The sequence below is a fragment of the Olleya sp. 1-3 genome, assembly GCF_002836085.1.
GTDB classification, from domain to species: domain Bacteria; phylum Bacteroidota; class Bacteroidia; order Flavobacteriales; family Flavobacteriaceae; genus Olleya; species Olleya namhaensis.
Genome location: NZ_PJBW01000005.1, coordinates 57,672 through 288,357, shown reverse-complemented (window position 1 = coordinate 288,357; position 230,686 = coordinate 57,672). Strand labels below are relative to the sequence as shown.

At 32.5% G+C, this 230,686-nt stretch carries 204 protein-coding genes and 1 tRNA gene (2 of these 205 only partly in view); 111 read left to right on the top strand and 94 right to left on the bottom strand.

Annotation, left to right across the window (positions count from 1 at the left end; genetic code table 11):
* The 10 genes from CXF54_RS07640 to CXF54_RS07595 all read left to right on the top strand — a co-directional run.
* Window positions 1–1,235: the 3' portion of an ABC transporter permease gene (locus CXF54_RS07640; protein WP_101203092.1), read on the top strand. It extends 79 nt beyond the left edge of the window; the window shows 1,235 of its 1,314 coding nt (coding positions 80–1,314); its start codon lies off the left edge, out of view; the stop codon is at window positions 1,233–1,235.
* A gap of 11 nt (window positions 1,236–1,246) precedes the next feature.
* The gene (locus tag CXF54_RS07635) at window positions 1,247–2,197 is read left to right on the top strand and encodes a mechanosensitive ion channel family protein (protein WP_101203091.1); all 951 of its coding nucleotides are present in this window, start codon (window positions 1,247–1,249) and stop codon (window positions 2,195–2,197) included.
* Window positions 2,198–2,208: 11 nt separating this feature from the next.
* The gene (locus CXF54_RS07630) at window positions 2,209–3,093 is read left to right on the top strand and encodes a DUF6268 family outer membrane beta-barrel protein (protein ID WP_101203090.1); all 885 of its coding nucleotides are present in this window, start codon (window positions 2,209–2,211) and stop codon (window positions 3,091–3,093) included.
* Entirely contained in the window at window positions 3,093–4,256 is a 1,164-nt protein-coding gene (locus CXF54_RS07625; protein ID WP_090839013.1) for a sigma-54-dependent transcriptional regulator, read from the top strand. Before CXF54_RS07630 ends, CXF54_RS07625 begins: the two co-directional genes overlap by 1 nt.
* Window positions 4,257–4,262: 6 nt before the next feature.
* Window positions 4,263–5,141 carry a PPK2 family polyphosphate kinase gene (locus CXF54_RS07620; protein ID WP_090839015.1) on the top strand — a complete coding sequence of 293 codons (879 nt, stop codon included), beginning with the start codon at window positions 4,263–4,265 and terminating at the stop codon, window positions 5,139–5,141.
* A gap of 222 nt (window positions 5,142–5,363) precedes the next feature.
* The gene (locus CXF54_RS07615; protein ID WP_101203089.1) at window positions 5,364–6,761 is read left to right on the top strand and encodes a M20/M25/M40 family metallo-hydrolase; all 1,398 of its coding nucleotides are present in this window, start codon (window positions 5,364–5,366) and stop codon (window positions 6,759–6,761) included.
* A 3-nt stretch (window positions 6,762–6,764) separates the two neighbouring features.
* Entirely contained in the window at window positions 6,765–7,232 is a 468-nt protein-coding gene (locus CXF54_RS07610; RefSeq protein ID WP_101203088.1) for a hypothetical protein, read from the top strand.
* A gap of 61 nt (window positions 7,233–7,293) precedes the next feature.
* On the top strand, window positions 7,294–7,830 hold the full coding sequence (locus CXF54_RS07605; protein ID WP_232782591.1) for a M23 family metallopeptidase: 537 nt from the start codon (window positions 7,294–7,296) through the stop codon (window positions 7,828–7,830).
* A 2-nt stretch (window positions 7,831–7,832) separates the two neighbouring features.
* The gene (locus tag CXF54_RS07600) at window positions 7,833–8,399 is read left to right on the top strand and encodes a hypothetical protein (RefSeq protein WP_101203086.1); all 567 of its coding nucleotides are present in this window, start codon (window positions 7,833–7,835) and stop codon (window positions 8,397–8,399) included.
* A gap of 2 nt (window positions 8,400–8,401) precedes the next feature.
* Entirely contained in the window at window positions 8,402–8,779 is a 378-nt protein-coding gene (locus CXF54_RS07595) for a VOC family protein (RefSeq protein ID WP_101203085.1), read from the top strand.
* Here CXF54_RS07595 and CXF54_RS07590 read toward each other — a convergent pair.
* From CXF54_RS07590 to lysA, 3 genes are all read right to left on the bottom strand, one after another.
* Complete coding sequence (locus CXF54_RS07590) at window positions 8,776–9,174, bottom strand: two-component system response regulator (RefSeq protein ID WP_101203084.1); 399 nt, start codon at window positions 9,172–9,174, stop codon at window positions 8,776–8,778. The genes CXF54_RS07595 and CXF54_RS07590 overlap by 4 nt on opposite strands.
* Entirely contained in the window at window positions 9,167–10,666 is a 1,500-nt protein-coding gene (locus CXF54_RS07585) for a sensor histidine kinase (RefSeq protein WP_101203083.1), read from the bottom strand. Before CXF54_RS07585 ends, CXF54_RS07590 begins: the two co-directional genes overlap by 8 nt.
* 276 nt (window positions 10,667–10,942) lie before the next feature.
* Window positions 10,943–12,151 (bottom strand): diaminopimelate decarboxylase, encoded by a 1,209-nt coding sequence (gene lysA, locus CXF54_RS07580; RefSeq protein ID WP_101203118.1) that lies wholly within the window; start codon window positions 12,149–12,151, stop codon window positions 10,943–10,945.
* 200 nt (window positions 12,152–12,351) lie between these two features.
* Between lysA and sucC the strand changes: the two genes are divergently transcribed.
* On the top strand, window positions 12,352–13,542 hold the full coding sequence (sucC, locus tag CXF54_RS07575) for an ADP-forming succinate--CoA ligase subunit beta (RefSeq protein ID WP_090839032.1): 1,191 nt from the start codon (window positions 12,352–12,354) through the stop codon (window positions 13,540–13,542).
* A 36-nt stretch (window positions 13,543–13,578) separates the two neighbouring features.
* On the opposite strand, the gene CXF54_RS07570 is transcribed toward sucC, so the two are convergent.
* Window positions 13,579–13,899 (bottom strand): DUF1456 family protein, encoded by a 321-nt coding sequence (locus CXF54_RS07570; protein ID WP_090839034.1) that lies wholly within the window; start codon window positions 13,897–13,899, stop codon window positions 13,579–13,581.
* Window positions 13,900–14,374: 475 nt separating this feature from the next.
* Here CXF54_RS07570 and CXF54_RS07565 point away from each other — a divergent pair, with 475 nt between their 5' ends.
* A complete protein-coding gene (locus CXF54_RS07565) occupies window positions 14,375–14,776 on the top strand; it encodes a hypothetical protein (protein WP_101203082.1) in 402 nt (133 codons plus the stop codon).
* On the opposite strand, the gene uvrB is transcribed toward CXF54_RS07565, so the two are convergent.
* Window positions 14,773–16,776 (bottom strand): excinuclease ABC subunit UvrB, encoded by a 2,004-nt coding sequence (gene uvrB / locus CXF54_RS07560; protein WP_101203081.1) that lies wholly within the window; start codon window positions 16,774–16,776, stop codon window positions 14,773–14,775. The two genes, CXF54_RS07565 and uvrB, sit on opposite strands and share 4 nt — an antisense overlap.
* Before the next feature lie 303 nt (window positions 16,777–17,079).
* Here uvrB and CXF54_RS07555 point away from each other — a divergent pair, with 303 nt between their 5' ends.
* On the top strand, window positions 17,080–18,444 hold the full coding sequence (locus CXF54_RS07555; protein ID WP_101203080.1) for an RICIN domain-containing protein: 1,365 nt from the start codon (window positions 17,080–17,082) through the stop codon (window positions 18,442–18,444).
* Between the two features lie 72 nt (window positions 18,445–18,516).
* Here CXF54_RS07555 and CXF54_RS07550 read toward each other — a convergent pair whose 3' ends face one another.
* The 7 genes from CXF54_RS07550 to CXF54_RS07520 all read right to left on the bottom strand — a co-directional run bounded on the left by CXF54_RS07550 (window position 18,517) and on the right by CXF54_RS07520 (window position 35,345).
* Window positions 18,517–20,847 carry a T9SS type B sorting domain-containing protein gene (locus tag CXF54_RS07550; protein WP_101203079.1) on the bottom strand — a complete coding sequence of 777 codons (2,331 nt, stop codon included), beginning with the start codon at window positions 20,845–20,847 and terminating at the stop codon, window positions 18,517–18,519.
* A gap of 61 nt (window positions 20,848–20,908) precedes the next feature.
* Window positions 20,909–25,726 carry a T9SS type B sorting domain-containing protein gene (locus CXF54_RS07545; RefSeq protein WP_101203117.1) on the bottom strand — a complete coding sequence of 1,606 codons (4,818 nt, stop codon included), beginning with the start codon at window positions 25,724–25,726 and terminating at the stop codon, window positions 20,909–20,911.
* A gap of 123 nt (window positions 25,727–25,849) precedes the next feature.
* Complete coding sequence (locus CXF54_RS07540) at window positions 25,850–27,688, bottom strand: gliding motility-associated C-terminal domain-containing protein (protein WP_101203078.1); 1,839 nt, start codon at window positions 27,686–27,688, stop codon at window positions 25,850–25,852.
* Between the two features lie 32 nt (window positions 27,689–27,720).
* The gene (locus CXF54_RS07535; RefSeq protein WP_101203077.1) at window positions 27,721–30,174 is read right to left on the bottom strand and encodes a T9SS type B sorting domain-containing protein; all 2,454 of its coding nucleotides are present in this window, start codon (window positions 30,172–30,174) and stop codon (window positions 27,721–27,723) included.
* A 1-nt stretch (window position 30,175) separates the two neighbouring features.
* Window positions 30,176–33,517 (bottom strand): T9SS type B sorting domain-containing protein, encoded by a 3,342-nt coding sequence (locus CXF54_RS07530; RefSeq protein WP_101203076.1) that lies wholly within the window; start codon window positions 33,515–33,517, stop codon window positions 30,176–30,178.
* A 70-nt stretch (window positions 33,518–33,587) separates the two neighbouring features.
* A complete protein-coding gene (locus CXF54_RS07525) occupies window positions 33,588–34,412 on the bottom strand; it encodes an ABC transporter permease (RefSeq protein ID WP_101203075.1) in 825 nt (274 codons plus the stop codon).
* A gap of 24 nt (window positions 34,413–34,436) precedes the next feature.
* Window positions 34,437–35,345 carry an ABC transporter ATP-binding protein gene (locus CXF54_RS07520; protein ID WP_101203074.1) on the bottom strand — a complete coding sequence of 303 codons (909 nt, stop codon included), beginning with the start codon at window positions 35,343–35,345 and terminating at the stop codon, window positions 34,437–34,439.
* Window positions 35,346–35,443: 98 nt separating this feature from the next.
* On the opposite strand from CXF54_RS07520, the gene CXF54_RS07515 reads away from it, so the two are divergent.
* Window positions 35,444–36,502, top strand: a complete 1,059-nt coding sequence (locus tag CXF54_RS07515; RefSeq protein WP_101203073.1) for a hypothetical protein — start codon at window positions 35,444–35,446, stop codon at window positions 36,500–36,502.
* Here CXF54_RS07515 and CXF54_RS07510 read toward each other — a convergent pair.
* Genes CXF54_RS07510 through CXF54_RS07490 form a run of 5 tightly spaced genes read right to left on the bottom strand, consistent with a single transcriptional unit; the run spans window position 36,499 to window position 40,530 of the window.
* Window positions 36,499–37,017, bottom strand: coding sequence for an IS1096 element passenger TnpR family protein (locus CXF54_RS07510; RefSeq protein WP_090839056.1), 519 nt, complete (start codon window positions 37,015–37,017; stop codon window positions 36,499–36,501). The genes CXF54_RS07515 and CXF54_RS07510 overlap by 4 nt on opposite strands.
* 39 nt (window positions 37,018–37,056) lie before the next feature.
* A complete protein-coding gene (locus CXF54_RS07505) occupies window positions 37,057–38,073 on the bottom strand; it encodes a COX15/CtaA family protein (RefSeq protein WP_101203072.1) in 1,017 nt (338 codons plus the stop codon).
* 17 nt (window positions 38,074–38,090) lie between these two features.
* Complete coding sequence (locus tag CXF54_RS07500) at window positions 38,091–38,540, bottom strand: GNAT family N-acetyltransferase (RefSeq protein WP_101203071.1); 450 nt, start codon at window positions 38,538–38,540, stop codon at window positions 38,091–38,093.
* A 5-nt stretch (window positions 38,541–38,545) separates the two neighbouring features.
* On the bottom strand, window positions 38,546–39,961 hold the full coding sequence (locus tag CXF54_RS07495; RefSeq protein ID WP_090839064.1) for a CCA tRNA nucleotidyltransferase: 1,416 nt from the start codon (window positions 39,959–39,961) through the stop codon (window positions 38,546–38,548).
* Between the two features lie 8 nt (window positions 39,962–39,969).
* Window positions 39,970–40,530, bottom strand: a complete 561-nt coding sequence (locus tag CXF54_RS07490) for an L-threonylcarbamoyladenylate synthase (RefSeq protein ID WP_101203070.1) — start codon at window positions 40,528–40,530, stop codon at window positions 39,970–39,972.
* Between the two features lie 633 nt (window positions 40,531–41,163).
* On the opposite strand from CXF54_RS07490, the gene CXF54_RS07485 reads away from it, so the two are divergent.
* Both CXF54_RS07485 and CXF54_RS07480 read left to right on the top strand, forming a co-directional pair.
* Window positions 41,164–42,057, top strand: a complete 894-nt coding sequence (locus tag CXF54_RS07485; RefSeq protein WP_101203069.1) for a polysaccharide pyruvyl transferase family protein — start codon at window positions 41,164–41,166, stop codon at window positions 42,055–42,057.
* The gene (locus CXF54_RS07480; protein ID WP_101203068.1) at window positions 42,050–43,270 is read left to right on the top strand and encodes a glycosyltransferase; all 1,221 of its coding nucleotides are present in this window, start codon (window positions 42,050–42,052) and stop codon (window positions 43,268–43,270) included. Before CXF54_RS07485 ends, CXF54_RS07480 begins: the two co-directional genes overlap by 8 nt.
* On the opposite strand, the gene CXF54_RS07475 is transcribed toward CXF54_RS07480, so the two are convergent.
* Window positions 43,260–44,150, bottom strand: coding sequence for a glycosyltransferase family 2 protein (locus CXF54_RS07475; protein WP_101203067.1), 891 nt, complete (start codon window positions 44,148–44,150; stop codon window positions 43,260–43,262). The genes CXF54_RS07480 and CXF54_RS07475 overlap by 11 nt on opposite strands.
* Window positions 44,151–44,241: 91 nt before the next feature.
* Here CXF54_RS07475 and CXF54_RS07470 point away from each other — a divergent pair, with 91 nt between their 5' ends.
* Genes CXF54_RS07470 through CXF54_RS07460 form a run of 3 tightly spaced genes read left to right on the top strand, consistent with a single transcriptional unit; the run spans window position 44,242 to window position 46,694 of the window.
* Entirely contained in the window at window positions 44,242–45,153 is a 912-nt protein-coding gene (locus tag CXF54_RS07470) for a hypothetical protein (protein ID WP_101203066.1), read from the top strand.
* Window positions 45,146–45,943, top strand: coding sequence for a glycosyltransferase family 2 protein (locus CXF54_RS07465; protein ID WP_101203065.1), 798 nt, complete (start codon window positions 45,146–45,148; stop codon window positions 45,941–45,943). Before CXF54_RS07470 ends, CXF54_RS07465 begins: the two co-directional genes overlap by 8 nt.
* Window positions 45,930–46,694, top strand: coding sequence for a lipopolysaccharide kinase InaA family protein (locus tag CXF54_RS07460; protein WP_232782590.1), 765 nt, complete (start codon window positions 45,930–45,932; stop codon window positions 46,692–46,694). The genes CXF54_RS07465 and CXF54_RS07460 overlap by 14 nt, the downstream gene beginning before the upstream one ends.
* Here the strand turns inward: CXF54_RS07460 and CXF54_RS07455 are convergent.
* The 4 genes from CXF54_RS07455 to CXF54_RS07440 all read right to left on the bottom strand — a co-directional run bounded on the left by CXF54_RS07455 (window position 46,691) and on the right by CXF54_RS07440 (window position 50,489).
* A complete protein-coding gene (locus tag CXF54_RS07455; RefSeq protein WP_101203063.1) occupies window positions 46,691–47,440 on the bottom strand; it encodes a glycosyltransferase family 2 protein in 750 nt (249 codons plus the stop codon). The genes CXF54_RS07460 and CXF54_RS07455 overlap by 4 nt on opposite strands.
* A 42-nt stretch (window positions 47,441–47,482) precedes the next feature.
* Window positions 47,483–48,556: a CDP-glycerol glycerophosphotransferase family protein gene (locus CXF54_RS07450; RefSeq protein WP_101203062.1), complete on the bottom strand. Its 1,074-nt coding sequence runs from the start codon at window positions 48,554–48,556 to the stop codon at window positions 47,483–47,485.
* Between the two features lie 2 nt (window positions 48,557–48,558).
* Window positions 48,559–49,611 carry a glycosyltransferase family 9 protein gene (locus CXF54_RS07445; RefSeq protein WP_101203061.1) on the bottom strand — a complete coding sequence of 351 codons (1,053 nt, stop codon included), beginning with the start codon at window positions 49,609–49,611 and terminating at the stop codon, window positions 48,559–48,561.
* A 62-nt stretch (window positions 49,612–49,673) separates the two neighbouring features.
* Window positions 49,674–50,489: a 2,3,4,5-tetrahydropyridine-2,6-dicarboxylate N-succinyltransferase gene (locus CXF54_RS07440; RefSeq protein ID WP_090839090.1), complete on the bottom strand. Its 816-nt coding sequence runs from the start codon at window positions 50,487–50,489 to the stop codon at window positions 49,674–49,676.
* Between the two features lie 102 nt (window positions 50,490–50,591).
* Between CXF54_RS07440 and ruvX the strand changes: the two genes are divergently transcribed.
* The 4 genes from ruvX (at window position 50,592) to mazG (ending at window position 53,015) form a co-directional block, all read left to right on the top strand.
* Window positions 50,592–51,002, top strand: coding sequence for a Holliday junction resolvase RuvX (gene ruvX, locus CXF54_RS07435; RefSeq protein WP_090839092.1), 411 nt, complete (start codon window positions 50,592–50,594; stop codon window positions 51,000–51,002).
* A gap of 8 nt (window positions 51,003–51,010) precedes the next feature.
* Entirely contained in the window at window positions 51,011–51,604 is a 594-nt protein-coding gene (gene def / locus CXF54_RS07430; protein ID WP_090839093.1) for a peptide deformylase, read from the top strand.
* Window positions 51,605–51,709: 105 nt separating this feature from the next.
* Window positions 51,710–52,132: a DUF5606 domain-containing protein gene (locus tag CXF54_RS07425; RefSeq protein WP_101017609.1), complete on the top strand. Its 423-nt coding sequence runs from the start codon at window positions 51,710–51,712 to the stop codon at window positions 52,130–52,132.
* A 109-nt stretch (window positions 52,133–52,241) separates the two neighbouring features.
* Window positions 52,242–53,015: a nucleoside triphosphate pyrophosphohydrolase gene (gene mazG, locus CXF54_RS07420; RefSeq protein ID WP_101203060.1), complete on the top strand. Its 774-nt coding sequence runs from the start codon at window positions 52,242–52,244 to the stop codon at window positions 53,013–53,015.
* 567 nt (window positions 53,016–53,582) lie between these two features.
* Here the strand turns inward: mazG and CXF54_RS07415 are convergent.
* From CXF54_RS07415 to htpG, 28 genes are all read right to left on the bottom strand, one after another.
* On the bottom strand, window positions 53,583–55,487 hold the full coding sequence (locus tag CXF54_RS07415) for a DUF349 domain-containing protein (RefSeq protein ID WP_101203059.1): 1,905 nt from the start codon (window positions 55,485–55,487) through the stop codon (window positions 53,583–53,585).
* Window positions 55,488–55,581: 94 nt separating this feature from the next.
* Window positions 55,582–56,349: a shikimate dehydrogenase family protein gene (locus CXF54_RS07410; protein ID WP_101203058.1), complete on the bottom strand. Its 768-nt coding sequence runs from the start codon at window positions 56,347–56,349 to the stop codon at window positions 55,582–55,584.
* Window positions 56,318–57,337, bottom strand: coding sequence for a DUF368 domain-containing protein (locus CXF54_RS07405; protein WP_101203057.1), 1,020 nt, complete (start codon window positions 57,335–57,337; stop codon window positions 56,318–56,320). The genes CXF54_RS07410 and CXF54_RS07405 overlap by 32 nt, the downstream gene beginning before the upstream one ends.
* On the bottom strand, window positions 57,338–58,351 hold the full coding sequence (locus CXF54_RS07400; protein ID WP_101203056.1) for a DUF368 domain-containing protein: 1,014 nt from the start codon (window positions 58,349–58,351) through the stop codon (window positions 57,338–57,340).
* A 53-nt stretch (window positions 58,352–58,404) separates the two neighbouring features.
* Window positions 58,405–59,793, bottom strand: coding sequence for a tetratricopeptide repeat protein (locus CXF54_RS07395; protein WP_101203055.1), 1,389 nt, complete (start codon window positions 59,791–59,793; stop codon window positions 58,405–58,407).
* Window positions 59,794–59,935: 142 nt separating this feature from the next.
* The gene (locus CXF54_RS07390) at window positions 59,936–61,123 is read right to left on the bottom strand and encodes an aspartate aminotransferase family protein (protein WP_101203054.1); all 1,188 of its coding nucleotides are present in this window, start codon (window positions 61,121–61,123) and stop codon (window positions 59,936–59,938) included.
* Between the two features lie 3 nt (window positions 61,124–61,126).
* Window positions 61,127–62,935, bottom strand: a complete 1,809-nt coding sequence (locus tag CXF54_RS07385) for an OstA-like protein (protein ID WP_232782589.1) — start codon at window positions 62,933–62,935, stop codon at window positions 61,127–61,129.
* A 127-nt stretch (window positions 62,936–63,062) separates the two neighbouring features.
* The gene (locus tag CXF54_RS07380; RefSeq protein WP_101203052.1) at window positions 63,063–64,334 is read right to left on the bottom strand and encodes an adenylosuccinate synthase; all 1,272 of its coding nucleotides are present in this window, start codon (window positions 64,332–64,334) and stop codon (window positions 63,063–63,065) included.
* A 2-nt stretch (window positions 64,335–64,336) separates the two neighbouring features.
* Complete coding sequence (locus CXF54_RS07375; RefSeq protein WP_090839114.1) at window positions 64,337–64,804, bottom strand: Fur family transcriptional regulator; 468 nt, start codon at window positions 64,802–64,804, stop codon at window positions 64,337–64,339.
* Between the two features lie 95 nt (window positions 64,805–64,899).
* Window positions 64,900–67,119: a RelA/SpoT family protein gene (locus CXF54_RS07370; protein WP_090839116.1), complete on the bottom strand. Its 2,220-nt coding sequence runs from the start codon at window positions 67,117–67,119 to the stop codon at window positions 64,900–64,902.
* 136 nt (window positions 67,120–67,255) lie between these two features.
* A complete protein-coding gene (locus tag CXF54_RS07365; protein ID WP_101203051.1) occupies window positions 67,256–68,239 on the bottom strand; it encodes a hypothetical protein in 984 nt (327 codons plus the stop codon).
* Between the two features lie 495 nt (window positions 68,240–68,734).
* Window positions 68,735–70,528 carry a DUF885 domain-containing protein gene (locus CXF54_RS07360; RefSeq protein WP_101203050.1) on the bottom strand — a complete coding sequence of 598 codons (1,794 nt, stop codon included), beginning with the start codon at window positions 70,526–70,528 and terminating at the stop codon, window positions 68,735–68,737.
* 1 nt (window position 70,529) lies between these two features.
* On the bottom strand, window positions 70,530–71,549 hold the full coding sequence (locus tag CXF54_RS07355) for a hypothetical protein (RefSeq protein WP_101203049.1): 1,020 nt from the start codon (window positions 71,547–71,549) through the stop codon (window positions 70,530–70,532).
* A 53-nt stretch (window positions 71,550–71,602) separates the two neighbouring features.
* Window positions 71,603–72,844 carry a DEAD/DEAH box helicase gene (locus tag CXF54_RS07350; RefSeq protein WP_101203048.1) on the bottom strand — a complete coding sequence of 414 codons (1,242 nt, stop codon included), beginning with the start codon at window positions 72,842–72,844 and terminating at the stop codon, window positions 71,603–71,605.
* A gap of 78 nt (window positions 72,845–72,922) precedes the next feature.
* Entirely contained in the window at window positions 72,923–73,927 is a 1,005-nt protein-coding gene (locus tag CXF54_RS07345; RefSeq protein WP_101203047.1) for a transglutaminase domain-containing protein, read from the bottom strand.
* Window positions 73,928–73,937: 10 nt separating this feature from the next.
* On the bottom strand, window positions 73,938–74,600 hold the full coding sequence (locus CXF54_RS07340; protein ID WP_101203046.1) for a carboxypeptidase-like regulatory domain-containing protein: 663 nt from the start codon (window positions 74,598–74,600) through the stop codon (window positions 73,938–73,940).
* 150 nt (window positions 74,601–74,750) lie between these two features.
* Entirely contained in the window at window positions 74,751–77,009 is a 2,259-nt protein-coding gene (locus tag CXF54_RS07335; RefSeq protein WP_101203045.1) for an FUSC family protein, read from the bottom strand.
* Window positions 77,010–77,060: 51 nt separating this feature from the next.
* Window positions 77,061–79,559: a radical SAM protein gene (locus CXF54_RS15845; RefSeq protein WP_232782588.1), complete on the bottom strand. Its 2,499-nt coding sequence runs from the start codon at window positions 79,557–79,559 to the stop codon at window positions 77,061–77,063.
* A gap of 66 nt (window positions 79,560–79,625) precedes the next feature.
* Window positions 79,626–80,264 carry an MOSC domain-containing protein gene (locus CXF54_RS07320; RefSeq protein WP_101203044.1) on the bottom strand — a complete coding sequence of 213 codons (639 nt, stop codon included), beginning with the start codon at window positions 80,262–80,264 and terminating at the stop codon, window positions 79,626–79,628.
* A gap of 9 nt (window positions 80,265–80,273) precedes the next feature.
* A complete protein-coding gene (locus CXF54_RS07315; protein WP_090839134.1) occupies window positions 80,274–81,599 on the bottom strand; it encodes a hypothetical protein in 1,326 nt (441 codons plus the stop codon).
* A gap of 48 nt (window positions 81,600–81,647) precedes the next feature.
* Entirely contained in the window at window positions 81,648–82,595 is a 948-nt protein-coding gene (locus CXF54_RS07310; protein ID WP_101203043.1) for a tRNA dihydrouridine synthase, read from the bottom strand.
* A gap of 52 nt (window positions 82,596–82,647) precedes the next feature.
* Entirely contained in the window at window positions 82,648–83,259 is a 612-nt protein-coding gene (locus CXF54_RS07305) for a YkgJ family cysteine cluster protein (protein ID WP_101203042.1), read from the bottom strand.
* Between the two features lie 173 nt (window positions 83,260–83,432).
* Window positions 83,433–83,777, bottom strand: a complete 345-nt coding sequence (locus CXF54_RS07300; RefSeq protein ID WP_101203041.1) for a ribosomal protein L7/L12 — start codon at window positions 83,775–83,777, stop codon at window positions 83,433–83,435.
* A gap of 2 nt (window positions 83,778–83,779) precedes the next feature.
* Window positions 83,780–85,612, bottom strand: coding sequence for a Xaa-Pro dipeptidyl-peptidase (locus tag CXF54_RS07295; protein WP_101203040.1), 1,833 nt, complete (start codon window positions 85,610–85,612; stop codon window positions 83,780–83,782).
* A 189-nt stretch (window positions 85,613–85,801) separates the two neighbouring features.
* Window positions 85,802–86,011: a helix-turn-helix domain-containing protein gene (locus tag CXF54_RS07290; protein WP_232782587.1), complete on the bottom strand. Its 210-nt coding sequence runs from the start codon at window positions 86,009–86,011 to the stop codon at window positions 85,802–85,804.
* 485 nt (window positions 86,012–86,496) lie between these two features.
* On the bottom strand, window positions 86,497–89,949 hold the full coding sequence (locus CXF54_RS07285; protein WP_101203039.1) for a pyruvate carboxylase: 3,453 nt from the start codon (window positions 89,947–89,949) through the stop codon (window positions 86,497–86,499).
* Window positions 89,950–90,411: 462 nt separating this feature from the next.
* Window positions 90,412–92,634, bottom strand: coding sequence for an ATP-binding protein (locus CXF54_RS07280; protein WP_101203038.1), 2,223 nt, complete (start codon window positions 92,632–92,634; stop codon window positions 90,412–90,414).
* A gap of 209 nt (window positions 92,635–92,843) precedes the next feature.
* A complete protein-coding gene (htpG, locus tag CXF54_RS07275) occupies window positions 92,844–94,760 on the bottom strand; it encodes a molecular chaperone HtpG (RefSeq protein ID WP_101203037.1) in 1,917 nt (638 codons plus the stop codon).
* A gap of 245 nt (window positions 94,761–95,005) precedes the next feature.
* On the opposite strand from htpG, the gene CXF54_RS07270 reads away from it, so the two are divergent.
* Window positions 95,006–96,016: a 3-oxoacyl-ACP synthase III family protein gene (locus CXF54_RS07270; RefSeq protein WP_090839150.1), complete on the top strand. Its 1,011-nt coding sequence runs from the start codon at window positions 95,006–95,008 to the stop codon at window positions 96,014–96,016.
* A 421-nt stretch (window positions 96,017–96,437) separates the two neighbouring features.
* Here CXF54_RS07270 and CXF54_RS07265 read toward each other — a convergent pair whose 3' ends face one another.
* Window positions 96,438–98,882, bottom strand: coding sequence for an outer membrane beta-barrel family protein (locus CXF54_RS07265; RefSeq protein ID WP_101203036.1), 2,445 nt, complete (start codon window positions 98,880–98,882; stop codon window positions 96,438–96,440).
* A gap of 104 nt (window positions 98,883–98,986) precedes the next feature.
* Here CXF54_RS07265 and CXF54_RS07260 point away from each other — a divergent pair, with 104 nt between their 5' ends.
* The gene (locus CXF54_RS07260; protein ID WP_101203035.1) at window positions 98,987–99,349 is read left to right on the top strand and encodes a CoA-binding protein; all 363 of its coding nucleotides are present in this window, start codon (window positions 98,987–98,989) and stop codon (window positions 99,347–99,349) included.
* Here CXF54_RS07260 and CXF54_RS07255 read toward each other — a convergent pair.
* Window positions 99,333–100,820, bottom strand: a complete 1,488-nt coding sequence (locus tag CXF54_RS07255; RefSeq protein ID WP_101203034.1) for a sodium:solute symporter — start codon at window positions 100,818–100,820, stop codon at window positions 99,333–99,335. The genes CXF54_RS07260 and CXF54_RS07255 overlap by 17 nt on opposite strands.
* 203 nt (window positions 100,821–101,023) lie before the next feature.
* Between CXF54_RS07255 and recR the strand changes: the two genes are divergently transcribed.
* The 3 genes from recR (at window position 101,024) to CXF54_RS07240 (ending at window position 104,144) form a co-directional block, all read left to right on the top strand.
* A complete protein-coding gene (recR, locus tag CXF54_RS07250) occupies window positions 101,024–101,641 on the top strand; it encodes a recombination mediator RecR (RefSeq protein WP_090839503.1) in 618 nt (205 codons plus the stop codon).
* A 6-nt stretch (window positions 101,642–101,647) separates the two neighbouring features.
* A complete protein-coding gene (locus CXF54_RS07245) occupies window positions 101,648–102,745 on the top strand; it encodes a glycosyltransferase family 2 protein (protein ID WP_101203033.1) in 1,098 nt (365 codons plus the stop codon).
* Between the two features lie 94 nt (window positions 102,746–102,839).
* A complete protein-coding gene (locus tag CXF54_RS07240; protein ID WP_101203032.1) occupies window positions 102,840–104,144 on the top strand; it encodes a dihydrolipoamide acetyltransferase family protein in 1,305 nt (434 codons plus the stop codon).
* Window positions 104,145–104,276: 132 nt separating this feature from the next.
* On the opposite strand, the gene CXF54_RS07235 is transcribed toward CXF54_RS07240, so the two are convergent.
* Complete coding sequence (locus CXF54_RS07235) at window positions 104,277–104,651, bottom strand: nuclear transport factor 2 family protein (RefSeq protein WP_090839161.1); 375 nt, start codon at window positions 104,649–104,651, stop codon at window positions 104,277–104,279.
* Between the two features lie 139 nt (window positions 104,652–104,790).
* Entirely contained in the window at window positions 104,791–105,429 is a 639-nt protein-coding gene (locus CXF54_RS07230) for a glutaredoxin family protein (protein WP_101203031.1), read from the bottom strand.
* Between the two features lie 150 nt (window positions 105,430–105,579).
* Here CXF54_RS07230 and CXF54_RS07225 point away from each other — a divergent pair, with 150 nt between their 5' ends.
* The 9 genes from CXF54_RS07225 (at window position 105,580) to CXF54_RS07185 (ending at window position 112,202) form a co-directional block, all read left to right on the top strand.
* Window positions 105,580–106,353: a 3'-5' exonuclease gene (locus CXF54_RS07225; protein ID WP_101203030.1), complete on the top strand. Its 774-nt coding sequence runs from the start codon at window positions 105,580–105,582 to the stop codon at window positions 106,351–106,353.
* A gap of 59 nt (window positions 106,354–106,412) precedes the next feature.
* Window positions 106,413–107,024 carry a fumarylacetoacetate hydrolase family protein gene (locus CXF54_RS07220; protein WP_101203029.1) on the top strand — a complete coding sequence of 204 codons (612 nt, stop codon included), beginning with the start codon at window positions 106,413–106,415 and terminating at the stop codon, window positions 107,022–107,024.
* A complete protein-coding gene (locus tag CXF54_RS07215) occupies window positions 107,025–107,366 on the top strand; it encodes an Hpt domain-containing protein (protein ID WP_090839168.1) in 342 nt (113 codons plus the stop codon).
* Window positions 107,366–108,616 (top strand): competence/damage-inducible protein A, encoded by a 1,251-nt coding sequence (locus CXF54_RS07210; RefSeq protein WP_101203028.1) that lies wholly within the window; start codon window positions 107,366–107,368, stop codon window positions 108,614–108,616. Before CXF54_RS07215 ends, CXF54_RS07210 begins: the two co-directional genes overlap by 1 nt.
* An 81-nt stretch (window positions 108,617–108,697) precedes the next feature.
* Window positions 108,698–108,934: a 50S ribosomal protein L28 gene (gene rpmB / locus CXF54_RS07205; protein ID WP_090839172.1), complete on the top strand. Its 237-nt coding sequence runs from the start codon at window positions 108,698–108,700 to the stop codon at window positions 108,932–108,934.
* A 27-nt stretch (window positions 108,935–108,961) separates the two neighbouring features.
* Window positions 108,962–109,144: a 50S ribosomal protein L33 gene (rpmG, locus tag CXF54_RS07200; RefSeq protein ID WP_055435478.1), complete on the top strand. Its 183-nt coding sequence runs from the start codon at window positions 108,962–108,964 to the stop codon at window positions 109,142–109,144.
* Window positions 109,145–109,181: 37 nt separating this feature from the next.
* Complete coding sequence (locus CXF54_RS07195) at window positions 109,182–109,334, top strand: DUF4295 domain-containing protein (RefSeq protein ID WP_090839173.1); 153 nt, start codon at window positions 109,182–109,184, stop codon at window positions 109,332–109,334.
* A gap of 167 nt (window positions 109,335–109,501) precedes the next feature.
* A complete protein-coding gene (ftsY, locus tag CXF54_RS07190) occupies window positions 109,502–110,476 on the top strand; it encodes a signal recognition particle-docking protein FtsY (RefSeq protein WP_101203027.1) in 975 nt (324 codons plus the stop codon).
* A 73-nt stretch (window positions 110,477–110,549) separates the two neighbouring features.
* Window positions 110,550–112,202 carry an amidase family protein gene (locus tag CXF54_RS07185; RefSeq protein WP_101203026.1) on the top strand — a complete coding sequence of 551 codons (1,653 nt, stop codon included), beginning with the start codon at window positions 110,550–110,552 and terminating at the stop codon, window positions 112,200–112,202.
* Here the strand turns inward: CXF54_RS07185 and CXF54_RS07180 are convergent.
* Complete coding sequence (locus tag CXF54_RS07180; protein ID WP_101203025.1) at window positions 112,199–113,275, bottom strand: serine hydrolase domain-containing protein; 1,077 nt, start codon at window positions 113,273–113,275, stop codon at window positions 112,199–112,201. The two genes, CXF54_RS07185 and CXF54_RS07180, sit on opposite strands and share 4 nt — an antisense overlap.
* A gap of 94 nt (window positions 113,276–113,369) precedes the next feature.
* Between CXF54_RS07180 and rimO the strand changes: the two genes are divergently transcribed.
* The 3 genes from rimO to CXF54_RS07165 all read left to right on the top strand — a co-directional run bounded on the left by rimO (window position 113,370) and on the right by CXF54_RS07165 (window position 115,922).
* On the top strand, window positions 113,370–114,674 hold the full coding sequence (rimO, locus tag CXF54_RS07175; protein ID WP_101203024.1) for a 30S ribosomal protein S12 methylthiotransferase RimO: 1,305 nt from the start codon (window positions 113,370–113,372) through the stop codon (window positions 114,672–114,674).
* Between the two features lie 129 nt (window positions 114,675–114,803).
* On the top strand, window positions 114,804–115,286 hold the full coding sequence (locus CXF54_RS07170) for a DUF4878 domain-containing protein (protein WP_101203023.1): 483 nt from the start codon (window positions 114,804–114,806) through the stop codon (window positions 115,284–115,286).
* A complete protein-coding gene (locus CXF54_RS07165; RefSeq protein WP_101203022.1) occupies window positions 115,287–115,922 on the top strand; it encodes a YiiX/YebB-like N1pC/P60 family cysteine hydrolase in 636 nt (211 codons plus the stop codon).
* 11 nt (window positions 115,923–115,933) lie between these two features.
* Here CXF54_RS07165 and CXF54_RS07160 read toward each other — a convergent pair whose 3' ends face one another.
* Complete coding sequence (locus CXF54_RS07160; protein WP_101203021.1) at window positions 115,934–117,187, bottom strand: carboxypeptidase-like regulatory domain-containing protein; 1,254 nt, start codon at window positions 117,185–117,187, stop codon at window positions 115,934–115,936.
* 132 nt (window positions 117,188–117,319) lie between these two features.
* On the opposite strand from CXF54_RS07160, the gene bshC reads away from it, so the two are divergent.
* The 6 genes from bshC (at window position 117,320) to CXF54_RS07130 (ending at window position 124,827) form a co-directional block, all read left to right on the top strand.
* A complete protein-coding gene (bshC, locus tag CXF54_RS07155; protein ID WP_101203020.1) occupies window positions 117,320–118,921 on the top strand; it encodes a bacillithiol biosynthesis cysteine-adding enzyme BshC in 1,602 nt (533 codons plus the stop codon).
* Window positions 118,922–118,924: 3 nt separating this feature from the next.
* A complete protein-coding gene (locus tag CXF54_RS07150) occupies window positions 118,925–120,298 on the top strand; it encodes a pyridoxal phosphate-dependent decarboxylase family protein (RefSeq protein ID WP_101203019.1) in 1,374 nt (457 codons plus the stop codon).
* 80 nt (window positions 120,299–120,378) lie between these two features.
* Window positions 120,379–121,911 carry a glutamine-hydrolyzing GMP synthase gene (gene guaA / locus CXF54_RS07145; protein WP_101203018.1) on the top strand — a complete coding sequence of 511 codons (1,533 nt, stop codon included), beginning with the start codon at window positions 120,379–120,381 and terminating at the stop codon, window positions 121,909–121,911.
* Window positions 121,912–122,057: 146 nt separating this feature from the next.
* Window positions 122,058–124,007 carry a LysM peptidoglycan-binding domain-containing protein gene (locus CXF54_RS07140; RefSeq protein WP_101203017.1) on the top strand — a complete coding sequence of 650 codons (1,950 nt, stop codon included), beginning with the start codon at window positions 122,058–122,060 and terminating at the stop codon, window positions 124,005–124,007.
* A 29-nt stretch (window positions 124,008–124,036) separates the two neighbouring features.
* Complete coding sequence (locus CXF54_RS07135; RefSeq protein WP_090839196.1) at window positions 124,037–124,585, top strand: hypothetical protein; 549 nt, start codon at window positions 124,037–124,039, stop codon at window positions 124,583–124,585.
* Complete coding sequence (locus CXF54_RS07130; RefSeq protein ID WP_262496855.1) at window positions 124,585–124,827, top strand: DUF3820 family protein; 243 nt, start codon at window positions 124,585–124,587, stop codon at window positions 124,825–124,827. Before CXF54_RS07135 ends, CXF54_RS07130 begins: the two co-directional genes overlap by 1 nt.
* Before the next feature lie 38 nt (window positions 124,828–124,865).
* On the opposite strand, the gene CXF54_RS07125 is transcribed toward CXF54_RS07130, so the two are convergent.
* Window positions 124,866–125,393 carry a DUF4269 domain-containing protein gene (locus CXF54_RS07125; RefSeq protein WP_101203016.1) on the bottom strand — a complete coding sequence of 176 codons (528 nt, stop codon included), beginning with the start codon at window positions 125,391–125,393 and terminating at the stop codon, window positions 124,866–124,868.
* 221 nt (window positions 125,394–125,614) lie between these two features.
* Between CXF54_RS07125 and CXF54_RS07120 the strand changes: the two genes are divergently transcribed.
* The 3 genes from CXF54_RS07120 (at window position 125,615) to CXF54_RS07110 (ending at window position 130,094) form a co-directional block, all read left to right on the top strand.
* Window positions 125,615–127,231: a CTP synthase gene (locus CXF54_RS07120; protein WP_101203015.1), complete on the top strand. Its 1,617-nt coding sequence runs from the start codon at window positions 125,615–125,617 to the stop codon at window positions 127,229–127,231.
* Window positions 127,232–127,313: 82 nt separating this feature from the next.
* A complete protein-coding gene (gene yidC, locus CXF54_RS07115) occupies window positions 127,314–129,218 on the top strand; it encodes a membrane protein insertase YidC (RefSeq protein ID WP_101203014.1) in 1,905 nt (634 codons plus the stop codon).
* Window positions 129,219–129,410: 192 nt separating this feature from the next.
* Window positions 129,411–130,094, top strand: a complete 684-nt coding sequence (locus CXF54_RS07110) for a toxin-antitoxin system YwqK family antitoxin (RefSeq protein WP_101203013.1) — start codon at window positions 129,411–129,413, stop codon at window positions 130,092–130,094.
* Window positions 130,095–130,221: 127 nt separating this feature from the next.
* Here the strand turns inward: CXF54_RS07110 and CXF54_RS07105 are convergent, their stop codons facing one another.
* Window positions 130,222–131,196, bottom strand: a complete 975-nt coding sequence (locus tag CXF54_RS07105) for a fasciclin domain-containing protein (RefSeq protein ID WP_101203012.1) — start codon at window positions 131,194–131,196, stop codon at window positions 130,222–130,224.
* 169 nt (window positions 131,197–131,365) lie between these two features.
* On the opposite strand from CXF54_RS07105, the gene mnmA reads away from it, so the two are divergent.
* The 7 genes from mnmA to CXF54_RS07070 are packed head-to-tail and all read left to right on the top strand — an operon-like array spanning window position 131,366 to window position 138,271.
* The gene (mnmA, locus tag CXF54_RS07100; protein WP_262497388.1) at window positions 131,366–132,571 is read left to right on the top strand and encodes a tRNA 2-thiouridine(34) synthase MnmA; all 1,206 of its coding nucleotides are present in this window, start codon (window positions 131,366–131,368) and stop codon (window positions 132,569–132,571) included.
* A gap of 25 nt (window positions 132,572–132,596) precedes the next feature.
* Entirely contained in the window at window positions 132,597–134,222 is a 1,626-nt protein-coding gene (locus CXF54_RS07095; RefSeq protein WP_101203011.1) for a S8 family serine peptidase, read from the top strand.
* Window positions 134,223–134,282: 60 nt separating this feature from the next.
* Window positions 134,283–135,224 (top strand): NAD(P)H-dependent flavin oxidoreductase, encoded by a 942-nt coding sequence (locus CXF54_RS07090; RefSeq protein ID WP_101203010.1) that lies wholly within the window; start codon window positions 134,283–134,285, stop codon window positions 135,222–135,224.
* 24 nt (window positions 135,225–135,248) lie between these two features.
* The gene (locus CXF54_RS07085) at window positions 135,249–136,031 is read left to right on the top strand and encodes an FkbM family methyltransferase (RefSeq protein WP_101203009.1); all 783 of its coding nucleotides are present in this window, start codon (window positions 135,249–135,251) and stop codon (window positions 136,029–136,031) included.
* A gap of 21 nt (window positions 136,032–136,052) precedes the next feature.
* Entirely contained in the window at window positions 136,053–137,435 is a 1,383-nt protein-coding gene (locus CXF54_RS07080; protein WP_101203008.1) for an MATE family efflux transporter, read from the top strand.
* Between the two features lie 28 nt (window positions 137,436–137,463).
* The gene (locus CXF54_RS07075; RefSeq protein WP_101203007.1) at window positions 137,464–137,691 is read left to right on the top strand and encodes a hypothetical protein; all 228 of its coding nucleotides are present in this window, start codon (window positions 137,464–137,466) and stop codon (window positions 137,689–137,691) included.
* A 4-nt stretch (window positions 137,692–137,695) separates the two neighbouring features.
* Window positions 137,696–138,271: a phosphatase PAP2 family protein gene (locus CXF54_RS07070; protein ID WP_101203006.1), complete on the top strand. Its 576-nt coding sequence runs from the start codon at window positions 137,696–137,698 to the stop codon at window positions 138,269–138,271.
* A 1-nt stretch (window position 138,272) separates the two neighbouring features.
* Here CXF54_RS07070 and CXF54_RS07065 read toward each other — a convergent pair whose 3' ends face one another.
* Genes CXF54_RS07065 through CXF54_RS07055 form a run of 3 tightly spaced genes read right to left on the bottom strand, consistent with a single transcriptional unit; the run spans window position 138,273 to window position 141,236 of the window.
* On the bottom strand, window positions 138,273–139,907 hold the full coding sequence (locus CXF54_RS07065) for an ArnT family glycosyltransferase (protein WP_101203005.1): 1,635 nt from the start codon (window positions 139,905–139,907) through the stop codon (window positions 138,273–138,275).
* Complete coding sequence (locus CXF54_RS07060) at window positions 139,900–140,523, bottom strand: lipid-A-disaccharide synthase N-terminal domain-containing protein (RefSeq protein ID WP_101203004.1); 624 nt, start codon at window positions 140,521–140,523, stop codon at window positions 139,900–139,902. The genes CXF54_RS07065 and CXF54_RS07060 overlap by 8 nt, the downstream gene beginning before the upstream one ends.
* Complete coding sequence (locus CXF54_RS07055) at window positions 140,523–141,236, bottom strand: glycosyltransferase family 2 protein (RefSeq protein WP_090839224.1); 714 nt, start codon at window positions 141,234–141,236, stop codon at window positions 140,523–140,525. The genes CXF54_RS07060 and CXF54_RS07055 overlap by 1 nt, the downstream gene beginning before the upstream one ends.
* A gap of 94 nt (window positions 141,237–141,330) precedes the next feature.
* Here CXF54_RS07055 and CXF54_RS07050 point away from each other — a divergent pair, with 94 nt between their 5' ends.
* The 5 genes from CXF54_RS07050 to CXF54_RS07030 all read left to right on the top strand — a co-directional run bounded on the left by CXF54_RS07050 (window position 141,331) and on the right by CXF54_RS07030 (window position 145,504).
* Window positions 141,331–142,272 carry an NAD-dependent epimerase/dehydratase family protein gene (locus tag CXF54_RS07050; protein WP_101203003.1) on the top strand — a complete coding sequence of 314 codons (942 nt, stop codon included), beginning with the start codon at window positions 141,331–141,333 and terminating at the stop codon, window positions 142,270–142,272.
* 208 nt (window positions 142,273–142,480) lie between these two features.
* Window positions 142,481–143,518 carry a helix-turn-helix domain-containing protein gene (locus tag CXF54_RS07045; RefSeq protein ID WP_101203002.1) on the top strand — a complete coding sequence of 346 codons (1,038 nt, stop codon included), beginning with the start codon at window positions 142,481–142,483 and terminating at the stop codon, window positions 143,516–143,518.
* Window positions 143,519–143,603: 85 nt separating this feature from the next.
* Window positions 143,604–144,158, top strand: coding sequence for a phosphatase PAP2 family protein (locus CXF54_RS07040; protein ID WP_101203001.1), 555 nt, complete (start codon window positions 143,604–143,606; stop codon window positions 144,156–144,158).
* Between the two features lies 1 nt (window position 144,159).
* Window positions 144,160–144,747: a phosphatase PAP2 family protein gene (locus CXF54_RS07035; RefSeq protein WP_101203000.1), complete on the top strand. Its 588-nt coding sequence runs from the start codon at window positions 144,160–144,162 to the stop codon at window positions 144,745–144,747.
* A gap of 4 nt (window positions 144,748–144,751) precedes the next feature.
* Window positions 144,752–145,504, top strand: a complete 753-nt coding sequence (locus tag CXF54_RS07030) for a methyltransferase family protein (protein WP_101202999.1) — start codon at window positions 144,752–144,754, stop codon at window positions 145,502–145,504.
* A 128-nt stretch (window positions 145,505–145,632) separates the two neighbouring features.
* Here the strand turns inward: CXF54_RS07030 and CXF54_RS07025 are convergent, their stop codons facing one another.
* The 5 genes from CXF54_RS07025 to CXF54_RS07005 all read right to left on the bottom strand — a co-directional run bounded on the left by CXF54_RS07025 (window position 145,633) and on the right by CXF54_RS07005 (window position 150,281).
* Window positions 145,633–146,841, bottom strand: a complete 1,209-nt coding sequence (locus CXF54_RS07025; RefSeq protein ID WP_198551048.1) for a PAS domain-containing sensor histidine kinase — start codon at window positions 146,839–146,841, stop codon at window positions 145,633–145,635.
* 251 nt (window positions 146,842–147,092) lie between these two features.
* On the bottom strand, window positions 147,093–147,980 hold the full coding sequence (locus CXF54_RS07020; protein ID WP_101202997.1) for a hypothetical protein: 888 nt from the start codon (window positions 147,978–147,980) through the stop codon (window positions 147,093–147,095).
* Window positions 147,981–148,081: 101 nt separating this feature from the next.
* Window positions 148,082–148,564, bottom strand: coding sequence for a hypothetical protein (locus CXF54_RS07015; RefSeq protein ID WP_101202996.1), 483 nt, complete (start codon window positions 148,562–148,564; stop codon window positions 148,082–148,084).
* A gap of 62 nt (window positions 148,565–148,626) precedes the next feature.
* A complete protein-coding gene (gene meaB, locus CXF54_RS07010; protein WP_101202995.1) occupies window positions 148,627–149,697 on the bottom strand; it encodes a methylmalonyl Co-A mutase-associated GTPase MeaB in 1,071 nt (356 codons plus the stop codon).
* Between the two features lie 35 nt (window positions 149,698–149,732).
* Entirely contained in the window at window positions 149,733–150,281 is a 549-nt protein-coding gene (locus CXF54_RS07005) for a DUF2911 domain-containing protein (RefSeq protein WP_101202994.1), read from the bottom strand.
* A 244-nt stretch (window positions 150,282–150,525) separates the two neighbouring features.
* Between CXF54_RS07005 and CXF54_RS07000 the strand changes: the two genes are divergently transcribed.
* Genes CXF54_RS07000 through CXF54_RS06985 form a run of 4 tightly spaced genes read left to right on the top strand, consistent with a single transcriptional unit; the run spans window position 150,526 to window position 153,870 of the window.
* A complete protein-coding gene (locus tag CXF54_RS07000) occupies window positions 150,526–151,023 on the top strand; it encodes an RNA polymerase sigma factor (RefSeq protein WP_101202993.1) in 498 nt (165 codons plus the stop codon).
* A complete protein-coding gene (locus CXF54_RS06995) occupies window positions 151,007–151,588 on the top strand; it encodes a hypothetical protein (protein WP_101202992.1) in 582 nt (193 codons plus the stop codon). The genes CXF54_RS07000 and CXF54_RS06995 overlap by 17 nt, the downstream gene beginning before the upstream one ends.
* Before the next feature lie 20 nt (window positions 151,589–151,608).
* The gene (locus CXF54_RS06990) at window positions 151,609–153,147 is read left to right on the top strand and encodes a hypothetical protein (RefSeq protein WP_101202991.1); all 1,539 of its coding nucleotides are present in this window, start codon (window positions 151,609–151,611) and stop codon (window positions 153,145–153,147) included.
* A 33-nt stretch (window positions 153,148–153,180) separates the two neighbouring features.
* Window positions 153,181–153,870 (top strand): peptidoglycan DD-metalloendopeptidase family protein, encoded by a 690-nt coding sequence (locus CXF54_RS06985; protein WP_101202990.1) that lies wholly within the window; start codon window positions 153,181–153,183, stop codon window positions 153,868–153,870.
* Window positions 153,871–153,873: 3 nt separating this feature from the next.
* Here CXF54_RS06985 and CXF54_RS06980 read toward each other — a convergent pair whose 3' ends face one another.
* The 5 genes from CXF54_RS06980 to aceB all read right to left on the bottom strand — a co-directional run bounded on the left by CXF54_RS06980 (window position 153,874) and on the right by aceB (window position 158,917).
* Window positions 153,874–154,284 carry an MFS transporter gene (locus CXF54_RS06980; protein ID WP_101202989.1) on the bottom strand — a complete coding sequence of 137 codons (411 nt, stop codon included), beginning with the start codon at window positions 154,282–154,284 and terminating at the stop codon, window positions 153,874–153,876.
* Between the two features lie 89 nt (window positions 154,285–154,373).
* Window positions 154,374–154,808, bottom strand: a complete 435-nt coding sequence (locus CXF54_RS06975; RefSeq protein ID WP_090839249.1) for an RbsD/FucU domain-containing protein — start codon at window positions 154,806–154,808, stop codon at window positions 154,374–154,376.
* A gap of 163 nt (window positions 154,809–154,971) precedes the next feature.
* Window positions 154,972–155,397 (bottom strand): hypothetical protein, encoded by a 426-nt coding sequence (locus CXF54_RS06970; RefSeq protein WP_101202988.1) that lies wholly within the window; start codon window positions 155,395–155,397, stop codon window positions 154,972–154,974.
* A 223-nt stretch (window positions 155,398–155,620) separates the two neighbouring features.
* Entirely contained in the window at window positions 155,621–157,243 is a 1,623-nt protein-coding gene (locus CXF54_RS06965) for an isocitrate lyase (protein WP_101202987.1), read from the bottom strand.
* A gap of 75 nt (window positions 157,244–157,318) precedes the next feature.
* The gene (gene aceB, locus CXF54_RS06960) at window positions 157,319–158,917 is read right to left on the bottom strand and encodes a malate synthase A (RefSeq protein WP_101202986.1); all 1,599 of its coding nucleotides are present in this window, start codon (window positions 158,915–158,917) and stop codon (window positions 157,319–157,321) included.
* Window positions 158,918–159,036: 119 nt separating this feature from the next.
* Between aceB and CXF54_RS06955 the strand changes: the two genes are divergently transcribed.
* Complete coding sequence (locus tag CXF54_RS06955; protein ID WP_101202985.1) at window positions 159,037–160,512, top strand: helix-turn-helix domain-containing protein; 1,476 nt, start codon at window positions 159,037–159,039, stop codon at window positions 160,510–160,512.
* A 6-nt stretch (window positions 160,513–160,518) separates the two neighbouring features.
* On the opposite strand, the gene CXF54_RS06950 is transcribed toward CXF54_RS06955, so the two are convergent.
* The 7 genes from CXF54_RS06950 to CXF54_RS06920 all read right to left on the bottom strand — a co-directional run bounded on the left by CXF54_RS06950 (window position 160,519) and on the right by CXF54_RS06920 (window position 169,504).
* On the bottom strand, window positions 160,519–160,935 hold the full coding sequence (locus tag CXF54_RS06950) for a hypothetical protein (protein WP_101202984.1): 417 nt from the start codon (window positions 160,933–160,935) through the stop codon (window positions 160,519–160,521).
* Between the two features lie 168 nt (window positions 160,936–161,103).
* The gene (gene secA, locus CXF54_RS06945; protein WP_101202983.1) at window positions 161,104–164,460 is read right to left on the bottom strand and encodes a preprotein translocase subunit SecA; all 3,357 of its coding nucleotides are present in this window, start codon (window positions 164,458–164,460) and stop codon (window positions 161,104–161,106) included.
* A gap of 240 nt (window positions 164,461–164,700) precedes the next feature.
* Window positions 164,701–164,922 carry a DUF2795 domain-containing protein gene (locus CXF54_RS06940; RefSeq protein WP_006989959.1) on the bottom strand — a complete coding sequence of 74 codons (222 nt, stop codon included), beginning with the start codon at window positions 164,920–164,922 and terminating at the stop codon, window positions 164,701–164,703.
* A 162-nt stretch (window positions 164,923–165,084) separates the two neighbouring features.
* Window positions 165,085–165,657, bottom strand: a complete 573-nt coding sequence (locus CXF54_RS06935; protein WP_090839263.1) for a cob(I)yrinic acid a,c-diamide adenosyltransferase — start codon at window positions 165,655–165,657, stop codon at window positions 165,085–165,087.
* Window positions 165,658–165,728: 71 nt separating this feature from the next.
* The gene (locus CXF54_RS06930) at window positions 165,729–166,667 is read right to left on the bottom strand and encodes a hypothetical protein (RefSeq protein ID WP_101202982.1); all 939 of its coding nucleotides are present in this window, start codon (window positions 166,665–166,667) and stop codon (window positions 165,729–165,731) included.
* Between the two features lie 77 nt (window positions 166,668–166,744).
* Window positions 166,745–167,524 (bottom strand): O-methyltransferase, encoded by a 780-nt coding sequence (locus tag CXF54_RS06925; protein WP_101202981.1) that lies wholly within the window; start codon window positions 167,522–167,524, stop codon window positions 166,745–166,747.
* Between the two features lie 111 nt (window positions 167,525–167,635).
* On the bottom strand, window positions 167,636–169,504 hold the full coding sequence (locus tag CXF54_RS06920; RefSeq protein WP_101202980.1) for an ABC-F family ATP-binding cassette domain-containing protein: 1,869 nt from the start codon (window positions 169,502–169,504) through the stop codon (window positions 167,636–167,638).
* 206 nt (window positions 169,505–169,710) lie between these two features.
* Here CXF54_RS06920 and CXF54_RS06915 point away from each other — a divergent pair, with 206 nt between their 5' ends.
* From CXF54_RS06915 to CXF54_RS06770, 30 genes are all read left to right on the top strand, one after another.
* Window positions 169,711–170,508, top strand: coding sequence for a polysaccharide biosynthesis/export family protein (locus CXF54_RS06915; protein WP_101202979.1), 798 nt, complete (start codon window positions 169,711–169,713; stop codon window positions 170,506–170,508).
* A 2-nt stretch (window positions 170,509–170,510) separates the two neighbouring features.
* Window positions 170,511–172,961, top strand: a complete 2,451-nt coding sequence (locus CXF54_RS06910) for an exopolysaccharide transport family protein (RefSeq protein ID WP_101202978.1) — start codon at window positions 170,511–170,513, stop codon at window positions 172,959–172,961.
* A gap of 317 nt (window positions 172,962–173,278) precedes the next feature.
* Window positions 173,279–174,157, top strand: coding sequence for an ABC transporter permease (locus CXF54_RS06905; protein WP_101202977.1), 879 nt, complete (start codon window positions 173,279–173,281; stop codon window positions 174,155–174,157).
* Window position 174,158: 1 nt separating this feature from the next.
* The gene (locus CXF54_RS06900) at window positions 174,159–175,433 is read left to right on the top strand and encodes an ABC transporter ATP-binding protein (RefSeq protein WP_101202976.1); all 1,275 of its coding nucleotides are present in this window, start codon (window positions 174,159–174,161) and stop codon (window positions 175,431–175,433) included.
* Window positions 175,430–176,152, top strand: a complete 723-nt coding sequence (locus CXF54_RS06895; protein WP_101202975.1) for a hypothetical protein — start codon at window positions 175,430–175,432, stop codon at window positions 176,150–176,152. The genes CXF54_RS06900 and CXF54_RS06895 overlap by 4 nt, the downstream gene beginning before the upstream one ends.
* Before the next feature lie 9 nt (window positions 176,153–176,161).
* Window positions 176,162–177,070 (top strand): glycosyltransferase family 2 protein, encoded by a 909-nt coding sequence (locus tag CXF54_RS06890; RefSeq protein ID WP_101202974.1) that lies wholly within the window; start codon window positions 176,162–176,164, stop codon window positions 177,068–177,070.
* A 13-nt stretch (window positions 177,071–177,083) separates the two neighbouring features.
* Window positions 177,084–178,109 carry a glycosyltransferase family 2 protein gene (locus CXF54_RS06885; protein ID WP_101202973.1) on the top strand — a complete coding sequence of 342 codons (1,026 nt, stop codon included), beginning with the start codon at window positions 177,084–177,086 and terminating at the stop codon, window positions 178,107–178,109.
* Window positions 178,110–178,223: 114 nt separating this feature from the next.
* Window positions 178,224–179,453, top strand: a complete 1,230-nt coding sequence (locus CXF54_RS06880) for a glycosyltransferase family 4 protein (protein ID WP_101202972.1) — start codon at window positions 178,224–178,226, stop codon at window positions 179,451–179,453.
* Between the two features lie 7 nt (window positions 179,454–179,460).
* The gene (locus CXF54_RS06875; RefSeq protein ID WP_101202971.1) at window positions 179,461–180,366 is read left to right on the top strand and encodes a glycosyltransferase family 2 protein; all 906 of its coding nucleotides are present in this window, start codon (window positions 179,461–179,463) and stop codon (window positions 180,364–180,366) included.
* A complete protein-coding gene (locus CXF54_RS06870) occupies window positions 180,367–181,278 on the top strand; it encodes a glycosyltransferase (protein ID WP_101202970.1) in 912 nt (303 codons plus the stop codon).
* Entirely contained in the window at window positions 181,279–182,145 is an 867-nt protein-coding gene (locus tag CXF54_RS06865) for a glycosyltransferase family 2 protein (RefSeq protein ID WP_101202969.1), read from the top strand.
* A gap of 9 nt (window positions 182,146–182,154) precedes the next feature.
* Window positions 182,155–183,372: a hypothetical protein gene (locus CXF54_RS06860; protein WP_101202968.1), complete on the top strand. Its 1,218-nt coding sequence runs from the start codon at window positions 182,155–182,157 to the stop codon at window positions 183,370–183,372.
* An 11-nt stretch (window positions 183,373–183,383) separates the two neighbouring features.
* The gene (locus CXF54_RS06855) at window positions 183,384–184,373 is read left to right on the top strand and encodes a glycosyltransferase (protein ID WP_101202967.1); all 990 of its coding nucleotides are present in this window, start codon (window positions 183,384–183,386) and stop codon (window positions 184,371–184,373) included.
* Window positions 184,374–185,291: a glycosyltransferase family 2 protein gene (locus CXF54_RS06850; protein WP_101202966.1), complete on the top strand. Its 918-nt coding sequence runs from the start codon at window positions 184,374–184,376 to the stop codon at window positions 185,289–185,291. It abuts the gene before it with no gap.
* The gene (locus CXF54_RS06845; RefSeq protein ID WP_157823410.1) at window positions 185,288–186,193 is read left to right on the top strand and encodes an alpha-1,2-fucosyltransferase; all 906 of its coding nucleotides are present in this window, start codon (window positions 185,288–185,290) and stop codon (window positions 186,191–186,193) included. The genes CXF54_RS06850 and CXF54_RS06845 overlap by 4 nt, the downstream gene beginning before the upstream one ends.
* A 6-nt stretch (window positions 186,194–186,199) precedes the next feature.
* Window positions 186,200–186,865, top strand: a complete 666-nt coding sequence (locus CXF54_RS06840) for a cytidylyltransferase domain-containing protein (protein ID WP_101202964.1) — start codon at window positions 186,200–186,202, stop codon at window positions 186,863–186,865.
* Window positions 186,858–187,901: an N-acetylneuraminate synthase family protein gene (locus CXF54_RS06835; RefSeq protein WP_101202963.1), complete on the top strand. Its 1,044-nt coding sequence runs from the start codon at window positions 186,858–186,860 to the stop codon at window positions 187,899–187,901. The genes CXF54_RS06840 and CXF54_RS06835 overlap by 8 nt, the downstream gene beginning before the upstream one ends.
* Before the next feature lies 1 nt (window position 187,902).
* Window positions 187,903–189,024 (top strand): UDP-N-acetylglucosamine 2-epimerase, encoded by a 1,122-nt coding sequence (neuC, locus tag CXF54_RS06830; protein ID WP_198551049.1) that lies wholly within the window; start codon window positions 187,903–187,905, stop codon window positions 189,022–189,024.
* Entirely contained in the window at window positions 189,021–190,406 is a 1,386-nt protein-coding gene (locus tag CXF54_RS06825) for a hypothetical protein (protein WP_101202961.1), read from the top strand. Before neuC ends, CXF54_RS06825 begins: the two co-directional genes overlap by 4 nt.
* Window positions 190,397–191,485: a glycosyltransferase family 4 protein gene (locus CXF54_RS06820; protein WP_232782585.1), complete on the top strand. Its 1,089-nt coding sequence runs from the start codon at window positions 190,397–190,399 to the stop codon at window positions 191,483–191,485. Before CXF54_RS06825 ends, CXF54_RS06820 begins: the two co-directional genes overlap by 10 nt.
* 16 nt (window positions 191,486–191,501) lie before the next feature.
* Window positions 191,502–192,935 carry an MBOAT family O-acyltransferase gene (locus tag CXF54_RS06815; protein WP_101202960.1) on the top strand — a complete coding sequence of 478 codons (1,434 nt, stop codon included), beginning with the start codon at window positions 191,502–191,504 and terminating at the stop codon, window positions 192,933–192,935.
* The gene (locus CXF54_RS06810) at window positions 192,936–193,826 is read left to right on the top strand and encodes a hypothetical protein (RefSeq protein ID WP_101202959.1); all 891 of its coding nucleotides are present in this window, start codon (window positions 192,936–192,938) and stop codon (window positions 193,824–193,826) included.
* Window positions 193,823–194,977 carry a glycosyltransferase family 4 protein gene (locus tag CXF54_RS06805; RefSeq protein ID WP_101202958.1) on the top strand — a complete coding sequence of 385 codons (1,155 nt, stop codon included), beginning with the start codon at window positions 193,823–193,825 and terminating at the stop codon, window positions 194,975–194,977. The genes CXF54_RS06810 and CXF54_RS06805 overlap by 4 nt, the downstream gene beginning before the upstream one ends.
* A gap of 6 nt (window positions 194,978–194,983) precedes the next feature.
* Window positions 194,984–196,516 carry a glycosyltransferase family 2 protein gene (locus tag CXF54_RS06800; RefSeq protein WP_101202957.1) on the top strand — a complete coding sequence of 511 codons (1,533 nt, stop codon included), beginning with the start codon at window positions 194,984–194,986 and terminating at the stop codon, window positions 196,514–196,516.
* A 3-nt stretch (window positions 196,517–196,519) separates the two neighbouring features.
* Window positions 196,520–197,512, top strand: coding sequence for a glycosyltransferase family 2 protein (locus CXF54_RS06795; protein ID WP_101202956.1), 993 nt, complete (start codon window positions 196,520–196,522; stop codon window positions 197,510–197,512).
* On the top strand, window positions 197,512–198,633 hold the full coding sequence (locus tag CXF54_RS06790; protein ID WP_101202955.1) for a glycosyltransferase: 1,122 nt from the start codon (window positions 197,512–197,514) through the stop codon (window positions 198,631–198,633). Before CXF54_RS06795 ends, CXF54_RS06790 begins: the two co-directional genes overlap by 1 nt.
* Window positions 198,634–198,645: 12 nt before the next feature.
* On the top strand, window positions 198,646–199,764 hold the full coding sequence (locus tag CXF54_RS06785; RefSeq protein ID WP_232782584.1) for a glycosyltransferase: 1,119 nt from the start codon (window positions 198,646–198,648) through the stop codon (window positions 199,762–199,764).
* Window positions 199,765–199,772: 8 nt separating this feature from the next.
* Window positions 199,773–201,128, top strand: coding sequence for an O-antigen ligase family protein (locus CXF54_RS06780; protein ID WP_101202954.1), 1,356 nt, complete (start codon window positions 199,773–199,775; stop codon window positions 201,126–201,128).
* Window positions 201,082–202,092 (top strand): glycosyltransferase family 4 protein, encoded by a 1,011-nt coding sequence (locus CXF54_RS06775; protein ID WP_101202953.1) that lies wholly within the window; start codon window positions 201,082–201,084, stop codon window positions 202,090–202,092. Before CXF54_RS06780 ends, CXF54_RS06775 begins: the two co-directional genes overlap by 47 nt.
* A gap of 60 nt (window positions 202,093–202,152) precedes the next feature.
* On the top strand, window positions 202,153–203,547 hold the full coding sequence (locus tag CXF54_RS06770) for a sugar transferase (protein ID WP_101202952.1): 1,395 nt from the start codon (window positions 202,153–202,155) through the stop codon (window positions 203,545–203,547).
* Between the two features lie 13 nt (window positions 203,548–203,560).
* On the opposite strand, the gene CXF54_RS06765 is transcribed toward CXF54_RS06770, so the two are convergent.
* A complete protein-coding gene (locus CXF54_RS06765) occupies window positions 203,561–204,739 on the bottom strand; it encodes a DUF4105 domain-containing protein (protein WP_101202951.1) in 1,179 nt (392 codons plus the stop codon).
* Window positions 204,740–204,753: 14 nt separating this feature from the next.
* A complete protein-coding gene (locus tag CXF54_RS06760) occupies window positions 204,754–205,740 on the bottom strand; it encodes a PorV/PorQ family protein (RefSeq protein WP_101203113.1) in 987 nt (328 codons plus the stop codon).
* A 206-nt stretch (window positions 205,741–205,946) separates the two neighbouring features.
* Between CXF54_RS06760 and CXF54_RS06755 the strand changes: the two genes are divergently transcribed.
* Together CXF54_RS06755 and CXF54_RS06750 are read left to right on the top strand one after the other, a co-directional pair.
* The gene (locus CXF54_RS06755) at window positions 205,947–206,696 is read left to right on the top strand and encodes a CDP-alcohol phosphatidyltransferase family protein (protein ID WP_101202950.1); all 750 of its coding nucleotides are present in this window, start codon (window positions 205,947–205,949) and stop codon (window positions 206,694–206,696) included.
* Between the two features lie 25 nt (window positions 206,697–206,721).
* Window positions 206,722–207,549, top strand: a complete 828-nt coding sequence (locus CXF54_RS06750) for a TerC family protein (RefSeq protein ID WP_101202949.1) — start codon at window positions 206,722–206,724, stop codon at window positions 207,547–207,549.
* On the opposite strand, the gene CXF54_RS06745 is transcribed toward CXF54_RS06750, so the two are convergent.
* The 6 genes from CXF54_RS06745 to CXF54_RS06720 form a co-directional block, all read right to left on the bottom strand.
* Complete coding sequence (locus CXF54_RS06745) at window positions 207,546–207,722, bottom strand: Arc family DNA binding domain-containing protein (RefSeq protein WP_090839345.1); 177 nt, start codon at window positions 207,720–207,722, stop codon at window positions 207,546–207,548. The genes CXF54_RS06750 and CXF54_RS06745 overlap by 4 nt on opposite strands.
* Window positions 207,723–207,766: 44 nt before the next feature.
* Window positions 207,767–208,627, bottom strand: coding sequence for an SPFH domain-containing protein (locus CXF54_RS06740; RefSeq protein ID WP_101202948.1), 861 nt, complete (start codon window positions 208,625–208,627; stop codon window positions 207,767–207,769).
* A 171-nt stretch (window positions 208,628–208,798) separates the two neighbouring features.
* Complete coding sequence (lptB, locus tag CXF54_RS06735; protein WP_090839350.1) at window positions 208,799–209,539, bottom strand: LPS export ABC transporter ATP-binding protein; 741 nt, start codon at window positions 209,537–209,539, stop codon at window positions 208,799–208,801.
* 75 nt (window positions 209,540–209,614) lie between these two features.
* The gene (locus CXF54_RS06730) at window positions 209,615–209,977 is read right to left on the bottom strand and encodes a carboxymuconolactone decarboxylase family protein (RefSeq protein WP_101202947.1); all 363 of its coding nucleotides are present in this window, start codon (window positions 209,975–209,977) and stop codon (window positions 209,615–209,617) included.
* On the bottom strand, window positions 209,961–210,803 hold the full coding sequence (gene tatC, locus CXF54_RS06725; protein ID WP_101202946.1) for a twin-arginine translocase subunit TatC: 843 nt from the start codon (window positions 210,801–210,803) through the stop codon (window positions 209,961–209,963). The genes CXF54_RS06730 and tatC overlap by 17 nt, the downstream gene beginning before the upstream one ends.
* Complete coding sequence (locus CXF54_RS06720) at window positions 210,803–211,768, bottom strand: SIS domain-containing protein (RefSeq protein WP_090839359.1); 966 nt, start codon at window positions 211,766–211,768, stop codon at window positions 210,803–210,805. Before CXF54_RS06720 ends, tatC begins: the two co-directional genes overlap by 1 nt.
* A gap of 199 nt (window positions 211,769–211,967) precedes the next feature.
* On the opposite strand from CXF54_RS06720, the gene CXF54_RS06715 reads away from it, so the two are divergent.
* Window positions 211,968–214,160, top strand: coding sequence for an ATP-dependent DNA helicase RecQ (locus CXF54_RS06715; protein WP_101202945.1), 2,193 nt, complete (start codon window positions 211,968–211,970; stop codon window positions 214,158–214,160).
* A 40-nt stretch (window positions 214,161–214,200) separates the two neighbouring features.
* Here CXF54_RS06715 and CXF54_RS06710 read toward each other — a convergent pair whose 3' ends face one another.
* Window positions 214,201–214,650: a hypothetical protein gene (locus tag CXF54_RS06710; protein WP_090839365.1), complete on the bottom strand. Its 450-nt coding sequence runs from the start codon at window positions 214,648–214,650 to the stop codon at window positions 214,201–214,203.
* Between the two features lie 128 nt (window positions 214,651–214,778).
* Here CXF54_RS06710 and CXF54_RS06705 point away from each other — a divergent pair, with 128 nt between their 5' ends.
* The gene (locus CXF54_RS06705; protein WP_101202944.1) at window positions 214,779–215,711 is read left to right on the top strand and encodes a peptidylprolyl isomerase; all 933 of its coding nucleotides are present in this window, start codon (window positions 214,779–214,781) and stop codon (window positions 215,709–215,711) included.
* A 105-nt stretch (window positions 215,712–215,816) separates the two neighbouring features.
* The gene (locus CXF54_RS06700; protein WP_101202943.1) at window positions 215,817–216,359 is read left to right on the top strand and encodes a YfiT family bacillithiol transferase; all 543 of its coding nucleotides are present in this window, start codon (window positions 215,817–215,819) and stop codon (window positions 216,357–216,359) included.
* A 3-nt stretch (window positions 216,360–216,362) separates the two neighbouring features.
* Here CXF54_RS06700 and CXF54_RS06695 read toward each other — a convergent pair whose 3' ends face one another.
* Complete coding sequence (locus CXF54_RS06695; RefSeq protein ID WP_101202942.1) at window positions 216,363–216,767, bottom strand: OsmC family protein; 405 nt, start codon at window positions 216,765–216,767, stop codon at window positions 216,363–216,365.
* A 219-nt stretch (window positions 216,768–216,986) separates the two neighbouring features.
* On the opposite strand from CXF54_RS06695, the gene CXF54_RS06690 reads away from it, so the two are divergent.
* From CXF54_RS06690 to CXF54_RS06680, 3 genes are read left to right on the top strand one after another with little or no spacing between them, the layout of a single operon-like run.
* Entirely contained in the window at window positions 216,987–217,322 is a 336-nt protein-coding gene (locus CXF54_RS06690) for a tRNA-binding protein (protein WP_101202941.1), read from the top strand.
* A 3-nt stretch (window positions 217,323–217,325) separates the two neighbouring features.
* Window positions 217,326–218,228 (top strand): bile acid:sodium symporter family protein, encoded by a 903-nt coding sequence (locus CXF54_RS06685; protein WP_101202940.1) that lies wholly within the window; start codon window positions 217,326–217,328, stop codon window positions 218,226–218,228.
* Between the two features lie 4 nt (window positions 218,229–218,232).
* The gene (locus tag CXF54_RS06680) at window positions 218,233–219,261 is read left to right on the top strand and encodes a 1-acyl-sn-glycerol-3-phosphate acyltransferase (protein WP_232782583.1); all 1,029 of its coding nucleotides are present in this window, start codon (window positions 218,233–218,235) and stop codon (window positions 219,259–219,261) included.
* A 52-nt stretch (window positions 219,262–219,313) separates the two neighbouring features.
* Here CXF54_RS06680 and CXF54_RS06675 read toward each other — a convergent pair whose 3' ends face one another.
* Both CXF54_RS06675 and CXF54_RS06670 read right to left on the bottom strand, forming a co-directional pair.
* The gene (locus CXF54_RS06675) at window positions 219,314–219,730 is read right to left on the bottom strand and encodes a PUR family DNA/RNA-binding protein (protein WP_101202939.1); all 417 of its coding nucleotides are present in this window, start codon (window positions 219,728–219,730) and stop codon (window positions 219,314–219,316) included.
* An 84-nt stretch (window positions 219,731–219,814) separates the two neighbouring features.
* On the bottom strand, window positions 219,815–221,557 hold the full coding sequence (locus CXF54_RS06670; protein WP_101202938.1) for an ABC transporter ATP-binding protein: 1,743 nt from the start codon (window positions 221,555–221,557) through the stop codon (window positions 219,815–219,817).
* A gap of 146 nt (window positions 221,558–221,703) precedes the next feature.
* Between CXF54_RS06670 and CXF54_RS06665 the strand changes: the two genes are divergently transcribed.
* The 5 genes from CXF54_RS06665 (at window position 221,704) to CXF54_RS06645 (ending at window position 225,339) form a co-directional block, all read left to right on the top strand.
* Complete coding sequence (locus CXF54_RS06665) at window positions 221,704–222,807, top strand: Glu/Leu/Phe/Val family dehydrogenase (RefSeq protein WP_101202937.1); 1,104 nt, start codon at window positions 221,704–221,706, stop codon at window positions 222,805–222,807.
* Between the two features lie 110 nt (window positions 222,808–222,917).
* Window positions 222,918–223,862 (top strand): transcription antitermination factor NusB, encoded by a 945-nt coding sequence (gene nusB / locus CXF54_RS06660; protein ID WP_232782582.1) that lies wholly within the window; start codon window positions 222,918–222,920, stop codon window positions 223,860–223,862.
* An 87-nt stretch (window positions 223,863–223,949) separates the two neighbouring features.
* Entirely contained in the window at window positions 223,950–224,447 is a 498-nt protein-coding gene (locus tag CXF54_RS06655; RefSeq protein ID WP_090839390.1) for a DUF1573 domain-containing protein, read from the top strand.
* Window positions 224,447–224,743: a preprotein translocase subunit YajC gene (yajC, locus tag CXF54_RS06650; RefSeq protein ID WP_101202936.1), complete on the top strand. Its 297-nt coding sequence runs from the start codon at window positions 224,447–224,449 to the stop codon at window positions 224,741–224,743. Before CXF54_RS06655 ends, yajC begins: the two co-directional genes overlap by 1 nt.
* Before the next feature lie 514 nt (window positions 224,744–225,257).
* Window positions 225,258–225,339 (top strand) — tRNA-Tyr (locus tag CXF54_RS06645).
* Between the two features lie 353 nt (window positions 225,340–225,692).
* Here CXF54_RS06645 and CXF54_RS06640 read toward each other — a convergent pair.
* The 4 genes from CXF54_RS06640 to pepT form a co-directional block, all read right to left on the bottom strand.
* Window positions 225,693–226,088 (bottom strand): hypothetical protein, encoded by a 396-nt coding sequence (locus tag CXF54_RS06640; protein ID WP_101202935.1) that lies wholly within the window; start codon window positions 226,086–226,088, stop codon window positions 225,693–225,695.
* Between the two features lie 111 nt (window positions 226,089–226,199).
* Window positions 226,200–226,571, bottom strand: coding sequence for an SET domain-containing protein-lysine N-methyltransferase (locus CXF54_RS06635; RefSeq protein WP_101202934.1), 372 nt, complete (start codon window positions 226,569–226,571; stop codon window positions 226,200–226,202).
* 82 nt (window positions 226,572–226,653) lie between these two features.
* Window positions 226,654–227,736, bottom strand: coding sequence for an L-dopachrome tautomerase-related protein (locus CXF54_RS06630; RefSeq protein ID WP_101202933.1), 1,083 nt, complete (start codon window positions 227,734–227,736; stop codon window positions 226,654–226,656).
* Between the two features lie 2 nt (window positions 227,737–227,738).
* Window positions 227,739–228,980, bottom strand: coding sequence for a peptidase T (gene pepT, locus CXF54_RS06625; protein ID WP_101202932.1), 1,242 nt, complete (start codon window positions 228,978–228,980; stop codon window positions 227,739–227,741).
* A 151-nt stretch (window positions 228,981–229,131) separates the two neighbouring features.
* On the opposite strand from pepT, the gene CXF54_RS06620 reads away from it, so the two are divergent.
* Both CXF54_RS06620 and CXF54_RS06615 read left to right on the top strand, forming a co-directional pair.
* Window positions 229,132–230,166 (top strand): quinone-dependent dihydroorotate dehydrogenase, encoded by a 1,035-nt coding sequence (locus CXF54_RS06620; protein ID WP_101202931.1) that lies wholly within the window; start codon window positions 229,132–229,134, stop codon window positions 230,164–230,166.
* Window positions 230,167–230,686: the 5' portion of a LysE family translocator gene (locus CXF54_RS06615; protein ID WP_101202930.1), read on the top strand. Its footprint extends 107 nt past the window's final position; 520 of the gene's 627 nt are visible here — the first part of the coding sequence; it begins with the start codon at window positions 230,167–230,169; its stop codon lies off the right edge, out of view.

Genomic DNA, 230,686 nt, shown 5'->3' with positions numbered 1-230,686 from the left:
TTAGTCCGTTAATTATGATTGCGTTAATTACTGTTGTGATGTATTTATCACAAATGAATAACAATAAGCAACGAACAATTTCTGTTTTAGACGATTCAGGTTTTTTAACTGAAGCGTTTATAGATACAGAAAACACAAAGTATAATGTGTTAACGGGACTTACACTTGACAATGCTAAAAAGCTAGTCGAAGAACAGGGTAATTATGGATTGTTGCACGTTAATAAGATTCAGAATTTTGACAACGTAGGCAGTGCTGTTCAGTTTTATTCTGAAGAGTCTCCATCACTTTCTGTTATTTCTTCTTTAGAAAATAAAATAGAAAAGGAGCTTACTAATCAAAATATGGCTCAAAAAGGAATTGACTTAGCAACCATAAAAGCTTCTAAAATTAGTATTGATATTGCACAAGAAAACTTTACAGGTGTAAAGTCTTCCAAGATAGATAGTGTTGTTAAACTGGCATTTGGTGGTGCAGCAGGTTATCTGTTATTCATGTTTATTATTATTTACGGTAACATGATTATGCGAAGTGTTATTGAAGAAAAAACAAGCCGAATTATAGAGGTTATAATTTCTTCAGTAAAGCCAATACAATTAATGTTAGGTAAAATTATAGGAACGTCTTTAGCCGGAATTACTCAGTTTGTAATTTGGATTATTTTAGGAGGTGTTTTACTAACGGTTGTATCAGCTATTTTCGGGATAGACTTCGCGCAAGCACAAGCACCGCAGCAAGAGTTAATGCTTCAGGCTATGGATAATCCAGGGACGGGAGAAAAAGTACAAAGTTTATTTACAGCTTTTTATAATTTACCGTTAGCCAATTTGGTTATTGCTTTTCTACTGTTTTTTATTAGTGGGTACTTGTTATATGCCTCTTTATATGCAGCAATTGGTGCAGCAGTAGATAACGAAACAGATACACAACAATTTATGTTGCCTATTTTAATGCCATTAATTTTAGCAGTTTATGTAGGTATGTTTACAGTAATTGAGGATCCACATGGTACGGTAAGTACTATATTTTCGTTTATACCGTTTACATCTCCAGTTGTAATGTTAATGAGGATACCGTTTGGAGTGCCAATTTGGCAACAAATAGTGTCGTTGTTATTACTAATAGGGACATTTATGGGAACTGTATGGTTTGCAGCAAAAATTTATAGAGTTGGTATTTTAATGTACGGAAAAAAACCAACGTATAAAGAGTTGTTAAAGTGGATTAGATATTAATAAATAATAGAATGCAAGAGAGTAAAGTCGCAGACAAAATTGAGGAAGGTGTAGAGAAGATGGGAGATGCTATTGTAGATAGTTCTGCGTGGGAAAAGCTTGTCGAATTTTTAAATATTAAGATCTATACATTTACAGATAATCAAGATCAGATCACAGGTATTTTAAAAGTAAAATATTTACTGCTTGTTATTCTTGTGTTATTGCTTACAACTTATGTCTTGCGCTGGGTAAGAAAGCTAGTAACTCAAAAATTACCAATAGAAGATAAAGCAAAGTTTGTAACTGTATTTTCATTTGCACGTTGGATTATCTACGGTATTGTTTTTTTAGTTGTAATAGACTCTTTAGGAATAGATATAACAGCAGTTTTTGCAGCTTCAGCAGCATTATTAATTGGTGTAGGTTTGGCTTTACAAACATTATTTCAGGACATCATTTCTGGAGTATTTATACTTGTTGATCAATCTGTACATGTTGGTGATATTATTGAAATAGATGGTAAGGTAGGACGTGTTGAAGAGATTAAATTGCGTACCACAAGAGCTGTAACTATTGATAATAAAGTATTGGTAATACCTAATCACTTGTACTTAACTAATAGTTTGTATAACTGGACTCAAAACGGGTCGACTACTAGAGAGTCTGTAGATGTTGGTGTCGCTTATGGAAGTGATGTAAACTTGGTTAAAAAGTTGTTATTGGATGCAGCCAAGTCTAGTAAATTAGTTTTCAAGCAACCTGCACCGACAGTCTTATTTACAGATTTTGGAGATAGTGCATTAAATTTTAGAGTCGCTTTTACTATTGAGGATAGTTTTAATTCTAGAATTCCAAAAAGCGAAATCAGATTCGCAATTGACAAAATGTTTAGAGAGCATAATATTACCATACCATTTCCGCAAAGAGATGTCCATATTATTCAAGATAATAATCAAAATAACTCAATATCAATCAAATAATTAGTCTGTTTATGCAAAAGCATTTTAAATTTTTCTTGTTTGTCTTTGTCCTAATAAGTGCTGTTAATACTGCTAATGCTCAGTTAACAGATTTAGCACGTGTAGAGTATTCTTATATTCCAAAAAATAATTCTGAAGACAGTTTTGATAGGTTTAGGTTTCTATTAAATTACCCTATAAAAATGAGCGAAGATGCTTACCTTTTAATTGGTGGTGAGTATAGTAGAATTACATTAAACTTGGAAGATAGTTACCCATTTCCAACTTCTAATTTAAGACGTTTGCATGTTTTAGATTTTAATTTAGGATACACTTTTAAAATGTCTGAAAATTGGAGATTTGGAGCAAAAATAACACCAAGATTAGCTTCTACTTTACGACATAAGATATCAGGAGACGATATCTTTTTAAATGGAGGGGTTTATGCTATTAACGATAGGACTAAAGATAAAACGGCTAACAAACCTTATAGATTAGTTTTAGGGCTTACCTATAATACTACAACAGGTATACCATTACCACTACCTTTTGTTAGTTATTTTAGACGTGTTAACGAGAAATGGTCTTATAATTTAGGAGTGCCAAAAACTAATGTAAAATATTATATAAACGAAAATAATATCATCCAAACCTTTGTAGGGATTGATGGTTATTTTGCCAACACACAAGAGCGTTTTTCAATTGATGGCAAGGATGCGGATAGCGTCTCATTATCATTAATATTAGCAGGTATTGGGTATGAGTATTGTTTTACGGACCATTTAGTATGGTACGCTTATACAGGTTACACATTAAGTATGAGTAATAGGTTAAGAGACGAGAACAGAGAAGATGTATTTAAGCTTGACAACGTCAATACATTTTATTTAAGAACAGGATTTAAATTTAAAATATAATGCCAAAAATTTTAGTAATAGAGGACGAAGCAGCAATTAGGAGAGTATTAGTTAAAATCCTTTCGGAGGAAAACGATACCTATCAAGTAGAAGAAGCTGAGGATGGATTAGTTGGTATCAATAAAATTAAAAAAGAAGATTACGATTTAATTCTGTGTGACATTAAAATGCCAAAAATGGATGGTGTTGAGGTGTTAGAAGCAGCAAAAAAGATTAAACCAGAAATACCAATGGTTATGATCTCTGGTCACGGAGATCTAGATACAGCTGTAAATACAATGCGTTTAGGGGCTTTTGATTATATCTCAAAGCCGCCAGATTTAAACCGTTTATTAAACACCGTACGTAACGCGCTAGACAGAAAAGAACTAGTTATAGAAAACAAAATTTTAAAAAGAAAAGTTAGCAAAAAGTACGAAATGATTGGTAATAGCGACGCTATTTCTCAAATCAAAGATATTATAGATAAAGTGGCACCAACGGATGCAAGAGTTTTAATAACTGGACCAAACGGAACAGGTAAAGAGCTTGTAGCACACTGGTTACACGAAAAAAGTACACGTGCAAAAGCACCAATGATAGAGGTTAACTGTGCAGCAATACCGTCAGAGTTAATAGAAAGTGAGCTTTTTGGTCACGTAAAAGGGGCGTTTACAAGTGCAGCAAAAGACAGAGCTGGTAAATTTGAAGCGGCTAATGGCGGAACCATTTTTCTTGACGAAATTGGTGATATGAGTCTATCTGCTCAAGCAAAAGTATTACGTGCTTTACAAGAAAGTCGCATCCAACGTGTTGGTAGCGATAAGGATATAAAAGTAAACGTACGTGTCGTTGCAGCAACCAATAAAAATTTAAAAAAGGAAATCGCAGATGGTAATTTCCGTGAGGATTTATACCACAGATTAGCGGTAATACTAGTTAAAGTGCCTGCTTTAAACGAGAGAAGAGAGGATATCCCGTTATTAATTAATCATTTTTCCGCAAAAATTGCAGAAGAGCAAGGTACTGCACATAAATCATTTTCGGCTAAAGCCATAAAATTATTACAAGATTACGACTGGACAGGTAACATTAGAGAGTTGCGTAATGTTGTAGAAAGATTAATAATATTAGGAGCAGCAGAGGTGAGTGAGCAAGACGTAAAATTATTTGCAAGTAAATAAAACAGCATGAAAGACATCCAAATTAAAGATCATAAAATCACTTCAAAAATTAAGCTTAGTGACCTGCCAAGTAAATTGGACTTAGAAGCAGACAAAGACACTACAGAGGACGCTTTACGCAAAGTAAGACGCCAACTAGGTAAACTGCAAGACACCATGTATGCGCACGGTAAATATTCGGTTTTAGTATGCTTACAAGGTATGGACACGTCAGGAAAAGACAGTTTAATACGCGAAGTTTTTAAAGATTTTAATGCCAGAGGTGTTGAGGTAATGAGTTTTAAAGTTCCTACAGAATTAGAGCTTAAACACGACTACCTTTGGAGGCACTATATAAAGCTTCCGGCACGTGGTAAATTTGGCGTTCATAACCGTACACATTATGAAAACGTACTAGTAACACGCGTCCATCCTGAGTATATTTTAGGAGAAAAATTACCGTTTGTAAAAAGTATTGATGATGTAAACGAGGCCTTTTGGGACAAACGTTTTGAGCAAATCAATAATTTTGAAAAGCATTTGACAGACAACGGAACACTGGTTTTTAAATTCTTCATGAATCTGTCAAAAGACGAGCAACGTAACAGATTACTGCGTCGTTTAGACAAGCAAGAAAAAAATTGGAAGTTCTCAGCAGGCGATCTAAAAGAACGTAAACTTTGGGACAAATACATGGATTGTTATCAGGATGCCATTAACAGAACAAGTACAGACTATGCGCCTTGGTATAACATTCCTGCAGATGATAAGCCTACAGCACGATTGGCTGTAGCGCAAATTTTATACGATACATTAAAGCAATACACAGATATAAAAGAGCCAGATTTGGACGATAAAACCAAAGCTAATTTACATTTGTACAGAGAGCAATTAAATAACGAATAGTATAATCAGGGCGTTACCACAAGGGTCGCGCTTTCCATTATATCTTTTTTTGCCATTTGTGGCAGCAAAAAAAGGATGCCATTTCAATCGCTAACGCAAACCGCTTGATCTTAAAAAACAACTAAAGCGGTTAATCAAAATAAAACAGGAGGCCTGATAGGATTAAATTTCTATCAGGTCTTTTCATATATAAATACTATCTTTAAAGTAAAATTCCCAACCATGAAAAAACTAGCAATTCTTTTTGCATTATTACTATCCATTACCGTCTCAGGACAATCGGATCAAGACGCATTAAAAACTATTTACAGCCAATCATTAACTAATGGTAAAGCTTACCAATGGTTAGATCATTTGTCTAATAAAATAGGAGGACGCTTGTCAGGATCTGCAAGTGCAGAAAAGGCAGTGCAATACACAAAATCTGAATTGGAGAAATTAGGATTAGACAAAGTATGGTTGCAAGAAGTAATGGTTCCAAAATGGGAGCGTGGCGCAAAAGAAGTCGCGCACTTTACAACCAATAATACAACCTTAGATGTTAATATTTGTGCATTAGGAGGTTCTGTAGCAACGTCTACTTCAGGATTGGAAGCACAAGTAATAGAAGTTAAAAGCTTTGAAGAGCTAGCGGAACTTGGAGAAAAAGTAAAAGGAAAAATAGTGTTTTTTAATGGTGCTATGAATCCTGAATTAATACACACGTTTGAAGCTTACGGTGGGTGTTCTAAACAACGTTATGCAGGTGCTTATGAGGCTGGTAAACTAGGAGCAGTTGGTGTAATTGTCCGTTCGTTAAATTTACGTCAAGACGATTTGCCACATACAGGAAGCATGGGGTATATGGATTTGCCAAATGAGCAACGTGTGCCATCTGCAGCAATAAGTACAAATGATGCTAATAAATTGTCAGAAGCTTTATTAAAAGACAATAATTTAAAATTCTATTTTAAACAAAGTTGTCAAGTATTTGAAGATGTTTTATCCTACAATGTTATCGGAGAAATTACAGGAAGCGAATTTCCAGACGAGTTTATGGTTGTTGGAGGACATTTAGACTCGTGGGATTTAGGAGACGGATCTCATGACGATGGTGCAGGAGTAGTACAATCTATGGATGTTATCAGGTTATTAAAAGAAAGCGGTATCAAACCAAAACGTACTATCAGAGTCGTGTTATTCATGAATGAAGAAAACGGATTACGTGGTGGAAAAAAATATGCAGAAGAAGCACTACGTAAAAACGAAAATCATGTCTTTGCTTTAGAGAGTGATTCTGGAGGGTTTTCTCCTCGTGGGTTTAGTTTTGATTGCAGTGAAGCAGCATTAAATAAAGTGTTAGGTTGGGAGTCTTTATTCAAACCTTATTTAATTCATTATTTTGAAAAAGGGTATAGCGGAGCAGACATTGGTCCATTAAAAAATGAAACAATTGTCATGGCTGGTTTACGTCCAGATTCTCAGCGTTATTTTGATCATCATCACGCAGCAAACGATACATTTGACGCAGTAAATAAACGTGAGTTGGAACTTGGTGCAGCAACAATGACAAGTTTAGTGTATTTGTTTGATAAATACGGGACAAGTAATATCCCTCAGGTTAAGGAATTTAAAGATTAGGAATTGGATTTTTTAACTTTTTTATTAGAGGGTTTTTTAGAGATCTATCTGTTTTTTGCCGATTATAAATTCTGGAAAAAGAAAAAAGCACAACGTAAATACGAAAAGGAACATGGGCTACCCAAACAGCTTATGATTTATCCGTCAGACAAAATTATGTTAAGAATGTTGTTGTTGCTTGTAGTGTTGATTATTCCAGTTTGGTTTCTGTTTTCCATAAATAAAAACCAAAATGCAATGACTAAGCAGATGACGCAGATTCATGAATTGCTAAAGGCCGAAAAAAAACAATTCAATACATACCCAAAACAGTTAAGCACAATTATTAGAAACAACCCTCTACATAGAGACTTAACTTTAGATGTATGGGATAATGCCTTTTATTATGTTGTCACAGAAGATGGTTTAACTTATTCCTTAGTTTCAAAAGGACCTGATGGTATTCTAAATACAGAGGACGATGTGGAATAACCATAAGTTGCTGTTTTTATTTTGTGTGCTTTTTTTTCAATGTAAAAAAGAAAGAGAAGTAATGGTCGGTATTAAAAAGCAAAATATAACAGCAGATGCGCTAAAACTTAAAACAGTGGAGGTAGACACTTTTAAAGTGACTAATGGTTACGATTTTCCTGTAGGTAAACCAGATGCAAAACAGTATTACAATGCGCAAGGTTTTCAAGAGAATTATCATTTAGGAGATGATTGGAATGGTGTTGGAGGCGGTAATACGGATTTAGGAGATCCGATATATGCTATAGCAAATGGGTATGTGTCTTTTGCAGAAGATATAAAAGGTGGTTGGGGTAATGTGATTAGAATTGTACATTATAATCCTGATCAGTCTAAAATTGAATCGGTATATGCACATTGTCAATCCATATCAGTAGTAAAAGGCCAATACATTACAAAAGGAACTGTTATTGGGGCAATCGGGACAGCGGATGGTACTTATTTAGCACATTTGCATTTAGAGGTAAGAGATGCTCTAAACATGCCAATTGGTCTAGGATATTCTTCTGATACAGAAGGGTATTTAGATCCAACAAATTATATTAATAATAATAGATAAAAATGAAAACAAAATTATTTTTTATAACCTTAATTATAACAACTACAATGCTTTCGCAAACCAAAGAGTTACCCTATTATGAATTGCCAGAAGCATCAAAAACGTTTACTGCTGGTACAGTTGCAGCAAGACAAGTAGATGCTTTAGGATTTCGATTTTATCATGCTACTGATGGATTAACGGAAGCAGATTTAGTTTACAAGCCATCTGATTCTGTTAGGACAACGGGAGAAACGGTAAAGCATATTTATGAGCTATCAATAATCGTTTTAAATTCGACGTTAAAACAAGAAAACGTTAAGGACAACACTGTGTTGGATTTTGAAGCACAACGTAGCGCAGCGTTGAATAATTTAAAACAAGCAGCTGATATATTAAGAGTAAGTGAAGATATTTCAGAATTTGAAATCATATTTGGATCAAGTAGAATTCCATTTTGGAATAATATTAATGGTCCAATAGCAGATTCTATATGGCATTGTGGACAAATAGCATCATTTAGACGGATCACAGGAAATCCAATCAGTCCAAAAGTGAATCATTTTTCGGGTAAAGTAAAACAAGATTAAGCATGAATAGACCAACATTACATCAAATTCATCCCGTTTTACCGGTACAGAATATGTTAGCTGCCTTATTTTTTTATACTCAAAAACTTGGGTTTGAAATCGCTTTTGCGGACGATCCAAAAGATCCAAAATACGCAGGTATTAAACGTGACCATATAGAGATTCATTTACAATGGCGAGACGATAAGGATTGGGATTTTAATGTAGACAGACCAATGCTTCGTATTGTAACGCAATATGTAGATAGTTTGTTTGAAGAGCTAAAGGATAAAGAGCTGTTTCATCCAGAAACAGCTGTAGTGAATACAGATTGGCAAACTAGAGAGTTTGCGTTTTACGATTTATATAAAAATGGATTAACCTTTTATCAAAATATTTAAAGACATTTACGTTTTATTTCTTGTAAACTTTGATTATTAAGCGGTTTGCTAATATAACCGTTAACTAATGTATTAGTTGTTGCTTTTCTAATATCTAGATTGTCCACAGAAGAGCTTGTTATAAAAATTGGAATGTCTTTATTAAAATTACTAATTTTAAATGCTTCTAAAAATTCCCATCCATCCATGATAGGCATATTTATGTCTAATAGGATTACATCAGGTAAACTGTCTTTTTTATTTTGCATAGTAATTAGCCCATCTAATGCTTCTTTTCCATTTTTAAATACAAGTTGATTATCCGAAAAATTATTTATTTTCAATAGTTTTCGGACAGCAAAAGTGTAAATAGGATCATCGTCGATGATACAAATTAAGTCTAACGAATTATTCATAATTAAAATAGATTATAAATTTAGTACCTTCTCCTACAGTACTTTCCACTTCCACTGTTCCGCCCAGTGCTTCAATCTGATTTTTTACAATAAATAGCCCAAGTCCTCTTGCTTCTTTATGTTTATGAAACACGTTATACATTCCAAATAGTTTGGTGCTATGCTTTTCTAAATCAATACCTAAACCGTTATCAGTGATAGAATACATAACATGAGATTCTGTTTGTAAGGCTTCAATTTCTATTTTAGGGTTTACACCAGGTCTTTTATATTTAATAGCATTGGTTAATAGATTTATAATAATGCTATCTAAATAAGCAGGTATGGCTTTAATTGTAATGTTTTTATCTACAATAATGTCTAAGTCAACTTGGTTTGCGATTATAACACCATTAATAGTGCTTAGTGCATTATTGGTATACTGCAGTATATTTAGGGGTTCTAGTTTGTTGTTGTCTAAAGAGTTATATATAGCAACATCATTCAAGTTTTGAATGGTTTCGTTTAGGTTTTCAACAGCTTGCTCGATTAATGGAAAATATTCGTTAGTAATAACTTCAGGATATTCTTCTTTCTTTAATTTTAAAAGCATGTCTAAATTACCACCATGTGATCTTAAATTATGAGATACAATATGGGCAAAATTTAATAACCTTTCGTTTTGCTTAGAGCTAACCGTTAATAGGTCCGTTATTTTATTTTTTCCTTTTTTAATTTCTGAGATATCATTAATATTCGCAATAAAATGTTTTGGTTTTCTATCGCTATCCCTTACTATTGTCAGTGACAAAATACAATGTACGCTAGAGCCATTTTTATGTAAATAACGTTTTTCAATTTGATAATTATCTAATTGGTCAGAAAGCATTAGTTTTAATTCTTTTTGTCCTTTTTTTTGATCGTCTAAATGGGTATGTTCTTTAAAATGTGTGTTTAAAAACTCCTGTTCTGTGTAGCCTAACAGTTTGCATATACCATGATTTACTTTTAACCAATGACCTTCTAGACTTAGTAATGCCATCCCAGTTAGAGAATAGTCAAAAAGCGATCTAAACTGTTTCTCTTTTATAACGGTTTTTTTTGTTTCTAAAGTTTTTTCTGTAATGTCTTGAAATATCCCTCTAATTCCGGTGCAAATATTATTTTCCCATTTAGGATGTCCTATTGCTCTGACCCATTTTTCGTTTCCTTTAGCTGTAACAATTATAAACTCGTCATCAAATTGTTGTCCAGTTTCTAATGCAGCTTGAAATAGAAGCGTTATTTTTTCGCGATGTGCGCCTTCCTTATAAAAAAAGATAGCTTGACTAACTTCTGGAGTATAATCTGCTGCTACTTCATGAATTTTTTTTGTGAAAGAGCTCCATTTTAAAGTATTAGAAGTTACATCAAGGTCCCAAGAGCCAATAGCTAATGAGTCTTCAATTGTAGATAAAAAATCTTTATCATGGATTTCGTCTGATAATATAGTAGGGGACGTATCAGTAGACATGTTTAAGGGATTAGGGATAATATTTTAAAAATTTAACAGTAATTGGCGGGGAAACACCATTAACTGCGAAACTAATACTTTTTTTAGATTAAAAGCATTTTTATCGGTTAAAAAACACTGTATTAGGCTTTTAAAAGCCTTTTTTTAACACTTCACCGATTATTGTTGAAAATAATTATTATTAAATTTAGTTATAGTGCTCTGTAAATTAGTCTTTTATGTTAAAAAGCCATTTCTGTTTAGAAATGGCTTTTTTTTTACTTAATAGATCAAGTATTACTTTAAATCAATCTCTATTTGATTATGTAATATGTCTTCAAAAGTTTCTCTTTTTCTTATTAAATGGGCTTCGCCATTATAAACTAATACTTCAGCAGGCCTGCAACGCGAATTGTAATTACTGGCCATAGAGTAGCAGTAGGCTCCAGCGTTACTAAAAGCTAAAATATCACCTTCATTTATTTCTGAAATACGTTTATTATTGGCAAACGTATCTGTTTCGCAGATGTAACCTACAACACTGTAAAAGCGTTCGCGTCCTTCTGGATTTGAAATATTTCTAATACCGTGTTGTGACCCATAAAGCATTGGTCTGATTAGGTGATTAAAGCCACTATCTACTTGAGCAAAAACAGTTGATGTCGTTTGTTTTACAACATTAACGTTAACTAAAAATTGACCAGCCTCACTGACTAAAAATTTTCCTGGTTCAAAAGCCAAGGTTAAAGGTTTACCATATTCTTCGCAAAAATCATTAAACCTTTTGCTTAGCTTTTCGCCAAACTCCTCAATATTTGTTTCAATATCTCCAGCGCTGTAGGGTACTTTAAATCCAGATCCAAAATCTATAAATTCTAGACTTTTAAAGTTTTTAGCAGTTTCAAATAGTATTTCACTTGCGTATAAAAACACATCAATATCTAAAATATCACTTCCAGTATGCATATGGATACCGTTAATATTCATTTTTGTGTTTTCTACAATTCGTAATATATGTGGTATTTGATGTATGGATATTCCAAACTTACTATCTATATGTCCCACAGATATATTAGTGTTTCCACCTGCCATCACATGCGGATTTATTCTAATACATACAGGTGTTTTAGGATGCTTAGTTCCAAATTGTTCTAAAATGGATAGATTATCAATATTAATTTGGCAACCTAATTCTGCAACCGTTTCTATTTCCTGTAAAGAGACACCATTAGGGGTAAATATGATATTTTCTGCATCAAAACCAGCAGCAAGTCCTAATTGTACTTCCTGTAAAGACACAGTGTCCAAACCAGAACCTAGCTGTTTCATTAACTTTAAAACCGAAATATTTGATAATGCTTTAACAGCATAATTAATTTTTACTTGGTCTACGGATTTAAAAGCAGACGTCAAACGTTGGTATTGTGACGTGATAATGTCTGCGTCGTAAATGTATACAGGACTCCCAAAGTCCGCTGCTATATCTAGTAATTGGCTGTTATGCATCATGTAAATTTTTAGTCAAAGATATTTTTTTAAAGACATTAAAAAATTAAATTATAATAATATTACACATTTAAAACAAATTGTTAATTATTTAACAATTTATAAATTCTTCATTTTGTTAACTTTTTTCATAATTAAATATTAGGGTAAGTAAATGTGATTATTTACTTTTGTTATTCTAAAATTTTACTCTAAACAAGATGAATTTACACGAATATCAAGGAAAAGAATTATTAAGCAGCTTTGGCGTACGTATCCAACGTGGTATTGTAGCACAAAATGCTGAGGAAGCGGTTGCTGCAGCTAAAAAATTAACTGAAGATACTGGAACAGGATGGCACGTTGTTAAAGCGCAAGTTCATGCTGGTGGACGTGGTAAAGGTGGTGGAGTTAAGTTGGCTAAAAACTTAGACGCAGTTAAAACTATCGCTGGAGAAATTATAGGAATGGATTTGGTAACACCTCAAACTTCAGCAGAAGGTAAGCGTGTGCACCAAGTATTAATATGTGAAGACGTATACTATCCTGGAGATTCTGAGCCAGAAGAATATTATATGTCTGTATTATTAAATAGAGGTAATGGACGTAACATGATTATGTATTCTACAGAAGGTGGAATGGATATTGAAACGGTTGCTGAAGAAACGCCACATTTAATTTTTACTGAAGAAATTGATCCTGCAACAGGAATCTTACCTTTTCAAGCACGTAAAATTGCTTTTAACTTAGGTTTATCAGGAGCAGCTTTTAAAGATATGACTAAATTTGTAACAGCATTATATACTGCTTACGATAAGTCAGACTCTTCATTATTTGAAATCAACCCAGTTTTAAAAACTAGTGATGATAAAATAATGGCAGTTGATGCTAAAGTAACAATTGACGATAACGCTTTATTTAGACATAAAGATTTAGCAGCAATGCGCGATTTACGTGAAGAAAATGCTATTGAAGTAGAAGCAGGAGAACAAGGACTTAACTATGTAGACCTTGACGGAAACGTGGGTTGTATGGTAAATGGTGCTGGTTTAGCTATGGCAACTATGGATTTAATTAAGCAAGCAGGTGGAGAGCCAGCTAACTTTTTAGATGTTGGTGGTACTGCAGATGCAGCAAGAGTAGAAATTGCTTTCGAACTTATTTTAAGAGATCCAGCTGTTAAAGCAATTTTAATTAACATTTTTGGTGGTATCGTTCGTTGTGATCGTGTTGCTCAAGGTGTAATTGATGCTTACAAAAACATGGGTAACATTAGTGTACCAATTATTGTACGTTTACAGGGTACTAATGCAGATATCGCTAAAAAATTAATTGACGATTCTGGATTAGACGTAATGAGTGCTACAGAATTCCAAGAAGCAGCAGATAAAGTACAAGCAGTATTAGCTTAATACTTTAATGTATATAATAAAAAAAAGAGCAACTATTTAGTTGCTCTTTTTTTGTGACTTATTGTACGTTTTATTTAAGTCTATTTTTTTAGGTTTCGCTTTCGCGGAATCATCGCCAGATGGTTTCTCACCTTTTTTAGGCATTGGTCCTCTTAAGTGAATCACTAAACCATTTAAAAAGTTACGTAAAATCTGATCTCCACATTCTACATAGTTAGGATGATCTTCTCTTCTAAAAAGCGCATTTAACTCTGATTTAGTAATCCTGAAATCAACTAAAGCTAAGATATCTACAATATCAGTATCTCTAAACTTATGAGCTACTCTTAGTTTTTTTAAAATATCGTTGTTTGTCATTATTTAAATTTAAAGTGTAAAAGTACAAACTTGTAAAGTTATAAGACCTAATTTACGTTTAATTTTGCTTTTACAAAATAATTAGACTTCTAAATACATACTTTGTATGTTTTAGACTTTACCGTTTTTAATAGTAATAGAATATCACTTTTATAATCAAATAGTCCGTTTCTAGCGTTTTGTGATTTAGTGGTCAATAGCGCTATGTTTTATTATTCGATTTTAAAGTAGAAAATATGTAGTGTAAAAGCTAACTTATTTTTTAGCAGCAGATTGCGCCTTTTTAGTGAGGCTATAAAGCGTAGAAAAATAAGATTAAAATCTCACTAGTTTCTTTTTTAATAAATCTATTTAGGATAGAGGCAGCTAAAATATCGTTGTATAACGCTCATTTTTTCGATAAGCGACTAATTTTCAACGATTATAAATTAGGTTTTATTCCTAACTTTATAAAGTATTATTTATCCCCAGAGTTATGCCTAAAAGAGTAGAGAAATTAAGCCTATTATCAGAGATGATCGCTTTTGCAAAAAGTGATGACAGATTAAAAATGGTAGAGTATACCTTTTTATTGTCAGTAGCGCAGCAATTAGATGTTTCAAGAGAAGATTTTGACTATTTAATTAACCATCCCGTAAATCGTAGACCACTTAAATCTCATAGCGAGCGTATAGTACAATTCCATAGAATGGTATTGCTGATGCATGTGGATCAAGAACGTACCAAATCAGAATTAGCTAAGTTGTACAATTATGGACTTAGAATGGGATTAAGTCACGACTCCATAACTAGAGTGTTGTATTTAATGGAAGGTTTTCCTGATATGATGGTACCTGCTGAGGTTTTGATAGATATTTTTAAGGTACAGTATAATTAGACTTTCAAGTCTTCTAATTTACCCTGATACATTTTTATTTCGTCACGCAATTTAGCCGCAATAATAAAGTCTAATGCTTTAGCAGCAGCCTCCATTGTTTTACGTTTTTCTCTAATTTTCTTTTCTAATTCACCTTTAGACAGATACTCGCTTTCAGGTTCTGCAGCTCTTGCAGCCTCTAACTCATAACTATAAGTACTTACAGAGTTTTTTCCTAATGCACTGTCTAAACTTTTATTTAAAGCTTTTGGAGCTTGGTTATTAGCGGTATTGTAAGCTATTTGTTTTTCACGTCTGTACTCAGTTTCATCAATAGTTTTTTGCATACTTTTAGTAATCTTATCAGCATACATAATTGCTTTTCCGTTTAGGTTACGTGCAGCACGACCTACTGTTTGAGTTAATGATCTTGCCGAACGTAGAAAACCTTCTTTATCCGCATCCAAAATAGCTACCAAAGAGACTTCAGGTAAATCTAAACCTTCACGAAGTAAGTTTACACCAACCAATACATCATAAATACCTTTACGTAAATCTTGCATGATTTGAACACGCTCTAAAGTATCTACATCACTGTGTATATAATTTACACGGATATTAATTCGGCTTAAATATTTAGTCAACTCTTCTGCCATACGCTTGGTTAACGTTGTTACCAAAGTACGTTCGTCTTTTTCTATGCGTTGTTGGATTTCTTCAATTAAATCATCAATTTGATTTAGACTAGGTCTTACTTCAATAATAGGATCTAATAAACCTGTAGGACGTATTACTTGTTCTACATAAATACCATCCGTTTTTTGTAATTCGTAGTCAGCAGGGGTTGCACTAACATAAACCACTTGGTTTTGTAAGGCTTCAAACTCTTCAAATTTTAACGGTCTGTTGTCCATGGCAGCAGGTAATCTAAAACCATAATCTACTAAGTTTTCTTTTCTACTTCGGTCACCACCATACATGGCATGTACTTGGGATATGGTCACGTGACTCTCATCCACAACCATTAAATAGTCATCTGTAAAATAGTCTAACAAACAGAATGGTCTAGTTCCTGGATCGCGACCATCAAGGTAACGCGAGTAATTTTCGATTCCTGAACAATACCCTAATTCGCGTATCATTTCTAAATCAAATTCTGTACGTTCCTTTAGACGTTTTGCTTCTAAATGTTTACCAATTTCTTTAAAATAATCATATTGTTTTACTAAATCGTCTTGGATAGATTTTATAGCATTTTGCAGAATGTCTGGAGAGGTTACAAACATATTTGCAGGATAGATTGTTAGTCTATCATATTTTTCTACAATTTCGTTGGTTTGAATATTAAAAGATTCGATTTCTTCAATTTCATCTCCAAAAAAGTGTACTCTAAACGCATCATCCGCATAACTAGGAAAAATATCTACTGTATCTCCTTTTATTCTGAAATTACCATGTTTAAAATCGGCTTCCGTACGTGAATACAAACTTTGTACTAGTTGATGTAGTAATTTAGTACGGGAAATTTGTTGATCAACCTCAATAGAAATTACATTTTTCTGAAACTCGACAGGATTTCCAATACCATACAAACAAGACACAGACGCGATAACAATAACATCACGACGACCCGATAATAGGGAAGAGGTTGTGCTTAAACGCATTTTCTCGATCTCTTCGTTTATAGATAAATCTTTTTCTATATAAACTCCTGAGGTTGGTATGTAAGCTTCCGGTTGGTAGTAGTCATAGTAAGACACAAAATACTCAACCGCATTCTCTGGAAAAAACTGTTTAAATTCAGAATACAATTGCGCAGCCAATGTTTTGTTGTGAGCCAATACTAGCGTTGGTCTTTGGGTCTCCTCAATAACATTAGCGACTGTAAAAGTTTTACCAGAACCAGTAACACCTAATAAGGTTTGGTACTTGTCTTTATTGTCCAAACCAGCCACTAATTGCTTTATAGCTGAAGGCTGATCTCCGGTAGGTTTAAATTCTGAATGTATTTTGAATTTCATCTTACAAAATTACGAAAAATAATAGCGGTTAATAGTTACAGCATGTTAAGATTGAATAGCTATTTTATAATAAATCGATAGCATTTAATACAAATATATAGCTGAAATACATTATTGAATTCTTGATATTTGAGACTTTTTATTATTTATTTCGTTATTTTTTACCGTTTATGGAGTAAAACGACAATAGTCTATTAAAATTTTGTTAAACCGAATAGTTTTGTTTTACTTTGGTTAACCAGTTTGGCCAAACAGGTAATTCAATTAATTTTAATTTAAGAAACCAAAAATTATAACTCAATTATGAATAATTTATTCAAAGACAAAGTCTATTATAGGCTTAATTTATTAATAGCATTAGCTTTTGTTTTGGCTTTTTCAGCGTGTTCTAAAGATGAACTAGTAGAAGTTGAAGAACAAAATGAAGACATTAAAGAAGAGCTAGTAGATGACTTACTTACATCAAGGACAACGCCAGTTGTTGGTGGGGTTTATATTATAGAAAATCAAAAGAGTGGTCGAACACTTGAAGTTAGTGGTGGTAGTAACTCTAATAGAGCTAATGTGCAAATCTGGGGAACAAATACTAGTAGTGCGCCTACGCATAGACGATGGGAAGTGATCTCTGTAGGTAATGGTTATGTACGTTTAAAAGGTATTGATAGTGGTAAAACCTTACAGACTGGCACAGGAACAAGTAATGGAACAACAGCAAATCAATATAGTTACGCTGATAAAAATTGGCAAGAATGGAAAATTGTTTCTCGTGGTAACAACTTATTTTCTCTAGAAAATAGACATTCTAATAAAGTACTGAGAGCTGAAGGAAGTAATAACGGTAGTGATGTTGGTATATGGCAATGGAGAAATTGGTCATCACAAAAATGGTATTTTCATCAAGTAGGAGGTACTGATTCAAATCCTCCGTCTGGCGGAAGCGGTACTGCTAATAATATTATTGGAAGTGGATGGAAATTGAATGGATATACAGGTAGTTTAAATGTAGGATCTAACGATAATGGATTAGATTACGCTGACGATTCAAGTACTTCTGAAAGTCATTTCTTTTTTGAAAGAAATGGTTACGCAGCCTTTAGAACTTATGCTGGTAACCCAACGTCTGGAGGATCTTCTAACCCAAGAACTGAATTAAGAGAGCGCATTGGAAGTGGTAGCGGTAATGGTTATTGGAATGGAAATACAAACACTGAACATTCTATGAAAATGAAATTTAGAATTGAAGATCTTCCACCATCAGGAAAGCTTGCATTTATGCAAATTCATGAAAGAAACGATACTTATGACGATGTTATCCGTGTACAAGTACAAGGAAATTCTGGTCAAAACTCAGGTAGCGTAGATTTAAGAATTTTAGGTTATGTTACTGAAGCAATTAATGGTAGTGGACAAACGGTAAACTTTAACATGAATATGGATACAGAGTACTACTTTGAATTAACCATGAAAAATGGAGTAGTTAAGTTATACAACTTGAATAGCAGTGGTAGTAGAACTCAGACTTTATTTCAATCTGTAGATATTGGAAATGCTGATGAAAATTACTTTAAAGCTGGTTGTTATTTACAATCTACTAGTAGCAGTCATTCTGGTTCAAATGTTTATGGTCAAGTTTTGATTAAAAATTTATCTGTAAATCCGGATAATTAATAACTAGTTTAGTTTAAAACAAAAAGGTCATCTATTTAGATGGCCTTTTTTGGTTTATTTATTTCGATAGAATTAGCGTATCAAACTAAAATGACCTCTATTAGTTTTTCCATCTGATCGTGTAATAACATACCAATAATCACTTGTAGGCAAGGGTTGACCATTTAGTGTCCCATCCCAACCTTGAGCTTCAGGAGTTATTACATAAAGCAGCTTGCCATAACGGTCAAATATTTTAATGTCTAAATTGGCGTTAAAATCTGGAGTTATACCTACAGGTTTCCAATATTGGTTATAAATGTCTCCATTTGGTGTGAAATATTTTGGAAAACCTAAGATAGCAATAGTTTGCTGTGTCAATCCGCATCCATTTGATTCTTGTACATAAACAGTATGTATTCCGGCAGGGATATTTAAAAATTGATTAGAATTTTGAAAACTAACGTTGTCTAAACTATATTCAAAACTGCCCGTATTACTTAGGTTTACAGTAATGGTATTGTTATTTGTTTGTTCTGAAACGTCAATGTTTTCTATAATTGGTACTTGAGCGGTAGTTACAGTAATATCTCTTGTGTTTGAGCAACCATTTGGATTGGAAATTACAACAGTATACGTCCCCGTTTGATTGACGTTAATTGAAGCTGTATTAAGATTAATGTCTACTCCGTTTAGTAACCATTGATAGTTGTAATTGCTAGGTACGTCATTTAAAATCCCCCCTTCTAAAGTGATGTTTTCAGGGTAATTATCCGGACAATAGCTTATGTTTTCATTAGCTAATATCATAGGTGTATTTAAAATATCTAATTGGACTTCGGTTAGCGCATAGCAATCGTTAGTGTCTGTTTTTACACGTACAATAATGGTTTGAGTGTCTTGTTGTGTATTTTGAAAATTAATTGGCAACGGATTGCTTTCCGCGAAAGCGTTATCTAAAGTACTATAAAAAGTTATTGTCGCATTAGTTGGCACTTCTGTTTGTATTTGTGTAACAATAGTGTTTAAATTGAATGTAGAGTAACCATCAATAACAGTATCATCACAAGTTTCAACCGTATATGTTGGTAGTGTGTTGTTAGCAGTGCTTAATGTTATTTCTGATAGTGTTGTACAGCTAGACTGATTACTTGTGATAACTGCAAAAACGATTTGATTTGTAGTCGTATTTTGATAGTTGTCAGGATTAGTAATGGTATTAATTTGCTGTTCTGCATCTGTTTGAGACGTGTAATAACCATCTATAGACAAGCTGTTATCCCCATTTGTTATAGCAATATTGGCTTCTAGTAAATTAAAATAGGTAATGCCATCCGGATCTAAATCACATTGTAAAAGCGTGGTGTTAGATACGTTTAAGGGGGCTTGCTGCTCTATAATAAGCTGACCGTAACTTATGCATCCGTTTTCTAAAGTAACTTCGACATTATACACGCCAGACTCTTGAGCGATTAGTGTTGCATTATTTTCTGAGGTTAATAGTACGTTGTCTTTAAACCAAGCGTAAGTATTATTTCCTGATTGAAACGCATCTAATGTTACAGAACTGTTAGGGCATAATGCGTTATTAGTATCACTTAATAAGTTAGGGCCCAAATCTGTGGTTAGCTCAAAGCTACCGGCTTCTAAAAAAACAGCCGAATCATATCTGTAATTCTGTTCGTCCGCGATTACTAATTTTACTTGATAGGTAGTGTTAGGCGTTGTGATAGCGTTTGCGGATAGTACTTTTGTTTGACCATTAAAATTAATTGGAGAGGTGGTGTTATTCCAACTTCCAAAGTAAAATTGATTTTCGGCAGGACAACCACCAGGTATTGCAGGATGGACAGTGGTTACTTTTACAGGTGTTTGGGTTTCTGGTACTAACGCGATATTTTGATAGTCTAATTGTCCGCTTTCGCGAATTAAAAAACCAAATAAATCCGAATATTGACACGTGTTAGAATTACCTTCTTGATACTCTTCTGAAGCAAAAATATAGGTGAAGCTAATTTGCGTGGTCGTTGCAGTAAACTGAAACTCTATAACGGTAGCATTAGTAGTATTATTCTCGTTTAAAGCGGTTTCTAAATCAGAATCGCCTAACCAATTTGTGGCATTATCATCACTTAAAGTTGTGTTAGGACCGTTTACATTATTAAGACGTCCTGTACTTAATACAATCCCACTTTGAAAAGGAAACGTTGTACCCGAAGCATCAAAATATCCATAGCTTTTATCTGTACTTCCAAAATTACCACCGATAACATTAGTGACTTGTACATTGGTAATACAATTACTATCTATTAAAATATCCTCTATTAATTGCTGTGCAGAATACGTTTGAGAATCTGTGACAACATTTTGTGCAGACACAAAAGCTGTAGACAACATTAGAATAAAAATAATTACTTTTTGCATACCTGTTTTTAGTGGAAAGCAAAGGTAATGAGAATGTCTTTTCTAATAAAGGGAATAACTGTTAAAGCCTTAATGAAAAATGACCTTTGACCTGAAACTCAATAGCTCCCTTTTTTACGTCTGCCACAAACCAATAGTCATTTGCAGGCATTAAGTTACCGTTATATCTTCCATTCCAACCTTGAGAGTTGTGGGTTAATGTTTTTAGTAATTTACCATAACGGTCGTAAATGTTTACTATCGTACCAGAAAGTTGATTAACTCCAGTTATATGCCAAGTATCAAAATATCCATCGCCATTTGGTGTTACAAATTTAGGAGCGTCAATAATTACAATCTCTTTTGTGGTGGAGTTACATCCGTTTAAGTCTATAACCGTAATGTTATGCGGACCTAGTGGTACGTTGTTAAAAAAGTTAGATTCTTGTGGTTCTTCATTATCAAATTGATACAAGTAATTACCAATTCCTGAAATTTCTACGGTCACATTGTTAGGGTCAGAAAAGTCTACGGTTTCTGTAAAATTAATAGTCGCAGCTTCAGATTCTGATACTGTAAATGTCGTTGAGGTTGTACAACCTGTTGCTGTTGTTACTGTTACGGAATAGGTTCCTGTTGTTGTTACTTCAATATAGCTATTAGTATTGTTAGTTGACCAAGAATAGGTATCTGTTGGCACATTAGTTTCTGCAGATACTAATAAAGGTAAATTGTCCAAACAAAGTACTTGGTTTGGAATGTCTAGTTCTGGTTTTCTGTTAACTATTGTAGAGAAACTTGCAGTATTATAGCAACCAACAGCGTTATTTTGTATTCTTACAAAATATGATGTATTATTCTCAGAGTCTACATTAAGATCACTAATCGCATTAGTATTATTGTCAGCATCATTTTGAGAGGTAAAATACGATACTGTAAAATTAGTTGCGCTTTGACTACCTAAAACAATATTAGTTTGTTGGCTTAAATCAAACATGGCAAACGTATCATAATCATCGTCACAAGTTTCTAAGTCTTGTAAATTTCCAATAGTAGGTGTTGGGGTTGCAGTTAAAATAAATGAACCAATATTATAACACGGGCTACTAGTATAATTTGCTCTGATAAATAAGGTTTGACTACCAATAGTATAATTGTAATTAGTATCTAATTGATTTTGTTCCGTTTCTGCATCGATTTGCGAGGTGTAATATCTAGCATCAATTGGTTGTTCTGTGTCAACTAATTCTGGTGTGATGTCATTTAAGTTACAAATTAATGTTGCGTTTTCACAGATGTCTACTGTCACATTTGGTGTAATAGTTGGAGGTATGTCTACAATTAATTCTAAAGGAATTTCAGCATAACAATTAGAAATGGTATTCAATACTCTAATAAATACGATTTGTGGATTTACAGTATTAGCAAAATTTGTTGGGTTACTTATTGGATTAATGCCTTGTTCTAAATCTTCCGAGGACATAAAGTAAGCCACCTCAGTATTATCTTGTCTTATGGAAAGGACTTCAATTTCTGAAAGTGTTAAGTCAAAGACAGAAAGTCCATCTGTATTATCATCACAAACATGCAATGCACTAGCGCTATTAGTTAAAGGGACTGCAATAACATCAAATTCAAAGCTGACAATACCTTTACAAAAAGTTCCGTTATCTACCGTTACAAAAACCTCTTGTGGGTTTACCGTTGTTGTAAAACTATCAGGTAGTGGATTGATTTGTGCTTCTGCATCTTCTAAAGTTAAGTGATAAGTAACATTTAAAGATTCTGGAGACCCTTGTGTTATTTGGGTTGTTATTTCTGTTAAATCGAAAGTACTAAAGCCATCATTACTAACATCGTCACAAACATATACATCGGTTGGTGCATTATAGATTGGATTTGATCCCACTTCTATTTGAAACGAAGCGGTGCCATAACAATCAACATCTGTTACATTTTGAGCACGAACATATATAGTTTGAGGATTACTTGTGTTTTCATAAATAGCATCTTTATCTATTGGATTATCTCCTGAGTCAGCATCAGCTTGAGAAGTAAAATAAAGTACATCTTTACCTAATTGACCATTTAATATTTCTGAATCTTTATCAGAAAAAAGGAATTCGCCAATTTGATTACCATCCGTTTCACAACTAATTAAAGTGCTAATATTAGTAAATACGGGTAATGTGTTGACGTAAATTATAAAGTTTTCTACAGAAAAACAGCCTGTAGTTGTGTTTTCTATTCTGCAAAATACTATTTGTGTATTGGCATCGTAGTTAGTAGGATTAGTTATTGGGTTAGTATTATTATTTGCATCTGATTGAGAACTGTGAAACGTAAACGTTCTGTTAGTTGTATCAGTAACCATTAATGGGATTCTTGAAGTTAAATCAATAATTGTAAATCCATCTTGATCCGTATCGCAAATAGTAATGTTTTCAGGGTTAGCGCTTTCTGGTGCAGGTAATACTTGAATTGTCAAAGCTGAGGTTGCAGCACAACCATTTTGATTTTGTACACGTGCATAAACCGTTACAGGATTAGTTGTATTGCTATAAAATGGTGGTAATGGGTTATTATTTGCATCGGCGTCTGCTTGTGTTTCAAAATACGAAGTAGCACCATCTGTTATTCCTGTAGTGACATAATCATTAAAAGAAAATAAATCTATACTTGTAAAACCATCGCTATTATTGTCACAGTAGTTTTGTGTGGTTAATGCCTGAATTTCGATACCATCATTTATAATTAATTGAATTGAAGAATTGTGTGAACACGAATCGCTATTTAATGCAATAAATAAGGTGTGAGGGGCATCATTTACAACATATTCTACATTCTGATTTATAGCATTGATGTTAGCAATTAAGTCTTCTTCAGTTTCATAAAAATCTAGTGTTACATTTTCTAAACCGTTAATTATGGCAATTGCCACTTGACGCAAATTAAAGTCTACAATACCGTCGTTTGGTACGACATCACACTCATAATAATCTGTAATTTGTGTCGCAGATTCTAATAAAAAGGTGTGTAATTCTAATGGAACTACAGAGGCACATCCTGTTGTATCATCTTCTACACGTATGTAAACCGTTTGAATAAACTCTTGAGAGTTTGGAAAGTTAGTAGGATTAGTAATTGCATTTGTTCCGCTAAAGGCATCCTCTGGAGTTTCGTGATAAGTTACAGTAACGTCTGTAAGACCTTGTAAAACATCGTCAATATTAGTGGTTAAATCAAACGTGTCGTAACCCGTTCCTGCTTGCTCACAAGCATCTAGTAATTGACGGTCTGGATTTATTGCGGGATTAAAATTTATCTGAACATCCAAAGTTGTTGTTGTGCTGCAACCTGTTGTCATGTCCAAAACACTAACAAATAGTGTTTCTGCATTACTAGCAGGGACATAAGGCGAGTCAATAGTGTTCTGTATATTTTGAGCATCCGTAAGATTGTAGTGGTAATTTACAGTGTAATTAGAATTAGCATTTGTTATTTCTTCATCTTTTACGGTTAAATTTACTCCAGAACTTCCGTTAGAACACACTTGTAAAAGTGTTGGGTCCGTTATGGTCAAAAAGGGATGTAATATTAAATCAAAAGCATCGATATAAACACAACCGCTAGCTGTGTTTTCTGCTCTGTAATATATGATTTGCTCAGGGTTAGAACTTACAAAAGTTGAAATTGCATTAGTGTTATCTTCAGCTTGTAATTGTGTAGTATGAAATGTTGTAGTGTACGTTGCATTTGGTAATGCTGATTCTATTTCTGAAACTTTCGGTGTTAAATCAAAAGTTGCTTGACCATCATTTGAAGCGTCATCACAAATTTCAATATCTGTTATTGTTGGTCCATCTTGGATAGTGTTAAGTGCTATGTTAACAGCATCTTCAAAAGTACAGGTGTCCATGTTTAAAGGTACTGTAATTTCTACTTTATAATTCCCGTCTGTAGTTACTAATAGTGTGCTATTAGTTTGTCCTGTGATTATTGTATCGTTTAAAGACCAAACATAAGTAGCATCAGGATTATTTGTGTTAGCATTTAAGGTTACAGAAGCATCACATGTATTTATATCTTCTCCAAGATTAACACTATCCGTAAAGCTATTACCTTCAATAAATACAGCAGAATCAAAATTACGGTCGGTTTGATCCGCTATAACTAATTTGATATGGTATTGTACATTAGGTGTAATACTTGCAGAAGCACTTAATACTGCGGTACGACCATTAAAATTCGTGTCTCCTACATTATAACCTTCAAAATATTGACTGTTTTCTTCTGGGCAAAAACCAACTATTTCGTCATGTATTGTATTTGTATTTACAGGTGTATTTGTTCCTGGAACAATTGCTATGTTTTGATATGGATTACCACTGCCAGCTTCGCGAATAAGAAATGCAAATCCATCAGAGTATAAACAAGGGTATTCAGCAAAATACTCTTCAGATGCTAGTATGTAATTAAATTGTACGGTACTAGAACCTGATATAAAATCAAAATCAATAGAAGTTGCATTTAATGTATTTGTTATGCCTAAAGCTGCTTCTAAATCTGGATCTGTGGACCAATTTGTTGAGCCTTCATTTAAAGGGTTTGTATTTAAAGTATTACCTCCAGAATTTGCTTGTCCGGTAGATAACACGATTCCATTTTCAAAAGGGAAGTCAGAACTAGCGCTTTCAAAATAACCAAAGCTAGAAAAACCATCTACGGTTCCGTTTATGGTAGAAGTAATATTTGTAACTTCTACGCAGCCTTGTACTAAATTGTTTTCCACCAATTGTTGGGCAGAAAAAGAGTCGTTAATAGATACTTGCTGAGCATAACCAACCGTGGTTAGTAAGCCGATAATAGCAATAATCGGGTGTTTTAGGTTAAGTTTCATCTGTTTTTCGGTTTTGGGAACCACGATAAACGTCGTATTTCATCGTTTAAAGTACAAAATTAGACTATTTATCGATTAAATACAAATTATATCGATTAAAAGTTTTAACTAAATTATTGTCTTTTAATAGTTTACGTAAACCCAGCCCGTTTTTGTAGGGTAATTCGGGTCTTTGAGGTGAAGAACATAAAAATAAGTGCCGACAGGAACGGTTTTTCCATGGTTAGTTAACCCTTGATTTATTTGACCATACCATTTGGTATTATCATTTCCTTTAAAAACTAAAGTGCCATAACGATTGTAGATTAAAAGCTCGTGATTTTCAAATATGGAATACAAACCTTGAATATTAAAATAATCGTTTATTGAATCTTGATTAGGAGAAAATCCTTGAGGTATGTAAGGTGGACAGTTTTGGGTTACTAACTGAAACGTGTATATGTCAAAGCATTGGTCTGTTTCTGCTTTTATAAAAATGTTTTGCGGTGTAGTATTAGCTATGTAGTTATTTGGATTGGTAATAGCGGTGTTGCTTGTTATATCATCAAGCGTTTCGTAAAACAGAAAATTAGAATATTGACTTTGATTGATTTGTGATAACGCTTGCGTTAAATCAAAAATGGCACTATTATAACCTTGATTACATTCTAAAAGAGAATCTATAATAATAGTTTCTGGAAATGCTATTAATGTTATGGCTTGATTAGTTGTATTATTTTCCTCGTTAGTTTCAGTTATTATCCCTTCGTTGTTTCCGTTGTTATCTATTGCAAGTTGGATATTAAAATTATCCGGAACGTTATCCGGAATTTGGATTGTAATTTGACTGGTTTCATTACCATCAATTGGTATGTCATTAGTAGTTTGACTTTGTGCGACAAATAGGGTGTCAATAAAAAAAGCAATTGGCGTGTTAGCAGGTAATATATCTGTACTATTAGTATTAAAAACAGTATAGTCTATAGTGACTAATCTACTTGCACAACTAACATTATAGGTATTGACCATTATTGTAGCATCGGGTAATTGACTATTTAGTACTGTAATTATATTATTTATAATTATTAAATCAGCTCTAAAGATTCCGTTGGTGTCCGTTGCTCCTGTTGTTAGATTAATTGTTACTTCGGTATCACCAATTTGAATATTGTTTTCAATGTTATAAACGTCTAAATCGACGTTATAAAAATCAGTAGCATTAGTAAAACTATTGGTGCCATTAAAAGCATTATCTGCTAAATTTAGTGGAGGATTAGATAAGGTGTTTCCGTTAATAGATAGGGATTCTCCATAATTTAAAGCATTATCGCCTTCCCAAGCTAAAAAACCTATTTTAGCATTATTATTGTCCAAAACGTTTATGTTTTCTAGCACTATTGTTTTGTCTTGTACGTCTCCATTTATAATTTCTAAACCTAAAAAAAGATTGATTTGATTTAAAGGCAGCGTATCGTCTTGGTATATCACGTATAAACTCCAACCAGCATAATTTGTTCTGTTTTCGCAATATCCAGGTGTATTGGCTAATACATCAGCAATGTCTAAGTCGGAAAATACGTAAGTTCCATCACCTTCTGTAATAATTTGATCGGTAACATCGGCGTAACTAGCAAAATAAGTCAGTTGATTGGTTGTTCCTGCATTATAGTTTACAGTGTACGTGTCCTCTGCGACTATGTCAGTTGTATTTAATGTAACCGTGGTATCTCCCGGTCCAGAACCAGACCAAAATAAATAGGCAGCGGTAATGCTAGTATTTGTGGGTAGGTTTAAGGTTGCTTGAGAGGAGGGAAGGATCTCGCAAAAACTTTGTGATAAGTTGTTTTCTGCTTGATTTAAAGTGTTCCCAATGGCGGTGTAATCGTATCTACCATTAAATTGCTGAAACAGTGTAATATCTTGTGCATGTGCTTGTTTAAAGCAAAGTAGTAAACATAAAAAAGCAAAATACAATTGTTTCATTGGTCCTTGGGGTTCCTTAAAAATACAACATATTATCGTTTTAAAGTAAAGTGGTTTTTATAAACTCGACCATCTTCTAGCTTAACAATAAACCAATAATCATTTGTTGGCATTGGTAAGCCATTAAAAGTACCGTCCCAACCTGTGTTTAATGCAGTAAATTCTTTTAATAGTTTTCCATATCTATCAAAAATTTGAATGGTTGAATTTGGTTGAAACTGATTGGAGGCACCATAAATTTGCCAAAAATCATTTTCGCCATCATTATTAGGTGTAAAAAATAAAGGAAAGCCAATTACGGATAGTTGTTGGTTAACAGTCCCACAATCGTTTTTTACATCTTTAACATTAACGGTATAAAATCCTGGAGAGATATTATTAAATACATTACTGTCTTGGAAGCCTGTGCTTTCTCCTAAAAAATCTATAAGTTCAAATTCATAGTCACCTTCTCCAGAGATTAGCACCGTGACTTGGTTTTCATCTATAGTGCTATCAACAACCAAAATATCATTAATAGTAGCAATATTAGAAGGGTTTACTGTTATAGTTTTGACCTTGGAGCACCCTAAGCTATTAGTGACTGTAACAGTATAACTATCAATAGTATTTACATCTATACTAGTTGTTGTTTCGCTTGTATTCCAACTATAGGTATAATTATTTAAAATATCATCAGTATTTCCTGCAGTTAAGTTTATAGTTTCTGGGAAGTTATTTAAACAATACAATACGGTTTGATTGTCTTCAATTTGAGGTAATGGTATGATGGTTAAAGTTACTTCGTTTATCCCGTAACAAGCATTGTTGTCTTCAACTCTAACGTAAATAGTTTGATTATACGGTACTGTATTAGTGTAGTTATTTGGTAGTTGGTTTTGTTCTAAAAGCGCATCGTTATAATTTTCGTAATAGTTAATGGTTAAATCTGCAGGGAGACCAATTAATATATCTGTGGAAAAATCGCTTAAATTAAAGGTGTTTAAACCATCTTCAGAATCTGCGTCGTCACAAACAGGAGCTGCATCATAATTACTAATTGATGTTGTGCTGACTTCTAAAGTTAAAGTCGCAGTTGCAAAACAGTTGGTGTTTGGGTTAGTTACAACAGCGGTAATAGTTTGCGGATTGCTAATGTTGCTATACCCTAAACTATTTATGGCATTTGTTTGGCTTAAAGCCGAAATTGCATCCGGGTAAAAAACAATGTTTCTATCAGTAAATCCTGCTGTTAGGTCATCAAATGCTTCGTCTAAATTAAAAATTGTAAACCCATCAATTGAACCATCTTCATCACATTGAAACAGAGCACTGTCATTGGTAATTATAGCTTCATTCACTATTAAATTTAATGCTATTGTAGATACACAACCTGGATTTGATACGTTTTCTACTCTAACAAAAACAGTCTGTAAATTGGGAGTCGTATTATAATAGTTATCCGCTAAAACATTTGTGTTATTGGATGCATCTATAGTTGTTGGATGGTATGAAAAAGTAAAATCAGAAGTATTTGCACCACCAATTTCGGTGTTTTTATTAGGTAAATAAAAAAAAGATTGACCGTTAGTATTGCTACCGTCCGAAGCGTCATCGCAAACTTGATAATCTGAAGGTGTATTTATTGCGGGACCCGTGCCTATAATTAACTCAAACGGAACAATAGTATAGCAATTAGTTATTGTATTGGTTAATCTGCTATAGATGGTTTGAGGATTAGTCAAGTTGGTATATGGACTTAGTAATGCGTTTGTATTTATATTGGCATCGCTTTCTGTTTCGTGATAAGTAATCGTTACATTATTTTGACCACCTATAATTGTAGGTGTGTTTTCTTCTAAATTAAATGATGTAATACCGTCATCAAACGGACTTGTTAGGTCACAGTTTTCAATTGCAATTTGATTAGCGTTAAAAGCAGCGCTAGTTGGTGGTTCTGAAAATTGTGCAGTTCCAGTCCAATCAATACTAAATGGACTGTTACCAACAGGTCTATCTATGACAATATAATAAGAGTCTCCTGCGCTAACATTAATGGCGCTTACAAAACTATTACCATCTACTCCAGGACCTTCCGCTGTATCTGAAGCTGTAGCGCTTAATCCTGTTAAGTTATTGCCTTGATTGGCTGCTTGTGGGTTGGTGGTGGAGCATCTTATTGCTTGACCTATATTACCACAGGACACGTTTGGTCCAAAAATAAAAAAATCATAATCTTCTGTTATAGCATTACTGTCTGGTGTAAGTGTAAATGCTAAAGTTCCACTATTTACTGTGGTTACTTTTAGCCATATACTATTGGTTTCTTGACTAGAGCAAGTATTGCTTCCTGATAATTCTTGTGTACCAATACCGTTAACATCTAAGCTAACGTTAGAGTTTCCACACACTGTGATGGCATCAATACAATCTGTTGGTTGTTGCGAGTATCCAAAAGAGTAGATAAATAAACAAACAAGAAATAGGGTTTTATTAAGTGATTTCAAATTATCTTTTTAAAGTAAAGTGGTTTTTGTAAAGCCTTCCGTCTTGAAGTTTTACAGTAAACCAATAGTCATTTGTTGGTAAAGGTAGACCATTAAAAGTACCATCCCAACCTTTGCTACTAGGTGTAAACTGTTTTAGTAATTTACCATATCTATCAAAAATTTGAATGACAGAATTAGGTTGAAATTGACTTGAAACGCCATAGACTTGCCAATAATCGTTTTGACCATCGTTGTTTGGCGTAAAGAAAAGCGGAAAGCCTACTACAGAAAATAGTTGGTCAATTGTTCCGCAGTTGTTTTTTATATCTTTTACGTTTACTGAATAAATTCCAGGTTTAACATTACTGAATATATTACTAGATTGAAAGCCTGACGATAGGTTTTCGGCATCTATTAATTCAAAAGTATAATCACCTTCTCCTGATGCAATAATAGTAACAACGTTATTGGTTATGTTACCATCAATGACCTCAATATTTTCAATGGTTGCTATGTTTGAAGCTTCTACTATAATCGTTTTTGTTTTTTCGCATCCTTCTGCGGTACTTGCTGTTACGGTGTATGTTCCTGCAGCATTTATTTCAATTGTTGCTGTAGTTTCATTTGTAGACCAATTATAACTATAGCTATTGTTGGTTGGGTTTGAAGCTGTTAATTCTATAGTCTCAGGAAATTCATTTAAACAATAAAAAACAGTTTCGTCTTCAGACAATTCAGGTAACGGGTTAATGGTTAATAGGACTTCATTAATACCGTAACAAGCATTATTATTTTCTGCTCTGGTGTAAATAACTTGACTGTATGGTGTTGTATTGGTATATGTAATTGGTAGTGAATTAATTTCAATTAAAGCATCGTTATATGTTTCGTAGTAATTAATTGTAAGATCATTAGGAAGCCCGTTTAATATTTCGGTTGAAAAGACGTCTAAATTAAACGTGTTAATACCATCTTCTGATTCTAGCTCATCACATACAGGTGGCGCTATAAAGTTATTAGTTTGTGTGACGCTAACATCTAAAGTTAACGTGGCAATAGACTTGCAATTAGTAGTGTTGTCTGTCACTACGGTATAAAGTGTTTGAGGACTTGAGTTGTTATTGTAAGCGCTTCCGTCTATGGCATTAGTTTCTGCTACAGCATCGGACATATTATTATAAAAAGCTGTTGAGGTATTTGAAGTATTGTTGGTAATTTCAGGTATGCTTTCGTTAAGATTAAAGGTGGTTAATCCATCTGCAATACCATCTTGATCACATTGAAAAAGTATTACATCCAATGCAATAGGGACAGGATTGATTGTAATTTCAAAACTTCCTGTATTAAAACAGGTTGGATTGTCAATATTTTCTAGTCTAACAAAAAGCGTTTGATTTACTGGCGTTGTATTATAATAATTGTTTGGCAGAGGGTTATTATTTATATCGGCATCCGCCTGAGAAATATGATACGAAATAGCATATGTTAATACGCTTTGATCGTTATATACCTGATCATTAAAATCTGCTAAATTTAGTGTGGTTTGACCATTGCTGTCGTCTCCATCAGTCATATCGTCACAAATAATAAATGGTGCTAAGCTATCGATTTCAGGTTTATCCGATACTTTAATTATAAAACTTGTTGTGTCATAGCAATTAGGATTTCCGTTATTAAAGACTCTAGCAAAAATGGTTTCTTCAGGAGCAGTGTTAGTGTAAATATTACTTAGAGGGTTTTGATTCAAGTCAGCATCTATTTGAGATGAAAAATAATTTACAGTATAAGTGTCTGAGGGTTGATCACCTAGTATAGTTGCATCTTGGTCAAAAAGACTAAATGGAAATACTAATGCATTAGTATCATCACAAATAATCATGTCATCAGGTTGCGTTGCTATCGGAATTTCAAAATAAGTTACAACTGCTTGACCTTCTTTTTTGTCGCAATCAATATTATTTATTTCTATTAAAACCTCATAATTACCATTTTCTGAAATTAACAGTTCATTTACAATCGTGGGTGTTGGTATTTCTATTCCATCTACGGTCCATGTGTAAACTGCTCCTGGGATATCTTCTGCAATTAAGGTGTAGTTATCACCTGTGCATAGTGGTAGATCAATACTATTTGAAGCATCTGTTGGTATTATATCTATTTTTTCAGAGAAAAAAGAGGCTATAAAAGGCGGTAAACCTTGTCTAGAGCTTCGTCCATTTAAATCTATGGCTTGATGTTGGTAGTTTGGTGCGATGACACTATTAGGGTTATTTATAACACTTAAATAAGGTGTTCCTTGGTCATAAGTAGCACTCAAAGATCTGTATATTTTAAGATCGGGACCTAACTGTAATGCACTTCTGTACATAACTCTTTGGTCTAAAACTTGCTCTGTAAGACTTATGTTAGGTGCTGTTAAATTATACTGAAGTAATGCACCATATTGTGCGCTTGGGTTGGTGAAATCTTCTGACAGTGTTTCAAAATAAGTCGAAACATATAATATTTGATTATTAGGAGAAAACTCTATTCCGTATGGGGATTGAGGTTTATTGGTCGGTGAGAATTGGGTGTTAATTTGTTGTGGATTGCTAACTATTCCCGTTGCCTTATCAAAATCAAAAAGGTAAAGCCCATCCGCAACATTAGCACAAGCTAATTTAGTACCGTCAGGGGAAAACTTAAGGTAACCTCTTCTTTCTGTAATAGTAAATGGTAAAGTAGAAACTACAGGAGTTAAATTTACGCCCGATGCAGCACTGACTTCAAAAGCATAAAATGTATTGTTATTATTGTCAACAGCATTTGCGTTTGTACGTGCATCATCATCAGCATAGGTAACAACCCATATGTTTTGAGATTGACAATCTTTTAATATGGCGCTTAATTTTTCTGAAGCTTTATTAAGTAAAAATTGATTTTTTAAGGTCACCGCGCCTAAACCGGCATTTAAGGACATATCTACAACAGAGTAGTTGAAACCATTGTCAGGATTAGATTGGAAATTTGTATCCTGAGTAAAAATATAAAAAATAGTCGTTGATTCCGGTTTTGGTACTATTATAGCAGATTGTGTGCTTGATTGATTACCAAATAAACCTGTTCCATTTGGCATAATTGTATGCTGACTGGTATATACATTTTCACCGTTAGTATAAAATAACAAATTGCCATCACTATCTGATATACTAGTACAGCCTTCCTCTGTAACTAATAATCCATCAGTTAATGCTGACACAGCATTGGTATTTGTATTAAAATTTATTCCTGCATTATTTCCAAAATACCAGTTTGAAGCCTCATTTTGGGCTACAATGGTGTAACAAAAAAACAGGGAAAGGATTAATATTATATTCTTCATATTTTATAACGCTTGGTAGTAAAGATATTATAAAATATTTATTTAATATAAATGTTAAGTATTATAATTCCTACAAGTCTCGTTTTTGTAATAGTTTGTATGACCCGTATATAAATAGAGCAGTCCAAACCACAACAATCCCTATTTCGTTCCAATGCACAGCATAGTCATAAAGGAGTTCTGTTTTTTCGGGCGACTTCATTAATACAATACGTCTAAAGGGCTCATCTATTAATTTCCACATGGATTTTAATGGGAAATAATTTTGGATGTTAGTTGCTATGTCATCATCATAGTTTTTTGCTAGTATTGCATATACAATCCATTCTAAAATAAAAAGGATAAACATAAAACCAAGCGCAAATGCTGATCGTTTGACTAATACGGCTAGAAAAAGACATAAACTAAAGAAGCCAACAAGCTTAACAAAATAAGCTAATAAAAATATAATTTCGCTATGCATGTAATAGGCTTCCGTATCTCCGGAGTAATACAATCCAATACATAAAGTAATTAGTCCAATTAATAACGTGGATACCAAAGCAAAAAAGACAATTGCAATAAATTTGGAGAGTATAAACTCTTTCTTGCTTAAACCATCAATTAGGTTTTGCTTAATCGTTTTATTGCTATATTCATTACCAATCATACTTACTACAACAATAGCAAAAAACAGTTTGAATTGGGCTGTAAAAAAAGTTGTTATGTGCCAAATGTATGGAAAGTCAAAAATACCAACACTTCCTAAATCTATCGTGAATAAGCCGAAAAAATTGATTTTAAATGACGATAATAATATTATAAAAAAGGGCAGTATAAAAGAAAAAAAGATAAGTGTTTTACTACTTCTGTTTTCTAGTAATTTTTGTAATTCTATGGATAATAGTCGAAACATGATTGCGGTTTGTTAAGGTAGTGGTTAGTTAGCGTCGTTTAGATCGTCTGTAAGTTGAAGGAATTGTTCTTCTAAGCTTTCTTTTCTCAATACTAAGTGAGATAATAAAATGCCTTTTTCTAATAGCTCTTTGTTAAAAGCAGCAGCAGACATTGGTTGATCAATAAACGCAGTTACTAAATCTTCCAGAATTTTGGTGCTTTTAATATTTGGATGCGCTTCTAGATAGTTAATTAAGTCATCAGTATTTTCGCTTTTTAATTCAAAAAAACCGTTGCTTGATATCATTTGATCTACAGGACCTTCATATAATTTTTCACCTTTTCTAAGTACGACAACATGAGAGCACACTTTTTCTACTTCGTCCAATAAATGAGACGCTAATAAAATGGTAGTACCTTGACTGGCTATGTCTTGTATTATTGCTCTAATTTGATGTATACCTTGGGGGTCTAAACCGTTTGTGGGCTCGTCTAAAATTAAAATTTCAGGATCGTTAAGTAAAGCGGATGCAATTGCTAGGCGCTGTTTCATCCCTAAAGAAAACGTTTTAAACTTACTGTCTTTCCGGTCTAAAAGACCTACTAATTCTAGTTTTTCGTTAATTTTATCTTCACTGATTTCTTTAATTTTACATACTAATTTTAAGTTTTTGTATGCAGACATATAAGGGTAAAAGTTTGGACGCTCAATAATAGCTCCAACTCTTTTTAATGCTTCATGTGTAGTGGTGTCTCCTCCAAACCAACTAAAGTTTCCGCTAGTAGCGTTGACAACATTTAAGGTAACACCCAAAGTGGTTGATTTTCCACTTCCGTTTGGTCCTAAAATACCATAAACGTTACCTTTTTGAATTGTAAAGGATAAATTATTGACAGCGGTTAAATTGCCATACTTTTTAGTAAGATTACTAATGCTAAGAATAGTTTCCAAGATGTGTGGTTTTTTGATTGGTTTAATAGTAAGACGATAGATTGTTAAAAATGTTACAAATTAAAATATAGTTTATAAATTTGAGAACAGATAAATTTATGAAAGATTTAAAAATTTCGAAGAAAAAACCGTCTTACCCAATTAGCGATAGATTGAATAAGTATTTAACAGAGTACAACCGTAACTCTAAAATAACTATTCTATATGACGATTTATTGCGTTTTCAGGGTGCCATAACGGTTTATGATAAAGATGATAATGATACGCTTTGGGTACGTGTGTATTTTAGCGAATTTGATAGAGAAGAAATTGATCTTAGTTTAAAAAAGGTTTACAGTAGACTCCACTCTGATGGAAATGTTACTGCTAACGCCTTTTTAAATATTGATGCTATAGACTATTGTACTTTTGGAAATTCTAAACCTTTTAGAGTAAAAATCAGGAATATTATAAATGATAATTACACCTATTTTTATGTCAAAAAAGCCGATGCTTCCCGTATTTACGGCTTAGAGTTAGAACAGATGTTGTCTCCATATCAGTTAAACTTTATGGTGCACGGTAACACTTTAATAGAGGAGCATATTGCGGGAATACCTGGTGACGAGTTTATAAAAAATAATTTACCAGATTGTTCAGAACGTGAAAAATCTCAGATTGCAAAAGAGTTTGTTAAGTTTAACGAGCGTTGCATGATTAGATTACTAGGGGATATGCGTGCTTATAATTACGTAATTGTACCAACGCATGATTTTGATCACGTTGTGTTTAAAATTAGAGCTATTGATTTTGACCAACAATGCTACGAAGGGAAGTTTAAGGTCTACCGACCTCAGTTTTTTAAGGAAAATTTAAAATTAGTACAACTAGTCGCTAAAAAGTTTACTCAAGAATCTATAGATCAATATAAAATTGAAGAACGTTCTATAGTTGCAAAACGTATGATAAGTTATAACGACCGTATTGCCCAATTACTTGATTGCATGGTTAATGACGAAATATCAAATACAGCCAATATAGAACTTCTAAAGTCTAAAATATACGATCACACGTTAGATTTAGAATTTAAGAAAAGTAAAAATATGGGTGAAATTTTGAAAAACGCACTAAACTTTGTTAAACGTAATTATGAAGATATGAATACTCAGGATTTTTAATTCCAGTTTTCTTCAAAGTCTAAATTATCGTAATCGTCAATATTAAAATCATCGTCCTCTAATTCGTCTTCAAATTCATCTTTCTCTGCTTCAAACACTTTTTCAGGTGCTTCAGTAGGTACTTGACCTTGAACGTACATTAGGTTAGGGTAATCTACACCTTCGGCAACTTCAACAATTTCAGCTAATTCAACAAAAAAGGTCCACATACTCATAAAGTCGTAAACGTAAATTAATTTTGTTTGTGCTTCGTGTACAGTATCAGATAAAGAGGTTTCATTCATTAATCTAACCTCGTTTAATCCATCACTCATGTCAAAAAGGCTAATTTCTTCACCTTGATTCCACTCGTCATCACTTAAATAAAAAGAAGCCATTTCATTACCTTCAAAGCCAAAACATTGTGTGATAACATTATGTAGGTCTTCCATAGTATCGCTTTCGCGAATTTCAAAATCTCTGAAGATATCTTCTTTGGTATCGTTGTCTAATATAACTCTGAATCTGTAAATCATAATAAAAAAATAAGTGTGTAAAGATAGTGCTTTTAGCTGTTATTTACTAAAACGGTGTAACGTAAATGTCATTGCGGATAGCAATAAAAACGCACCTACTTGATGGGCAACACCTAACCAAACAGGAACTTGTAATAATAAGGTAAAAACCCCTAATGTAAATTGAAAAAACACGAGATACATTAATAAATTAAGCGCTTTACGTTGGTAGTTGGTTTCGATATATTTTTTTCCTTTAAAAAATATTAAAAGAATAAATAGTACTACAACATATGCTAAGCTTCTGTGTACAAATTGCACACCGCTTTTACCTTCTGTTAAATTAGCAAATAGAGTTTCTCTTTCTAAATATACACTTTCGTGAATTAATTTTCCTTCGCTCATCATTGGCCAATGGTTGTGTACCCATCCAGCATCTAATCCTGCAACAAAAGCACCATAGATTATCTGAATAATTAACACTAACATACCTGCTTGCACTAATCTTTTAAACCTTGTATTTACAATTTTGTCAAACGGGAATATCAAATCTAGTGCGACCCAAAAGGTGACAGCAAAGGTTATAAATGCAGTTGTTAAGTGCATGGCTAACCTATAATGGCTAACGTCCGGTCTGTCAACCAAACCACTTTTAACCATGTACCAACCTAAAAAGCCTTGTAAACCACCTAGGCACATTAATCCTATCGATTTTTTTATCGTAGGTCCTGTTAGTTGCTTGGTAATTAAAAAATATAAAAACGGAAAGAAAAATACTAATCCAATAAAACGCCCAATAACACGATGGATCCATTCCCAGAAGTAAATGTCCTTAAATTCTTCAATATTAAAATGATTGTTTAGTTTTTGGTATTCAGGAAACTGCTTGTATAAGTCAAAAGCCTCTTGCCATTCTACATCATTCATAGGAGGGATAGTCCCAGAGATAAGTTTGTAATTAGAAATGGCTAATCCTGAATGTGTTAATCGGGTGATACCACCAACAATGACCATTATAAAAATTAATAAACAACCCGTTAATAGCCAATAGATAACTTTGTTATTGTCCTTTTTCATATTGCTTTTTCTTTAACTTACAATGCTTTTTTAAAGCATATACTTTCTTTTATACCTTTATATTGACCGTAATTATCGATGATTTCATAATTGCATTTTTTATAAAAATTAACCGCTTCTATTTGTCGTATGCCTGTTTCTAGGATACTATGCGTGTAGTTTAATTGTTTAGCCCAAACTTCTAGTTGTTTTAAAATAGCGGATGCAACACCTTTGCCTCTTGCAGCTTCCGTGGTAAACATGCGTTTAATTTCGACAGTATTGTTGTCAAAAGGTTTAAACGCTGCGCAACCAACAGGAGTTTTGTCATGGTAGGCAACTAATACGTGTTTTATGTTATCTAGACCGTTGTATTGATTGTAAAAATCGTGATCATCGCCATCTGTGATTTTAAGAAAGCGGTCTAGTTTTACAACTAGATTTTTAAAGTCGATGTTTTCAGAATTTGTTTTAATTAATTCTAACATGATTTTTAACTTTTAATTAATCCAAGAGCTTCCCCTTTTTTAATCATTAAATTGAAAGCAGCATCGTGCTCGTTTGGTATTTCTCCTTCAAGAATGGCTTCTTTTATTGCTTCTTTAATGATACCAATTTCTTTTGAAGGCTTTAAATTAAACGTTTTCATAATTTCTTCTCCAGATACTGGTGGTTGAAAATTACGAACATGATCTTTCTCTTCTACTTCTATAATTTTATCTCTAACAATTTTAAAATTGTTGTGATACTTTTCAAATCGTTTTGGGTTTTTGGTAGTAATATCAGCTTCGCAAAGCGTCATTAAATCTTCAACGTAATCTCCTGCATCAAAAACTAAGCGTCTAACAGCAGAGTCTGTTACTAAATCTTGCGCTAAAACAATAGGTCTAGAGCTCATAAATACCATTTTTTGGACAAATTTCATTTTGTCATTTAATGGCATTTTTAAGCGTTTAAATAAGTGATACACCATTTTTGAACCTTCAAACTCATGGCCATGAAAAGTCCATCCCACTTTTTTACTAAAACGTTTTGTTGGTGCTTTACCAATATCATGTAACAAAGCAGCCCAACGCAACCAAACATTGTCTGTGTTTTTAGAAATATTGTCTACCACTTCTAACGTGTGATAAAAGTTGTCTTTATGAGTTTGACCTTCAACTTCATCAATACCCTTAAGATTAGTTATCTCTGGTAAAAAATGTTTTAAAAGCTTAGTTTTTTCTAGAAGTAAAAAGCCTTTAGAAGGTATTTTACTTTCTATAATTTTATTTAGTTCAACTATAATACGCTCTTTAGTAATGATATTTATGCGTTCGTTGTTTCTGGTAATTGCTTTTAACGATTCCTCTTCAATAATAAAATCTAATTGTGTAGCAAATCTAACAGCACGCATCATACGTAAAGGATCATCACTATACGTTATATCAGGGTTTAAAGGTGTTTTTATTATTTTTCGTTCTAAGTCGGCTACACCATTAAATGGGTCTAAAAGATCTCCAAAATTAGATTCGGATAAGCTTAAAGCAAGTGCATTTATTGTAAAGTCACGACGATTTTGGTCGTCTTGTAACGTACCATTCTCTACAATTGGGTTTCTGCTATCTTCGTTGTAAGATTCTTTTCTAGCTCCAACAAATTCTATTTCTACGTCATTATAACGTAGCATTGCAGTACCGTAAGTTTTAAAAACTTGTACTTTAGGTTTGTTTGGTAGTAGTTTAGCAACTTCTCTAGCTAATTCTATTCCGCTTCCTACAGCAACAACATCAATATCTTTAGCATCACCTCGTTTTAATATAAAATCACGTACAAATCCACCAATAACATAACTGTCTAAATTTAAGTTGTTAGAGGCTTCAGATATAAATTTAAATATTGGGTTTTGTAGGGCTTCTTTGTAATTCATAAAACTATTTACTCGCGGATAACTTTGACTTCTCCTCTATTACTTAGTTTTATAATAGTGGAAGGATTTCCTCCGTTTTTTTGTTGGTGCAAATTTACGACATAATCCACACCTTTTAAAACAGCTTCGCTAATTTCTTTAAAGGATTTTGGTGTTGGTTGACCACTTATATTGGCTGAGGTGGATACAATTGGTTTTCCAAAATATTTTATCAATTTTTCGCAAAAATCATGATTCACTATTCTAATTGCTAATGTATTGTCTTTTGCTACCAAATTTTCAGCAATACCAGCTGGGGCATCGTAGATTACAGTGGTTGGTTTGTCCGCAATATCTAAAATGGTGTATGCTATTTTTGGCACATTGTCTACATGTCTTTCTAGCATACTATAATTATTAACTAAGCAGATTAAAGATTTATCATCCTGGCGTTGTTTTAGTTTGTATATTTTTTGGACAGCGTTAGCGTTAGTTGCATCACAACCAATTCCCCAAACGGTATCTGTTGGGTAGAGTATAAGTCCGCCTTGTTTAAGGGTTTCAATTGTTTTTTCTATTTCTTCTCTCATTAGTATATAATCTGTGGCAAAATTAATTTATTTTAATGAATATGCGTGTTCTTAGATTAGAAATGTCAAAACGAGTAGCAGTAATTGGCTATGATTTAATGAGGTAGATCATCATTTAATGGTTTCTTTTAATGCATATTATTAGTTGAATGACTGATACTATTGCAACTGTTTTATTAAAAAGACCCCAAGACTACGTTTGATAATGTTTTTGAGTGTACAGAACTTTAGGCTTAAGCTATTCCAGTTAATGGCAAAGATCCAATTTATAGATACTAGAATTACGGTAATTAGGATTGTTAAAATACAATAAATAGGATTAATTATTCTAGATGTATCTATAAGTGAGATTAGTTTTATGTTTAATTTTTTTACATAAAATCATATTATTTGTTGTATCCGAGACCGGGATTTAGAAAAATAGATTTCGGTCTTTAAATTTAAAATTATTTATTGATTTGTTAAGTCTGAAAAAAACAGCTTGGATTTAGACTTTTACTTAAATTATAGCCTAAGGATATAAAGGTGTTTTATGAAAGACTAATCAATTTAGTCTTTCATGTTTTAAAACTTCTATTTTGAAAGATATGTTAAGGCTTGTTTTTATTATATATTTGAAGAAATAATTAGGAAATGAATTTAATTTACTATAAATCTGAAAAAGGAAATTTTGGGGACGATTTGAATTTATGGTTATGGCCAAAGATTTTTGGACCTTCTTTTTTTGACAATAATGACGAGGTTGCCTTTTTTGGAATTGGCTCTATTTTAATCGAAAATTCAGATTTTATAGAAAAAGCAAAAAAGTTTAAACAAAAAGTGATTTTTGGAACAGGGGTTAGGTCTATTAACGAGAAATTTTATTTTGATGATTCATGGGATATTAGGTTCTTACGAGGTCCATATAGTTCTTTAAAATTAACAAATACGCTTAGTAAATTTGTTTCAGATGGAGCTTATTTTTTAATGTTGTTACCAGAATATAATACTTATTTAAGCCTGCCTAAGCAGCATGATATTGGTTTTGTACCTTATTTTAAGTCTATAGACAAGGTGAATTGGCAACAAATTTGTGACCAATTAGGCTGGAAATTGATTTTACCAACCAATGGAGATGTTGAGCAGTTTATGATAGAGATTTCAAGCTGTAAAACTATCATCAGCGAAGCTATGCATGGATGTATTTTAGCTGATGCTTTGCGTGTACCGTGGAAGCGTTTACGTTTTAATGCACATTTACATGAAGGTGAAAAAGTGTCTGAATTTAAGTGGAACGATTGGTTGTTGTCTATAGGAATTAAAGAGAATGTTTACATTGAGGCGCCTGCTTTAAAACGTCGAAAATTATATAAAATTTTTAAAACTGCGTTTAAAAATAAAAATGAAAATTATGTATTAAATAAGTTAAAGGAGCATCAAGTGGTTAACTTTAATTTGTCTAAGGATACGGTAATAACTGATTTATCTATTAGTATGAAAAAGGAAGTAGAGTCTTTGAAGAAAACATACCTTTTAAACAATGTTTAAATCTATAAAAAACAAGTACAAAATCTCTTTATTAACCAAAAGGTTAAAAAAAGAAAAGCAGACATTTGACATACATGATTTTACTTTTTCTAAAAAAAACGTTTTAATTATTGATGAGATTATTCCAGAATTTAATAAGGATTCTGGTTCTAGACGCTTAACCGAAATTATAAAATTACTGCTAAAAAATAACGTATCAGTATTTTTGGTTGCAGACTTAAAACAATACAAGTATAAGAGCGATTACCTTAAAAAGTTTATAGATTTGGGTGTTAATGTTTATCAACCTAGTGTAGATAGTCGTGGTAAGCTTGTTACAAAAGAAAGATTTATACAGTTTATTGCTCCAAAAATAACTATTGCGTGGTTGCACAGACCAATGATTTTTAACAAATTTCATACGTTAATTAAAGTTGCTAACCCAAATGTAAGATTAGTATTTGATATGGTGGATTTTCATTATGTTAGATTGTTAAGAGAGTATGAGTTAAGTGGTAATCAGGCTCTAAAGATTGAAGCTGAAAAATTTCTTAAAATTGAATTAGAGAATTGTAAGTTAGCAGATACTGTTATTGCTATCTCTAAAACAGATAAACAATTACTTAAACAACATTTTAATGCTAGTGAAAAAGTTGTGTTGATAAGTAATATACATCAACATGTAGACAAGAATTCTGATTTTACAGGTTTTGAAAACAGAAAAGATATTTTGTTTGTTGGAAGTTTTAGACATGACCCCAATAATGATGCTGTCAAATATTTAAAGCAAAATATTATGCCCTTAGTTTGGCAAACTTTGCCAGAAGTAAAAGTTAATATTGTAGGTAGTTATATTACCGAAGATATAAAAGCATTGGCCTCGAATAGATTTAACCTTTTGGGTTTTGTGGATAATATTAATGTGACATTAAACTCTGCTAAGTTGTTTGTTGCTCCTTTACGTTTTGGGGCAGGTATTAAAGGTAAAATAGGACAAAGTTTAGAGCATAGTTTACCATTGGTAACTACAGATGTAGGTGCAGAAGGTTTTGATTTTGAAAATCAGCAAGAAATAATGATTGCAAATTCAGCAGAGGAAATAGCGCATAAAATAGTTGCTTTATACACAAATAAAGCACTTTGGGATGCAGCTAGTGATAGTTGTCAAGGTATTTTAAAACCATTTTCATTAGCAACCACAGAAGCGCAAATACTACAAATAGTTAACCCTTAACTCTCATAGAAAAACGTAAAGGATCACCTCCTTTTAAGACTATTTTAAAAGGAACTAAATGTTTTTTAGGTTTAAAAATGCTTTTCAAACCATATTTAAGCGTTAAAATAAAACGTAAAAATTGATAATAAGCTGTACTGTAGTTTTTCTTTATTACGTAAAGATAGGATACTGTAAATTCTCGTTTTAAAGCGATATTACCGCTGCTTTTTCCCATATAATGTATAAATGAGGCTTTAGGATAAAATTCTGAAGAATAACCTTGTTTTTTTAAACGAAGACAAATATCCATTTCTTCATAAAATAAAAATATTTTAGGATCAAAACCGCCACACTTTTCATATGCTTCTCTTTTAAAAAACATAAAAGCACCAGAAACTAAATCAACAGTAAAGGGTTCTGATAAATCTGATTTGTGTAATTTACTGTAATATTTTACAGGTTTTTTCTGGTCAAATAAATGATACTTTAAATCTATAAACTGTCGGTAACTATATTTAAAAATTTTCCCGTTTTCGTCTACTTGTTTTAAGCCAATACAACCTGTAGCGGGTTTTGATTGACTATAGGTTAGTAGTTGTAATAGAGCGTTTTCGGTTAGTTCTGCGTCGTTATTTACAAAAGCGATATGTTTACCTTTAGAGTGTTGGAAGCCCAAATGGTTTCCACCTCCAAATCCTAAGTTTTCTGTGCTTTTTATTAACGTAAAATCAATTTGTTTTAAGTGATTTTCTACTACGTTTAAATCTTCTGTTTTCGAGTCGTTATCTACTACAATTATTTCAAAATTTAATCCTTTGGTATATTTGTATATGGAGTCAATACAACCAATCGTATAGCTTGAAGAGTTGTAATTAATAATAATTATAGAGACGTCCATGTAGTAATTTTCGGTAAAAATAAATAAAACCAATAGATTGACTCACTTAAGTTTTTATTATTTGTTAGATTTGTTTGACTAATAATTTATAATGAAAAACATTGTTGTTGGCTTTTTGATGTCTTATGACTACGAAAAGTTAAAACTATCCATTCCTCCAGTTTATGATCAAGCGGATAAAATCTACCTTGCATTAGACCACAAACAGCGTACTTGGACAGGAATGTCCTTTGAGGTGGATCATAGTTTTTTTGAATGGTTAACTAGTTTTGACAAGGATAATAAGATTGAAGTTTATAGAGCTGATTTTTACATTCCAGAATTAAGTGCTATCCAGAATGATACAAGAGAACGTCATTTATTAGCATTAAAAATGGGGATTGGTAATTGGCTAATACAAGTGGATTCTGACGAGATTTTTATTGGTTTTAAAAAGTTTGTAAAAACATTAAGACATCATGATAAGTACTTAGATAATCCAAAGGAAAACCCAATTCAGATAGCAGGGTTTTTAATTAATATCTATAAATATTTGGAGGATGGATTGCTGTATGTTAAACAGCCTACAAAAGTGTTTTTGGCTACAAATTATCCTAATTACAAGACCGCTAGAAAAACTAAAGAACGCATTATTTACACCAACAATGTGCTTTTACATGAATGTTTATCTAGAACAGAGGAAGAGCTGCGTTTTAAATTTAAAAATTGGGGGCATAGCCATCAATTTAATAATCAGTTTTTTGATAAGTGGAAAAAGGCAAATAAAAATAATTATAAAACAATAAAAAATACCTTTTATTTGGATCCTAAGCTTTGGAAGTCTTTAGGTTATTTTAATACTAAAGATTTAAAGAAAATAGAGAAAATTATAAAAGCTAATCCTAGAATGTGTCACTCTAAATTTTATTTGTTTAAAAAAAATATAGGACAATATTTTAAACATTTGGGACTTTTTAAAAAGAAGAAGGACGTTAAATTTGAAGGCTATTTTAAAAATGACTAATACCTTAATTATATCAACATACAATTGGCCCGAAGCATTAAGTTTAGTTTTGAAAAGCGTTTTAAACCAGTCAAAACTTCCGGATCAAGTTATTATTGCGGATGATGGGTCTACTAAAACAACTAAAGTGGTTATAGATGCCTTTAAGTCTAAAACAACAATTACGGTTCTTCATCTTTGGCAAGAAGATATAGGGTTTAGAAAAGCAAAAGTTTTAAATAGAGCCATAGTAGAATCTACAGGAGATTATATTTTACAGGTGGATGGAGATTGTATTTTGCATAGACATTTTGTTAAAGATCATTTGTCTTTAGCAAAACCAAATCAGTATCTTTTTGGTAGTCGTGTTACTATCAAAAAAACGTTTTTAGATTCATTGTTTAAAAGAAAAGGTATTAATTTTTCATTTTTGTCTAAAGGAATTAAGAAACGCACTAGAGCGATTCATATTCCTTTTCTTAGCCATTTTTATAAATCTAGTCGAGAGTTTTCTAAAAAATATAGAGGATGTAATACGTCTTATTTTAAAAGGGATGCTTTGGCTATTAATGGTTACAACGAAGATTTTGAAGGTTGGGGTCGTGAGGATTCTGATTTCGCATTGCGATTATTGAATAATGGGGTTATTTCAAGACGAATAAGATACAAAGCGATTGTTTTTCATATTTATCACTTTGAAAAACCTAAAAATAATTTAGAGAAAAATAATAGCATTGAGTTACAGACTATAAAAAACAATGTAACGTGGTGTGACAATGGAATTAACAAAGATAAAAGTGAAAACAAATAGACAAGTACATCCAGACTTTAAAATAAACGAATCAGTTTTAGATGACATTTTTGTTAATTTTGAAACTAAAGGAACGCCTTTTGGCGATCAAGAACGTAATACTTTAAAAACGTTTGATTTGCAAGGTTATATTGTAAATGTAAAATCTTTTAGGATTCCTAATTTTATTAACCAAGTAGCGTATCGTTTTTTTAGAAAAAGTAAAGCACAGCGCTCGTTTATTTATGCTAATAAACTTAAAGCATTAAATATTGGAACACCACAACCTGTTGCCTTTTATGAAGAAATGAGCACTTTTTTATTTAAAAAAAGCTACTATGTTAGTCAACAATTAGATTGCGATTATACTTACCGAGATTTAACTAAAGATTTTAATATACCAGATTACGAAACTATTTTAAGAGCTTTTACTAGGTTTACATTTAACCTACACGAAAATAATATTTTGTTTTTAGATCATTCTCCTGGAAATACATTAATAAAAAAAGTAGGAGAGGACTATCAGTTTTATCTAGTCGATTTAAATAGAATGCAGTTTAAGAATTTAAGCCTTGATGTACGTATTAAAAACTTTGCAAGATTAACCATTCATAAAAGTATGGTTGAAATTATGAGTGATGAGTACGCAAAATGTTCTGGTGCTGATTATGACAAGATTTTTAATTTAATGTGGAAAGAGACTGAAGCTTTTCAAGAAAAGTTTTATCGTAAGAAACGTTTAAAAAAGAAACTTAAATTTTGGAAACGTTAATGATTTAATATTTTTAGTGTTTTGTATCTAAAGTAAACACCATAAGCACTTAAGTAGCATAGCGTAAAGCCTTCTTTACCATCTAAGAAACCTAGTCTAAATATATAATTGACAATAAACTTGTATAGAGGTCTAAAGTGTAAATTAAATATATTGGTTGTCTTTCCTTTTTTACTTAATTCTAATGCTTTAAGTTTAGCATAATGCTCCATTTTTGACTTGTAATGAGCTGCGCTATCAAAGCTATAATGTAACATGTTGTTTTTTAAAAGTCCTGTCTCTCCTTCAATTTTTGGCATTTCATGCACTATTTTATCTTGGATATAAGTTACTTTATTTGATTTGAATAAGCGATAAGTTGTATCCGTTTGAAATCCACTAAACCTAATGCGTTTATTTTTAAAGTAGAATAAACGTTTTACCATGTAACCAGAAATAGAAGTGTCGCTATTGATAGTTGTAATTATTTCTTTTTGTAATGGTTTGGTTATCCTTTCGTCTGCATCAATAAATAGTATCCAGTCTTGGGTAACCTGCTTTAAAGCAAAATTACGCTGTTCTGCAAAATTTTTAAATTTATGCTGTATTACTATTACATTACTAAATTTTGCTATTTTTTCTAACGTAGCATCGGTACTAAAAGAATCTATCACAATAATCTGGTCTACAAATGAGATATTGTTAATCAATTCCTCAATATGTTTCTCTTCATTAAATGTTATAATTAGTCCTGCGATTGTTTTCATTGTATATAGTTAAATGCGCTTTGATTAGTTTTAAACCTATTATTACTTAGTTATTGTAAAAGGTTTGTTGTAGCTTTTAAATGTAAAGTGGTTTAATCGTTTACGCATTTTATACTTTCTTACTAAATTTAAAGGCTTGTTATTCAGTTCGCTCTTGTCTTTATGCAATTGCATTATACTTGCATTTATAATTCGCTTGCTTGATTTTCCATCAAAATAGGGATGTAAATCATTTAAAAACTGGGTAATATTTTTAATTAATTGCTCAGGGTATAATAAAGCTTTTTTAAGACTGTTTTCTAAATCGAAAGGATTTTCTAAATGTATTAAATAGTCGTGTTTAAAAGTGTGTTTAAATGTAACTACTGGCTTTTTTTGAAGAAGAAATTCCTGAATAGCAGAGGTGGTGTCCGCAAACATAATATCTGCTTGTTTGTATAAAGGAATTAGATCTGTTGTATTATGAAATTTGAAATTGTCGTTAGATATAGACTTCCACTTACTAACAATAGCTTCTGGCATTTTAGGATGTAAAACCATAATAAAATTAAAAACACCTTGATTTGATAATCTTTTAACTTCTTGGTAAATGTCATCGTTGTAAGCTAAGCTTAAACTTTCGGTAAAAGTAGAGGCTATCATTACAGTATTAGTTTTTTCCTTTTTTTCAATTGGAAATAATGGGTCTACTTTACTCCAGCCTGTTTCAATAACTTCAAAATACGGGTGTTTTGTTTGTTGTGCTTTAAATCCTTTAGTTGTGGATGGGCCTTGCGTACAGTATAAGTCGAAAAAACCACGAAGTCTAAAGTGAGAAAATACATTTTTTTTTGATGGTCTTTTTTGCGCATTAAATCCATGAAAAACTTGAACTTTTAAGCCTGTTATAAAATCCGGAACACTATCTGTTGCTGTTAACACAATGTCTGGTTTATAATCTAAAACATCATTTATAGTTTGTAAAGCATTATTTTTTGCTTGTATTGCTTTTTTACCATCTTCAATATCTGCAAACCATTTTACAGTATAGCCTCGTTTTAAAATTTCTTTTTCCAGAGGAATACCAATTGGTAACGCATAACTGTAGGAGATGTAGATTAAAAATTTATAATTCATGCTTATAAGTTACTTAAAAACTTTTTAAGTTCGGGTTCTATAAATTCAGGTTTAAGTTTTAGATAAAACATCTCAGGGTCCTTTTTTGCTTCGTTTTTATCGGTTTCCCCGTAAGGGATATAGTCTGATAAATGTATTGCTATATTATGTCCTGGCTCGTTTTTACTATACCAATTAGCTTTATTTAAATACGGAGAAAAAATAGTAAAAGTAGGAATGTTTAGTGCTTTGGCCATGTTATTTGCACCTCCTTCATTTCCTATTAGGGCATCACATTGTTGTGTAATGGCTAAAAATTCTCTTAAGCTTTTTCCAAAGACATCAAAAAAGATGTGCTTTTTTGTTTCTGGTAGACAGTAATCAAAAATAGCTTTTGCTTCTGTTTTCTGCTTTGGTATATAATTAAAAAGTATCTGAGCGTCTTTAGTATTTGCTACAAGACTATCTAACAATTCAGCCATATATTTAGCAGGATAGGTTTTTATAGGACTACTACCTAAAACACTAATCATAAATAGAGGTTTACTGTCCTTTATTTTGGAACTCTCTAAATATTTTTTAGCATTACTTATTTCTTGAGGTTTCAAATAAATTTGAGGGACTCTGTTTTTAAAAGTAATATCTAAAGGTTCTAAAAGTTTTAATCTGTTTTCAATTGCTAAACTAGCATTGTGTTGCGGTTTTTTTAAACGCTGTACAGTATGCGAAAAAACAAATGCAGTATATTTTTTATGATATGCTATTTTCGTTTTGGCAGCAGTAAAAGCACTAATAAGTGCAGTTCCTAATTTGCCATAAACATCAATAACAACATCGTATTTTTCTTTTTTTATAGTTTTTAAAAAGCGATAAAATTTTAGTTTACTCTTTTCAATTTCTGGAGTAATAAAAACAAAGTTATCAATATATGGGTTGTGCTCTACAACCGCATATGTGTGAGTATTAATAACATAATCTAGTTGTGCCTTCGGGTATTTTTCGCGCAGAGCTTCAAACAGAATACTACTTGTCAGTACGTCCCCAATCATTTTCTGTTGTACAACTAAAATTTTCAATCGCTATTTATTTTATATCAGTACTTTAATTTGTTTTGATAATTACTGTAATTCTAAATTAATTACACAGCAACATCATACTCTCTTAAAGCATCATTTAAAGACGTCTTCTTATTTGTACTTTCTTTACGTTTTCCAATAATCAATGCACAAGGGACTTGAAAATCTCCTGCAGCAAAGGTTTTAGTGTAACTACCTGGTATAACTACTGATCTTGCAGGTACACGACCTTTCATCTCAACAGGAGTATCACCCGTAACATCTATAATTTTAGTACTCATGGTTAACACCACGTTAGCTCCTAAAACAGCTTCTTTTTCTACGTGTACACCTTCTACAACGATACAACGTGATCCAATAAATGCACCATCTTCTATAATTACTGGAGACGCTTGTAAAGGCTCTAAAACGCCACCAATACCAACACCACCAGATAAGTGTACGTTTTTACCAATTTGTGCACAACTACCAACGGTAGCCCAAGTATCAACCATGGTTCCTTCGTCTACATACGCACCAATATTTACGTAACTAGGCATTAAAATTGTTCCAGCAGATATGTAAGCACCATGACGTGCAACAGCATTTGGTACCACTCTAATTCCTTTTTCTTTATAACCTCTTTTTAGTGGAATTTTATCATGATATTCAAAAATACCAGCTTCTAAAGTTTCCATTTTTTGAATAGGGAAATATAAAACAACCGCTTTTTTAACCCATTCGTTAACCTGCCAACCATCAGTTGTCGGTTCTGCTACTCGAAGTTTTCCTAAATCTAAAAGGTTAACCACTTCTCTAATAGCGTCTATAGTTTTTGCGTCTGTTAATAACTCTCGGTTATCCCAAGCAGTCTCTATTGTTTTTTGTAATTCTGTCATGTCAATTTTAATTTAAGACAAATATAATTCGTAAAAATTAAAATATGGCACAATATTTAAGGTGTTAAGAGTATAAAACTATAAATTTGCACAAAATTTAATATGGCTCGCATTTTAGCAATTGATTTCGGAAAAGTTAGAACAGGATTAGCAGTTACTGATGAGATGCAGATTATTGCCTCTGGATTGACTACTGTTAATACTAAGGAGCTTATTGCATTTTTAAAAGACTATCTAAGTAAAGAGCAGGTCGAATTATTTTTAGTCGGAGAACCAAAACAAATGGATAATACGCCAAGTGAAAGTGAAGCGTTAATTATTCCGTTTTTGGTAAAATTAGAAAATGTATTTCCTAAGATTCCGATAAAGCGTGTAGATGAACGTTTTACCTCTAAAATGGCGACGCAAACGTTAATAGATAGTGGATTAAAGAAAAAACAAAGACAAAATAAAGCGCTTTTAGACGAGGTTAGTGCAACCATAATCTTACAGAGTTACCTTTATAATCAATAATAAATAGTATGATATTACCAATTGTCGCCTATGGCGATCCCGTTTTAAAGAAAAAAGCGACTGACATTACTAAGGATTATCCAAAGTTAAAAGAACTAATAGCAAACATGTACGAAACTATGTATGGTTCGTTTGGTGTTGGTTTAGCTGCACCGCAAATTGGATTGTCAATCCGTATGTTTATTGTGGATGCAACTCCGTTTGCAGATGACGAAGAAGTTTTAGGTAAGGAAGAAAGTGAGTTTTTGAAAAATTTTAAACACACCTTTATCAATCCAGTTATTTTAGAAGAATCTGGTGATGAATGGGCGTTTAATGAAGGCTGTTTAAGTATTCCTGATGTTAGAGAGGATGTATTTAGACAACCAAATATTAAAATTGAATATTTTGATGAAGACTTTAATAAGCAAACTATGGCATTAGATGGTTTGGCTGCTAGAGTATTTCAGCATGAGTATGATCACATCGAAGGGATTTTATTTACAGACCATTTATCTGCGTTAAAAAAGCGTTTGATAAAAGGAAAATTAACCAATATTTCTAAAGGGAAAATCAATGTAGATTACCGCATGAAATTTCCATTAATGAAAAAGAAACGTTAAACGTTTGGAAAACCCAAACTAACATAAGATATTTGCCATCCAATTTTTGAACACTATGCAGCGTCAAAGTGAAAGATAAAAGGATAATTTAAAACAAGAAACTATATGGCTTTAGATAAAGTATTAGCAATTGCAGGTAAACCTGGATTATATAAATTAGTAACTCAAACAAGAGGAGGCTTTATTGCTGAATCTTTAATTGATAATAGACGTATGTCTGTTGGAATACAACAAAACGTTAGTATTTTAAGTGAGATTGCAATTTATACTTTAACAGAAGAAGTACCATTAAAAGACGTCTTAAGTAAAATTAAAGACAAAGAAAAAGGAGCACAAACTAGTATTAGTCATAAAGACTCTAAAGATAAACTGGAAGAATACTTTTTTGAAGTATTACCAGATTATGATGAAGATAGAGTGTACCCAAGTGATATTAAAAAAGTAGTACAATGGTATAATATGTTACAAAAAAATGACATGTTAGACTTTGATACAGCTAAGACTGAAACGTCTGACGAAGAAGAATAAATTGACTTAATTTATAGATATTAAAAATCCAGCTTTTGCTGGATTTTTTTTTGTTTATCATTTTTTAAGATGAAACAAATCAACGTACTTTTACAAAAACCTTTTTTATATGAATTCTAGAGCAGACCAATTAAAAGCATTTGACCGTTTATTGACTATTATGGACGAGCTACGTGAGCAATGTCCTTGGGATAAAAAGCAAACCATGGAAACGTTACGTCATTTAACTATTGAAGAAACTTACGAGCTAGGCGATGCTATTTTGGAAGACGATTTAGAAGAGGTTAAAAAGGAAATCGGAGACCTTATGTTGCATATGGTTTTTTATGCAAAAATAGGAAGTGAGAAAAAAGCATTTGATATTGCAGATGTTTGTAATGGTATATGCGAAAAACTAATCCATAGGCACCCACATATTTATGGAGATGTTACTGTAAAAGATGAAGCCGAAGTCAAGCGTAATTGGGAAAATCTAAAATTAAAAGAAGGAAGAACAAGTGTTTTAGAAGGTGTTCCTAATAGTTTGCCTGCCTTAGTAAAAGCAAGCAGGATACAAGAAAAAGTAGCTGGAGTTGGTTTTGATTGGGAACGACCAGAGCAAGTATGGGAAAAAGTAGAGGAGGAGCTTAACGAATTTAAAGTTGAAGTAGAGAAGGGCGATGTTGATGCAATGGAAGACGAATTTGGAGATGTATTGTTCTCTATGGTAAACTACGCTAGGTTTTTGAATATAAATCCAGAAAACGCCTTAGAACGCACGAATAAAAAGTTTAAAAAGCGCTTTCAGTATTTAGAGAAAAAAGCAAAAGGGTTAAACAAAGATTTAAAAGACATGACTTTGGGTGAAATGGATGTTTTTTGGGAGGAGGCCAAAAAACAGTAATTAGAAAATCTGTAATTTTCAAACACTAAATTTTTTTGGGAGGAGGCAAAAAAAACAGCAACTCTAATATTCTATTTGAGATCGTCAAGAGACTATTCTATAATCCTGCTTTGGCAGGATTTTTTTTTAAATTAAAATTGAAAGAATGATTAACAGCCTTTTTTATGTAATTGTAGTCTAATTATTAGCTAAAAAAGAGGTCCCTTTTTGAATATATATTATTTTTTTTCAATCTAAAAAGTCCAAAACTATAATTGTACCGTATATACTTATAAATGACACAATATTTTTATAGAATATAGTTGATTAATAGCATACATCACACTGATGTCATTAAAAATAATTATTTCTTGTAAGCGAACAGAAGTAATTGGTTAGTTTAGTTAGGAGCTAAAATCCCACTTCTTTTTAGAAGTGGGATTTAGTTTTTTATAACCTTTTGTTCGTTAATAGCACGTGCGTCTTGTATTGTTGTGGTAGTCATGATTGGGTATTAGCGTTTTAAACAAAAAAAACCTGTTTAAAACATTATAATGTGTTAAACAGGTTAGTGTAATAAGTTAAATATTAAGAATATAAACCTTTTATTTTTTTCAATTTAGTAGTCCATAACACTAGATCGTCTTTATGTCTTGTAATGTTTTTATGCACATCTTTAACTAAAGGATTGTCCGATTTTACGTTAGAGAAAAACTGTAAGTTGTTTTCTAATTGAATGATTTCAGCTTTAATTTCATCAACTTTTTTCTGAATATAAAAACGCTCATTATCCAATGCTCTAGAGTCATCTCCTGAAGCTAATTGGTCTAATTTGTTTTCAAATTTAATTAATTCAGTTTCTGTTTTATTAAGATCTAAAGATTTAAATAGTCCATCTAAAGTTTCATTAAAATCACTTTCAATTTGACGCTTGTTACGCGGTACACGTCCTATGGTTTTCCAGCTATTAATTTGTTCTTTAATAGACGCTAAATCAGTTTTTTGCTCTCCAGATAATTCTAGACTTTTAACAGCAGCTAAAAGCGTTTCTTTTTGTGTATAAGCTTCTTCTTCCTCAACACTTGCTGCGTTACGTTGTTCTTTTATACGGTCAAAGTAATGGTTACAAGCACTTTTAAACTGTTTCCATATTTTGTCACTGTCTTTTCTTGGTACATGTCCAATACGTTTCCAGTCACCTTGTATTTTTTTCATTAATTGCGTCGTCGCTTGAAAGTCATCACTTTCTTTATTGTCTTCTGCAATTTTAACTAAGGCTTGCTTTTTCTCTAAATTATCGTATTGGTCTTTCTTTAGCGTTTTATAGAATTCGTTTTTCTGTCTATTAAAATTTCTAACAGCTTCTTTAAAACTAGCCCAAGTTGCTTCGTTAACTTTTACAGGAACTTTACCTGCTTTGAAAAACTCTTCTCTTAGTGCTTCAATTTCTTTGATTTTGTTTTGCCACCCACCATGATTGCTAATTTTCTCGTTAGCTTTTTCATTAATTAGGGTAATAATAGCGTGCTTATTTAGTAAGTTTTGCTCGTATATAGTATCAAGGTTTTTAAAGTAATCTTGACGCTTAGCATTTATTTTTTTTGTAGCTTCTTTAAAACGATCCCAAATTGCTTCTCTATGTTCTCTAGATACAGGGCCTAATTCTTCCTTCCAAATTTTATGTAAATTTTGAAGTTCTCTAAATGCTCTGTTTGTGTTTTCGTCGTTTGCTAAAGCTTCTGCTTGCTCAATTATTTTAGTTTTTAATTCTAAATTACGTGCAAAATCTTTGTCTCTTAAATCTCTATCTAAATGTAGTAAGTCATAAAAACGTTCTACATTAAAATGGTAGCTATTCCAAGCATTATTATATTTGTCACGAGGAATAGGTCCTGCAACTTTCCATTGGTCTTGAAGTTCTTTAAATTTTTTGTATTTAGTATTCATAGAGTCTTCAGCATCTTCTGTTAATGCCTTAATACCATCTATGATTTCTAATCTGTTTGTAAGGTTTTGTTTGTGGTTTTGCTCTATATTTTTATAGTGACCATTTAAACGTTGTTTATAATCTTTATAACTGTCTTTAAAACTGCGTTGTAAAGTAGATTGGAAACTAAAGTCAATGATGTTACCACCTGTGCTTAAAAACTCTTCCTTTTTCTCGTTAAGCAATTCTTGAAACTGCTTATCAAATTCTGTTTTTATAGCATCAACATGTTTTTTGATGGCTTGTACTTTTTCATTTTGTACTAAACGTTCAATCTCAATAACCAATTGTTCTAGGTTAAGCGACTCGTAATCTTTATCCTCAATGTTATGACGATCAACATTACCTTCATCCTCAGCATCCTCTGCATTAGAGTCGTCAATTTCATTCAACACTTCATCGTTATCTTCTGTTACAGAAGTTACTTCTTGAGGCGTTTCTGGTTGCACGTTTTCGTTAATTTCTTCCGTTCCATCTGCATTTTGCAGGTTATCTAGCTCTGACATTTTATAAATGTTTTAGTTTGTTTAATGTGTATTTAGCTTTTAAAGATAGTAACAACTTCAAAAACTACCAATATTTTAGGTGTTTACTCGTCAATTAAAGGTCTTTATTCCAGATTTTCCATGATTTTTCAGCCTGAAACACTAACATGTCATAACCATTTAGTGTTTTTGCACCTTTTTGCTTGCCTTCTTTTAAGAAAACAGTTTCCGATGGGTTATATATTAAATCGAATAAAATATGCGTGTCTTGGATTCCGTTATACGGAATTTTAGGTGCGTCTGTAATATCTGGAAATGTGCCTACAGGCGAACAATTAATTATAATCTGATGGTCACTTATTATTTGTTCTGAAAGCGCGTCATAGGTGTAACTTGCTTTTTTTGAAGCTTGGCGAGATACAAAATGAAAGTCAATGTTCAATTCTTTTAAAACAAAAGCAATCGCTTTACTTGCGCCTCCTGTTCCTAATATCAAGGCTTTTTTATGTTGTTTTTTTAAGTGTGGTTTTATCGCTTTTTTAAACCCGTAGATATCTGTATTGTATCCTTTTAAATTTCCTTTTTTGGTGAATTTAATGGTGTTTATAGCGCCTATTTTTTTTGCTTTTTTATCTAATTTATCAAGAAAAGGAATAATACTTTCTTTATACGGTATGGTAACATTTAAGCCAGCTAAGGCTTTTGTTTTTAATACCTTTTTGTCAAAATCCTCAATAGTTTGAATATCGAAATTTTTGTAATTAGCATCTGTTATGTTCTGATCTTTAAATTTGTTTGCGAAATAATTTTCTGAAAACGAATAAGAAATATCCTTACCAATTAACCCGAAATTACGCTTGTTGTTGTCTTGTTTTTTGTCCATAAAGTTCTAATGCTAATACGATTGCTATTCCTAATAAAATATAAAAAATGGCTAAATACGTTTGGGTATTAAGTGGCGGTAAAAACCGCTCGTAGTTTTCTATGATTTTTTGACCTCTAGAGTCAAGTAATAAACTACCATTGTCGTTTAGTTTATATAGTGTATGTTTAAAAGGCCAAACAACACCTAGGGATCCTACAATAAATCCAATTATTGATGCTATTGTAACACTTTTATAATGTTTTAAAATATAATTTAGCGCGTGAGAAAATGTTACTAATCCAACCACAGACCCTATTGTAAATACGGTTAATACTTTTAGCATTCTTAAGCGCTCTAGGTTAGCAGTAAAGCTAAAATCACCAATAAGTATTTCTGAAAATGTGTCAAATAAAGCATTTACGGAATCTACTAGTAATAACACATAGTTACCTAAAAGTATTAAGATAAACGAGCCTGAAAACCCAGGTAATGTCATACCTGAGACACTAATAATACCACAGAAAAACACAAATATAAGGTTGTCGTTTTCTGTTGCTGGATCTAAAAAGCTAATTCCTAAACCTAGGGTAGTACCTATTAATAATGCTATAATGGTGGTTGTTTTCCAATCTTTAAAGTCTTTGCTTATATAATAAATAGAACCAATTATCATCCCAAAAAACACACTCCATACATACAATTGGTAATGCGTAATTAAATAGTCTAAAAGTTTTGAGATGCTAAAAAAACTAACAATCATTCCTAAAAACAATAGACTTAAAAAACGACCATTGATATAGGTGTAAAAGGATTTAAACCGACCTTTAATTAGTAGTTTAAGAGCTGTACTGTTTACTTTTTGTAGAGAATATATAAATTCCTCATAGAATCCAGCAACAAATGCGACAACACCTCCAGATACGCCAGGAACCTTATTGGCAGCGCCCATGCCTAATCCTTTTAAGATTAAGAATAGTTTATCTTTAAATGTACGCGTGTTTTCCATTTATTTAGACTTGTGACCTACTTTTTCTAGAATAAAAATAGTTAAAAATCCTGCAATCATTAAAGCAATGGCTACTGCTATTTGTGGATTAGCTAAATAGTTATTTAGCTCACTGTAGTGTAGAGGATTTACACTTTGTTCTGCTATCGTTTTGTAGGTTTCAAAATCGTTTGTAGTTTTTTGGAAAAAGGAAAGCGTGCCAAAATCTGTAATTGTATTTAATGGTACAATGTCTCCGGTTTTATCAATCATTACGGAAACTGTTTTTTTCCAAGGCCACACCTTGTTTAAAGACCCTAATATAAAACCTGTCAGTATAGCTAAGGTTGTGTTGTGGTAGTTTTTAAATAACCATTTTAAAACATGACTAAAACTTAATAATCCAACGACAGCACCTGTACCAAATAAGGCTATTTTTTTAATATCAAAATCATGAAAAGCATTACTTAATGTTTTGTAAGCTCCTAAAATTAATAAGATAAAACTACCTGAAATACCAGGAAGAATCATAGCGCAAATGGCTATGGCACCAGCGACAAATAAAAAGTATGGATTATTACTGCTAGCTAAAGATGGAAGACTGGTAATATAAAACGCAGCCAAAGCTCCAACAATTAAAGCTATTACTGTACTAATGGACCATTTGTTAATTTGCTTACCAATAAATAAAATACTAGCTATAATTAAACCAAAAAAGAAAGACCAAATTAAAACAGGGTGTTGCTCTAGTAAATATTTAGCTAATCGCATAAACGATACAAAACTGATAATAATACCAGTTAAAAGCGCAACAATAAAATTACCGTTTAGTTGCTTCCAAAACGCTGAAAGACCTTCTGTTTTTAGGGTTTTAAATAATGTTAAGTTAACACCGCTTATAGTAGCTATTAGCTCTTCGTATATTCCAGAAATAAAAGCAATTGTACCACCTGAAACACCAGGGACAGCATCAGCTGCTCCCATAGCTACACCTTTTAAGGATATTAAAAGGTAATCTTTTAAACGTCTTTGCATAGTTTAATTTTTGTTAGTAATCAAAGGTATACAAAATTCGTTTTAAGTGTAAATTATTGTAACTTTTTTAATGCCTTCTTAAAGGTTGTAGATTCGTAAACCAATGGAAATAATTCTTCCACAATAAACAGATTTTCTGCATTAAAATCTAATGCGTTTTTTAAATGATAACTTCCTTTTTCTGTTTCTAACATACCATAATAAATACCTACTAATCTAAACTCGATATCAGCTTCTTCTGGATAAAATTCGGCAGCTTGAATTAAATTTAAACACGCTGCATCAGTTTCTCCTAATTTGATTAATATGTCACTTCTTTCTAACCAAGAAGATAATTCATAATTACCAAGTTCTATAGCACGTTTGTAACCACGTTCTGCTTCTTCTAAGAAGTTTAATCTGTGGTTTATTTGTGCATATAGTTTCCAGTACACTGCATTTTCTTCGTTAATATTTATCGCTTTATTAATGTAATATAAAGCTTTTTGGTAATTTTTTTGCTTGTTGTAAAATTTAGTGATTGCAATCCAACCTTTGTCTAATAATGGGTCTTCTTTTACAGTTTTATAAAAGTATTGTTTGGCTAAGTCAAATTGACCTAGTTTTTCATGACAACATCCTAATCTTAATAATGCAAAAGCGGTTGGGTCATCTAACTCTAACGTCAAAGCGTAATTTTCAATAGCTTCGTTATAACGTTTAAGTTTTTCTAATACTTTACCTTTTTCTAGATAAGCCCCAACAAATCTGTCGTCAGAGATAATCGCAAAATCATAAGCACTAAGCGCTTTTTTGTATTCTTTTAGTGTGTAAAATTGTTTTCCTAACTGGTGCCATCCTACTTCAGAATAAGGACTCCCATTTAAATAATCATTTAAAAAATGGATGGCTTCTTGATTTTCATTTAAAAAATCAAAGCAATACATTACATTGTATAGTGACGAGTAATCTTCATTATCCTCAGCTAAACAACTCATGAAACTTTGTTTTGCTTGTTCGAAATTATCTAAAAACAAATATTCCATTCCAATTAAAGAATGTAATTCTGATGTTTCTTCAGACAAATCTAAAGCTGTAGTCAATATTTTTATGGCATCTTCATGCTTATCATCCTTAGATAATATATTGGCTTTTTGAATATAAATTTCTTCGTTAGAAGGTTCTAAAATATATAGCGCATCAAGTAATTGATTGGCTTCTTTTAGTTTGTTTTCAAATACAAATATTTCTACTTGAAACAATTTTAAATTAGTGGATGAGGGATGTTGTTGCAAACCTAATTTAATAGCTTTTTTGGCTAAAGACACCTTACCTTGATTAAGGTAATGGTGTATTATGTTCTCAAATTCATCCGAATCAAAAAACAACACATGGTTTGTTTTTAACATGGATTCGAACTTTTTAAGCGATATTTTATTTGGTTCTTCTTGACTAAACTCCATAGGCACTGTTTAGGTGTTTCTAGTGTATTAAATGTAATGTTCTATTAGCCTCATAATGACAAAAACTGTTTTTGTTTTTAACAAAGTAATCAACAATTACAAGGTTTTAAGCGTTTTTGGGTGATTTGTAGTGACTTAGACTTTATTTAGTGTCACTTATTTTGTTTAATAAGTCAATAATAATGCCACAACCTTTAATTATTTCTTCGTTACTAATAGTTAGGGGAGGTGTAATTCTAATTGCTTTAGGCTCAAATAACAGCCAAAATAAAATTAACCCTTGATTTTGAGATTCTAGTATAACCTGATTGGTAACTTCTGCTGATGTGGTTATGGCTGCCAACATTAATCCACGTCCTCTAATCTCTGTTATTAGTGGGTGTTTTAAGTGCTTTTTTATTAATTGTTCTTTTTTTAAGGCTTCTGCCATTAAGTCACTAGTGACAACTTCTTGTAAGGTTGCTAGTGCAGACGCTGCAATTAATGGATTACCTCCAAACGTTGTAATGTGACCAAGTTTAGGGCTGTCTTGTAAGAGGTCCATATGTGCTTTTGACGCTGTAAATGCACCAATTGGTAAACCGCCACCAAGTCCTTTTCCTGTCACGACTATATCAGGAATGACATTGTAGTTTTGGAAACCAAAAAGTTTACCGGTACGTCCAATACCTGGTTGTATTTCGTCTAAAATTAATAAAGCACCTACAGCTTCGCATTTAGCCTTTAATTTGGCTAAGTAATTTACTTTAGGTTCTATAAATCCTGCGCCTCCTTGTATCGTTTCTACTATTACTGCTGCGGTTTTTGAAGTAATATGTTTAAAATGTGGTTCGTAATTAAAAGTAATATGACTAATGTCGGGCAGTAAAGGTCTAAATGGCGCTTTGCGTTCTTCAAAATCCATTAAACTTAGAGACCCCATAGTGTTTCCATGGTACGCATTATGTGCTGCTATAATTTGGCTACGTCCCGTAACACGACGTGCTAATTTTAAGGCACCTTCAATTGCTTCTGTTCCAGAATTTACTAAGTAGGTAGACTCTAAAGGATCGGGTAGGTGCGTGGCTATAAATTTGCAAAGTTCTACAGCTGGTTGTTGTGCATACTCGCCATAAACCATAACGTGTAAATATTTGTCAGCTTGGTTTTTTATGGCATTTACCACTTTTGGGTGACTGTGACCTAAAGTACAAGCAGACACGCCAGCAACAAAATCTAAATAAGATTTGTTATTAGTGTCAAAGATATAGCTGCCTTTAGCGTGAGATATTTCTAAAGCTAATGGGTATGGAGAGGTTTGTGCTTGGTATTTTAAAAACCCTGCTTTCATAAATTATTCTTTTTCCGTTACTGTTGCTTTTGCTGGTTTTGTAACAGCTTTCACATCTTTTTTTAGAAATTTTTTCGGAACAGTTCTAGAGGCTTTTGGTGCTTCTTCTTTTTTGTTAAGTTGTTTTTTGTCAGCTTCCGCATCTGCTTTGCTTATTCTGCCAAGCAATGCTTCTCCAAAAAATTCTTCGTCAGCTTTATAAGGTTCTAAACCTTTGATAATAGGAAGTACAAGTGGCGGGTCATCTTTAAATAAATCTTCAACAGATGTTGGACGCTCATCATCGCGCCAATCGAAGCCTCTTAATTTTCTTGCATTTTCGGGTAAATCGTCTTCTGTGTGCGTCTTAGCTTCAGGGTCAAATTCTCTTCTAAACTCGACCACTTCTTTATCTTCAATATAGATGACAATATTTGCGGATTTTGCTTTATCAATCCCTATTAATTCACCGTTATCATTACGTGTGTAATTAATAGATTCGGCATTTTTAAGAATATGGACCTCGTTAATATCATTATTATCATTAAATAATGCAATAAGTCGTTTACCGGAAATCTGATTATAAGCGTTTTCGCTAATGGTATCTTTACTAATTGTAAAGGCATTATTAAAGACGATTAATGAATCTAATTTTTCTGAAACAGGATTTGATTTTAAATGAATGGTGTCTCCAGTCATTTGATTGTCAACATTCCAAAGTATAGGTTTTCTTGCAGCAGAAAAGGCGTCTCCTTTATTAAGCCTAGCTAGGTTAATTAACTGCGTTAAGCCCGTTTTTTGATCCGCATGTATTGAATCTGCTTTGGCGCTAATATCTTTCTTGAATATTTTAGCATTATAATAACCTCTTGTAATACGGTGTTGCGGTTTTCCTGTAATCATTAACGTGTCCGCATGCATGTAAATACTATCTTTTTCTTGAATGGTAATAGCTAGTGCACGTTTGGTAATGTAAACCGAATCTTTTGCACGATATACTTCTGCATAGTGGCCTTTAATTAGACTACTATTTACAGTATCAGTTACTGTAATATTATTGCTTGCAGACGCAAAATTACGCTTTCGATCAAAAAAGATACTATCACCTTTAACGACACGATTATCGTAATCTATTCTGGACTTTCTAACAAAATAACCGGTGTCATTTGTAGTGTCATAAAAACCACGTTCGCTATAAATTTTACTACTATCGCCAACTATAGTTGATGGTCCATACATGTATGCGTGACCATTGTCTGAATAGTAATCTAATGTTTTTGTATTTAGTTCGTATTGTGGGTTGACTAGTTTTACACTGTCTACAAAACGGTATTTTTTTTCGTTCATGTAATAGCGACCAATACGACTTGTAATAGTACCAGAAGAATCTCTAACTACTTTTCCTCCAGATTTATAATAGGATTCTTGACTAGCTCTATTAAAATATAAAGTGTCCGATGTAATAGTGGATTGTGGATCTGTAAGTACCACGTCACCACTAGCAAAAGCTAATTGTGTTTTACCAGAATATTCTACATATTTAGAGGTCAGATTAATGGTGTCCCCTTGTTTCATGTTAACATTACCGTAGGCTTCAATAAAATCTTCCTTTCCATAAAAAATGGCTTTGTCACAAAACATGTCAATACCGTCATGGTAAATATGTACTTGACCTTGATCACTTCTAGTCAAGATGCTAGCTCCTGGAAAGTTTTCTTCATCAATATCACCAAAAGCACCAGAGTCTTTAATCTCAATATGTTTTTGTTGCGCCATTCCTAATTGCATAACAAATGCAAGGAATAAAAAGTATGTGTATTTATTAAATTTCAAGATGTAATTGTTTGACACAAAAATAACGATTTAATAGACTTGTAATTGTGTATTAGTAATAATTTAAGATGAAAAAACCTGCTATTAAATTGAATAGCAGGTTTGTAATTTAAACTTTGATTTTATATTACATAAAAATAGTCTGTTTTCTGTCTGGTCCAACAGAAACTATTTTAATAGGAATTTCTAATTCTTCCTCTAAGAAACTAATGTAATCATTAAGTTCTTTTGGTAATTGAGACGCTTCACTCATTTCAGTTAAGTCTTCGCTCCAACCTTTAAAGTCAGTATAAACAGGTTCTACATTTTCCGGTTCTATGTTAAACGGTAAATGTGTAATTGTTTCGCCTTTATATTTATAAGCTGTTGCTACTTTTAAAGTATCAAAACCAGAAAGTACATCACTTTTCATCATCATTAATTGCGTCACACCATTAACGCGACATGTGTATTTTAAGGCTACTAAATCTAACCAACCACAACGTCTTGCGCGACCTGTTACAGCTCCAAATTCTTGACCGATTCTAGCCATTTCTTCACCATCCTTATCAAATAATTCTGTTGGGAATGGTCCAGAACCTACACGTGTTGTATATGCTTTAAAAATACCAAAGACTTCTTTGATTTGGTTAGGTGCAATACCTAAACCTGTACAAGCACCTGCTGCTGTTGTGTTACTTGATGTTACAAATGGATACGTACCAAAGTCAATATCTAAAAGCGATCCTTGAGCACCTTCAGCTAAGATGGTTTTACCCTCTCTAAGTGATTGGTGTAAATACGCTTCACTATCAATAAATTGTAATTCTTTAAGTTTTTCAATAGATTCAAAAAACTCTACTTCCATTTCTTCTAGATCGTATTGTACGTCTACATTATAGAAAGCAATCATTGCTTCGTGCTTGTTAGCTAAAGCTCTGTATTTTTCTTTCCAGCTATCCATTTCTAGATCACCAACTCTAATCCCATTTCTACCAGTTTTGTCCATGTAAGTTGGACCAATACCTTTTAAAGTAGAACCAATTTTGGCTTTTCCTTTAGAGGCTTCACTAGCTGCATCTAATAAACGATGCGTTGGTAAGATTAAATGTGCTTTTCTTGAAACAATTAGCTTTGCTTTATAATCAATATCAAATTGGTCTAAACCTTCTAATTCTTTAATAAAAACCACTGGATCGACAACGACACCGTTTCCAATAACATTCATTGCGTCTTTATGAAAAATTCCTGAAGGTATAGTACGTAGTACGTGTTTTATTCCGTCAAATTTCAATGTGTGTCCTGCATTTGGACCACCTTGAAAACGTGCTATAATGTTGTATTTAGAGGTTAATACATCGACAATTTTTCCTTTGCCTTCATCTCCCCATTGTAAACCAAGTAGTAAATCTACTGCCATTTTTAGTTAGTTGTATTGTTATTATTTTTTTTTCGATTTCCGTAAAAGTATAATGAGTGTTTAGAGATTTCGATATCAAAGACTTCTTCAATTGTTTTTTTAATTGCCTGAATTCTTGGATCACAAAATTCTATAACCTCTCCTGTGTCTTGAAGTATAACATGGTCATGTTGTTTATCAAAATACGATTTTTCGTAGTGTGCTTGGTTTTTACCAAATTGGTGTTTTCTAACCAAACCGCAATCTAAGAGTAGCTCTATGGTGTTATATAACGTCGCACGACTAACACGATACTTTTTGTTTTTCATATTATCATACAAAGACTCTATATCAAAATGTTCTGTGTTTGAATAGATTTCTTGAAGTATAGCGTAACGTTCTGGCGTTTTCCTATGACCATTGTCTTCTAAAAAAGAAGTGAAGACGTTTTTTACAATCTCTTGATTTTTTATATCTGTTTTTCCGCTCATAAATACCCAACAAATTTACATCTTTTTTTGAGGTTGTACTCATAAAAAGTATAATTTGACAAATGTGTTATTAGACACTTATTAACAACTTAGCGTTAAACGCGAATAACTTTGTCAATACCATTAATTTTTTTAAGGTTATCTGTTAACTTTTTAAGCATGGATTTATTGTGAACTTTGACATTTATCTTGCCTTTAAAAACACCATCATCACTCTGAAAGCTTATACTATTCATGTTAACATGCATGTTTGAGGATATTACTTTAGTAATTTCATTTACTAATCCTAAGTTGTCAATACCTGATAATATGATTTGTGCAGCAAACTCTTGTTGAGAAGAGTCTATCCAACGTGCTTGAATAATACGATACGCGTAATTAGATTGTAAACTAAGCGCATTTGGACAGTTTTTTTTATGCACTTTAATACCATCATTTATTGTAATAAAACCAAAAACAGAGTCGCCAGGGATTGGATTACAACAATTGGCTAATTTATAATCTAACTTTTCTTCCTCTTTACCAAAGACTAATAAATCATACTTATTAGTAATTTCTTCTTTATGTATATCGTCTGGATTGGTACCCGGTTTTCTGTTAATTTTACTTTTTAGAAAGCTGACTAAAGCATTACTTCTAGACGCAGCATACTCCTTAAGCATAGTGTTATCAATACTTCCAGTACCAATACGGTAAAATAAGTCTAAACTAGTTTTTAAATTAAAATGGCTAACCATTTCGTTAACAGACTTTTCGTTAAGGGTAATTTTAAGTTGTTTTAATTTTCGTCTTAAAATCTCTTTACCATCTTCGGCAATTATTTTAGTGTCTTCTTTTAATAACGACTTTATTTTTCCTCTAGCTCTAGCAGTAGTCGCGTAGTCTAACCAGTTTGGGTTAGGTTTTGCACTTTCTGAAGTAATAATGTCTACTTGATCGCCACTATTTAAAACGTGACTTAATGGTACTAATTTTCCGTTTACTTTAGCACCTCTAGTTTTTTTACCAACTTCAGTATGTATACTAAAAGCAAAATCTAAAGGCGTAGCTCCTTTTGGCAACGACTTTAATTCCCCTTTAGGGGTAAAAACAAAAATTTCTTTAGAATATAAATTCAGTTTAAACTGTTCTACAAAATCTACAGCATTAGTAGAGGCGTGCTCTAACGCTTCCTGTAGACGGTTAATCCACATGTCTAGATTATCCTCTTTGTCATCAGCATTTTTGTATTTGTAATGTGCAGCGTATCCTTTTTCTGCAATTTCGTTCATGCGCTCACTACGGACTTGTACTTCTACCCAGCGTCCTTTGGGTCCCATTACGGTAATGTGAAGTGCTTCGTAACCTGTTGTTTTTGGTGACGATATCCAGTCACGTAATCGGGTAGGATTGGGTCTGAAATGATCGGTAACTATGGAGTATATTTTCCAAGCCAAAAACTTCTCGTTGTCTCTGTCACTTTTGTATATAATCCTTACCGCAAACTTGTCGTAAACCTCGTCAAAAGTCACACCTTGTTTGTCCATTTTTCTTTTAATAGAGAAAATGGATTTTGGACGTCCTTTGATGGTGTAGTTTAAGCCTTCTTTATCTAATGATTTTTTAATAACATCATTAAACTCCTCAATATAAGCGTCTTGCTGTTCTTTGCTTTCTTTGATATTGTGTAAAATATCATTGTAAATCTCAGGTTCTGTATATTTTAAACCTAAGTCTTCTAGTTCTGTTTTGATATTATATAACCCAATTCTATGTGCTAAAGGCGCATAAATATATAAAGTTTCTGATGCTATTTTTTCTTGCTTGTCTGGACGCATACTGTCCATAGTTTGCATGTTGTGCAAACGGTCTGCTATTTTTATAATAATAACTCTGACGTCATCATTTAAAGTTAATAGCATTTTTCTGAAGTTCTCAGCTTGTAAAGAGACATCCATGTCTTTCTCTTTACTTAAAGATGATATTTTTGTTAGTCCATCAACAATTTTGGCAACAGTTTCTCCAAATAAATCTTCGATGTCTTTGACAGAATAATTTTCGTTATCCTCTACAACATCATGTAAAAGTGCGGCAGCAATAGACGTTGCATCTAAACCAATTTGTTCTGCTACAATTTTGGCAACAGCAATGGGATGAAAAATATAAGCTTCGCCACTTTTTCTGCGTTGATGGCTATGGGCCTCAACAGCAACATCAAAAGCTTTTCTGATTAGTTTTTTGTCATCCGTAGATAAGGTGCGATAACTAACTTTTAAAAGCTGTTTATACGCATTTGCAATGTCTGCATTTTCTTTTTCAATATCAATTTCTGTCATAGACTGTTCTCCTTCATTTAAAATAGAATGAATACTAAAAATACTATAAAATTATGAATAGACCACATCCTTTACTCTAATTTTAATTGAAACTGAATAAGGTGCTTTTTTATTCGTTAAAACGAAATTATAAGACTTATTGCTCTTTATAAACTTCCATTTTTAAGCCCATTCCATAATTGTTTAAACCTGCGTTTAATAGGTTAGAATTATTTACATTTTTCTTATCAAAAAGAATCCACTGTCCATTGTTATGAAACACACGTTTTATAAATGTTGTTTTGGCAGCAATTTGGTCTGTAAATGGTAATAAAGGTCTAAACGTGGTGGATACTTTAACAATACCACGTCGTGTTTTTACTTCTTTATATTTTTTATTGGGTAGTAACTTTCCGTTTTTATCCGTAAAACCAAGGACTTGGATGGATACATAAATACCGTCTTTTGGCACAAAAATGTCAAATCCAGAAACATCAAATTCAAATATAGGTTTGGTGTCTTCTGTGGCAATAAAAATTACTTTTTCATAGGTTAAAACCTCTCCAGGTAATCCCTTGTCGTTTTTATAGAATTGTACTCTAAATAAGGTCGAAAAGGGACGTTTGGCTTGTTTGTTTTTACCACGTTTGTCCCAATCTTTAGTTTCCGTTTTTATAGGAAGCAGTATTTTTGTTAAGTGCTTTGGTTTGGTGTCGTTATTTGGAAAAAATACAGCAATTTCACTCTCTATTGTTGGCAACCAACATTTGTAATAATCGTTATGATCTGTAGGTTTTAACGTTACTTCTTTAAACTTTCCGGTAGGTCTAGCAATAACTATAACTTCGTCTAGTAAGTCTGCTTTAGATTCTAAAAATAGTGTGTCTTTTAAGGTCGCTGTTGCTAACTTTAAATCTTTGTAGCCTAAGGCCGAAATAAATAGGGAGTCAATATCTGAATATAGTTTTTTTGTAAAATGAAATTTACCCTCGTCATCTGCAAACAAACCGTTTCCGTTTCCAAATGAAATAGTAGCAAAAGAGACCGGTTGGTTAGTTGTAGATAGTAGTGTTTTGTTTTGTGCTTGGCTTAAAGCCGAAATAAAAGCAAGACAAATTAGAAGTAGGTGTTTTTTTGACATGGTCTAATTTAAAGATTATACTTAAATGATTCAATAATTATTCCAATAATTTGGAAATTAAAAAGCCTTCTAGAAATAGAAGGCTTTTTTAATTTATTTGAGTATTGTATTATTAGTTTCTTGTGAGAACCTGAAACGAGTTCAGGTTGACGGGTGCGGTCTTATAATTCAAAGTTTATCATGAGAACCTAAAACCAATTCAGGTTGACGACTTGTATATCTTAATTTTATTAATGAACGTCATTCCGAATTTATTTCGGAATCTCATTATCTTGGATTGTTGAGTTTTAAGTGAGAACCTGAAACGAGTTCAGGTTGACGACTTGTATGTCTTAATTTTATTAATGAACGTCATTCTGAATTTATTTCGGAATCTCATTATTTTTGGGTGTTGTTTTTTATGTGAGAACCTGAAACTAGTTCAGGTTGACGACAGTAGTCTTATAATTTAAAGTTTATCATGAGAACCTAAAACCAATTCAGGTTGACGAAAACTTATTTAGACGCTTCAATCCATTGGTCAATTTTAGTTTCTAGAAGTGCTAATGGTACACAACCTGGTTCTAATACTTGATTATGAAACTGTGCAATATCAAAACGATCACCTAAGGCTTTTTCTGCTTTAGCACGTAATTCTATGATTTTTAATTGCCCAATCTTATACGATAATGCTTGTCCTGGATTTGCCATATAACGTTCGATTTCCGAAATAATACTAGCTTCACTTTCTGCTTCATGGTCTAATGAGTATTTGATAGCTTGTTCTCTTGTCCAACCTTTAGTATGCATTCCTGTATCCACGACTAAACGGATGGCACGGTGCATTTCCATACCTAACATTCCAAAATATTGGTATGGATCAGTGTATAATCCTAGCTCTTTCCCTAAAGACTCGCAGTATAATGCCCAACCTTCTCCATAAGCACTATACCATAGTGTTTTTCTGAATTTTGGTAACTCGGTATCTTCTTGTTGTAAGGAGATTTGATAATGGTGTCCCGGAATAGCTTCGTGTAAAAATAAGGCTTCGTCACTAAAGACGTTATATTTTGTAGCATCAGGAATTGGTGTGTAAAAAATACCAGGTCGTGTTCCGTCTAAAGACCCTGGGTTATATTCTGCACTAGCAGACGCTTCTCTAAATTTTTCAGTTTGCCTAACTTCAAAAGCTGTTTTAGGTTTAACATCAAATAGCTTAGCAATTTGCGGTTTCATGGTTTCATGTATCGCATTAAAGTTATCGATAATTTGCTTTGGCGTGTTGTATGGCGTTAAGTCTTTGTTGTTTCTAACAAAATCAAAAAACGAAATAATATCTCCTTTATACTCAACTTGTGTCTTTACTTTTTCCATTTCGGCAAGAATACGCTTCACTTCACTTAGACCTAAATTATGTATTTGGTCTGCAGTCATTGTAGTTGTTGTGTATAACTTGATTTGATGCTCGTAATACGCTTTCCCGTTTGGTGTATCGTCAATCCCACTAGTTGTTCTACCAGCTGCCATGTAATCGTCTTTCATAAAATTGTAAAGCGATGTGTAAGCAGGAATAACTTTGTTTGACACCATATCAGCATAAGCTGTTGTCAAACGTGTTTTGTCTTGGTCAGAAAAACTGTCTGGTAAATTTTTAATCGGCGTATAAAATAGATGATCCTCTAATTTAGTTTCTGCAATTGTTTTTAATTGTGGGACAACCTTAGCAATTAATGCTTTTGGTAAAACATGTTTGTTGTCAATACCGGCTTTCATTTTTGTTTCAGCAGAAGCTACCCATTCTAAATACTGGTCTACACGTTGCAACCAATTGTCGTAATCTTCGACTGTATTAAAAGGTTGAGAACTTGCGCCACTTGCCAAAGTACCAACCGTTAGTTGTTTGGTCCACATTTGGTTTATTGGGGTGTAGTTTTCATTAAAATCAAAACGTTCTAAATTAATATCGCAATCCCATATTAAAATGTCACGACTTAATTGTTGTTTGGCGTTAAGTTGTGAGTTGCTATAAGATTCCGCTTTAGCTTTAAAATCCGAATAGTATGCTTTTTCCTTTTTAGAAAAGGCGTCCGTTAGCGTATTTGGTAAGCTATTGTTATAGCGATTATCTCCAGCGGATGTCGCGCTTAATGGGTTTAATTTTAAGCCTTCTTCATAAAAATCGTTTAGCATTGTACTAAAAGCCTCGTTTTTCACTAAAGTTTCAGTAGGTGTGTTGTCTTCTGTAGTTTTATCATTTTTACATGCTGTAAATAATGTAATAACTAAAAGTAGGGTGAAGTAATGTTTCATTTTATTTATGGATTAAATTTTCAATGGTATCTAAAAAATCAACTTTATTATCGATATATAAAGCAATCGCTTTAAATTGCTTTTCTGAACCATAAAGACTAATTAATAGCTCAGGTGTTTTAAGTTTGATTAGTATGTTATGTGGTTCTAAACTACCTAGTGGTGATAGTTTTTTTATTTCGGATTGGTTTTCAATCTCTTTGCTGTAATATACTATAGTTTCAATTGTATTTAATTTGATATTTGATTCTGCTAAAATACCATACTTTAAAACTAGTGTATCATCCGTTATCGTAATTGGACGGTAAAGTAAAGATTTTAAAAAACCTAAAATTTGAAAAGCGGAGTATACGCTAAGTATCAAACTAACTAATGCAGCAATCCAGCTCCATTTAGTTAATAGAAAGTGAACAGTAAACATTTCAATCCCAATTATAAGAATTAAAGCGCCGAGCAAGATTGGTGTTCCACTAGTTTTATGGTGGGTAAATTGGTTTGGTTTTAGTATTGTTTTATTCCATTTAAATAAAACATAATAAAAAACAGCAATTTCCATTGTCAATAAATTAGCAAGAAATTTAGGTAATAGTTGTTTTGTAGATAGTTTTAATGCATCAAAAAAATCAAGACTGTCTTGCTTTGTTTTTTTGAAGACTTTGATCAGCTTTCTGACTTTAATAATAACAAAAGTGGCAACTAGAAATTCGACTATTGGAAGAATCCAAGTTTTAATTACGTTTAATAAACCTTGATGTTGATAAGGAATTACATAAGATGCAATGACTATTCCAATAATAAAAATTGGAATAGTCGTAGTTTTTGGAACATTGCTTTTTCTTATTAGCAGAAAATAAATAATTGGAATAATTAGAGCAAAATCTATTGTAATTGCTGATGTTAAAGCTGATGAAGTATTTGAAATTAATACTTTTTTTGCTAAAATAAACAGTCCAAACATTAAAAATAAAGTAGTAGCTATGGCTAAATAAGGTTTTTTTAAACTGAAAATTGTTTGATTCATCCTCTTTAGATTTAGTTCACTTTATTAGTCTGTTTTAAAGGTGTTATGTTACATTAATACCAACGCTTTTTCTTCTTTTTAGACGCTTCACTTTTACGTCCTTTTTTATGCTTACTACCAGATTTAGCAGATTTGTGTATGATTGGTTTTGCTTTTGGATCTAAAGGATAAGGATGGTCGTCCATAACATCTAACTGTAAATGAATCAGTTTTTGAATATCTATTAAATAGCTTTTCTCGTCGGCACTACAAAGTGAGTATGCCATACCTGATTGACCTGCACGAGCCGTACGACCAATTCTATGGACATATGTTTCTGGTATATTTGGTAAATCAAAGTTAAAAACAGCATCTAAATGATCAATATCAATACCACGTGCTGCAACATCTGTTGCAATTAAGATATTAATTTCTTTTTTCTTGAAGCGTTTTAAGGCGTCTTGTCTTGCTGTTTGACTTTTATCACCATGGATACTATCCGCTAAATAGCCATTTTTAAGTAAGGTTTTTTCTAATTTATCCACACCATATTTGGTACGTCTAAAAATTATAATGTTTCCTTTTATGGTATTGCGTAGCAGGTGTAATGCTAATTCTATTTTGTCCTTTTTAGGTGTAAAATAAAGTAATTGATTAACATTTTTTGAAGTAGAACTGTTTTGCGCCACTTCAATACGTTGTGGCTCCGTTAAAATGGTACTCGCTAATTGCTCTACTTTATAAGGTATTGTTGCAGAGAATAATAACGTTTGTTTTGTTTTAGGACAAAGACGTTCAATCTTTTTAACATCGTCAATAAAGCCCATGTCAAGCATTAAATCTGCTTCATCTAGTACTAATGTTTGCACATAATCTAGATTAATTTCGTCTTGTTTATGTAAATCTAATAGACGTCCTGGTGTTGCAATTAAAATATCAATACCATTACGTAAAAGTTCTTTTTGTGGCTCTATAGCAGCACCACCAAAAATAACATCACTTTCTAGTTTTGTGTGTGTTGCGTAAGCTTCAAAGTTTTCTGCAATTTGTATCGCTAATTCTCTAGTTGGACTTACAATTAAAGCTTTAATTTTTTTTCCTTTTTTTGGACCCTCTTGCTTATCATACAATAACTGTAAAATAGGTAATGCAAAAGCTGCGGTTTTTCCTGTACCAGTTTGTGCAGAAACAATCACATCTTTTCCGTTTAGTACTAACGGAATTGTTTTTTCCTGTACTAATGTTGGGTTATCGTATCCTTTTTCCGCAATAGCGCGCAAAATAGGTCTGTTAAGTTGTAAGTCTTTAAATGACATGAATTAGAATTTGCTACAAAGGTAGTTTTTTCCAAGCATTTAATGTGGTTTAATATTTTTAGAATAGCCTTGCTGTTTTTACTCTGTAATTACGCTAATAGTGTATGTGGCAACGATGTCGTTTTTGATTTTTAAATGGACATCATAAACACCACTAGTTTCAAATTTGTAATTAAAGGATACTAATCCATTATCGTTTTTAAGGTTGGTTATTTTATAAGGAATAGTTTTAAAACCAGAATATTTAATTAGTGATATGTCTTTAGTGTCTAAGCTGTTTAAAGATTTAAAACGAATTTCTAAAGTGTCGTCTTTTTTTATGGTTGTGTTTAAGTCACTAGGACCAATCGGAATGATTTTATGTGTAAATGTATCTCCATAAACTATTGGAGAAGCACTATAGTCAGAGGTTATTAACGTGTCGTTTAATAACCATTTTTTATCCAACGGATAATGGTTTTTAGCAAATAGAGTAGGGTCTGTCAAAAAATAACCTAAGTTGTAGTCTTTGATAAATACATCGTTTACAAAATAGCCACTAGACCAAGTCGCATCACATAAATACCACTTGTTATTTAGTTTTACGGCATTCCAAGAGTGATTTGCTAAGTCTAAAGATTCCACATTTGTGGTTGTAGAGCGTCCAAAGCCATTAACCATTTTACAGTCTAAATTGGCTAAAAAGCAAAGCTCCTTTATTAGGTAAGCATAACCTGTGCACATGGTTTTTTTATGCTTTAGTAATTTTTTGAATGCTGTTTTTTGATACTCATTATTCCATTTTAAATAGGCTAGACTATCGTTTTTAAAACGTTTACGTTGTTTGCTAACTTTATTATCTTGATTAAGATCACCTTTTATATTAGTACAAACCCAAGTGTAAATTGCTCTAAATTTTTCAGCATCATTATCTAATTTGTAAGTCAAATTATACGCAAGTAATGGTAAGTTTTTTAAACTTGCGTTTGCATTTAGTTTAGCAATATTATCAGCTCTAGTAAAATCGATAGTTTTAAAATCCGAAACTTGCGCAATAGTTAATTTAACTATGAAAAAGAAAATTAGGGTCAGTCTGTTTTTCATATAAATAGAATTAGTCTTTTTTAGAAGAATACACTTCTTTAACTGCAACTTTACCCATCAGAATATAAGAATCGTCGTTTAAACTTACATTTAATACCATGTTTGTAGTTGCGCTAGTATTTTGAACAGTTACTTTTTTAGACTTGTAACCCACATAACTAAAGATTAAAACATCACCTCTTTTTACTTTTTGAGGAAACACAAAATTACCATCAAAATCAGATACGCATCCAAAAGCAGTACCTTGTAAAACTACATTTACAGCTGGAAGAGGTAAACCGTTTCCGTCTGTTATATTACCCGTAATGGACAAATTTTGTGTTTGGTTAATCTTGTTATTTGTTGACGTGTTTTTGGTTATTTGGTCTTGGGCTTTTACTGTCGAAAATGAAAATAGAGCGAAACAAGCCAAACCAATAGCACTGATAAAGCTAAACTTGCTTTTCGTAGGTTTTACCGGATACGATTTTAATTGTGTGCTTTTAAATCGACCACAAGTATTTTGAGTGTCTTTTTTATTGAAAAAGGTTGCAATTTGATCGGCATTCATTGTAGTAAAGTCAATCACTTCTTTTGTACAAGAATCACAAAAACCACCTTTTGGAGTTGGTGAAAATTGATTGAAGTTTTCCGAGCAAGGCGTCGTAATGTCTAAGTTGATTTGATTTTGCATGAGATATAGATTTAAATGTTATTATACATCAAACCTATATAAATAAGGGGTGGATTAAAACCGATAGTGAGTAAACGGTACTTTTGAATGAGTCAGTGCAACGTTTACCTTAGTTTGTTATTTAAAGAATATTGAAATACACTGCAATTACTAACTAAAAACCGACTTATACTTTACTGTCGTTTTAGTTAAATTAGCTGATAATGATTTTAACCACAGTAATTGATTGTTAATTAAATGGGCTTCCTGGAGGTTTAGTAATGTATTGTCGTCAATTATTGTTTGCCCGGCTTCAATATCACTGTCCCGTTTTAAAGATAAATTATCATAGCGTTTTTGTAGTTTTTTATGCGCTTGATATATTTTGTTTTCTTCGAAAACAAGAACTGTTTTAGTACTTTCTAATTGCGAAGCAGAATGTAGTAACGTTCCTGTAATCCCTTCGATAATAGTATCAAATTCTTCTGAAGCTGGTGTTGTACTATGATTTAAAATATAACGTCCAATCGAAGCTATTGCAGATAATATGGTGTGGTTTAGTGTGACCATCTCATATATTAAAGCAGATTCTTTTTGTTTAGATTTTGGATCTTGTGTTAACCTTTGGAACGCTGCATTTAGATTACTCATCGCTAAAAAAGCCTCTTTTCTGGATACTTTATAAGCTAATGTGTTTTCTTCCTTGTCGTGGTATAGCTTTTTGGTGGCTTTTAAATAATTACTATTAGAGGTAATTACAGTGGCTAATACCGTGTCTAGGTTTTTGTATTCCCAACTCGGGAACAATAGGTAGTTTGCTATTACTGCTATTATGGCGCCAATTACGGTATCAATAACACGATACTGCACTACAGTAATAGCATCAGGATCTATAAGTGCGTAAACAAATACAATGTGCAAGGTTATAAAAGCAGCACCTACTTTATAGCTTTGTTGTATTAATGAAAAAGCAAAGGTTAACGAGACAATCGCTAAGACTAAATAGACCGTTGTGTTTTTGGTAATTAAAATAATTGTTGTGGCAATTATAGCACCAATTATGGTTCCGATGATTCTGTTTTTAGAACGCGCTTTGGTTAACCCATAATTGGGACGCATGATTACAATTATGGTCAGAATAATCCAATACGCATTTTTTAAATCTAATATACTTCCCAAAAGAAAACCAAACACAATGGCACTTGCTAATCGTAAAGCGTGCCTAAGCATTGGCGATTTTAAACTAAAATGCTGTACTAATATATTTAGTCTGTAATCTTGAGAGGTTAAAAACTGTTTAGATTCTTGTGGTTTTAAAGATGCTTTAGCATTGTTTTTTACTTTAGTTAAAACACGTCTGATAGCTTTTACTTCTTGTAATAATTGCTTTTGATAGTCTTGAAGGTTGCGCATGGTAATTGCACCTTCTCTAGCTTTTGGTAAAGTAACTTCAGTAACGTAATCCTGAATTGCAGTCTCTGTGTCTGCAGCTATTTTATTTATTAATTCAATATCAGGAAGATTGCCTTTTTTTATGAATAATTCAGACAATTTAATAAGGTGATTTCCTAGCTCTTTATTCAGTTTTTTAAAGGTATTTAAATGCTGTTTTTCTAAACCAAATAGGGTGTCAATTTTGGTGTAATCTAAAGTGTTTGCTAAGGCTAACTCAAAAATATCAATTAAGGATATAAAGATTAAAAGTCTTCTCTCATTAGAAAAAGAACGTCCTGAACGTTTTCTACCCTCTAAAAGTAGCTCTCTTAAGGTTTCGTGTTTTTCGCTTATTTGGGTTTGAAGGACTAGTGCTTTTTTAGCATACTTCTCACGCTTATTAGGCTTGGTTAATAGCTTGGCTCTTATTTTTAAATATTCGCCAGTAAGCGATAATGTATCTGATAATAATTGGTCATCGTCTTTTCTTGGAAAAACCCAATTTGATAATAAAGACACTACTAAATACCATAATCCACCAACACCAATTAAGCCGACGTGTAAAATAATAGATTGAAAATCGGGCTTACTAACCGCTAAGCCCAACACAATAGCTAGTAATCCTGAAAATGATATTAAAGAAGCTCTGAAACCATAAGCAGAAATCAAACTAACCGCAAAACTTAAAACAGCAATAGCAATTAGTAGAATAATAAAAACAGGTTTGGTTAACAGGATTATAAACGTTACCAACATGGTTAGTATAATACTAATTAAGATACCGTTTATTTTACGTCTTAAGCTTCCTGGGACATCACTTGGTGCGTTTAAAAATGTCCCTAGAGCAATGGCGGGCGCATAAGCAAACAAGTCTATTAAATTAAAAACAGCTAATGGTAAAACAATAGCAACGGTTAAGACTACACCTCTATAAAAGCCTGAACCTTTAAGAAATAACTCGATGGTTTTTAAATGATTTTTAATCTTATTTCGCATTAAAACAAAGGTAGCTTTTAATGCCTTTCGGTGAAATTAATCTTGTGTTAATTATAACTGCAGTAATCCAAAGTCTTTCAGCTTTTGCATAGGTTTAGAAAACCAGAATAATTCAAAATCGTCTAACTGAGTTTCGAAGTCTTTTTTTAACGCTGAAAAAGAAACACTTTTGCCACTTGTTGGTTTTAGCGTTTCTAGTGTGTCAAGCAACCATTCGCCTTCAGGCTTATTTAATGTCATTTGAAGACGCTCCGTTTTATCATGAAACGTCAGGTCTAACAACTCATTTGTAAATCCTTTTTTAGTTTTTGTACGCTCTGCAACTAATGGTAAGTGTCCTAACCATACAATTTTTGCAGTTGGTTTTGTGGTTAGTGCGGTTTCTGTATTTAAACAGTCATCAATATGAAAAGGTGCAATTGAGGTTTGCGGAATCTCAAAATCAAACCATTCTTGTAAATCCATATCAAAACCAATCCCGTGCATAAAATTGAATAACGATTTTTTTAAACCGAAACTAAATTGGTTGTGATCAATACCCGTGCTATCCGTAAAATCAATATCATTATTGGCAAACGAAATAGATTTATAATTTGGTGTGATGCCATATTCTGTTGGATTTAAACCAATCGGACTATGGGCTGTTAATGCAAATTGATGCCAGAACCCAGACTGAATAATACCTAATTCAAATAACTGTCTGACCATCTCTAAACTATCAACTGTTTCTTGTACCGTTTGTGTCGGGTAACCGTACATTAAATAGGAGTGGACCATAATGTTGGCTTGCGTAAAGTTACGCGTCACTTGCGCGACTTGCTCCACAGTTACACCTTTATCAATTAGTTTTAATAGTCTATCTGATGCCACTTCCAAACCTCCAGAGACTGCAATGCAACCTGAGGCTTTAAGTAGGTAACATAGATCTTGTGTAAAGTTTTTCTCAAATCTGATGTTAGTCCACCATGTAACGGTAAGTTTTCGTTTTATAATTTCTAAGGCTAACGCTTTCATTAATGCAGGCGGTGCAGCTTCATCCACAAAATGAAATCCGTTTTCGCCAGTTTGCGCAATTAATTGCTCCATACGATCCACTAATAGGGCTGCTGCAATGGGTTCGTAAATCTTGATATAATCTAAGGATATGTCGCAAAACGTACATTTTCCCCAATAACAGCCATGTGCCATTGTTAATTTATTCCAACGTCCATCACTCCATAAACTGTGCATTGGATTGGCAATTTCTATAACAGAAATGTAATCCTCTAGCAATAAGTCAGAATAGTCTGGTGTCCCTACTTGTAGTTGTTTGTATTCTGGTCTTGTGGTGTTGTTTTTGTAAACTACTTTTCCATCTTCTAAAAGGAAGGTGCGTTTGTATTGTTTCTCTTTGCTATTGTGATCTTTGGTTATTGTAGTGCTTCGACTGCGCTCAGCATGACCTTTGTTGTTGCTATTTGTGTCTTTGGTTATTGTAGTGTTTTGACTGCGCTCAGCATGACTATTGCTATTTTGGTCTTTGGTTATTGTGGTGCTTTGATTGTGATCAGCGTGATTGGTGTTGTTGCTATTTTGGTCTTTGGTTATAGTAGTGCTTCGACTGCGCTCAGCATGACCATTGTTATTGCTATTTGAGTCATCGTTTTCTAGGGTGTTTTCTAGATTATTTTCTAAATCAGTTTCCGCAGTACTTTGATTGTTATCAGGTTGACATACGTTTTGGTATAATAACGCAATGGGTAGCTCGCCATCGTCTAGCGTAATAAAGTCGAAGAAATCAAAAACACGTGTGTCTGTTACTTGGCGTAATTCGGTATTTGGAAAACCACCACCAATCGCAATTTTAATCTCTGGATAATTCGCTTTTATAAATTGTGCACATCTAAACGCGCTGTATAAATTCCCTGGAAATGGTACCGAAAAACAGATTAGTTTTGGTTGCACGGTTTTTAAGCGGTCTTCTAAAATAGCCAACGTTAACTGATCAATAAATGTTGGTTTATTTTTTAGACTATCATAAAGCGCGTCAAACGCATTGGCACTTTGTCCTAAACGCTCGGCATATCTACTAAATCCAAAATTAGTATCGATACATTCAATAATAAAATCTGATAAATCTTCAAGATATAAGGTTGCTAAATGCTTGGCTTTATCTTGCATGCCCATTTCTCCAAATGCCCAATCCATATCTTCTAGTTGTTCAAATCTAGAGGCTTGTGGTAGGAAGTTTGTAGTACATATTTGTCGTGCTAAAGTTTGATTTTTACCTTGTAGAAATAATATAATAGCATCTAAAGGTTGTAAATAATCATCTTTTAATGTGTAAATACGCTGCCCATTTTCTGTCGAAATGGAGTCGTTTTCTATTGCTAAATCAAAAAGTTTTTCAAAGGTTTTTTTACTGAATAATTCTAAAATCACCTCGATCCCTAAATCCATCTGAAAGGCAGAAACCCCAATTGTATTTAAAAATCCTTTTAAATAGGCAGTTGCAGGATATGGCGTATTTAACTGGGTAAAAGGTGGCGTTATTAGTAAAAGGTCTTTCAAGAATTTAGCTTTAAAAATAGATTGCAGCAAAGATAAGTTAATGTAGCTTATTGGTTTTGAGTTCTATTAGTTTTTTATAAAAGCAGCTAATTTTTGACGTTTTTTAAGTGGTAAAGCATCATTATCTACAATTAAAGTTAATTGTGATTGGTCTTTTTGTTTAGAAAAAATTAAGGTGAATAATTGGGTAGTAGTCATACTGTTTTTTGCAGCTTGTACTAGTGTTATTTTATCTCCGGGTTTTATTAGTCCTTCTTTCAAAACACGCACATAAGTCCCTGGTCGTGCATGCTTGATAAATTGTTTAAGAATGGTCTGTGTACCAAACCGTATACCCAGTTTAAAACAAGGTTCTCTAGGTTGTGTCACTTGGACTAGGGCGGTTCCTATTTTATAAATATCGCCAACCCTAATTTTAGTTTCGTCTAATCCTTTTACGGTTAGGTTTTCGCCAAAAATCCCGTAATTAAAATCTATGTTTGGATATAAGTTTTTCCAATAATCATAATGGTCTTCCGAAAATAAATAACAGGCTTTAAAAATACCACCATGATGCTTTCTGTCTGAAACCTCGTCACCTTTTACGTCTTCTTTTTCTAAATAAATACCAGCATCAATAGGGTTTTTGTACATGCCCGTGGTTTGCTTTTTTCCATTCCATTCAATGGTTGTTGGTTTGGCAATATTGGTAGATGTTATTAGCATGTTTAAGACTTAGTTTTTATAGTACCAAAAAGGGATGGTTATTATGGTGTCTTGTGTTTGTGTACTGTCTGTTTTTGATAACCTGTAAATACTTAAATCGTGCTTACCGTCTTTTATGTTTTTAAGAGATAATACTGTTTCAAAACCATTTTGATTTTGATTGTGTTTAGTATAGATAAAATCAGGTAGCGTGTAATTTAGGGTGTCAATTTTTAAGCTATAAATACTAGATAAGGTTTTAACGTATTCTAGTTTTAAGCTATCCGATATTTTTTTGATATTTCGATTGTATCCAGTGATGAAATCTGATTTATATCCTCTAATGTCTTCTTCAGGTTTTAGACCTTTGTTAAAGGAAAACACAGCATCTTCAATACTTTCATTATACTCAATAAATATTGGTAAATAAGACGTTGTTATGATTTTTGAAGGAATTGAAGCTTTATCAATAAAAAGATCTTCTTTTTTTATGTTTTCATCGTAATTTAAAAGGTTTGCAGAGAAGCTATTAGAATCCTCTGAAGCTGAGAAATAATTGGAACGATTAAAGCTAAATGCTAAAATAGTTGATAGTAGAAAGTAACTTGGGATGAGGATAAAACTTATTTGTTTTCCAAATTTGTTATCTAAAAAATTATGGACTAGTGGGCGATATAAAAAAGAGAGTGTTAAATAACTGAATAACCAATAAAAAGGAAAGTATATTTTTGCTAACCATTTATTTTTTTTAAAATACCCTAATGTTATAAAATCTAGAAAGGTTAAAATCATCCCTAGAATTGTAAAAATCATTAAAAAGACTCCTGTGATAAAAAACATTTTAGGTCTAATATCGTGGTCTTTGATTAAAAAATAACCTATTAAAACAAGTATTCCGGCATACAATAAAAAAGAAATCAGGTAAAACACTAATAAAAAAGAAACTGCAAATAAGACGCTACAATAGTCTTCTAGTTGTGATATATACTTATCAAATGAACCTATTTTTTTACGTAAATAATTGTCAAATTTAGGTCTGTATTTTAATTTTTTGTAATCGATGTCTCCTGAGACATAGCGTAACCCTAAAGCACCAATCCATAACCCACGAAGAACAACGTGAAATAATAAGGTTGTTAACAAAATAAGACTGGCGTAAATAGCTACGCTTAAAGCTATTCTAAAAAAAAGGTCTCCATCATTTTTTGCAATATTATAACTTGTTTCAAGCGGTTTTAACACTTGCGTCAAACCATAAATTGCAAACCCAGAAATAATTAATTCTAACTGCCAACTTTCTTGTTGTAGTTTATCTAGCCAAGCTTTAAAAGCTTTAGATCTATAATTATTTTGCATGGTTTTGCTCTGGTTGGTTTCTGTAAATATAGAGTAAATATTGAAAAATTACTTTTCATTACTCAAAATACTAGCTACTGCTTGCTTGTATTTTACAGGATTCCCAGCTTTTTTAATGGCTTTGAATGTTTTTTGAGGATTAGAAAACGACTGCGAGAAAAACTCCCAAAAGCCTAACATTTTCATTTTTATTGGGGTTGGTCCCGATAGATACGCGTCGTACTGTTGGTAAATTGTATCATGAAATTGACTAAAAATCTCCCAACGGTCTTTAGGATATTCTGTGGTATTATTTTTAATCATGCTTGGTAAAAATGGATCTGCAATTAGACCACGACCAATCATAAAATGATCAATACCCGGAAAGCGGGCTTCCATAGATTTAAAAGATGCTACAGACGTGATATCTCCATTGTAATATAATTTATGCTTTGTACTTGTAATGCATCGCTCAAACGCCTCTAAATCTACAGGTCCTTTGTACAGTTGTTTTCCAATTCTGGCATGAATTGCAATATTTTTGAGCGGATAATTATCTAGAATAGGGAAGGCGTCTAAAATTTCTTCAGCATTGTCATAACCCATTCTCATTTTCATGGACACGGTTATATCACTTTCGTTATGTGCTTTTTTTAAAACGTCGTCAATTTTTGCAGGATTACAAATCAAACCTGATCCCATACCAGATTTAGTCACCATTGGATATGGACAACCTAAATTCCAGTTTAACTCTTTATACCCTAAACTTTGCACGTATTTAACTACAAACATAAACTCGTCAGGATCATTGGTCATTACTTGCGGAATCACTTCTAAGGTCGTGTTATTTTCTGGTTGTAAATCTAATTGATAGGATTGCTTAATTTTCAGCTTTCCGTTTAGCCTGATGTAAGGTGCGTAAAACGTATCGATACCACCAAAATAATGGTGAAACGCGTTACGGAATCTAAAATCCGTGAAGCCTTGTAGAGGAGAAGACAATAAAGTAATGGACATCTTAAGTATGCGGTAATATTAGTTACGCAAATATAGTTTCAAAATATTACAATTACGCAATATTTACCAAGCCACTTGGAAAAGGTCTATAGGCATAGTATTGTAATACTTCTTCAATTGCTAATTTTAGCGCCCTGTTTATTGGGACAATAACATTACCCATTGTAAAATCTATCTGCGACAGTTGCATGTAATACTCCGTGAACATCGGGATATATAGTCCATTATTTATGGCTTCTGCAGTATCTTGCAAGGTTTCTTTTTGGTTTTCTTTTATAATTTTGCAAGTCACCATGCGTTTTTGCCCATACTTATCATTAGAAGCTGCATAGCCAAAAAGACGACAAACTAAACCGCGATATTTATAATTACTACATCGTCCTAGTGCGTTGTCTACTAAGTTTAGCGGGCTATAAATATGGCAAATGGAATGTTTTGATTTTGTGTTTAATGTTTTTAGCGTGGTTTCGGCTTGACCGTTTAAAAAAAGATGAAACGCAAAAGGTAAAAACTCTAAAGGAGAAGCCTCCATGGTTGGGTTGGTACAACACTTACCACAACCTGTTGCACAATGCAAAGTTGTTTTGTTTTGAAAGGTTGAAATTTGGGTGTCTAACGTCTCAAATAACGCTTCCACTAATCGTACTCTTCGCTCTATAGACATTCCTTTTTTTTGAAGGTACGCTATAAATTTACCGTTTACGTTGTTTATTTTGGTTATAAAAAAACCACTTCTATTTGAAGTGGTTTTTAATGGGGCTATTGCAGACCGTTTAAGTTTTTATTGAAATCAAATAGAAGCTGAGGTTTGCCTGATACCAACAATAGTCTTGCTTTTTATTGATTTAAAAACAGATATAATGCGGCCACAAGACAAATGGCTAAAATAATTAGCACATATTTTTTGACTTGATTAGGTTTGCTGTATAACATCCCATTGCTAGATTGTTTTTTAATGTTTTGAATGTCTTTATCCATATCTGGAACTTCAAAAGCTATTGTATGCGGTTTGCCATCGTAATACTCCGGATTGGCTTTTAAATTGTCTACAATGTCTTTACTTTCCTTTAAACCTAAGTCTGTTTTTGCCCTCACGTATTTTATGGCAGCTAGTTGACTTTCGGAAATTAATTCTAGAATAATCTCCTTGTCTAAAGTAATATTATTAATAACAATGTTCATTATTATTCAATCGCTTTTTTTAGGGCATCTAAACCACCAACAATAGGTAAGGAGATGCTTGTTTTATCTAAATCCACCGTTAACTCAGTCCCCGGTTTTGGATGTATTGTAAACTCTTTATCACTAGAAAAAATAACCAATCCAATTTGTTGTCCTGCTTTAATGATTTGATCATCTGGTTGTAGGTTAAACGTTAGATCGTAAAATTCGCCTTTCTTTAATGGTGCGCTTTCGCGTAATGATTTATGATTTTGTGGATCTGCCCAACCACGTGTAATAATATTATCTGTAATTACTTTGGCATCATCCGTATACGGTAAAGAGACTAGCATTACGGATAAATTGGCAGCTGGTTTACTACTAGATACGCTAATAGTTATTGTGCTTTCGCCAGAAATATGTAAGTCTTGTTTTAAAGTAGCCGTACTATATAATAAACGGTGGGTACTGTTTGTCGCTTGCGCATGTGCTTTCCCAGAAATGGTAAAATCATCCACTAACATTTCTGTTTTTTGTCTTTTACTTGACGTTGTTGTTAAGGCACCAACTTGGTTTCCGCCTTTATTTAAATATAACGTCACGTTTTTAGCATCCGGATTTGGGTATGCAGCATAAGCAGTTGGTTGGTCTGGTCTGTCATTTTCTCTAACAATGCGTGCTTGAGGATCGTTTTCTACACCGTTGTCAATACCGTGTAAATAGTGAGTAAACCAACGGTTCATCATGGTCATTGGTGGTGGTCCACCATGTCCGTTTTGATGGTAATATATTTGTGTTGGTAAGCCCATTGCTTTGGCTTTTTGATAAATACGGTTACTATGTTCTGGCATTACATTCCAGTCGTTAAAACCATGTGACATTAACAAGGCAGCTTTCATCCCATCCATTTGGTTGAGGTAATCACGGTCGTTCCAGAAGTCGTTTAAATCTCCTGTTTCTCTGTCCATTCCTGCAGCCATTTCTGTGTCTCTAACGGTTTTGTTATTGTATGGTCTTTTTGCATCGTCACCACTATGTATAAAGTCATAAAGCACATCAATATCCTCTCCTAAATACCCTCCAGGAGAGCGCACTAATCCGTTTGATCTGTAATAATGGTAGGACGATGTGTTTGGTGCAATTGGTATAATGGCTTCTAAACCTTTAACGCCAGTGGTTGCAGCTGCTAATGGTAATGTCCCGTTGTAAGATGTACCAGTCATACCTACTTTTCCTGTGCTCCAAAAGGCTGTTACTTCTTGATCGCCATCTGGTGTTGTGTAACCTTTTGCGTCACCATTTAACCATTGTATAACTGCTTTTGGTGCTAATGCTTCGTTTGGTCCACCAACGGTAGGGCTACCTTGAGATAATCCGGTTCCAGGAGAAGACGAGTGTACAACAATGTAACCGCGTGGTACCCACTTCATGATATGCGAGTTTGATATTATTGGGCGTTTTCCTAAACGGGTTACTTCTGGGTGTGCGCGTTCTTGCGTTGGACGGGCTCCTAACTCGTGCTCCACATCCCACATAATACCAGGTACATCTGGTGCAACACCTGCAAAGTATGGGCTAGTTACGTAAATTACTGGTAGTTTTAAATCTTCGGTATCTGTTTGTGATGGTCTGGTAACGGACACGTGTACACGATCTAAAGTATCGTCTCCATCTGTGTTAAAAGAGGTTTCTACCCAAAGGTCATGTCTAATCCAATCTTTATAATTGCTAAATCCTTCTACAATTTGTGCTTCTCCATTTTCAAAAACGGGAACGGTTTTGTCTTGTGCAACACTTAAGGCTGAAGCCGAAAGTAATAGCGCTAAAACGGATGCTTGTAAGTACTTTTTTATCATAATAACAGCGTGTCTTGTTTGTTGGTTACAAGTTAGTTATTTTTTACGAATAGAAAAGTAGTGGTTTGTTAAGGTAATTGTAAATGTTTTGCGTGGAGTTGAGGTTGTGCTTCGTTGTTTTGTTTTTTTTTATTACGAAAATTTGATTAATGTTTTATTGTAAGTAGCTAGAATTTTCTTGTTTTTAACTCAGTTGTTTGTTGGTAAAGTGTTTTGTTTCAATAAGGTACTGTATTTTCTTAACCAATAAGAAATAGTTGTTCTAGGAATATCATATTTTTTAGAAGCTTGGTTGCTTGAAATTTGACCATTTAAGATTTGGTCAATGACTAAAAGTTTGGTTTCTAAAGTAGCTTTTTGATAGCTTTTTTTTAGCCAGTGTTCATTTTTTGTTTTCATAAGTGACTGTAATTAATTGCTTAATTTTTAGTCAACCTATTTCAGGAAAATTCATAGGTCCAATGTTATCAAATTTTAGTTCCGTAAGATTTTCAGATGTTGTAAATCTTACGTTTTCAATTGGGGCATCAGATTTGTTTTCAATAGTGAATTCAATATCATTTCCTTTACCAGTTGATTTACAGGCGCTTAACGTTAGTATTATAATTCCTATTACTATTTTTTTTATTGTCTATTTTTGTTAGTCACAATCCTTAAATATCTTTTTTTATACTGTGTTTTCAAACTTATACGTTGTTATATCTCTCTGTGAGAAGTAAAGCGTTATAACATTTGCTTATTACAGCACTTATTTTTTAAAAAAACTAAGTTACAAAAATGAAATACATGGTAGGTTTAGTTTGCTTTATTGGAACAAAAAAACCACCTAAATAGGTGGTTTTTTTATTTCCGCGAAAGCGGTATTTTAATATAGTAAAGCTGTATTATTCTATGGTAACAACAAGGTCATTTTGTTTTACCATTTTCCCTTCTTTTAGTGTTACTGATTTTATAGTACCCGATTTAAAGGCAACTACAGTGGTTTCCATTTTCATGGCTTCTATAATAAATAGAGGATCGTTTTCTTTAACGTCTTGTCCTTTTTTAACTAATACTTTGTATAAAGCGCCTTGTAATGGTGCGCCAATTTGGTTTTCGTCAGTTGGGTCTACTTTTGTATTGGTTTCGATTTTTATGTTTAACGAGGTGTCTAAAATGTCTACAAATCTATTTTCTCCGTTTACTTTAAAAAAGACGGTTCTCATACCTTCTTCGTTTGGAATACCAATGGATAGTAATTTAATGATGACTGTTTTTCCTGGTTCTAGCTCTATTAAAATTTCTTCACGAAGGCTCATACCGTAAAAAAAGTTTTTTGTAGGTACTAATGCTAAGTTACCATAGGTCTTGTAGTTTTCGTGCGCTTGTTCAAAGACTTTTGGATATAATGTGTAGGATAAAAAGTCTTCCATCTCAATTGCACGAGTAAAGCCTTTTTGGAATTTCTTTTTGAAGGCTTTGTATTCTAAATCAAAATCTATTGGTTCTAGATGTGCGTTTGGTCTGTTGGTATATGGTTTTCTGTTTTTAAGTATAATTTTTTGAAGCTTTTTAGGGAAACCTCCTTCGGGTTGACCTAAATCTCCAACAAAGAAACTTATCACAGAGTCTGGAAACGAAATCTCCTCACCACGTTCCATAACATCTTCTGTAGTTAGATTGTTGGTTACCATAAAAATAGCCATATCTCCGACCACTTTAGAGCTTGGTGTTACTTTAATTAAGTTACCAAATAGTGTATTAACCTCGGCATACATTTTTTTAACCTCATCAAAACGATCTGCTAATCCTAAAGCTGTGGCTTGAGGGCGTAGGTTACTGTATTGTCCACCTGGTATTTCATGTTCAAAGACCTCAGCGGTTCCTGCTTTTAGTCCTGATTCAAATGGATAATACAATTCGCGCGTGTCTTCCCAAAAGTTAGAAAACTGATTTAGTTTGGGCATATCAAAAGCGTGTGCTCTTGCTTGGCCTTTCATCATCTCTACAGTTGCATTAAAGTTTGGTTGCGATGTTAATCCGGATAAACCACTTAATGCAACATCAACCACATCAACGCCTGCTTCGATAGCTTTTAAATAGGTTGCTGTTTGTAATGATGATGTATCGTGTGTGTGTAAATGTATGGGTACGTTTACGGTATCTTTTAATGCGGCAACTAGCTCTGTGGCTGCGTAGGGTTTTAATAATCCTGCCATATCTTTTATAGCAATCATATGCGCCCCAGCATTTTCTAAATCTTTGGCTAGCTGTGTGTAGTATTTAAGATTGTATTTTGTTTGGCTTACATCCAATATATCTCCTGTATAACTTAATGCTGCTTCTGCGATTCCGCCTGTTTTGTTGCGGACATAGTTTATACTTGGCTCCATTGCTTTTACCCAGTTTAGAGAGTCAAATATTCTGAAAATATCGACACCGTTTTCCCAAGATTTTTCAACAAATTTCTCGATTAAATTATCAGGATATGCTTTATAACCAACACCATTAGAGCCACGTAATAACATTTGGAATAATATGTTTGGTACTGCTTTACGCAATTCTCTTAAACGTGTCCAAGGACTTTCGTGTAAAAAACGTAAGCAAACATCAAAGGTGGCGCCTCCCCAAACTTCCATACTAAAAGTGTTTGGATGGTTTTTCGCAAAACTTTCGGCCACTTTTAGCATGTCATAACTACGCATTCTGGTTGCTAATAACGATTGATGCGCATCACGCATGGTGGTATCCGTAAAATGAATTTTTTTCTCGTCTTTTAACCATGCACAGAATTTTTCTGGACCTAACTCCGTTAATAAGTCCTTTGTCCCTTTTGGATAGGGATCTGATAAACTAAATTTTGGCACTTTTGGGGTTCTGAAAACTTTGTTTTCTTCAATGTTTTTGACATCAGAATTTCCGTTTACACTAACTTCTGCTAAAAACTGAACGACTTTTGATGTTCTGTCTTGTGGCAGTTTTATTTTGAATAAGGCAGGCGTATTTTGAATAAAATTTACAGTCACTTTACCATCCTTAAAAGTGGGATGCTGAATGACATTTTGTAAAAAATGAATGTTTGTTTTAACACCTCTAATTCTAAATTCTTTTAAAGCACGTACCATTTTACGTGTTGCACCATCTAGAGTTCTTCCGTGAGAGGATACTTTGACTAGCATAGAGTCAAAAAAGGGACTGACTTTATAACCTTGGTAAATACTTCCTGCGTCTAGACGGATTCCCATTCCGGAGGCACTACGGTAAGTTGTTACTGTACCGTAATCTGGTGTAAAGTTGTTTTGAGGGTCTTCTGTGGTTAATCTACATTGTAAAGCAAAGCCATAGGTTGCTAATGTGTCTTGTCCGTAAATTTTAATTTGATCGTCTGATAGTTTATAACCTCCAGCAATAAATATTTGTGTTTTTACAAGGTCAATTCCTGTTACCATTTCGGTAACCGTATGTTCTACTTGTATTCTTGGGTTGACTTCAATAAAGTAAATGTTGTCTTGTTGATCTACCAAGAACTCTACAGTTCCAATATTATTATAACTTACTTTGGTTGCTATGGCGACTGCGTATTTATAAAGGGCTTCTTTTACTTTAGTAGACACATTAAAAGATGGCGCAATTTCTACTACTTTTTGATGACGTCGTTGTACAGAACAATCTCTTTCAAATAAATGACGAATGTTACCATGTCTGTCTGCTACAATTTGTACTTCGATATGTTTTGGGTTTTCGACATACTTTTCTAAAAACATGGTGTCATCACCAAATGCATTTAAAGACTCATTACGTGCAGAGTCAAAGTTGGTTTCTAAATCTTCGGCAGATCTAATAATACGCATGCCTCGTCCACCACCACCTGAAGCTGCTTTTAACATCAAAGGATACCCTATACTTTCTGCCTGTGATATTGCTACTTTTAAAGAGGTTAATTCTTTTTTATTACTTTCTATAATAGGGACTTGACATTGTTCTGCTATTTTTTTAGCTGTAATTTTATCACCCAAAGCATCCATAACTTCTGGGTCTGGTCCAATAAAAATAATACCGTGTTTAGCGCATCGTCTTGCAAACTCTGAGTTTTCAGATAAAAAACCATAGCCTGGGTGTATTGCATCTACATTTTTAGATTTTGCTAAATCTATAATGCCATCCATATCTAAGTATGGTTTTAAAGGCTGATTATCGTCACCAATTTGATACGATTCATCCGCTTTGTTTCTATGTTGCGAGTAGCGATCTTCGTAGGTGTAAACTGCTACTGTAGCAATATTTAACTCCGTACAAGCACGTAATACTCTAATAGCAATCTCTCCTCTATTTGCAACAAGAATTTTTTTGATTTTCATTTTTAGTGTGTGTTAGTGTGTGTTGTGTGATACTATAGTTTTTTATAACGTCTGTACAAACCTTTAAAAACGACTGTTAAGCGCTGATTTTTAAAAGAGACATAAGTATAAAGGGGTGTGATTTAAAAGAACGTTTATCACTTTAAAAGTGTGTTTATTACTGTTTAGACCATTTAAAGACAAATTGTGAGTCTGTTTTTTAGACCTATGGCTATAAGGTAATTTTTATTTTTTAAAAATACAATGCATGCATAGTATTTTTTGTTATTTCAATACAAACAGTATAAAATCGGGATTAATAACCTTTTTGATATAGGTGAAGGGGAGTAGTTGCGCTTTTTTTATCGCAATTTATATTGCATTAGTGCTCATCGTGTTTTATTAAAAAGAAGGCATGCAGTAGTAATACTATCTACCAAAGCAAATAGTACGGATTAATTTATAATTAACTTGATGTAGCGTTTAGTTGTAGTTTAAAACGTCCTCTTTAGCTATGGCTTGGTATAGTTTTTCAATCTCAATAGGTTTCCATAGGATGTCATTAAAAAGCTTAGCATGCTCTTTATTATTCTTGGTTGTCATTACATCCGCCGTAATGGCAAATATTGGCGTGTCTTTATTTAAGTTACTTTCGGTCCTGATTAATTTTGTTGCATCAATACCATTCATTTCTGGCATGTGTAAATCCATTAAAATAAAATCGTAAATTTTATTTTTAGCATATTCTACAGCTACTTTACCATTTACAGCGTGTTCTGTTTTAATACCCCATTTAGATAACACTTTGGTAATAAGTGTGGCATTCATTACCGTGTCTTCGGCTAATAGAATAAGTTTATTTTTTAGCTGATTAAAAATTGGTTTAGGTTTAGCTACCATCGGTGCTATGCGTTCTAATTGGATTGTAAAGTAAAACTCAGAGCCTTTTTGTTCTTTACTATTTACTTTGATAACGCTGTCATGCAATTTAACTAGTTCTTTGACTATGGCTAATCCAAGACCTGTACCGCCTTGCTTTTTAGTCATAATAGGTTTTATTTGAGAAAAACTATCAAATATTTCTATCAAGTCTTTTTTAGGAATACCTTCTCCTGTATCTTTTATCTTAATTAAAAGCGTGTCATGCGTTGCGCTTTTTTCTTTCAATTTAATCTTAAAGGTCACTTTACCTTTTTCTGTAAACTTAATAGCATTACCAATCAGGTTACTAAGTATTTGTGTTAGTTTGGTTTGGTCTATTAGATAGTTTGTGGTGTCCGGAACATTGTTTTTTAAAACTAATTTTAAGCCTTTAGACTGTGCTAAATTTAGATGTAGATTTAAAATGTTTTTACATAACGTATCAAAATTAGTGTTTTCTACTTCTAGGTTTGTTTTTTTAGAGTCTAGTTTAGAAAAGTCTAAGACGTTATTTACTATGCTTATAAGGTTGTTAGAGGCAAACTGTAGACTTTCTATTAGCTTTTTGTTTTCTCCAAAAACTTGGTCTTCAAGAATAGCTACAATGGTAGTCATGGCATGCAGCGGTGTTCTTATCTCATGACTCATTACAGATAAAAACTCTTGTTTTAGTTTTAATGCTTTTTGATCGTCCTCGTTTTTTTTCTCTATTATTTTTTGTTTCTCTTTTTGAAGTAATGCTTCATGTTCTAACACGTTAGTTTTGTTAATCAAGCTATAGTTATCCATAACTTGTTGCGTCTGCGTATTCATGATTAATTCTTTCTCTGTAAGGTACAGTTCAAGATATTTAAAAGCACTTTCAATTTGATTAGCCTTTTTGTAAATGATATATAGTTGATGATATCCTTTTATTTTGGTAATGGTAATGTTGTATTTAATAGACAGATTTAACCCGGTTAAAACCGCTTGTTCTGCTTTGTCTAATTGGTCTTGTTTTAAATATAGTTTCCCTAATTTATTGTAAGCCATACAAGCGCCCATAATTTCGATAACCTTATTGTAGGTTGTGATAGCTGTTAAAAAATCGTTTTCAGCTTTTTCAAAATCACCTAGAGCAAAATGTATTTTTCCGCGTCCATAAATAGCAAACCCATAACCTCTAGTGTCCCCAGATTCTTTTTTTAGTTTTATGGAATGCTCTATCATTTTTATGGCATAACTGGTCTTATTGTTTTTTAGTAATAAACCTGATAGATTATTATATACGTTAGATTCTAGATTTATGCAGTTTACTTTTCTGGCATTTTTTACAGCCTCTTTGTAAGATTTAAAAGCATTGGATTGATCTCCAATATACTCGTAAGCAGTACCAATAGCTTTACCAACTTTAGACTGGTTTTTAAAGTCACCATGTTTTTTATAAATACGAAAGGCTTCGATTAAACAAATTAAACCTTCGTGATAATTATCTGTTTTATAATGGACACTACCAATGGTGTATTTAGAGTCTGCAATACCTAATTGGTCATCTATAACTGTAAAGCAAGCCACTGCTTCTGTAGCGTGTTTGGTAGAGTTTGCGTAGTCGCTAATAATCATGTAATACAAACCAAGTTGGTTTAAACTATGTCCAATTAATTGTTGGTTATTAAGGTTTCGGCTTAAATGCAGAGCTTTTTTTGCTAAGACAATACTGTTGGGTAGGTCTAGGGATCGATTATTATAAGCATTATTTAGAAGCGTATTAATGGCTTCTGTTTGTGGTAGGCTTTGGTCAATCATTAAAAAAAAAGTACTTGGTTGGGTAGGTAAACTTAATCAAAAATTTTGATAGTTATAGTGTATAACAGATTATGATACTGTTATTTATATTGAATAAAAAAAGCCACCTAAATTAGGTGGCTTTTAATTTCCGCGAAAGCGGTAGTGTTATATTTAAAGCGGTTTGTTATTGATATGCTAATGGCATTACAAAAACAGCCTGCCTTATGTTACTTTAATAACTCGTAACTACGTTTGATAAAGTCTGATAATTCTTTTCCTTTTAAAAGACCTTGAGATAAACGTGCTAAGTCTAAACTTTGCGTTATTAAATGTGTTTGCTTGTCTTTAGCTTCTGTGCTTAAAATCTCGTTAACTAAGTCAGAGTTTGTATTAACCACAAGGTTGTACATTTCTGGCATGTTACCAAACATTTGCATTCCGCCGCCACCACCTGATGCTTGCATCTCTTTCATACGACGCATAAATTCTGGTTGTGTAATCATAAATGGCGTTGCGTTGCTATCCATAGCTTCTAATTGTACCATAAATTTATCAGACGGTATTACTTCTTTCAATAGCTCGTCTAACGCTTTTGTTTGCGTGTCGTCTAATTTAGAGATTGTAGTTTCGTCCTTAGCAATTAACTTATCAATAGCGTCTGCATCTACACGAGAAAAAGTAATGTTTTCTTTAGTAGATTCTAATTTTTGCATTAAATGCGAAATAATAGGACTATCTAACAATAACACATCATAACCTTTGTCTTTTGCAGCTTCAACATAACTGTGTTGTGCTTCTTGGTTACTTGTATAAAGGATAACTAACTTACCATCCTTATCTGTTTGTTTTGCTTTGATAGCGTTTAATAACTCTTCGTAAGTAAAGTATTTACCATCTACCGTTGGGTATAATGCAAATGCATCTGCTTTATCAAAAAATTTGTCTTCAGATAACATTCCGTATTCAATAACAATCTTGATGTCATTCCATTTTGCTTCAAACTCTTCACGATTGGTGTTAAATAACGACTTTAATTTGTCGGCTACTTTACGAGAAATGTAAGATGATATTTTTTTAACAGCACCATCTGCTTGTAAATAACTACGAGACACGTTTAATGGGATATCTGGACTGTCAATCACACCACGTAACATCGTTAAAAATTCTGGAACAATCCCTTCTACATTATCTGTAACGTACACTTGGTTTTGGTACAATTGGATTTTGTCCTTTTGCATTGCCATATCCTGTGTCATCTTAGGGAAATATAAAATACCTGTAAGATTAAATGGGTAGTCTACATTTAAATGAATATGGAATAATGGATCTTCGTGTTGTGCAGGGTATAACTCTCTGTAAAAGCTAGTGTAATCCTCATCCGTTAAATCTGCTGGTTGTTTAGTCCAAGCCGGAGTAGGATTGTTAATAATATTATCTACAGTAATTTTTTTCTGAGGCTCAGTCGTTTCTTTACCTTCAGCATCTTTTGTAGTTGCTGGTGTATGCTCAGGGTCGTTTACTTCTTTAGTTCCAAATTTAATTGGCACCGGCATAAACTTGTTATACTTATAAAGTAAGCTACTAATACGTGCTTCTTCTAAAAACTCAAGAGAGTCTTCTGCAATGTGTAAAATAATCTCAGTCCCTCTGTCTGTTTTATCTGCATCTTCTAAAGTAAACTCAGGAGAACCATCACATGTCCAATGTGCAGCTGTTGTACCTTCTTTATGAGATTTAGTAATAATTTCTACTTTCTCTGCAACCATAAAAGCTGAGTAAAAACCTAAACCAAAGTGTCCGATAATTCCAGAATCTTTTGCACTATCTTTATACTTATCTAAAAACTCTTCAGCTCCAGAAAATGCGACTTGATTGATATACTTTTCAACCTCGTCCGCAGTCATTCCTAAACCTTGATCGATAATATGAAGTTTTTTACCTTCTTTATCAATTTTAACCTCGATTACTGGGTTTCCGTATTCGGCTTTTGATTCGCCAATAGTCGTTAAATGCTTTAATTTTAATGTTGCATCTGTACCATTACTAATAAGCTCACGTAAAAATATTTCGTGATCACTATACAAGAACTTTTTAATTAATGGGAAAATGTTTTCTACTGAAACATTAATACTTCCTTTTGCCATGATATTATTTATTTTTTTAATTCCGCTTAAAGCGAAAACTTATATTAATTTCTTAATCTTTAACAGTCAACAAAAATGCCAATTGCTAAAATGTGACAAGATGACACTTGTAAATAACCGAAACTATTATGCATGCATAACGAATAAGAAATAATTGTGAAATCATTATTTTTGAAAGCATTAAATTGCGTTACTATTTTTTTTTAATGGAAAAAGGGAAGTAGACATAATAAAAATATAACTTAATGTACAATTCAAAAATTATTGGTTTAGGTAAATATGTACCTGACAACGTTGTCACAAATGCGGATTTATCCAAAATGATGGATACTAATGATGAGTGGATTACAGAACGTACTGGAATAAAAGAAAGACGTTGGGTAAAAGAAGGCTCTGGAGATACAACAGCAACAATGGGAGTGAAAGCTGCCAAACAAGCAATAGAACGTGCAGGTATAGATAAGGATGATATTGATTTTATCATTTTTGCAACTCTAAGTCCCGATATGTATTTTCCTGGTCCAGGGGTGCAAGTACAACATGCTTTAGATATTAAAACTGTAGGGGCGTTGGATGTGCGTAATCAATGTTCTGGTTTTGTATATGCTTTATCTGTTGCAGATAATTTTATAAAAACTGGTATGTATAAAAACATATTAGTTATTGGTAGTGAGTTACACTCTCAAGGGTTAGATAAGACTACAAGAGGACGTGGTGTGACTGTAATTTTTGGTGATGGAGCAGGAGCTGCAATATTAACAAGAGAAGAAGATAATAGTAAAGGGATTTTATCTACGCATTTACATAGTCAAGGAGAGCATGCTGAAGAGCTAGTTTTAGTGGCGCCAGGAATGGGTAAACGTTGGGTAAGTGATATACTTGCAGATAACGATCCGGATGACGTTAGTTACTTCCCGCATATGAATGGTCAATTTGTATTTAAAAATGCAGTAGTCCGTTTTAGTGAAGTAATTATGGAAGGGCTAGCTAAAAACAATATGGATAAAGAGGCTATTGATATGTTAATACCACATCAAGCTAATTTACGTATTGCACAGTTTATCCAGAAGAAATTTGGATTAAGTGATGATCAAGTATTTAATAACATTATGAAGTACGGTAACACAACAGCTGCTTCTATACCAATAGCATTAACTGAAGCTTGGGAACAAGGTAAGGTTAAAGAAGGGGATAATGTTGTATTAGCTGCGTTTGGTAGTGGATTTACTTGGGGTAGTGTTATTATTAAATGGTAACTAAATACCTGTGTGTTTAGTAACTCTTATCATATAATTGATAGTGTATTTAATACTATCAAGAAAAAAAAAGCCAGAAACAAAATTTTGTTTCTGGCTTTTTAACTAACTAACTACTTAAACTTAACTATATAAATCTTTTTCTTGTTTTTTGTTGTGAAGACTAATTCAAATAAAAATAATAAAACTGATTTACTGTCTTGTTATAGTTAAGACGCATAAAAGAGAAATTTATTACGCTGACTATTAGTATTTAACGTGGTTTTAACACGGAAGGGGTCGATAACAAAAAATGATGTTAAAAAAACAAAACCCCAAAACTGATCAGGCCTTGGGGTTTTTATCTAGCAACTAACTTAAACACTAACCATTAACTGTTTGTTAGCTACTAAATAACCTCTAGATGGTATTGTTTATACTATTACATAAATCCACCACCGGATTTAGTATCGTCGTCTCTTTGTTTTCTTGATTTAGCTCTGTATTTTCCGCCACCAAAACGGTACGATAAACGTCCGGAAATTTGTTGGCTTTCCCAGTTAAATCGACCTTGTTGTAAATAAGGAGTTTGGCCTTCAAACTGCGCGTACATGGTGTCAAAAATATCATTATAGCTTAAGCTAAAACTGGCTTTACCTTCTAAGAAGCTATAACGCATCCCTAGGTTTACCATTAACATATCTTCCATTTCAAATTGTATGTTTTTGTTTTTTCCGCTGTACATACCAAAAGCAGATAAACTTAAGGCTTTAGTGACTTTAAAATTATTAAAGGCTCTTACATTCCAAACGATATTGTCAACTTTAACTGTGTTTAAAACAATGTTTTGGTTGGTGTCAAAAGATTCGGCAACACTTTTTTGTGTTTGAGAAAATAAATCAAAACTACCATTAATACTCCACCATTTTGTAGGTCTATAGTTTGAAGATAATTCTATACCATAGGCAGAAGAGTTATCAAAATTTAAGTTTGTAAAAAATAGTCTGTTAACATCTGATCTGTCAATTAGGATGGCTTGTTGTATTTCGTCTTCAATAATTCTATAAAACACACCTGCGGTAATACTACCGTTTTCTAACTGTCTTGTGTAATTGGTTTCAATCGAGTTTGTAAACTGTGGACGTAATTCTTGATTCCCAAATTGAGAGATTAAAGGCGTGCTCCATTCTGGTAAAGGATTAACTTGTCCAATACCTGGACGATCCACACGTCTACTATAGTTTAATTGAAACGAATTTTTATCTGAAGGGGTGTACGTTAAAAACGCTGAAGGATATAGTTTAAAGTAATCATTATCAAATGGGATTGTCGTCTCATCGCTTGATGCTAAATCTTTTTTGAAAGCCTCAGAATCTACAGCAACAGTCTCTGCACGTAATCCAACTTGGTAGCTCCATTTATCTAATGTTTTACCATAAGTAGCGTAGGCAGAATAAATATCTCTTGTATAATCAAAAGTAGTGGTTGTTGGAATGTAAACTCCAGATTGGTTAGTTTCTCTTGCGTCAGATTGGTAAAAAATAGTAGTGTTAAACAAGCGGGCTTGTAAACCAAATTCTAATTTAGTAGTTTCTGATATAGGATTACTATAATCTAAATTTATTGTAGAGCTTGCTCTGTCTGTATCTGTGTTTTCTAAAAAGTTTGGACGTTGAGAGCTAAAAAAGTTGTTTCTAGAATCTGATAAACCATCATATGTATTGTGATCAACCTCTAACTCTAAACTATGTCCATCGTCATTAAAGTCGTGCTTGTAGTTAAAATTGTATTGTTCAGAATCGTTTCCGTTATCATTTCTAGTAAACTGAGATTCGTTTAAGGCAGCATTAGCTAAATAATTGATTTCAGAATCAACATTAACCCAACCATCAAATATATTTTGATTTGTAAATACAGAAATAGTATTTCTATCATCCAAATAATAATCTAAACCGACTTTAAATAAATGAGATTTGTTGTTATTTAGAATTTCAAATTTTTGCTGAATATCTTGTTCAACTCTATTAATCTCTCCAAAATTGAAGTTTTTGGTTACACTATTATTGTAAGAACCATATAAATTGAATTTTCCGTTACGGTAATTAGCATCAATCGAGCTATTAAATTTAGCTTCGATGTCATGCGATAGCCCAATATTTATATTTCCGTTAAATCCAATTTTTGTGTTTTTATGTAGTACAATATTAATAATCCCACTCATTCCTTCAGGATTATATTTAGCAGACGGATTAGTAATTAATTCGATGCTTTTAATAGAAGAAGATGGGATTTGTTTTAGTAATTGTTCCGCAGGAATGTTTGATAATTTACCATCTACCATAACTCTTACATTTTGGTTACCACGTAAACTAATAGAGCCTGTTTGTTGATCAACACTTACAGATGGTAAGTTGTTCATAATCTCGCTAGCAGTTGCTCCAGCAGTTTGTAAGTCTTTACCAATAGTAATTACTTTTCTATCTACTTTTTGCTGTATTGTTGAGGTTTCTGCAACAATAGTTACTTCGTCTAGGCTAGTTGCTGCCTCTTCTAAATTAATAGTTCCTAAGTCTATAACTTTATTATCTTTAGTAATAACAATGGTTTTAGTCTGTGGTAAAAAACCTAAATACTCAATAGTAATTAAATTAGTGCCTTCTGGGATTTGTGTCACTCTAAATTGTCCTTCGTCATTTGTAATACCACCAGTTATTAATTTATTGTTGGTGTCTTTTACAATGACGTTAACATAAGGTAAGGGTTGGTTAAGTGATACGTCTAATACATTACCAGTAACGGTTCCGATTTTGGGTAAAGCATTTGTTTTGTCTTGGGCCTGAATACTAAAGGTTAGCAATAGTAAGGCAATGGTGATTAGTTTTTTCATTGTTTGATTGATTATTTGATTGATGTATTTTACTTCTATTATAAAGACGCCTTAATTTGTAAACTGTTACTGTATATTTATATTATTTTTAAATTTTAACATTTATGAGCAAAAAAACGTTAGTCCTTGGGGCATCACTAAAATTAGATAGATATAGTAATATTGCAATACGCAAATTGGTTAAGTATGGCCATGAAACGGTTGCTTTCGGGATGAAAGCAGGAGATGTCGTTGGTGTTACTATTGATAAAGAATTACAACAGTATCAAGATTTAGATACTGTTACACTATATTTAAATCCAACACGACAAAAAGAGTATTACAATTATATTGTAGGGTTAGATCCAAAGCGCGTGATTTTTAATCCAGGTACAGAAAACCCTGAATTGTACGTGCTTTTAAAAGAAAATAATATTGACTTTGAAGTCGCTTGTACTTTAGTATTGTTGTCTACAAATCAGTATTAGGTTTCGCTTTCGCGGAAATTAAAAGCAATCCTATAAATGTTATTAAACCATTTAAAGGAAGAATTTCCCAATGGAAAGCATACTTCCCAATAAAGCTATCAGGAAAATTTGCAGGAAGCTCAGTAATAAAATAAGTGATTATTATAGACGCTAATCCTACAATCCAAGCAAAGTTGTCTTTAATAGAACGCTTAGTTAGTATTCCAAATGCAAACAAACCTAATAAAGGACCATAAGTAAAGGTGGCAAACTTAAATAGGTTACCGACAACGCTACCTTCTAGTTCATTAAAAATAACCACAACCACTATTAGTAATAAAGATACACCAATATGTACTTTTTTACGTAGTGGTTTTTGTTGTGCTAACGGTAATTTTTCAATATTTAAAAAATCAATAGAAAAAGATGTTGTTAAAGATGTTAATGCACTGTCAGCACTACTGTAAGCTGCAGCAATTAGTCCTATTAAAAAGGTGATTTGTAGCCCAAGACCCAATCCTTGGTTCATAGCTATTTCTGGGAATAATAGGTCTGTTCTTACTTTGCCATCTACAACAGGGATAGAAACCCCAAATTGTTCAGAATATATAAATAATAAAGCCCCTAAGGATAAAAATATTACATTAACAAATACTAATAAAATAGACATGCTAAACATGTTTTTCTTAGCATCGCTAGGATTTTTACAGGTTAAGTTTTTTTGCATCATATCTTGGTCCAAACCAGTCATAGCAATCGTTATAAATATACCTCCAATAAAGTATTTCCAGAAATAGATTTTACTGTTTACATCATCAAAAAAGAATAGCTGACTTTTAGCCTTAAAGCTGTCCTTGTTAAATATCTCGGTAACGGACCAATCTAATTTATTTACAATTAAAAATATAGCAACAATAACAGATGTTAGCATGGCTAAAGTCTGCAGTGTATCTGTCCATACAATGGTTTTAATACCGCCACGTTTAGTATATAACCATATTAACGCAATAGATATGACTACGGTTAACCAAAACGGAACACCCAAAGCTTCAAACACAATATATTGCATGGCTAAAGCTACTAAAAACAGTCTAAAAGCTGCTCCGGTAACTCTAGATAATAAAAAGAAAAACGCACCAGTCTTATAGCTAACCGTTCCAAATCGTTGCTCTAAGTATTGGTAAATAGAGGTGACGTTTAATTTATAATACAAAGGTAAAAGCACAAGAAGCACGACTAAATACCCAACAAAAAAACCAAAGACACCTTGCATATAGGCAAATTGTTGTCCCTCAATCAAACCAGGAACCGATATAAATGTCACACCAGAAAGTGAGGCACCAATCATTCCAAACGCAACAACATACCAAGGCGATTGCTTTTTTCCTTTAAAAAACACATCGTTAGAGTCGTCTTTTCCTGTAAAATATGAGATTAAAATTAGCACACCAAAGTAGGCTGCTATTAATAAAAGGATTTGTATCGAAGTCATAAAAATTGGATATAATGGCCAAAATACAAAATTAGTATTTAGATAAAAGTTATTTGACAATAAACAGAAAATTATAACCGATTTTAGTTAAAAATGTACTGAAGGTTATTTTGTTTTTTAAGTTAAAACATATAGATTTTATTAACATAATTAGACCTGAAATAAATGCTAAAAGTAATAGCAAAAGCATTAATTTTGCAGTTATGGAATTTTCTTCAAAACTTCTTGAAAACGCAGTTAACGAGATCTCGCAACTGCCAGGTATTGGTAAGCGTACAGCATTGCGTTTAGCGTTACATTTATTACGTCAGCCTAAAGCGCATACACATGGGTTAAGTCATGCTTTAAATACCATGGTTAACGATTTAAAGGTATGTAAATCTTGTAATAATATTAGTGATAACGAGCTGTGTGATATTTGCTCAAACCCATTGCGTAAAGCAGATGTTATTTGCGTGGTCGAAGATATTAGAGATGTAATGGCTATTGAAAATACAGCGTCTCATAAAGGACTATATCACGTTTTAGGCGGAAAAATATCGCCAATGGACGGTGTGGGACCTCACGATTTAAATATTGTTAGCCTAGTACAAAAAGTAAGAGAAGGTCAAATTAAAGAGCTTATTTTTGCATTAAGTCCAACGATGGAGGGTGATACAACAAACTTTTATATCTATAAACAAATTAAAGATTTTAGCATAGAAACATCAACTATTGCTAGAGGGATATCTGTTGGTGACGAGTTAGAATATGCTGACGAAATTACCTTAGGACGTAGTATCTTAAACCGAATTCCATTTGAATCTTCATTAAAGTTATAAGCATTAATGAAGCTATCCATAATTATATTAAATTATAACGTGCACTATTTTTTAGAGCTGTGTTTGCAAAGTGTATCAGCTGCAATTACAAATCTAGAAGCAGAGATTATTGTGGTAGATAATAACTCTTCAGATCAAAGTTGCGCTATGGTTAAGCAAAAGTTTCCTAATGTAAAACTGATTCAGAATAAGGAAAATTTAGGTTTTTCAAAAGGGAATAATATAGGTGTACAGCAAGCTAAAGGGCAATTTTTGTGTATTCTAAATCCCGATACAGTGGTTCCTGAAGATTGTTTTGAGCAGTTATTTGAGTTTTCAAAAATTAAAAACGATTTAGGATTGTTTGCTTGCAGATTAGTGGATGGTAGAGGTTGCTTTTTACCAGAAAGTAAGCGTCAAATTCCAACACCCAAAGTGGCAATAAAAAAGGTGTTTGGATTTGATAAATCGTATTATGTATCCAATTTAAAACCAAATACGTCAGGTATAGTGCCTGTTTTTGTAGGTGCTTTTATGATGTTAGAAAAACAAATTTACCAACAGGTTGGCGGATTTGACGAAGACTATTTTATGTACGGAGAGGATATTGATTTGTCTTATAAAATCGTAAAAGCTGGTTTTGATAACATGTATTATGGTCCGATAAAAGTCATTCATTTTAAAGGCGAAAGCACATTAAAAGATGCCAATTACGCCCAACGTTTTTATGGTGCGATGCAAATCTTTTATAAAAAGCATTTTAAACGTAATGTAGTATTTGATGCTGCAGTTTGGGTTGGTGTTAAAGTAGCTAAACATTTAAATAATAACGCTTTAGCGGAAATAAAGCCGGTTAGAAACTACACTTTAGTATCTGATAAAAACTATCCTGAGTTAGAAAATAAAATAGCGAAACCACTTAATAAAGTATCAGAATTATCAAAAACAGAAGCAGATACACAGGTTATCTTAGATGCTAACTATTTAAGTTTTAAAACAATTATTGAAACGATAATAAATTCTGAAAAAAATAAAAATATAAGCTTTAGAATTCTTCCAAAAAACTCTAATTTTATCCTCGGAAGCGATTCATCAAAAAGCAGAGGCGAAGTGCTTCACTTTTAAAACGTTGCAAAATGATGCATAATAAGTAGTAAAAACGCTTATTATTTATTAATTTTGCAATTCAACACATTAAAAAGACTAGTAAATTATTAATATGGCAAGATTTGAACTTAAGTTACCTAAGATGGGAGAAAGCGTTGCTGAAGCAACAATTACTTCATGGTTAAAAGAGGTTGGAGATACTATTGAATCGGATGAAGCAGTTTTAGAAATTGCAACAGACAAAGTAGATAGTGAAGTACCAAGTGAAGTTGATGGCGTTTTAGTTGAAAAACTATTTAACGTGGACGATGTAGTACAAGTTGGTCAAACCATAGCAATAATTGAAACTGACGGTGATGCTGGTACAACAACCGAAGCACCTAAGGCTGAAGCTAAACCTGAGGCAGCAGTTGCAGCACAGGAGGTATCTAAAACAATGGAAGCAGCTAAAGTTACTACAGAAGCGATTGCTTCTAGTGATGAGCGTTTTTATTCGCCTTTAGTAAAAAATATGGCTAAAGCAGAAGGTATCGCTCAAGCAGAGTTAGATACTATTGCTGGAACAGGTAAAGATGGTCGTGTTACTAAAAACGATATGATTACTTATCTAAAAGATAGAAGTGGTCAACCTGCAAAAGCAGTTGCAGCACCAAGCGCTCCAGCAGTTAAAGCAGCGCCAAAAGCAGCAGCGCCAATTGCTGTGTCTGAAGGAGATGAGATTATAGAATTAACTAGAATGGGAAAAATGATTTCTCATCACATGGTACAATCTGTTCAAACTAGTGCACATGTACAAAGTTTTATAGAAGCAGATGTTACTAATATTTGGAATTGGCGTAAAAAAGTTAAAGATGGTTTCGCAAAACGCGAAGGTCAAAACTTAACGTTTACACCAATATTTATGGAAGCTATTGCTAAGGCATTACGTGAGTTTCCAATGATGAATATCTCTTTACAGGGTGATACTATCATTAAAAAGAAAAACATTAACCTAGGTATGGCTGCAGCTTTACCAGATGGTAACTTAATTGTACCTGTTATTAAAAATGCGGATCAACTTAACTTAGTTGGTATGACTAAAGCGGTTAACGATTTAGCAGGACGTGCAAGAGATGGTAAGTTAACACCAGACGATGTACAAGGTGGTACATATACAGTAACTAACGTAGGGACGTTTGGAAGTATTATGGGGACACCAATTATTAATCAACCACAAGTTGGTATTCTTGCTTTAGGTGCAATACGTAAAGTACCTGCGGTAATCGAAACACCTGATGGCGATTTTATTGGTATCCGTTACAAAATGTATTTATCACATAGTTATGACCATCGTGTTGTAAACGGTGCGTTAGGTGGTCAGTTTGTAAAAGCAGTTAAGGATTACTTAGAAGCTTGGGACAAAAACAGAGAAATCTAAAACTTTTATTGATATTTAGAGCGTAGCGAAGCATATCAGATATTAGAAATAAATAGTATAATACTAAAAAAGCACAATCTTAAGATTGTGCTTTTTTTATGTGTTGTATTTAAATAATATATTCAGTAAGCATTAATACATGGTATTCTTGTTGGCAGATTGTTTTGGTATTTGCTGTATGGAATCCCAATGTTCTATAATTTTTGCGTCTTTATCAAATCTAAAAAAATCCATAGTAACATATTGATCGTTGTCTGGCCAAACCTGATGGGTATGTAAAGCTACTAAATCGTTTTCTGAAATTATACGGACAAATTCTATTGATTTTTTAGGATACTCTTTTTTCATACGTTCAAAGTATGCAATAAAACCTTCAATACCATTAGCTACCGCTGGATTGTGTTGGATGTATTCTTTACCAACATATAATTCTGTTGCCTGTCTAGGGTTTCCTTCATATGCCATTTTGTAAAACGCAACAGCATTTTGTTTCATCTTTTCGTTCATAAGATTAGGTTTTGATTGTTTTGTTTTCACTTTTAAAAATAAAGGATAGCAATAAATTTATCTAATTTTTTATGAATAATGTACCCATAATACACGTCTTTTATACTTTCAGGGGATTTGAACAGCCCATTTTTACTTATTAATTAAACCCGTCGCGTAACGCCTGAATAAAACTTTCTAGACTGTCAATGTCATTGTAAAGTTTGTCATCAATTTTCATGATCGGAATTTTATTGAAATCGCTTTTTGGCTTTATAGCTTTAAATTCTTTTATAATCTTATTGTAGTTGGTGGAGTCTTTGTCCAAGTTGTATTCAGTATAACTAATCTTATTTTTGGTTAAAATATGTTTTGCATCTGGACAGATGGTGCAATCATCTTGCGTGTACAAAATGACAGATTTATTGTTTATTTCTTTGTCTAATTTAAAGTCAATAATCTCAAAGTCTTTGTCTATTTCTAAAGCGTAAGATACTTCGTTGACCACTAGTATATAAGTGTATTTACCTTCTTTACCGTTTAGTTTTACCATGGTTAAAACACGAACGCGGCTGTTTCCTTTTATTGTTTGTAAAATAGGGCGTTCGCTACTGCGTCTAAAATCATTGGTGTCCACCTTTAAAAATATGTCGTAAGATATAGAGTCTGTGTTTTCTATATAAATCTCATAGCGCTTGCCTTTAATTTCTTCTTGCAATTTAACATGCTTATGTTCGTTTTGTCCAAAAGCAGTTAGCGATAGTAAAGTAATAAATAGTAGTGTAAGGTTTCTTATCATTTTTTAAAAGTATTACAAAGTAAAAGTAACAGATTAGAATTATATTTGCATAAACCGTACCGAAAATTGTTTGTATTAAGTAAAATGCAGGTCATACTGCTTTTATTGTCTTTAATATGTTCAATTTTTGATGTAAACCAAAAAATAAATATGTCTTTAAACTTAACCAAGCCCATCTGTTTTTTCGATTTAGAAACGACTGGAATCAATATAACATCAGACAGAGTCGTAGAGATTTCTATATTAAAAGTGTTTCCAAACGGAAATAAAGAAAGTAAAACATGGCTAGTTAATCCAGAAATGCCAATTCCGGCTTTAGTATCAGCAATACACGGTGTTACTGATGAGAGAGTTGCAAACGAACCTACATTTAAACAATTAGCACCAGAAATTAGTGCAATGATTAAGGATGCTGATTTAGCAGGCTTTAATTCTAACCGGTTTGATATTCCGCTTTTAGCAGAAGAAATGTTACGTGCAGATATGGAATTTGATATGAAAGGACGTGTTGCGGTAGATGTGCAAACTATTTTTCATAAAATGGAGCAACGTACCTTGGGTGCAGCTTATAAGTTTTATTGTGATAAAAGTTTAGAAAATGCACATACTGCAGAAGCAGATACTTTAGCGACTTACGAGGTTTTAAAGGCGCAAGTAGAACGTTATGACGAGTTGGAGAATGATACTAAGTTTTTAGCTGAGTTTAGTTCTAGACGTAAATTTGCTGATTTTGCAGGTTTTTTAAGTTACAATAAAGATGATCAAGAGGTGTTTGCTTTTGGAAAACATAAAGGAAAACTGGTAACAGATGTTTTAGATAAAGAACCTGGGTATTTTGGATGGTTACTAAATGCGGATTTTCCATTATACACTAAAAAAGTATTGACAGCAATTAAGTTAAGAGCCTTAAATAATAAGTTTTAATTTTATTTAATAGTTTTAATCCGAGACAAACTGGCACTGTCTCTAATACATAACAGCATATGAAATTAATTTGCATTGGTCGCAATTATACAGACCATATTAAAGAATTAGAAAACGAAAAACCTACAGATCCAGTAGTGTTTATAAAATCTGATAATGCAATACTTTTAAAAAAGCAACCCTTTTTTATTCCAGATTTTTCAGATGATGTGCATTATGAAGTTGAGGTTTTAGTAAAAATCATTAAGCTTGGAAAACACATAGATAAAAAATTTGCACATAAATACTACGATCAAGTAGGGTTGGGGATAGACTTTACAGCACGTGATGTGCAAAAGCAATTAAAAGATAAAGGGCTACCTTGGGAAAAGGCAAAATCTTTTGATGGAGCAGCAGTAATAGGTAAGTGGATTGATAAGACAGAATTTTCTGACGTAGATAGTCTTAATTTTAGATTAGAAAAAAATTCTGAGGTCGTTCAAAGTGCAAATACCAACTTAATGTTGTGGAAAATCGACGAATTAATAGAATATGTATCAAAATATTTTACTTTAAAGATAGGAGATATTATATTTACGGGAACACCGGCAGGCGTTGGTAAGGTAATTGCTAATGATAAACTAAAAGGTTTTCTTGAGGATAGAGAGTTATTCTCAATAAATGTGAAATAAATGGAAAAACATTACAAACTACATAGGCTTAAAGAGTTAGCAGATAACGATCAAGAATTTTTATTTGCTTTAGCTTCTACTTTTATAGAAGAAGTGCCAGCGGATGCAGAAATATTAAAGGTAGCAGTAGAAAATGAAAATTATCTATTAACCTATCAGACGGCTCATAAAATGAAACCAACAGTAGACATGTTCGAGTTGGGAATATTAGACGACTTAATCGTAGTACAAGATTGGGGTAAGCTAGAGCAAAAGGATAAAAATATTACTGCACAATTAAATAGTGTTTTGGCTGCAATTGATAGAGCAACTAAAGAGATTATTCAAGATTTTAAACTGTAATGCAAGCAGAAATAATTACTATTGGAGATGAGATACTGATAGGTCAAATAGTAGACACAAACTCTGCTTTTATAGGTAAAGCGCTAAACTCCATTGGTGTTTCAGTATATCAAATTACATCCATACAAGATGATAAAGCACATCTGTTAAAAGCATTTGCTGAAGCAGAAAAAAATGCGGATATTATTATAATTACTGGAGGTTTAGGACCTACAAAGGATGATATTACAAAGCACACGTTAGCCGAATATTTTAATGATACTCTAATTCAAGACGACGCTGTTTTAAAACATGTAGAGCAGCTGTTTAAAAAGTATATCAATCAGCCTATCTCGGATGTAAATAAAAAACAAGCCTTAGTCCCTTCAAAAGCAAAAGTACTAACCAATAGGTTTGGAACAGCGCCCGGAATGTGGATTGAAAAAGGTGACAAAACGTTTATATCATTACCAGGAGTGCCCTACGAGATGAAATCTTTAATCGAGTTGGAGGTGCTACCTAAATTAGCCGAAAAATACAAACGCCCTTTTATACTACACAAAACACTTTTAACCTATGGTTTAGGTGAAAGTGTAGTTGCGGAGCGTATAGAGGCTATTGAAGATGGTTTGCCAAAACATATTAAACTAGCGTATTTACCTGCTTTAGGAAGCGTTAGATTGCGTTTGTCAGGTATTGGAGAGGATGAAGCTAAGTTAGAACAAGAGATCCAGATCGAAATAGATAAAATACTGCCATTAATACAAGATATTTTTGTCGGTTATCAAGATAATACCGAAGGCTTAGAATTAATTATTTCTAAACAATTAATACAAAAAGGACAAACTTTGGCATTAGCAGAAAGTTGTACGGGTGGAAAATTGGCGGAACAATTTACATCACATTCTGGAGCATCTGCATTTTTTAAAGGTGCAATTGTCAGTTATGCTACGCAGACTAAAATTGACGTTTTGGACGTGCCTGAGGATTTAATAAATCGCTTTTCGGTGGTTAGTTCTGAGGTTGCGAAAGCTATGGCGACCAATGTTAGAAAAAAAATGAATTCGGATTTTGCAATTGCCACAACAGGTAATGCAGGACCAACAAAAGGAGATAGTGATGCAGAGGTAGGAACCGTTTTTATAGCTATAGCTACAAAAAACGGAGTTGAAGCTCATGAATTTACGATGGGAAATCATCGTGAACGCGTCATAAATAAAACAGTAAATAAGGCTTTAGAGTTGCTTCAAAAAGAAATTTTTAAAAATTAATTATTTAGCTCTTGTAAAATAGTAAATAATTAGTATCTTTGCACCTCGATTTTTAATAACATATTTTAAAGTTATAAAGTAATGTCAAGAGTTTGTGAACTTACAGGAAAGAAGGCAATGGTTGGAAACAACGTGTCTCACGCAAAGAATAGAACTAAGCGTACATTTGATGCTAATTTGATTAAAAAACGTTTTTATATTCCTGAAGAAGATAAGTGGGTAACTTTAAAAATATCTACATCAGCGTTAAAAACTATTAATAAAATCGGTATCTCTGCTACATTAAAAAGAGCAAGAGCTAACGGATTTGTAAAATAATTGCCCAAAAGGTAAAGTATAATAATTATGGCAAAGAGAGGTAATAGAGTACAAGTAATATTAGAGTGCACAGAGCACAAGGAGTCTGGACAGCCAGGAACGTCTCGTTATATTACAACGAAGAACAAAAAGAACACTCCAGATAGAATGGAAATTAAGAAATTCAATCCTATCTTGAAGAAAATGACCGTTCATAAAGAAATTAAATAATATTCTTTTTAATAAGAATACTAAAACCATATAAGTCATGGCAAAGAAAACCGTAGCATCTTTACAGACATCGTCTAAAAGATTATCAAAAGCAATTAAAATGGTAAAGTCTCCTAAAACTGGAGCTTACATGTTTGTTGAATCAATCATGTCACCAGAATTTGTTAGCGATTTTATGAAAGACAAATAGTCTTCATAAATTTATAATATACAAAAGCTACTTTCTATTAGGAAGTAGCTTTTTTGTTTTTAAAATATTGCGTTACTTTACAGTGTAAAACTATGACAATGTAGCAGTCATTTAATTTAGGCTTTATAATTGTATTACGTCAACCAATAAAAACCAATAAAAAACAAATGAGTTTTTTTAAAAAAATATTTTCTTCAGAGAAAAAGGAAACCTTAGATAAAGGTTTAGAAAAATCAAGTACTAGCTTTTTAGGAAAGCTAAGTAAAGCAGTTGCTGGAAAGTCAAAAGTTGATGATGCTGTTTTAGATAATCTTGAAGAAGTTTTAGTATCAAGTGATGTTGGTGTAAACACAACATTAAAAATTATTGAGCGTATTGAAGTTAGAGTATCTAAAGATAAATATTTAGGAACTGACGAACTTAACAGAATTTTACGTGAAGAGATTGCTGGCTTATTGTCAGAAATTGACGCTGGAGAAGATACAGAATATAAAATACCAGTTTTACCAAAGCAAGCAGACGGTAGTAAAACACCTTATGTTTTAATGGTGGTTGGTGTTAATGGTGTTGGTAAAACAACAACAATAGGTAAATTAGCATATCAATTTAAAAAACAAGGTTTAAGTGTTGTTCTTGGTGCTGCAGATACGTTTAGAGCAGCTGCAATAGACCAATTACAAGTATGGGCAGACCGTGTGGATGTGCCAATGGTTAGACAAGATATGGGATCAGATCCTGCATCTGTTGCTTTTGATGCGTTGGAATCTGGTGTTACTCAAAATGCAGATGTTATTATTATTGATACTGCTGGACGTTTACACAATAAGATTAATTTAATGAACGAGTTAACAAAAGTTAAACGTGTCATGCAAAAAGTGATTGGAGACGCGCCTCACGATGTTTTATTAGTTTTAGATGGTAGTACGGGTCAAAATGCTTTTGAACAGGCTAAACAATTTACAGTAGCTACAGAGGTAACTAGTTTGGCAGTAACAAAGTTAGACGGTACGGCAAAAGGTGGTGTTGTTATTGGTATTAGTGACCAATTTCAAATTCCTGTTAAATATATTGGTGTTGGAGAAGGTATTGAAGACTTACAAGTGTTTAATAAATTTGAGTTTGTAGATTCTTTCTTTAAATAAAATCATCCAACTTTTTTATAATTGAAAGGAGAGCGTTATGCTCTCCTTTTTGTATTTTTAATAAAAAAATAATATGAAATTTTTAAAAGCCCTCTTTTTATTATTAGTCATAGTTGGTTGTAAAGATGCTGGAACGTCTAAAGTAGAAAAAACAGATAATAGTGATACAATTGATCTCTCTGCAAAAGAATTTAGAGAATTTAAAGTTTTGGATTCTAAATATTTGACCAATATTCAGATTTGGGAAGCGTTAAATAAAGGTTTAGAAGATTTTACTGAAGCAAAGTATAATGCTTTAAAACCGTTAGTTTTAGAAAAAGATATTCCTACACTACAAGGCTATATTTTAGACGGAAATCTAACTTATGAAAGTTTAACCAAATTTTATTTATTCAGAATTAGAAAATATGATAGAGAAAATAACTTGTCTCTAAATGCTGTTATAGCTATTAATCCAAATAGTATAAAAGAGGCTAAATTAAGGGACGAGGCTTTACGTAATAGGGCTGTTGTTGCTGAGGATTTAAAATATTCGGTATACGGAATGCCTATTCTTCTTAAAGATAATATTAATACTTCAGAAATGGCTACTACAGCGGGCGCAGTGGCACTTCAAAACAATAATACAAAGGATGCTTTTATAGTTTCTAAACTTAAAGCACAAGGCGCCTTAATTTTAGGTAAAGCAAATTTAAGCGAATGGGCTTATTTTTTCTGTGGGGATTGTCCAAGTGGTTATAGCGCAATAGGAGGTCAAACGTTAAATCCTTACGGTCGTAAAACTATTGATACAGGAGGTTCTAGTTCTGGAAGTGCAGTGGCAGTGGCAGCTAATTTTTGTGTAGCTGCAATTGGTAGTGAAACGTCAGGCTCTATACTATCTCCTTCTAGCCAGAATTCGGTTGTTGGTTTAAAGCCAAAAATAGGATTAGTTAGTCGTGCTGGTATTATTCCAATTTCATCTACATTAGATACTGCTGGTCCAATTGCTAAAAACGTTATGGATGCATCTATTGTTTTGGATGCTATTTATGGTTATGATGCACAAGATTCAAAATCGTTTAAATCAAACAATCAAAAGGGGGGGGCTGTTAATTATACAAAATTTAAATTCGCATCACTACGAGGGAAGACATTTGGAGCTTTCAAAGGTTTGCTTGAAGATTCATTATACGTTAAAGCAATAGCTGATTTAAAATCACAAGGCGCAACGATTATAGAGTTTGAACCTAAAGATTACCAACTGCCAGATTTTTTAAGACTACTTAATTTAGATATGAAAAAAGACCTGCCAGAATATTTTTCTAAATATGGAGATCCTTCATTAGATTTAAAATCTGTGGAGGATGTTATGGCATTCAATTTAAAAGATTCAATAAATAGTATGCCTTATGGTCAAAGTTTATTTGAAGGTATAGTAGCAGATAAAGCTACAAACGAAGAATTTTTAGAAATTAAAAAACAGCTAAAAATTAATGGATCGCTGTATTTTTATTTTGCCAAAAAACAACACAACTTAGATGCTTTTTTATCTATCAATAATTATCATGTTGGATTTGCTGCTGTAGCAGAAATTCCTGCAATTACAATCCCTATGGGATATACAACAACCGGAGAACCAAAAGGATTAACAATAATAGGCGATTCTGAAAAAGAAATATTGGAATATGCATATTTGTATGAGCAAGCTTCAAAAAAGAGAGTCGCACCACTAAAATACGACTAATCTATAACGTTATTTATCTGCTCCCAAAGTAAATTATCATAGTTTGATAGCGCAAAATTAGCATCATTTGCTGCGTTTCCCATTCTAATTATAACTAGGTCTTTACTAGGTGCGATGTATATTTTTTGGTCATTTTTACCTAATGCACAATACATGTCACTAGGTGCGTTTGGTATTAATGTTCCGGAAAAAACGACTTGAGTTTGTGGTAAATTAAAACTGTCCTTACCATTCAGCCACCATAAGTAACCGTAAGCTGGATTGATGTTTTGAGACGTATTTGTGGCTTCATTTAAAAATGATTCAGATAATATTGTAGTGTCATTCCAATGTCCGTTAGCGTATATTAATAATCCAAATCGCGCCATACTTCGACTAGTGCTCCAATATATGTTTAAATCCTCGTTATTAATCCATGTACCAGTCATACCAATGGGGTCTTTTAAGTTTTCATTAAAATAAGTATTCCAAGTTTGATTGTTAGCTTGGGCTACAACATCCTGTAGTTTTAGATAAACATTGTGGTAGGCCCATCGTGTACCAGAGTCTGCCAAGTACTGTAAATTAGTTGTGGTAATAGCGTGGCCTAATGTGTCATCTAAACCAGAATCCATGGATAAAAGGTTTTTATTGGTTATTAGATTTTCTTGTTCTTGGGTAGTACTAGTCCATCCTAAACCTAGATAATCAGATACCCTTTGGTTAATATCAAGTAAACCTTGGTCTTGTGCGATGCCAGTAACGGTAGCTGTTAATGTTTTTCCTGCGCTTGCCCAATACCATGGACTGCTTGCTGTGTGACCATTAAAATACTGCTCGTAAGCTATTTTTCCTTTGTGTAAGATTATAAAAGACTTCGTATTGGTTTCGTTTAAAAAGATAGTTAATTCGTCAAGACTTTCGCTATTCCAGTTTAGTTCATTCGAAGAAACGGTATCCCAGTTATTTGAATTTATTGGAGGGAAATAAATAGTATCAATAGAAGGGGTTTCAATAGACACGCTTTCATTTTCCGAAGAACAACCTATAATACTCAGGACAAATACAGTAATAAGTAAAGTACGTGGTTTCATGGTGTTAGTTTTCTATTTGACTAATATAAATCATAATGGTTTAATATCTGATATATTAAAATTAGATAGTATCTTTGCAGTCCAAAAATGAGGTATGAGAACAAAGTCACTTAAAAAGAACAAAATCAACGTAATAACTTTAGGTTGTAGTAAAAACGTTTACGATAGCGAAGTCCTAATGGGACAATTAAAAGCTAACGGTAAAGAGGTTGTGCATGAAGAAGAAGGTAATGTAGTAGTTATAAATACTTGCGGTTTTATTAATAATGCCAAAGAGGAAAGTGTAAATACTATTTTAGAGTATATGCAGAAAAAGGAAGATGGAGAGGTTGATAAAGTTTTTGTAACAGGTTGTTTAAGTGAAAGATATAAGCCAGAATTACAGAAGGATATTCCTAATGTAGATCAGTATTTTGGTACTACAGAATTACCAGGATTACTTAAGGCTTTAGGTGCAGATTATAAACATGAGCTAATTGGTGAGCGTTTAACAACAACACCAAAAAACTATGCCTATTTAAAAATTGCTGAAGGTTGTGATAGACCTTGTAGTTTTTGTGCTATTCCTTTAATGAGAGGTAAACACAAATCGACACCAATTGAAAACTTGGTTATCGAAGCTGAAAAATTAGCAGCTAATGGTGTTAAAGAACTAATCTTAATTGCTCAAGATTTAACATATTACGGTTTAGATATTTATAAGAAAAGAAATCTTGCTGAATTACTTGAAAACTTAGTAAAAGTTGAAGGTATAGAATGGATAAGATTGCATTATGCTTTTCCAACGGGTTTCCCAATGGATGTATTGGACTTAATGAAGCGTGAGCCTAAGATTTGTAATTATTTAGATATTCCATTACAACATATTAGTGACGATTTACTAAAAAGTATGCGTCGTGGAACTACTAAAGAAAAGACGACTAAACTAATACACCAGTTTAGAGCTATAGTTCCAGAAATGACTATTAGAACAACATTAATTGTTGGGTATCCAGGCGAAACTGAAGCACATTTCCAAGAGTTAAAACAATGGGTAAAAGAAATGCGTTTTGAACGTTTAGGGTGTTTTACGTATTCTCATGAAGAAAACACACATGCTTACAATTTAGAGGATGACGTACCACAAGACGTTAAGCAAGATAGAGCTAACCAAATTATGGAAATTCAATCTCAGATTTCTTGGGAGTTAAATCAAGAAAAAATAGGAGATACCTTTAAAGTGGTTATAGACCGTAAAGAAGGTACATATTTTGTTGGTCGTACAGAGTTTGATAGTCCTGATGTAGATAATGAAGTGTTAATAGACGCTACTGAAACGTATTTAAAAACGGGAGAGTATTACAACATTAAAATCACAGAAGCTGAAGATTTTGATCTTTACGGTGAATTGGTGAAGTAATAGTTTTATTGAATATTATTAGTTATAAAGTAACTAGTAATGAGCAACTAAGAAGCGGGTTTAAGCTAGTAGCCATTTGGTTATTAATGGTAATACGCTATATTTACATAAACAAAAATCAATCAAATAATGAAAACACAAATTTTTAAAACGTTTCTAGTATCCTGCTTTTTTATGTTAACAGCTTGCGGCGGTGGAGGACCAGAGGGTGCAACAATTAACTTTTTGGAAGCAATGTATTCAGGAGATTTTGAAACAGCTAAAAAATATGCAACTACAGATACAAAATCGATGTTAACCATGTTAGAGTCGTTTGGAGCTAAAGATCAGTTTGCAGATAAAATGAGCGAAGCAGATATTGATTTTGAAGTTGTAGAGACTAAAATTGATGGTGATAAGGCTGTGTGTACTGTAAAAATGACAAGTAGTCAAGAAGACAGTGACCAAGATATACCAATGAATCTTGTAAAAGAGGATGGTAAATGGTTAGTTAGCATGGATAAAGAATCTATGAATAAAGAAGGTATGGGGCAACAGAACAAAGAAACGGGTAACCCTGATATGGATTCTGATGATGATGACATGTTTGAAGATAATGAAGCTGCTGAGTAAATGATAAAAACAGCTATTAAAATTATACTAGTTATTAGTGTTGTTTTATTGGCATATAAATTTTTAAAAGACGATTCAAACAGACCGTATGAATCGTCTTTTTTGTATAAATTAAATGCTAACGAAAAATCAAAACTCCAAAGTGGAGACATTATTTTGCGTCGTGGTTATGGCTTAGTCAGCACGATGATATTAAAAATGATGAATGAAGATTATGATGTGACACACCTTGGTATGGTGGTTAGACAAAATGATACTTTAAAGATTGCACATGCTTTATCTAGCAGTGTGTCTAATCAAGATGGTTTAAGATTGCAGGCAATAGATTCTTTTGTGCATAACTCTCATAATCGCACAATATTAGTCACACGTTTAAAAAATATAGATTCAGTAAAACAAGAAAAAATTGTAAATCAAATAGGGTATTACTACAAAAAGCAATTACCCTTTGATCATAGTTTTAATTATAAAGATAGCACAGAGCATTATTGTTCCGAGTTAATTTGGCGTATTTACGAGCATAATCTAAAGATTTTAAAAGTGTCAGATACACTTACCGATGTACAAAAGTATAATACGCTTAAAACATTTTACGACCCTAATTATTTTGATATCATTATTAATCATCAAGAATAATTAAGTGTAGTTTACCCTCTTTTTAATTGTTTGTCAATTTTATTAATGGCATTTTCAATAGACTTTTCTGGTTCAATAATATTATACTCTCCCCAAAAATTGGGATCAGAAAATCCCGATGCTTGATTTTGTAAAATAGAATTTGGTCTAAGTTTTTTACTTTGTTTTAAAGACAGCTTTGTGTCATCCATATTCCAGTCTGTAATTGCCATTTCGCTTTGTAGGGTGTATTTACTATTAAACCAGCGGTTGTCCCAATTAATTTTAAAGGTCAATAATATGTTACTATATCCAAAGTACCATTTGCCATCTTTTGTTCTGTAATTTACACGATAGGAAGCTTCAGTAGGATAAACGGTAGCTGTCTTTGGTTTTTTTCTAACAAAAAGTTTAGACGCTGCTTCACGATTCTCCACATTTAAATTATAAACAGCACTAGTCAGGGCGTAAGTCGTGGCGTCAATATATAGTTTACCATTGTACATTGGGCTAGTAATGTTCTTTTTCTGCTCAAAATGGATTACATATACCAATCTATTATCAATCTGTGTGTTTTGTCCAAATTTAAAGTTATAATTAACCATGGTATTGTCGTTAAATATATAGGCAGGGTATTTTATCACATCTGTATATAAACTACTAAAAGGGCCTCCTTGTAATTTTAAAGCGATAGTATCAAGTCTAGCATAATCTGTGCTTTTTCTGGCTTTTATTAATGTTATTTCATCATTTTTTTTAGAGTTATAAGCGACTTTATTTATAGATACTACAGCTTCGGATAATGATGCGTTTCTGTTTCGTTTTTTTATGGTTTCACGATAAAAACCAGTCATGTTTACATTCTCCGTAAAATAATTATCCCCTTTTAAATCAAAAGTTTTCTTTACTAAAGCTTCGGCATCTGTAGGCCTAACTAAATCTATTTGGGCGAGTACTGTTGGTGCTTGTGACAAGTAAAACTTGGTGTTATCTTTAAAATCAGATAAAGAAAATTCTAATTTTTGATAACCTAAATATGAAATTGTTACCGTATTTTGAGCTAGATTATCGGGTACTTTAATGCTAAATTCTCCTGCGTTATTAGTAATGGTACTAATGTTAGAGTTGGCTATGGTTAAATCTGCTAATGCAAGGGGTTTATTAGTGTTTTTATCCAAGACTTCACCTTTATATTCTTGCAGGTTTTGTGCAAAACTAAGCACGCAACTGATTAGTATTAGAAAAGTAATAATTGGCTTAAGACTTATATTCGTTAAATATTTCATATTAGAAAGCAATTAGGAGTTAACCCTTATAATTTAATCAAAAACTATCATTTTTCAGTAAGGTTTTATGTTAATTTTAAGACAAACTAAACCCTAAACTGCCTTATCTTTACGCAAGATTCATCTGTAATTATGCCAACACACTGTATTTCATTTAAAGACACTGGATATTTTTCTCAATTAATTTGCGATTATTTAGCGGAAGCGGAAGCGTTAAAACCGTTTTATAATAGATTTCCAAATATTCAGAATTTTAAAGCCCAAATTAAAGAAAAGCAAGAGACGTTTAGTAATGACAATAGAAGTGTATTAGTTAATGCGCTTCAAGAACAATACAAAACACTTGATACGTCAGAAGCTGCAAACACTAATATTAAATTATTAGCAGATAGTAAAACATTTACTATTACTACTGGGCATCAACTTAACTTGTTTACTGGTCCTTTATATTTTTTACATAAAATTATTTCGACCATAAATCTGACAAAGGAATTAAAGGTTGCTTATCCAGAGTACAATTTTGTGCCTATTTATTGGATGGCTTCGGAGGATCATGATTTTGAAGAAATCAATTATTTTAATTTCAGAGGAAAAAAAATACGTTGGAATAAAGAGGCGTCAGGAGCAGTTGGAGATTTAGATACAAAAGGTTTAAAAGAGGTATTTGAATTATTTACTAAGGAACTAGGTATTGGTACTAATGCTAAATATTTAAAAGCACTATTTGAAAACGCGTATTTAAAACACGATAATTTAGCTGAAGCCACACATTACTTAGCAAATGGGTTGTTTGGAGAGCAAGGTTTAGTTGTTATTGATGCTAATAAAAAAGCGTTAAAACAACTGTTTATCCCGCAAATAAAAACTGAGTTATTTAATAACACATCTTTTGAAGCTGTAACCAAAACCTCAAAACAGTTAAGTCAAGTTTCCGATAATTATAGCATACAAGTTAACCCAAGAGAGATTAACTTATTTTACATTATAAAGGACGTTAGAGAGCGTATTGTTTTTGAAAACAACACCTATACAGCCTTAAATACAACTGTTGTTTGGAGTAAAGACCAGTTAGAAAAGGAGGTTCAAGATCACCCTGAACGTTTTAGTCCAAACGTTATTATGCGTCCATTATATCAGGAGGTGATATTGCCAAACCTGTGTTATATTGGTGGAGGAGGAGAGTTAGCGTATTGGTTTCAGTTACAAAGTAATTTTGAAGCTAACCACGTGACGTTCCCAATCTTATTACTGCGTAATTCAGTTTTAATAAAAACAAAACAACAAACGGAAAAGCTTGATAAATTAGGTATTTATGATAAAGATTTATTCTTAAAACGTAATAGTTTTATTAACAAAAAGGTAAGAGAGATTTCAAATATAGATATCGATTTTTCTGAGCAAATCAAACATTTAAAAGCACAGTTTAAAGATTTGTATGCGTTAGCAGAACAAACAGACCAGTCTTTTGTTGGTGCAGTAGCATCTCAAGAAAAGAAACAAATCAATGGGTTAGAGCATTTAGAAAAACGTTTACTTACAGCTCAAAAACGTAAGTTAAAGGATCAAGTGGCCCGCATGACCGCTTTACAATACCAATTGTTTCCAAATTATAGCTTGCAAGAACGAAACATCAATTTTTCAGAATTATATTTAGAATTTGGTTCGGAATTAATACCTCATTTAATTAAAAATTTGAAACCTTTGCAAGGTCAATTTTTAATTGTTGAATTATAAGTTATGCATAAAATAGATTTAGATTTAGTCGAAATGACGCTAGACGTCATGAAATATACTATCGATCGTATTTCAAAAACGGAAGATGTTATAGGTAAACCGCAAAAAGCTGAGACATTAAAAGCGTTAGTCGGAGAAACTGTAACGGATAAAGGTATTGGTGGAGAGACTGCTTTTAATCTATGGAAGCAACATTTAATGCATGCTAACGTAAAAATAGATCACCCACGTCATTTAGCATTTGTACCCGCAGCGCCTACAAGAGCGTCTATTTTATTTGACTTGGTAACATCCGCGTCAAGTATACATGGTGCGTATTGGATGGAAGGTGCAGGAGGGATTTTTTGTGAAAACGAAGCCATGAAATGGATCGTGTCTTTAACAGGATTACCACAAGGTGCATTTGGTGTTTTTACAAGTGGTGGTACCGCAGCAAACTTATCTGCAATTGTTACTGCACGTGAGTATTGGAGAAGTTTAAACAACGACAATAAAAACAGAAAAGGTTTAATAATCACATCTATCGGCGCCCACTCTTCTATAAAAGCTATGGCTAAAGTGGTTGATGTAGATGTTTTATTAGTAGATACGGAAGACCGTTTAAAAGGTGCTGCATTACAGCAAACTATGGACGGTTTAACAATACACCAGAAAGAACGTTTATTTGCGGTAGTAGCAACAGGAGGAACTACTAATGCAGGTATTATTGACGATTTAGAGGGGATTGCAGCTATTTGCGAGAAGGAACACTTATGGTTGCATGTAGATGCAGCTTATGGTGGAGGTGCATTAGCAGCAGACTCGGTTAGACATTTGTTTAACGGTATTGAAAAAGCAGACAGTATTACAATAGATCCACACAAATGGATGTTCTCTCCGTATGATTGTGGTGCTGTAATATACAAGCAACCAGAATTAGCAAAAAAGGCACATTCGCAAGAAGGATCTTACTTAGATATTTTTAAAGACGAAGGTGCGCACGGTTTTAATCCAACAGATTATCAAATACAATTAACACGTCGTGTACGTGGTTTGCCTTTATGGTTTAGCTTAGCAACACACGGTACGGATAGATATAAACAAGCAGTAGAGAGAGGTTTAGAACTAGCAACCATTGCAGGGCAACTAATTAAAGATATGGATCATGTAGAGTTGGTTAGAGAGCCAAGTTTATCTTGTGTGTTATACAGACGTAAAGGTTGGGCTCCGGATGACTATAGAGACTGGACATTTGCTAACCATGATAAAGGGTTTGCATTAGTAACACCAACCAAGTGGAAAGCGGGTCAGAGTTTTGAGACGGTATCTCGTTTTTGTTTTATAAATCCTGATACTACAGAGCAAGATATTAAAGCTATTTTGGAGTCTATGAAATAAGAAAAGTAAATTGTTGAAAAAATAGTAGAAATTTAATAAATCATAAATAGTATTTATCAAAGCAATTACTATTTTTGTGCATGCAACACGACAAAGTACTTATATTAGATTTCGGATCGCAATACACACAACTAATTGCGCGCAGAGTTAGAGAGCTTAACATCTATTCCGAAATACACCCATTTAACAAACCACCAAAAAACGTAGACGATTACAAGGCAGTTATACTTTCTGGTAGTCCAATGTCTGTAAGATCAGAAGATGCTTTTCATCCTGACTTATCAGAGATTAGAGGCAAAAAGCCAATGCTAGCTGTCTGTTACGGTGCACAATATTTAGCACATTTTTCTGGAGGTGAAGTAGCCGAATCAAACACACGCGAATACGGACGTGCCAACTTGAGTTTTGTGGAAGAGGATGCCTTTTTCAAAAACATATCAGTAGGTAGTCAGGTGTGGATGAGTCATAGTGATACTATTAAAAACTTACCAACAAACGGTAAATTATTAGCCAGTACACATGATGTAAAAAACGCGGCTTATAAAATTGAAGGAGAATCAACTTACGCCATTCAATTTCATCCAGAAGTATACCACTCTAAAGATGGTAAACAATTATTAGAAAACTTTTTAGTAGCTATAGCAAATGTAAATCCAGATTGGACACCAAATGCATTTGTACAGGAAACCGTTGACGACCTAAAAGCAAAACTAGGAGACGATAAAGTTGTTCTAGGATTATCAGGTGGAGTAGACTCGTCAGTAGCAGCCATGTTATTACACAAAGCAATAGGTAAAAACCTATACTGCATATTTGTAAATAACGGATTATTACGTAAAAACGAATTCACAGAAGTATTAGAACAATACAAAGGGATGGGCTTAAACGTAAAAGGTGTAGACGCTTCGGCACGCTTTTTGGATGCATTAGCAGGACTGAGCGATCCAGAAAAAAAGCGTAAAGCCATAGGTAACGCGTTTATCGAGGTTTTTGACCAAGAAGCAAATCTAATCGAAGATGTAAAATGGTTAGCACAAGGGACAATCTATCCAGATGTGATAGAAAGTGTAAGTGCAACAGGAGGACCAAGTGCAACTATAAAAAGTCATCATAATGTAGGTGGATTACCAGACTACATGAAATTAAAAATTGTAGAGCCACTTCGCGCTTTGTTTAAGGACGAAGTAAGACGTGTTGGTGCAAGTATGGCTATGGATAAAGACCTTTTAGGACGTCATCCATTTCCAGGACCAGGTTTAGCAATCAGGATTTTAGGAGACATCACAGCAGAGAAAGTACAAATTTTACAAGATGTAGATGCTGTCTTTATTAACGGATTACGCGACGCAGGATTATACGATAAAGTATGGCAAGCAGGTGCTATTTTGCTACCTGTAAATAGTGTAGGTGTAATGGGAGACGAGCGTACTTACGAAAAATGTGTAGCACTAAGAGCTGTAGAAAGTACTGATGGTATGACTGCAGACTGGGTAAATTTACCATACGAGTTTTTACAAAAAACAAGTAACGATATAATAAACAAAGTAAAAGGCGTTAACAGGGTAGTTTACGACATAAGTAGTAAGCCACCAGCAACTATAGAGTGGGAATAAAACCTCCTTTTTTAAAGATTTTATAATAAGTTGGGCGTTACCACAAGGGTCGCGTCTTCCATTATATCTTTTTTTTGCCATATATGGCAGCAAAAAAAAGGATGCCATTACAACCGCTAACGCAGTTTGAAACGTATAAATAACATATGAGAAAATTAATATATATCTTAAGCGTAGTCGTAATGTTTGGCTGTGCTTCCGCGAAAGCGCAAAATTACAAAACGCACAAAGTACAAGTTGGAGAAACTATAGAGCAGATTGCGACTAAATACAGCGTGTCTAAATCTCAGATTTATGCTTTAAATCCGGATGCTAGAAAGGCGTTAAGAACTAACTCGGTTTTAATAATTCCAAACGGAACTGTTGTATCAAATACTACAACACTTACAGAGGTTAAAACATTAGATGGTTTTAAAAAACATAAAGTAAAACGTAAAGAAACGTTATACAGTTTATCTAAAAAGTACAATGTAACGCAAGAGGATATAAAAAAACATAATCCAGAGTTATACGCAAATAACTTACGTAAAGGAGATAAAATTCAAATTCCGCTTTACAAAATCACTAAAGAGGAAGTTGCAGTTAAGTCCGCAACAAAAGCACATACGGTTAAACCTAAAGAAGGTAAATGGCGTATTGCTTACCAATACGGTATGACTGTTCAGGCATTAGAGGATTTAAATCCAAATATGGCGGATGTCTTACAACCTGGAGATATTATTCTTGTTCCAAATTTAGAGGTGCAAGACGTAAAAGTAATTGACGAAAAATACAGTTATTATACGGTATTAAAGTCAGAAGGGTTTTACAGATTAAAGCTAAAAACGGGGTTGACACAAGAGCAGTTAGAGCAATTAAATCCAGACTTATTAACTGTAGGGTTAAAAGAAGGGATGGTTTTAAAAGTACCTTTTGATGCTAATTTGGTTTCAGAAAATCAAGGAGGCGTAGCTGTAATTTCAGGATCAGAAGGCGTAACGTCTGATTTGACAACACGTAATTTAGATGGGGCAACTAAGCATATTGCAATTATGTTGCCTTTTAAATTGGATGCTATAGATTCTGGTGCAGTATCAGACGCTAAGCAATTAATAAAAAAGGATAGGCTAATTAGTTTATCATTAGAATTTTATTCTGGAGTAAAAATAGCATTGGATAGTTTATCTAAATTAGGCATAAACTTAAAGGTTGATGTTTATGATACGGAAAATAGAGAAAGTAAAGTGCTATCTATAGTACGCTCAAATAATTTTGATGGCGTACAAGCAGTGATTGGACCAGTAATGTCAAAAGTGTTTAACACAGCAGCAGCGTCATTAAAAAGTAGAAATATTCCTTTAGTATCACCAATTACAAAAAAGGTAAACTTAATTGATAATGTATTTCAATCTAGACCTGCTGAAAATTTGTTACAAGAAAAATTACTAAGTCATTTTAAAGCCGATAGTACTGCTAATTTTATTATCATTTCTGATATGAAAAATAGAGCAACAGCAAATGCGCTTAAAAAGTCATTTCCAAATGCTAAGATGATTTCTTCTAGAAAAGTCACTAAAACAGGAGCTGATGCTTATTACATTATGGAAGACGATGTAAATCTTGCAATAAAGGCAGGTAGAAACGTTGTGTTTTTAGAAACTGCTAATCCAGGATTTATATCTAATGTAACAAGTGTATTAAATTCTAAAATAGATCCAAAAACTAAAAAAGAGATTGTTTTAACAACAACCGATAAAAATAATGAGTTTGAAAGTGATGAGGTCAGTAACATGCATTTGTCTAACTTAAGTTTTACTTACGGGTCTATAAACAAATCTTTTAGTGAGGATGCTAGTAATAGTTTTGCTAAACGTTACCAAGCATTGTATCATGAAACACCAAACGATTATGCGGTTAGAGGATTTGATATAACAATGGATGTGGTATTACGTTTAGTAACCTCAGACGATTTATATCTATCAGCAAATGAGTCGGCATTAACGACTTATGTAGAAAATAAATTTGCTTATAAGAAGAAGTTGTTTGGAGGGTATTATAACGACGCAGTTTATATAGTAAAATACCAAGACTTAAGGATTGTCGAGGTAAAACAATAAAAATCAATCCGGTAACGTTAAATTAATCTATGCTAAAGTATATGTTTCTTATGGTTAGTTTTTTTCTATTGCAAAGTGATGCAATGGAAGAGCTATCTTGGAGCGAACATTACAAGTTATCATGGAAAGATTTTAAGGGACAACCTAATAAGGATACAGATGCTGTTGCAGTAACAGCATCTGGTATTACTTTTAGTTATTCTATTAATAAATATAAACGTACTCAAAAAGTACAAGGTTTTAAAACATTAGTTAAGGCCTTTTTCTATCCAGAACATTCTTGGTGTAAGTCTGATCAAGTTGATATACATGTTTTAGGGCATGAGCAATTGCACTTTGATATTACAGAGTTGCATGCAAGGCTATTTAGACAACGTATAGCAAATGTTAAACTACACGAAGATTTAGCACAAACACTTCAAGATATGCATGCAAAAATAGAAGCAGACTTAATGGCTATGCAAAATGCATACGATACGGAAAGCGAATATTCTATTGATGTCAAAGGACAAGAAAAATGGCAGGATAGTATTACTAAGCGTTTAAAATCTGTATCACAATTTAAATCTAAAGGGTAGTGCAACAAGTTGAACCTGACAAAGAGTTTCTAATTAAATTGGCACACACTAAAATGCCATTTGGAAAATACAAAGACCGATTTTTAATAGACTTACCAGAGCATTACGTGGTTTGGTATCATAGCAAAGGGTTTCCAAAAGGGAAGCTAGGAGAGATGCTAGACACTATTTATACCGTTAAACTTAATGGTTTGGAAGATCTAATTAGAAATATTAAAAAACAGTATCCAAAACCGAGGTAAAGATTCCTTTTTTAGTTGGTGATTTAATTAATGTAATATTATTTTTCCAACTCTAATAAAGCAAGATACGGATCGCCTTGTAATCCTAATAATTTTGCAAATGCAGGTTCCGTTTTTAATCCTGTAGATTTTAAGTGTTTTATTTTTTTCTTAAAGTCAATACCTTTCTCTTTTAAAATTTGATACTCAACCATCATATGTCGATACGCATTTTGCTTCTCGGTTGGGATTTTCTGTCCAAAAATTTCAATTAAAAAATGATCAGTTTTAAATTCAGCAATAGTTGATTCAATTCCATTTTGGTGTGTCGAATAGATTTTGAAATCTTTTTCATCCGAAAAATTTTTTATTAAATCACGATTGAATTGAGTATGGTTTTTACACTGACAGATTATATCTAAATCACTTTCAGGTAAGTCAATATCAAGCGGAATTGTTCCTGTTAATATTGGATTGTATTGTTGTAATTTATCTAAAATCGCAAACTTTTTTATTTCTAAAAAAGCAAGTTTCTGTTTATTGTTTCCGTTTGTTAGGTAGTCAATATTTTTAAAGTTGTGAATCAATTTTTTAGTTATTTTTTCTAATGGTTATTTTTTAAATGCTACCTTTTTAATATTTTCTATTATCCGTTAAACAAAGTTAACGCAAATAAATAAGAAAGTCATTGGTGTCATTGACTTGATAGAGTTATAAAATAGAATTTAGAACTCTTCCAAAAATAAAACAGTAAACAGGATTAGTTTCAACTAAAAATCATAAATTTGCAAGCGTTTAACAACGCAACATGACATCAGAAACTAAGTACATATTTGTAACGGGAGGAGTAACTTCTTCTCTAGGAAAAGGAATTATAGCAGCATCTCTTGCTAAGCTACTTCAAGCACAAGGTTACAGAACCACAATTCAAAAATTAGATCCTTACATTAACGTAGATCCAGGGACGTTAAATCCATACGAACATGGCGAATGCTATGTGACTGACGATGGTGCAGAAACAGATTTAGATCTTGGGCATTACGAGCGTTTTTTAAACGTACCGACTAGTCAAGCTAATAACGTAACGACGGGACGTATCTACCAAAGTGTGATACAAAAGGAACGTAGAGGTGAGTTTTTAGGAAAAACAGTACAGGTTATTCCACATATTACAGACGAAATTAAACACAGAATCCAAATTTTAGGTAATTCTGGAGAATTTGATATCGTAATTACTGAAATTGGTGGTACTGTAGGAGATATTGAGTCTTTACCTTACATAGAAGCAGTAAGACAACTTAAATGGGATTTAGGGGATAATAACGCATTAGTGATTCACTTAACGTTAATTCCGTATTTAACAGCAGCCGGAGAACTTAAAACAAAACCAACACAACATAGTGTAAAAACTTTAATGGAAAGTGGTGTTCAGGCAGATATCTTAGTATGCCGTACAGAGCATGAGTTACCGTCTGACTTAAAACGTAAGTTAGCTTTATTTTGTAATGTACGTGAAGACGCAATAATACAATCTATTGATGCATCGACAATTTATGATGTGCCAAACATGATGTTAGATGAAGGTCTAGATAAAGTAGTACTTAAAAAATTAGCTTTAAATAGCGATGTTCCAGATTTAACAATATGGAACCAATTTGTAAAGCGTCATAAAAACCCAAAATCTGAAATTACAATCGGATTAATTGGTAAATATGTTGAGTTGCAAGATTCTTATAAGTCAATTTTAGAATCGTTTATTCACGCAGGAGCGGAGAATGAAGTTAAAGTAAATGTAGAATCTGTACATTCTGAGTATTTGAATGCAGATAATATTAAAATGAAACTATCACATTTAGATGGTGTTTTAGTAGCTCCAGGTTTTGGAGAGCGTGGTATTGAAGGTAAAATAACAGCAATCAAGTATGTCCGTGAAAATAACATTCCGTTTTTAGGAATTTGTTTAGGAATGCAAATGGCAGTTATTGAGTTTTGTAGAAACGTAATGGGATTAGCTGATGCTAACTCTACAGAGATGGATCCTGATACTACAAACCCTGTGATTGATATCATGGAAGATCAAAAAACAATTACAGATAAAGGTGGTACTATGCGATTAGGTGCATGGGATTGCCATATTGAAAAAGATAGTATTGCTTATAAAGTATACAAATCTCAAGATATTAAAGAGCGTCACAGACATAGATACGAGTTTAATAGCACGTTTAAAGATCAAGTGGAGGCTGCAGGTTTAAAAGCAACGGGTTACAACCCAGAAACCAAATTGGTAGAGATTGTAGAAAACCCATCTCATCCTTGGTTTGTTGGAGTACAATATCATCCAGAATATAAAAGTACAGTAGCCAATCCACATCCTTTATTTGTGGCATTTGTACAAGCAAGTTTAAAACATAGTAAGAAAAAATAAGTGTCAATTTGACACCTATTTAAAAGTGGTCGTATATTTGACTAATTAATTATTCCTTACAAATAAGAGGAACCAAACAATTATGGAAGAAAAAAAACTAGACGTTAAGTCGATAATAGGATTTGTTTTAATTTTTGCAATCTTATTATTCATGATGTGGCAAAACCAGCCAACTCCTGAACAATTAAAAGCACAAGAGGCAGAAAAGCAAGCGCAAATTGAAGCTAATAAAAAGGCTGAAGCAGCTACGCAATCAGATACTAAGGTTACTACAGCGGTAGATTATTCAATCCCAAAAGATTCTGCTCAAGTAGCAGCTTTACAATCTAAAATTGGAGATTTTGCATATTCTGCAGCAACATCTAGTTTTAAAGACAATCAATTAAACGTAAGTAATGATGTTTTAGATTTAAAATTTAATACTAAAGGTGGACATTTATCAGAGGTAAGACTTAAAAACTTTGTAGACTTTGATTCTATTCCAATCTATTTAGTAAAAGATGGTAACTCTGTTTTTAATATTCAGTTTCAAACTACAGATAATCGTACTTTAAATACTAAAGATTTATATTTTCAGCCAACAGTAACTAAAAGTGGAGATAATACTATTGTGTCTATGAAGTTAAAAACTGCTGAAAACAAGTTTTTAGAATATAATTACGTGATTAAGCCTAACCAATATATGGTTGATTTTACAATAAGATCTCAAGGTTTAGAAACAGCAATAAATACATCAAATCCAATTAATTTAGATTGGACTCAAAAAACATACAGACACGATCAAAGTATCAGTTTTGAAAACAGATACACGCGTTTAACATACCAAGCAGAAGGAGACGTTGATAAATTGTCTCAAATGAATGAGGATGATGAGGTTGAACAAGATGTAGATTGGTTATCATACAGACAACACTTTTTTAGTTCTATCCTAGTAACAGACAAGCCTTTTAAGGAAGTTGCTATTACATCTAAAAATTTAGTAGAAGACGAAGCTAGAGATTCTATTTTTACAAAGCAGTTTTCTACAAAAACAGCATTAGCTTTAAGTGGTTCTAATCTTAATAATAATCTTAGGTTGTACTACGGTCCAACAGATAGCGAGATTTTAAAACAATACGATAATAACTTAGAAGAAAGTGTTCAATTTGGTTGGGGTATTTTTGGATGGATTAACAAGTATTTATTTTTCCCATTATTTGGATTCTTAAGTTCGTTCTTACCATATGGTATTGCCATTATTGTAATGACTATCTTAATTAAATTAGCAATGAGTTTTGTACAGTACAAGCAATACTTATCGCAAATGAAATTAAAGGTGTTAAAGCCAGAATTAGATGCTATTAGAGAAAAGCATAAGGATAATAAAATGAAAGCGCAACAAGAGACTATGGCGCTTCAAAATAAAGCAGGAGCTAGTCCTATGGCTGGTTGTTTACCAGCGTTAATACAAATGCCTGTATTTTATGCCTTATTTATGTTTTTCCCGATTGCATTTGCTTTAAGACAGAAAAAGTTTTTATGGGCAGAGGATTTATCATCTTATGATGTTGTAGCGGAATTACCATTTAGTATTCCGTTATACGGAGATCACGTGAGTTTGTTCCCAATTTTAGCTGCTATTGCTATTTTCTTTTACATGAAGTTGACGACTGGACAAAACCAGATGTCTGCACCACAGCAAGAAGGTATGCCAGATATGGCTAAAATGATGAAGTACATGATATACTTTGCACCAATTATGATGCTTATTTTCTTTAACCAATATGCATCAGGTTTAAGTTTATACTACTTTATTTCTAACTTAATTAGTATCGGGATTTTATTAGTAATCAAGAATTTTATCTTAGATGAAGAAAAAATACATGCTAATATCCAGGTTCAGAAAGCAAAGCCTAAAAAGGAAAGCAAGTTTCAGCAAAAAATGAAGACGATGATGGAGCAAGCTGAAAAGCAGAAACAAATGCAACAAAAGAATAAGAAAAAATAAGAACCTAATAATTCCTTTCTTTCTAGGAAGGTGAGTTTTTGCACAGCTAAAATTCGGATAGGTTTTACAATATTAGCTGTCAGCTTTAACGTAAAAGTTAAGTTTGGCAGCTTTTTTGTTATAACAAAATCAAGTTATTAACGTTAAGCCATAAGGCCTAGTTTCCGCGAAAGCGCTATAATTACATTTTAAATGAAAAGATTAAGTATTGTATTGGTTGTTTTATTTACTAACTGCATCTTGTTTTCTCAGGATTTAAATCAGTTTGATGCTAATGGACAGCGTCATGGTGAATGGAAAAAAACGTTTAAAAACACAAAAGTTACGCGATATCAAGGTCAGTTTGATCATGGTAAAGAGATTGGGACTTTTAATTTTTATAAAAATATTGATGGTAAGGCGGTGTTAACTGCAACTAAAGTATTTAATGCAGATAACGACGTGGCACAGGTTACTTTTTTATCAAGAAATAAAAGAAAAATTAGCGAAGGTAAAATGCGTGGTCGTAACCACATTGGTAAATGGGTGATTTACCATAATAAATCTGATCAAGTTATGACGGAAGAGTTGTATAACGATAAAGGTAAATTAGAAGGGTTGCGCCAGGTATATTATTTAAGTGGACAGGTTGCAGAAAAGGCATTATACAGAGATGGACTTTTACACGGAGAAGCTAATTGGTTTGCAGAAAATGGTAAGCTTATTAAAGTGATTACGTATAAAAACGATAAATTTGATGGTGTTTATAAAGCCTATAATAAGCAAGGTGTTATTGCTACTGAAGGACACTATAGAGATGATGTTAAGTGTTGCATTTGGAAACGTTATAAAAATGGAGCAGTAGTAGAAGAAAAAGATTTAGATAAAAAAGGATAACTTATTTGAAGTTATTAATATAAAAAACGCCTTAATAAAATAAGGCGTTTTTTTTGTTTGATCTAAATAGATCCTGTTAATTAAGGGAAGAATGTGTTTATATCAAGCTATATATTATGTTGTGTGATTACATTTGTGGTGGTAAAACTACTTTGTCAATAGCGTGTACAACACCGTTTACTGCTTGAATATCTACTAAAGATGTTATAATATTACTGACACGATTATTAGCATCTGTTAATGTAAATGCTGTTGCATCTGCAGTGATGTCTCCTCCAATAGTAGTTACGGTTCCTGATGTTAGCATTGACGATTGTACGTTTGCGCCAACAATGTGATACGTTAATACAGCGTCAACAGTTGCTGTGTCTATATCTGTAAGAGCGGTTACGTTAAGTTCTGTTAGTAAGTCTCCAAATGCTGCGTTAGTTGGTGCAAAAACTGTAAATGGACCTGCTGTTGCATCAGATACTGTTGTAATATATGGTACTGTTGGTGCACCTGTATCTGCATAGGCTAAGGCATCTACTAATGTTGATAATCCCGGGTTTGTAGTTGCAAAAGTTGCTATTGTTGGTAAATCTATTACTGCATCTACAACATGTACAATTCCGTTAGATGTTGATATATCTGCTAAAGCTACATTGGATGCACCGTTAAAGGTTACTCCAGAAGTTCCGTCCCAATATAAACTTAAGTTAGAGTCGTTTGGACCTGATGCTAAAGTATTAGTGTATCCTGCTGCTCCTGCTAAATCTGAAGACATGATATTTGCACCATCAATAACGTGGTTTAATAAAATTTGTGTTAAAACATCATCCGGTACATCTGCTAAAGAATCAAATCCTTTGGCTGCTAAAAAAGCAGTAAATGCATCGTTTGTTGGGGCTAATACGGTTCTGCTACCTGATGCAGATAAGGCATTGACTAAATCGGCTTGAATTACAGCTTCAACTAAAATACTTAAACTAGGTGTTGCTTGTGCAGTTTCTACTATGTTTAATTGTTTAGGTTCCATAACCGCAGCATCATCATCGTCACTACATGACCAAAATGTTACAATTGCTAAAAAAGCTAGTGATAATGTTTTTAAAGTTTTCATAATAATTATTTTTTGTTGTTTTGTTTAACAAATCTATAAAAAGATTAAACATTAATATTTTAAAGATTTGTTAAAGTTTTTAAAATATTGTTTTTCAGTCTATTATGGTGCTTGTCCAATTAGTGTTAAGTGGTAGTAAATTTTACAGAAAGCCTTATCTTTGCAGTCTATTTTAAAAATTGTCATGAAAAAAAGAGTTATTGTTGGTTTGTCGGGAGGTGTAGATTCTAGTGTTGCTGCGTATTTATTACAGAAGCAAGGTTATGAGGTTATTGGTCTTTTTATGAAAAATTGGCATGATGACTCTGTTACTATTTCTGACGAGTGTCCTTGGTTGGACGATAGTAATGATGCGATGCTGGTTGCAGAAAAATTAGGAATTCCGTTTCAAACGGTAGACCTAAGCGAGCAGTATAAAGAACGCATTGTGGACTATATGTTTGACGAGTATGAAAAAGGACGTACGCCAAACCCTGATGTATTATGTAATAGAGAAATCAAATTTGATGTCTTTATGAAAATTGCTTTAGATTTAGGTGCAGACTATGTTGCAACAGGACATTATTGTCGTAAAACAACATTAACTAAAGATGGACAAGATGTACATCAATTATTGGCAGGAAAAGATCCTAATAAGGATCAGTCTTATTTTTTATGTCAATTATCTCAACAGCAATTGGCAAAAGCGTTGTTTCCGGTTGGAGAATTATTAAAACCTGAAGTTAGAGCAATAGCAAAAGAACAAGAACTAACGACTGCAGATAAAAAAGACTCGCAAGGGTTATGTTTTATTGGAAAAGTAAGATTGCCAGAATTTTTGCAACAACAACTTAAACCAAAAGAAGGTGTTATTGTTGAGATTCCGAAGGATAATGCTTTTTATAATGAAACAGTACCGACGTTTAATTCTAAATTAGAAGAACTACAATACCAATCTAGAAAACCAAGTTATGAGGTGTCTCAAGGAAAAATAATGGGTAAGCATCAAGGGGCACATTATTTTACTAAAGGGCAGCGTAAAGGATTGGCAGTTGGTGGAACAGTAGAACCTTTATTTGTAATTGATACAGATGTAAAAGAAAATGTTATTTATACCGGACAAGGCACAGCACATCCTGGTTTGTATAAAAGCGCATTATTTGTGTCTAATGAAGAGTTGCATTGGGTTAGAGAAGATTTAGCATTAGATACAGACGAAACTATGCAGGTTTTAGCTAGAATTAGATATAGACAACCATTAGAAAATGCAACATTGCATAAAGTTGAGTCTGGGTTATATGTCGAATTTGAAAACCCACAATCTGCAATTACTGAAGGGCAATTTGTTGCTTGGTATTTGGATGAAGAATTAGTTGGTTCAGGTGTAATTTCTTAAATTGCAGTAACAAATTGTTACTGACATGAAACACCTATACTTTTTATTATTTTTTGCTTTTTCATCTTGCTTATTTGCTCAGGAACATGCTTGGGTGTATTTAGCAGACAAGCCTGATAGCGCAGTAGCTTTAGCTAATCCTATTTCAATCTTAACTCAAAAAGCATTGGACCGTAAAGCGGCACATAATGTTAGCATAGATTTTAGAGATGTCCCTGTGGACGGGAGTTATATTTCTGCTGTAAAGTCACAGTCGGGAATTACAGTTATGTCTAAATCTAAATGGTTTAACGCATTGCATGTCTTAGGTACGCAAGCTGATATTAATGCCTTATTAACAGTTACCGTTAATGGTAATTTAGTAGTTAGCAATATAGATTATGCAGATACTAGTTTAAATGCAAGACCAAGTGCAAATCAAAATAAGCATGATTTTGAAGCTAGTTTAACAGACTTCACCTACGGAAATACCACAAATCAGGTCACTATGATTGGGGTTGATAATTTACATCAACATGTAGACAGTTATACCGGTACAGGTATGACGGTCGCTGTTATAGATGCAGGTTTTACTAATGTAAATACTATGAATGGCTTTCAACGGTTAAGAGATGCTAACGGAATTTTAGGAGGTTATGATTTTGTAGATCGCAATACAGATATTTATGCTTACACAGGAAACTCGCACGGGACTTGGGTATTAAGTGATATGGCTGGTTTTATTGAAGATCAGTTTGTTGGAACAGCGCCTGATGCAAGTTATTATTTGTTTAGAACAGAGAATGCAGCAACGGAAACACCTTTAGAAGAAAGTTTATGGATAGAGGCGGCAGAACGTGCAGATAGTTTAGGTGTGGATGTTATTAACTCATCTTTAGGGTATACCACGTTTGATAATCCTAATTATAGTTATACACCAGCCCAAATGGATGGGAACACAGCTTATATTACAAAAGGTGCTAATATTGCTTTTGAAAAAGGAATTTTGGTAGTTAATTCAGCAGGTAATTCAGGGTCTTCAAGTTGGGGTATTGTTGGTGCTCCTGCAGATGCTGCGGGTGTATTTAGTATAGGAGCGGTTAAAGCAGATGGTACGTATGCATCGTTTAGTTCTAGAGGTAGTAGTGCACAACCAACTCAAAAACCAGATGTTGTAGCACAAGGCCAAGCTAGTTATGTTATAAATACTAATGATAATATTACGACTTTAAACGGAACGTCTTTTAGTGCTCCAATTTTAGCGGGAGGTATTGTGTGTTTATGGCAAGCGTTACCAAATTTATCAAATGCCGAAATAATGCAAGTAGTGCGTGAGTCGGCATCACAATATAATACACCAGATAATTTTCTGGGCTACGGTATTCCAGATTTAGATTTAGCAAGAACGTTATCTAATACCAATTTTCAAAACGATACGACTACAGTAAAATTATATCCAAACCCTGTTTCTAATCAATTAACAATACAGTTACCATTACAGATTGAGGAAGCTAGTGTAAAGTTATACGATGTCTTAGGAAAAAAAGTTATTGATACTAAAGTCAATAGTATTAATAAAACTATTAATACAAATCCATTATCTAAAGGTGTGTATTTAATTAAGGTTGAAGCTGAAGGGCTTTCAATAGCTAAAAAAATCATCAAAAATTAGGCATTCGGTTATTTTTTTTAAAGAAACTAAAATGCAATTGATTCAAAAATCCCATTGAATATGTCAAACAAAATCACCCAACTTTTTAATATTAAACATCCAATTATCCAAGCAGGAATGATTTGGAATAGTGGTTGGAAATTAGCTTCAGCAGCAAGTAATTCTGGAATATTAGGATTGATTGGTGCCGGAAGTATGTATCCAGATGTGTTAAGAGAACACATTCAAAAATGTAAAAAAGCAACAGATAACCCCTTTGGTGTTAATGTTCCAATGTTATATCCTAATATTGAGGAGATCATGAATATTATCGTGGAAGAAGAGGTTAAGATTGTATTTACTTCCGCAGGAAATCCAAAAACGTGGACCAAATGGTTACAAGATAAAGGGATAACAGTGGTGCATGTTGTTAGTAGTGTTAAGTTTGCTTTAAAAGCACAAGTAGCAGGTGTAGATGCCATTGTTGCAGAAGGTTTTGAAGCAGGAGGACATAACGGTCGTGACGAAACGACTACGCTAACTTTAATTCCAATGGTGCGAGAACAACTACAAATTCCGCTAATTGCAGCTGGAGGTATTGCTACAGGAAAAGCTATGTTAGCGTGTATGGTTTTAGGTGCTGATGGTGTGCAAGTCGGGAGTCGATTTGTGGCAAGTACAGAAAGTAGCGCGCATCAAGCATTTAAGCAAGTTGTGGTTGATGCTAAAGAAGGCGACACCCAATTGACGTTAAAAGAATTAGCGCCTGTTAGACTTGTTAAAAACAAGTTTTATCAACAATTAGAAGCGTTATATAAAACGAGTCCGACACCAGAACAACTTAAAGAATTATTAGGTCGTGCGCGTGCCAAAAAAGGGATGTTTGAAGGAGACTTAGACGATGGCGAACTAGAGATTGGTCAAATAGCAGGGTTAATTCACGATATAAAACCAGTAGCTGAAATTGTTAAAGACATGGTTGCGGAGTTTGATGTGGCTAAGTCTAATGTTGGACAACTGTAATTTTTAGTGGCCTAACATATTATAATGCTAATTAAAAAACTGCTTTTTACATCTTATCAAATTAAGTGGATTCCAAAATGGATAGGTCTACTTGGTGTTTTTCAGTGCGTTAAATTGTTACTCTCTAAAACTAGTAAAGCGCCGTATTTAGTTTTAAAACTGAAGGGATATGATAATAAAGTTTACCTAAGGCCAAAAACTTCCGACTTAAAAATATTCAAACAAATTTTTATTGAAGAAGAATATAATGTCACTTTTCCAGAACAGGTTAATTATATAGTAGATGCTGGTTCTAATTGCGGGTTTTCGATAGTGTATTTTAAAAATAAGTTTAAAAACGCTAAACTTATAGCTATTGAGCCTGACACTTCTAATATTGAAATTATTAAAAAAAACACCACAGGCTTTAAGGATGTGTTTATTGTAAAAGGCGGTGTTTGGAATATAAATACCGATTTAAAAATTCTGAATAAAGATGCTGGTAAATGGGCCTTTAGAGTGGCAGAAGCAATAGATAATACTAAGGAATTTAAAGGGTATAGTTTGGATGCCATCATGTTGGAGCATGACATTAAAATAATTGATATATTAAAAATGGATATTGAAGGTTCCGAGAAAAATGTTTTTGAACAAAACTATCAATATTGGTTATCTAAGACTACATTTGGCTTTTTAGAATTACATGAAAATTATGCGCCTGGTGTTACAGACTTGGTCCATTCTAGATTAAGTGAATTTAATTTTAAAGTATCTAAGTCAGGTGAAAATGTAGTGTTTTCAAAAAAAATAGGAGGTATCTCTTTTTAAATGAAATTAACGTAAAAAGTAATGGTATTAAGTAATTACACTAAAGAGTTTAAATACAACTGGCAGCTTGCAGCTCCGGTTATGTTAGGTATGCTTGGTCATACATTTGTCAGTTTTGTAGATAATATCATGGTTGGTCAAATGGGAACAGCAGAGTTAGCTGCTGTGTCATTAGGTAATAGTTTTATGTTTATTGCCATGTCAATTGGTATCGGGTTTAGCACTGCTATTACACCTTTGGTGGCAGAAGCAGATAGTGCAAACGACTTTGATAAAGGTAAATCGGCATTTAAACACGGGTTGTTTTTGTGTACCGTTTTAGGGATTTTGTTATTCTTATTAGTGTTTTTTGCTAAACCTTTAATGTATTTAATGAAGCAGCCTATAGAGGTTGTGGAGTTGGCTATTCCGTATTTGGACTTAGTCGCGTTTTCATTAATTCCATTAATTATATTTCAAGGGTTTAAACAGTTTAGTGATGGGTTGTCATTAACTAAATACCCAATGTATGCTACAATTTTAGCCAATTTAATAAACGTAGGATTAAACTACTTGCTAATCTTTGGTAAGTTTGGTTTCCCAGAAATGGGAATAATCGGTGCAGCTTACGGGACGCTGGTATCGCGTATTATAATGGTAATCTATTTATGGTGGTTGTTAAAAGGACGCGCTAAATCTAAAGACTACGTCACCAATATTAAATTTTTTGTATTAGATAAATTAATGCTTAAAAAAATTATAGGATTAGGAACGCCTAGTGCTATGCAAATGTTTTTTGAAGTAGCCATTTTTACTGCTGCTATTTGGCTTAGTGGATTATTAGGTAAAAACCCTCAAGCAGCCAATCAAGTGGCCTTAAACTTAAGTTCTATGACCTTTATGGTGGCAATGGGACTTAGTGTTGCTTCTATGATTAGGGTTGGTAACCAAAAAGGATTACATCAATATTTAGAGTTGCGTCGTATTGCGGTGTCCTTATTTTTAATGGGCTTTATTTTTGCAGTTATTTTCGCATCTTTATTCTTGATTTTTAATCAATTTTTACCTCGTTTATATGTCGATTTTGATGATGCTGTAAACTTTAAGGACAATATGGAAGTGGTCACAATAGCCTCACAATTATTAATTGCAGCAGCAGTGTTTCAAATTAGTGATAGTTTGCAAGTTGTTGTTCTTGGAGCTTTAAGAGGACTTCAGGATGTTAAAATTCCAACTATAATTACATTTATCTCATACTGGTTAATTGGATTCCCAATCAGTTGGTATTTTGGTAAGGAAGACGCTTATGGTAGCTTTGGTATTTGGTTAGGATTACTAGCCGGTTTAACTTCTGCAGCTATTTTATTGTTTATACGTTTTAATTATCTAACTAAAAGGTTAATTTTGAACTCGGCTAATAACTAACAGCCAAAAGCTAAAAGCTAAATACAACATGGAACTACCAAAATACATACTAGGCGATAATACAGATTTGCCAAACGCAATTTTTGTGATTCATACTCAGTTTCCGAGATTTATTATCAATCTAGAAGATGACGAAGTGGAATGGTTTGAAGATTTTGACCAACACGACGAAAAAGAATTAGAAATGGAGACTGAAAATCTAATCATAGAAGCAACTGCTTTTTACGATAGGGAAGTAGCAAGATACGACGAGTAATTATATGTTAGACCAATTAGTACAATACGATAAAGAACTTTTTTTATTTTTAAACGGATTAGGATCTACCACTTGGGATAGTTTCTGGATGTTTTATACGGATAAAGTACATTGGATTCCGTTTTACGGAATCTTAGCCTATTTTATGTACAAACGGTCTAATACAAAAATGTTTGTATTAACGGTTGTAGTTATTGCTTTAATGATTTTATTTACAGACCAAATTACAAACCTTTTCAAAAAAGTATTGGTAAGACGTCCTAGACCTTGTCATGAAGACGATCTTATTCAGGTCATGCGCTTAGTTAAGTCGTCCTGTGGTGGTGCTTTTGGGTACTTTTCTGGTCATGCCAGTAATAGTATGGCAGTTGCTATTTTTTCTGGATTAGTATTACGCTATAAATACAAGTATTTAATATATTTCTTGATAGTTTGGGCAATAGTAATGGCTTACAGCAGAGTGTATATTGGAGTACATTATCCTTTAGATATATTAAGCGGAATGTTATTTGGTGCCTTTTCTGGAGTCTTGTTTTACAAGTTAGATAAGTACTTTCAATCTAGATTTCAGTTAAAATAAATTACTTCTTTTTAAGATAATAATACTTAGCAATCAGTCGGTCTTTATACTGTTTGCTATCTGGCGCGCTTTCATTTAAATCGTAAGTTGTCTGTTGTGTAATAGTATAAATTTCACTTATCGCCTCTAAATCCTTTTGACTCATATAATCAGATAGGACAGCAAATTCATTCTCTAAAGGAAAATTAAAAGTAGTCTTGTCTTTAGAGATCTGCGGGATCTTTTCGCCATATTGCCATATTGCTTCAGGCGCAATATTATTGATAATATAAAGTTTGGTATTAGTGTTTTTAGTTTCTTTTAAAAGCTCAGAAATTGGCTTAAAATTCTCACTAGTAAAGCTTTTTGTTAACGGTAAACCGAAAAGAAAGATAGCTGCAAAAAACGCAGTGGTTAATAAGAAAACTGATTTAATCTCTTTTTTTATTAGTTGTGATAGTATTGCTAAACCTAACACAAAAACAACTATCGCAAATAGGATAAACTGAAACAGGTTAGTATTTAATTGATCAGCAAATTTAAAATACACTAAAAAAGGAGCGACAATACCAACTAGAGCAATTAAACCAAAGTTAAAATAGACAGGAATAGTTTCACGTTTATCTTCTAGAGTTTTAAACTTACGAATTAAATACTCGATATAAAACCCAATATTTAAAGCCAACGGAATTAAAACAGGCATTAAATAACGTGATTTTTTCTCAGGGATTACAGATAATAGTACAACTGCAAAAAGTGTCCAAAATAGCGTGAATTTGTAAGCTTTCAAGTTTATAACTCTTGTCTTTAAATAAGGGTATAATAAACTTATAAAAGCAGGAATAGTCCATAACCCACTTTGTGTAAAAAAGCTCCAATAGTAATAAAATGGTCTAACATTATAACTAGTCCAATTTCCTGTTTCTTTACTTGTAATAGCAGCAAATGTTGTCGGATCTTCAAGTCTGACATAAAAGTACCACCAACCACCAATAACAATGGCTAGTGCAAGTGTAGTTATAATAGGTAATATTTTTGTTTTGATGTTTTTATATTTAAAACTGAAACCATAGGCTAATAAAAACGGTAATAATAACGCGTAAAAGCTAACAGGACCTTTACTTAATATAGAGCATCCAATAAATAGTGCTGCATATAAGACGTGTTTCCAATTGGTGCTTTCAGATTTAAAAAAGGTAAATAAGTAGTATATGGCTATCATCATAAAGCCATGCGTAAAAATATCCCATGGGGCTTCAATAGTGATACCAATAATATAAAATGATGTGATTAATATTAGGGTGTTTATTATACTATGTGTCTTGTTTTGTAATATAGATTCTGATAGTTTAAAACTAAAAACAGCCAATACCATAATCATTAGTATAGCCGGTAGACGCATTCCAAAGATACTCTTTACTCCAAAAAGTAGTCCTGAAAAAGCAGTCAGCCATGTTGGTAATGGTGGTTTTTCATAACGTGCTTCGCCATTCATGGTGGTTAATAGCCAGTTATTATCCTGTATCATTTCTCTTGCAGTAATAAAATTACGTGCTTCCATGATTGTTACTTGTATGGTTTCTAGGTTTGGTAATAACATAATTGCTATAATCAAACAAATAATAGTAAGTGGATAATCTTTAAATAGCTTAGGCATTTTGTTGTTTTAAAATTAACAAATTTCTGATGTAAATAACCGCTCCTAAGGAGTGTCCCACTAGCAGTACATAGTCTACTCTAAAAATAGCGTAGGTTAAAATTAATAGGGATCCTATTAGGCTTAACGCCCAAAACCCAAGAGGTAAAGACGATTCTTTGTTTTTTTCAGAATATAGCCATTGGTATACAAAACGTAATGTAAATACTATTTGAGAAACTATCCCTAATACTAATAACCATAATGGGATGGCTTGGTTTTTAAATAACTTAACCGTATCAATAGCGTTGTTGTTAAAATAGAAAACGGTAATAAAAACGGGCATTAATAGTAAAATCCATCTGATGCCAGCCGGAAATGTTTTCCATTGGTTTTGCAACTGTAAATTTCTAATGTAGATATAATAGGTAAGACCTTGACCTAACATAATTGCAAAGTCATCACGTAAATACCCATAAATAAATAGTAAAAACGAAGCGATTAAACTTAGCGTCCAAAATAAGGTTGGCGTAATTACTCGTTTTTGTTTTTCGCTAGTAATCCATTGGATTATTAAACGAGACGAGAATAAGGTTTGCGCCAAAAAACCAATGCTAAGTATAATCCAGTTGCTCATTATTTTTTCTTAGCGACTTCGTAATTAATGTACTTTTTCTTCATCCATAAATACGCAAAACAGTCCATTAAAGGTCCTAAAAGCCTATTCCAAACCCCAAATTTTGCTTCTCCAGCAACTCTTGGAAAGTGCTGTACCGTTATTTGCTTAGTTGTTCCGTTTTGCAACATGATCATAGCTGGTAAAAAACGGTGTAACCCTTTAAACATTGGGATGCGTTTGGCATAATCTGTTTTGATTACTTTTAAAGGACAACCTGTGTCATCCATTCCATCTTTTGTAAAAGCACGTCTAATACCATTTGCAATTTTAGACGACATGTTTTTTACAAAACTATCTTTTCGGTTAGAGCGGACACCAGTAACTAAATCAAATTCACCAATATGTGCTAGAAGTAGATTAAAGTCCTCAGGAGCTGTTTGTAAGTCTGAGTCAATATACCCAACTAACTCCGTTGTAGTATAGTCAAAACCAGCTTTTATTGCAGCACTTAAACCACGATTTTCTTTAAATAATATGTAGTCAAAAGCATCATGTCTGCTACAAATAGCTTCTATTAATGCTTGACTTTTATCTTTTGAGCCATCATTAACAAATAATATTTTAGTTGTTTTTGTTGCTATTTGCGTGTAAGCTAATAACTCCTTTTCAACTCTTAGTAAATTATCTTCCTCGTTATATACAGGAACAATGATGGTAAACTGGTAATTCATAAACCTATTTTAGTGCTACAAATGTATTGTTTTTTAGATAATTGAAATCGGTATCGAAAAAAAATATGTTTCTTTGTAGTATAGAAATGCACTTATGAAGATTTTAGTTACTGGAGCAGCAGGTTTTATAGGCTCTCACACATGCGAACGTTTACACGATTTAGGTCATGACGTTGTTGGTTTAGATAATTTTAATGATTATTACAGCTTAGCGCTGAAAACCTTAAACGAAAAGGCACTTTTAGAAAAAGGAATTAAGATTATTAAGACCGATTTAAGAGCTGATAATTTAGCTGAAGCTTTACCAAAAGATATTAATTATATTTTTCATTTTGCTGCACAGCCAGGTATTTCGGCAAGTTCAACTTTTGAAGATTATTTTACTAATAATATTATTGCAACTAAAAACTTAATTGATTACGCATTAGAGTGTAATAGTTTGGAACTGTTTGTTAATATCGGGACATCTTCAATTTATGGCTTGGAAGCAACTTTTCCAGAAACAAAAGCACCAGAACCAGCATCGCATTATGGGGTTACTAAATTAGCAGCAGAGCAACTTGTATTACAAAAAAGTAGAGAGAAACTATTTAAAAGCTGTTCTCTGCGTTTATATTCTGTGATTGGACCAAGAGAACGTCCAGAGAAAATGTACACCAAATTAATAGCGTGTGCATACAATGGAGAGGCTTTCCCGTTATACGAAGGAAGTGCGACACATTTACGTAGTTTTACCTATGTTGGAGATATCGTGGATGGTATTGTTAGTGTTGTTGGTAATGACACTAAAGTAGATGGCGAAATTATTAATCTTGGGACAGAAGTAGAACATACCACACAAGACGGTATTGAGGCGGTTGAGCAAGTTATTGGACAGGCTATAAAAATTGATCACGTCAAAGCTAGAGTAGGAGATCAATTACGTACTAAAGCTAATATCGATAAAGCTAGAAAATTGTTAAATTATAATCCGCAGACTACTTTATTAGAAGGTGTTAAAGCTCAAGTAGAATGGTACAAGGCTAATTTTGTATAATAATTTAATAAAAAACAAGAACGTTATAATGGTTTGTTTTTATAGAGCAACTTTATCATGTGTAAGAGTATTATATATTACATTTAGTACAAATGGATTGTTGTGATTCAAAAAGAGAAGAGCTATAAGATTTTTGTTATCCTACTTTAATACTGCTGTTTTTTATGATTTTCAAGCTTAATATTTTATTAAATTTCAGATAAACAGAATGCTTAAAATACTCCAAATTATTGCTTTATTACAAGGTTTTTTTGTTATATCTGTTTTGTTTATTAATCGCAAAGACTATAAGAAAATACCTTTTGTTTTACTTTTTGGTAGTTTACTTTCTGTGTTATTATACATACTAGGTGATGACGAAAATAATCTTTTTGTAGAACAAGCAGATTGGTTTTTATTTGATAGTTCTCTTTTTGTTACTTTTTTGTTTTTATTTTTTAGGTACTATAAAAATGGTAAGGAAAAATTCCAAAAGTTTGATTATTTATTTTTTATTCCTAATATTATCTATTTTGTTATTGAAGGAATTGAAGTATTATTTCCTACAGAGTCTTTTGTTGTAGAAATTTTTGAATTTCTTTCAGAATTAACATTTATTATTTACTTGTCGTTAATTGTATATTCTGTAATCACAACAAAAAAGAAGCATTGGATCATTTATTTTGCTATCCCAATTGTTATATTATTTGCGTTTTCTTCTTTAAATGAATTACTTAAGACATTCGGTTTTAATGAAATATCTCTACTTACAGACTCGGATTTTATTACTTATCTTTTATTGGTTATTGCTTTTTTGTTTTATTTTATTGCTTTTAAGTTATTAACAAAAGATAGCCAATTATTGCCTAAACAGGATAGAAGCAAGTATAAAAATTCAAATTTAAATCCTAATTTAATTAATAAATACAAATCAGATATTATTAATGCAATGGAGATTGATAAATTGTATCTCAACAGTAAATTATCAATACATAATGTCTCTGAAAATTTAAATATTCCTCGTCAATATATTTCTGAAGTTTTGAATTTGCATTTGGACACAAGTTTTCAAGACTTTATAAATAGATATCGTATTGAGGAATTTTTGAAACGACTTGAAAACGACCAAAATGGCCATTTAACACTTTTAGGAATAGCAATGGATGTTGGTTTTAATTCTAAATCATCTTTTAACTCTACATTTAAGAAAATCAAAGGTTTAACACCTAGTGAGTATAGGAAAATTCACTTAAAAAAAACAGAATAGGTCTAACAAAATTAGTCTGCACCTCTTCTAAAAAATATCTTTTGTAAATACGACGTTCTTTGAGAAACCGAACTTAATTTTCTCAATGTACAAATCAAAAATTCCCCAATTAGTATTTATCTTTTTTATCCTTTTTGTTATAACCTGCAATAAATTACCTGCTCAGAATACGGTTATTGAAAGGTCAGGAGATATAATACTTATAGCACTTCCTGTAACAACATTAGCAAGTACTTTTTTAATAGATGATACAAAAGGAAGTTGGCAATTTGTTAAATCTTTAGTACTAACAGAAGCGCTTACTTATGGTTTGAAACTTAGTGTAAACAAACCAAGGCCGGATGCAAGTAATAACCATTCTTTTCCATCTGGTCATACATCTACTACTTTTCAGAGTGCATCATTCTTGCATATGCGTTATGGGTTTAAATATAGTATACCCGCATATGCTTTGGCTGGATTTACAGCTTTTAGTCGTATTGATGCAAAAAAACATGATAGTTGGGATATTCTTGTGGGCGCGATAATAGGTATTGGTAGTTCTTATTTATTTACTACTGAGTATCAAAAGCAACATATGGAATTATCTTTTAATAGTAAAGATGACAATTATTCATTAGGCTTCATTTATAAATTTTAATATGAAAGGAGCACTAATTTATAAAAAGCTTTGTAATCTTCTTTTAATTGTATTTCCATTTTTTTTATTTGGACAGGATGTTGATTCCGATGCTGAAATACAAAGAGAAACTACTATTGAAAAAATTGGAGATTATGCGCAACATGCACCTGCTGTTACAGCATTAATAACAATCTTAGCAAAAAAAGACAAACAAGGGTTTTGGCAATTTACCAAAAGCTATGGAACAACTCTGGCTGCAACATATCTATTAAAGTATAGTATAAATAAGTCAAGACCTGAGAGCGCAACGGACGGACATGCATTTCCGTCAGGGCATACTGCTGTTGCTTTTTCTGGAGCTTCATTTTTACAATGTCGATATGGTTGGTCCTATGGTATCCCTGCATATTTCATAGCAAGTTATGTGGCATATTCTAGACTGGAAGGGGTAAATGATAGACATGATGGTTGGGACGTTTTTGGAGGAATACTTGTAGGTGTAGGTAGTACTTATTTGTTTACTACACCTTATCAGAAAAAACATTATAACCTCTCTTTTAAAAGCGGAAAAGGCAATTACTTATTAGGATTCACTTATAAATTTTAAAATTATGGCATTACAAGAAGAGTTAAAAACACAAGGCGATTTTTTATTTAGAAATAGAAGTTATTTGCCCCTAATTATTTTAGGTTTGGGGTTTGCAGTTTTTATCCATACGGAATATTACGAAATTGAAACTCCAGATCATTGGTTTTCAGAATTGTTCGAGTTTGCATGTCTCGGAATTAGTTTGTTTGGTTTGTTTATTCGAGTAGTTACTGTTGGTTTTACTCCTAAAAATACGTCTGGCAGAAATACAAAATCGGGACAGTTAGCAGATGAGCTAAATACGACTGGTATTTACTCAGTTGTTAGACATCCATTATATCTTGGTAATTTCTTTATGTGGCTTGGTGTAGCTATGCTAACAGAGAATACTTGGTTTTCTATTGCTTTTGTTTTGTTCTATGCTTTTTATTATGAGAGAATAATGTATGCTGAAGAGAGTTTTCTGCGCGATAAATTTGGATCTGTCTATATGGATTGGGCTATAAATGTTCCCGCGTTTATTCCTTCATTTAAAAATTATACAAAACCTAAATATGAGTTTAGCATAAAGAAAGTTTTGAAAAAGGAGAAGAATGGTTTCTGTGCTGTGTTTGTGTTGTTTTGGGGTTTTGAATTAGTCGGTAATTTAATCGAATCAGAATCTTTTAAAATAGAGTATGACTTTTGGTTTTATGGAGCTATAATTTCTACAATTATTTATTTTGTTTTAAAGATTATGAAAAAGAGAAAAATATTTGAGGAAAGTAATCGATAGATTTTTTTAAGAGAAGAAGTAGATATTATTCCTGAAACTTTTAAAACTCACCTAACTAATTTTAATATGTTATTAGGTTAACTAGAATGTAAAAAAAGCACAGTTAAAAATTGTGCTTTTTTTTAATTTTATAGGCTAGAAGGCAAAGTAAATGTGAATTGACTTCCTTTATTTACATTACTTTCAACCCAAATTGTTCCATTAAGTTTTTCAATCAATTCTTTACAAAGAATTAGTCCTAATCCCGATCCTTGTTCGTTAGCAGTGCCTATTAAAACAGTGGTATTGGAGAGCTCAAAAATAGTATTAATGCTTTCTTTACTGATTCCGACACCGTTATCAGAAACACAAATTTCAATTAACTTTTTATTAGTAGTAACTGTAATATCTATTTTACCTCCCTTATTAGTGAATTTAATAGCATTTGAAATTAGATTTCTTAAAATGGTTTGTAAGATATTTTTATCAGTATATAACTCAATTTTGTCAGTGGGTTCATAGTTTAAAGAAATGTGCTTAACTTTTGAAAGAGATTTTTTAAGCACTATTACTTCCTGTATAACTTCTGATAGTAAAAGCTTCTCTGGCTTAAAACTAAGTTCTTTAGTTTGTGATTTTGCCCAACTTAAAAGGTTGTCAAGCAGAATTAAAGTGTTTTTAGCTAAAGTGTCTATTAATCCAATATATTCTTTAGATTCTTCATCTTCTGTAGTGCTTAAATTTTCAATAAGTAGTTCTGAAAAACCTGTTATACCATAAAAAGGGCTTCTTAAATCGTGCGCTATGATTGAAAATAATTTATCCTTAGTATTATTTAGTATTTTTAGTTGCTGTTGACTCTCTTTTATTACCTCTTCGTTTTTTTTGCGTTCAGTAATGTCGGTGGATAAACCACAAAGACCAACAATTTTACTGTTGTTTTTTTTATCAAAAAGCGGAGTTTTTATTTCTAAAAATACTATTCTGTTACCGTCATTGTCTTTGGATTCTACTTCAAAATTAGTGTTTTCTCCAAGTTCTAAAATACTACTATCAATCTGTGATAATTGATCACAGGTGTCTTTTGGAAAATAGTTTAAATCAGTACTTCCTTGTAACTCTTCTGCTGTACAATTAAATAATTTGAGTGTTTTTTTATTAGCGTACAAATACTTTCTTTCTGTATCTTTTATGTAAATACAAGTATCTAAATGGTCTAAAATTGATTGTAAATAACTGATTCTAACTTCTGCTTTTTCATTTTCAAGTGTAGCTTGTTCTAGAGCATTTTTCGTTTTATTTAGGTCTATTTGTAAACGGTCATTCTGCTTCTTTAACTCCTCATAAGTAGGCTCCATAGTCATTTGTTAAATTATCTAACAATTAAGCTTTTGAAAATAATTAATAAAAGACGGCTTAATTTTTAGTAGCGAAAAACAAAGTTAACATAATTTTAACAAAGTCATGTTGTGGTAAATAATACTGTTAGTATTTAGCTTTTGTATTCAACTATTCCAGTAGAAGTATTAGAACGTATTACTGCTTCAATAAATTTTGACGTGTTTTAGAGCGTGTAATACATGGCGTTAAAGTGTATTTGAAAACTATTTTATTGATTAATAGTGTAAACAACTTCATTATTGGAATTAAAGTAATTCATTAATAAATTTACATTGGAATAGTTGAATACAAACTCGGTCCAAAATTCTTGATTATAAATATTATTTTCATTTTTTTCAAGCACTTTAATAACATTATTTTCTGATAGATAAGCAGGTCCAATATATGGCATAAAAACGGATGTGGCTATAAACACATCTTTAAAAGGATTTGGATTGGAATCGTAAGTATATTTATAAGTATAATGGGTGTTTGTGCTAATCTGTTCAACTTCTGTTACGTTGGTGAATGTTTGGTTGTATGTAAATTTTTGAAGATTAAAACTAGGCTCAGAACCTTGTCCACGGTGGTCATTATATATTTCTTTTATTTTTCCATTAGGATAATATCCGAAATAATTTTCTTCAACGAAATAATCATTATCCATAAAAATACTTTTTAATAATCCTGCGTTGTTGTAATTAAACGTGTAAGTTTTAATAACCTCATATTCATTACAAAAGTTCTTACGTGTAGAAACGACTTTGTCAATTAGGTTTAGAGAATTATATGAAAAGTCATATATGTTTTGTTCGCACCCTTGGTAATGTGGTAAATAAAATACCATTTTAGAAAGTGTGTTTGTGTTTTCTAGATATTCAAATTCCCATTTTCTATATGTATTTCCATAGCTAACTAATAAAATAGAATGTATTGAGTTTTTGAGTTCTGCTTTTGAAAGTTCGTTTAAAATTATATTTGGTTCATCCAATTCAAAACCCAAATCTACGTGTGCTAATGGACTATTTTCTATTTCTGTATATTCGTAGCCATCATCATCATCATTATTACAGCTGATAAATATAGTCAGAATCAGTATTATCAGAATATTCTTCATGGGGGTTAGGTTAATTGTGTATGATTAGGCGCTAATTGTATTGTCTAAATTAGTAAATTAAAACCGAATAGATGTTTTGTAAGTGTTATATTATCAGTTGATTAAAGTGATGGGCTGTAATATAGTCCTTTGATATTAGGGGAAGAGTACAAGCTTCTTATAGAATCTCCTTCAAAGTAAATAATTGGTCCATCACCCGCTGCTATTCCAGCTGCGTGTTCATATATACCACGTTGAGAATAGTTCTCTTTTAATTGCAAATTATAGTAGCTTCCAAGTTCAATTTTTTTCCATTTGGATTTAATCAAATCACTTTTTTTGGATAGTATTTTATAATATTTATCTGCTTTAAAAGCATACGTCATATAGCTGTTGTCTATAGAATCAATTTTTAACACTTTAAATTTTTGATTTAAACTATCTGGAATAATTAATTTAGATGTGGTTAGACTTTTAATATCTTTTACATTAGTACGTATCTCTAGCGAATCCTCTTTTTTGTTTTCAGTTGTGTTACCACAAGAATGTAATAAAAAAATGAAATTAATTATTAGAATAAATAGTTTTAAAGGACTTTTTTTCAAGTTGTCGATGGTTTTTATTAGATTAGTTTTAGCGTTAAACTTCTAATTTATACAGCAAAAAATTACCCCAATCCCAACAAGTAATCTGCAGCAGCAAAAGGAGTGGTTTGATTGGCCTCAATCAGTGCGAGTTGTTTGTTTAGTTCTATTTTAATGTCAGGATTATTAAAAAAGACAGCTTTAAGTTGTTCTTCAATAGTCTGTAGCAACCAAAATTTATTTTGCTCGGTACGTTTGGTATTAAAGTAGTTGTTCTGTTTAGTTAGCGTGATGTAATCAGAAATAACATCCCAAATTTCAGAGATACCATCATTAGTTAAAGCGCTGCATAAAGTAACTTTAGGTTGCCAATTAGAGTCTTTAATTGGGTACATGTGTAAAGCACGGTTAAACTCGACTTTAGCCAATTTAGCACGTTTAACGTTGTCTCCATCTGCTTTGTTAATGGCTATGGCGTCTGCCATTTCAATAATACCTCTTTTAATACCTTGCAGTTCGTCTCCAGCGCCTGCTAGTTTTAGTAATAAGAAGAAGTCTACCATACTATGGACAGCAGTTTCACTTTGACCAACACCAACAGTTTCAATAATCACTGTGTCAAAACCTGCAGCTTCACATAGGATAATTGTTTCCCGCGTTTTTCTGGCTACACCGCCCAAAGATGTTCCGGAGGCTGATGGGCGTATATAGGCATTGTTATTTTTAACCAAATCTTCCATTCTGGTTTTGTCTCCAAGAATACTACCTTTAGTTATGCTACTACTTGGATCTACAGCCAAGACTGCCACTTTTTTGTTTAAAGAGGTTAGGTGTGTTCCAAAAGCTTCAATAAAGGTACTTTTTCCAACACCAGGCACACCGGTAATACCAATTCGTGTCGATTGATTGGCATGTGGTAAGCAGGCTTTAATTATAGCATTAGCTTGTGCGGTATGTTTTGGGTTTTTACTTTCTACTAAAGTAATGGCTTGACTTAAAGCGGTAATGTTTCCGTTTAAAATCGCGCCTACTAAATCTTTAGTGGTACGTTGTAATCTACGTTTGGCTTTTAGTTTTAAAACAGCATCTGGATTGGTCATTTCTGGAGAAGAAACGCCTTCAGTTTCTGATAGAGCTGTTTTTTTATTGGACATAGTTGCTTTTAATTTCCGCGTAAGCGTTACTAAAATTAATCTTTTAAAGGGACTTCAATTTTTACATTATCCCAAGCCATTGTCATTTTTAAATCGTCTGTAGAGTTGTCAAAAGCCACTGTAAATTGCTCTACGGTTTTATCTAGCTTTTGTGCGGGTACTTCAACTTCTACCACGTCAAAATTAGGATCCCAATTAGGTTCCATTTTTTCGTTAACTCCCCAATCATATTGTTTAGAGTTAAACATGACTTTCCAGTTATCCGCTTTTGGTACGGTCCAAAGGGTATATTTTCCTTTAGGTAATTTAACGCCTTTTATTGATAGATCATGATTAGTCTCAAATGTAGTTGCCTCATTGGCACCAGTACGCCAGACTTTATCAAAAGGGACTAAAGCACCAAAAACATCTCTGTCACGTTTTGAAGGCCTGTTGTATACAACTTTTACATTTAAGTCGTTAATTTTGATTCCGGCAGTATCTTTTGGACTTAAAGGTTTATTAAATAGTCCTGTGCTAGTCGAAAATTGATAACCTACGACACCAATTACGACAAGAATTAATAGATATATAAATTTTTTCATTTTAATTTAACTGGATAATAGTCATTAATAGTGAAACAAAATTAACTGAAAATTTAGTACTTAGAGAAGGATAAGCCTTAAATTATTCTAAATATTTGTGCTAAATTGAAAAATAATATCACTTTTTTGCAACACTGCTTTTTTTGTGTCGTCTTTAAGCTGAACACTAACCAAAAACCAACAAGTGAAAGTCGTTACTTTAGATAACATCGAGTTGTGTAAACAAAACAACCGGAAAGCCCAAATGCAGGTGTATCAGCAATACTGCGATGCCATGTATCATGTTGCTTTACGATTTGTAAACCACACAGCCGAGGCAGAAGATGTCGTCCAAGATGCTTTTATTAAGGCATTTAGTAAACTACATCAATTTAAAGGCGATGTTACTTTTGGCGCTTGGTTAAAACGTATTGTTATTAATAAAAGTATTGATTACTTAAAGTCTAAAAAGCAACGATTGGTTGAATTGGACGAGGTGCATCTGAAGGTAATAGATACCGATACAAATGACAAATGGTTAGTAGATGATACAACAACTTTAGACCAAATAAAACAAGCCATTAACAGTCTTCCGGATAAATACAAATACGTAGTCATGCTATTTTTAATAGAAGGGTATGATCATCAAGAGATTTCGCAAATTTTGAATATTACAGAAGTTGCCTCGCGTACCCAATTATCCAGAGGAAAAGTAAAATTGCAAGACCTTTTAAAACACACCCATTATGGCGAAAGATATTAAAGACTTATTTAATGCAGATAATACATTATCCAAACCCCAAATGTCTAAAGGACATGAGGCTAGGTTTTTGGACAAGTTAGAGCACGCATTGCCAGAGAAAACCAAGTCTAAATGGACATTTTTAAATATTGCAGCAAGTGTATTGTTAGTAATTGGTTTAGGATTTGGAAGTTATACGCTTTTTAAAACCCAAACGACGCCAACACAAGTCGTGGAAACAGATAATCCAACACCAAAAATTAATACTACAAAACCGTCTATAACATTAGGAGATATTTCTCCTGATTTAAAAAAGGTGGAAGATTATTACGTGGCCAATATTAATTTAGAATTATCTAAACTAAAATTGACACCGGATAATAAAGAGTTGTTTGATGGGTATGTGTTACGATTGGAAGAGTTAAATGCAGAATATAAAAGCTTGTCTACAGAGTTGACTACTAGTGGTCCGGATGAGCATACCGTTAATGCATTAATCCAAAATCTTAAACTGCGTTTAAACTTGATGTATCGTCTTAAGGAACAGTTAAGTCAGTTAAACAGTATAAAAGCTTCTCAAGGGTAAGCTTTAAAAATTATAATATAATGAAACACTATAAAATATTAAAAACTATAGCGCTTAGCGCAATCCTTTTGTTGGTAACCTTAAGTGTTACTGCGCAACAAAAGATGAGTAAAATTGATCAATCTGTAAGAGCAGATCGTGATGTAACGGTAGATCTAAATACAAGTCATACCAATATTATTGTGGAAACTTGGAATAAAGATTATATCGAGGTCGAAGCCTTTATTGAAAGTAAAAAACTATCCCAAGAAGATCTACAAAAAGCATTAGATAATTGGGAGGTTAGCTTAACTGGAGATTCGGATTATGTAAAAATTACCTCAAAAGGGTCTAAGGGTATTTGGTCTGATGATATGAGTTTGACCATTTTGGATGAAGCGTCAATCCAAGCATTGGCCAACTTGCCAGAAAAATTAGAAATAAACTTAGGACCACTGTTACAAAAGTTAGAGCAATTAGATGTTTTAGGAGAATTGCCAGAAAAACTAAAATCATTACGCATTCCAAAGTCTCCGGACGGGAATTATAATGTCGATTTTGATTACGATAGGTATAAAAACGAAGGTGAATCTTATTTAGATACGTGGAGTAAAAAATACCGTAAAGACTATGGTGAAGCTTATGAGCAAGAAATGCGAACTTGGGCAAAAAGCATCAACCAGGAGGATATTGATAGATTTGAAAAAGAAATGGAAGCTTGGGGCGAAAATTTTGGTAAACAAATAGAAAGCTTATTTGATGATGATTTTGAGAAAAGTATGGAAGCGTGGGGTGAGAATTTTGGTAAGAAGTTTGAAGAAGAAATTGCTCCTAAATTAGAAGCTTGGGGAGCGCGTTTTGAAAAGGAAGTTGCACCTAAGTTAGAGGCTTGGGGAAAACGATTTGAAGCTGAGTTTGAGCGTAAAATGGAAGCACAATTTGAGGACGATGGAAAAAAAGGAAATGACAAAAGTAACAAGCTGTTCAAGGACATAGATTATAATACAACCAAAACCATTATTATAAAAATGCCTAAAAAAGCCAAGTTAAAACTAAACGTCAGACATGGCGAGTTAAAATTAGCCAATGCATTGGAAAACGCAAAAGGGGACGTGTCTCATGGATCATTTATAGCTAATCACATTAATGGGGGTAATACCTCCATTAATGTGTCTTATGCTAAAGTGGCTATAAAAGACTGGATGTCTGGTCAGTTAAAATTAAACTATGTCGATGATGCTATAATAGCTAATGCAAATAACCTGATTTTAAATGCGGTATCTTCAGATATTGAAGTTAATAACCTGTCTGGTAACTCCGTGATTAACGGTAGTTTTGGAGATTTGTTAATTAATACAATCGCGTCAGATTTTAATAATTTAAACATTGTTTTAGAAAACTCAGAAGCTAAATTAAAGCTGCCAAATACAGATTACAACTTGTATTTTAATGGTAGTCGTTCTAAATTTAATAACGTGTCAGCCTCTAATAAAACCATTAAAAATTATCCAAACGATAATAGTAATACAAGTAAAACCATAATTATAAATGCTAAGTTTAGTAATGTAATTGCTAAATAAAATTTCTAAATTTGAATTCAATATTGTTTTAATATGAATTCAACTACACCTTCTTCTTTTTTTAGTCAATGGACTGGACAAGCTCTAAATGTTATAGATGCATCCATCCCAAAATCGGATTATATCGCTATAGATTTATCCAAAGCTAATCAAGATTTAAATACTTTTGATGTGGCATCATCTTCCGCCTGGGAGATTTATATGGCTAATTATCTTAAAGCGCACAATAAGCAAGTTGCTTTTGGTGGCTATTTAGAGACTAGAAACCTATATAATCGTAGTGCTTATTTTTCGGCTCAAGCCGAAACAGAACAGCGTAACATCCATATTGGGTTAGATTTATGGTGTCCAGCCAATACAGCAGTTTTATCTTGTTTTGATGGTACAATTCATAGTTTTAATAATAACACCAATTTTGGCGACTATGGGCCAACTATTATTGTAAAACATACCATTAATAACGAAACTTTTTATACGCTTTACGGGCATTTAAGCGAAGCATCAATAGCTAATTTAAAAGTGGGAGCTACTGTTGCTCAAGGCGAAACCATAGCACATCTTGGAGACGCTTCTGTAAACGGAGATTATGCCCCGCATTTACACTTTCAGATTATATTAGATATACAAGATAAGACTGGAGACTATCCGGGCGTTTGCTGTTTAAATACGCTTGCGTTTTATAAATCAAATACCGTAGATCCAGGACCAATTTTAGGAGTATAACAATTAATCTAAAATTTGTAAATCTCTTTTAATACGTTGTTCCGTTGGCATTAATAAAGCTAAATATACAATTAGCAGTAGTCCAAAAACAATAAGCTCTGGTTTAAGTATTAAGATTAAAAAAGCAGCACCTTCAATAATAGCATAGCGCACAATAGATGCACTTTGGTAGGGTACTATTTTTTCTTTTAAGCTAAGCGCGTTGTCTATTTTGGAAACCAACATTTTAAACAACAAATTACTGATTATAAAAGCAGCGATAGGAATCGCTAAATAAATCATGTTATCGTTATTTAATGTTGGTGATTTTAATTGACTAAAGTCAGATAAATTACCTAATACAAAGTAGGCAACTACTAAACCAGCAACTAATGCTAAATGAATAATTCTAAATACTTTTAATTGTTCTTTCATGGGTTTGGGATAGGTTTTGTATTAAAAACTGGTGTGGTATAAAGGTTTTTAAGTAGAAGCTTGTCTTTTAAATTTGTAAAGTGATCTTATTAAAAACCACTTTCTTCAGCCATTTTTACAACACCTACAGTTAAAATCAAATTGGCAAAGCGACGTTGCTCTCCGGTTTGAATTATTAAAGTCGTTTCTGGGGCTTTAATTTTGTCATAAAAAGCCCAACGTTCCATCTCATCCCATGTAACATCTCCAAGCACTTTTTTATAAGCGTCATGTATTTCTGCATTTGCTTCAGCAGGTTTTTCCATAACAATGGCGCCTTGAAAAGGACAAACTTCTATTAGACCTTTAAGTACGGTAAGCGCATCTAACAATCCAGGACGAAAGTTGAGGTGGACTGTTGTCGAGTTTGGACCTGTCATGGCGCCAACAGGTAAATTACCGTCAGCAATGACAACTTGTGCAAAATGACCTGAGCGCGCTAACGCTTCCATTATTGTAGGGTGAATAACTGGAGTTTTTAACATATTTGGTAGTTTGGTTTGATGTATAGTTGATAAGATTCTGTTTTATAGAATTTTATTATAAGTCAAACGAAGTTAATTAAAAAAAGGAAAACGTCAAATAGTCATCTAATCTTAAGTGATAAGACACCTAATTTTTAAGTTTAGGTTTTAAATCGATTACTAATCACGATTTATTGGGCTGTTTGTTAGATAAATATATAACTCTTCCTAAATACATTAAAAAAGGAATTGCGCTTCCTAACGTTAAAAAAAATAGATGTTTTTCGTAATTCCAAGCGCCGAAACAAACTGTAATTAAAGGAATTAACATTGATGCAAGTCCTATATACATCCAAATGATTTTATTTGAAAAGTCTTTAGAAAACAATAATACAATTGATATTAGTTTTCCCATTAAGGAAACAAGAGCTATAATAAGCAGGCTACTTTCAAAAGGATAGTCTTTCTGATAATTAATTCCGGTTTTGATTAAAGCAGGAATACTCATAATTTCAAACATTATCATAATTCCGAAACCGTGTCCAGCAGGTATTCCAATTAAAATTACGGAATTTAGTAGTATTGTTGTTAATAGCGCTCTTTTTATCACTTAATAGTGCGTGTTTTAAGTAGTGTAAAGGTGTTAGTAAATAAGATTCTATTTCAATAATTCTTATTATAAGTCAAACGAAGTTAGTTAAAAAAAGAATAATGTCAAGTTGCTAATTTGTCTTTGCATCAGTTGTAATATGTGCAGTATAAATAAAAACACACAAACCTAAGTTGTTAATAGGTTTGTGTGTTTAAATAAAGTGAGCTAACAATGCTAATAGTTATGCTGCTGAAACAGCTTTTGATATAGTGCTTGTTTTGCTCTCAAATTGATTTGATGTGTTGTTTTCTCCGCCTGCTTTTAAAGCTTTGTCACCTGCAAAAAACGTTTTATGATCATCTCCAAGATCAGAACCTGCCATTCTTTGGTGTTTGACGCAAGACACGCCTTTGCGGATCTCTTGTCTTTGTACATCCTTTACATAAGCTAGCATCCCATCTTCGCCAAAATAACCTTTCGTTAAATCATTCATATGCAACGCAGTGGTGTGATAGGTTGGTAGTGTAATTAGGTGGTGGAATATTCCAGCCTCTCTAGCGCCATCTTTTTGGAATGTTTTAATTTTTTGATCTGCACGAAAACATAATTCTGTGTTATCATATTCTGCAGCCATTAAATTATTACGGTCGTAAACTGTTACATCTTCACCTTCTGCAAGCATCTCTTGATAAGCTTGATTACGGAAGTTTAATGTCCAGTTAAATGATGGTGAGTTGTTGTAAACCAATTTAGCATTAGGTATTACAGCTTTTACGCGATTAACCATATGTGCAATTTGTTTTACGTTTGGTGTTGGCGTTTCTATCCATAATAAATCAGCGCCATTTTGCAAGCTTGTTATACAGTCTAAAACCACACGGTCTATATTTGTACCGTCTTTGAATTTGTATAAACCATTGGCTAATCTTACAGGTCTTACTAGTTTTCCGTCTCTTTTTAGTAATACATCGTCTTCTTTGGCATCAGTAATGGCAATTTCTTCAGCTTCGATAAATGCTAAGTATTGTGATGCTAAATCTCCTGGTTCTTGACTAACTGGTAGTTTCTGGGTTAATCCAGCACCTTCAGAATCTGTTCTTGCAACAATAACACCCTCATCCACGCCTAATTCTAAAAAGGCATATCTAATGGCATTTAATTTTGCAGTAAAATCTTCGTGTGGTACAGTTACTTTGCCATCTTGATGCCCACATTGTTTAGCATCAGATACTTGGTTTTCAATTTGTATAGCACATGCGCCAGCTTCAATCATTTTTTTTGTTAGTAAATAAGTAGCTTCTTCATTACCAAAACCGGCATCAATATCTGCTATAATTGGTACGATATGGGTTTCAAAATTATCAATTAGATCTTGCACATTTTCTCCATTTTCAAGTCTTTTAAATAAATCATTTAATTCTATGGCATCTGCTTGACGTAAAAAATCATAGATTTCTGCGATTAGACTTGGCACTGCTGTTTTTTCGTGCATAGACTGATCTGGTAATGGTCCAAATTCTGAACGTAATGCTGCAACCATCCATCCAGACAAATATAAATAGCGCTTGCTTGTTGTTTTGTGGTGTTTTTTTACTGCAATCATTTTTTGTTGTGCCACAAACCCGTGCCAACACCCTAAAGATTGCGTATAGTTTGAGTGATCTGCATCATATGCTGCCATATCTGCTCTCATAATACCAGCCGTATATTTTGCAATATCTAAACCCGTTTTAAAGCGGTTTTGAGTAGCCATTCTTGCTGCGCTTTCTGGTCGTATGGCATTCCAAGTACTGCCATACTTTGCTTTTAGATTTCTAACGGTTTCTAAAGCCGAACTATAATTTGATTGTGCTAAATTTTTCATAATTTTGTAATACGTTATTTTTTATTAATAATTAGATCCTGTTGATTGTTACAGCAATCGCAGGATTGTTTTTTTTTATAGGTATTTGTAAGCAGGAAGTGTTAAAAATTCTTCAAAAGTATTAGCGGTTACTAATTGGTCAAACAGAGAGATTGCTAATTTGAATTTTGTGTTTTTTATTGTGTCTTCACCGTACTCGGTAACAATTTTTTCTACTTCATCATTAAATAATTCTTGATATAAGTCTACATTAAATGAACGTCCATCTTCAAGAGTGACTTCGTTTTTTAACCATTGCCAAACTTGTGTTCGTGAAATTTCAGCAGTAGCTGCATCTTCCATTAAATTGTAAAGCGCAACAGCGCCATAACCTCGTAGCCAAGCTTCAGTATATAAAATACCAACGTTTATATTTTTGCGTATGCCGGCTTCGGTAATCGTTCCTTTGGGTATTTCTACTAAATCTTGTTCGGTTATTGTAATGTCATTTCTGGTGACTTCTAATTGATTTGGATTTGGCATGTACTTATTAAATTCACGCACAGCAACAGCAACTAATGCAGGATGTGCTACCCACGTCCCATCATGTCCGTTTTTAACTTCACGTTCTTTATCTACTCTTACTTTTTCTAAGGCAATAATATTAGCATATTCATCATTTTTTATTGGGATTTGTGCAGCCATTCCACCAATAGCCAAAATGCCTCTTTTGTGACAACGTTGTATCACTAATTTAGAATACGCATCCATAAATGGGGAGGTCATAGTGACTTGATCACGATTAGGTACCACAAAATTGGGATGGTTTCTAAACTTTTTGATATAAGAGAAAATATAATCCCATCGACCACAGTTTAGCCCAACGATATGGTCTTTAAGTTCAAATATTATCTCGTCTAACTGAAAACTAGCAGTAATCGTTTCTACTAAGACAGTTGCTTTAAACGTACCGTGTGGTACTTTTAAATACGCTTCAGCAAATGTAAAAACTGCATCCCACCAACGTGCTTCTAAATAGTGTTCTAATTTTGGTAGATAAAAGTAAGGCGCTGTATTGTTATCTAATAGCGTCTTTGTGTTATGAAACACGTATAATCCAAAATCCACTAAGCTTCCAGAGGCTTCTTCGTGATTAATAGTAATATGTCTTTCGTTTAAATGCAAGCCCCTTGGTCTTACCATTAAAACAGCTGTTTCAGGATTTAGTTTGTATGATTTATTTCGTTTTGTATCCTTTAAAGAAATGGTTTTGTTGTTAGCGTCTATTAAGTTTTGCTGTCCAGATATAGCATTATCCCATGTCGGTGCGTTACTGTCTTCTAAATCGGCCATAAATGTTTTGGCACCTGAGTTTAGAGCATTAATAATCATTTTCCTGTCCACAGGTCCTGTGATTTCGACACGACGGTCTTGTAAATCATGAGGGATAGTGCCAGCAGTCCAATCTGATGTTCTAATAGCTTTTGTTTCTTTTGGGAATTTTGGGAATTGACCACTATCAAAAATTTGTTGTTGCTCGATACGTTTTTTTAATAATTCTAAGCGTTCAGAATTAAAATTTTCATGAAGTGCATTTAGAAAAGTAAGTGCTTCATCAGTTAAAATTTCAGGATAGTAATTTGTAACGTCTTTAGAGAATGTAATCTTAGGAGATTTTAAAAGTGTGTTTTCCATGATGTTATGATTTTATATGACAATAGTATAACAAAGATTTTAATAAAACAAGCGAACGTTCGCTAAAAATCATTTTTCGCTGAAATTGAATATTCGCAAAAAAGAGTATATTTGCTATTATGCAAGAAGATTATATTAAATTGATATTTGGCTTAAAGCTAAAGCAGATAAGGACTGATAAAAAATTATCATTGTTTGGGCTGTCTAAACTTTCAGGATTATCTAAGTCGTATTTAAACGAAATAGAAAATGGAAAAAAATATCCAAAACCTGATAAAATTGCTATTCTTTCAGAAAAACTGGATGTACCATATGATCAAATGGTGTCTTTAAAGCTAGATAAAAACTTAGCGCCAATTGGTGATTTGTTACAATCTAAAATTTTAAAAGAAATACCTTTAGAACTTTTTGGTATTAAAGAAAGCAACTTGATAGACATTGTGGCAAATGCACCAGCAAAAGTCAACGCGTTTATTAGTACTATTATTAAAATTGCAAAGAATTATAATTTTAGTCGCGAAAGTTTTTTTTTAGCTTCTGTAAGATCTTTTCAAGAGGCTAATAATAATTACTTTGAAGATTTAGAGCAAAGTGTTTTAAAGTTTGCAAAAGCCTATCAAGTAGATTTAGATCAGACGGTTAGGTCTCAAGATTTAAAAGAAATACTTGTAGAAGAATTTGGTTATACTATTCTAGATAATGAGTTAAGCAACTATGACGCTTTGGGTAAATTACGATCCTTGTTTGTGCCTAAAACTAAGACGTTGTTGCTGTCTAATGAAATTGACGAAGCACAACGTAACTTTATTTTTGCAAAAGAGTTGGCTTATAATTTTTTGGATATAAAAGAGCGCTTGTATACTTTTCCTTGGATCAAGTTTGATACGTTTGATCAAGTTTTAAATAATTTTTATGCCTCTTATTTTGCAGGTGCATTAATTATACCTAGCGCTAAAATTAAAGCCAAATTAAGTGCTGTTTTTGAAAAAGACACCTTTGATGCTAATTTGTTTTTAGAGGCTATTAATAGTTTTAATGGCTCTCCTGAATCTTTTTATCAACGCTTAACTAATATATTACCTAAAGCATTTAATATTCAAAACCTTTTCTTTTTAAGATTTACGCATAAAGCGAATAGTAATAAATTTTATCTTACTAAAGAGTTGCATTTGTCACATCAACAATCGCCTCATGCCAATGAAACTAATGAACATTATTGCAGACGTTGGGTGTCTTTACAAAAGTTAAAAGACATAAGTTTAGGTAATAATACTCACGAATTTGATGTTCAAATTTCTAATTATCAGGATGATGGCGTGAAGTATTTAGTCTTATCATCTGCTACAAAAGATCCGTTTAGAGATAACCACTATCGAAGTATAAGTGTAGGTTTGTTAATTAATAAACAGTTACAGCGTAAGCTTAATTTTTTAGAGGATGGTAACATTGCAACCCAGAATGTTGGTGTTACTTGCGAGCGTTGTACAATCACAGATTGTAAGGTTAGAGAGGTGCCTGCTATATTTTTAGAAAAAAAGGCTAAAAATGAAAATATGGCTGCTATTGTAGCAACGTTAAATAGTAAATTTTCTTAGTAAAAGTTACACCAACGCACCAAAGACATGTCTGGCTGCTAACGATTTTCCAAAGAAAAAAGCAGCGATTGCTAGTAGTCCATCGCTTACTGAAAACCATAACGCTTTAGGTAGCATTATAATAGTGGTAGCAGTAGCAATAACCATAAGTCCACCAACGATATAAGCCGGTATCATGCTTGTTTTAGAAATTATTCCAGCAACTAACATCCCTAATAATATACCTGAAAAATGAGCAATTACAACAAATACTTTGGCGCCATTAGGCACTAAATGTAAGTTTGCTTTTAGGGACTCCATATTATTTGGGTCTATAGTATCGGGTAATGGATAAAAGGTGTGTCCTAATAATGTTTCGATTAAGTATACTGTTGCAGATGCAACTACAAATCCTACAATGGTGGCTAAAATATTTTTAAGCATGGTGGTAAGTATTGTTACTCAAACAGGAGTTGGTTAGTTATTCAATTTACAAAATTATATTTAATCTCCTAATAGAAATAAGTAGGAGAGGGCATTCAAAAAAAAATCCCGATACTAAATTAGTATCGGGATTTTGTATTTAAAGTAGTACTGATGTTAGTAATTAACTTAATCGTTAACTATTACCCATTCCCCTTTAGTAATTAAAGGTTCTGCTTGTTTGTACTTAACTGTTTTGTTTTCTCCAGTAATAATATGTTTGATTGTTACTTTGTCATTACGACCAATTTTAGGCTGGTCTCTAACAATTGTTTCTACCACTTGCTGCTGAGGTTGCGTATTAGAGGCGGTTCTGTTTTGTGCAGAACGTTCGTCTAAGTTTTGGATTTCTTCTTTTTGTGTTTGTAAGTTTTCCTTTTTACGTACTTCTTTAGCTTCGCTTATGGCATTGGTTGTTTCAGTTGGTAATTCTCCTTTAAATAAGAAAGAAATTACTTCTTTGTTAACCTGATCAATCATTTCCTTAAATAATTCGAAAGCTTCAAATTTGTAAATTAATAAAGGATCTTTTTGCTCGTGTACAGCTAACTGCACAGATTGTTTAAGCTCGTCCATTTTACGTAAATGTGTTTTCCAAGCATCATCAATAATAGCCAAAGAGATATTTTTTTCAAAATCTGTAACTAATTGTTTTCCTTTTGTTTCGTAAGCTTTTTCTAAGTCTGTTACAACTTGTATGTTTTTTACACCATCTGTAAAAGGAACAACGATACGTTTGTATCTGTCACGTTGGTTTTCGTAAACATTTTCAATAATAGGAAATGCAATGTCAGCATTTCTTCCCATTTTCTCTTTGTAGTGTTTAAAACCAGCTTTGTAAATGTTTTGTGCAATATCTAAAGGAGACATTTTATTAAATTCTGCTTCTGTAATTGGAGAAGACATTGAGAAATATCTAATCAATTCAAATTCAAAATTCTTAAAGTCACTAGCAGCTTTATTAGACTCTGCAATACCTTCAGAGGTATCATAAATCATATTTGCTAAATCTACACGTAGACGCTCTCCAAATAAGGCGTTATAACGACGCTTGTATACAACTTCACGTTGCGAGTTCATCACATCATCATATTCTAATAAACGCTTACGTACTCCAAATTGATTTTCTTCAACTTTTTTCTGTGCACGCTCAATAGATTTAGAAATCATAGAATGCTGAATCACTTCACCTTCTTCTAATCCCATACGGTCCATCATCTTAGCAATACGCTCTGATCCAAATAAACGCATCAAGTTATCTTCAAGAGACACGTAAAATTGTGAGCTTCCTGGATCTCCTTGACGACCAGCACGACCACGTAACTGACGGTCTACACGACGTGAATCGTGACGTTCTGTACCAATAATTGCTAAACCACCTGCTGCTTTAACTGCTTCAGATAATTTAATATCCGTACCACGACCAGCCATGTTTGTAGCAATAGTTACCTGACCTGGTTTACCAGCTTGATCAACTATTTCTGCTTCTTTTTTATGTTGCTTGGCGTTTAATACGTTGTGTGGTACTTTACGTTGTGCTAAAATCTTACCTAGTAATTCAGAGATATCTACAGACGTTGTACCAATTAATACTGGACGTCCTTGTTGTGATAGTTTTGTAACCTCGTCTACAACTGCATTATATTTTTCACGTTTAGTTTTGTAAACTAAATCCTGTCTGTCATCTCTAGCAATTGGTCTGTTAGTCGGAATTTCGACAACATCTAATTTATAGATTTCCCAGAATTCTCCAGCTTCCGTTACCGCTGTACCTGTCATACCTGACAGTTTTTTGTACATTCTGAAGTAATTTTGAAGCGTTACCGTTGCAAAAGTTTGCGTTGCATCTTCAATTTTTACATTTTCTTTGGCTTCAATAGCTTGGTGTAATCCATCGCTATAACGACGCCCATCCATAATACGACCTGTTTGCTCGTCAACAATCATTACTTTATTTTCCATGACCACATATTGTGTGTCTTTTTCAAATAAAGCATAGGCTTTAAGCAATTGGTTAAGTGTATGAATACGTTCTGATTTGATTCCAAAATCACGGAATAAATCTTCTTTAGCTTCAGCTTCGTCTTCAGTAGATAAACCTTTAGCTTCAATTTTTGCAATTTCAATACCAATTTCTGGCATCACAAAAAAGTCAGGGTTGTCTTTTCCAGAAATATAATCGACACCTTTATCCGTTAATTCAATTTGATTGTTTTTCTCTTCAATTACATAGTACAAATCAGCATCAACCTTAGGCATCTCGCGATTGTTGTCTTGTATGTAATAGTTTTCTGTTTTTTGAAGAAGTTGTTTTACACCGTCTTCACTTAAAAACTTAATTAATGCTTTGTTTTTAGGAATACCTCTGTAAACTTGTAATAATTTAAATCCACCTTCTTTAGTATCGCCTTCTCCAATTAATTTTTTTGCTTCAACTAAAACCTGAGTTAGATATTTACGTTGTGTATTTACAATATCATCTACTTTAGGTTTAAGCTCTGTAAACTCATGCTCATCACCTTTTGGTATTGGACCAGAAATAATTAAAGGTGTACGTGCATCATCAATTAATACAGAATCCACCTCATCTACAATAGCGTAGTGGTGTGGGCGTTGTACTAAATCTCCAGTAGCATGTGCCATGTTATCACGCAGGTAGTCAAAACCAAACTCGTTGTTGGTACCATAAGTAATGTCTGAGTTATATGCTTTACGACGGGCGTCACTATTTGGTTGATGGTAATCAATACAGTCAATACTTAAACCATGAAAGTTAAATATTGGAGCCATCCAAGCACTATCACGTTTTGCTAAGTAGTCGTTTACCGTTACTAAATGCACACCTTTACCAGCTAAAGCATTTAAATAAACAGGAAGTGTTGCCACTAATGTTTTACCTTCTCCCGTATGCATCTCTGCAATTTTACCTTGGTGCATAGCAACCCCACCAATAAGTTGTACATCATAGTGTACCATGTCCCAAGTAATGGCTTTACCAGCAGCATCCCAAGAGTTAGCCCAATGTGCTTTGTCACCTTCTAAGGTTACAAAATCTTTTTCTCCAGAAATAGTTCTGTCAAACTCATTAGCAGTTACTGTTATGTTTGTGTTGTCCTTAAAACGTCTAGCTGTTTCTTTAACTACTGCAAACGCTTCAGGTAATATTTTGTTTAAAGTCTCTTCTGTAGCCGTGTAAGATTCATCTTTAATTTTATCAATAGCTTGATAGATGTCTTCTCGCTTGTCAATATCCTCAGTTGCATTAGCTTCTGCTTGAAGTGTTTCAATTTTAGAATTAAACGGTTGGCGTGCTTCCGCAATAATAGCTTTAAACTCGTCTGTTTTAGCTCTTAATTGATCGTGAGATAAGGCTATCATAGCCTTTTCAAAGGTTTTAATTTTATTTACTATAGGTGTAATGGCTTTGACGTCTTGTTTAGACTTGTCGCCGACAAATACTTTTAGTACGGAATTTAAAAAACTCATAGTTATATTCTGTTTTATGTCTTAAATCAGTGCATGGTTAGCGCTGAGCATGACATTTTTAGTTTATTTATTGTTAACGACTGTCACAGCGAGCGCAGTCGACTTGGTTTTATTTTAAGTCTGAGTTAAATAGACTGTCAATAAAAGTGGTTAAATATACGTTTTTAGCCGCGTTTGGCTAAATTTTAAAGCACAAAAAAAGTCTCTAATTGAGACTTTTTTGATACTATTTGTGTGTTATTAATACTCGTCCTCATTCCAGAGGTAATCTTCGTCAGTTGGATAATCTGGCCAAATTTCTTCTATAGAGTCGTACGAATCACCTTCGTCTTCTATTGATTGTAAATTTTCTACAACTTCTAAAGGTGCGCCTGTTCTTATAGCGTAATCAATAAGCTCATCTTTAGTTGCTGGCCAAGGTGCATCACTTAAATAAGATGCTAGTTCTAATGTCCAATACATTTCTTAATAGGATTTAATTTTTGCAAAAGTAAATTTTTTGTTTAAATAGTCAAGAAAAAAGTGAATTATTTTTTCATTAAATAAAAGAACGTCTTTAAAACCAAACTAATTGATACTAAAGTATTTTGCAGTGTTACTAATCACAGTTCTTTATAAAATTGATTACGTTTTTTCCGGAATCCACTTTACTTCGTCTGCTTGTAAGTCATGAGACAACTTTCGTGCCAAGACAAAAAGATAGTCAGAAAGACGGTTTAAGTATTTTAAAGTATTAGCCTCAAAGGGTTCTAAATCGTTAAGCGCTGATGCTAAGCGTTCTGCACGTCTGCACACCGTTCTGGTTATGTGACAGAATGACACAGTTTGATGACCGCCAGGTAACACAAAGTGTGTCATAGGTGGTAATTCAAGGTTCATAGCGTCCATTTCACGTTCTAGTAAAGCAATGTCATCATCAGATATTTTATTGATGTTTAAACGCTCTTTTCCATTTTTAAGAATCGCTTTTTCAGGGTCTGTTGCCAATACCGCACCAACCGTAAATAATTTATCTTGAATAATTATTAAGATGTCTTTATAGATTTGATTGATGTCTTGATCTCTCATCAAACCGATGTACGAGTTTAGTTCGTCTACCGTTCCGTAGCTATCAATTCTAATATGGTGTTTTGGTACACGTGTGCCTCCAAATAAAGCTGTCGTACCTTTATCTCCTGTTTTAGTGTATATTTTCATGTGACGCAAGTTAAAAGTTAAAAAGATTAAAACTTAAAAATTTAACTAGAATTTAATGTTAGTCAATACTATTATTCGGTTATTATTTTGTCTTCTATTATTGTTTCTTCGGAATCTAAGGTGGGTTTAATAATGTCCTTAACGTTTACTAGTTTGTTTTTTAATTCGTTGTTTATATAAATGTTTTCAACAAGCAACGTATCATCAAACTCTAATTCACCGTCTTTATTAAACTTCCCTTTCATGTTGTTTACCGTTAGATAATTTTCATTATTACTTGAAGAAAACAACGTAAATACACTATGGTCTTGGTCTGCTTTTGTTACTAAAGCAAGGGTGTCAAAAGCTGTAGGATCGCCACTTTCAATAGCTTTAATTAATTCGCCTCTATTTTCTACAACATTAAAAGGTGGTAGGTTTTTAGATTCAAACCATTTGTTAGATAACTCGCAAAATGGTACTCTGGATCCGTTAGTTAAAAGTAGTGTTACCCCAATAATTAATAGTGCTTCTATAATCCAAATTATAGTTAAAATGGTTCCGCTAACGGTTGTTGATTTTATGCCCCAAGTACCGTATTCGTTTATATTAGCTATTAATTCAAATAAAGTTGCTGGGTTGGTGGCCAAAATGTATAATTGATTGACATCAACATTACTTGCAGTGATACCTATTCTAGAAGTTCCATAACTTTCTCCTATGTTAATAACTAGGTCCGCCCAAACGACCCAAGAAGAATAGAGCGCGATAATACTTGCTAGAAGCGCAAAAATAACAGCCAATGCTTTGTTTCTTACTTTTCCTAGTTTAATAACAAACTTTGATATTAGCCAAGCAATAGCAAAACCGACAGCTCCTGCAATTAAAAAATTAAGATAGATTATCGGAATGTACCAAATAGCGTAAGAATAGGCTAAGCCTAAAAGTGGCATTGCTATTACTGAGATTAGAATAAAATAAAGAATTGCTTTTGGGTCAAATTTCCCTGAAGGAGAATAGTACTTATCCATGTAGTGGTTGGTTTAGATTAATATAGGATAAATATAGCTATATTTTTTAAACGTTGTTTTGTGGTAAAAACAATGCTTTATAATCTAATTGTAAAATGCTCCTTAGCTTGTTCTTGCCTGAAAAATACAAAGCCAAATTTGTAGGTGTCAATGGTTACAGTAACTTGAGGATGGTTTTTTATAATTTCCCAAGCATCGGTCATTCCTTTTGACCAATAAATGTCATCAAAAATCAACACAGAATCGTTGTGCATTTTAGGCAATAGCATTTCAAAATACTGCAATGTTGCTTGCTTGGTATGGTTACCATCGCAATAGACAAAGTCTAATGTTTTAGTTTTTAAATTCCTGATAACCTCTGCAAAATCGTCTGTTTTTAAAGTAATATGTTTTAAGTCGAACGTTTTAAATTGGGTTTTGGCTACAGCCGAAACATTAAGACAGCCTTCCACAGTAGTAATCTTTGCTTTTGGATTGCCAAGTGCCAGTGCTTGCGTTGCAATACCTAGAGAAGTACCAAGTTCTAGAATGGTATGACACTTAAAGTAATGTGCGATACGATACAGTAATTTGGCGTCTTTATAACTAGACCCAGCGACTTTGGCCATTTTAGAAATGACTCTTTTGTTGTTTTTAAAGACTTGGCTACCTGATCCTAAATCGGTAACGTCAATAGTAGAGGTGTTTTGTAGTAATTGTGTTCTGTAATTTTTTATGGTTTTGTAAGCGGAGTGCTTTTTTTTGTCGTAAAAACACTTAGTTACTAAATCATAAACAAAAGGGGAGTGCACACCATGTTGATTGGTGGAGCGTTTTAAAAAATTAAAGTAGGATTGTATTTGGTAAGTCTTACTCATTCTGATGTTAGTTCAAACTCCTCTTTCTTATAATTTCCTTATTTGGGAAATTAAAATTCATTCTCCTCTTTAACTAAAGAGGAGAGTTGTTTTGTATCGTATATGGATAATTTATCCTTCCATTTTCTCGGTTAATTCTAACCATCGCATTTCTTTTTCTTCGATGCTATCAATAATACCTTGAATTTTATTTGAGAATTCTGTAATTTGATCTTGACTTAAGTCTGGATCTAGAAATTTTTGTTCCATTTCCTTTTTGTCAAATTCTAACGATTTTATTTTGCTTTCTAGGTTTTTGTATTCCTTTTGTTCGTTGTAAGATAAAGTGACTTTGTTATTCTCTTTTTTCCAGTTTTTCTTTTCTTTTTTATCGTCTGAATTTCCTGCTATTTCTGGCGCTTTACTGTCTTCGTAAGTACGGTAATCCGAATAGTTTCCTGGAAAATCTTCGACTTTACCTTCTCCTTTAAATACTAATAAATGGTCTACAATCTTGTCCATAAAATAACGGTCATGCGATACCACTATCAAACATCCCGGGAAATCTAACAGAAAAGATTCTAGTACGTTTAAGGTTACAATATCCAGATCGTTTGTAGGCTCATCAAGAATTAAAAAGTTAGGGTTTTGTATTAAAATTGTACATAAGTACAGACGTTTACGTTCTCCACCACTCAGTTTTTCAACAAAATCATATTGCTTTTTTCTGTCAAATAAAAAGCGTTCTAATAATTGTTGTGCACTAATTTGACGTCCTTTTTTTAATGGGATATAATCCCCAAAATCTCTAACAACATCAATAACTTTTTGATCAGGTTTAGGTGTAATTCCAGCTTGTGTGTAGTACCCAAACTTAACGGTTTCTCCAGTTAGTATTTTACCGCTATCTGGCTGTGTTGTATTGGTTAGCATGTTTAGAAAAGTAGACTTTCCTGTTCCGTTTTTACCAATGATTCCGACACGTTCTCCACGCTGAAAATTATAATCAAACTTGTCTAAAATAATTTTGTCTTTAAACGATTTAGATAGTTTAACTAACTCGACAATTTTGCTTCCTAAACGTTCCATGTTAAGCTCAAGCTCAATTACATGGTCATTTCTTCGTTGGGAGGCTTTATGTTTTATTTCGGTAAAATCGTCTATTCTAGATTTAGATTTAGTGGTACGTGCTTTAGGTTGACGACGCATCCAAACCAATTCTTTCTTAAATAATTGTTTTGCTTTTCCGGTCTCTACTTGTTCTCTAGCAATACGCTCTTCCTTTTTTTCAAGATAATAAGTGTAGTTTCCTTTGTAGTTATATAATTGACCGTGGTCTAATTCTATAATTTCGTTACACACACGTTCTAAGAAAAAACGGTCGTGGGTAACCATAAATAAAGTAATGTTTTCTTTAGCAAAAAAGGCTTCTAGCCATTCGATCATTTCTAAATCTAAATGGTTGGTAGGCTCATCTAAAATTAATAGATCCGGCTTATTAATTAACGCATTGGCTAAACTGAGACGTTTTTTTTGTCCACCAGAAAGCACGCTAATTTTTTGCGTTAAATCGTCTAATTTTAATTTAGACAATATTTGCTTGTATTGTGTTTCAAAATCCCAAGCATTATGTCTATCCATTTGCTCAAACGCTTTTTGGTAGGCATCTTCATCTTCAGGATTTAATAACGCTTTTTCGTAATTTTTTATAATATCTAACACAGGGTTGTCTGCGTTAAAAATAGATTCCTCAATAGTTAACGTATCGTCTAACTTAGGATCTTGAGGTAAAAAAGCCACCTTGATATCTTTTCGGTAAATAATCTTACCAGTATCTGGTACATCAAAACCAGCTAGCATATTAAGTATCGATGTTTTTCCGGTTCCATTTTTTGCGACAAATGCAATTTTTTGGTCTTTATGGACGCTAAAAGATAGGCCTTCAAATAATGTTAATTCGCCATAAGATTTAGCGATATTTTCTACAGTTAGATAATTCAATGGGTGTTTTTTTTACAAAGATGGGTATTATAAGTGAAATGTAGAAAGTGAAAAGTAAAAAGTTGTTATTTAGAGGTCTAAAAGTGAAAGCTATTACCTTAAAACAGCTATTTTGATTGACATCTTGGTTTAAATACCAAATGCACGGTAAAAGTTTTGTTTTTCACGACGAAAGGTTATATTTGTGACTAAACAAACGCCTCAATATGAAGCAAATTATAGTGTGTATTGTCGTAGTACTTGGTCTTTTAAGTACCTCTTGTATTACTCAAAAAGATGTTGTTTATCTTCAGGATAAAGGCACCGTTATAAACGACTCTCTTCAAATTCAAGCTTTAGCAACACCGTATCGTGTGCAGGTTAATGATTTATTAAGCGTAAACGTTAAAGCCGAAAAAAAGGAAATTAACGAGCTTGTGCAAATTTTTAATCCAACCACTAGTGCTGTTGGTGACACAGATCAGTCTTTATACTATAATGGGTTTACTGTAGATTTACATGGTAATATAGAGTTTCCTATTTTAGGAGAAATCAATGTATTAGGATTTACTACGGACGAAGTAGAGGTAAAAGTAAAAGACGTTATTCTTCAAAAATATTTAAAAGAGACCGCTAAGATTTTTGTTACTGTAAAATTATCAGGATTAAAATACACCACATTAGGAGAGATTACAGATAAAGGAACAAAAGTATTGTACCAAGACCGTGTTAATATTTTGGAGGCTATTGCTAATGCAGGAGATATATTGGATACAGGAGACCGTAAAGATGTATTAATTGTTAGACAATATCCTAATGGTCAAAAAATACATCATATTGATTTGACAGATATTTCAGCAATGCAATCTGAGTTTTATTATATCCAGCCTAACGATTTAATTATGGTTAAACCATTAAAACGTAAATCTATAGGTGCCGGACAAACTGCGACACAAACACTAACCACTATTGCAAGTATTTTTTCAGTGCTGGTTAGTACTTACTTTTTAGCACGTAATCTATAATTATGGAAGAACAATTGGAAGGTAACGGTGTTCAGGTTTTTGATTTTAAAGCATTTGTTTTTAGAACCATAAGTTATTGGAAGTGGTTTGTTTTAGCTCTAATTGTAGGGTTTTATGTTGTCTATCAACAAAATATAAGACGCGAGTTTCCATATACATTAGACGCTTCTTTGACCGTTCAAGATGATAAAAATCCATTATTCACCTCTAATACTAGTTTAGTATTTAATTATGGTGGTATTTCAGGAAAAGTGCAAGAGGTATTGCTTAATTTAAAATCCAGAAAACACCACGAAAAAGTAGTTGATAGTCTAGACCTGTATTTATCTTATCTTAAACAAGGGCGCTTTTATAAAACGGACATTTACGGAAGTAACCCATTTAAATTTGTTGGATTGGACAGTGCGTATCAAGTCATTGGACAGCCTATTAAAATTGTGTTTTTAGATCAGACGTCTTTTGAGTTGTCTTACGATTTTGGAGAAGCACAAAGCGTAACCGCACAAAATTTTCAAGACAAAACATTTAAGACTATACCATTAGGCGATCCAACCTTTTCTAAAACCTATGCATTTGACCAATATATAGATTTGCCTTTCTTTAAAGGGAGTGTGGTTAAAAAAGAAAATGCGTCAGTTAGTAAAGGACAAGAATTTTTTATACAGTATACTAATTTTAATGCGGCTGTATCTTCGTTTGTAAATAATTATGCAGTTACAAATCAGCAAGGTTCTCCGTTATTAGTTACACGATTAACCAATAAAAACAAAGCTAAAATTGTAGACTATATAAATACCTCTGTGTTTATATTGGAGCGTGATCAGTTACAGCGTAAAAATCAATATGCGATTAATACGGTTGCTTTTATTGACAAGCAATTAGCACGTGTTAAAGGACAACTTAATAGAAAAGCAGATTCGTTAAACGATTTTAAGCGTAGTAATAAGATTTTTAATCTTGAAAACGAAAGTGAGCTACTATCTGGTAAAATTGAAGAGTATAATGGACAGAAAGAAATTTTAAGTCAAAAACTAATGTCTTATGATTTGCTTAAAAATTATGTAACCACAAGTCAAGATTTTACTAGCTTTCCTGCACCAGCATTACAAGGTATTGATGATCCTAACATACAATCTAGTATCTCAAAAATTGTTAGTTTATCCATTCAAAAATCTACATTAGAATCTTCGGTACGTGATAACGTGTCTGTGTTTGGAGATTTAAATAATCAAATTGCATCACTTAAAAGTGTGATGTTGGAAAACATTGCTTCGGTAAAAACCAATATTGGGTACCAATTACAATCTATTAATTCTAGGATTTATAGCACGGAGAGTAAGTTTTCAACATTACCAGAAAATCAGCAAAAGTTAGAATCTATAGAGCGCGAATACCTGTTAAGTCAAAGCACCTATAATTTGTATTTAGCAAAACGTGGGGAGGCGGATTTAATCAAGGCCTCTAATATTTCGGATATTATTTTAATAGAGCCAGCTAAAGATATTGGTCAAGGTCGTAATGCGGTTAACCTTAATATTAGGTATATATTTGCAGTATTAGCAGCATTACTACCTATTTTATTTATCGCGTTTATTATTACTTTTTTTGATAATAAAATACATGCTCCTAAAGATTTAGAGAAGCTTGCCAGAATACCAGTATTGGGTGTTGTTGGTAAAAATGATTCTGTTAATAATTTAGCAGTATTCAACAAACCTAAATCAGCGGTAGCAGAAGCCTTTAGAGCAGTACGTTCTAGTCTGCAGTTTATTTATAAAAAGCATGAGTTAGAAGGCACTAAAACGGTTATGATAACCTCTTCAGTCAGTGGAGAAGGTAAAACCTTTTGTTCTATTAATATTGCATCTGTTTTCGCTTTAAGCGGAAAGAAAACCGTGTTGGTAGGATTAGATTTACGTAAACCTAAAATATTTGGCGACTTTGATATTGACAACCAGATTGGAGCAGTTAACTATTTGATAGGTCAAAAAGCGTTGGATGACATTATTCAAAAAACCAAAGTAGACCATTTAGATGTGATTACGTCAGGTCCGATTCCTCCAAATCCTTCAGAGTTATTAATAGGCGAACAAATGGATCGTTTTATAGCAGAGCTAAAAGCTAGGTACGATTATATTGTGTTGGATACACCACCTGTAGGGTTAGTGGCTGATGCTTTAGAGTTGATTGAGTATGCAGACGCCTCGTTATATGTGGTAAGACAAGATTATACAAAAAAGGAAATGTTAACCTTAATTAATAGTAAGCATAATAAAGGCGAAGTTAAAAACATCAGTTTCCTATATAATTTTTACGATCAAAAAGGAAAGTATGGGTATGGTTACGGATATGGCTACGGTTATGGCTATGGCGCTTATGGTAATGGATATCATGAAGATAATGAAAAGCCAAAGTCGCTGTTTGCACGTGTTAAAGGTATTTTTATAAAGTAATTACGGGTGCAACAGTGTTTATCAAATCACCTGCTAGCAGTTATATTTTTTTAGTTTTCACAGAAATTAAGCATAATAGCTAATAGTTTGGCTTAAATGATTTAAAATGAAATATTTGCATGGTGTTTTTTTTAATACAATGGTGTTTATGAAGCTTTAGATTATGCTAAACACAGTAATTTTAATAATTTACCTCATGATGGAACTAAGCTGAGAGCGTCTTAAAATTATTTTTATCCACAAAACGCTTCTTTTATGCGACAAAATACCAAAAAAATCGTTTATTTGTATTTTAACAGAAATTAACACTAGATTATTTGGACACCAAAGTAGACCCTCAAGACTGGTTGTATACCATTTCTCCTAAAAGGAAACTGATAGATCTTAATTTTAAAGAAATTTGGCGCTATCGCGACTTGTTATTTCTATTTGTAAAGCGTGATATTATTACGGTTTACAAGCAAACCATATTAGGCCCTTTATGGTTTTTTATCCAACCCTTATTTACCTCTGTAATATTTACGCTAATCTTTAATAATTTAGCAGCAATTCCTACAGGTAATGGCGTGCCTCCATTTTTGTTTAATTTAGCAGGTATTACTTCTTGGAACTATTTTAGTACTTGTTTAACCGGCACAAGTAATACGTTTAAAGCTAATCAAGGCATTTTTGGTAAAGTATATTTCCCTAGAGTTATTACGCCTTTATCAGTTGTGTTTTCAAACCTATTAAAATTCGGAATTCAATTACTGGTATTTGTCCTATTTTACATCTACTATGTCTTTTTTACGGATCAAGTGGTATTAGCAAGACCACAATTAACAATGGTGTTATTACCTTGTTTAGTCCTTTTTATGGGATTATTTGGATTGGGATTTGGAATGTTGCTATCATCATTAACTACAAAATATCGCGATTTAACGTTTTTAGTAAGTTTTGGTGTGCAATTATTAATGTACGGATCAGCAGTAATGTATCCATTGTCTTATTTTAAAGCGCGTGTTCCCGAATATGCTTGGCTTGTAGAGTATAATCCAATGACCACAATTATAGAATTATTTAGGTATATGACTTTAGGAATTGGACAATTTTCTTGGGCTAATTTTATATATGCAGGTGTTATCAGTGTGGTAATTTTCTTGATAGGCTTGATTATTTTTAATAAAACAGAAAAGACTTTTATAGATACGGTTTAATATGAAAGATAAAGACATTATCCTAAAAGCAGAAAACATCTCTAAGCAATACCGTTTAGGACTAGTTGGAACAGGTACTATAAGTCATGATTTAAACCGTTGGTGGAATCGTATTAGAGGTAAAGAAGATCCGTATTTAAAAGTAGGCGAAAGTAATGACCGTAGCACTAAAGGGTCTAGTGAATATGTATGGGCGCTTAAGGATATTAATTTTGAAGTTAAACGTGGTGAAGTTTTAGGTATTATAGGTAAAAATGGAGCAGGAAAGTCAACGCTTTTAAAAATATTATCTAAGGTAACAGGACCAACAACTGGCGAGATTAAAACTAGAGGACGTATAGCGTCTTTATTAGAGGTTGGTACAGGGTTTCATGGCGAAATGACTGGACGAGAAAATATTTTCCTTAATGGTGCTATTTTAGGAATGACCAAAAAGGAAATTACTGACAAAATAGATGAGATTATCGATTTTTCGGGTTGTCAACGGTATATAGATACACCTGTAAAACGTTATAGTTCCGGTATGACCGTACGTTTAGCATTTGCAGTAGCAGCCTTTTTAGAACCAGAAATATTGGTGATTGATGAGGTCTTGGCGGTTGGAGATGCTGAGTTTCAGAAAAAAGCTATTGGTAAAATGCAGGATATCTCAAGAGGAGAAGGTCGGACGGTTTTATTTGTTAGTCATAATATGGCTGCGGTAAAGAGTTTGTGTACAAGAGCTTTAGTTTTGAAAAATGGAAAAACAGAATTCGAAGGAGGTGTGGAAGAAGCTGTTGAGTTTTATCTTGATGGAACAGTAACAGACTCAAAGGTTACAGTCTTTAATGATAGAAAAGGAAATGGTAAATTACAAATAAAAGAAGTCTTTACTCATGGTAAAAATATAAAAGTAAAACCTCAAATTGGCGAATCATTTAAAATGGTTTTTAACTTAAATAATCCTATTGAAGCTAAACTTATAGATGTACAAATGGATTTAAGAATAGATGATAACCTTGGGCAAAGAATAGCTTGGTTAAGTACTAGTTTGGTCGATTTTGGTAAAGATGACGAAGTTGTGAATAAGTTAGTCTTTAGTATGGATAAATTAAATCTCAATAAAGGTGTTTACTATGTAACTACTTATATAACAGTGAAAAAAGAGATTACGGATTGGATTCAAAATGCTTTTTCTTTCGAAGTGGAAGAAGGTGATTTTTATGGAAATGGAGTATTCGTGTCTTCAAATCAAAGTAAAGCTTTATTTAATTTTGAAGTATCAAATAAATTATGATTAATAAGATAAGAAGGATTGTTAGAGAGAATAGGGAGTTTCATAAGTCTCAAGTAGATTATCTTAGAGAGTTAGAATGGGCTCAGGTATACCATGATAGTATTAGGGGTCATAGTGCAATTCAAGAATTACCTCTTAATATTGGAAGATGGGCTGGGAATTACACCTTTTTCTATGTATTAAACAGAGTGCTAAAAGATTATAAACCTTTAAGTATATTTGAAATGGGATTAGGTGAATCTTCAAAATTTATTTCAACTTATTTAGATTCAGAATTAAAGCAATCCGCGCATATGATTATAGAGCAAGATGAAAATTGGGCAAGTACTTTTAAAAGCCAATTTTTATTATCCGAAAGATCTAGGATCAAAGTCTGTTCGTTAAAAAAAAATAATATTGAAGGACATGAAGTAAACGTTTATAAAGATTTTGAAAATTATCTTCAAAAAGATTATGATCTCTATGTTGTCGATGGTCCGCACGGAAGTCCAAGATTTTCAAGGTATGACATAGTTTATGCAGTAGAAAGTATGAATAAAAATCATGAATTCGTCATTATTTTAGACGACTATAATAGACAAGGAGAGAAGGATACATTTTATGCATTACAGGCTGTCTTTAAACAAAAAGGAATAAAGATCTATCACGAAACTTACTTTGGAGCTAAAGCAGTTAAGATTATTGCTACCGAGAAATATAAATTTAGTTGTTCTATTTAAAAAAAAAACATGCTATTCTCTCTACTTATCGCTAACTATAACAACGGTCATTTTTTTATTGACTGTTATAATAGTATAATAAAACAAACCTATGCTAATTGGGAGGTTATTATAGTAGACGATGGCTCAAGCGATAATTCGATAGAAGTTATAAAAAATATAATAGGTAATGATTCTCGTTTTAAGTTATATCAAAACGATAAAAATAGAGGTTGTGGATATACTAAAAATAAATGTTGTGAATATGCAAACGGAGAAGTATTAGGCTTCTTAGATCCAGATGATGCTATAAAACCGATTGCATTAGAAGTTATGTTAAATGCACACAAAATGTATAAGGAAGCTGCCATAATAACCTCTAATTACCAGCTTGTAGATTTAAACCTAAATATTATTAGTAAAGGACTTAATGCTAAAGCAATACCAAAAGGGAAATCATATCTAACATATGGAGAAGGAGCATTAACTGCTTTTGCAACTTTTAAAATGCATGCATATAATAACACTCTAGGTATAGATCCTTTAATGAAACGCGCTGTAGATCAAGATTTATACTATAAGCTTGAGGAGCAAGGTAAGCATGTTTTTTTAGATGAATTTCTATATTTGTATCGGATTCACGAAAATAGTATTTCAGAAAACGAAAATATTTTTAAAGCCAGATATTGGCATTATTATGCAAAAAAAGCTGCTTATACAAGAAGACGGAAGAATAAATCTAAAATAGATAATTATTCTAATGCTTTTTTTAAAAAACATGAATCTAATTATTTCTTAAATAGATTTGAAAATTCAAAAAAGAATAAACACTTTAAAACAAAGCTGTACTTTCTTAGTAAATCAATTTATGCAGATCCATTTCATAAATCTATTAGAAAAATTAAAAGTCTAGTATTGTTAATAATAGGAAGAATATAATCAAGTTTTTTTAATGAAGTCTAAACAGCCACTTATTTCAGTAATACTACCTGTCTATAATGTCGAAAGATATGTTAAAGAAGCTATGGATTCTATTTTAAACCAAACAGTTCAAGATTTCGAAATATTAGTTATTGATGATTGTTCAACAGATAATACTTTAGTAGTAATAGAGGCTATTGAAGATAGTAGAATTAAAATAATTAAAAAAGAAGCTAATAAAGGCTTGATTGATAGTTTAAACCTTGGGTTTAGCCTTGCAAAAGGGAAATATATAGCAAGGATGGATGGAGATGACATAAACGAATTAACAAGGTTCGAAAAGCAGTTCAACGTTTTAGAATCGAATCATGATGTTATAGCATGCGGTAGTTGGATTAAATACTTTGGAGGTCATGATAAAGTTGTTAAGCATAGCGAAAAGCACGATGCAATTGTAGCTCAAATGCTAGTTAAGTGCCCAATGAGTTTAGGGTGTTGTATGTTAAGAACAAGTGCTGTTTTAAAATTTTCTTTTAATGCAGATAAAGTTCATGTTGAAGATTATGATTTTTGGACAAAAATCGCTTGGGAAGGGAAACTCTATAATTTACAAGAGGTGTTGTATCATTATAGAAGTCATGATGCTCAAGTTTCTCATTTATATAGGAATATGCAAGCTCAAGGTGATGTTTTAATTCAGTTGTTTTTATTTAAAAAACTAAAGTATGACCAGGGTAGGTTTAATGCTGCGTTTTTAACCAAGTTTATTCAAAAAAAACAAGAAATAAAAGTTGAAGAATTTGAGTTGTTCTTAGAATGGTTAAAAACATTGACATTGCTTAATGAAAAGAGTAAAGTTTTTGAAGGCAAAGAATTAGATGTCGTTTTGAATACTATTAAAATTACTGTTATTAATAATATATTTTTTAACAATGGATTTCAGGGTATTGATAAGAAGTGGAGAAAAAAAGCTTTTTTTAAATTAGAAGTTTTAGATTTTATTTATGTTTTTAAAAGAAAAATAAGTGAGAGAATCAAAATAATAACCAATGGATAATAATAATTTCAGTTTTCCAAATAAACAGGAATACACTTTACAATGTTTTATTACAAGGTATTTTTTATTTTAGGAATAAGATAATTTAAGTCATAAAATGGTTTAGAAATAAGTATGAATAATAGTAGTAAAAAAAAGAAAATAGTATTCAAGATACCGGAGTTTCCTCAGGTGTCAGAGACTTTTCTTATTGCTCAAATTCAAACAGCAATAACCCTTGGTTTCGATGTTAAAATAATCACAAGAAAGTTTCTTAAAAAAAATATTCACCTAACAAAGCATATTAAATTAAAGGATTATATAATCATTGATGACTACAAGATTCCAAAAAATAAACTTATAAGATTTTTAAAATGGTTAGTTTTAATAATCGTAAATATTAAAGATGTATTTTTTATAAATAATTATTACAAGACAAAATCTAAATTTAGTCTCACTTGGCTATTTGAATTTCATTTTTATAAAAAATTTAATGACTTTGACATCATGCATGTTCAATATGGTACTTATAAATACCCAATTGATATTTTAAAGAAAATAAATTTTTTCAAACCAGAGGTAATTGTAACATTTCACGGTCATGATGCTTTTTTTCCGCTATATGGTTACATTCAAAATAATGGGTATTATGATATATTATTTGAAAACGAAATAGTAATTACAGCGAACACAAAGTATTTAGCTCAAAAATTAGAAGAATTAGGGTGTCCAAATAATAAAATTGAAATTATTCCGGTAGCTGTAGATACTTCCTTTTTTTGTCCTAGACAGCGAATAGTAGATTATAATAAACAAATAAAACTAATAACTGTAGGTCGATTAGATAAGGTTAAAGGACATCATTATTGTATAGATGTAGTTAGAGCTCTTAGGGATAAAGGTTTGAATGTTAAATTGTCTATAATTGGAGAAGGTGCCGAAAGACATAATTTAGAAATGTTAATTAAAAAATATAATTTAGAAGACTTTGTTTTTTTGTTAGGATCAGGGACGCCTGAAGAAGTTAGGTCTGGCTTTTGGAACCATCATCTCTATTTACTATTATCTGTTCCAGTGGAGAATAATAGAAAAGAAACACAAGGATTAGCAACACTCGAAGCTCAGGCATGTGGATTACCAGCATTAGTTTTTGATTCAGGAGGAGTTAAATATACAGTTGAAAATGAAGTATCAGGTTTTGTTTTTAAAACATTAGATGTGGAAGGTGTAATAAATAAGATAGAAGTTTTATATAGAGATACTGTACGTTTTACCAAAATGCGTAATGATGCAGTATCATTTGTAGAAGAAAATTTTTCTCAAATTAGAATAGATGAAAAATGGAGGAAAATCTATAAAAAATGATAAATAAATGTGTAAAAATTTAATATCAATAATAGTACCCTGTTATAACCAAGGTGAGTTTTTATCAACAACCTTACAATCCGTGATTAATCAAAGTTACTCTGAGTGGGAATGTATTTTGATTAATGATGGTAGTACTGATAATACAGCAGGAATTATTGCTCATTATGTAGAAAAAGATAAGCGATTCATTTCACAAACTAATTTAAATTCTGGAGTTAGTGCTTCTAGAAATTCGGGATTAAATTTAGCACAAGGAGATTATATTCAATTTCTAGATGCAGATGACTATTTATTACCTACAAAATTAGAAGACTCTTTAAACTTGTTAAAGGAAGATGATAAACTTGATATAGTTATTTCTAATTTTAGAATGTTTAAGGATAGCATTAATAATACATTAGATCCTTTTTGTGATTTAACAACTATTGAATTTAATTTAAATACATTTATTTTTGAATGGAATTATAGTTTTTCTTTGCCTATGCATTTCGCTATGCTTAGAACCGAATTATTTAATAATGTTAGATTTCCTGAGCACATGACAGCTCAAGAAGACTGGATGGTTTGGGTCAGTATTTTTAAGCAGAATCCTAAAGTCTTTTTTTTGAATAAAGAATTAATTTTATATAGACTGCATCCCAATAGTAGAACCCAATCTCACGATATTATTGAAGATCAAATAAAGGCCCTAATATTATTGAAAGAGTTAATACCTGCAAACAAGTATAATGATTTTTCTATAGTTACTACTGAAAGAAATTTAAATAAAATTCATGATTTAAATATTAAATACAATACTATAAAGCATTCTAATGCATACAAAATAGGATGTAAAATAGAAGCAGGATTAAATAAAATAGGCTTGTTAAAATTAAGTCAAAAGTTAATAACTAAACATTTTAAAAAGTAAATGTTAGCTATTGTTATACCATATTATAAAATAGATTTCTTTAACGAGACTTTAGGGTGTTTGGCTAGTCAAACAAATAAGCAGTTTCATGTTTATATTGGTAATGATGCGAGCCCAACAGACCCTTCTAGTTTATTAGACAGTTACAAGGATACTATTAAGTTTACTTATATAAAATTTAATAGTAATTTAGGAGGACAGTCTTTAGTAAGACAATGGGAGCGTTGTATTGCTATGGCTAAAAACGAAGAATGGTTAATGGTTCTCGGGGACGATGATACTGTTAGTTCTAATTTTGTAGCAGAATTTTATAATAATTTGAAAGAAATAAACACACATAATATAGGTGTTGTTAGATATGCTACCCATGTTATAAATGAAAAAAATGAAGTAACATCTAAACTTTACAAACATCCAAAATTGGAGATAGCAACAGACTTTTTATATAGAAAATTAAAAGGAGAAACAAGAAGTACTTTAAGCGAATATATTTTTAAAAAAAAACTAGTAGGAAATATTAAATTTAAAGAGCTACCATTAGCTTGGTTTAGTGATTTATTGGCTGTGATGGAGTTTAGTGAGTTTAATACTATTTATACGATTAATAATGCTATTTCTAATTTCAGAGATAGCGGTAAAAATATTACAAGTAGAACTAATGACTATGCTATAAAAGCGAATGCTACATTTAATTTTTATTATTATATGTTGAAAAATCATTATAGTAAAATGCCTAAAAAGCTTGATGATTTAATATTTGATAGAATAGAAAAAACTTTTTTTGATAACAAAAAAAATATAATGTATTGGTTTAAATTAATGTATTTATATATAATACGTTGTAAGATAAAACGTATTGTTTTTTTAATGCCTAAAATAATGACGTACAAATTAACACATAAATATAAGTAAATGTTACAAGCTAAAATTACAGTAGTTGTAACTTCATACAATTATGGACAATTTATTATAGTAGCACTAGAATCTGTTGCTAAACAAACATTTTCCGACTTTGAGTGTATTATTTTAGATGATGGTAGTATAGATAATACCAAAGAAATTGTAACAAAGTGGGTGAAAAAAGATACTAGATTTAAATATTACTATCAAGAAAACACAGGGGTAAGTAAAGCTAGGAATAATGCTATAAAAATGGCGTCAAGTGAATATATATTACCTTTAGATGCAGACGATAAAATCAGTAAAAATTATTTAGAGGAATGTTATAATATAATAGCATTTAATAGTGACGTTAAAGTAGTTTATGGAGCATCTTACTTGTTAAATAAGCCAAATAAAAAGTGGAATTTAGACAATTATAACTTTGAAGACCTTTTGTATAAAAACATGTTACATTGCACATCCCTTTTTAGAAAAAAAGATTGGGAACGTATTGGTGGTTTTGATGAGAAGTTAACCGTAGGATTAGAAGATTGGGAGTTTTGGATACATCTTTTAAAATCAGGAGGGGAAGTTGTGAAAATAAATAGTTGTAAGTTTTATTATAGAATTAAAGAACAATCTTTAAATGTAACCATGATAAATAATAGTTATGGTTACGATTCTAGATTATATATATTTAATAAACATATAGAAAGCTACAGAAAAACTAATTTTTACGATATGTATTTTGAAAATTATAGATTAAAAAAGAAAATTGATAACCCTTTGTCGTATATGCCATCTTCTCATTTATTAATCTTATTTTTTAAATCGTTAAAAGAGAATATACAATCTTTTGTTGTAAAAGTAAAAAGGAAATTTACTAAGAGAAACTAATTAAAATATATGTTGAGTAATACATTAAAATTTTTAATAATAGTCCAAGATTTAAGGGTGTCGGGTACAAGTGAGGGTATTGTATCTAGATCTTTTATTGCTAATCTTAGAAAAGCTTATCCAGAGTCTATAATAGATTTGTTTTATGTAAAAAGCCACTCAACAAATGACGACTTAAAATTGTTAAACGTTAATTCTATAGAAGAGCATACGATTTCAAAAACAATTCCATTTACAACACGTTGGATTAATAAAATATATTGGCGTTTATTTCATAGGTCTTTAAAAGAACTTCATATTCAAAATAATTATAAAAAATTAATAGAAAAAATAAATTACAAGTCTTATAATCATGTTTTTGTTAGAAGTTCTGGGCTTGAATATGAAACAATATTAGCATGTCATGATTTGCCTATATTAAATGAAGCAATAATTAATTTTCACGATCCTTATCCTAATTTTTGGGATACGGGCTCTAATGTAGCCTTAGAATCATTAGAGCTTTTCAGATTAAAGCGAATGAAATATATCGTAGATCATTCTAAATTATGTATTACGCCATCAAGTTACTTGTCTAAAGATATGACGTTATTGTATGGGTCAAGTAAAGTTTTTAAAACATTGCCTCATCAATTTAATAAAACTGTCTTTAATCTTGAAGATCATAGTTCTGTAAGAAAAAAAGAAAAAAAATGTTCTATTTGTTACCATGGTACATTACAATTGGGTAGAGATATGGATATTGTTTTAGAGGCCTATTTGAATTGTATTAATAGGAATGATGATATTAAAAGAGATACAGAATTTGTATTACGCTTAAAGAGTAACCAATACGGGCGCTTAAAGGAAAAGTATAAAGCATTTTCTAATATTATTGTTCTAGAGGCTAGTAGTTTTTCGAATTCGTATAACGAACAAAATGAGCAGTCAGATGTCGTTGTCGTATTAGAAAACAACTTGAAGTATAGTAATATACTGCCAGGTAAAATCCCTGCAGCCGATGCTATAAATAGTCAGGTATTTAATGTGTGTCCAGAAGAAAGTGAGACAAGACATATAACAACAAGTAGTAAGTTTATTGCCACTAGCAATGATAAGTACGATATTACTAATAAACTAGAACAACTTTTAATAAACCAATTGCAAAACAGAGATGTTATTTCTCCATTTGGAGATTATTTTAGTGATAAAAAGTTTAAAGAACATATAGATAATATTATTAATTAAGGTTAATTATTATGAGAGTAGGTGTTAATCCTCAAAAAAAAGATTATAAAGTAAAGTTAGAATCTAATCATAGAATTATAATGGTTATTTATATCCCAGAATTAACAGGTTATTATGCTAGAATGCTTGAGGTTGTAAAAGTTTCTATTAAATCGTTAATTAAAACAATACCTAATACCTCTAAGATTACACTTGTAGATAATGGGTCTTGTGTAGAGGTTCAGAGTTATTTAATTGAGTTATTTAAAAATAAAGAGATAGACGCACTACAATTGCTGGCGACTAATATTGGTAAAATTGATGCTTTAATTGGTGCTGCTCGAGCAAGTCGAGAACCAATTTTGACTCTTACAGATTGCGATATTCTTTTTAAACCAAGTTGGGTAACAAAAACTATAGAGATTTTTAATGCATTTAAAAATGTGTCTTCTGTTTCTCCCATTCCTACGCGAAAAGGATTTAATTATTTTACCTACTCAACAAAATTAGCGATTCTTAAAAAAGAAGTAAAATTAAGTTTCCTTCCAATTGAAGAAAATTTTGAAAATTATAATCTATTTTTAGATAGTATAAATTGGGAAAAAGATATAGATAAAAAACAACTTTGGCCTGTAGTTAGTAGCAAAGGGAAAAGTGCGATTGTAGGAAGTGATCATCAGATTGTTACAGTACGTCGCGATGTGCTTTTTAATAATACGCCAAAAGAACCTTCCTATATTAAAGTTGGAAGTGAATCGGAACAAAATTATGTTGATTTTCCAATAGATTCTAGTTTTGGATTACGTTTGTCAACTTATAATTATTACGCTTTACACATGGGTAATAACTTAGAGGATTGGATGATTTCTATTTATAAATCTATTAATACTAAACCAGAGTCAGTTCCCGAATTAGGTTTGTACCCAAGTTTGAAATATAATAATGAAAGTGTTTTAAAGTATAAAATAATAAAAAAAACTATAAAAAAAATCTTTAAAATTAAAACACCACAAGGTTACTAAATGAATACATCTAAATTTTCAATACTAATAACTACAAAAAATAGGTTAGAAGATTTAAAGTTTACTTTAAATCTAATATCTTATTTATTAGAAAAGGATAATGTGGAATGTATTGTTTGTGATGATGGCTCAAACGATGGCACATCAGAGTATTTAGAAGAGAATTATAGTAATATACTTTTATTAAAGAACAAAGAGAGTAAAGGATTAATTTTTAGTCGTAATCGCTTACTAAGTAAAACAACGTCAGATTATGCAATTACCTTAGATGATGATGCACATATAGTTTCTAATAATCCTTTAGAAGTTATAGAACATTTTTTTTCTAACAATTCTAGCTGTGCAGTAATAGCATGTAGAATTTTTTGGGGCAAAGAATTACCTAATAAGTTAGCTCACGAATTAGAAAATACAAAAGTAAAAGGTTTTGTAGGCTGCGGTCATGTTTGGAGAATGGATGCATGGAGAGACATACCTAATTATCCAGATTGGTTTATTTTTTATGGAGAAGAAGCGTTTGCCAGTTATCATTTATTTAAAAAACGGTGGGAAGTATGGTATGTACCCAATATACTTGTGCAGCATCGCGTAAATGTGCGTTCAAGAAAAACAAATAAAGATTATGGGTTAAGATTAAGACGCTCTTTAAGATCTGGTTGGTATTTATATTTTATGTTTTATCCTATCAAAAATATCCCAAGAAAATTAGCATACACGCTATGGATACAGTTTAAAACAAAAGTTTTTAAAGGAGATTTTAAAGCATTGTTAGCCATTTTTGGAGCGATAATAAATGTTATTTTTAATTTACCTAAATTATTATCTCAAAGAACAGCTTTTTCAATATATGAATTAGATCAATACAATAAATTACATGATACTATTATCTATTGGAATCCTAAATTAAAGTCAAAGTGATAATATATTCTAACCTTGGTAAAAAAGGAAATCTTGGTAATCAATTATTTCAAATTGCCTCTACATTAAGTATAGCAAAACAGAGTAATCAGGATTATGGTTTTCCAGAATGGCAATATTATAATAGCTTTATAAATAAATTACCTTCCGTGCCTATTAAGAAAGAATTTAATATAATACGAGAAGTTGGTTTTGATTATAATGAGTTAATACTTCCAAACGGCGATTACAATCTAAATGGATGGTTTCAAAGTGAAAAATATTTTGATAGAGATAATGTTAAAAAACAATTTGAATTTAAGCCAGAATTAATAGAATCAGTTAAAGTAAAATATAAGAATGAGTTATCGAAAAAGCATATATTAATCTCTGTAAGAAGAGGTGATTTTGTTAACAATCCTTATTATTTTCAGTTAGATTATAAGTATTATTTCTTAGCAATAACAACGCAGTTTAGTGATTGGGAAGAGCGAAATTTAATATTTACTAGTGATGATATTAATTACTGTAAAAAACACTTTAGTTTTCTTGCTAATGCTATGTTTGTAGAAAAAACAACAGCAATAGAGCAGCTTGTTTTAGGCTCCTTGTGTAACGATTTTGTTATTAGTAATTCGACTTTTTCATGGTGGTTAGCGTGGTTAGGTGAAAAGGAAGACTCTAAAATAATTAGACCTATTCAAAATTTTAGAGGCAAATTTAGAATAGAGAATGATGATAAAGATTATTTTCCTGATAGATGGGTTTCATTTAATCCGAAAAGATTTAAGATTAACCCTAAGTTTTATGTCTTAGTAATTAAGGCGGAATTTCTAAAATTGATTGCTCTTTTTAATTTTAAAATAAATTCTTTTGTAATACATGGGAAAAAGAGCATAAAAAAAACACTTAAAAAATTTTAAAAACTATTGAAAACAATAGCAATTATACCAGCAAGAGGTAATTCTAAACGATTACCTAAAAAAAACATCAAGACACTTGGTGGTATACCATTATTGGTACACAGTATTAATTATGCAAAACAGTTTGTTTTTATAGACGATATATATGTGTCTACAGACTGTAATGATATAAAAGCAATTGCTTTAAAATTTGGTGCAAAGGTTGTCGAGCGTCCAAAAGAATTATCAGGAGATCTAGAGCCAACAGTAACCGCTTTAAAGCATGTAATAGAAACATTAGATAACACAATAGAAACTATTATTTTATTACAACCAACAAATCCGTTAAGGCCAAATAATTTGTTACAGGAAGCTTATACGCTATATATCAATAAAAACTGCAACAGTTTGTTTACGGTGAGTAGAAATTATCATAAATTCGGGAAAATTGATAAAGGTATTTTTAAGCCATTTAATTACAAACCTGGACAACGTAGTCAGGATTTAGAACCTTTATATTTTGAAAACGGATTGCTGTATATTACAAAAGCAGCATATATATTAAATAATAAAATTATTACAGAAGATGCATTTCCAATGGAAATTGAACATCCATTTGCAACCGTTGATATTGACACACAAGATGATTTTGATTATGCCGAATACCTTTATAATAAACACATAAATGAATAAACCATATATAGAAATAGCAGGTCGCAAGATTGGACAAGATTTTCCGCCTTTAGTTATTGCCGAAATCGGTATAAATCATGAAGGCTCTTTACAAGTAGCTAAAGCCATGGTTGATGCTGCACATAGGGCAGGCGTTGAGGTTGTAAAACACCAAACACATATTGTTGCAGATGAAATGAGTGGCGAAGCAAAAAAGGTGATACCCGGAAATGCGGATGTTTCAATTTATGAAATTATGGAACGTTGCTCTTTAAATGAAGTAGATGAGTTAGCTTTAAAAGAGTATGTAGAATCTAAAGGCATGATTTTTATTTCTACACCATTTTCTCGTGCAGCAGCAGAACGCTTAAAGAAATTTGATATTCCGGCTTATAAAATAGGCTCTGGAGAGTGTAATAATTACCCGCTTTTAGAGCATATTGCACAGTTTGGTAAGCCTGTAATATTAAGTACAGGCATGAATACCATTGAAAGTGTAAGTAAAGCAGTTGCTATTTTTGATAAATATAAAGTGCCAGTTGCGCTATTACATACCACAAATTTATATCCAACACCAATTCATTTGGTGCGTTTTGGTGCCATGATGCAATTACACGAAGCGTTTCCAGATAAAGTGTTTGGTTTAAGCGATCATACTTTAAACAATAATGCCTGTTTAGGAGCTGTAGCGCTTGGAGGTTCTATATTAGAACGTCATTTTACTGACCACATGCAACGTACAGGTCCAGATATTATATGTAGTATGGATGAAGAAGCTTGTAAAACACTTATTACTAGTAGTGCAGAGATGGCATTGATGCGCGGGGGAACAAAACAACCCGCAAAAGAAGAACAAGTGACTATAGATTTTGCTTTTGCAACCGTATGTACAATAAAAGGAATTGCAAAAGGAGAGGTGTTTACAAAAGATAATATCTGGGTTAAAAGACCTGGGACAGGAGCTATATTAGCCGATAAATTTGAATCTATTTTAGGCAAAAAAGCAACACAAGCAATTGCTAATGACCAACAACTAACTTGGAAAGATATTGAGTAATATAAAAAACATTGCCTTTTTAACAGGGACACGTGCAGATTTTGGTAAAATAAAATCGTTAATAGCAATTTTGGAAGACCAAGTGGGTTTTGACGCACATATTTTTGTTACCGGTATGCACATGCTTGAGGAATACGGTTATACACTTATAGAAGTAGAGCGTTGTGGTTTTAAAAATATTTCCACTTTTAATAATCACACAGATGAAGCTACTATGGATTTAACTTTAGCCAAAACCATTTCAGGTTTTTCGGCTTTTGTAAAAAAAACCAGTCCAGACTTAATTGTGATACATGGAGATCGCGTAGAAGCATTAGCAGGAGCAATTGTAGGTAGTTTAAATAACATTTTAGTTGCACATATAGAAGGAGGCGAATTGTCTGGCACTATAGACGAGCTTATCCGTCATGCAACCAGTAAAATGAGTCATATTCATTTTGTGGCGAATGAAAAAGCAAAAAGTCTTTTGAAACAAATGGGAGAATTGCCAGAATCCATTTTTACTATTGGTTCGCCAGATATTGACATTATGTTTTCTAATACGTTGCCAACAATAGAAACGGTAAAAACATATTACGACATACATTTTTCAAATTATGCTGTAGCAATGTTTCACCCAGTAACAACAGAGTATAAAAACATAAAAAGATATGCTCAAGATTTTGTTACTGCGCTTGTAGAGAGCAATAAAAACTATGTAATTATTTTCCCTAATAACGATTTAGGTAGTCAAGCTATTTTGGAAGCTTATAATAAACTAAATGGTCATGATCGCTTTAGGGTATTTCCGTCAGTTAGATTCGAATATTTTTTAACGCTATTAAAAAAAGCAGAATTTATAATAGGTAATAGTAGTGCTGGTATTAGAGAGGCGCCTTATTATGGTATACCTACTATTAATATTGGTACAAGACAAGATAATCGATCGGTATTACAATCAATTATTAATACTAGTTATAAAACTCAAGACATATTAGAAGCCATAGTTCAAAAGAAAAATAGTAGTCCAAAAGAGGAAATTGCATTTGGAACAGGAAATAGTGCGGAAGCTTTTTTAGAAACTTTAAAGCTTCAGGCTTTTTGGGATACTAACCACCAAAAACAGTTTATTACATTATCATGAAAACATTAGGACTAGTAATAACAGATGGAGTTGGTTTTAGAAATTTTATTTTAAGTGATTTTTTAATTAACGCCGAAAAAGAGTTTGATAAGATTGTAATTTTATCATGCTTACCAGCACATGTATATAAAGGACATACAACTTGTCGTATTATAGAATTAGAAGTGTTTAATGAACAATATAAGACTTGGTTTTTTAGAAAAGCAAAGGAAGTTGCGCATTTAAAACTGCATGCTAAAGATAATTTAGGTATTCAGGACAACTTATTAATTAACACGTCTAAATTAAAAACAACAAGAGGATTTGGTACGCGATTAATATATAAATTTACTAGTGGCTTTCATTCTGAAAAGCATATTCAAACCTATCAAAACCTACAAAACTTCACTTTTTCTAATAATAAAATTACAAAGCAATATCAAAATATTTTAAAAGAAGAAAATTTCGATTTACTATTTTTTACACACCAACGTCCACCATATATTGCACCATTAGTTTATGCCGCAAAAAAACTAAAAATTAAAACAGCTGCTTTTATTTTTAGTTGGGATAATTTAGCGTCTAAAGGGCGCATGGCTTCAAATTTTGACTATTATTTAGTTTGGAGTGACTTAATGAAAAGTGACTTACTTGAATTTTATAAATTGGTTAAACCAGATGAGGTTAAGGTTGTTGGGACACCTCAGTTTGAACCATATGTTATGCCAAAATATAAAATGAGTAAGGACGCGTTTTATAATCTATTTCAGTTAAACCAAAATCACAAAACAATTTGCTTTAGTTGTGGTGATAGTTCAACTAGTAAAAATGATGAATTGTATATAAAAACAATAGCACATGCAATCAGTAACAAAACAATTGAAAAGGTTAATTTAATAGTGCGTACCTCTCCCGCTGAAGATCCTGTAAGGTTTAAATCGCTCGTGGATGCGTATCCTTTTATAAAATGGAATTTTCCAAAATGGGAACAAGTCAGAGCTAGTCATCAAGAGTCGTGGTCTCAGCGTATACCATCTGTGGAGGATGTTATACAATTAAGAGGAATATTAGAATATTGTCATATTAATATCAATATGCTTTCTACGATGAGTTTAGATTTTATGTTGTTTGATAAACCTGTGATTAATACTATTTTTGGGAATGATGAAAATGGATTATATAACGATCAACGTTTTTTAGGATATGAGCATATTATGCATGTTGTAAATAGTAAAGCGTCTAATATTGTAAAAAACGATAAGGAATTAATAGATGCTATAAATCGATATTTATTTGATGATAGCGATTCTAAAAACCGTAAACAACTTGTAAATCAACAAATAGGAGTGCCACTAGAAGAAACAAGTGAAACACTAGTGAAAGCTTTAGTGTCATGGATATAGAACGACAACATATAGCTATAATCTGTAATTATCAATTACTAGAAGACCGTGTTGGTGGCATGGATTATTTTTTCTGGGCGTTTGATACGGTGTGTAAAAAAAACAAGATTAAAGTTGATTGGTTTTTTCCAAATCAAGCGACTCATGGTAAGTATAGCGAATTAAATATTATAGCTGATAAGACAAAGACTGTAGAGACTAATTTTTCTAATTATATATTAAATAATACAACCAATTATACCCATGTAATTACTCATTTTGTAGAGTTGTGCACGTCCTTTTTTGCAACAATTAAAAAGGAGCTTTCTGCGACTGTTATTGCTGTGGATCATAATCCGAGACCGTTAGATGGTTATCCTATAAAAAAGAAAGTTATAAAAAGAATAAAGGGTATGCTATATGGAAAGCATATAGATCAATTTATAGGTGTGTCAGAATATACAAGCGATGCTATTTTAAACGATTTTGGAAGTTTTTTAAAACCAAAAATAAAAACAGTTTATAATGGTGTTTTAATAGATGACATTGTCTCTAAAACAGATACAAGAACAAAAAGGAATCCTAAGTTTTTAGTTGTGTCTCATTTACGGTTTTCAAAAGGGATTCAAGATTTAATTCAAGCAGTAAGTGCATTGCCTGCTATTTTGAAAGATAATCTTTGTATCGATATTTTTGGAGATGGACCTTATAAAAAAGCACTTCATGATTTAGTCATTTTTTATAATCTAGAGCACGTATTTAGTTTTAAAGGAAGTAGTGCAACATTAGGTACAACATATCAACATTATGATTATATGATTCAGCCAACGCACATGGAGTGTTTTAGCTTATCTATTTTAGAAAGTTTAGCAGCTAATATTCCAGTTATTACAACACCAGTTGGCGGTAATGAGGAAGTGGTAATACATAACAAGAACGGTTTTATTTTTAAAACTAAAGATGTAAATACACTAGCAAAACTTTTACAAGCTATTATTTTAGGTGAAAAGTATATTAGTGAAAATACTAGGGGATTAATTGAGTCTAAATTTTCAATTGACAAGATGGTACAGCATCATTTTAACGAATTAAAGCAATAATTAGACAAAGAAAACAATGCTTTTTAACTCATTTACATTTCTTGTCTTTTTTGTAGTGGTCTTTGTAATCTATTGGTTTCCATTAAAAGATAAAATTCAAAAACAAAACAGCTTTCTGTTGTTAGCTAGTTATGTGTTTTATGGTTGGTGGGATTGGCGTTTTTTAGGTCTAATTATATTTAGTACGCTGCTAGATTATATTATAGGAAATCAATTAAGCAAACAACAAAGCGTTAAGCATCGTAAAAGCTTACTAGCTATCAGTATAGTATTTAACCTTGGAGTACTTTGTTATTTCAAATATGTTAATTTTTTTATAGAAAATTGGATTTCTGCTTGGGCTAGTTTTGGATTTGAGTCTAATGTTACATCTCTTAACATAATACTGCCTGTGGGGATTTCGTTTTACACGTTTCAAACGTTGAGCTATACGATTGATGTGTATAGAAGGAAAATAAAACCCATGTCTTCTTTACTTAATTTTGCCACGTTTGTCGCGTTTTTCCCTCAACTTGTGGCTGGACCGATAGAAAGAGCATCTCATTTATTGCCACAGTTTAGTGTAAAACGCACGTTTGATTATAAATATGCAATGTCTGGTGTGTATTTAATTGTTTGGGGACTTTTTAAAAAAATAGTAATAGCGGATACTTGTGCAACATATGTGACTACTATTTTTGACAATTATCAGACTATGAATACGCTTAGTCTTTTATTGGGAGCAATATACTTTGCTTTTCAAATTTATGGTGACTTTTCGGGATATTCTGATATTGCCATTGGTGTATCAAGAATCTTAGGTTTTGATTTAAAACAGAACTTTAATAAACCTTATTTTTCACGAAACATTGCAGAGTTCTGGAGACGTTGGCATATATCCTTGTCTACTTGGTTTAGAGACTATCTTTATATCCCTTTAGGAGGGAGTATGGTTAGCCCAATATTTAAAGTGCGTAATGTATTTATTATCTTTTTAGTTAGTGGTTTTTGGCATGGAGCAAATTGGACCTTTATTTTTTGGGGATTTCTTAATGCACTTTATTTTTTGCCCTTATTGTTATTTAATAGAAATAGAAAGTATTTAGATACGGTTTCAATTAATGCAGATAAAACAGGGGTGTTAACGCTTTTTAGTATTGTATCAACATTTTTATTAGCGACGTTTGCTTGGGTGTTTTTTAGGGCAAATACAATTACAGATGCTTTTTCTTATTTAGGAAGACTATTTACTAATCTTGAATTTTCATTACAATACTTGACTATAGAGCGTTATAATATAGAAGCACTTGTTTTGTTGATTCTGTTTATTGTTGTAGAGTGGTGTTCAAGAAATTTTGAACATCCTTTTATTGGTAGATTTAGTCATCTCATTTTGTTTGTAGTCATTATTTTAACAATTACCATGGGTGTTTATTCGGAGCATGCAAATTTTATTTATTTTCAATTTTAGATGAAAGCATTTATTAGAAATTTAGTTTTAATTACAATAGGAATAATTGTTTTGTTATACCTACTGGATTTGGTGTATACTAAAGTTTATCAAAATGCTACACCTAGAAATAAGACGCAGTATATTTTAAGTCTTGAAGAAGGAACCGATATAGATTATGTTTTTTTAGGAAGTTCAAGGACAGAGAATTTTATTATGCCATCTATTATAAAAAGCGCCACAAAAAAAGAGGCTATTAATTTAGGGACGCAAGGCGCAAGATTGGATGATATGACTGTTTTTTTAAAGTTGTTAATTGGTCAAAAAATTAAAATTAAAAGATTATTTATCCAAGTAGATTATATTTTCAATTTTGAGTCTAGTTCTGATATTGTACGGTCTCAAGCTTTACCATATATAAGAAGTAATAGTATTATTAAAAATTATATGAAAAGAGTTGATTCTAATTATATTAAAAACTATTATGTGCCTTTTTATAGATATGCCACTAATGATTATAGATTAGGCTTTAGAGAATTTTTTGCATCAACAATTAATAAAAAATCGAAAATTGATTTTAAAGATGGTTTTGTTCCTTTATACAACGCAATAAAGAAAGGTGAGAAGCATGCTGCAGGTTTGCCCGAGCAAATTATAAAGTCTAATAAAAATATTTTAGAAATAGAAGCATTGTGTCGCGTTAATAATATTGAGGTTAATTATTTTTGCTCGCCTTATTGTTCAGGATTAATATCTAATAACTACCTTTCAAAACTTAATGAGAAGTTACCTAATTTTAAAGATTTTTCAAGAGTAATTAAGGATGATAGTTTGTTTCATAATTGTAGTCATCTAAATTTAGACGGAGCAAAAGCATTTACCAACCATCTTATAACAGCATTTAATTTATGAAAATAGCATTCTTAACACCAGAATATCCACATGAGCGTATCGGTCATTCTGGAGGTATTGGTACTAGTATAAAACATCTTGCTGTTGCTTTACAAAAACAAGGACATGAGGTGTCTTTGCTTATTTATGGTCAGGAAGAAGATGTAACGTTTAGCGATAATGGTATTGCTTTTTATAAAATTAAAAACCCCAAGCTAAAAGGTTTGTCGTGGTTTTTAACACGTAAGAAAATTCAAAAGCTAATAAATAGATTGCATAAAGCGCAAAAAATAGACATAGTAGAAGCTCCAGATTGGACTGGTATAGGATCGTTTATTAATATTAATTGCCCATTGATAATTAGGGAAAATGGTTCCGATACTTATTTCTGTCATTTAGATCACAGACCAGTTAAAGCCATTAATCGCTTTCATGAAAAGCAGGCTTTAAAATCTGTTGATGGTATTATTTCGGTAAGTCAATTTACAGGAGATCTAACTAATACGTTGTTTAATATTAAAAGACCTTTTACTGTAATTCCTAATGCAATTAACCTTACAGACTTCACTCCGGAACCCATAATTGACAATGAGGAGTCAACTGATCATACCATATTATATTTTGGAACATTAATAAGAAAAAAAGGGCTTCTAGAATTACCTTATATTTTTAATCTAGTAAATAAAAAATATCCTGAAGCAAAATTAGTTTTAGTAGGCAAAGATAGTCCAGATATAAAAACAAAATCAAAATCGACTTGGCAATTAATGCAGCCTTTGTTTACGGAATCGGCTTTGAAACAAGTAATGTATATTGGGGCAGTACCTTATGCAGATATGAGACGACACATTCAGGTTGCTACACTTTGTGTGTTTCCGACATTTGCTGAAGCACTTCCAGTATCTTGGTTGGAAGCAATGGCATTAGAAAAACCAATAGTCGCCTCAAATGTGGGTTGGGCTAAAGAGATAGTTGATGATGGTAAAGATGGATTTTTAGTCCATCCAAAGGAGCACGAGGCTTATGCTAACAAAATTAGTGCTATTTTGAAGGACGCCAGATTAAAAGAGACTTTAGCTAAAGCAGCTAGAGAAAAAATAATTTCAAAATTTAGTTCAACGCTTATTGCGGAGCAATCTGTTCAATTTTACAGTAAGTTTATAAAAGAATAATTTTAAATGAATTTTACAGAATATATAGCTTCTAATGGAAGTGTTATTTTATATGTTGGTAACCCTGATGTGTTACAACTTGATGATTTGGCTAAAGGTGAAGGTGATATTTGGCATAGTAGCTTAGATCAAGGTTTTGCTAATATATTTCCAGATATAGTTTATCAAACGGTAACTTACTTTTGGTACGCTAGTGATTTTAATAACTTAGATAAAGCAGTGAGTTGGAGAGTAAATCCAAGTCAATTTGCAATAAGAAAAGACACATGGAATGCTTTGGGTGGTTTTGATAATGATTATGGTAACCTCCAAACAGCAGCTTTAGATTTTGCATTTAATGGGTTACGTTATCAAGGTGCTGTACCGCTGTATATAAAAGGTTTATTTCCCGATGTAATGGAAGATATTACCATATCTAAAAAAGAAGTTTACACATTTTATTTTAAGAGTTTTAAGCGCTCACACGCTATTTATATGTTGTTTAGAAAAGGGTTTTGGAAACCTAGTGAGTTAAGGGCTTATCATTATGCTAAGCAATTTAAATTGAATCCAAGAAAAAATGTGGTTGCGCCAAGACAGCTAAATGCTATAACAGGTAAACCAACAGTTAGTTACATTATACCCACAATGTTGCGACAAGATTTTACTTTAAACCTATTAAACGATTTAGAACATCAAACCTATAAGCCTAGTGAAGTTATTGTTGTTGATGCTACACCAGAGGTATCTAGGGATTATACTTTATATAACGAAAACAACTATTCATTTAAAGTGGTTTTTAAATGGCAAACAAGTAAAGGAAGTTGTCGCGCACGAAATGAAGCTATAGATTTATGTACTAGTGATTATATTGTTTTTGGAGATGATGATGTCAGATTACAACCAGAGTTTATAGAGAACCATATTAGATTATTGCAAACGTACAATGCGGAGGCTTGTAACGGACTAGATATAAGGGCGGATCACCAGAAACAAACTTTGCAGGATTTAGATGTTAAATTAAAAGCTTTTGATGCAGAACGCTGGAAGGTTGGAGCAGCACAATCTTTTAGTAATGCAAATTCTTGTGTTTCTAAACGTGTAGTTGACACGCTTATTGGTAACGATATTAATTATGATGGCGGTTATGGTGAGGATAGTGATTTTGGGTTAGCAATTACTAAACTTGGAGTGACCGTTTTACACAACCCTTTTTCAGTTAATTTACATTTAAAACCACCAATTGGTGGCTATCGCTTTTGGGGTAGTCAGGCAAAAGTAGTAGGTAAAAAACGGAAACAACAGCCTTGGGAATTAGATACGCCAATCAAGAAGATATTACCAAAACCAAGTCCAACAATTATGTATCAACTCCACAAACATTTTACGGTGCGACAACGTAGAGAATATAAAATTAAGTATTTTGTTTTTTATTTTACGAAAGCCAAACTTATCGAATGGCCCATTCGTTTAGTGAAATTACCACTACGGTTACTACAGTTTAATAAATCTGTGTTTTATGCCAAAAAACTAATAGCCTTAGGGACTCGAACAAAATAAAAAATGAAATTTTCGTTAATCATTTGCACTTACATGCGTCCAGAACCACTTTTAAAGCTATTAAAGTCGGTTAGGGAACAAACGTTATATCCAAATACTATTATAATTGTGGATGGCTCACTGGATACTAAAACAGAGCTTGTATTGGTTGATAATACATTTAGCAATCTGTATTATCATAAAGTTGATGAATCTAATCGTGGACTAACAAAACAGCGTAACTTTGGGATAAATTTAGTAGATGATAAGACAGAGGTAATCTGTTTTCTTGACGATGATACCATTTTAAAACCAAATTACTTTGAAGTCCTATTAAATACTTATGCAGAAAAACCTGATGCATTGGCAATAGGTGGCTATATTGTAAATGAAGTAAGTTGGCAAAAACAAACAACAAACAATGATGTTAATTACTTTTATTTTGATGGGTGGCAACGTAAGGAACCTCTGCGTTTTAAAATAAGACGCTTGTTTGGTGTGTTGCCGGATGTGCCTCCTGGTTTTATGCCTAGTTTTTCAAATGGAAGATCGGTTAGTTTTTTACCACCTTCCGGAAAAGTATATCCTGTTGAACAAATTATGGGAGGTGTTTCGTCTTATAAAAAGGAAGTGTTTGATATTTTAAATTTTTCAACTTATTTTGAAGGTTATGGGTTATATGAAGATGCTGATTTTTCTTTGCGTTTAGCTAAACAAGGCACACTTTATATAAATACAGCAGCACAACTAGAACATTTTCATGAAGCATCTGGCAGACCAAATAAATTCCGTTATGGTAAAATGGTTATTAGAAACGGTTGGTATGTTTGGCGTGTAAAATATGATAATCCAACCTTAAAAGCGAGGTTTAAATGGCATTTAACCGCTATATTACTAACTAAGGTAAGATTACTTAATGTTATTACAACAGCTAATAGAAAGGAAGCGTTTACTGAAAGCTTAGGTAGAATTGTAGGCTGGTTCTCTTTATTTTTCAATCCTCCAAAACATAAATAATGCGTTTTTTAATAATAAGTCATGTCTTACACAAATCAAATGGCCTAAAATGGTATGCTTACGCACCCTATGTGCGCGAGATGAATTTGTGGTTGAATCATGTGGATGAGGTTGAGATTGTTGCTCCGGTAACTAGTATGTCCCTTTCCGAGATAGACATAGCTTATAGTCATGATCATATTACATTAACTCAGATACCTGCAATAGCCTTTATTAATATTAGTCGTGGAATAAAGTCATTATTGGCATTGCCATATATTTTTTTAAAACTTTGGAAAGCTTGTCAGCGTGCAGATCATATTCATTTAAGATGTCCTGGTAATATAGGGTTATTAGGGAGTTTGATACAGTTTTTTTTTCCAAATAAGGTGAAAACTGCAAAATATGCAGGTAATTGGGATCCAAATGCAAAACAGCCTTTAAGTTATCGTCTTCAAAAAACGATTTTGAGTAATACAAAATACACAAAAAAGATGACTGCTCTAGTATATGGAGAGTGGCCCAATCAAACTAAAAACATTAAATCATTTTTTACAGCAACTTATAGAAATCAAGATCGGGTAGTACCTGTTATTCGTGATTATACAAAAGCGTTAGATTTTGTGTTTGTAGGGAGCCTGGTATCTGGTAAACGTCCGTTATTAGCTATTCAAATTGTGGAGCAATTATTAAGTCGAGGTGTTACATGTAAATTACAAGTGTTTGGAGATGGTGTTTTAAAATCGAAATTGCAACAGTATATAGATGATAAACAGCTAGAGGACTCTATTGTTCTGCATGGTAATAAAACTAGTGAAACAGTAAAAATAGCGTTACAATCTGCTCATTTTACAATATTAGCTTCTAAGTCCGAAGGTTGGCCCAAAGCCTTGGCAGAAGCTATGTTTTTTGGCGTCATACCTATTGCAACGTCTATATCTTGTGTGCCAAATATGTTAGACTATGGTAAAAGAGGTATACTTATAGCGCCTAATGTGGATGAGGTGGTTTCTAAAATCACATTAGCTTTAAAATCTAATGAGGCGTTAGTATCAATGTCTAAATTAGCATCGGACTGGTCACAACAATATACATTAGACCTCTTTGAAGAAGAAATAAAGACGTTAGTAAAAAGTAAATAGCATAATTAGTTTATGAACAAACCTTTAGAAAAAGATAGTGATATGAACCCTGTTTCTTCGGAAATGAGAGTATTACAGCTTATAGATAGTTTAGAGGCAGGAGGAGCAGAGCGTGTTGCTGTAAGTTATGCTAATGGATTGCTAAACCACGTAGGTGCAAGTTATTTATGCACCACTCGTAAGGAAGGGGTGTTAAAAGAGAACTTGAGTAAGGATGTCGGCTATTTATTTTTGAAAAAGACAAAAACATTAGATTTAAAAGCTGTTAATGTGTTATCGCGTTTTTTAAAAAGGAATAAGATTTCAACGATTCATGCCCATGGGTCTTCTTTTTTTATAGCTGTAATGATCAAAATTTTAAATCCAAAAATTAAATTGATTTGGCATGATCATTATGGAAATCGTGTTAATTCTGGTTTTTTACACACAGTTGTTTTACAAATATGTTCATTGTTTTTTTCAAGCATTTTGGTTGTTAGTGCAGATTTAGAACAATGGGCAAAAAAAAGACTGTGGAACAATAGCATTACTTATATTCAAAATTACCCACAACTGGATACCACTAAAAAAGTAACCGTTTTAAAAGGGGTGGCTCAAAAGCGTATTATTTGTTTGGCTAATTTACGAGAAGATAAAAATCATCCATTTTTAATTGAAGCATTTAGTCAACTATTAAAGTTTTATCCAGATTGGACGCTTCATTTAGTTGGACAGAATCATAACGATCAGTATGCTATTAATTTAAAGAATCTAATAGGTGATTTAAAGCTTGGCAATAACGTATTCATGTATGGTAGTTGTCCTGATATTTTAAATATTTTAAGCCAAGCTCAAATTGGGATTTTGTCTTCTAAGTCTGAAGGTTTACCTTTGGCTTTGTTAGAATATGGTTTACAAGGGTTAGCAACTATTACTACAGATGTTGGACAGTGCTCTAAAGTAATTACAAATCATGTTAATGGTATTGTAATAGAATCTAATGATAAAGATGCCCTCTGTGATGCTATTAAATTATATATAGAAAACAAAGACGTAAGAGCATCTTATTCTCAACACTTAAGAAATCATATTTTGGAGGTTTATTCAGAGACTTCCACTTTGAATCATGTTGTAACTATTTATAATCGATGATAATTTAAATGCAAAATAATTATTTAAAACTTTTAGGGATACATATTTTAATTGGTGCTTTAATTTACCTATTAAGACCTTTGGGTAATCTTTATTTTGTAGGTGTGTTTTTCTTTTTTTTTATAAGGATTGTTAATGCCAAACAACAACTAAAAGGTTTTGAAATTGTTAAAGCTTGTGCTTACATTTTAGGCGCTGAGGTTATTTTGCGTATGACGGAAAGTGGCCCATTTTACGAAGCCAGTAAGTATTTGGTCATTATGTTTTCTGTAATGGGCTTGTTTTATAATGGCTTTAACAAAAAAGCGACGTCTTATTTATTGTATATCGTGCTTTTAATTCCTGCGGTGTATGTGTCGTTGTATCTTTTGGATGTTGGAGTAAATATCAAGAAAGCAATTGCTTTTAATTTGAGTGGTCCAGTATGTTTAGGTGTCGCAGCGCTGTTTTGTTATGGTTTAAGGATTACAAAAACACAATTAGAATCTATTATTAATTTTGCGATTTTTCCATTAGTAAGCACATTGACTTATGTTATTTTATATAACCCAAATGTAGCAGCGGTGTCCACTAGTACAGGATCTAATTTTGCGGCTTCAGGAGGGTTTGGTCCAAACCAGATGGCTACTGTTTTAGGCATAGGTATATTTTTAATGACGGTTCGGTTTTTTTATTTTAGTAAAACCAAAGTATTGCGGTATTTGGATTTAGCATTAGTTTTATTATTTGCCTTTAGAGCAATAGTGACATTCAGTCGCGGAGGTGTGTGGACCGCAATACTTATGATTATTGCGTTTATATTTGTTTTGTATCGTACCATGGATAAGGCTAATAAAAATAGGATGTTATTATCTGTGATTATCTTTTTAGGTATTGGAGTTGCTACTTGGATACTTTCGGCTAGTCAAACCAATGGGATGATTGAAAAACGTTATGCTAATCAAAATGCTAGAGGTCAAGAAAAAAGTGATGTTACAACAGGTCGAGGCGATTTGTTTTTAGAAGAATTTGACGAGTTTATTGCAAATCCTTTTTTTGGTGTTGGTGTGGGGCGTGTTAAGGATTTAAGGTTTCAAAAAACGGGGATCCATGCTGCATCGCATAACGAAATGAGTCGTATTATAGCAGAGCACGGGTTATTAGGTGTTTTTGCTTTTTCTATATTATTAGTTGTGCCATTATTGTTTAGAATAGGAAACCGTAGTAATGTGTTATTCTTTTCTTTTTATTTATTTTGGCTACTAACTATTAACCACTCGGCCATGCGTATTGCTGCGCCAGCTTTTATTTATGCATTAAGTTTATTACATATTATTGATGACAAACCTAGTTTACATAGGAAACAAATTAACCAACACGGGTAAAACAGCCACGACTATTGATACTTTAGGCAAGGGTTTGGAAGACGCTGGTTTTAAAGTGTCTTATGCGTCTAGTTATACCAATATTGTATTCCGATTTATAGATATGCTTTGGACGGTTTTTAAGCATCGTAAAGCCACGGATTACGTATTGATTGATACCTATAGCACATTAAACTTTTATTATGCGTATGCGGTCAGTCAGCTATGTCGTATGTTAAAACTAAAGTACATTCCTATTTTACATGGCGGTAATTTGTCTAATAGATTGAAAAATAATCCAAAATTAAGTGCTTCTATATTTAACAATGCCTACGTAAATAGTGCGCCTTCTAATTTTTTAAAGATTCAGTTTAAAAACCATGGTTATACTAATGTTACAGTAATTCCTAATAGTATTGCCATCCAACAGTATCCGTTTAAACAGCGTACAATTGATCACGTCCGTTTGCTTTGGGTACGTTCTTTTTCAGAATTATATAATCCTAAATTAGCTGTTTCCATTTTACATGCCCTAAAATTAAAGGGTGTTGATGCTTCACTTTGCATGATTGGACCAGATAATGATGGCAGCTTAAATACAACACAAGCCTATGCTAAAAGTTTGGGTGTGTCTGTGGATTTTACAGGTAAATTAAGTAAAGCAGACTGGATAGCACGTGCAAAGGATTATAATGTGTTTATTAATACGACTAATTTTGATAATACTCCCGTTAGTGTTATTGAAGCAATGGCATTAGGATTACCAATAGTTTCTACTAATGTTGGCGGTTTACCTTATTTAATAGAGGATTCTATAAATGGCGTATTGGTTGCTCCAGAAGCTATAGATGCTTTTGTTACTGCTATTTTAGATTATAAAGACAAGCCTGAATTTTTACAGTCTGTTGTAAAACAAGCTAGATCCACTGCAGAATCTTTTGATTGGGAGGTTGTAAAACAACAGTGGTTGCTTACTTTAAAGTAAAAGACTTGCATTAATCCAATTACTTGTTATATTTGAATCAATTCTTCCAACTAAACAACAATGACTGATACTAGTGGTATTCACTTTGAAATTTCTGAACGTAAGATTCTACTGCGTTTATTTGATTTACTTTTTATAGGATTATCGTTATTTGCAGTTAGTACGTTTTTTGATTTTGATTACTTTAGAGTTTACGAGGATAACTGGACATCGCTGGTAGTATTAGCTATATATATTACCGTATTTGGTACAGTGTTAGAATTGTATGATTTACAAAAATCAAGTCGGTTAGATACGGTTTTAGGGACCGTGTTATTAACCACATCTGTAACGGTACTGTTTTATTTACTAACGCCTTTCTATACACCATCTTTACCAGAAAATAGATTGCAGATTCTGTATTTTTATTTAGCAATTCTATTTGGATTGTATGTTTGGAGATGGGCTTATATTACGTTTATTTCTTCTCCTAGATTTTTTAAAAAAGTACTTTTGGTTGGCGAAATTTCTAATATTAAAACCATTGTAGATGCATTTGCGAGTGCCGACCCTAATTATAAAATAATGGGGTTTATTAATTGTGAAACGGAAAAAAAACACGCTATTAAGTATACGGGGTTAAAAGAATATGCACCTGCTGAGATACATCAAATAATTAAAGATGAGAGTATTTCTGAAGTGGTTATAGCTAGTTATAATTCTGAAAATATCACGTCTTCAATTTATACAGATTTAATAACGTTATTAGAAAAAGGGTTCCCAATAAAAGAGTACACGCAAGTGTATGAGGATATTACGTTTAGAGTGCCTGTGCAGTTTGTCGGGAAGGATTTTTATAAGTATTTTCCGTTTAGCCGAAACAATAAAAACAAGTTATACTTAACGGCGCGACGTATTTTTGATATCATATTATCTTGTGTTGGAATACTCTTAGGTACGGTATTTTTACCTTTAATTTTAATTGGTAATTTGATTGGTAACAGAGGTGGTTTGTTTTATTCACAGCAGCGTGTTGGTCAAAACGGTATTCCTTTTAAGATTTATAAATTTAGAACCATGGTTAAAAATGCCGAACAGGGAGGTGCTGTTTGGGCGACTAAAAATGATAGTCGTATAACTAGTTTTGGTAAATTTTTACGTGTGTCTAGATTGGATGAAATTCCACAGTTTATAAATATTCTAAAAGGAGATATGAGTTTAATAGGACCACGTCCTGAACGTCCTTATTTTGTAGAAGAATTATCTCAAGTCATTCCTTTTTATGAAACGCGGCATATTGTAAAACCAGGATTGACCGGTTGGGCGCAAGTTAAAGCACGTTATGGTTCTAGTATTGATGATAGTTTGTTAAAACTACAGTATGATTTATATTATATCAAACACCGTAGTTTTTTACTTGATATTAATATCATTGTTAAAACGTTAAGTACTGTAATTTTCTTTAGAGGACAATAGGCAATCTAAAGCCTTATTGTAAACGATTTGCCTTGTAATATTTTAATAGATATACATATCTAATAGCTAATGCGATTAATAAAGGTAGTAATGCAGGAGCAAAGCGTTGTACACCAATAGTCCAATGCATTACCATTAGGAATAACATTAAAATAGAAAATTTAATATAGGCAATAAACCAATTTTTAGGCACTGCTTTTAAAAGTTGAGGTATACAGAATACACTTAGTGGAAATGCCCATAAGATGTTGTAATTATAAGCAGTAGCAGTATGATCTGTTGCAAACCAAAGTAAAAACAATAACACACCAATAACACCTGTTGTAATAAATAGTGTTAGGTCTAAACCTTTAGATCTGGTCTTGTTTTTGTTATCTGTATACGTTATAAAAACAATAATACCAGCTATAATGGTAAGCACTAATAATGGGCTTGTTATAAACGTACTTGTCTTATTACTGTTAATTCCTTTTTGAGTGTAAATAGTTTTAGAGTTAAAGACTACCGGTTGTTTGGTGTCTTTTAAAGTTGCTGTTTCAAAATTTTGATTAACATACTCTGGTAAAAACAGTTGTTCTCTTTGTGCTGCTGTGCGGTCTATAATAGAACCTAAGGCGATATCTATTCCAAAGCTACCCCAAGTATTCCAATGTAAATTACCGTCTATTAATTGTCTAAACGTTTGTTCTTGGTAGTCTTTTGGTAAGTTGTAGGTAAAATTATTGTCATAAGTAACTTCAACTGCATCTCTTATTTTTGTAGCACAATTATCATAGAAAAAATCATATAAATAGGCGCCTTGATTTTTTTTGTAATTGGTTTCTAAGTAATTATTTAAGGCTTGTTTTTGCGCAAATGTTAAGCGTAACTCTTGTTCTTTAACCGTACGGTCTTCTCTAATGTACAAGGCTACAAACCTATTGTAATCTGATTTACCTTGTAGGTAGTTTAGTTTTCCTCTTGCAAAGTTTAAGTAGAAATTAGGCGCATCAAAATCGTAACGACCAAAGTCATACGTGATATCAGAAAACCGAGATTTTACTCTAATAGCATTGTGCCCAAAAGCATCATTTAAATTATGTCCTGGCCCAATAGTAATAACACTAATAGTAGCATCTTGAGACAATGGAAGGCTTTGAGAAAACCCAATTGTTATTGTAAATAAAAAGAAAAATTGTAAAGCTAATTTCATGCAACAAAGATAACTTATCTAAAAACACTAAAGTCAAGTTTTAACGAAAACACATTTGAATAAAGTGCAACACTTTGGTCTCCAATATCCGTAAATGCATAATCTACCTGGATGCCTTTATATTTAAAGCCAACACCAAAACTGGGCTGAAAGGTTAAATCTTCAGAGTTGTCTATTTGTAATTCGTTTTGAAAATTACCTACACCTGTTCTTAAATAAATCATATCCACGTATCCAAATTCAAATCCTAGCGCAGGATTTATACTTGCAAAAGAGGTTGATATGACATCGTTATTTTGTTCGAACCTAACGTTTAAATCTAATTCGGCTTCTAAAGTATAGTCGTAATGGAAACGGTATAATTTGGCAATCCCAATTTGTAGTTTAGGAATCGTAATTTCGGTAGTTTCAGGCAGCTCTTGGTTTTGACCTTCTACTGCATTTTGTACTTTTGCAAATTCGTCTTCATTTATAGTCCAAGCATTAAAAGTTGTCGTTATATCACGTGCCATAATACCAAACTTCCAATTGTTGTCGCTCTGGAACTGTATGGCAGCATCTAAACCAAATCCCCAACTAGAAGCAAAGTCTCCGATAATACGTCTAATAATTTTAGCATTGACCCCATAACTTAACCCCTCAATAGGTAAATTTCGAGCGTAAGAAAATGTTAAGCCATAATCTGCTGTAGAAAATAAACTAATACGATCGTAGTTAACATTACCTTGTTCGTCAATAAGTTGTGTGGTGTCTAAAATGTCATCGACTGCAAATCTAATTAACGAGATTCCGAAAGCGCTCCTATCATCTAAAGGCATGGCAAAAGCAGCATAGTCGTAATTAGCAATATTTGCAAAATAACTAGAGTGCATTAAGGCTAATTGATTGTCTTCTAAATTGATAAGTCCTGCAGGATTCCAGTAACCAGAGTTAACATCGTTAGTTCTAGCCACGGTAGCGCTACTCATTCCTAAAGCAGCTGCATCCACACCAATATTCATAAATTCGTTTGAATATTTACGTGTTGTTTGAGCAACGGTAAGTGTTGTGCTTAGGACTAAAAAAGCTAGTAAATGGACTTTCAATTTCAATTTTTTTTACAAAGATGCTATAATTTTTCTATATATTAAACTTCAAAATTAATAGTATATTGCTTAGTGTTTGGAATAGACCAAAATACTTTGCTATTTTTACAAAAAACTAACTGATGAACATCAAAGCTTTTATACCTAATTTTATTACGCTTCTAAATTTATTATGCGGAAGTATTGCAGTAATTTTTGCCATAAACAATCATTTTGTTTTTGCTGCCTTTTTTGTGTTTTTAGGTATTTTCTTTGATTTTTTTGATGGTCTTTTAGCACGTAAATTAAACGTGCAAAGTGAGCTTGGACTACAGTTAGATAGTCTTGCAGATATGGTGACTAGTGGATTAGTCCCAGGTTTAGTGCTTTTTAAATTATTAGAATTAGCGAGTAATAGTAAAGCCATTACACCAATAGATTCTTGGTCAGAATCTATGGAGTGGACGGGCTATCATTTTAATTTATTGCCATTTATAGGGTTATTTGTAACTTTAGCATCTGCATACAGATTGGCGCGTTTTAATATAGACGAAGACCAACAGAGTTACTTTAAAGGCTTACCAACACCTGCTAATGCATTACTAATTTTGTCATTACCTTTAATTTTAGAGTTTCAGAATAATGATTTAATTAATAGTATTATACTTAATAAGTGGTTTTTAATAGCCTTAACAATATTAAGTTGTTATATATTAAACTCGCCAGTAAAGTTATTCGCTTTAAAATTTAAAAACTTGAGTTTTAAACCAAACGCTGTCCGTTATATCTTTATTATTTTAAGCATTGTGCTTTTAATAGTATTACATTTTGCTGCTATACCGGTAGTTATTTTACTTTACATATTACTATCCTTATTCAATAATATCAATTAAATTTTTATAATCAACTAATTACATCATGTTACAAATTGTTTTTACATTATTAATGCTTGTCTTATTGCAAGCTGTTTTAGGTTTTGATAACCTTTTATATATCTCTTTAGAATCTAAAAAAGCACCAGAAGCTGATCAAAAGCGTGTTAGAAAAGTGGGTATTTTAATAGCTATTGTACTGCGTATTATTTTATTGTTTGTACTAGTATCTATTATTGACTTTTTTAAAGAACCTTTTTCTTTTATGACAGGGGAGTTTGGGAGTGTTGCTAGTTTTGCTTTTAACGGACACAGTTTAATTGTGCTTGCAGGAGGTGGTTTTATTATCTATACGGCTATTAAAGAAATATGGCACATGATTGGTGCACACGATTTAGATGTGGATATTGAAGGTGATGGTAAACGTGGTAAATCTGCAAATGCTGTGGTAACTAGCATAGTTATTATGAATCTAGTATTCTCTTTTGACTCTATTTTAGCAGCTATAGGATTAACTAGCGAAATTGAAAACGCAACAACCGCGTTTATTGTTATGGCAATTGCGATTGTAATTAGTGGGTTGTTAATGTTGTTTTTAGCCGATAGAATCTCAGTGTTTTTAGCTAAAAACCGTATGTATGAAGTCTTAGGGTTATTTATCTTATTTATAGTTGGAATCATGTTAGTAACAGAAGGTGGGCATTTGGCACACTTAAAGTTATTTGGAAACCCAATTGAATCTATGAGTAAGACAACCTTTTACTTTGTATTGGTTATTTTAATTATTGTGGACGTTGTGCAAGGGCGTTATCAAAAGAAGATTATGGCAGAAAATGCCTCAAGGAATAAAGTAAAAGATACTAACGATATTTAATCGTTAGTATCAGGTGTTCTTTTTTTAGGGCTGCGTTTTGCTTTTTTTAGGCTCTCGTTTAGCATCCATTCAATTTGACCATTAGTGCTGCGGAACTCATCCGCAGCCCATTTTTCTATGGCTTTCATCATGTCTTCATTTATACGTAATGCAAAAGCTTTTTTCTTAGCCATTTATAGTATTAGTTAAAGTGTTGTGATTAATGCAAATGTATTGCTTATTGGTTTAAAGTCCCTGTATTTAATACTGGAGATGCATCTTTATCTCCACAAAGGATAACCATTAGGTTACTAACCATGGCAGCTTTACGATCGTCATCTAACTCTACAATATTCTTTTTACCTAGTTCTTCTAAAGCCATTTCGACCATGCTTACAGCACCTTCTACAATTTTATGACGAGCTGCAACTATAGCGGTTGCTTGTTGTCTTTTAAGCATTGCACTAGCTATTTCCTGTGCGTATGCTAAATATCCAATTCTTGCTTCTAATACTTCGATTCCTGCAATAGATAAACGTTCGTCAATTTCTTTTTCAAGCGCTTCACTAACTTCATTTACACTTGAGCGTAAGGTAATATCTTCAACATGACCTTCGTCTGCAAAATTATCATAAGGATACATACTAGCTAGTTTTCTTACGGCAGCATCGGTTTGTACTTTTACAAAGTTTTCGTAATTATCTACATCAAAAGATGCTTTGTAAGTATTAGTGACGCGCCATACTAAGATTGTACTAATCATAATTGGGTTTCCTAGCTTGTCGTTTACTTTTAAACGTTCGCTATCAAAATTACTAGCACGTAAAGAAATTGCTTTTTTATTGTATAAAGGATTCACCCAAAACAGACCATTAGATTTTATACTTCCAACGTACTTTCCGAATAAAAGTAATACTCTAGAGTTGTTAGGATTTACTAATACAAATCCTTTAAATAATATAATAGCTGCAACTAAACCAAATATGTATAACGGGTTTTTTGTTGCAATTATTAGGTAGATGCTAGTGACTATTAATGCAATAGTTATGGCTAGTATTAAATAGCCATTTAATGGTTTGATTTCTTTTTCTTGATTCATAGTTAGTGATTTAGTATGATATTATTTTGATATCATAAAGATATATAAAATTTACATACGAATCCTATTTAATTTTAAAATAAAAACAAATGTTAGATTTAGAGCAAAAGAAAACAGCTACACTCTTTAGTTAAGAGTATAGCTGTTTGTGTTGTATTTATGAGATTAAATTTAGTCTCTAATTTTTTTCTTACGTAGTTCAAAATTTTGACCCAAGTATACTTTACGTACCATTTCATCATTAGCAAGTTCTTCTGGTTCTCCTGCTTTAAGGATACTTCCTTCAAACATAAGATATGTACGGTCTGTAATAGCTAACGTTTCTTGTACGTTGTGATCTGTAATTAATATACCAATGTTTTTTTTGGTTAACTGTGCTACAATACGTTGTATGTCCTCTACAGCAACAGGATCTACTCCTGCAAAGGGTTCGTCTAATAATATAAAACTAGGATTAGTGGCTAATGCACGTGCAATTTCTGTACGACGACGCTCTCCTCCAGATAATAAATCACCTCTACTTTTACGGATGTGACCTAAACTAAACTCCTCAATTAAAGACTCCATGCGGTGCAATTGTTCTTTTTTTGTAAGCTTAGTCATTTGTAACACGCTTAGAATATTATCTTCAATACTTAGTTTTCTAAACACAGATGCTTCTTGCGCTAAATATCCAATTCCGTTTTGAGCACGCTTGTACATTGGGTAATTAGTAATGTTGGTGTCGTCTAAGTAGATATTTCCAGCATTAGGTTTTACCAAACCAACCGTCATGTAAAACGACGTTGTTTTTCCAGCACCATTAGGTCCTAAAAGCCCAACAATTTCACCTTGACTAACCTCAAGCGATACGTCTTTTACTACTTTACGTCCATTATAGGACTTCATTAAATGTTCGGCTCTAAGCTTCATTTGGTGTGTTTAATTGTGCTAAAAATAAGCATTTCAGTATAACTTGTAAAATAGGCGCTTTATTTTATATAAAGTTTAACCTTGCTTTGTTGCATCTTGTGCTTCTAAAGCCTCCCAATACTCATAAGCACGACGTAAGTGTGGTATAACAATAGTACCACCAACTAAAGTTGCAATACTTAACGTTTCCATAACTTGCTCTTTAGATAAACCATGGTTGTAACTAGACTCTAAATGGTATTTTATACAGTCATCACATCGTAATACTGTAGAGGCTACTAAACCTAATAACTCTTTAGTTTTAACATCCAAAGCGCCTTCAGAAAAAGCATTGGTGTCTAAATTAAAAATACGTTTGATTATTTTATTATTATCGCCTAGAATTTTATCATTCATTTTTTCGCGATAGTCGTTAAATTCTTTAACTGGTTCTGACATTTTTTTCTTTTTTATTTTCTTTTTTTTCTTTTTTCACTACAACTCTAGAGATATGAATACTTACTTCATATAAGATTATTACAGGAATCGCTACAATAATTTGACTTGCTACATCTGGAGGCGTAATTACAGCCGACAAAATTAATACAATAACCAATGCAAATTTTCGGTATTTTTTTAAAAATTCAGGAGTAACCAAACCAACTTTTGTAAGAAAGTAGATTAATATAGGTAACTCAAATATTATTCCAGAAGCTAATACAGATGCTCTGATTAACCCGATATAAGACGAAATGTCAATCTCATTGGATACCTCTGCACTAACAGAATACGTCCCTAAAAAGTTAATAGATAGCGGTGTTATAATATAATATCCAAAAAGGACACCCATAAAAAATAACAAGGACGATATAATAATAAATCCTGTTGATGTTCTTCTCTCTTTAGAGGTTAATCCGGGACTGATAAATTTCCATAATTGATAGATCACATACGGGAAGGCTACAATAAAACCAGCATAAATGGACGTCCAGATATGTATGGAAAATTGCCCTGCCATTTCACGGTTTTGAATAATAAAGGGGAAGGAATCTGCACAAAAACTAATGTCTTCAAATCCAAAAAACTGAGACATTTCACACAAACCTTGGTAGGTTGGAAACGTCATTTTTTGAGGTGCAAATAAAACGCTGTCAAACATAAATGTTGGAAAGCAAAAGGCCACCATACCACAAAGCACAACAGCAGAAACGATTCTAATTAAATGCCATCTTAAATCCTCAAGATGATCTAAGAAAGACATCTCGTTTACATTTTTTTTCGCCATTATAAAATACCTTCTCTAATTAAATCGTGGATATGTACCACACCAGCGTATTTGCCTTCTTTTTCTACTAATATTTGAGAGATACCGTACGTTTCTAAAACCTCCATAGCATCAATAGCCATAGCATCTTCTTCGATACGTTTTGGGTTAGCACTCATAATATCTTTAGCAGTTAAATCTGTAAAATTATCTACTTTACTTAACATACGACGTAAGTCCCCGTCTGTAATAATGCCAACAATAGCATTGTTTTCTGTAACTGCAGTAACACCTAACATTTTTTCGGAAATTTCAATAATCACCTGTTTAATATTGGTGTCTAAAGTAACTTCTGGTTTTTGGTTTACAGAAGAAATATCTTCAACTCTTAAATATAATTTTTTTCCTAAAGCACCACCTGGATGATACTTGGCAAAATCTTTACTTGAAAACCCTCTTAATTCTAATAAGCTTACCGCCAAAGCATCACCTAAGACTAATTGTGCAGTTGTACTTGTTGTTGGGGCTAAATTATTTGGACACGCTTCTTTTTGTACAAACGCATTTAAGATATAGTCTGCTTGTTGTCCTAAAAACGAATCTTTATTACCAGTAATGGCAATCATTTTGTTTTTAGCATTTTTAATTAATGGCACTAAGACTTTAATTTCTGGTGTGTTTCCACTTTTAGAAATACAGATTACCACATCATCTTGTAGTATCAATCCTAAATCGCCATGGATGGCATCCGCAGCATGCATAAATACAGCAGGTGTGCCGGTAGAATTTAAAGTTGCTACAATTTTTGTAGCTATAATAGCACTTTTACCAATACCTGTAATAATAACACGACCTTTAGAATTATAGATTAATTCTACAGCGTCCGCAAAGTCGTTATCAATTAAAGTAGAGAGGTTTAGTATTGACTCCCCTTCTAATTTAATTGTTTCTTTTGCGCTACTAATAATAGATGCTTTTGTTTTCAATGTATTTAATTTTTTTGGTTTATAAAGATTTTACTATCTTTAGTTTTATTCTAAAAAAGCGACAAAGCTTTAATATAATAATATTGGCAACAAATTTAGCGAAAAAATTGGGAGGGGAATTCAATTTTTAGCAACATTTTATTTGTTAGTCATATGTAAGTAAGTGTAAATAATTAATTTAATACGTAAGTTATAACTAGTGAAAAGCGATTTGCATTCTGCATTAAAAAAATACTTTGGGTTTGACGAGTTTAAAGGACTTCAAGAACAGGTTATACAAAGTATTACAAAACAAGAAAATACATTTGTGATAATGCCAACTGGTGGTGGTAAAAGTTTATGCTACCAATTGCCAGCGTTGATGCAAGAAGGGACTGCTATTGTAGTGTCTCCTTTAATTGCATTAATGAAAAATCAAGTAGATGCCATTCGTGGTATATCTAATGAGCATGGTGTTGCACATGTATTAAATTCATCTTTAAACAAGACAGAAGTAAAACAAGTTAAAGAGGATATTACTAACGGTATTACAAAACTATTATATGTAGCACCAGAATCGCTGACCAAAGAGGAAAACGTGGAGTTTTTACGCACTGTAAAAATCTCGTTTATGGCAGTAGATGAAGCACATTGTATTAGTGAGTGGGGTCATGATTTTAGACCAGAGTACCGAAATTTAAGATCTATTATAAGACGTATAGGGGATAATATTCCTATTATTGGTTTAACAGCAACCGCAACACCTAAAGTGCAAGAGGATATCTTGAAAAACTTAGGGATGAATGATGCCAATACGTTTAAAGCTTCTTTTAATAGACCTAATTTATATTACGAAATACGTCCAAAAACAAAAACTGTAGATTCTGATATTATCCGTTTTGTAAAACAAAACGAAGGGAAGTCAGGGATTATTTATTGTTTGAGCAGAAAGCGCGTGGAAGAGTTAGCACAAGTATTGCAAGTTAATGGTATTAAAGCAGTACCGTATCATGCCGGATTGGATGCTAAAAAACGATCCAACCACCAAGATATGTTTTTGATGGAAGATATTGACGTTGTTGTCGCTACCATTGCTTTTGGGATGGGAATAGACAAGCCAGATGTACGTTTTGTAATTCACCATGACATACCTAAAAGTATAGAAAGTTATTACCAAGAAACAGGTCGTGCAGGACGTGATGGAGGAGAAGGACATTGTTTAGCGTATTATGCATATAAGGATATAGAAAAACTAGAAAAGTTTATGTCGGGTAAACCAGTAGCGGAGCAAGAGATTGGTCAAGCGTTACTGCAAGAGGTTGTCGCTTTCGCGGAAACTTCAATATCACGACGTAAATTTATATTGCATTATTTTGGAGAAATGTTTGACAACGCCACTGGAGATGGTGGAGATATGGATGATAACATGCGTTTTCCAAAAGACAAACAAGAAGCACAAGACGATGTTAAATTGCTTTTAGAAATTGTTGATGCAACTAACGAAAAGTATAAAGCAAAAGAACTAGTAAATGTTATTACTGGAAAATCAAATGCTTTAATAGCATCACATAAAACAGATGCACAGCCCTTTTTTGGAAAAGGAAGTGCAAAAGATAAATCCTATTGGATGGCCTTAACACGCCAAATATTAGTGACAGCTATGCTTAAAAAAGATATCGAAACTTACGGTGTCATTAAGTTAACAGATAAGGGAAGAGCGTTTATTGACACCCCATTCTCTTTTATGATGACTAAAGATCATCAGTTTGGAGACGAAACCGATAATTCTATTATCACAGCACAAAGTGGTGCTGGTGCAGTTGTGGATGAGGCTTTAATGAAAATGCTAAAAGATTTAAGAAAATCTAATGCTAAAAAATTAGGTGTACCTCCTTTTGTAATATTTCAAGATCCTTCATTGGAGGATATGGCTTTAAAATACCCAATAACTGTTGCCGAATTATCCAATGTGCATGGTGTTGGAGAAGGGAAAGCTAAAAAGTACGGAAAAGATTTTGTTAGCTTAATTGCGCAATATGTGGAGGATAATGATATTATTAGACCCGATGATTTAGTTGTTAAATCTACAGGAAGTAACTCTGCTCTTAAATTATATATCATCCAAAATGTGGACAGAAAGTTACCATTAACAGATATCTCTTCTGCAAAAGGAATGGAAATGCCTGCTTTTATTAAAGAAATGGAAGCTATTGTATTTTCTGGAACAAAACTAAATATCGATTATTGGATAAATGATATTTTAGATGAAGACCAACAGGAAGAAATTCATGACTACTTTATGGAATCAGAAACAGATAAAATAGATGTGGCAATAGATGAGTTTGATGGCGACTATGATGACGAAGAATTACGTCTGTATCGTATTAAATTTATTAGCGAAGTCGCTAATTAATATTACACATTACAGTACCAAAAGAGGAAAACGACAGTTGCTACTGCTCGTTTTCCTCTTTTATTTTTGCAATAGGTTTAAACACAAACGTGTTCTTTTTTATATTTAACGTGATACTTTTAATAGTAGATCGTTTTATTTTTTCGACAGTATCTTTTTCAATTTCAAAATCAATACGTGTTGCATTACCCTTAAAAATATCTACAGGATCAGATTCTATTTCGTCCATATCAGATTTTAAGCTCAAGTTATACCCTTCGCCATCCACTAACAATGTAGCGCCAGTTTTGGTTTTAGTATTTAAGCGCCCAATAACGTACGTTTGTAAATAATAGTAACCACCAAGCTCATTATAACCAGCATAAATAACATTTTGATCAGACACGCCAAGTGGGGCATCTTCACTATGTTTTAAAACGGTTTCGATATAATCAGCATCTTCAGCTTGACTTGTCTTATTTCCTCCAAAAATTTTACTAAATACACCCATAGTTTATTTTAATCTGTGTCAAATCTAATAAAATTTAAGAGAATAGGATTCGCTTAAAAAAAATGATATCAGATAACACATACCTTTTAACTTCTTTATATCTTTGCAGTTCATTAAAAAACAATGTAATGCAAGACGGTTTATACGCAAAATTTAATACGAATAAAGGCGAGATTTTAGTCGCTTTAGAATTTGAAAAAACGCCTGGAACAGTTGGTAACTTTGTTGCTTTAGCAGAAGGGAATATGGAAAATAAGGTTAAGCCTCAAGGTACACCTTACTACGATGGATTAAAGTTTCATAGAGTTATAGATAATTTTATGATTCAAGGAGGATGTCCTCAAGGTTCTGGAACAGGAGATCCAGGGTATAAATTTGATGACGAATTTCATCCTGAATTAAAACATAGTGGGCCTGGAATATTAAGTATGGCCAATTCTGGACCAGGAACAAACGGAAGTCAATTTTTTATTACACATATTGCTACAGATTGGTTAGACGGTAATCATACTGTATTTGGTAATGTAGTAAAAGGACAAGATATAGTAGACGCTATCGCTCAAGGAGATCAAATTGATACTTTAGAGATTGTTAGAGTTGGTGCTGCTGCAGAAAGTTTTAATGCTATTGAAGCATTTAGAACATTTGAAGGTGCAAGAGAAAAGCGTATTGCTGAAGAGCGTGCAGAAAAAAGTGCTGAGTTAGATAAATTAGCTGCAGGTTTTGAAGAAACTGAAAGTGGTTTACGTTACCAAATCATCCAAAAAGGAGCTGGTAAAAAAGCAGAAAAAGGAAACCAAGTATCTGTACATTATAAAGGACAATTAGCAGACGGAACTGTATTTGATAGTTCTTACAAACGTAACCAACCTTTAGATTTTCAAGTAGGAGTAGGTCAAGTTATTTCTGGTTGGGATGAAGGGATTCAATTATTAAACGTAGGTGATAAGGCGCGTTTTGTAATACCTTCAGACTTAGGATATGGAGCAAGAGGTGCAGGAGGAGCAATTCCACCTAACGCCGTACTTGTATTTGATGTAGAGCTTGTTGACGTTAAATAATAATATTACAGTATAATATTTAGCACGTTTAAATACTATATTAAAACACTAATAAAACCTTAAAAGAGTCAAATCTTTTGAGGTTTTTTTATTTACTTTTACCTCATGACAGACCAGCAACTAGAAACATTAAAATACCCTATTGGTACATTTGATTGTCCATCAACTATTACAAAAGCCATGACAGAGGCTTGGATTTCTATTTTAGAACATTTTCCTAATAGATTAGAGCAATTAGTATCTGATTTATCGGATAAGCAATTAGATACACCATATCGTGCTAATGGTTGGACGGTTAGGCAAGTGGTACACCATGTTGCGGATAGTCATCATCATAGTTATATCCGTTTTAAATGGGCTATGACGGAAGATAATCCTGTGATTAAAGCATATGACGAAAACACATGGGCTGCACAGCATGATTACAATCAGCCTATCGAATTGTCATTATTACACATCAAAGCGGTACATGCTAAGTTGGTACATTATGTTAAAGGATTAAGTATAGAGCAGTTACAACGTACCTTTATACATCCTGAAAGTAACGAAACGGTTGCTTTAACTAAAAACTTAGGGATTTATGCATGGCATAGTAATCACCATTATGCGCATATACAAGAACTGATTAAACGCGAAGGTTGGATGTAACCGCTAATTGGGTGTTTTTATTATCGTACCATTTATAGCGCAACATTGACTTACAGTGTTGTAAATAGTGCCAAATTTTTCAATATTTTTTTTAAGTAAATTGATGTTTAAACTGTCATCATCACTATAAATTTTTAGCTTATAATTTATCTGGTCCATTCTAGGTGGTTTCTCTAAACGTGTCGCACCAACGGTTATTTCTGCTTTCGTGTACTCAAACTTCATTAATCCAGAAAAGCGCTCAACATTTTTAAGAATACACGCCGAAAAAGACCCCAAGAATAATTCTGCGGGGTTAGCTAATGTGTCAGCAGATGCTTTAGTTGTTCCAAAGTTAATATCAGATTGTTTAATCTGCATAGATGCATTGTTGTTTGCTTTGGATTGGGCTGTAATGGAATAGGTCATAATTTGTTTTTATTAACTATTTATATAGATGCTTTTTACAATCAGTTTTAGTTTTAAAAGACGGGTGTGTTTAAAGCGAAATATCATAAAAAAACACCTTAATAAAGATACCAATTTCTTCAATTTGAAATTAAACTTTTGATATGATTTAAATCATGTCATTTTTAGTATTTCATTTTAAAATATTACATTGCAGTATAACCACAAACTAACTAAGTCATGAGTGATACTATTCAATTTGACGATTTTGCCAAAGTCGATTTACGTATTGGTACCATATTAGAAGTGAACGATTTTCCTGAAGCCAGAAATCCTGCGTATCAATTAACTATTGATTTTGGAGATTTAGGTGTCAAGAAAACCAGTGCGCAAATAACAACTCTGTATACAAAAGAAACCTTGCTTAATAGGCAAATTGTTGCGGTAGTAAATTTTCCTAGAAAACAAATTGCTAAATTCATGAGTGATTGTCTTGTAGTTGGAGCAGTAGATGGTAAGGATGTTATTTTACTTAATCCAGAAAGTAAAGTGCCAAATGGTACTGCGGTATCATAGTTTATGGTAGAGGTCGATCACGCGCAAATCAACTTTGATTCTAATGGTCTTTTTATTTTAAATATTGCCTTAGCTATTGTCATGTTTGGTGTAGCTTTAGGTATAAATATTCAAGATTTTAAACAATTAATCAAGCAGCCTAAACCCATTCTTGTAGGTTTACTGTCTCAGTTTGTATTATTACCTTTAGTCACCTTTTTATTAGTCATTTTAATACAGCCAGAACCTAGTATTGCGCTAGGTATGTTTATGGTGGCAGCATGTCCTGGTGGTAATATTAGTAATTTTATAACCCACTTGTCTAAGGGTAATACCGCGCTGTCCATTAGTCTAACCGCTTTTGCGTCTGTATTAGCGTTGGTATTTACGCCTTTTAATTTTCAGTTGTATGGTAATTTATATGCGCCGACAGCTACGATATTAAAATCGGTAACTTTGCAACCTATGGCTATATTTAAAATTATGGCATTAATTTTAGGGATTCCGTTAATAGGAGGGATGTTATTAAATTATTATCGACCAAATTGGTCTAATCAGTTGTCTAAAGTTTTGAAGCCAGTATCTATCTTCATTTTTATTAGCATCATAGTTATTGCATTTTCAAAAAATATAACAGTATTTACTGATTTTATACATCACGTATTAGCGATCGGAATAAGCCATAATATTGTGGCTTTACTATTGGGATTTTTGGTAGCGAAAGCTTTTAGGTTGTCATTTAAAAATCAAAAAACGTTAAGTATCGAAACCGGAATTCAAAATTCAGGGCTTGGATTGTTATTGGTCTTTACTTTTTTTGATGGCTTAGGCGGAATGGCAGTTTTGGTTGCCTTTTGGGGAATTTGGCATATTATTTCTGGGTTAATACTAGCGTCGTTTTGGACGAGATCAAATGAGAAAATATAAATTTTTGAAAAAATTGTGGTTGCATAGTGTTAGGTTGTATATCCAAATTGGATTGTTTTTTTATTATAAAAACATCAGTTTAATAGGTAAAGAAACAATACCTAAAGATCAGCCAGTGTTATTTTTAGGTAATCACCAAAATGCACTATTAGATGCCTTGTTGATCGCTACTAAGTCTGGACGGTTTTGTTATTATTTAACGCGAGCAGCTGTTTTTAAAAAACCTCTGGTTAGTAAACTATTGCAAAGTCTTAATATGCTACCAGTATATCGTGTCCGAGATGGTTGGAGTACTATTGCTAAAAACAAATCAGTATTTAGTACTAGTGTCGGATTATTGCATGACAATCAGGCTATAACTGTTTTTCCGGAAGGGAGTCATAGTTTGGTTAGACGTGTTAGACCGCTTAGTAAAGGATTTACTAGGATTGTACTAGAGTTAAGAGAAAAGCACCCTAATACCGCAGTTAATTTAATTCCAGTAGGGTTTAATTATCAAGAAGCTAAACAAATGGGAAGTTGTGTAGCTCTTGTTTTTGGGCAACCTATAGTGTCTTCGGATTACAATCAATTAAATACAATAGAGGCTACTAAACAAATAAAGGCGGATGTGTTTGATGCAATGTCCAAGTTGACGACTCAGATTCCTGAAGAAAAGTATGATATCGTGTTACAAAAATTAACGGAACGTCAAGTTGATTTTACCGATCCTAAAACGGTCAACCGTTGCATTGCTTCTAATTTTGAAGAGTGTAGCAGTCAGCCTGTAAAAATAGGTGTTTTTAAAGTCGTTTTAAAGCCAATGGTGTATACAATATTGTGCTTACCAATACTTGTCTGGAAAAAACTAATAAAACCTAAAATTAAAGAAGAAGAATTTGAGTCTACCTTTAGGTTTGCGGTCTGTTTGACATTAGTGCCCTTTTGGATGCTTTTATTGTTTTGTATTACAATTAGTAGCTTTGGGTTAGTGTCGGGACTTGTTGGTTTAATATCAAGCTTAGTACTATTCTTAGTTTATAATAAATCATAAAAAAAGCCTTTTCTGTAATTAGAAAAGGCTTTTTTTATGATTTTAGTATGGATTAGATATCATCAAAATCTACATCTGTAAATCTACTTTCTGCACCTGTTGTGTTTTCAGTAGTTTCAGTAACAGGAATGGCTTCTGTAGTTGCTTCTGGTTTTGGTGTATCGTATTCTCTTTTAAAATCTTTTTGGTGACGTTCGCTTATAACTTCATCTCCTTTTTCGTTGATGATATAATCTGTCATTTCCTTTAAGATTTCATTAAACTCGTTAAAATCTTCTTTGTATAAATAGATCTTATGTTTTTTATAATGAAATGATCCGTCGTCATTTGTAAACTTTTTACTTTCAGTAATCGTCAAATAGTAATCGTCTGCTTTTGTCGCTCTTACATCAAAAAAGTAAGTTCGTCTTCCGGCTCTTAAAACTTTCGAAAAAATCTCTTCCTTCTCCATCATCTCGTTATTATGCATAATACTAGTTTTGTGTTGTTAGTTAATTCTCTCTCAAAAATCAAGAAAAAAGTTGAATGTCACAACATTTTAATACAAATATTTTTACTTAGTTGTTTTTAAATACAACTCTTTATAATAGCCATCTACGGTAATAAGCTGATTATGTGTTCCGGATTGTACTATCTGTCCATCGTCTAAAACAATTATTTGATCTGCATTTTTAGCAGAAGAAATTCTGTGACTAACAATTATGGTTGTTTTGTCTTTAGTAATCGTTTTTAGATTAGTTAAAATTTTCTCTTCAGTTTCTGTGTCAACAGCTGATAAACAGTCGTCAAATAGCATGATTTCAGGTTTCTTGATAATTGCTCTAGCTATGGAAACGCGTTGTTTTTGTCCTCCTGATAAAGTAATACCACGTTCTCCTAAAACAGTGTTGTATTGTTTTTTAAACTTGACTATGTTTTTATGTACTTGTGCTAGTTTTGCAGCTTCAATAACCTCCTCATCTGTTGCGTTTTCTTTTCCAAACTTGATGTTATTATTAATACTGTCACTAAACAAAAAGGCGTCTTGTGGCACATAACCTGTGGCATCACGCAGGCTGTATAAATTTAAATCTTGGATTGGTGTATTGTCAATTAAAATTTCGCCTTTATTAACATCATATAGACGTCCAACTAAATCTAAAATAGTAGATTTTCCAGAACCGGTTTTACCAATAATAGCTAACGTTTCTCCAGAGTTAACTTTAAAGCTAACATCTTTTAAGGCTTGTATATTAGTATCGTCATAAGTAAAGGATACATGTTTAAACTCAATATCACCTTTTATGTTAGACGCTGTTGGTGTGTTGTTTTGTATTTCGGGTTCTGTCTTTAAAAACTCATTAATACGTTTTTGAGAAGCTTCTGCTTCCTGCACTATTGAGGTTACCCAACCTACAGTAGCTACTGGCCATGTTAGTAAGTTGACGTACATTATAAACTCAGAGATGGTCCCTAAGCTAATCTCGCCATTCATGTATTGTTTTCCACCAATATAAATAACTAACACATTACTTAATCCTATTAGTAAAATCATCATTGGAAAAAATAAAGCTTGTATTTTGACTAGATTAAGTTGCTTTTCTTTGCTAGTTTCTGATAACTCATTAAAGTTAGCAGATGTCTGGGGCTCTATTCCGTAGGCTTTTATAACAGAAATTCCACTAAACGTTTCTTGAGAAAACGTTGATAATTTAGATAAATACTGCTGTACAACGGTACTACGCTTGTGTATTTCTGAGCTTATTTTGTAAATTATTATAGACAAAATAGGTAAAGGAATAATAGTATATAAAGTTAATAAAGGGGCTTGTTTAAACATAAAAACAAGCGCAACTATAAATAAAGTTAAGGTGTTTATACTATACATAATGGCAGGACCTGCGTACATGCGTACTTTTCCAACATCCTCGCTAATACGGTTCATTAAATCTCCCGTTCTGTTTTTCTTATAAAAGTTAAGAGACAGTTTTTGGTATTGTTGATAGATTTCGTTTTTTAAATCAAACTCAATATATCGTGACACGTTAATAATTGTTTGACGCATCCAGAAGGTAAGTATACCAGATAAGACAGCAGAGCCTACTAAAAACAAGATGTATTTTAGTAATTTGGCTTTATACGTGACTTCACTAGTTTCAGGGTTTTGTAGTTGATCGTTGACTACATCTATAATTGAACCAATAAATTTTGGAACAAAGACAGTAAATAATTTAGAAACTATAGTAATTAAAACACCAATTATTATTTGTGTTTTATATTTGTAAAAATACTTGTTAAGATGTTGTAGTTCTTTCATTTAAATGACAACGTAGTTTTAGAAAGTTTTTAACAATTTCACATTTTAACATGCTAATTATTGTTTTAATATTAATTATAAGCTAATTTCGCGCATTGATTTTACAAATAATGTAATATCTATGTATTAAATTAAATGTTTACTAAATGGTTTCAGAATTAATCAATACCAATCAACTATCAAAAGCAGATCCTGTTTTTGGACAATTATCTTTCGATAATCACGAACAAGTCGTTTTTTGCAACGACAAAGATACAGGATTAAAAGCAATAATTGGAATACATAACACAGTTTTAGGACCTGCATTAGGAGGTACTAGAATGTGGCAATATGCTAATGAGTGGGAAGCACTTAATGATGTATTACGTTTATCTAGAGGGATGACTTTTAAGTCAGCTATTACAGGTTTAAACCTAGGTGGTGGAAAAGCTGTTATTATAGGTGATGCCAAAACACAAAAAACGCCAGAATTAATGAAGCGTTTTGGAGAGTTTGTGCATAGCTTAAGCGGAAGATACATTACTGCAGAAGATGTAGGAATGGAAACTGCAGATATGGATTTAGTTAGAGAAGTAACACCTTATGTTACTGGAATATCTGAAGACAAAGGTGGTGCAGGAAACCCATCTCCAATTACAGCATACGGTGTATTTATGGGAATGAAAGCTGCTGCTAAATATAAGTTTGGAACAGATGTTTTAGAAGATAAAACTGTAATTGTACAAGGGATTGGACATGTTGGTGAGTCTTTAGTAGAGCATTTAACAAACGATGGTGCTAAAGTAATTATTGATGATATTAACGAAGCGCGTCTTGCTGCAATAAGCAAAAAGTACGGGGCTTCAATTTATAAAGGAAGTAATGTATATGCAGAGGATGTAGATATCTACGCACCTTGTGCATTAGGCGCAACAATTAACGATAACACAGTTAACTCTATCAGAGCTAAAGTTATTGCTGGAGCAGCAAACAACCAATTAGCAGACGAGATTAAGCATGGTCGTATATTACAAGAAAAAGGAATTGTTTACGCACCAGACTTTTTAATTAATGCTGGAGGAATTATTAATGTTTATGCTGAGTTAGAAAACTACGGTAAACAAGAAATAATGAGAAAGACAGAAAATATTTATAATACGACGTTGGAAATCTTGAATAACGCTGAAACTAATGATGTTACAACACATCAAGCAGCCTTAGACATAGCTTTAGGTAGAATTGAAGCTAGAAAAAAAGAAAATCAGCAATAGATATTACTAAAATAGACTATTTTTGCAGGGCGGAAGTGAAAACTTTCGCCCTTTTTAATTAATATAAAAAAGTATTTCAAACTAATTGAAATCTAAAGTTCTTTGTAAATATGCTAAGTAGAAGACATATCCGTGTTAAAGTAATGCAAGTATTGTACGCATTTAATGGTACAGAAAGTGATGATTTTTCAAAAGATCAAAAATTTTTATTATACAGTATAGATAACATGTATAGCCTTTATTTAATGATTTTGTCATTAATGATAGAGGTTAATAAAAAATCTAAAACCCAATTAGAGACCATTCAAAAGAAGCATTTAGCAACTCCAGAAGAAAAGAATCCCAACAAAAAATTTATAAACAATCAAGTATTACAGCTTATTGCTAATAACGAGGCTTTAAAAATAGCTTTCGCGAATAACAATATTAATAATTGGCAATTAGATAACGAGTATGTAGACGTTATTTATAAAGCAATTATTGCTAGTGATTTGTATAAGGAATACATGCAAACTAAAACCTCTACTTTTAAAGAAGACAGAGATTTTATTGTAGATGTGTTTAAGGATATTATTGCTCCAAACGAAAAACTATACGATTATATCGAAGATAAAAACTTAACGTGGTTAGATGATTTACCAACGGTTAATACTTCAATATTAAAATTGTTACGTAAAATCAAGGAGTCTTCTGACGAGCGTTTTTTAACGCCGCAATTATATAAGGATATCGAAGACAAACAATACGCGATTAACTTGTTTAAAAAAACATTGTTAAATCAAACTAAAATTGGTCAAGAGATTTCTGATAAAACTAAAAATTGGGATACAGAACGTATTGCAAGTTTGGATATGGTATTATTAAAAATGGCCATTTGCGAGCTTAAAGAGTTTCCATCTATACCTACTAAAGTCACAATTAACGAATATTTAGAGATTTCTAAAGAGTACTCTACACCAAAAAGTAGTATTTTTATCAATGGTATTTTAGATAAAATATTAAAAGAGTACCAAGAGGACGGAAAACTAAATAAAATTGGTCGAGGATTGATGTAGTAAAAAAATATTATTATTTTTGACAGACCAAATATTATCTAACGGAAGTCTAAACATTTAGACTTGAACAAATTTAAAATAAGTATTATGAAAAAAGTATTGATTCTATTAAGTGCAGTATGCTTAATCAGCTTAACATCATGTAAGCAAAATGCAGCAGCTAAAATTGATCCAAGCAATGTTACAGCAGCAGCAGAAAGAGACGCTAAATCTAACAAATTACCAGTAATTACTTTTGATAAAAAAGAGCATGACTTTGGTCAGATTGTATCAGGTACTCCTCAAGAAACAGTGTTTTCTTACACTAATACTGGAGAAGCACCTTTAGTAATTACAGATATTAAAAGTACTTGTGGATGTACAGTACCTCAAGATTGGTCAAGACAACCATTAGCAGTTGGAGAGTCTGATAAATTTACAGTTAAATTTAACGGTAAAGGAGCTAACAAAACATCTAAAGTAATTAACATTACTGCTAACACTTCTACAGGTAAAGAATCTGTAAAAATTACAGCATTTATTACTCCAGATCCTAATGCAGCTTCAAAAGGTGCAAATACTAACTTAGGACCGGTTATTCAATAATGGAGAGTCTTAGCGGAATTTTACCAATAGTAGCAATGATTGCTGTTGTGTATTTCTTAATGATTGCACCACAGATGAAACGTGCTAAAAAAGAAAAAGCATTTGCTTCGGAATTAAAACGTGGTGATAAAGTAATTACTAAAAGCGGTATGCACGGTAAAGTTGCAGAGCTTAACGATAAAGACAATAGTTGTGTTATAGAAACTATGTCCGGAAAGCTTAAGTTTGATCGTTCTGCCATTTCTATGGAAATGAGCGCAGCGTTAAACAAGCCAGCTGCAGAGTTGAAAAAGTAAACATTACTTTAAAATATATTTAAAAGGCGACCATTTGGTCGCCTTTTTATGTTTAGTGAATTTTGGACTTATGATACTGTAGTCCTTCTATTTTAATTATAATAAAGGCTGTTTTTTTTAGCCTATCGCTTGTTTTAACCTCTTTTCTATGTTTCATTTATATAATTGACGATATAGTGTTGTATTTAAGTAGAGGAGGTCTTAAAAGTATAGTCTAACTAAATTGTAGCTTACCAATATTAATACAATTTTTATCATTTTAGTTCGGGTTATCTTTATTGATTTTGATGTGTTTTTACAAATAGTATACTTTGCTAGCTTTTTTAGTTGGTTTTAGCACAGTTAGTAGTCAGAATACAGGTGTATTTTACTACTATTATTAGGGTGAATGAAATAAATTAGAAAATAAAAGTGCTGTAACCACTTAAAAATCAATCAAACAAAAAACATGTGATAAAAACAGTAGATTTTTGTTTGTTTAAACGTAAAACTTAAATATATTTGTGCCAGCTTAGGGGAGATACTCAAGCGGCCAACGAGGGCAGACTGTAAATCTGCTGACTACGTCTTCGCAGGTTCGAATCCTGCTCTCCCCACAGAAACAGTAAAAGTCTTCTTATTTAAGAAGGCTTTTTTTATGCATTAAATTTAGAGTTTGCTTTTGAGTTTTGTTTAGCTGAATTATAAAAGTGGTGTGATACATTACATCTTTTAATCTTTATTAAAAGCAGAAGCGTATTTATTTTAAATAGAAAAAGCCAAAACAAATCTGTTTTGGCTTTTTTTATTGTAAGCATGGTTTTATCAACGCACGCTAGCTTATGTTTGATGTATTAACGTAATAGTCTAATCTGAATATAATAGTAGCGTAAAGCTAGTAATAACACACAGTTTTATCTATCTGTTTAGAGATAGAAAGTAAAGGCTAAAAAAAAACTAGAGCTTATGCCTAGTATTCAGTTAATACTTTTTTGAAATATTTTAAATCTAATATGTTCATGCTGTTATCAAGGTTTCTGATAAGCGAAATCACATATTTAAGACTTTCAATTTGATCTATTTCTACAGTTTCAACTTCAGCTTCTTCTGTTTCTTCAGTGTCTTCCTCAGTATCAGTATCTTCTTCAAGAGGAGAATCTTCTGGAATAGCTATTAAAAAAGAATCATTCTCTTCAATATGCTCGTAAGTATAACGAAGTACTTTTACAGCAAGAGGCACTTCTTTCTCTATAGCGTAAGTTCTTAATTCTTTAATGTCATCAATCAATGTATCTGAAGTAATACCTGTAGCATCTAGGTTTTTCAGAATACGGTCTATTAGCGTAATTGCTTTTTTATTTTCCAAAGGGCAAAATTATAATATGATTAGTTACTTCGAATTGCAAATTTAATTTTTTTTGTCCTTACGGGAAATCAATTGCAGATGTTTATTTTAATTATTTTTAATGGTAGTAAATCATTGGTGCTTTTTCCAATAGGGTTTACCATAACCACAAAAAATTTCGGATCCAGATTTTATACGTTTAGTTGCTATTATACAAACATTGCCATCATCATCTAATCCAATTTTGGCATTGTTTTTAAAGGGACTATTCGAGGTCCCTTTAGTGTCATTTGCATATTTAGCAAAACAGTCGGTATGCATGCTATCCATTATACTTCCATCTAATAAATTAATAAAATAACGGTCGTGGTTTTGTTTTGCTCTTTTGTCTGCTTCAAGCACATCAATTATTTCGCCTTTAAAAAGCGAAATAATCTCATGCTTGTATATGTCTATAACCGTAAATAAACCACTGCCAGCTTCAAGTATTTGCGAGGGGTGCACATAAAGATAATCTTCCTCTAAACCTTCAATGGTATTGTTTTGTGTGGTATCCGTTTTGATAATGATAGTCTTAAATAAGTAATTACTCTGTTATGGCTAATTTATTAACCTGAAATGTCATGGTTGGAATAGGTCCCGTAATGTCGTTAATACGTGAATTGGTATAGTACAAATCACCATTATAAATACTAAAAGTATCAGCCCAACGTACCATATCACCTTTGGCTATAGTTGTTGTTTTACCGTTTAAATCTCTTTTTAAAATGGCATTGTTTTCTAAATCGGCATAGTAAAGATTACCAAATTGGTCAAAAATCATTCCGTCAGGTGCAGCAGTTCTATCTACAACTTCTACAGCAGCTTCTATATCTTCCGTCGTACCATTAATTAAAACAGCGGTTGACACTGCGTATAACGTATATCCGGTTAATGCATGAAAATACAATGTATCATCTATTTGGTTTAAAGCAATACCGTCAGAATGTACGGTGTTTACCCATTGTTTACCATTAATAGTTAAATGATCCGTTTCAGCAGTTGTAGAAAAATGATCCGTTAATACACGTTTAAATGTTCCGTTTTCCAAATTCAAAATTAATAAACCTGCGTGTCCCGAATCTGTAAGGTAAGCAACCTTATTTTTACGATCGATACGGACATCATTGATATATGAATCTTTAAAAAACACATCGTTTGGTAACGTGTACGTTTGTGTTAGACTATCATTTTCTAAATTGAAAACAAATAATTTGGGATTAGATAAAACACCTTTAAAAAACGGGTTTCTAGTATCTACTACAAATAATTCGTTTTGAGAAACAACAACAGATTGTACTGCAACAAAAGTAGTATCTGTTAAAGGGGTGTCAGTAGTCCAGCTATTCCAACTTTCATTTGGAAAAGGAATAGATTCGCCATTCACCACTTCTGTAACCGAATGTTTTACTGTCGGTCTCCATCTAGGAAAATTAACAAATACACGTCCCGCTTGACTTACAGAAACACCTGTAACTTGTTGGCCAGTAAATTCTGCAACCGTTGTAATAGTTGCTAATTTTTCTGATGTAGTACTTGTTTCTGTTGTTACAGGATTAGTGTGTTTTGTCTCTTTTTTGCATGCAATACAGCTTATAACCAAAGCCGATAATACTAATAGTTTTTTCATTATTATTTGTTTTTCTCTGCTGTAATTTCACAAATTTTACAAATTACTTCCGTTGCTTTAATCATACTTTCAACAGGAACATACTCATAACGACCATGAAAATTATGTCCTCCAGCAAAGATGTTTGGACAAGGTAAGCCCATATAGCTTAATTGTGATCCATCTGTACCACCACGAATGGCTTTGATAAGCGGTTTGATATTTAATTGCTTCATAGCTTCTTCTGCAATGTCAACAATGTGCATTACAGGTTCCACTTTTTCTTTCATATTAAAATATTGATCTTTAATCTCGATAGTTACTACTTCTCTTTCATATTGTGCATTAAGTTCATCAGTTAGCTTTTGCATCATTTCTTTTCTAGCTTCAAAATGACCTAAATCGTGATCTCTAATTATGTATTCTAATACTGTTTCTTCAACTTCTCCAGACATAGAATATAGGTGGAAAAAACCTTGGTAACCTTCCGTATGTTCCGGTGTTTCTAATCTTGGTAACGAGTTGATAAACTCTGTAGCGATGTACATGGAATTGACCATTTTTCCTTTAGCATAACCAGGGTGTACAATTTTTCCTTTTACTTTTACAACCGCGCCTGCAGCATTAAAGTTTTCATATTCTAATTCTCCAATCTGACTACCATCCATGGTGTAAGCCCATGCTGCCCCAAATTTTTCGACATCAAATTTATGTGCACCACGACCAATTTCTTCATCAGGTGTAAAACCAACTCTAATTTTTCCGTGCTTGATTTGTGGATTAGCCACAAGATATTCCATTGCCGAAATAATCTCTGTAATTCCAGCCTTGTCATCTGCTCCTAAAAGTGTTGTTCCGTCGGTTGTAATTAATGTTTGACCTTTGTATAGTAATAAGTCTTCAAAATAATCTGGAGACAATACAATGTTTTCTTCTTTGTTTAAAATAATGTCTTCACCGTCGTAGCTATCAATAATTTGTGGTTTTACATTAGCACCTGTGAAATCAGGAGTCGTATCAAAATGCGAAATAAAACCAATAGTCGGTACGTCATGAGCAACATTACTAGGTAAAGTTGCCATTATATAAGCATGCTTATCTATAGTGACCTCTTCTAGACCAATAGCTTTTAGCTCTTCTACTAACGCATTGGCTAAATCCCATTGTTTAGCAGTACTTGGTGTAGTGTCACTTGCTGGATCAGACTCAGTATCCACAGTTACGTAACCTACAAATCTTTTAATTATATCTTCTTTTGAAATCATTTTGTTGTGATTTTATACGTTTTGTATTCCTTTGAAAGGTTAAGCTAAATTAAATTATTTAACCGTACGTCAAAGTTACGATTATTAAGTTTTTTAGCTTTTGAATTGCTCAATTTTTTAATTAGAATTACTTTTGTGCAAACCTATTACAATGTACAAATCCCTTTTAAGACCTTTCTTTTTTAGTTTCGATCCTGAAAAGATTCATCATTTCACGTTTTCATTAGTAAAAGTGACGTCTAAGATTCCTAGTATGGCATCGTTATATAGACGTTTATATACTATTGAAGACCCTAAGCTAGAACGTAAGCTTTTCGGTTTAACCTTTAAAAATCCAGTAGGATTAGCAGCCGGTTTTGATAAAAATGCGGTGTTGTATAACGAATTAGCAAACTTTGGTTTCGGTTTTATTGAGATAGGTACTGTGACTCCAAAAGGCCAAGCAGGTAATCCTAAAAAACGTCTCTTTAGATTAAAAGACGACCAAGGGATTATTAACAGAATGGGTTTTAATAACGAAGGTTTAGAACAAGCTATCGTTCAGCTTAAAAAAAATAAAGGAAAACTTATTATCGGTGGTAATATTGGAAAAAACACGCAGACTAAACCTGGAGATTATACCAAAGATTATCTAGAGTGTTTTAACGGTTTACATCCCTACGTAGATTATTTTGTACTTAATGTAAGTTGCCCAAATGTGGGGAGTCATGCTAAGTTAAATGATAAGGATTATTTGTTAGAATTAATTGGTACCGTTCAAAAGGCTAATAAGACTTTTGCTAAACAGAAGCCCATCTTACTTAAAATAGCTCCAGATTTAAATGACATACAATTAGACGAAATTATTGCGCTAATTGCCGAGACTAATTTGGATGGTGTAATTGCAAGTAATACCTCTGTAGATCGTTCAAATTTAAAAGCTTCTGAAGCACGTTTAGCAGAAATAGGTAATGGTGGTGTAAGTGGACAACCGGTTAAAGAAAAATCAACAAAGGTTATCAAGTATCTAGCGGATAAAAGCAATAAAGCATTTCCTATTATTGGAGTAGGAGGTATCCACTCGGCACAAGATGCTTTAGACAAGATACATGCAGGTGCTGATTTGGTACAGATTTACACAGGGTTTATTTATGAAGGACCAAGTCTAATAAAAAAGATTAATAAAGCTATTTTAAACAAGCGTTAAATGAATTACGAAATCCTGTTTAGTTTTATATTTGCTACTGTAGCCTTGTCTTTTTCTCCAGGTCCAGATAATATTTACGTATTAATGCAAAGTATTACTAACGGTCGTAAATATGGATTAGCCACGGTTTGTGGTTTAATTTCTGGTTGTTTATTGCATACCACGTTAGTTGCGTTTGGTGTGTCGGCAATAATTAAAGAAAGCGATACTTTGTTTTTTGCAATCAAAGCTTTAGGTGCTTTGTACTTATTATATTTAGCTTATAAAGTCTATAAAAGCGATGCTAAAGTCTCATTAGGTAGTGCGGCTGTCCCTAAAAAAAGCTTAGGACAATTATATAAGCAAGGGGTGATCATGAATGTTTTAAATCCTAAAGTCTCTATTTTCTTTCTGGCTTTTTTTCCAGCTTATTTATATAGTGATACCATAAGCACGGTGACACAGTTTTATGTTTTGGGATTGATTTTTATGGCGACTTCATTTATTGTATTTGCTTTGATAGCCATTTTAGCAGGATATA

Coding starts and splice junctions, on each gene's coding strand:
- CXF54_RS07635 (WP_101203091.1), top strand. CDS start 1,247: ATGCAAGAGAGTAAAGTCGCAGACAAAATTGAGGAAGGTGTAGAGAAG.
- CXF54_RS07630 (WP_101203090.1), top strand. CDS start 2,209: ATGCAAAAGCATTTTAAATTTTTCTTGTTTGTCTTTGTCCTAATAAGT.
- CXF54_RS07625 (WP_090839013.1), top strand. CDS start 3,093: ATGCCAAAAATTTTAGTAATAGAGGACGAAGCAGCAATTAGGAGAGTA.
- CXF54_RS07620 (WP_090839015.1), top strand. CDS start 4,263: ATGAAAGACATCCAAATTAAAGATCATAAAATCACTTCAAAAATTAAG.
- CXF54_RS07615 (WP_101203089.1), top strand. CDS start 5,364: ATGAAAAAACTAGCAATTCTTTTTGCATTATTACTATCCATTACCGTC.
- CXF54_RS07605 (WP_232782591.1), top strand. CDS start 7,294: ATGGTCGGTATTAAAAAGCAAAATATAACAGCAGATGCGCTAAAACTT.
- CXF54_RS07600 (WP_101203086.1), top strand. CDS start 7,833: ATGAAAACAAAATTATTTTTTATAACCTTAATTATAACAACTACAATG.
- CXF54_RS07595 (WP_101203085.1), top strand. CDS start 8,402: ATGAATAGACCAACATTACATCAAATTCATCCCGTTTTACCGGTACAG.
- CXF54_RS07590 (WP_101203084.1), bottom strand. CDS start 9,174: ATGAATAATTCGTTAGACTTAATTTGTATCATCGACGATGATCCTATT.
- CXF54_RS07585 (WP_101203083.1), bottom strand. CDS start 10,666: ATGTCTACTGATACGTCCCCTACTATATTATCAGACGAAATCCATGAT.
- lysA (WP_101203118.1), bottom strand. CDS start 12,151: ATGCATAACAGCCAATTACTAGATATAGCAGCGGACTTTGGGAGTCCT.
- sucC (WP_090839032.1), top strand. CDS start 12,352: ATGAATTTACACGAATATCAAGGAAAAGAATTATTAAGCAGCTTTGGC.
- CXF54_RS07570 (WP_090839034.1), bottom strand. CDS start 13,899: ATGACAAACAACGATATTTTAAAAAAACTAAGAGTAGCTCATAAGTTT.
- CXF54_RS07565 (WP_101203082.1), top strand. CDS start 14,375: ATGCCTAAAAGAGTAGAGAAATTAAGCCTATTATCAGAGATGATCGCT.
- uvrB (WP_101203081.1), bottom strand. CDS start 16,776: ATGAAATTCAAAATACATTCAGAATTTAAACCTACCGGAGATCAGCCT.
- CXF54_RS07555 (WP_101203080.1), top strand. CDS start 17,080: ATGAATAATTTATTCAAAGACAAAGTCTATTATAGGCTTAATTTATTA.
- CXF54_RS07550 (WP_101203079.1), bottom strand. CDS start 20,847: ATGCAAAAAGTAATTATTTTTATTCTAATGTTGTCTACAGCTTTTGTG.
- CXF54_RS07545 (WP_101203117.1), bottom strand. CDS start 25,726: ATGAAACTTAACCTAAAACACCCGATTATTGCTATTATCGGCTTACTA.
- CXF54_RS07540 (WP_101203078.1), bottom strand. CDS start 27,688: ATGAAACAATTGTATTTTGCTTTTTTATGTTTACTACTTTGCTTTAAA.
- CXF54_RS07530 (WP_101203076.1), bottom strand. CDS start 33,517: ATGAAGAATATAATATTAATCCTTTCCCTGTTTTTTTGTTACACCATT.
- CXF54_RS07525 (WP_101203075.1), bottom strand. CDS start 34,412: ATGTTTCGACTATTATCCATAGAATTACAAAAATTACTAGAAAACAGA.
- CXF54_RS07515 (WP_101203073.1), top strand. CDS start 35,444: ATGAAAGATTTAAAAATTTCGAAGAAAAAACCGTCTTACCCAATTAGC.
- CXF54_RS07510 (WP_090839056.1), bottom strand. CDS start 37,017: ATGATTTACAGATTCAGAGTTATATTAGACAACGATACCAAAGAAGAT.
- CXF54_RS07505 (WP_101203072.1), bottom strand. CDS start 38,073: ATGAAAAAGGACAATAACAAAGTTATCTATTGGCTATTAACGGGTTGT.
- CXF54_RS07500 (WP_101203071.1), bottom strand. CDS start 38,540: ATGTTAGAATTAATTAAAACAAATTCTGAAAACATCGACTTTAAAAAT.
- CXF54_RS07495 (WP_090839064.1), bottom strand. CDS start 39,961: ATGAATTACAAAGAAGCCCTACAAAACCCAATATTTAAATTTATATCT.
- CXF54_RS07490 (WP_101203070.1), bottom strand. CDS start 40,530: ATGAGAGAAGAAATAGAAAAAACAATTGAAACCCTTAAACAAGGCGGA.
- CXF54_RS07485 (WP_101203069.1), top strand. CDS start 41,164: ATGAATTTAATTTACTATAAATCTGAAAAAGGAAATTTTGGGGACGAT.
- CXF54_RS07480 (WP_101203068.1), top strand. CDS start 42,050: ATGTTTAAATCTATAAAAAACAAGTACAAAATCTCTTTATTAACCAAA.
- CXF54_RS07475 (WP_101203067.1), bottom strand. CDS start 44,150: ATGGACGTCTCTATAATTATTATTAATTACAACTCTTCAAGCTATACG.
- CXF54_RS07470 (WP_101203066.1), top strand. CDS start 44,242: ATGAAAAACATTGTTGTTGGCTTTTTGATGTCTTATGACTACGAAAAG.
- CXF54_RS07465 (WP_101203065.1), top strand. CDS start 45,146: ATGACTAATACCTTAATTATATCAACATACAATTGGCCCGAAGCATTA.
- CXF54_RS07455 (WP_101203063.1), bottom strand. CDS start 47,440: ATGAAAACAATCGCAGGACTAATTATAACATTTAATGAAGAGAAACAT.
- CXF54_RS07450 (WP_101203062.1), bottom strand. CDS start 48,556: ATGAATTATAAATTTTTAATCTACATCTCCTACAGTTATGCGTTACCA.
- CXF54_RS07440 (WP_090839090.1), bottom strand. CDS start 50,489: ATGACAGAATTACAAAAAACAATAGAGACTGCTTGGGATAACCGAGAG.
- ruvX (WP_090839092.1), top strand. CDS start 50,592: ATGGCTCGCATTTTAGCAATTGATTTCGGAAAAGTTAGAACAGGATTA.
- def (WP_090839093.1), top strand. CDS start 51,011: ATGATATTACCAATTGTCGCCTATGGCGATCCCGTTTTAAAGAAAAAA.
- CXF54_RS07425 (WP_101017609.1), top strand. CDS start 51,710: ATGGCTTTAGATAAAGTATTAGCAATTGCAGGTAAACCTGGATTATAT.
- mazG (WP_101203060.1), top strand. CDS start 52,242: ATGAATTCTAGAGCAGACCAATTAAAAGCATTTGACCGTTTATTGACT.
- CXF54_RS07415 (WP_101203059.1), bottom strand. CDS start 55,487: ATGTCAGAGCTAGATAACCTGCAAAATGCAGATGGAACGGAAGAAATT.
- CXF54_RS07410 (WP_101203058.1), bottom strand. CDS start 56,349: ATGGACAAAAAACAAGACAACAACAAGCGTAATTTCGGGTTAATTGGT.
- CXF54_RS07405 (WP_101203057.1), bottom strand. CDS start 57,337: ATGGAAAACACGCGTACATTTAAAGATAAACTATTCTTAATCTTAAAA.
- CXF54_RS07400 (WP_101203056.1), bottom strand. CDS start 58,351: ATGCAAAGACGTTTAAAAGATTACCTTTTAATATCCTTAAAAGGTGTA.
- CXF54_RS07395 (WP_101203055.1), bottom strand. CDS start 59,793: ATGGAGTTTAGTCAAGAAGAACCAAATAAAATATCGCTTAAAAAGTTC.
- CXF54_RS07390 (WP_101203054.1), bottom strand. CDS start 61,123: ATGAAAGCAGGGTTTTTAAAATACCAAGCACAAACCTCTCCATACCCA.
- CXF54_RS07380 (WP_101203052.1), bottom strand. CDS start 64,334: ATGGCAGTAGATTTACTACTTGGTTTACAATGGGGAGATGAAGGCAAA.
- CXF54_RS07375 (WP_090839114.1), bottom strand. CDS start 64,804: ATGAGCGGAAAAACAGATATAAAAAATCAAGAGATTGTAAAAAACGTC.
- CXF54_RS07370 (WP_090839116.1), bottom strand. CDS start 67,119: ATGACAGAAATTGATATTGAAAAAGAAAATGCAGACATTGCAAATGCG.
- CXF54_RS07365 (WP_101203051.1), bottom strand. CDS start 68,239: ATGTCAAAAAAACACCTACTTCTAATTTGTCTTGCTTTTATTTCGGCT.
- CXF54_RS07360 (WP_101203050.1), bottom strand. CDS start 70,528: ATGAAACATTACTTCACCCTACTTTTAGTTATTACATTATTTACAGCA.
- CXF54_RS07355 (WP_101203049.1), bottom strand. CDS start 71,549: ATGAATCAAACAATTTTCAGTTTAAAAAAACCTTATTTAGCCATAGCT.
- CXF54_RS07350 (WP_101203048.1), bottom strand. CDS start 72,844: ATGTCATTTAAAGACTTACAACTTAACAGACCTATTTTGCGCGCTATT.
- CXF54_RS07345 (WP_101203047.1), bottom strand. CDS start 73,927: ATGAAAAACAGACTGACCCTAATTTTCTTTTTCATAGTTAAATTAACT.
- CXF54_RS07340 (WP_101203046.1), bottom strand. CDS start 74,600: ATGCAAAATCAAATCAACTTAGACATTACGACGCCTTGCTCGGAAAAC.
- CXF54_RS07335 (WP_101203045.1), bottom strand. CDS start 77,009: ATGCGAAATAAGATTAAAAATCATTTAAAAACCATCGAGTTATTTCTT.
- CXF54_RS07320 (WP_101203044.1), bottom strand. CDS start 80,264: ATGCTAATAACATCTACCAATATTGCCAAACCAACAACCATTGAATGG.
- CXF54_RS07315 (WP_090839134.1), bottom strand. CDS start 81,599: ATGCAAAATAATTATAGATCTAAAGCTTTTAAAGCTTGGCTAGATAAA.
- CXF54_RS07310 (WP_101203043.1), bottom strand. CDS start 82,595: ATGTCCATTACTTTATTGTCTTCTCCTCTACAAGGCTTCACGGATTTT.
- CXF54_RS07305 (WP_101203042.1), bottom strand. CDS start 83,259: ATGTCTATAGAGCGAAGAGTACGATTAGTGGAAGCGTTATTTGAGACG.
- CXF54_RS07300 (WP_101203041.1), bottom strand. CDS start 83,777: ATGAACATTGTTATTAATAATATTACTTTAGACAAGGAGATTATTCTA.
- CXF54_RS07295 (WP_101203040.1), bottom strand. CDS start 85,612: ATGATAAAAAAGTACTTACAAGCATCCGTTTTAGCGCTATTACTTTCG.
- CXF54_RS07290 (WP_232782587.1), bottom strand. CDS start 86,011: ATGAAAACAAAAAATGAACACTGGCTAAAAAAAAGCTATCAAAAAGCT.
- CXF54_RS07285 (WP_101203039.1), bottom strand. CDS start 89,949: ATGAAAATCAAAAAAATTCTTGTTGCAAATAGAGGAGAGATTGCTATT.
- CXF54_RS07280 (WP_101203038.1), bottom strand. CDS start 92,634: ATGATTGACCAAAGCCTACCACAAACAGAAGCCATTAATACGCTTCTA.
- htpG (WP_101203037.1), bottom strand. CDS start 94,760: ATGGCAAAAGGAAGTATTAATGTTTCAGTAGAAAACATTTTCCCATTA.
- CXF54_RS07270 (WP_090839150.1), top strand. CDS start 95,006: ATGTACAATTCAAAAATTATTGGTTTAGGTAAATATGTACCTGACAAC.
- CXF54_RS07265 (WP_101203036.1), bottom strand. CDS start 98,882: ATGAAAAAACTAATCACCATTGCCTTACTATTGCTAACCTTTAGTATT.
- CXF54_RS07260 (WP_101203035.1), top strand. CDS start 98,987: ATGAGCAAAAAAACGTTAGTCCTTGGGGCATCACTAAAATTAGATAGA.
- CXF54_RS07255 (WP_101203034.1), bottom strand. CDS start 100,820: ATGACTTCGATACAAATCCTTTTATTAATAGCAGCCTACTTTGGTGTG.
- recR (WP_090839503.1), top strand. CDS start 101,024: ATGGAATTTTCTTCAAAACTTCTTGAAAACGCAGTTAACGAGATCTCG.
- CXF54_RS07245 (WP_101203033.1), top strand. CDS start 101,648: ATGAAGCTATCCATAATTATATTAAATTATAACGTGCACTATTTTTTA.
- CXF54_RS07240 (WP_101203032.1), top strand. CDS start 102,840: ATGGCAAGATTTGAACTTAAGTTACCTAAGATGGGAGAAAGCGTTGCT.
- CXF54_RS07235 (WP_090839161.1), bottom strand. CDS start 104,651: ATGAACGAAAAGATGAAACAAAATGCTGTTGCGTTTTACAAAATGGCA.
- CXF54_RS07230 (WP_101203031.1), bottom strand. CDS start 105,429: ATGATAAGAAACCTTACACTACTATTTATTACTTTACTATCGCTAACT.
- CXF54_RS07225 (WP_101203030.1), top strand. CDS start 105,580: ATGTCTTTAAACTTAACCAAGCCCATCTGTTTTTTCGATTTAGAAACG.
- CXF54_RS07220 (WP_101203029.1), top strand. CDS start 106,413: ATGAAATTAATTTGCATTGGTCGCAATTATACAGACCATATTAAAGAA.
- CXF54_RS07215 (WP_090839168.1), top strand. CDS start 107,025: ATGGAAAAACATTACAAACTACATAGGCTTAAAGAGTTAGCAGATAAC.
- CXF54_RS07210 (WP_101203028.1), top strand. CDS start 107,366: ATGCAAGCAGAAATAATTACTATTGGAGATGAGATACTGATAGGTCAA.
- rpmB (WP_090839172.1), top strand. CDS start 108,698: ATGTCAAGAGTTTGTGAACTTACAGGAAAGAAGGCAATGGTTGGAAAC.
- rpmG (WP_055435478.1), top strand. CDS start 108,962: ATGGCAAAGAGAGGTAATAGAGTACAAGTAATATTAGAGTGCACAGAG.
- CXF54_RS07195 (WP_090839173.1), top strand. CDS start 109,182: ATGGCAAAGAAAACCGTAGCATCTTTACAGACATCGTCTAAAAGATTA.
- ftsY (WP_101203027.1), top strand. CDS start 109,502: ATGAGTTTTTTTAAAAAAATATTTTCTTCAGAGAAAAAGGAAACCTTA.
- CXF54_RS07185 (WP_101203026.1), top strand. CDS start 110,550: ATGAAATTTTTAAAAGCCCTCTTTTTATTATTAGTCATAGTTGGTTGT.
- CXF54_RS07180 (WP_101203025.1), bottom strand. CDS start 113,275: ATGAAACCACGTACTTTACTTATTACTGTATTTGTCCTGAGTATTATA.
- rimO (WP_101203024.1), top strand. CDS start 113,370: ATGAGAACAAAGTCACTTAAAAAGAACAAAATCAACGTAATAACTTTA.
- CXF54_RS07170 (WP_101203023.1), top strand. CDS start 114,804: ATGAAAACACAAATTTTTAAAACGTTTCTAGTATCCTGCTTTTTTATG.
- CXF54_RS07165 (WP_101203022.1), top strand. CDS start 115,287: ATGATAAAAACAGCTATTAAAATTATACTAGTTATTAGTGTTGTTTTA.
- CXF54_RS07160 (WP_101203021.1), bottom strand. CDS start 117,187: ATGAAATATTTAACGAATATAAGTCTTAAGCCAATTATTACTTTTCTA.
- bshC (WP_101203020.1), top strand. CDS start 117,320: ATGCCAACACACTGTATTTCATTTAAAGACACTGGATATTTTTCTCAA.
- CXF54_RS07150 (WP_101203019.1), top strand. CDS start 118,925: ATGCATAAAATAGATTTAGATTTAGTCGAAATGACGCTAGACGTCATG.
- guaA (WP_101203018.1), top strand. CDS start 120,379: ATGCAACACGACAAAGTACTTATATTAGATTTCGGATCGCAATACACA.
- CXF54_RS07140 (WP_101203017.1), top strand. CDS start 122,058: ATGAGAAAATTAATATATATCTTAAGCGTAGTCGTAATGTTTGGCTGT.
- CXF54_RS07135 (WP_090839196.1), top strand. CDS start 124,037: ATGCTAAAGTATATGTTTCTTATGGTTAGTTTTTTTCTATTGCAAAGT.
- CXF54_RS07120 (WP_101203015.1), top strand. CDS start 125,615: ATGACATCAGAAACTAAGTACATATTTGTAACGGGAGGAGTAACTTCT.
- yidC (WP_101203014.1), top strand. CDS start 127,314: ATGGAAGAAAAAAAACTAGACGTTAAGTCGATAATAGGATTTGTTTTA.
- CXF54_RS07110 (WP_101203013.1), top strand. CDS start 129,411: ATGAAAAGATTAAGTATTGTATTGGTTGTTTTATTTACTAACTGCATC.
- CXF54_RS07105 (WP_101203012.1), bottom strand. CDS start 131,196: ATGAAAACTTTAAAAACATTATCACTAGCTTTTTTAGCAATTGTAACA.
- CXF54_RS07095 (WP_101203011.1), top strand. CDS start 132,597: ATGAAACACCTATACTTTTTATTATTTTTTGCTTTTTCATCTTGCTTA.
- CXF54_RS07090 (WP_101203010.1), top strand. CDS start 134,283: ATGTCAAACAAAATCACCCAACTTTTTAATATTAAACATCCAATTATC.
- CXF54_RS07085 (WP_101203009.1), top strand. CDS start 135,249: ATGCTAATTAAAAAACTGCTTTTTACATCTTATCAAATTAAGTGGATT.
- CXF54_RS07080 (WP_101203008.1), top strand. CDS start 136,053: ATGGTATTAAGTAATTACACTAAAGAGTTTAAATACAACTGGCAGCTT.
- CXF54_RS07075 (WP_101203007.1), top strand. CDS start 137,464: ATGGAACTACCAAAATACATACTAGGCGATAATACAGATTTGCCAAAC.
- CXF54_RS07070 (WP_101203006.1), top strand. CDS start 137,696: ATGTTAGACCAATTAGTACAATACGATAAAGAACTTTTTTTATTTTTA.
- CXF54_RS07065 (WP_101203005.1), bottom strand. CDS start 139,907: ATGCCTAAGCTATTTAAAGATTATCCACTTACTATTATTTGTTTGATT.
- CXF54_RS07060 (WP_101203004.1), bottom strand. CDS start 140,523: ATGAGCAACTGGATTATACTTAGCATTGGTTTTTTGGCGCAAACCTTA.
- CXF54_RS07055 (WP_090839224.1), bottom strand. CDS start 141,236: ATGAATTACCAGTTTACCATCATTGTTCCTGTATATAACGAGGAAGAT.
- CXF54_RS07050 (WP_101203003.1), top strand. CDS start 141,331: ATGAAGATTTTAGTTACTGGAGCAGCAGGTTTTATAGGCTCTCACACA.
- CXF54_RS07045 (WP_101203002.1), top strand. CDS start 142,481: ATGCTTAAAATACTCCAAATTATTGCTTTATTACAAGGTTTTTTTGTT.
- CXF54_RS07040 (WP_101203001.1), top strand. CDS start 143,604: ATGTACAAATCAAAAATTCCCCAATTAGTATTTATCTTTTTTATCCTT.
- CXF54_RS07035 (WP_101203000.1), top strand. CDS start 144,160: ATGAAAGGAGCACTAATTTATAAAAAGCTTTGTAATCTTCTTTTAATT.
- CXF54_RS07030 (WP_101202999.1), top strand. CDS start 144,752: ATGGCATTACAAGAAGAGTTAAAAACACAAGGCGATTTTTTATTTAGA.
- CXF54_RS07025 (WP_198551048.1), bottom strand. CDS start 146,841: ATGGAGCCTACTTATGAGGAGTTAAAGAAGCAGAATGACCGTTTACAA.
- CXF54_RS07020 (WP_101202997.1), bottom strand. CDS start 147,980: ATGAAGAATATTCTGATAATACTGATTCTGACTATATTTATCAGCTGT.
- meaB (WP_101202995.1), bottom strand. CDS start 149,697: ATGTCCAATAAAAAAACAGCTCTATCAGAAACTGAAGGCGTTTCTTCT.
- CXF54_RS07005 (WP_101202994.1), bottom strand. CDS start 150,281: ATGAAAAAATTTATATATCTATTAATTCTTGTCGTAATTGGTGTCGTA.
- CXF54_RS07000 (WP_101202993.1), top strand. CDS start 150,526: ATGCAGGTGTATCAGCAATACTGCGATGCCATGTATCATGTTGCTTTA.
- CXF54_RS06995 (WP_101202992.1), top strand. CDS start 151,007: ATGGCGAAAGATATTAAAGACTTATTTAATGCAGATAATACATTATCC.
- CXF54_RS06990 (WP_101202991.1), top strand. CDS start 151,609: ATGAAACACTATAAAATATTAAAAACTATAGCGCTTAGCGCAATCCTT.
- CXF54_RS06985 (WP_101202990.1), top strand. CDS start 153,181: ATGAATTCAACTACACCTTCTTCTTTTTTTAGTCAATGGACTGGACAA.
- CXF54_RS06980 (WP_101202989.1), bottom strand. CDS start 154,284: ATGAAAGAACAATTAAAAGTATTTAGAATTATTCATTTAGCATTAGTT.
- CXF54_RS06975 (WP_090839249.1), bottom strand. CDS start 154,808: ATGTTAAAAACTCCAGTTATTCACCCTACAATAATGGAAGCGTTAGCG.
- CXF54_RS06965 (WP_101202987.1), bottom strand. CDS start 157,243: ATGAAAAATTTAGCACAATCAAATTATAGTTCGGCTTTAGAAACCGTT.
- aceB (WP_101202986.1), bottom strand. CDS start 158,917: ATGGAAAACACACTTTTAAAATCTCCTAAGATTACATTCTCTAAAGAC.
- CXF54_RS06955 (WP_101202985.1), top strand. CDS start 159,037: ATGCAAGAAGATTATATTAAATTGATATTTGGCTTAAAGCTAAAGCAG.
- CXF54_RS06950 (WP_101202984.1), bottom strand. CDS start 160,935: ATGCTTAAAAATATTTTAGCCACCATTGTAGGATTTGTAGTTGCATCT.
- secA (WP_101202983.1), bottom strand. CDS start 164,460: ATGAGTTTTTTAAATTCCGTACTAAAAGTATTTGTCGGCGACAAGTCT.
- CXF54_RS06940 (WP_006989959.1), bottom strand. CDS start 164,922: ATGTATTGGACATTAGAACTAGCATCTTATTTAAGTGATGCACCTTGG.
- CXF54_RS06935 (WP_090839263.1), bottom strand. CDS start 165,657: ATGAAAATATACACTAAAACAGGAGATAAAGGTACGACAGCTTTATTT.
- CXF54_RS06930 (WP_101202982.1), bottom strand. CDS start 166,667: ATGGATAAGTACTATTCTCCTTCAGGGAAATTTGACCCAAAAGCAATT.
- CXF54_RS06925 (WP_101202981.1), bottom strand. CDS start 167,524: ATGAGTAAGACTTACCAAATACAATCCTACTTTAATTTTTTAAAACGC.
- CXF54_RS06915 (WP_101202979.1), top strand. CDS start 169,711: ATGAAGCAAATTATAGTGTGTATTGTCGTAGTACTTGGTCTTTTAAGT.
- CXF54_RS06910 (WP_101202978.1), top strand. CDS start 170,511: ATGGAAGAACAATTGGAAGGTAACGGTGTTCAGGTTTTTGATTTTAAA.
- CXF54_RS06900 (WP_101202976.1), top strand. CDS start 174,159: ATGAAAGATAAAGACATTATCCTAAAAGCAGAAAACATCTCTAAGCAA.
- CXF54_RS06895 (WP_101202975.1), top strand. CDS start 175,430: ATGATTAATAAGATAAGAAGGATTGTTAGAGAGAATAGGGAGTTTCAT.
- CXF54_RS06890 (WP_101202974.1), top strand. CDS start 176,162: ATGCTATTCTCTCTACTTATCGCTAACTATAACAACGGTCATTTTTTT.
- CXF54_RS06885 (WP_101202973.1), top strand. CDS start 177,084: ATGAAGTCTAAACAGCCACTTATTTCAGTAATACTACCTGTCTATAAT.
- CXF54_RS06880 (WP_101202972.1), top strand. CDS start 178,224: ATGAATAATAGTAGTAAAAAAAAGAAAATAGTATTCAAGATACCGGAG.
- CXF54_RS06875 (WP_101202971.1), top strand. CDS start 179,461: ATGTGTAAAAATTTAATATCAATAATAGTACCCTGTTATAACCAAGGT.
- CXF54_RS06870 (WP_101202970.1), top strand. CDS start 180,367: ATGTTAGCTATTGTTATACCATATTATAAAATAGATTTCTTTAACGAG.
- CXF54_RS06865 (WP_101202969.1), top strand. CDS start 181,279: ATGTTACAAGCTAAAATTACAGTAGTTGTAACTTCATACAATTATGGA.
- CXF54_RS06860 (WP_101202968.1), top strand. CDS start 182,155: ATGTTGAGTAATACATTAAAATTTTTAATAATAGTCCAAGATTTAAGG.
- CXF54_RS06855 (WP_101202967.1), top strand. CDS start 183,384: ATGAGAGTAGGTGTTAATCCTCAAAAAAAAGATTATAAAGTAAAGTTA.
- CXF54_RS06850 (WP_101202966.1), top strand. CDS start 184,374: ATGAATACATCTAAATTTTCAATACTAATAACTACAAAAAATAGGTTA.
- CXF54_RS06835 (WP_101202963.1), top strand. CDS start 186,858: ATGAATAAACCATATATAGAAATAGCAGGTCGCAAGATTGGACAAGAT.
- CXF54_RS06825 (WP_101202961.1), top strand. CDS start 189,021: ATGAAAACATTAGGACTAGTAATAACAGATGGAGTTGGTTTTAGAAAT.
- CXF54_RS06820 (WP_232782585.1), top strand. CDS start 190,397: ATGGATATAGAACGACAACATATAGCTATAATCTGTAATTATCAATTA.
- CXF54_RS06815 (WP_101202960.1), top strand. CDS start 191,502: ATGCTTTTTAACTCATTTACATTTCTTGTCTTTTTTGTAGTGGTCTTT.
- CXF54_RS06810 (WP_101202959.1), top strand. CDS start 192,936: ATGAAAGCATTTATTAGAAATTTAGTTTTAATTACAATAGGAATAATT.
- CXF54_RS06805 (WP_101202958.1), top strand. CDS start 193,823: ATGAAAATAGCATTCTTAACACCAGAATATCCACATGAGCGTATCGGT.
- CXF54_RS06800 (WP_101202957.1), top strand. CDS start 194,984: ATGAATTTTACAGAATATATAGCTTCTAATGGAAGTGTTATTTTATAT.
- CXF54_RS06795 (WP_101202956.1), top strand. CDS start 196,520: ATGAAATTTTCGTTAATCATTTGCACTTACATGCGTCCAGAACCACTT.
- CXF54_RS06790 (WP_101202955.1), top strand. CDS start 197,512: ATGCGTTTTTTAATAATAAGTCATGTCTTACACAAATCAAATGGCCTA.
- CXF54_RS06785 (WP_232782584.1), top strand. CDS start 198,646: ATGAACAAACCTTTAGAAAAAGATAGTGATATGAACCCTGTTTCTTCG.
- CXF54_RS06780 (WP_101202954.1), top strand. CDS start 199,773: ATGCAAAATAATTATTTAAAACTTTTAGGGATACATATTTTAATTGGT.
- CXF54_RS06775 (WP_101202953.1), top strand. CDS start 201,082: ATGACAAACCTAGTTTACATAGGAAACAAATTAACCAACACGGGTAAA.
- CXF54_RS06770 (WP_101202952.1), top strand. CDS start 202,153: ATGACTGATACTAGTGGTATTCACTTTGAAATTTCTGAACGTAAGATT.
- CXF54_RS06765 (WP_101202951.1), bottom strand. CDS start 204,739: ATGAAATTAGCTTTACAATTTTTCTTTTTATTTACAATAACAATTGGG.
- CXF54_RS06760 (WP_101203113.1), bottom strand. CDS start 205,740: ATGAATATTGGTGTGGATGCAGCTGCTTTAGGAATGAGTAGCGCTACC.
- CXF54_RS06755 (WP_101202950.1), top strand. CDS start 205,947: ATGAACATCAAAGCTTTTATACCTAATTTTATTACGCTTCTAAATTTA.
- CXF54_RS06750 (WP_101202949.1), top strand. CDS start 206,722: ATGTTACAAATTGTTTTTACATTATTAATGCTTGTCTTATTGCAAGCT.
- CXF54_RS06745 (WP_090839345.1), bottom strand. CDS start 207,722: ATGGCTAAGAAAAAAGCTTTTGCATTACGTATAAATGAAGACATGATG.
- CXF54_RS06740 (WP_101202948.1), bottom strand. CDS start 208,627: ATGAATCAAGAAAAAGAAATCAAACCATTAAATGGCTATTTAATACTA.
- lptB (WP_090839350.1), bottom strand. CDS start 209,539: ATGAAGCTTAGAGCCGAACATTTAATGAAGTCCTATAATGGACGTAAA.
- CXF54_RS06730 (WP_101202947.1), bottom strand. CDS start 209,977: ATGTCAGAACCAGTTAAAGAATTTAACGACTATCGCGAAAAAATGAAT.
- tatC (WP_101202946.1), bottom strand. CDS start 210,803: ATGGCGAAAAAAAATGTAAACGAGATGTCTTTCTTAGATCATCTTGAG.
- CXF54_RS06710 (WP_090839365.1), bottom strand. CDS start 214,650: ATGGGTGTATTTAGTAAAATTTTTGGAGGAAATAAGACAAGTCAAGCT.
- CXF54_RS06705 (WP_101202944.1), top strand. CDS start 214,779: ATGCAAGACGGTTTATACGCAAAATTTAATACGAATAAAGGCGAGATT.
- CXF54_RS06700 (WP_101202943.1), top strand. CDS start 215,817: ATGACAGACCAGCAACTAGAAACATTAAAATACCCTATTGGTACATTT.
- CXF54_RS06695 (WP_101202942.1), bottom strand. CDS start 216,767: ATGACCTATTCCATTACAGCCCAATCCAAAGCAAACAACAATGCATCT.
- CXF54_RS06690 (WP_101202941.1), top strand. CDS start 216,987: ATGAGTGATACTATTCAATTTGACGATTTTGCCAAAGTCGATTTACGT.
- CXF54_RS06685 (WP_101202940.1), top strand. CDS start 217,326: ATGGTAGAGGTCGATCACGCGCAAATCAACTTTGATTCTAATGGTCTT.
- CXF54_RS06675 (WP_101202939.1), bottom strand. CDS start 219,730: ATGCATAATAACGAGATGATGGAGAAGGAAGAGATTTTTTCGAAAGTT.
- CXF54_RS06670 (WP_101202938.1), bottom strand. CDS start 221,557: ATGAAAGAACTACAACATCTTAACAAGTATTTTTACAAATATAAAACA.
- CXF54_RS06665 (WP_101202937.1), top strand. CDS start 221,704: ATGGTTTCAGAATTAATCAATACCAATCAACTATCAAAAGCAGATCCT.
- nusB (WP_232782582.1), top strand. CDS start 222,918: ATGCTAAGTAGAAGACATATCCGTGTTAAAGTAATGCAAGTATTGTAC.
- CXF54_RS06655 (WP_090839390.1), top strand. CDS start 223,950: ATGAAAAAAGTATTGATTCTATTAAGTGCAGTATGCTTAATCAGCTTA.
- yajC (WP_101202936.1), top strand. CDS start 224,447: ATGGAGAGTCTTAGCGGAATTTTACCAATAGTAGCAATGATTGCTGTT.
- CXF54_RS06630 (WP_101202933.1), bottom strand. CDS start 227,736: ATGAAAAAACTATTAGTATTATCGGCTTTGGTTATAAGCTGTATTGCA.
- pepT (WP_101202932.1), bottom strand. CDS start 228,980: ATGATTTCAAAAGAAGATATAATTAAAAGATTTGTAGGTTACGTAACT.
- CXF54_RS06620 (WP_101202931.1), top strand. CDS start 229,132: ATGTACAAATCCCTTTTAAGACCTTTCTTTTTTAGTTTCGATCCTGAA.